Below are 225,310 nucleotides of genomic sequence, written 5' to 3' on the forward strand. Positions count from 1 at the left end.
CGATGAATAGTCGACCCCCACTCCGTCGAGCTTCGCTCGACACCTCTCCCCCGATCGACGGGGGAGAGGAAAAGCGCGAGCCTAGCCCAGTTGGCTCCCTTCCTCTCGAGGGGGGAGAGGTGGCGCTGCGAAGCAGCGACGGAGTGGGGGAAGGCGCTCCTCAAACGCGCAGTCGCCGAAAAACAGGCACAACCCAGAGAGCCAGAAAACTCAGGCAAGGCGACAATCAAGCGGAAGCACTGCTTTGGCTCGAACTAAAAGCCCGCAAGCTTGGCGGCTACAAGTTCACGCGACAGTTCTCTATCGAACCCTACTACGCTGACTTCGCCTGCCGCGAAAAATGGCTTGTTGTCGAAGTCGACGGACACCAGCATGCGGACAGTCCCTATGACCGCCGCCGCGACGACTTCATGCGCGCTCAGGGCTATTCGATCCTGCGCCTTTGGAGCCATGACGTCGTGAAACATCGCACTTCCGTCTGTGAAACCATCCTTGCCGCGCTTGACGGCAAGCTGATCGAAAACATCGCTGTATCCGACCTCCGCTTTGTCTTCGTGTCCCATTCCTCCGATTCAATCTCTTCAAAAACGGAACTATCCTCATGAAATCCCATGCAAAAGCGGTTGTCATTGGCGGCGGTGTCGTCGGCTGCTCGGTGCTCTACCACCTGGCCAAGGCCGGCTGGACCGACATCATGCTGATCGAGCGCTCGGAGCTCACCTCCGGCTCGTCCTGGCATGCGGCCGGCGGCTTCCACACGCTGAACGGCGATCCGAACGTCGCCAAGCTGCAGGCCTATACGGTCCAGCTTTACAAGGAGATCGAGGAGATTTCGGGCCAGTCCTGCTCGCTGCACCTGACCGGCGGCGTGATGTTGGCCGATACGCCCGAGCGCATGGACTTCCTGCGCCTTGCCCACGCCAAAGGCCGCTATCTCGGCATGGACACCGAACTGATCACGCCGTCCGAGGCCAAGGCGATGTTCCCGCTGATGGACGAGACCAATTTCGTCGGCGCCATGTGGGATCCGGTCGAAGGCCATCTCGACCCCTCCGGGACCACCATTGCCTATTCCAAGGCGGCCAAAAAACTCGGCGCCGAAATCGTGCTGCGCAACCGCGTCGTCGACCTGACACAGCAGCCGGACGGCACCTGGAACGTCGTCACCGAACAAGGCACGGTTCACGCCGAACATGTCGTCAACTGCGGCGGCCTGTGGGCGCGCGAGATCGGCCGCATGGTCGGCGTCGAGCTGCCGGTGCTGGCCATGGAGCACATGTATCTCTTGACCGAGCCGATGCCGGAGGTCGAGGAGTTCAACAAGTCGACCGGCCGCGAAATGATCGGTGTGCTCGACTTCAAGGGCGAGATCTACACCCGCCAGGAGCGCAACGGCATCCTGCTCGGCACCTATGAAAAGGCCTGCAAGCCGTGGTCGCCGGTCAACACGCCGTGGGACTTCGGCCATGAACTGCTGCCGCCCGATCTCGACCGCATCGCGCCGTCGCTGGAAATCGGCTTCAAGCATTTCCCCGGCATCGAAAAGGCCGGCATCAAGCAGATCATCAACGGCCCCTTCACCTTCGCGCTCGACGGCAATCCGCTGGTCGGCCCGGTGCAGGGCCTAACCAATTTCTGGTGCGCCTGCGCCGTCATGGCCGGCTTCAGCCAGGGCGGCGGCGTCGGCCTGGCGTTGTCCAACTGGATGGTGCATGGCGATCCGGGCTTCGACGTCTGGGGCATGGATGTCGCCCGCTTCGGCGAATGGGCTGGGCTGCGCTACACCAACGCCAAGGTGCGCGAAAACTATTCGCGCCGCTTCTCGATCCGCTTCCCCAACGAGGAACTGCCGGCTGCCCGCCCGGCGCAGACGACGCCGCTCTACGACACCATGCTCGCCAACAATGCCGTGATGGGAGACTCCTGGGGTCTCGAAACCCCGCTCTGGTTCGCGCCTAAGGGCAGCGAGCCGAAAGACGTCGTCTCCTTCCACCGCTCCAACGACTTTGGACCGATCGGTGAGGAAGTGCGCGCCACGCGCGAGCGTGTCGGCGTCACCGAGATCGCCAACTTCGCCAAATACGAAGTGTCGGGGCCGGGCGCGGAAGAGTTCCTCAACCGGCTGATGACCAACCGCATGCCGAAGACCGGCCGCATCGTGCTGACACCGATGATCAACGAGTTCGGCAAGCTGATCGGCGACTTCACCATCGCCAAGGCCGGTGAAGACCGCTTCATGATCTGGGGCTCTTCGGCAGCGCAGAAATACCACATGCGCTGGTTCGAAAAGCACCTGCCCAAGGATGGTTCGGTGCGCATCCACCGTTTCGACCAGACACTCGTCGGCCTGTCGATCGCCGGCCCGAAATCGCGCGACCTCCTGCAGAAGCTGGTCGATATCGACATCTCGACCAAGGCTTTCCGCTTCATGGATTTCCGCGAGATGGCGGTCGGCGGCGCGCCCTGTATGGTCAACCGCATCACCTATACCGGTGACCTCGGCTACGAGATCTGGATGGCGCCAGCCTATGAGCGCCTAGTCTACAAGGCGATCAAGGACGCCGGCGAGGAATTCGGAATCGTCGATTTCGGCATGCGCGCCTTGCTGTCGATGCGCCTGGAAAAAAATTTCCCGACCTGGTTCCGCGAGTTGAGGCCGATCTACGGGCCGTTCGAAGGCTCCATGGACCGCTTCATCAAGCTCGAGAAGAACGACTTCATCGGCCGTGAAGCCGCTGCCAAGGAACAGGCGCAAGGGCCGAAGCTGCGTCGCGTCTCCTTCATCGTCGACGCCGCCGATGCCGACGTGATGGGCGACGAGCCGATCTGGGCCAAGGTCGACAAGGATTACGGCACGGTTGAAAAGCCGCATGGCTACGGCGCGCCGCGCTTCGACACGTCAGGCAAGGAAATACGTGGCTCGAAGGCCGCCGAAGGTGCGTCGGCCGTGCGCGGCATCGTCGACGGCGACTGGCGCGTGGTCGGCTGGGTGACGTCGGGCGGCTATGCGCACTACGTGCAAAAGTCGATGGCGCAAGGCTATGTGCCGGCCGCCCTTGCCGAGGATGAAAGCGCGGGGCTGTTCGAAATCGAGATTCTTGGGTCTCGGCGTCCGGCCCGCATCAATGTCGAGGCACCCTTCGACCCAAGCGGCGAGAAGATGCGGACCTGAGGACGGGATGGACAGCGGGGCGCCAAAGGGAAGCTTCGGCCGACACCGCAAGATCATGCCGTTTGTATCAGGCTCGATCGAGGCGCTGCGCGACGCCTCCCGCGAGAAGGCGGCTTCGCTCAACCAGCATGTGCTGGGCTATGGCGCGCAAGCCGAAGCGGAATGGGCGGCGGCGGGTATTACCGCGCCCGACCTGCCGGCAATGCGAAAATACCGGCTCGAGCGCATCCGCGCCGAGCTGAAGCGCCGCGGCTATGCCGGCGCCTTGCTCTATGATCCTGTCAACATCCGCTATGCGACCGACTCGACCAACATGCAGCTCTGGGTCGCGCACAATCCGACGCGGCATTGCTTCGTCGCCACCAAGGGTCCGGTGGTGCTGTTCGACTACTTTTCCTGCGAGCACCTGTCCGATCATTCCGGCATCGTCGACGAAGTTCGGCCGGCCGTTTCGTGGATGTATCTTTATGGCGGCGAGCTGACCGAGCAGAAAGTCCGCCGCTGGGCCGCCAGTATCGCCGATTTGGTCAGGGAGCATGGTGGCGGCAACAACCGCATCGCCGTCGATCACATCAACCCGGAAGGCGTTGAAGAACTCCACCGCCTCGGCATTTCCATCGGCAATGGCGAGGCGGTGATGGAAAACGCGCGGCTGATCAAGTCGCCGGATGAAATCCTTGCCATGCGCCGCGCCATCGTCGCTTGCGAGGCGGCGATGGGCGAGATGGAACAGGCGCTCAAGCCCGGTATCTCCGAAAACGAATTGTGGGCGCAACTCCATCGCGGCAACATCGCGCGCGGCGGCGAATGGATCGAGACGCGGCTGCTGACGTCGGGACCGCGCACCAATCCGTGGTTCCAGGAATGCTCGTCGCGGATCATAGAGGCGGGCGATCTCGTCGCCTTCGATACCGATCTGATCGGCCCTTACGGCTTCTGCGCCGATCTCTCGCGCACCTGGCTCTGTGGCGATACAAAGCCGACCAACGAACAGCGCGACCTGTTCCGCATCGCCGCCGACCAGATCGAGTACAACACCGCTTTGATGCAGCCCGGCGTCTCGTTTCACGAACTGGTCGAACGCTCGGCTGTACCGCCTGGAGACTGCTTCCCAACCCGTTACGGCGTACTCTACCACGGCGTCGGACTGGCCGACGAATATCCGACCTTGCCGCATGCCAGCGACTGGACATCCGACACACCCGACGGCGTGCTGGAACCGGGCATGGTGCTGTGTGTGGAGAGCTATATCGGCCGGCTTGGCGGGCGTGAGGGTGTCAAGATCGAGGAACAGATCCTGATCACCGACACCGGCAACGAAAACCTTTCAACCTACCCGTTGGATTCGAGGCTGCTCGGCTAGCCCGGCAAGCGCTTCGCGCATCGCGCGCACGGTCTTTTCCGGCGTCGTCCTGGCGGTGATGTAGGGCAAGCCTTTGCGTCGCGCCGTCCAGCCGACGATCACGATCTTGCGCGCCGCCGGCTCGAAACGCCGTGCCAGCGCCCAGCTTTCGCAATCGATCGCGGCGACATCCGCTTTGCCTTCGGCGACCGCCACGATCGAGTCGCGATGGCCGCCGCTTTCGCTGTGCGATGAAAATATGTCCAGGTTTTCGCCGGCCGCTTTCAGGTCGCGTGTCAGCGCGATGATGCCCGACATGGAATCGAGGCTGTTGAAGGTGAAGCGCCTGCCCCGGATGAGATCGAGCGGCAGCAAGGCCTTGCCATCAGTGGGCGACCGAACCTCCGGCCCCTCGCCCGACCGCATCACCAGCGCGCTCGAATAAAGTTCGCCCTGCCCGCCTTCATAGGCGTCATAGCTTGGCTGACCGACCACCTGCACATGCCGGGACAGACCGAGTTCCATCGGCCCCCAGCAGGTCTGCGCGAACAGCAGCGCCGGATGCATCCAGAGCTTGTGGAAATCGAGTTCGTCCGGCGGCAGCGTCGCCGGATCGGGCGCGACGAGTTTACCTTCACCGTCCCGAATGCCGCCCGGCACCGGCGGCAGGTCGCCATTGCGGCGCACGATGGATTGCGGCGCATCGATACCCCTTCGCCGGAATGAATCGCGCAACGACGCCCATTGCGCGTCGACCTCGTCGCGCGCCTCCGGCCAGTCATACATCGGCAACGCCGCAATCAATTCGCTCATGCCGATATCAAACCACCATGCCGGGACAAAGGATCGCAAAAACGCGGCGCCCAATCAGAATTGGCCGACACGTTATCCACTCTACACGCGGATACTATTCCTTGGGCGGTTCGGCGGGAACCGGCGCGCTGCCAAGCCCACTGATGCTGCGCGCCCTGACGCGCGGCTTGAACGCCCTGCCCGGCTCGGGCGCGCGCCGCAGAACCGGATGCACGATCGGCTCCTTGGCCTTGAAGGCATAGGATCTGAGCAGCGCGAAATAGTTCGGATAGGCATAGCCATTGTTCATCCGCAGCCATTCCTCACGCCGGTCACGAAACAGCTTCGGCAGCCGGTACCAGGCGATGGTCGGGCTCTTGTGATGGACGAAGTGCAGATTGTTGTTGAGGAACAGGAACGACAGCGGTGAGCGCTCGACAATCACCGTGCGGCCTTCCGGATGCTCCGACCACTGGTGCTCGGCATAGGTGCGGATCGAGATCAGCGACTGGCCGAGCCAGACCGGCACCAGCACATAGAGCCAAACCGGCATGCCGAAGCCGAACTGCACGACCGGCAGCACCACGGCAAGGCCTATCGCATGCAGCAGCCAGGCCTTGCGGATCGCCTTGTCTCCGGCAATCACGTGCTTGGCGTCATCGATGAAGAAGCCGATGCAGGACAGCCATGGCCCCAGGACGAGGCGACCGGCCATGGTGTTGTTGACCTTCAGCACGAATTTCATCAGCGGCGGCATTTCTTCGTGCATCCAGAGCGCCTGGTAATAGCTCTCGGGATCGTCGAGCGGATCGGTCAGCCGCTCGTCCGCGTGGTGGCGCAGGTGAATGGTCTTGAAACGGCGGAACGGCCAGGCAAGGCCGATCGGCAGGAAGACGAAAGCTTCATTGACGAGGCCGTTGCGGGTCGGGTGACCATGCAGCACCTCGTGCATGATAGAGGATTGCAAAGCCAGCGTGACGGCCATGACGATCAGTGCAGCTATGGGATATGACGGCCAGAGGAAGAAGCCGGCGGCCAACCATGTGCCGTAGCAGAAGAAAGCGAGAACCACGGTCGGCCATTCGATGGCCGATCTGCTGCTTCGACGGATGCTCTTGCCAGTCATGCTATCGACCACTGTCCTCAGTCGCCGGAACCCCAACCGGTTCCTGACAGCATTGTGTCAGGAGATATGATTCCACTCAACGCGACAAAGTGCACAAAATGTTGCGTCTGCGCATTCTTGGCTGCATATGTTATACATTGTAAACAGTCTTGGGGATTCGTTTACGCCTGAAGCGCTTCTTCGGCCGCTTCGGCGAAAAATTTTCCTCCCGATCCAAGGAGTGAGATGATGGACAAGCGCGACCTGTCAGCAATCTTCCGGGAGCGTCTGAAGCTACTCCTGACACGCTCCGACCTCAACCAATCGGCTTTCGCGTCAGCAGTCGGCATCGACAGGTCGGCGCTGTCGCAACTGATGTCAGGTGCCTCGACCCGCCTGCCGCGCGCCGAAACCTTGCTCAACATCGCCGCCGAATTCAAAGTGTCGCTAGACTGGCTGCTTGGTCTTAGCCAGGACGAGGGCGTGACCGGCGAAATCCGCGAGAGCCTGGAGATCGAGGAAGCGCCCGACGGTTTCGACCGCACGCTGCTCGCCAAATGGTTCGCGGAAGCGGCGGGCACCAAGATCCGCTATGTGCCGGCTGGCATTCCCGATCTCCTGCGCACCCACGCGCTCGTCGACTACGAAGCCAACATCACCAACAGGAGCCGACTGGCGCAGGCCAGCGAAACGCAATACCGCATCGAGTACAACCGGCGGCCGGAAACCGACATGGAAGTCTGCATGCCGCGCCACACGCTGGAGATCTTCGCCCGCGGCCTCGGTGTGTGGGACCGTTTCCCGGCGGCCGACCGCCAGCAGCAGCTTGCCCATATGGCGACGCTGCTCGACGACCTCTACCCGACCTTCCGCCTGTTCCTTTATGATGGCCGCATGCGCTATTCGATCCCGCTGACCATATTCGGCCCCTATCGCGCGGCGATCTATGTCGGCGACATGTATGTGGTGCTGAACGCCACCCAGCCGGTCCAGGCCCTGACCCAACATTTCGACAATCTGATCCGTGCCGCCGACATCAATCCGCACGAAGCGGCCGCCTTCGCGCGCAACCTGGCCGGCATGTCGTTCGCATCAGGCTCTACCTGAGCGCTCAGCACCGCATTTTCATTGACTAGACATAAAGACTTCTTTATATCCTTATTCGAATTCCAAGACATGTTCAGGACACGAAAGCCAATCCGATGACGACGAGCAATCCGATCGATGCGCTGCTGGCTGAAAAGGGTGTGCTGCTGGCCGATGGCGCCACGGGCACCAATTTGTTCGCCATGGGTCTGGAGGCCGGCGAGGCGCCGGAACTGCTGAACGAAACCGCGCCCGACACCATCACCAGCCTGCACCAGAATTTCGTCGACGCCGGCGCCGACATCATCCTGACCAACTCGTTCGGCGGCACCCGCCACCGGCTGAAACTGCACCATGCGCAGGACCGCGTGCATGCGCTGAACAAGCGCGCGGCCGAGATCGCCCGCGCTGTCGCCGACAAGGCCGGCCGCAAGGTGATCGTCGCCGGCTCGGTCGGTCCGACAGGGGAATTGCTGGTGCCGCTTGGCGCCATGACCTATGACGAAGCGGTCGACGCCTTTGCCGAGCAGATCGAGGGTCTCAAGGAAGGTGGCGCCGAAGTCGCCTGGATCGAGACGATGTCGGCTCCCGACGAGATCCGCGCGGCGGCCGAAGCCGCCATCCGCGTTGGCCTGCCCTACACCTATACCGGCTCGTTCGACACCGCCGGCCGCACCATGATGGGCCTGCTGCCGAAAGACATCCACGGCGTCGCCGACGGCCTGTCGCAAGCGCCGCTCGGGGTTGGCGCCAATTGCGGCGTCGGCGCTTCCGACATCCTGGCCTCGCTGCTCGACATGACCGAGGCCAAGCCGGAGGCGACTGTCATCGTCAAAGGCAATTGCGGCATTCCCGAATTCCGTGGCACCGAGATCCACTATTCCGGCACGCCGGAACTGATGGCCGATTATGTCCGGCTCGCCGTGGATGGCGGAGCCAAGATCATCGGTGGCTGCTGCGGCACCTCGTTCCAGCATCTGGCCGCGATGCGCAAGGCGCTCGACGCCCACACCAGGGCGGATCGCCCGACCGTCGAAAAAATCGTCGAGCGCATTGGCCCGATGCGCAACAAGGTGGCGACGGCAAACACCACCGAGACCAGCGAAGCGCGCCGCGAGCGGCGGCGCAGCCGCGCCTGAGGCGATTTCTTTTTGCGGTTATTCGCTGTTGTCGGCGTAGCTTGACTGCGCCGACTGGAAATCGACCACGTTGTCGCCGCGCATTGTTGCCAGCGCACCGGATGCGCTCGGATCAGAAATCTGCTCCAGCATGACACGGAAGCGGTCATTGGTCAGCGCCGACATGGCGGTGTGGCGCGCCTGCGCGACATCGTCGCTGATGCGTCTGGATTCGGCTGACGGGGCTGATAAACCCGCCGAAGCATCACGTGCCGGCGGAGTCGGGTTGGCGATGGTTGTGATTTTCAATTCCGGCTCCCTCAAGCCTTAGACATGACCGGTGTAGCGAGAGGAAATTGCGATCCGGTACCGGAAATGCCGAGCAATTTAACGATCCTGCGCGCTGCTCCTGGATCGGTTGAGATTCAGGTCAGGCCGAGCCGAAAACAGTGACTTCCGAGAACCGGAGCGGAGCGTACTTAAGTACGTGAGCACCGGAAGCGCAGGAAGCCACTGTTTGCAGGCCGGTCTCACCTGATTATCGACCGATCCGAAAAAAGGCCGGCAAGGGCAAAGATCCCTCGCCGGCCTGCCTCACCCGCCCGTGGGCCGGTTATCAGAACGATCCCATCATCTGAAAGAAACCGGCCGTCATCGCCACTACCGGTTGCCGCCCAGCGCCGAGGCAAGGCGCACAAGCGAAAGGAACTCGGACCTGTACCCAAACGGGTCGGCTCCTCGGGCGGCAGTGGCAATCTCCATGATCTTGTCGTAGCCGAACTTCGCGGTCGCATCCTCGTCGCGCAGCTTCTGGCCGAAGGCCGCGACGGCGACGGAGAAACGCTGGTCGGTACTGGCCTGATCGAAGGACGCGACCTCGTTGGCCGAGGTCACCGGCGTGGTGATCAGCTTTGAGACGTCCTCGTTGGGCAGCTTGTAGCGGATCTTGACGAAGGCATATTCGTCCGCATTGGCGACGCCGCCATTGTTGACCGTCGCCTGGCCGTAGCGCAGCGGATCGATCTGCTCGCCGCCACCGCCTTTGGACGTGATCTCGTAGATCGCGGTGACCGAATGGCCCGAGCCGATATCGCCGGCATCGACGCGGTCATTGTTGAAATCCTCGCGGTTGAGCGCCCGGGTCTCGTAGCCGATCAGCCGGTATTCCGACACCTTGTCCGGGTTGAACTCGACCTGGATCTTGACGTCCTTGGCGATGGTGAACAGCGTCGAGGAGGCATCTTCGACCAGCACCTTCTCGGCCTCGGCCAGCGTGTCGATATAGGCGGCGGTGCCGTTGCCGTTCTGGGCAATGGTCTGCATCATTTCATCGTTCAGATTGCCGCGGCCGAAGCCGAACACCGACAGGAACACGCCGGTCTTGCGTTCGCTCTCGATCAGCCGCTTCAGGTCGTCATCATCGGTCTGGCCGACATTGAAGTCGCCGTCAGTGGCAAGCATCACTCGGTTGACGCCATCCTTGATGAAGGACTGCTGGGCAAGCTTGTAGGCTTCCTTGATGCCGGCCTCGCCTGCCGTCGAGCCACCGGGCTGCAGATTGTCGACGGCATTGAGGATCTTGTCCTTCTCGGCAACCTTTGTCGGCATCAGCACGGTGCCGGCATCGCCCGCATAGGTGACGATCGAGATGGTGTCGTCGGCCTTCAGCTTGCTGACCAGCAGCCGGAACGCCGACTTGAGCAGCGGCAGCTTGTCCGGTTCGTCCATCGAGCCCGACACGTCGATCAGGAAGACCAGATTGGCCTTCGGCTGCTCGGTCGGCTTGATGTCGAAACCCTTGATGGCGACGTGCATCAGCTTGGTGTGCGCGTTCCACGGCGTCGGCATGACGCTGACGGTCGAGTTGAACGGCGTTGAGGCCGATTCCGGCCCCTTCCAGTCATAAGGGAAGTAATTGATCATCTCCTCGACGCGGACCGCGTCGGCTTGCGGCAGGTAGCCCTGCTTCAGCGAGCCGCGCACGAAGGAATAGGACGCGGTGTCGACATCGATCGAGAAGGTCGAGACCGGGTCTTGCAGTGCCGCATGCACGGGATTGGTCTTGAAATCCTGGACGCGATCGCGGTTTTCCTCCTGCGGCGCGATCTGGTCGGCCGGGATGGCCGCCGGCTGCTGCGGGGCCATAAGCTTGGGCTCGGCTCCCTGGACGCGATTGGCCCGCGCGGCATTAGGCGCGTTTGGCATGAGGCCGGCACTCTCCCGTGAAACCTCGCCGCTGGGTGCGGGGGCCGGCCTGGAGGTTGGCAAAGTCCCATACTCCACCTCCTTGCCGCTGTAGGTCTTTAGGTCAAACCTCGACGATACAGTCGGGCTCACCGGCGCGCCCGGTTGTGCTGCGCCACCGGCGGCATCCGATTCGGAGTTCGGCGGTGCGGCCGGCGCAAGTGCATCGCTGGCGTCGCGGCTTTCCACATCCAAGTCTGCCTTCTTGTCCTTCTCCAGCGCCGTGGGAGCCTGTTTCGGCTCGGCGACGGTTGGCTTCTGCGTCGCCGGCTTGTCGGCCAGCGTCTCGGTGATCTTCTCGTCGCCGCCGAACGGCGACGGCTGTTCCCTCAGCAAATGGAAGGTGGCGTATCCAGCGATCGGCAGGGCGACGAGCCCGGCAAGGGCCGGCGTGGCAATGAGTTTCTTTTGCATGATCTCGCTCCAGAGCTTTTGTGCTCGCTCCGTGAGACGAAGGCCGCCAACCGATCCTTGGGTGACGGCGGAAATATTTTCCTGATCATAGGCGCGCAGGGCAGCTTCGAAGGCGCGTGCCTTCGCGCTCTCGTCCGGCGCCGGTACCGCTGCATTGCGCAGCTTTCTGAGTTCGTTGTCGTCGACCATGGTCACACTTCCCCGGCTGAACGCATCAACGTCTTCAGCCGTTTCTTCGCTTCATGGATGTGCCAGGAAACCGTCGTCTCCGAGATCGCCATCGCCTCGGCGGCGGCCGCGTGGCTCAAGCCTTCGCCATAGACAAGCATCACGGCATCGCGCTGCTTGTCCGGCAATTGCCGCACCGCCGCCCACAACGCCTCGGTGGGGTCTTCACCCTCGGCCGGGCCTTCGCCCGAAATCAGCGCATGGACGCCATAGGCCTCGGTCTTCACCGTCTCGCGCTGGGTCTTGCGCATCGTGTCGCGCGCGGCGTTCATCGTCATGGTGTAGAGCCATGTCGTGAACGCGCCGCTGCCGCGATAATCCCGGATCGCCTTGCCCAGCCTGACACAGACTTCCTGGGCGATGTCTTCGGCATCGGCCTTCCTGCCGCACCAGCGATAGGCGGCGCGATAGACGAAGTCGTAGTGACGCTCCAGCAATTTGCCAAAGGCCCCCCTGTCTCCGCCCTTCGCCCGCCCGATCAGTTCGGCGTCGGAGGCTTCGCTCTCATCCAGCATCATCGCCATCATTTGCCTGTTGGACGAAGGCTAATGGCTAATCCTTGGGGTGATGGAAAGATTTTTCTCGAATTTGGGCGTTTGCGTCCAGGGCGTACCGAGTGAGGGCAGGCCGGCCTCACCTGAATGTCAACACGCCTGGCCCGCCGCCCAGCCCGACGACCACGCCCATTGGAAATTATAGCCGCCGAGCCAGCCGGTGACGTCGACGACCTCGCCGATGAAGAACAGGCCCGGCATCAGCTTCGCCTGCATCGTCTTCTGGTCGAGGCCGTTGGTGTCTACCCCGCCGAGCGTCACTTCGGCCGTCCGGTAGCCCTCCGAGCCGGCTGGCTTGATGCGCCAGTCGTTGACCGCGGCCTCGACGGTTTTGATCTGGGCCTCGGAAAGATCGGCGAGGTTGCCGTCCAGCCCGGTTTGCTCGACTATCGCCTGAGCCAGTCGTTTCGGCAAATGATTTGCCAGCACGGTCTGCACCGCTTGCCGGCCATTGCCACGCCTGGCGGTGCGGACGAGCTCAGCCACATCCGTGCCCGGCAGCATGGCGATGCGGATTTCATCACCCTCGCGCCAATATGAGGAGATCTGCAGGATGGATGGCCCGCTGACGCCGCGATGCGTGAACAGCATCGCCTCGGAAAACCGCGTCTTGCCGCAGGCGATCTCGGCGTCGACCGCGTTTCCGGCCAAAGGCGAAAGCCGCTCAAGCGTTTTTGCGTCAAAGGTCAGCGGCACCAGGGCAGGCCGTGTTTCGACGACGGCAAGGCCAAACCGTTCTGCAAGCTCGTAGCCGAAGCCCGTCGCGCCCATCTTGGGGATCGACTTGCCGCCACAGGCCACGACCAGGGACTGGCAGGAAACCGAGCCCGTGGAGAGGGCGAGTTCAAACCCTTCCTCGGTTCTGCCGATAGCCTCGACGCGGGTCGACAATACCAGCTCGGCGCCCCTGCCCCGCATTTCCGAGACCAGCATATCGATGATCTGGCGCGCCGAGCCGTCGCAGAACAGCTGCCCCAATGTCTTCTCGTGATAGGCAATGCCGTGGCGTTCGACCAGCGCAATGAAGTCGCGCTGCGTATAGCGGCTGAGCGCCGAGATGCAGAAATGCGGATTCCTCGAGATGAAATTCTTCGGGCTCGCATGAATGTTGGTGAAATTGCACCGGCCGCCGCCGGAGATGCGGATCTTTTCGCCAGGTGCCGCCGCGTGATCGAGGATCAGCACCGAACGGCCGCGCTTGGCGGCTTCCACGGCGCACATCATTCCGGCGGCGCCGGCGCCGATGATCACGACATCATAGGATTGCATCAGGTTGATCGTTCCCGCGCGGCTCCCGCTCATTCAGCGAGACCGCCCTGATACCGCGAACGGATCGGGCAGCCAACAGGCGGGAATAGCCACACGAGACTCAGGTCAGTGTCTCGGCAAACAGCGCCGTCAGCCGTTTCCAGTGACGCTCGGCTCCCCCTTCGTCGTAGACACTGTGGTCGGGCACGCACCAGCCATGCGCCATGCCGGCATAATTCTCCAGCAGATGGTCGACTCCCGCCGTCCTCAGCGCCTCGGCCAGCTTGGTTGACTGCTCCGGGGGAAAACTCCGGTCGACGCCCGCCATGCCGACATAGACGCGCGCCTTGATGGAGGCCGCCTTGCGGTGCGGGCTGTCGGCGGCGTCGCTGGCAAGGTTGCCGCCATGAAAACTGGCCGCGGCCTTGATCCTGTCGGGGTAGGTCGCGGCGGCGTTGAGCGCCCGCGCCCCACCCATGCAATAGCCGACAGTGCCGATCGGTCCCGTGACGCCTTCGCCGGCGAGCGCGTCGACAAAGGCGGCGCTGTCGCTGATGGTCATTTCCTGCGTCGTGCCGGTGACCAGCGCCATCAGCGGCGCCCTGGTCCTTTCTTCGACAAAAGCGGTCTTGGCGTCGAACGGGCCATAAGGAGCATTGCGGTAGAAGAGATCGGGCACCAGCACCGCATAGCCCTCGCCCGCCAGCCGTTCCGCCATCAGGTCAAGCGCCGGGCGCGGACCGAAGGCGTCCTGGTAGAGAATGACGCCAGCCTTGGCTGAAGAAACCTTGGCCGAGCGGAACAGGCCTGCCTTCGCCACACCGTCACGGGTCTTGATGTGAAGGTCCTGCTTCATCATTGCGTGCTCCGTTTGCCAGATGCGCGATACATATCCGCGCAAGCCGCCACGGCAAGGCGTTCCCTGAGCCAGGCGGTCAACATTTCGTGCGGGATCGCGTGATGCGCTAAAGACCAGCGAACGCAGCCATGTGGAAGGCCTGGACCTCCGGCGGATAGCGATAGGACGCGCCATAGGGGCAGGCATTGCGATCGAGGCAACCGCCACTGCGGCACGGCTCGCCATTCGCCCCCCGCACATGCGCCAGGCAGGCCTGGTAGGCGAAACCATCCGTCGAATAAGCGACGACCGGACAGGATTTCAGACAAGGTTTGTCGACGCAGGTGTCGCAAAGATGGATCGTCTCCCGAAATTCCGGAAGCGTTATCTCGTCCTCGAACAGCAGCGCGCCGCGATAAGCATGCCAAAGCCCGTATTGCGGATGCATGAGGATCCCGAGCGGCGACGGCCTCAGCCCTTCCGCCCGAACAGCCCATTGCTGGAACGGCAGGTAAGGCTTGTCCGACGGCGAAACGACGCGGGCACCAAACTCTTGCGCCACCTCGCCGATGACCTCCCGCGACCAGGTGTCGAGCGGATCGGCGATCGCCTGTGGCTGCTGGCCCCGCCAGCGCAGGAAATGCGGCCAAGGCGCGACGCCCGCCTGCCCTACCAGCAGGACAGACTTTGCCGGCTCACTCGAGGCGCCATCAGGGCCACCCTCGTCATCGGGAAAGAGAAAGCCGCCACGCAGGATGAGGCCGTTGGCGCCAAGCGCGGCCGTGATCTCGTCGATCATGCCGCGCACGCAATCATCCCTTCTTGTCCGGATCGGAGAAGGCACTCCGCCAGACTTCCTTGTGGATGATGTTGGCGACTTTAGCCCCGCCTGACTCGGGCTCCTTTCAGGTGAAGGCGTCGGGCATCGACCCCTTCTTCTTGGCGATGAAATCCTTCAGGGCTTCATCAATGCCTTCATCAAGGTGCGGCGCTTCGTATGCCTCCAGCCAGCGCCGCGCCAGATCGTTGGCGCGCTGCGGTGCGGTCTTCTGGCCCTCGGCCAGCCACTGCTCGTAGGAGTTGTTGTCGGCGATCGACGAGCGGTAGAAGGCGGTCTGGAAATTGGCCTGGGTATGGTCGCAGCCGAGATAGTGGCTGCCTGGGCCGACCTGGCGGATGGCGTCCATCGCCTGGCCGTTCTCCGACAGGTCGACGCCCTCGGAGAATTTCTGGGTCATGCCGAGCTGGTCGATATCCATCATGAATTTTTCATAGCAGGAGGCCAGCCCGCCTTCGAGCCAGCCTGCCGAATGCAGGACGAAATTGGTGCCGGCGAGAATGGTCGAGTTCAGCGTGTTGGCGCTCTCATAGGCTGCCTGTGCGTCCGGAACTTTCGAAGCGCAAAGCGAGCCGCCGGTACGGAACGGCAGGCCGAGCCGGCGGGCCAGTTGTGCAGCGCCATAGGAGACCAGCGACGGCTCCGGCGTGCCGAAGGTCGGCGCGCCCGACTGCATCGAGATCGACGAGGCGAAGGTGCCGAACAGCACCGGCGCGCCCGGGCGGATCAGCTGCGTGAACGAGGCGCCGGCCAGCACTTCGGCCAGGACCTGCGTTAGCGTGCCGGCGACCGTCACCGGGCTCATCGCGCCGGCCAGGATGAACGGCGTGACGATGCAGGCCTGGTTATGACGCGAATAGACCTTCAGGGCGCCAAGCATGGTCTCGTCGAACACCATCGGCGAGTTGGCGTTGATCAGGCTGGTCAGCACCGTGTTGTTCTCGACGAAGTCGTCGCCGAACACCAGCTTGGCCATCGCCACCGTGTCCTCGGCGCGCTCCGGCGCGGTCACCGAACCCATGAACGGCTTGTCGGAATATTTGATGTGCGCGTAGACCATGTCGAGATGACGCTTGTTGACCGGCACGTCGACCGGCTCGCACACCGTGCCGCCCGAATGGTGGATCGACGGCGCCATATAGGCAAGCTTCACGAAATTCTGGAAATCCTCGATCGTCGCGTAGCGCCTGACGCCGTCGAGATCGCGCACGAAGGGCGGACCATAGACCGGCGCGAACACCGTCGCATTGCCGCCGATCTGCACCGAGCGTTCTGAATTGCGGGCATGCTGGGTGTAGATGGGCGGCGCGGTCTTCAAGAGCGAACGGCAGAGCCCCTTGGGAAAATGCACGCGCTCGCCCTTGACGTCGGCGCCGGCCTCTTTCCAGAGCTGCAGTGCTTCGGCGTCATCGCGAAAAATGATGCCGATCTCTTCCAGCACCGTGTCGGTGTTCTTCTCGATCAGCGCCAGGCCTTCCTCGTTCAGCACCTCGTAGACGTTGATCTTGCGCTTGATATAGGTGAGCTGGGTGCCGGGGCCGCCGCCTGAGCGCGCCGCACGCCTGGCCGCCGCTCCGCCACTGGCGCCGCGCCCACGCCGCGCGTTTGACGCTTCCTGGTCGACTGCCGCGTGTTCACTCATGATCGCTCTTCCCTGAATATGGCCCGCCTGACTATGGCTGGTCCGTAACCGTTGCGGCCGCATGACGCGGCTTTGCCCGGATCGTAGCCATGCACCCTATTCGAAACGGCCCGTCCGCGCCAACGCCTGTCGCAAAATCGACAAGAAAACCGATAGATTTTCCAGTCGCTTTCCTTTTGCGGGAAGTCGCAAATCAGCTATGGATACCCGCCCGTTGCGGGTTAGGTATGAACACCATTATTTTGTGCCTTGCGACACAGTCGCGAAGCCGTGAGGAGCTGGATAAAAATGTCCGACGACGAGATCATCCTTTCCGAGCTTTCCGACGACGAGCTGGTGCAGCAGATGCACGACGATCTCTATGACGGGCTGAAGGAAGAGATCGAGGAAGGCACCAACATCCTCCTCGAGCGCGGCTGGGCGCCCTACAAGGTGCTTACCGAGGCGCTGGTCGAAGGCATGCGTATCGTCGGCGAGGATTTTCGCGACGGCATCCTGTTCGTGCCGGAAGTGCTTTTGTCCGCCAACGCCATGAAGGCCGGCATGTTCATCCTGCGTCCGCTGCTCGCCGCCACCGGCGCGCCGAAACAGGGCAAGATGGTGATCGGCACCGTCAAGGGCGACATCCACGACATCGGCAAGAACCTCGTCGGCATGATGATGGAGGGTGCTGGCTTCGACGTCATCGATCTCGGCATCAACAACGCGGTCGAGAAGTATCTCGACGCGATTGAAAAGCACCAGCCCGACATCATCGGCATGTCGGCACTGCTCACCACCACCATGCCCTACATGAAGGTCGTCATCGACACGATGAAGGAAAAGGGCATTCGCGACGACTATGTCGTGCTGGTCGGCGGCGCGCCGCTCAACGAGGAATTCGGCAAGGCCGTCGGCGCCGACGCTTATTGCCGCGACGCGGCGGTAGCGGTCGAGACCGCCAAGGATTTCATGAAGCGCAAGCACAACGTGCGTGCTTCGGCCTGATCCAAGGCATCAGGGCGACGAAAAAAAAGCCGCGCCTTGCAGCGCGGCTTTTTTGTCCCCAGATGAGGGACGACCGCCGATCAATTGGCGACGGTGTCCTTGACCGCCCTCGCCGTCGATTTGACATCCTTGCCGACACCCCGAACGGTGTTGGCGCAGGCCGTAAGTGCAAGAGCGCAGGCAAGGATAGCCATCGGCGCTATGCGTAGCAGTTTCATGGACGGTGTCTCCCTCGACAGATAAATTAGCCCCGCAGCGAAAAAGCCGGCTCGACTTGGTCAGGACGAAAAAAACAAAACCGAATCAGACAGACAGGCTGCTCGTCATCGCCTGCGGGATGATTGCGCGCGAGGTGTTGGCCGTCAAGGAACAGCTCGGGCTGGATCACCTCGAATTGACGTGTTTGCCGGCGGAGTTTCATTTCCATCCCGACCGCATCGCGCCGGCCATGGACAAGGCGATCGAAAAGGCCAGGGCGGAAGGCTATGAACATATCTTCGTCGGCTATGCCGATTGCGGCACTGGCGGCCTGCTTGACCGCGTGTTGGAGAAGCATGGCGTCGAACGCATGGCCGGCCCGCATTGCTTCGCGTTCTATCAAGGCATGGAAGCCTATGCGAAGGTCGCCGACGACGACATGATGTCCTTCTACATGACGGACTTCCTGTGCCGCCAGTTCGATGCCTTCTTCATGAAGCCGCTCGGGCTGGACAAGCACCCGGAGCTGATCAAGGACTATTTCGGCAATTACGAGAAGCTGATCTATCTGGCGCAGACCGATGATCCGGAGCTCGACAAGGTCGCGGAAAGGGCCGCCGCCCTGCTCGGCCTCGCCTATGAGCGCCGCTCCACCGGTTTTGGCGACCTGACGCCAGGCCTGGCGCGGGCGGCCGCGAACGCCTGACGGCTTCAGGCCGGGTCTTCGGCTGCCAGCGCCGCCAGCACGTCGGCAAAGCTCGTCCTGCAGGCAAAACCCAGCCTGTCCCTCGCCCGCGACGCGTCATAGATCCGGTCGATCGAGGAAAACATCGTCCAGCCCTTCCTCGCGTAGAGAGCGGGAAATTCAGGAAAATACCGCGCCACCACGGACGGCGCGTCCCTGATCAACGCCTCGCAATCTTCGGGTTGGAACGGCGTCGGCGCACAGACGATGAAGGTGTCGAAGCCGAGCTCCGGTGCCTTCTCCAAGGCGGCGACATGCGCCTGCGCCGCGTCCTCCACCGTCAGCCGCCGAAACAGCAGTTCGTTCGCCTTGGTGTTGGCGTCCGACTGCTCGATGGCATGCGCCATGTCGTCGGCCTCGGGGAAGAAACGTGCCGTGCGCAGCACCACCACCGGCAGGCCGTGCTGGAGGTGGTAGAGACGGCAGAGATGCTCGGCGGATAGCTTGGTGACGCCATAGATGTTGCGCGGCTCGGGCGACATCGCTTCCGTCAGCCACGCCGCCTTGCGCGCACCGCCCTTGAAGCCGTCGCGTATCGCCTGCGAGATCATCAGCGAGGTCGTTGACGTGAAGACGAAGCGTTGCACATTGGCCGCCACCGCCGCGTCGAGCAGGTTTAGCGTGCCTTGCACGTTGGCCGCGATGAAATCGCTGTTGGCGTGGCTGTCTATGTTGGGCTTGTGCAGCGCGCCGCTGTGAATAATGGCCTCTATCCGGTTTTCTCCGACGGCACGCATGACAAGGTCACGGTTGGCAATCGAACCGACGATCCGCGTTTCGGCCGATGGAATGGGGTCGAGGCCGGTCACGTCATGTCCAAGCTCACGCAGGAGCGGCGCCAGCGCGCTGCCCAGCCAACCCGACGATCCCGTAAACAAGATTCGCATGCGTCACACCATGAGTTTTGACCGAGACGCTGTTAAGCACGATGACAGGCGCCAGCGACCCGGTAAGTTATGCGCCAGGCGGCGGCAGCGCCGTTCCAGACAAAACAGGGAATTCTTTGATGATCCTTCGCTCATTGATCGCCGCCCTTGGTCTCCTCTGCTGTATTTTGCCCGCCCTTGCCGACGGACAAGTGCAAAAACTGATCACGCCTGCCGATAAGGCGCGGCTCGACAAATATGGCGACACCCGCAAGGCGGCGCTCGCCGAAGCAAAGGCGGGCAACCCCGCCGAGCTCAAGCAGCTCGACACGCTGTTGGCCAAGCCGCTGGTCGCCTTCTCCGATAAGGATCTCACGGGCAACTGGCGGTGCCGCACGATCAAGGCCGGCGGACTGAGCCCGCTCGTTGTCTATGGCTGGTTCAAATGCAGGGTCACCGATGATGGCTCCGGCTGGCGGCTGGAAAAGATCAGCGGTTCTCAGCGCACCCAGGGCCGCTTCTTCGACGACGGCGACAAGCGCTCGATCTATCTTGGCTCCGGCTCCGTCAACGACGATCGGGCAAAGCCCTATGGCAGCGGCCCGCAAACCGACCAGGTCGGTTACGCCTTCCGAAACAGCGCCAAGGAATGGCGAATCGAGTTCCCCGCGCCCTACTATGAATCGAAGCTCGACATCATGGAATTCAAGCGCTGACCAAGTCTTCATGCGCTGACCGGGGGTCTTCATGGGTTGGTAAGGCTTCCGGCATACCAAGGATTAACCCGCCCGCCCTAAGGTCCGGCCACATCAGCCGGTCCTTGGAGCACGGAAAGATCAATGGCAGCGTCGCAACCAAATCCGCGACCTATTGTGGTCGTCACCGGTGGCGGCGCGCATGTCTGGGCCATGATCAACGACCTCGCCGACCGCGTCGGCCCTGTCAGCGTCGTCCTCGAAACCCCTGAATCTAAAAAGCAATTGCTGCGGGGCCGCGCCCGACGCCAGGGCTGGATCTCTGCCATCGGCCAGCTCGGCACGATGGTGCTGAGCAGGCTCGGCAAACGGTTTAATGTCAAACACGCCGCCCGGTTGATTGCCGAGGAGAAGCTTGAAACGGAACCGCGGCAAGGCCAGGTCATCATCCATGTGGCATCCGCCAACGGGCCGGAATGTCTGCAGGCAATCGAGACGATCAAGCCCGGCGTCGTGCTGCTGAACGGCTGCCGGCTGATTTCCAGGGAGATGCTGGCCAAAATGCCGTGTCCGGTGCTCAACTATCATGCCGGCATCACCCCGAAATATCGCGGCATGAATGGCGGCTATTGGGCGTTGACGTCAGGCGATCCGCAGAATTTCGGCACCACCGTCCATCTGGTCGATGCGGGCGTCGACACTGGTGGCGTGCTGAAGCAGGTGCGCGGCGAGCCGAAACAAGGTGACACCATCTCAAGCTATGCGCTGCGCCAGGCGGCGTTTTCGCGCGACATCTGCGTCGAGGCGGTCAGCGACGCGCTGGCCGGTAAACTCGCAACGTTCGATCCAGGGCTGCCATCGAAGCTGTGGTACCACCCGACGATCTGGTTCTACGTCTGGACAGGGCTGAGAACCGGCATTTGGTAACGCATCCAGTGTTCGGAACAGCGTAAATTCCGCCGCCACTACAGCTGCAGTGACCCCGTCGCGGCATGGGTCGCAAACGAATAAACGCACCTTTCATTTTACGACATCCAAATGCGTCGCTTTTGAATGCGCGCGCGTCGTCCCATAACAAGCGGGCCAACTGCGCTTGCGGCAATGCTCGGGGATCGAGGAGCGAGAATTCATGGCCGATCTTATCGTCGTCTACTGGCGCGACATTCCTGCCCAGGTCATCGTCAAGAAGGGCCGGCAGAACGCCAAGCGCGAACTGCCGTTGCGCTTCACCGAGGCGATCGACATGTGCGCCATGCGCACCGGCGCCGGCGGCACGGACGACTATCTGGCCGAATGGCGCAAGGCTGATCCAGTTCCGGTCGGTGACGATCTCGAAGCCGAGGTCGAAAAGGCCTTCAACGAGATCGACGCGAAATATGACCGCGAGCGGCTGGTCGCTCTGGTCAAGGCCGGCGGCAAAGAAAATGTCTGAAACCACTCCCGTCAGCAAGGAAGGCGTGGCCGTTACGCAGGCCACTCAGGTCAAGAAGGCGGCGCCGAAGTCCGACTACAAGCCGGCCGATGTCTCGCCGCAGCGGCGCGTACAGCGCTCCTTCGCGATACGGCTGTGGTCGATCAGGCATTCGCGCTTGCTCGAATGGTTTTACGCCCGCTTCGCCGACACCTTCTTGCTGCTGCACCCGTTGTGGAAGGGTATCGGCTATGGCCGTGTCGAGGCTCCAATCAAGTTCGTCGAAAAGCGCGTAAAAGGCTTCATGTTCGACTGCCGCATGTGCGGTCAGTGCATCCTGTCCTCGACCGGCATGTCTTGCCCGATGAACTGCCCCAAGCAGTTGCGCAACGGCCCTTGCGGCGGCGTGCGCGCCAACGGCAATTGCGAGGTCGAACCCGATATGCCCTGCGTCTGGGTCAAGGCCTGGGAAGGTTCGCAGAACATGGTCAACTCCGACAGGATCCTCACCGTGCAGAAGCCGGTCGATCAGTCGTTGCGCGAAACCTCTGCCTGGCTGCGGGTGACCGCGCAGGCTGCGGCAGCCCGTGAAGCCGCCGCTGCCGCGAAGACCGGAGCCTCCGCGTGACCGGCCGCCAGCTCGACGAAAATCCGGCCGGCATCCATTTGCCGCTCGATCCCCTGCCCGGCCACACCTCGCGCGGCCGGCTGGAGCGCGTGCTCAGGCGCGGCGAGTTTGCGGTGACGACCGAACTGAACCCGCCCGACAGCGCCGATCCGGAGGATGTCTACAACCGTGCGAAGATCTTCGACGGCTGGGTCGACGCCATCAACGCCGTCGATGCGTCCGGCGCCAATTGCCATATGTCGTCGGTCGGCATCTGTGCACTTCTGACCCGCATGGGCTACGCCCCGATCATGCAGATCGCCTGCCGCGACAAGAACCGCATCGCCATCCAGGGCGACGTGCTGGGCGGCGCCGCGATGGGCGTCGCCAACATGCTGTGCCTGACCGGCGACGGCGTGCAGGCCGGGGACCAGCCGGGCGCCAAGCCGGTGTTCGACCTCGATTCCATGTCGCTGTTGGAAACCTGCCGCATCATGCGAGACAACGGCAAGTTTCTGTCCGGCCGCAAGCTGACGACGCCGCCGCAGCTGTTCCTGGGCGCTGCCGTCAATCCGTTCGCGCCGCCTTTCGACTTTCGCCCGATCCATCTCGGCAAGAAGATCGCCGCCGGCGCGCAGTTCGTGCAGACGCAGTATTGCTTCGACGTGCCGATGTTCAAGACCTTCATGCAGAAGGCGCGTGATCTCGGCCACACCGAGAAAGTGTTCATCCTGTGTGGCGTCGGCCCTCTCGCTTCCGCCAAGACGGCAAAATGGATCCGCTCCAACGTGCCGGGCATCCATATCCCTGACGCTATCATCAAGCGGCTGGAAGGCGCCCAGGACCAGAAGAAGGAAGGCAAGCAGCTCTGCACCGACATCATCAACGAGGTGAAGGAAATTCCCGGTGTCTCCGGCATCCATGTGATGGCCTATCGCCAGGAGGAATATGTCGCCGAGATCGTCGATGAATCGGGCGTGCTGAAGGGCCGCCAGCCGTGGAAGCGCGAGATCCGCCGCGACGACCAGATGGTCGCCGACCGGCTGGACCGCATCCTGCACGACGACATTACCGAAACCCAGGTGGACATGGTGAAGACCGCGCATTGACTTGCGCGGAGAGCGACCATTCGCTTGATCGACAAGAGATAACGATATAAAGAACTCTTTATATCACGACGGAGAGATTTCATGACCCGGACCATCGTCGCCTCGGCGACACGAGAAATCATCATCGGCTTCGACCAGCCTTTCTGCGTGATTGGCGAACGCATCAACCCGACCGGCCGCAAGAAGCTCGCCGCCGAAATGGTGGTTGGCAATTTCGAGACCGTCATCAAGGACGCGCTGGAGCAGGCCGCCTGCGGCGCCACCATGCTCGACGTCAATGCCGGCGTCACCTCGGTCAACCCGAACGAAACCGAACCTGGCCTTCTGGTGCAGACGCTGGAGATCGTCCAGGGCCTGGTCGATCTGCCGCTGTCGATCGACAGTTCCGTCACCGCCGCGATCGAGGCCGCGCTGAAAGTCGCCAAGGGCCGCCCGTTGGTCAATTCCGTCACCGGCGAGGAGGAAAAGCTCGAGGCCATCCTGCCGCTGATCAAGAAATACAATGTGCCGGTCGTCGCCATCTCCAACGACGAGACCGGCATTTCGATGGATCCGGACGTGCGCTTTGCCGTCGCCAAGAAGATCGTGCAGCGCTGCGCCGATTTCGGCATCCCGGCGCATGACGTCGTCGTCGATCCGCTGGTGATGCCGATCGGCGCGCTGGGCGATGCCGGCCGCCAGGTGTTCGCCCTGCTGCGTCGGCTCCGCGAAGAGCTCAAGGTCAACACCACCTGCGGCCTGTCCAACATCTCCTTCGGCCTGCCGCACCGCCACGGCATCAACGCCGCCTTCATCCCGATGGTGATCGGCGCCGGCATGACCTCGGCGATCATGAACCCGGTGCGCCCGCAGGAAATGGAAGCGGTGCGCGGCGCCAACGTGCTGAACGGCACCGACGAGAACTGCACCAAATGGATCAAGACCTACAAGGATTACAAGCCGGCCGAAGGCGGCCAGGCGGTGGCGGCGCCGACAGCGGTCAACGCGCCGGGCGAAGGCGGCGGCAATGGCGGCCGCCGACGCGGTGGCCGTGAAGCCCGCATGGGCCGGGGATAAGCGCGCAATCGTGAACTCGCCTGCAAACATAACCGATCCGCTCGTGCTGTTCATGCCGTCAGGCAAGCGCGGGCGGTTCCCTGTCGGCACGCCCGTGCTCGACGCCGCGCGCCAGCTCGGCGTCTATGTCGAGAGCGTGTGCGGCGGACGCGCCACTTGCGGACGCTGCCAGATCGAGGTGCAGGAAGGCAATTTCGCCAAGCACAAGATCACCTCCTCAAACGACCACATATCGCCCAAAGGCCCTAAGGAAGAGCGCTATGAACGTGTGCGCGGCCTGCCTGAACGGCGCCGCCTCTCCTGCTCCGCTCAGATTCTCGGCGATCTCGTCATTGACGTGCCGCAGGACACGGTCATCAACGCCCAGACCATCCGCAAGGATGCCGACACCAGGGTCATCGCCCGCGATTCCGCGATCCGCATGTGCTACGTCGAGATCGAAGAACCAGACATGCACAAGCCGCTTGGCGATCTCGACCGCCTGAAGATTGCCCTGATGAAGGACTGGAACCTCAAAAGCCTGGACTTCGATTTTTATCTGCTGCCGCAGGTGCAAGGTATTTTGCGCAAGGGCAACTGGACGGCGACCGCCGCCATCTACAAGGATACGGACACCGAGACAGCGCGCGTCATCGCGCTGTGGCCGGGCCTCAAGAACGAGGCCTATGGCCTGGCTTGCGACATCGGCTCGACCACCATCGCCATGCATCTGGTGTCGCTGCTGTCGGGCCGCGTCGCCGCCTCGTCCGGAACGTCGAACCCGCAGATCCGCTTCGGCGAGGATCTGATGAGCCGCGTCTCCTATGTGATGATGAACCCGGATGGCCGCGAAGGCATGACGGTTGCTGTCCGCGAGGCAATCTCCGGCCTCGTCGACAAGGTTTGCGCGGAAGGCAATGTCCAGCGCAACGACATCCTGGATTCCGTCTTCGTCGGCAATCCGATCATGCATCACCTGTTCCTCGGCATCGATCCGACCGAACTCGGCGGCGCGCCCTTCGCGCTTGCCGTCTCGGGCGCCGTTCGCATCAAGGCCTCCGACATCGGGCTGAAGCTCAACCAGGGCGCACGGCTCTACATGTTGCCTTGCATCGCCGGCCATGTCGGCGCCGACGCGGCCGCGGTGACGCTCTCGGAAGGGCCGCATCGCCAGGACGAGATGATGCTGATCGTGGACGTCGGCACCAATGCCGAGATCGTACTCGGAAACCGTACACGGGTCGTTGCTGCCTCCTCGCCGACCGGTCCGGCCTTCGAAGGCGCCGAAATCTCCGGTGGCCAGCGGGCCGCGCCCGGCGCCATCGAGCGCGTGCGCATCGATCCAGACACGCTGGAGCCGAAATACCGCGTCATCGGCTCGGAACTGTGGTCCGACGAGCCCGGCTTCCTCGACAGCGTGCAGGCGACCGGCGTCACCGGCATTTGCGGCTCCGGCATCATCGAGATCGTCGCCGAAATGTATCTCGCCGGCGTCATCTCCGAGGATGGCGTCGTCGACGGATCGCTTGCCGCGCGCTCGCCGCGCGTCGTCGCCAACGGCCGCACCTTCTCCTATGTGCTGAAGGAAGGCGAACCCAAGATCACCATCACCCAGACAGACGTGCGTGCCATTCAGTTGGCCAAGGCGGCGCTCTATGCCGGCACCAAGCTGCTGATGGAAAAACAGAACACCGAGCATGTCGACCGCATCCACTTCGCCGGTGCCTTCGGCTCCTTCATCGATCCGAAATACGCCATGGTGCTAGGTCTCATCCCCGATTGCGACCTCGACAAGGTCTCCGCCGTGGGCAACGCCGCCGGCGCGGGTGCTCGCATGGCGCTGCTCAATCGCGGCTATCGCCGCGAAATCGAGGAGACGGTGAGCCAGATCGAAAAGATCGAGACGGCGCTCGAGCCGAAATTCCAGGAGCACTTCGTCTACGCCATGGCGCTGCCCAACAAGGTCGACCCGTTCCCGAAACTGGCGGCGGCGGTGAAGCTGCCACCGCGCAAGACGGTGAGCGAGGATGGCATCGCCGGAGATGCAGCACCGCGCCGGCGCTCCCGCGAAGGCCATGCTGCTCGGCGCAGCCGCGAATAGACGCGCCGGCCACTCCCTCGATTTATTTGTATGCAAATGTTTCCGGATCGTCCGATCCGGAAACCGAAACGCTGTTCTCGCGAAATCCAGCAGATACACGCACAGCGCATTTACCCGCACATCGAACGGCGGCTGAGGACAGTCCTTGGCCATCGCCGTTCTTCAGGGGAGATGACAATGTCGATGTTCGAAAATTTCGGCCGCTTGGGTGTGGCCATCAGGCAAGCCCACGCCAGGAACAAATCGATCCGCGCGCTGAACAGCTTGCCGGCGCATGTCCAGAAGGACATCGGCTGGCCGGCATCGCCGCCGAACGATCCGCAGGCCACACTCGCCTCGCTGCTGCTAGGCTCTACGCGGTGACGACGTTCGCCGACAAATACAAATTGCTCGGCGTCCACCGGGGATCCCACACATCCCCGATGGCCACCAGCAACCGATTGCGCACGGCACTTTTGCCGCGGCGCCGACGACGCGCGGATCACACCAGCGTGTGGGCACGCCGTAAATCTTGACATTCTCGGACAAGGCACGATCTTCGTTACAAGGGGGAGTTCTCTTAGTCGGCTGCAGCCGAAGTTCGTGTATTCGCATGCCAAGTTTGAAAAGCCACGTTGTGTCCTTCGTGCTCAGGCACAGCCGCAAGCAAGCCTTTTCCAGCCCGGAAAACCTGCAGCGCTGGATCGCCGCCGCGCGCAAGACGGAGGATCATCATCCGCCGGCCGCGCTGCATCAGCGTTTCGAAATCCAGACGCGCAGCGTGGACGGTTTTCCGGTCTACGAAATCGCCCCCAAGGCCGGAGAGCACAAGCGGATACTCTACCTGCATGGCGGCGCTTATGTCTTTGAGATCACGCCCTATCACTGGTATCTGATCGCCGACATGGCCGACCGGCTGGGCTACGGCATCACCGTGCCGATCTACCCTATCGCCCCGGAACACGATTTCCACGCCATGTTCGGCATGGTCGGCGCTGTCTACCGCCAGATGCTCGATGAGACAGAGGCGGAAGATATCGTCTTCATGGGCGATTCCGCCGGCGGCAACATGGCCGTGGTGCTGACCATGATGGCGGCGGACGAGGGTTTGCCGGTGCCGTCGCGCCATGTGCTGATTTCACCCGGCCTCGACGTCTCGCTCGCGAACCCCGAAGTGTTTGAGGCGGAGCGGAATGATCCATGGTTGGGCATCGCCGGCGGGCGTGAGGCAATCCGGCTCTATAGTGCCGGATTGGATCCGACAGACTGGCGTATCAGCCCGGTCTATGGCGATCTGTCGGTATTGCCGAAGACACTGCTCCTGACGGGCTCCCGCGATCTTCTCACGCCCGACAATCTCATCTTTGCACAAAAAGCCAGCGCCGCCGGTGTCGAGGTGGAGCTGATCTACGAGGAAGGCATGTTCCACGTCTGGCCGCTGATTGACATGCCGGAAGCGCGGCGCGCGCGTCAGCACATCGTCGCGTTTCTCACCGACGACGCCTACACCCGGGCTGAAAGGGAAACGGTCAAGTCGTCGACCAAAGCTTCATCCCAGCACACCAACCATTTCGGCCAGACGATCAATCGGCTCGGCGAACGTGACGAGATCGCCGAGCACTGAAACTCGGCCCCACGACATCGATTAGAACTTGCCGGTTTCCCTGAACACTTCGAAGGTCGCGCGGATGTGGTCGGCGACGGCCTTGACCGGCGCGCTGGCGTCCGGCGCCACCACCATGGCAAGATTGTAAGTGCCGATATCGGGCATTCCGTCCTTAGGGCAGAGTTCGACCATGTCGTTGCCCAGGAACGATCTCGGCAGCGGCGCGACCGCGAGGTCGGCCATGATCGCGGCGCGCTGGCCTGCGGTATGGGCACTCATATAAGCGACGCGATAGTTGCGGCCCTCGCGGCCCAATGCCTCGAGCGCGCCGGCCCGCCAGGCACAGCCCTCTTCCCAAAGCGAAACCGGCAGCGGTTCGCGCAGATGCGCGCAGCCGCCCTTGGCGCCGGCCCACACGATCGGCTCGGTCAACAGCACCTCGGCGCCGAGCGCGCTGGTCTTGTACGAATTGGTCAACAGCGTGATGTCGAGCGCCCGGTCATCCATGCGCCGGCGCAGATTGCTGCTCTGGTCGATGGTGACGTCGACGGCGATCGAGGGATGCGACTGCGCGAAACGCTTCAACACATGCGGCAGCACGCGCTCGCCATAGTCGTCAGGTGAGCCGAGCCGCACCACCCCGACAATATCGGGGATGATGAACTTCGACACCACCTCGCGGTTGATCGACAAAAGCCGCCGGGCATAGCCGAGCAGCATTTCGCCGTCCGTGGTCAGCGTCACCGAACGCGCGTCGCGCGCGAACACCGAGCGGCCGAGAATATCCTCCAGCTTCTTGATCTGCATGGAGACGGCCGACGGCGTCCGGAACACCGCATTGGCCGCGGTGGTGAAGCTGCCGGTCTCGGCAATCGCCACGAAGGTGCGCAAAACGTCGAGGTCGAGCAGCGGCAGCGGGTGATTGAGTGGGGCGTTCATGACGATCGACCTTCAATTTTTCTGATACAAAACATCATTCCATTTCGTTTGATTGAACATCAGACCGGGAGCATAGTCAACTCCATCGAAGCAGCATGCTGCCAAAAGCGGCCACGAAACGACCACGGCGCAGACCTGCATTCGACGTGAAATGAAGCTGAAACAGACCTGACGTAACGCATTGCCGGCGCCTGCCGTGCCGTAGCAAAGGAGATCGAAATGTCTATCCTATCGTCCCTCGGCCGCATCGCGACCGAATTCAACGCGGCCCGCGCCCGCTACCAGACCGAACGCGCCATCCGTTCACTGCCGATCGAGCTGCAGAAGGATATCGGCTGGCCGGAAGCTTCCGACGCCAAGACCGGCATTCGCAGCGGCGTCGGATCCTGGGCTGGAGCAAAGTAAATCGTGTGTACCCCGTGCTGAAGGCCTGCCGCGCAGCCCGCCCGGCAGGCCTTCTCTATTTTATTTGTATTCAAACGAATTCATGAGCCATGCCGCCGCTGCATGGCGCATATGAGCAAGCCGCATAGCAGCTCGATTTTTTGATTAACTCTCTGTAAATATTCATAAATCCTAGGCATATTGCTCGTAGCTTGCCAAAATATGTCGCATCCGGTGTCGCTTTTCATATCAAGCGCTTCGCTTTTGCGATTTAGTTCCTGCTCACACAAGCCTATATCACCGTCAGCAAACGAGCTGCCCCACTCCATCAAGCGAAGGCGACCCGTTTAGAGCGACGTGCGTACTATTGGACGCACAAAGTACGCTCTAACACTTTGAGTCTGCGCATCGTGCTTTCCGAAAATCAATTCGATTTTCGGGCCAATGCGCGAGCAACCGATTGGAGATGATCATGAAGCTTTTTGCCCGCCTCTTCGCCCGCCGCGAAATGAACCTGACCACCGCTCTCGAGCGTCAGCGTCTTGCAAACACCATGCCCGGCCAGACCGGCGCCATGGCCGCGGCACGTCTCGGCTTCGTCGCCTGAACGAGCGCGGTTCCAGGAAAACCGTATTTTCCCGGCCGGAACTGCGTAGAAATCGAAAATACAAGACACCTCCAGAGCCGCGCCCCTGCCGCGGCTTCAGGGTTGACTGCCGCCGCCTCGGTCCGCCGAGGCGGCGTTTATTTTGTTGCGCTTCCATCGCCTTTCACAACCTGACGGTGGCCTGGTTCGAGCAGCACCGCGCGGCGATTGCCCATTTGCGACCCATGTCGCAAATTTAATCTTCCCAAAGCCGTCTAGACGATTGACAGGAATGGTTTTTCCTGATGACGCTATGCTATTCGCGACATCCTGTTCGCGTCATGGCCAGATGAGGTTCCCAGTGAACGCCGTCAAGCATCCGATCAAGCGATCGTTTGTGTTCTTCCTTATCCCCGATTTCACCATGATCGCTTTTGCGACAGCGCTCGACCCGCTGCGCTCGGCCAATCGGATGCTCGGCTACGAGGCCTATCGCTGGCGCCTCGCCAGCATCGACGGCAAGCCGGTGCGCGCCTCGAACGGCGTCGAGTGTGCGGTTAACACCTCGCTCGAGGAGGAACGCAAGAAGATGGCGGGGCCGGATCGCCCCAACATCGCCATCGTCTGCAGTGGCACCAATGTCGAGCGCTACCAGAACAAGTCGGCCTTTGCCTGGTTGCGCGAGGAATACAATCGCGGCGTTGCCGTCGGCGGCCTGTGCACCGGTGCGCATATCCTCGCCGCCGCCGGGCTCCTGTCCAACAAGCGCTGCGCCATCCATTGGGAAAACCTGCCCGGTTTTTCCGAAGCGTTTCCGAAGGCCAATGTCTTTGCCGACCTGTTCGAGATCGACCAGAACATCTACACCTGCGCCGGCGGCACCGCCGCGCTCGACATGATGCTGAAGCTGATCGGCGACGATTTCGACGAGAACCTCGTCAACCGCGTGTGCGAGCAGGTGCTGACCGATCGTGTGCGCAGTCCGACCGACCGCCAGCGCCTGCCGCTGCGCGCCCGCCTCGGCGTGCAGAACTCGAAAGTGCTGACCATCATCGAGCTGATGGAGGCCAATCTGTCCGAGCCGCTGTCGCTGATCGAGATCGCCGACCATGTCGACCTGTCGCGTCGCCAGATCGAGCGCCTGTTCCGCACCGAGATGGGACGGTCGCCTGCCCGTTACTACCTCGAAATCCGCCTCGACCGCGCCCGGCATCTCTTGATCCAATCGTCGCTGCCGGTGGTCGAGGTGGCGGTCGCCTGCGGCTTCGTCTCGGCCTCGCATTTCTCGAAATGTTACCGCGAGCTCTACGCCCGCTCGCCGCAGCAGGAACGCGTCGACCGCAAGCAATTGCTGGCGGCCTGATCCCGATCAGGTCTCGGCCGACCGCACTTGCGCCGTCCGCATCGCCTCGACGCGGATGTCCTCGGTCAGCCGCGCCTTCAACGCCGAGAATTCGGCACTGGTCTTCAGCGTATAGTGCCTGGGATGCGGCAGGTCGATGGAGACATCCGACTTGATGCGGCCGGGCCGCGCCGTCATCACGATCACGCGCGAGGCCATGAAGATCGCCTCCTCAATGTCGTGGGTGACGAACAGCACCGTCTTCTTGCGCCGTTCCCATATGCCGAGCAGCAATTCCTGCATCAGCCCGCGTGTCTGGTTGTCCAGCGCCCCGAACGGCTCGTCCAGCAACAGGATTTCGGGATCGTTGGCTAGCGCCCGGGCAATCGCCGTGCGCTGCTGCATGCCCCCTGAAAGCTGTTTCGGCCAATGGTTCTCGAACCCCTTCAGCCCGACGAGATCGACATAGGAAGCGACAATGTCGTCCCGCTCCTTTTCGGCCATCCCCCGTTCGCGCAGGCCGAAGCCGATGTTTTCGGCGACCGTCAGCCATGGAAACAGCGTGTAGGACTGGAAGACCATACCGCGGTCCGGCCCGGGCCGCGTCACCGTCTTGCCGTCCAGCAGAACTCGGCCTTCGCTTGGCGCCTCCAAGCCGGCGACGATCCTCAACAGTGTCGACTTTCCGCAACCTGACGGTCCCAAAACGGTGATGAAGTCGTTGGCCGCCACCGCCAGGTCGATTGGCATCAGCGCCTTGACGGGTTCTCCACCCCGCACGCCGGCAAAGGTTCGCGAGACACCCTCGATAAGAAGCTTGCTCACGCCAGGCTCCATGGAAAGAGCCAGCGGTTGAACGCCTTGAACGCAAAATCGGACAACAGCCCGATCAGGCCGATGACGATGATGCCGAAGATGATCTGCCCGGTCGCCAGCCGCGACTGGCTGTTGATGATCATGTAACCGATGCCCGACGATGAGCCGATCAATTCGGCCACGATGACATAGGTCCATGCCCAGCCGAGCACCAGCCGTAGCGTCTCGGCGATCTCGGGCGCATTGGCCGGCATGATGACCCGCCTGACGATGCCATTGTTGGTCGAGCCCAGCGTATAAGCGGCCTCGACCAGGTCGCGCCGCGTGGCCCCAACCTTGACGGCAATGATCAGGATGATCTGGAACACCGAGCCGACGAAGATGACGAGCAGTTTTTCCAGCTCGCCAATGCCGGCCCAAAGGATGAGCAGCGGAATGAAGGCCGACGCCGGCAGGTAGCGGGCGAAGGAGACGAAGGGCTCCAGAAACGCTTCCACCGGCTTCCAGGCGCCCATGGCGATGCCGAGCGGCACCGCGACGACCGAGGCCAGTACAAAGCCGCCGAAGACCCGCCAGATGGTGATCAGTATGTCGAGCCAGAAACGATCCTCGACCAGCAGCCGCCAGCCATCCCGCAGCATCGACAGCGGATCGGCGAGGAAGATGCGGTTGACGTGGCCGCCAAGCGTGATCCAGGCCCAGAAGGCCACGAACAGCACGAAGAAGGAGATACCGAGCACTGTTCGCAGGCTCGGAGAGACAGGATGCAAGGGGCGCATCTTCGTCCTTTGTCAGCGGCAAGGCGGCGGCGCTCTGCGCCACCGCACGGTGCCCAGGGGTTGAACCGTCAATTCGCCACGGCGCTGGTGTCGGCCAGAGTGGCGACGTCGGGTGCCTCCTTGATCAGCCCCATCTGCAGCAGCAGATCGCCGGCGGTCTTGGAAAAGTCCTGAAATTCCTTGGTGAAGAACTGCTTGTTCTCGGCCTTGTCGGCCCATTTCAGGTACTTTGCCGAATCCTCGAATTCCTTGGCCGACTGTTTCACGTCGGCGCCCATGATCTCATAGGATTTCTGCGGCTCCTTCTTGATCATGTCGAGGGCGTCGAAATAGCTGTCGGCAAGCGCCTTGGCGGCGTCGGGATTGGCCTTGAGGAATTCGGGCGTGCAGCCGACCGTGTCGAGGACCATCGGATAGTCGAGCGTGGTCGCCAGGATATGCCCCTGGTCGGCCTTGTCGCGCACGGCCGAGATGAAGGGCTCGTAGGTGACGGCCGCATCGTTCTGGCCGGCGAGGAAGGCTTGCGCCGCCGCGTCGGGTTCGAGATTGACGACCGTGACATCCTTGGTCGACATGCCGTTCTTGTTCAGCACCCAGGCCAGCAGGAAGTAGGGCGACGTTCCAGGCGCCGAGGAAGCGACGGTCTTGCCCTTGAGATCGGCGACCGTCTTGATGTCGTTGCGCACCACGATGCCGTCGGCGCCATAGGATTTGTCGAGCTGGAAAATCTGCTTGGTGGTCACCCCGCTGGCGTTCCAGACCAGCCAGGTCTCGACCGTGGTGGCGGCGCATTGCAGGTCGCCGCTGGCGATGGCGAGCGGACGGCTGGCCTGCGGCACCTTCTTCAAGGTCACGTCGAGCCCATGCTTCTCGAACAGCCCTGCCTGCTTGGCGAGTGTCAGCGGCGCGAATCCGGTCCATCCGCTGATGCCGATGGTGAGCGTTGTGGCGGCCATCGCCGGCGCGGACAAGCCCGCGGCAAGTGTCAATGTCGCGGCAAGGACGGTTATTCTGTTCATATCGGTTCCCCTTTTGTTTTTCTGCGGGAAATTGTTCACAGAGGCCGACGGGCTTGTCAATCAACAGGACCGTGTTTGCGCGCAAAGCAGCCGGCAACCCGGCTTGGGATTGCGCTATCTGGCGTCGGGCATCCAGTTGCGGTTGCGCCACATTTTCTCGCCGACCTGGCAGTCGGCGATGGGCTTGTCCTGCGCCAGCACCACTGGCGGGTGATCCGCCTCCTCCGCCGCCCATTGCCGTGACGCCGGGCCGGCGAGCTCCAGCACCAGCTTGCGGCGGATGGCTTCGGGAAATTGCGTCCAGTCGTTGACCGGGATCATGAAGGCGCCGGGACCGCCGATGACGCAGTCGCTGTAGTAGCGATCGAGATCGTTGACGTCATAGACGCCGGAAAAGCCGCCTCGGGTCATCAGCGGCAGGCCGTTGATGACTATGCCTTGCCTGACCACCCCGTCGCGGGCGAGATTGACCGGCGCCCCCTGGTTGTTTGGCCCGTCGCCCGAAATGTCGATGACGCGCTTGGTTCCCTGGTAGCCGCTTTCGGCGAAAAGGTCGCTGCCGAACTCCAGCGCGCCGGAGATCGAGGTGCGCCGCGCGCTGTTGGGCGGCTGAGCCGACAATTGCGCCACCACCCGCTCCGCATCGGCCCGGGTCGCGATCGCTGTCCACGGCACGATGACGCGTTGCCAGTTGGTGCCGGCCCATTCGACATAGGTGACGGCGATCTTGCCATAGGCGCCATCGGTAATCGCCTGCAGCACATTGTCGTGCGTCAGCGCCGCCGCATAGCCATGACGCTGGATCTCGAGCTCGTCGGCCGACATCGACAGCGACACGTCCACCGCCAGCACCAGTTCGACATCCACCGGCTCGTCTGCGCGAGACATTGTCGTCGGCCAGAGCGTCAGCGCCAGCGCGACGACGCTCGAAAGCAGATGTCTTGCAGTGCCAAAACCAGACATGCCGCGAGGGTAAGCCAGAATCGACAGCTGAAAAAGAGAAAAGCCCGACCTGGGCCGGGCTCATCCAAAACACGCGCGAGATTCTTGGCGAAGGCTCAGCTCCGCGGCTTGAGATTCTCCGGGTCGTAAAGCGGCTTGTAGCCGACGCTGGCGACCTCGACCGGATAAGTCTCGCCGAAATACTCGACCTTGAGCTTGCGGCCTTCCTGGGCATAGGCCCAGGGCAGATAGGCGAGCGCGATGTTCTTGCCGATCGTCGGGCCATAGGCGACCGATGTCGTGAAGGAGCGGCGGCCGAGTTCGTCGACCAGTGTTTCCCCGCTCTCGGGGTCCATCACCGGCATGATGCCGACGGGATAGCGGGCGACACCTCTGGAATCCTTGTTCTCGGTCATCACCAGCGTGCATAGCATCGCCGGCTGGTGCGCGCGCTCACGATACTCCAAGTGCTTGGCCTTGCCGCAGAAATCGTTCTCCTTGACCTTCGGGCGGGCGAGATCGGCTTCCAGCAGATTGTACTCGGTCAAGAGGTCGGCGTTCTGCAGCCGCAGGCTCTTCTCCATGCGGCGCGTATTGGCGTAGGTCTCGACGCCGAATGGCATGACACCGGTCGAGCGCAGCGCGTCCCAGACGGCGAGACCATCCTCGTAGCGCATATGCAGTTCCCAGCCCTGCTCGCCGACATAGGAAATACGGAACGCCGTAACGTCCTTGCCGCCGATCCGGACCGGCTTGATCGCCGCGAACGGAAAATTCTCCGGCGAAAGCCCATCCGGGTTCTCGACCACCTTTTGCAACGTCGTGCGGGCATTCGGCCCCCAGATGCCGATGGTGACGTACTTCTCGGTCACGTCGGTGATGGTGACGTCGAACCCTTTGTCCTGGGCCGTGCGGCGCATGTACTGGTAGTCGCGCGGCCCAGCGTCGGCGCCGTCGATCAGCCGACAGCGGTCGGCCATGCGGATCACCGTGAAGTCGGCGCGCACCATGCCTTGCTCATCGAGGAAGTGGGTGTAGATGCCCTTGCCGATGTTGTTGTCGCCGCCGATCTTGGCCGCGCACAGCCATTCCAGCAGCGCGACATGGTCCGGTCCTTCGATGTCATACATCGAGAAATGCGAGAGGTTGACGATACCGCAATCCTCGCTCATCGCCAGATGCTCGGCGTTGGAGACGCGCCAGAAATGGCGGTTGTCCCATTCGTTCTCGCGCACCGGCACGCGGTTTCCATACTTCTCAAGCAGATGCTCGTTGGCGGCATAGCCGTGCGCACGCTCCCAGCCGCCCAGCTCCATGAAATAACCGCCGAGTTCCTTTTCACGCTCCCAGAACGGCGAGCGCCTGATGTTGCGGGCCTTGGAGAAGGGTTCGCGCGGATGCACCGCCGGATTGTAGACCTTCATCGCCGTCTCGGTGCAGCGATCCCAGATGAATTGTTCCTTGGTCTGGTGCGGATAGAAGCGCGTATAGTCGATGGCGTGGTGGTCGATCGCGGTGCGGCCATCCGTCATCCAGTCGGCGATCAGCTTGCCCATGCCAGGGCCGTCCTTGACCCAGATGGCGACGGCGTACCACAGGCCCCTCACCTTCTGGCTCTCGCCCATGGACGGGCCGCCATCGGCCGTCACCTGCAGCAGCCCGTTGAAGGAATGGCTCTCGTTATAGCCGAGTTCGCCCAGGATCGGCGTCAGTTCCATGGCGCGCTCGAGCGGCGCCAGGATCTGCTCCATGTCGAGATCACGCTGCGACGGCGACAGTCGTGCTTGGTCCTTCTCCAGCAGGTCGCGCGGATGGCAGAGGCGCGGATTGGTCTCTTCGTAGTAACCCCATTCGATCTGGCCGCCCTCGGCGGTCTTGGGGTCGCCGGTGTCGCGCATATAGGCCGAGTTGCCCTGGTCGCGCAGCAGTGGCCAACCGATCTCCTTGCCGGTGCCGGCAAACTCGGTATACGGGCCGAAGAAGGTCAGCGGATGGTCGATCGGCATGACCGGCAGGTCCTCGCCGACCATCTCGGCGATCAGCCGGCCCCAGATGCCGGCGCAGACGATGACATAGTCGGCCTCGATCGTGCCGCGGTCGGTCACCACGGCACTGATGCGGCCGTCCTTGACGACGAGCGACTTCGCCGGCGTGTTGGCGAAGGATTTGAGCTTGCCTGACGCTTCCGCCTGGTCGACCAGCTTGCCGGCAACGGTCTGCGAGCGCGGAATGACGAGGCCGGCATCCGGATCCCATAGGCCGCCCTGCACCAGATCCTGTTCGATGAGCGGGAATTTTTCCTTGATCTCGGCGGGATCGATCAAACGGGCGCGCGTGCCGAAAGCCTTCGCCGAGGCGATCTTTCGCTTGATCTCATCCATGCGGCCGTCGTCGCCGACACGGGCGACTTCGAGGCCGCCGACGCGCGCGTAATGGCCCATCTTCTCGTAGAAATCGATGGAATAGAGCGTCGTCCAGCACGACAGGAAATCGTGGCTGGTGGTGTAGCAAAAGTCGGACGCGTGTGCGGTCGAGCCGATATCGGTCGGGATGCCCGACTTGTCGATGCCGACAATGTCGTCCCAGCCGCGCTCGATCAGATGATGGGCGATCGATGCGCCGACAATGCCGCCGAGGCCAATGATGACGACCTTCGCCTTTTTCGGAAACTCTGCCATTGCCCGCGACTCCAGAATGCTGTTGCGGGCGGCGTCGGCGCCCGTCTGATCGGCGCACAATATGCAGGCGACGGGGACGGCGCTACCGCCTGTTTGCGACACGCCACAGATGCGGCGCGACCCCTCCCCAAATCAGGAAAAACGTCTAGCCGTCAGGCGAAAGCCCAGACGTCCTCGGCCTGGAAGCCGACCTGATAGCCCGCCGTCTTCAGCTTGACCACCACCTGTCCGATCTCCGGCGCGGGCAGCGCACCAACCTCGACCTTGATCATGCCGGGACGATAGCGCTTGAGGTCGATCTGCTCGAACACGATCCAGTCGGCGCCTTCGCAATCGACGAGGAAGGCGTCGATATGGGTGATGCCGTTGCGGTCGAGCAATGTCTGCAAGGTCTCCGACGGCACCTCGATGTCTTTCAGATGCGGCGCGAACTTGTTGAAATTGGCGTCGGCCTCGCCCCAGGCATTCTTGCCCGACATCAGGTTGGTGTCGGTCACCGACGAGCAGCCGATGAACTCGATCGGCAGCGTGCCGGCTTCGAGTGCGGCAGCGTCAAAGGTGTGGACGGTGATCGTGCCTTTTGTTCTCGTCACCGCGACGGGTTCGATGACGAAGCGGTCCGTGTCAGGGTAATTGGCGCGCAGCCGTTTCTGGTTGTACGGGATCGGCTCGACCAGCATGGCGCGGGCCTTTGGAATGCGGTGCAGCCAAGGCGTCACGTCATCGAACAGCGCGCCATCGCAGGCGCCGACATTGACCATCTGGAATGCCCGGCCGCTATCACTGAAGCGTGCCTTCAGCGCGGCGTTGGCGAGGAACTTGGTGCCGCGCAGCGACGGCCCGCGATCGAGCAGGCCGGCGGGAAGGCCGAGCGACAGGGCAATGCGCGCCAGGTTGGAAACTGAATTCATGATTTGTCTCCTGGTATGACGTGCAAGGCGGCGCGGTGCTGGCCGGCGGTGACCGCCGCCCACAACGCCATGAAGGGCGGTGCCAGCAGCAGGAATGGCGGGATCAGATGCGGGAAATAAATGCGCGTGTCGTGGATCGGGAAGACGCTGAATTTGGCCAGCGCACCGAGCACCAGCGCAGCAAACAGAATGCCCGCGCGGCGGCCGAGCTTGAAGCCGGCGCGGTCGGCCGCAAACCACCCGGCCAGCGCCAGAACCGAGACCCCGACCCAGCTGTTCAGGTTGATGGCGCGCAGCAGCGAGGCGGCAAACGCCCGGAGATAGGCGATGACGGAAAAAGCCGGCTCGAACCCGTCCATATTGTAGTGCTGCCCGATGCTGGAAAACCACAGATGCGGCCACCACCCGGGATGATGGGCCCAGTGCGAAATGGCGAAATACGCGGCGAGCGAAGCAGCAAAACCGACCAGCACGCCCCAGGCCTTCTGCCGGAACAGGACCAGCAGCACAGCGAAAACGGCAAGGAAAACTATGTTGTCCGGCCGCACCATGAAGGCGAGGAAGAGGAGGATCGCCGTCGCTACCTCGCGGCCTCGGACATAAGCGAAGAGACCGCCTAGCAACAGCGCCGAGGTAAGCAGGTCCGGTGTCGAAGCGCGCGCGGCGTCGCCGAAATCAGCCATGATCAGCACCGCGCCGACCACCGGTGCCAACGCCAGTGCCTTTTCCGCGCGCAGCCAGAGCAGCGTGATCGCGCCGAACAGCAGGACCGAGAACACCTGCACCAGCCGCATCGCTTCGACTGGCGAGATGACGGAACTCAGCGTCGACAGGATTTCGGCATAGAGGAACTTGATCCGGTACATGCCGAGCAACGAATGGAAATCGGCGGCGTTCTGCGCCATGTGGCTGCGGAAGCCGCCGCCATCGTCGGTCAGCGCCTTGTAGTCGGCCGCCGAGACACTCGATTTGACGGTGCTGTAGGCATAATCATGCAGTGCCTGCGCATCGGGGTAGGTGCCCTCCTCCGACATGGCGAGATAGGGCAGCATGTCCCAGTTGGCGTCGGGCATCACCCAGGCCGTGAACGCCGTCAAAAGCATATAGAGGGCGAAGGCAGCCGCACCGATCGGAGCCGCCAGCCGCGCATAGGTCCCCTCGCCCCACGCCAGACCGGCCTCGGCGAGCCGGTCGAGTGGACTTTGCGGAGCGGGCGACTTGGTCAGCATGTCTTCTCGGCGAACGTTCGTTTCAACGGACTTGGCTTTTGACGAAATCCTTCACGATCGCCACGATGCCGCGCGACAAGAGACTGTCGAAGGCATCGACGAAGCGATCGACATGCTCGCGCTGGCAGATCAGCGGCGGCTCGAGCCGGATGACGTTGCGGTTGTATTCGGTGAAGGCGACGAGCACGTCGTAGTCGCGCAGCAGCAGCGCGCCGACGAAACCGGACAGCGAACCCTTCAGCTTCTCGTCGAGCACGCTGACGATGGGGCGCAGCACCATCGGCAAGGTCTGCGAGAAGTCGTGAAACTCCAGCCCGACCATGAAACCCTTGCCGCGCACGTCCTTGATGATCTTCGGGTATTTTTCCCTGAGTGCCTGCAGCCGCTGCAGCAGGTACTCGCCGGTGACGGCGGCGTTGTCGATCAGCCCCTCGTCGTAAAGCACGTTGATGCCCTCGATCGCCGTGGCACACGCCTCGCCCATGCCACCGAAAGTGGCCATGGCATGGATCATCGCCGTCTTCGGCGTGCCGTAGGCCTTCATGTAGATTTCGCGGCGCGCAATCATCGCGCCGACAGCGGCCTTGCCGGCACCCAGCGATTTGGCCAGTGCCGTCACATCGGGCACGACGCCATGATGCTCGAAGGCATAGAAGCGGCCCGAGCGGCCATAGCCGCACTGCACTTCGTCGGCGACCCACAGCACGCCATACTGGTCGCACAGCGCCCGCAGCTTCTGCCAGTATTCAGTCGGCGCCTGAATGATGCCACCGCCGCCCTGGATGGTTTCCAGCACGATGACGCCGATCTCCGGATCGGAGCGGAACAGGCGCTCGACGGCCTCGATATCGGCAAAGGGAATGCGGACGGTATTGTCGGCCAGCCTGAAGTCGGCGCGGTAGAGCTGGCCGTCGGTGATGCCCAGCACACCCTTGGTCTTGCCGTGGAATGAATTCTCGGCATAGACTATTTTCGGCCGCTTCGGGCCGGCGGCACGCTCGGCAAGCTTCACCGCCGCTTCCATCGCTTCCGAGCCGGACGAGCCCAAAAACACCATGTCGAGATCGCCAGGCGAACATTTGGCGATGTTGTGCGCCAACGCGGCGGCATATTGCGACATGAAGGCGATGGCGATTTCCTGTCGCTTTTCCTCCTGGAATTTCTTGCGCACTTCCAGAATGCGCGGATGGTTGTGGCCGAAGGCCAGCGACCCGAAGCCGCCGAAGAAATCGAGGATCTTGCGGCCGTTCTGGTCGATGTAGAACATGCCCTCTGCACGTTCGATCTTGATCTTATGGAAGCCGAGCAGCTTCATGAAATGCAGCTGGCCGGGATTGAGATGCGCCTTGAACAGGTCGGTCATCCCTGCGACGTCCATCGCCTTGGCCTGCTCGACACTGATCAGGTCGGGCTTGGCGGTGGTGGCGGGCGACAGTGTCGGCGCGCTGACCAGGGTGCGCGTATTCGTCTGTTCCGGCTTGGCCATGACGGTCATTTCAATCTCCTGTTCGCGCCCGCGGCTGGCGTCGAGCGCAATAAACTGTTCGGCGCGCCCCTATTCGGCGGGGACATGTTTGGTGGCGACGGCGGGCCCGGCCTTCTTGGCGCGGTATTCGCTGTAGGCGGCGATCAGCATGTCCTCGTCGCGGTATTGCGGCACCCAGCCGAGCTGCCGCTCGGCCTTGGACACGTCGAGCACACAGTCCTCGTCGGCGATCAGATATTGCTCCGGATCCATGATCGGCATGTTGAAGAGGTCGAGCAGGTCGAGCGTGCGCTTGACCGCCCAGCCCGGGGTAGGCAGCAGGATCGACTTCGAGCCGGCATGCCGGATCAGGTCGCCAAGCAATTTCTTCACCGGCGGCGGATTGAGCGACCCGAGATTATAGGCCTCGTTGGGCACACCGGCCTTCCACGCCGCGCGCGCCGCCTCGGCGCAGTCGAACACCGAGATGAACTGATAAGGGTTGCGGCCCGAACCGATCATCGGCACGGGAAAGTTCCAGTCGATCAGCTTGAACAGCTTTTCGAGGATGCCGAGGCGGCCGGGCCCGATGATCAGGCGCGGGCGAAACAGCGAGATCGACATGCCGCGCTTGCGCCATTCGCCGGCCAGTTCCTCGGTCTTCTGCTTCGACCAGCCATATTCGCCGAGCGGCGCGACCGGGTGCTCCTCGGTCATCGGCTGGGTGACGGTGTGACCATAGATCATGTCGGTCGTATAGTGAACGAGCCTGCGGGCACCAGCCTTGTCCATGGCCTGCAGGATGTGTTCGGTGCCGTGGAAGTTGACCGGGAAGAAGAAGTCGTGCCGCTTCGCCCGCACCTGGATCGGCGACAGCATCTTGGCCGACAAATTGTAGACCATGTCGTCAGCCTTCAGCCCGACCGCGGCAACCGAGCCTTGGTCGGTGACGTCGCACTTGATGAAGCGGACAGTGCGGTAATGCGCAAGGTCGCTCCTGACGATGTCGGCGACGACAACCTCTTCACCGTCGGCCACAAGCTTCGGCGCCAGGTGACGGCCAACAAAGCCGTCACCCCCGAAAATCACATGTCTCATCGAACGATCTCGTTTGCTTGTATCTTGTCGGGCGTGATGGAAGCGCTCTGATCTTCATGCCCTCGCCCACTTTGCGCGATCAGCACCGTGCCGACGCAGATGCAGGCAATGCCGGCGATGCGCCAGCCATTCAGGTCTTCTCGGAAGACGAAATAGGCAAAGATCGCGACCGCGACGTAAGCCAGGCTCAGAAACGGATAGGCGAAGGAAAGCTCGACCTTGGAAAGCACGTAGAGGTGCGAGGCCATCGAAATGACGAAGGTGCACAGGCCAAGGAAGACCCAGGGGCTGAAGACGATCTGCAACAGCTTGATCAGCGGATTGGTGCCCTCGAATGAAATCGGTCCGAGCGACATCATGCCTTGCTTCAGCATCAGCTGCGCAGCCGCATTTGTCATGACCGTAAACAGAATGAAGACGATATATTTCATGTAACCCGCCACCCGTGATATCAGCTAATACAAATCTGAAAAGATTTCGTGAACCAGCAAGACATTTTTGGGTAAATCTTGACGTTAAGCGTTCGTAAACCACGATTCATTCTAAGTTTACCTATTCGGCTGCCTCTGCATCGCGCCGCCGCGGGTCGACAATCCCGGCCGTGCGCGCCCAGAAGTCGGACATGAAGGCGGGATCGCGCAACGCTTCCAGCCTTGGCCACTCCGGGAACGAAGCAACGAAGGTTGCAGCACTCATGCGCGCATCCTTGTAAGGGTTGACCGCCCCACCAGCCGCGATCGTCATGCGGTCGAGTTCGCCGAGCAGGGCAAGTGTCGCCGCTCCCCTGTTGGGGAAGTCCAGCGTCAGCGTGTAACCCGGACGAGGGAACGACAGCAGCGCCGGCGAGCGGACCCCACCGAAGCGCTTCAAGACGGTGAGGAACGACCCCTGCCCGGCCTGCCTAGCCGCCGTGAGCAGTGCCGGCACGATTGTGCGCGCGGCCTCTTCCGGGACCACGCTCTGATGCTGGAACAGCCCCTTCGGTCCATAGAGCCTGTTCCAGTCGCGCACACCGTCGAGCGGGAAGAAGAAGCCCTGGTATTCGACCTTGCGCGGCGCCTTGGCCTGCCCCTTTTTCCACCTGTAGGCGGCGTTGAAAGCAGTCAGGAACGGCCGGCTGAGCACGTTGAAAGGCGGCTGGAGCGGAACGGAGAATTTCGCGCTCGCAGGCGCGGCCGCGTGCGAACCGTGCTCGGCGTGGTTGCCGGTAAACAGCAGCCCCCGTCCGCTGTTGCGGCCACCGGCGAGCTGGTCGATCCAGGCGACGGCATATTCATTGGCCTGGTCCGCCGCTTCGGCAAGGTCGAAATATTCGCGGAGGTCGCGAAACCGCGTCGTCTTTTCCACGATATCGAGCGACGGGACCCGCATCAGCCGGATCGTAGCCGACAGGATCAGTCCGGTGAGCCCCATGCCACCGACGGTCGCCCGAAACAGGCGCGGATTGTCGGTCGCAGAGCAGCGATAGCTGTGTCCATCCGACCGAAGCAGCGTGAAACTTTCCACATGGCAACCGAACGTGCCGCGCCGGTGATGGTTCTTGCCATGGACATCGTTGGCAATGGCGCCGCCGAGCGTGACGAATTGTGTGCCGGGCACCACCGCCGGGAAGAAGCCGTGAGGCGCGGCATTTGCAATGACATCCGCGAGCAGCACCCCGGCATCCGCTTCGAGCAGACCGCTCTCGGCGTTGAAGCCGCGAATGCGGTTCAGGGGCCGCATGTCGATGACGGTGCCGAGCTGGTTCTGGCAGGAATCGCCGTAGGATCGGCCGTTGCCATAGGCAAGCAGCGACGCTTGCCTGGCCTGGCCGCCCTTCAGCAGCGCAATGGCGTCATCGGCGTGCATCGCCCTTGCCGCTGGCGGCGTGGCAAGGCCAAAGCTCTGGAAGCGTTCCGCCATGCCTACCAGCCCCCGATGACCAGCAGCACCGCGCCGATCGCCACCACGATCTGGCTGCGCCAGTCGCGAATGATGAAGACGACCGGGTCATCGTGCATTTCGTCGCGGCGCGCCAGGATCCAGACACGCATGGTGAGATAAAGCACGATCGGCGCCAGCGGCCAGATCAGCCAGGGATGCGGATAGAGTTCGCGCACCGCGACGCTGTCCATGTAGAGCGCCAGCACCAGCGCCGAGGAGAACGCCGAAGCCATGCCGGCCTGGGCGACAATCTCCTGGTCTTCGGTGCGATAGCCGCGGCCGGCAATGCGTTCGCCGGGCGGAATGGCTGTGGTGCGCAATTCGACAAAGCGCTTCACCAGTGCCAGCGACAGGAAGAAGAAGATCGAGAAGGCGAGCAGCCAGAACGAGACGTCGACGCCCGTGGCGGCCGCGCCGGCCAGCACACGAATGGTGTAGAGGCCGGCAAGCGTCAGCACGTCGACCAGAAGCATGCGCTTGAACGACAGCGAATAGGCCGTGGTAACGACCATGTAGCCGCCGAGCACAGCCAGGAATTCAAGCGACAGGAACAGCCCGGTGCCGATGCCGATCGCCAGCAGCACCGCGATTGCGCCAAGGCCGAACGGAATAGACAGTGCACCGCTGGCGAACGGCCTGTTGCGCTTGGTCAGATGCTTGCGATCGAGCGCAAGGTCGAAGAAATCATTGAGGATATAGATCGCCGACGCCACCGCGCTGAACGAGATGAACGCCAGCAGGCATTCCCAGATCATGTTGGAATTGAAATATTCGTGCGACAGCATCATCGGCACGGCGATCAGCGAATTCTTCAGCCACTGATGGACGCGCAGCATCTTGACGATGGTCCGCACCGTCGGCTTGGGCGCCGGCATCGTTTCGGCGCCATGCGCCGCCTGCCAGCGCGCGGCATGACGGTCCGGGGCCACTACGATCGCGCTGCGTGCCGCGTCGAACACCTGGAGGTCATGGCGGCTGTTGCCGGCATAGTCGAAACCGGCATCGCCATAGGCCGCAAGGAGGGAGGCTCGCTTCTTTCCCGAAGTGAGATTGTCGAGACCCTCGGTGGCCAGTACCCGGTCGAAAATGCCGAGATGGACAGCAATGGCGTCGGCGAACTTGCGCGGCGTGCCGGTGGCCAGCACGAGTTTGCGGCCTTCGGCGTGCTCGGTGCGGAGCCGGTCGAGCAGGGGCGCCCGATAGGGCAGCGTGGCGGGGTCGATGTCGATGCGTTGGGCGATCGCCTGCTTCAGCCGCGCCGGTCCGCCGGCCGCCCAGAAAGGCACCAGGAAGAAATAGAGCGGGTTCTTCTTGAGGAGGATGAACAATCCTTCCCACAAAAGGTCCGTCGCGATCAGCGTGCCGTCGAGATCGACCGCAAGCGGTATTGCGTTCCTGTCCGACCGCGCGTCCATGCCCGTCCTGCCCTGCCAGCGTCTGATCCGGAAACCGGAACCCGTTGGGCGCCGTGTTTCGGCGTCTTGATGCTGATAGCGGGGGATCGCCTAGCGAACATTAAAACGTACGGTTGCAAAGGGCTGCCGCCGCGGTATTTCCATCGTCATTGTTAAACAACAGCTACCGGAAACAATAAAAGGCCGAGCAAACGCCCGGCCTTTCCAATCATCACACCGAGATTACTTGATGCGGGCGACGCCGCCTGAAATCTCGACGGTTTCCGAACCGGTCAGGGCTTCAAGGTCGCCATTGGGCAAGGTGACAAAACAGCCGCTCTGGCAGAACTCGACGGTTTCACCGCCAGCCAGCGCAAGCTCGGTCTTGCTGCCGCCCTCGGTCACGATCAGCGTGCGCGTCTCGGCGTCCTTGTTGACCGCGCTAGCGGCATGGGCCGAGCCGCTCACGGCGAGCAAGGCCACGGCAGCGACGAGAGACTTCCACATTTGCAATATCGGTGTTCCCACCGCCTCTGTTGCATTTCCACAAGGCATTCTCGCCTTTGCATGGGAGCTTATATGAGATGGAAGCTGAACCGCAACTGAATGCCGCATTCATGCCGCAATTGGCTTTGGCTTTCGCACATACCCACCCTGTCAATCTGGCCGCGCGGCAATGCGGTGCTCTCGGCAATGGCAGCCCGGCAGGAGGATCCAGAGCCTAGTCCGGATCGGGTTTCTTCGACTTGCGCTGCTTCGGCAGCTTTTTCGCTTCGGCCTCGGCTTGCGCCTTGGCCTCTTCCCGTTCGGCGAAATCGGCCTCGATCTTGTCGTCGTCGGTCGGCCATGCCACGTTCTTCTTGGCCTCGACGACCGCGCGCGGCGTGGACGGGATTTCGATGTGCTGGTCGTCGAATCTTTCCAGCACGGTGAAGCGGACGTCGTTCTGCACGATGTTGCCGTTCATCACATCGGCCAGGAACACGCGGATCTCGAATTCGAGCGCGGCGGGTCCAAAATTGGAAAACAAGACGAAAGGCTCGGGGTTCTTCAGCACCAATGGATGGCTGCGCGCGATATCCAGCAGCACCGCGTGGACCTGCTTGACGTCGCTGCCATAGGCGACGCCCACCTTGATGTCGATGCGGCCGAGCTTGTTGCGGTGCGTCCAGTTGCCGACGGCGTTGTTGATCAGGTTCGAATTGGGCAGGATCACCGACTGCCGCTGGAAAGTCTCGATCTCCGTGGCACGCACGCTGATCTTCTTGACCGTGCCGCTGATCTCGCCGGCCACGATCCAGTCGCCGACCTTGAACGGCCGTTCGGCCAGAAGGATCAGGCCGGAGACGAAATTCGACACCACATTCTGCAGGCCAAAGCCGATACCGAGGGAAAGAGCACCGGCGACCAGCGCCAGGCTGGAAAGATCGATGCCGGCCGCAGAGATGCCGACCAGCGCGGCGAGCGCAACGCCGGCATAGCCGACCGCCAGCCGGATCGAGTTGCGCACTCCGGTGTCGACCTTGCCGCGCGCCATGACCGAGCCGTCGAGCCAGCCCTGGAACCAGCGCGTCAGGAAATAGCCGATGACGAAGACGACGATGCCCGACAGGATGCCAGTGACCGAAATGGTCACCGAACCGATATTGATTCCGGTTGCGAGCTTGTACGCCCACGCCTCGATATCGCCGGGCTGGAAGCCCCACATCAAAAGGATCAACGGCAGAAACACCAGCACGATCATCACGTTGATGGCGATGCTGACGACAAGACCGAGCTGGTCGAGTGCGGTATCTTCATAGCTGGAATTGGCCGACAGCCAACGCCCGACCGAGGTGTTGGCGAAAGCGCCCTCCTCGCCGATCGCCTGCGCCGACAGGAAGCCGATATAGGCCGTTATCAGCGCGGTGCCGGTGACCACGACTTGCAGCGAGACGAACAGGGCAAGGCCGATATACCCGAGCAGCGCCGCGATGATGGTGAAAAGCCCCAGCCCGAGCGAGGTGTAGCGCAGCCAGGCCGGCCACGGGCGCCAGCTTCCGTCACGCGCCCTGAACGGCCTCAGCATCGCCATCAGGATCAGGATGACGCCGACGATGATGGTGGCCACGAAACTGCGCGCGATGGTCAGCGACAGCGGCGACCCCATCTTGTCGTTCACGACCGACAGGAAGGTGTTGAAGCTTATGACCACGGCCATGGCGGTGGTCAGCCGGACCAGCCAGCGCGCCGGCCCGGTTTCGACGGGGATGAGCCGCCAGTTGGGCAAACGCGGCTCGAGTGCAGCGTTGGTCAGCCGATTGACACAGAACACCACGCCGATGACCGTGGCCAACGCATTGAGGAAGAGGCCAATATCGCCGCGCAGCACGTTGTAATAATTGAAAAAGAAGATCGTCGAGCCGAGAAAGGCGGCGACAGCCAGCGTCGGCAGCAAGGTCGACCAGAAGGCCACGGACAGGCGGCTGAGATAGGATGGGTCCTCATTGGCCGGATCGGCCTCGAACACCCGCCCGAACAGGCGCCTCCCGCCGACCAGCAGCACCAGCGCCAGGCCGAGCGCCACGAAGGTGGCGGCCAGGATAGCCTGGAACTTGAACTTGATGGCGAAGCTCAGCCAGGACGACACCGCCTTGTAGAAATTGCCGAACTCGTCGCGCGCGTCGGAAAACACCTGCGGGCTCAGCGCGTCCGAGAGCACGTAGCGCTTGGTCAAAAGATTGCGGAACAGCGCGCTGCGCATGTTGCCGATCTTGTCGATCAGCCCGCTGATGCGGATCGACAAGGATTGAGCTTGCGCGATGACCGCGTTGATCTCGGCCTTTTCGGACGTCAGCCCCTCGCGTTCGGCGCTGACGATGTCGGGCTCAGCCGGTTGGCCGGCGGCGGGTGGCGGCCCGAGCTGTTCGAGCCTGCTGTTGATTTCGCCCAGGCGTGTGCGGAACGCCAGCGCGCTGGTCAGCGATTGCCGTGACAATTCCTCGAGTTGCAGGCGGATGTCGACAAGGTTGCTGTCGTCCTCGCCATCCTGCTGTATCTGCTTCTCGAAATTATCGGTCTTGATCGTCAGGCCTTGAATGATCTTTTGCTGATCGGCGACCAGTCCGGCGGGCGCCTGGCCAACGCCTTGCGCCGCCGCCTCGAACGACAGCGGCGCCGAAACGACAAGCGCCAGGACCAGGATGAGGCGAAGCAATCGAAAAAACATGATGGATTGGCGACTCGCGGGCGGCAAAGGCATTCAAAAAGCCTGTCCTTGATAAAGACGGCCATATCATGGGGCAAGTCACCGCGACGATCGCGCTCATCGAGCGTCGGCCAGTCGAAAGGCGATGGCGCAATATTGGCTTTGTATCAGCCCCCTGCTCTATAGTCTGTCGCATCGCCCGCAACGGACATCATACACATGGCAGAGTACTCGGCCCTTTCGCTGCTCGCGAACGCGCTCAAGGGAAACAAGGACTGGAAGCCGGCCTGGCGCAAGCCGGATCCGAAGGCATCCTACGACGTCATCATCATCGGCGGCGGCGGGCATGGGCTGGCGACCGCCTACTATCTAGCCAAGGAACACGGCATCACCAATGTCGCGGTGCTGGAGAAAGGCTGGCTGGGCTCCGGCAATGTCGGCCGCAACACCACGGCCGTTCGCTCAAATTACCTGCTGCCCGCCAACACCCGCTTCTACGAACATTCGATGAAGCTGTGGGAAAACCTGTCGCACGAGCTCAATTACAACGTCATGTTCTCGCAGCGCGGCTGCCTGAACCTGGCGCATACGCCGGCTCAGTTCGACGACTACGCAAGACGCGGCAATGCGATGCGCCATCTCGGCGTCGATGCGGAATTGATGACACCAGCCGAGATCAAGCGCCTGATCCCGGCGCTCGACATCTCCGACGGTGCACGCTTTCCCGTGGTCGGCGGCCTGATGCAGCGGCGGGCCGGCACCGCCCGGCACGACGCCGTCGCCTGGGGCTATGCGCGCGGCGCCGACCGGCGCGGCGTCGACATCGTCGAGAATTGCGAGGTCACCGGCTTCCTGCGCGACGGCGACCGGGTTACCGGCGTTGCCACCTCGCGCGGCGATATCAGGGCCAAGAAGGTCGCGGTCGCGGTGGCTGGCAGCACCGGACGGGTCATGCAACTGGCCGGCGTCGAGACGATGCCGATCGAAAGCCATGTGCTGCAGGCCTTCGTCACCGAATCGCTGAAACCCTTCATCGACACGGTCGTGACCTTCGGCATGGGCCATTTCTACATGTCGCAGTCCGACAAGGGCGGCCTTGTCTATGGCGGCGACATCGACGGTTACAACAGCTACGCCCAGCGCGGAAATCTGCCCATCGTCGACGAGGTGATGAGCGAGATGCTGGCCCTTTTCCCGGGCCTTGCGCGTGTGCGCATGCTGCGCTCCTGGGGCGGCGTCTGCGACATGTCGATGGACGGCTCGCCGATCATCACCATGGGCCCCCTGCCCGGCATGTATCTCAATTGCGGCTGGTGCTATGGCGGCTTCAAGGCAACGCCCGCTTCCGGCTGGTGCTTTGCCTGGACCATCGCCAAGGATCAGCCTCACGATTTCAATGCCCCGTTCACGCTGGACCGCTTTCATCGCGGGCTGGTGATCGACGACAAGGGCCAGGGTGCAAACCCGAGGCTTCACTAGACAAGGCTTCATTAGGAACATTCCGTGCTGATCACTTGCCCCTATTGCGGCCCGCGCGATGTCATCGAGTTCACCTATCAGGGTGACGGCAACCGCGAACGTCCCGACCCCGCCTCGCAGAATTTCGAGGCCTGGAATGCCTATGTCTACGACCGGCTGAACCCGGCCGGCGACCACAACGAGATCTGGCAGCATTCCGGCGGCTGCCGGGCTCACCTGAGGGTCGTGCGCAACACGCTGACGCATGAGATTTCCAGTGTCGCCTTCGCGCGTGGCGATCACAGCTCGGCCGCGCACCGCAAGGCGGAGGACAAGCCGTGAGCCCGCGCCGCACCGATACGGGCGGCCGCATAGACCGGCTGAAGACGATCCGCTTCACCTTCGACGGCGTTGCCTATACCGGGCATGGCGGCGACACGCTGGCGTCCGCGCTGCTGGCCAATGGCGTCACCCTTTTCGGGCGTTCTTTCAAATACCATCGGCCGCGCGGCCTGCTGAGCGCCGGCGTCGAGGAGCCCAACGCTCTGGTCACGGTGCTGAAGGGCGAGGTGCGCGAACCCAACATCCCGGCGACCATGGTCGAGATCCATGACGGGCTGGTCGCCGTCAGCCAGAACCGTTTCCCCTCGCTTGCCTTCGACATCCATGCCGTCAACCAGCTCGGCGGCAAACTGCTGTCGGCTGGGTTTTACTACAAGACCTTCATGGGACCGGTTGTCGGCCCGCTGAAAGGCACGCGCTTCTGGATGTTCTGCGAGCATTTCATCCGCCGCGCCGCCGGCCTCGGCAGCGCCGGATCGGCAAAGGACCCGGCCCGCTACGAGCGCATGAACGCTTTTTGCGACGTGCTTGTGGTCGGCTCCGGACCGGCCGGCCTGATGGCCGCCAAGGCAGCCGCCGACCAGGGCGCCCGCGTCATCCTGGCCGATCTCGAGCCGCGTTTCGGCGGATCGGCCAACTGGTCCGGTGAAACCATCGATGGCGCACCCGCCGCTGATTGGGTGCGGCGCACCGTGGCCCAGCTTGAGGCGCGAGACAATGTCCGGCTTCTGCCGCGCACCACTGTCTGGGGCTACTACGACAACAATACGCTTGCCGCGCTCGAGCGGGTCAGCGACCACAAGGCGCAGCCCGCCAAGGGGGAGCCGCGCCATCGCTACTGGGCGATCCGCGCCGGATCCGTCGTGCTGGCCACCGGCGCCTTCGAAAGGCCGCTGGTGTTTCCCGGCAATGACCGGCCCGGCGTGATGCTGGCGCATGCGGCGGAGCGCTACGCCAACGAATTCGGCGTGCTGCCGGGGCAGCGGATCGTGCTGTTCACCAACAATGACAGCGCCTACCGCTCGGCGCTGGCGCTGAAGCAGGCCGGTGCGGCGGTCGTTGCCATCATCGACGTGCGCCCGCAACCATCCGCCGAGGTGAGCGCCCTGGCCGGCGAAGCCGAGGCGGAACTGCTTTCCGGCCATGCGGTGGTCGCCACGGAAGGCGGCAAAGCCTTGTCCGGCCTCAAGGTTCAGCGCTTCGACATGGTCGCGGGTACGCTGAGCGGTGATGCGCGCAGCATCCATGCCGATTGCCTGCTGATGTCCGGCGGCTGGTCGCCGACCATCCATCTGGCCAGCCAGGCCGGCGCCAAAGCGGAATGGAATGAAGCGCTGCAAGCTTTCCTACCGCCGAAGCGGACGCAGAAATGGGTTGGCGCCGGCGCCTTCAACGGCCATTTCATGACCCTTGAAGCAATATTGGACGGCCGCAACGCAGGTCTCAACGCAGTCGGGGCAACAGTTGCGCCGATGGGGTACCCGCAGATCGAATCCTTGCCTTGTGACCCCCGTCCTGCGCCCGTGTTCGAGATCAGGGCCAAGGGCAAGAGCTTTGTCGACTTCCAGCACGACGTCACGGCGGAAGATGTCCGCCTGGCGCATCGCGAAGGCTTCGTCTCTGTCGAGCACCTGAAGCGCTACACCACACTCGGCATGGCCACAGACCAGGGCAAGAGCTCCAACGTCCCCGGCCTCGCCATCATGGCGGAAGCGCTCGGCAAACCGATCCCGGAAGTCGGCACCACCCGTTTCCGGCCACCTTTCGCACCGGTGTCGATCGGCTCGCTGGCAGCGGAGCGCTTCGGCGATCTCAAGCCCGAGCGGCTGACCCCGATGCATGACTGGCATGTCGACAATGGCGCGACCATGTACTCCGCCGGCCTCTGGTACCGGCCGATGATCTACGGGCTTTCGGGCGAAACCGTCGAACAGGCCTATGTGCGCGAAGCCAAGGCGACGCGCGAAAGCGCGGGCATCGTCGATGTCTCGACGCTGGGCAAGATAGCCGTGCAGGGTCCCGACGCCGCGGCGTTCCTCGACCGTGTCTACACCAACATGTTCTCGACGCTCGCCGTCGGCAAGGCGCGCTACGGGCTGATGCTGCGCGAGGACGGCTTTGCCTTCGATGACGGCACCACATGGCGCCTGGGCGAACAGGATTTCCTGATGACCACCACCACGGCCAATGCCGGCAAGGTGATGCAGCATCTGGAATATTTCCTCGACGTGATCTGGCCGGAACTCAAGGTCCACGTCACCTCGGTGACCGACGAATGGGCGGGAGCCGCGATCGGCGGGCCGAAAGCGCGGCAGATTTTGGCCGCCTGCGTCACCGGCACTGCCGTGGACAATGCCACCTTGCCCTTCATGGGCATCGTCCACGGCGAGATCGCAGGCGTTCCGGTGATGATTTGCCGGCTTTCCTTCTCCGGCGAAATGGCCTTCGAGGTCTATTCCGGCGCCGGCCACGGCACCCATGTCTGGGAAGCACTGGTCGAGGCCGGTAAGCCGTTCGGGCTGGTTACCTACGGCCTCGAGGCGCTGGGCACGATGCGCATCGAGAAAGGCCATGTCACCGGCGCCGAGATTGATGGCCGCACCACGGCGCGCGACCTGCATCTCGACTGGATGCTGTCGAAGAAGAAGCCGTTCATCGGCTCCGCGATGATGGATCGGGAAGGTCTCGTCGCGTCCGAGCGGCTGGAACTGGTCGGCCTGATCGCGCTCGACAACCGGCCGCTCAATGGCGGCGCACACATTGTCGAGGACGTCGACGAAGCCAATCCGCACGGCTCGATCGGGCACATCACCGCCTGCTGCTATTCGCCGGCGCTCGGCAAGCATATCGCGCTGGCGCTGGTCAAGGGCGGCAAGGCCAGGCACGGCACGCGTGCGCATGTCTCCGATCCCTTGCGCAACCGCTTCGGGCCCGTGGAGATCGTCTCCAACCACTTTTACGATCCGGAAGGGACCCGCATGCATGGCTGAGCGTCAATCGCCCCTCGAGCCGGAGTTCCATGTCGGCTCGCACGGCAATTTCGAACATGGCGTCGAGATCCTGCTCACCGAAACCAGGCCGGGCTCGATCGTGCAACTCGCGGCATGGCCAGGCGAGGAGAAGAAACTGATGGAGGCCATCCGCACCGTCACCGGGCTTGCTCTGCCCGATGGCGCAGGCGGCGGCTCGAGCGACGGCGTGAAAGCGGTATTCGGCTTCGCGCCGGGAAAATTCACGGTGACCGATGAAGCCGAAGGACTGGCCCTGGCATTGACCAAGGCGGTGACGCCGGCCATCGGCACGGTGACGGACCTGTCGCATGGCCGCACCGCGATCCGCATTGCCGGGCCGAAAGCCGAATGGGTGCTGTCGAAATTCTTCGCCATCGACTTCGGCCTGCTTGCCTTTCCGGTCGGCGCCGGCCGCTCGACAACGCATCACGATGTCTTCGCCCAGATCCAGCGCACCGGCACCGACCAGTTCGACATCTATGTCTTTCGCTCCTTCGCGCGCTCGTTCTGGAAGGCGCTCTGCCACGCCAGCGAGGAAGTCGGTTACGAGGTGCAGTAGGCATGCGGCCTTAGAGCCGCGGCCTCTGGCCTCAATGCCGGCTGGTTCTGCCGCTAGAGAATCCTGCCGAAGGCGCCCAAGGTGGAAAACGTGGTCGTCCAACCGGCCCGAGGGGTGAAAATCCCGGTTTAGAGTCGGCATATTTGGTTCGAACATCCCCATGACCGCTGAACTATCCACCGGCGCCACCGATCGCGCCGATGTGCCGGCCAGAGCCCTGCTCCTGCTGCCGCTGACGGTCGCCTGCGGCGTGTTCATGACCAGCCTCGACCAGAATGTCGTGGTGACGGCGCTGCCGGGCATCAGCGAAAGCCTTGGCCGTCCGCCAAGCCAGCTTGGCCTGCTGATTACGGTCTACGTCGCCAGCCTGATCATCTCGATGCCGCTCGGCGGCTGGGCGGCCGACCGTTTCGGCCTGCGCAACGTCTATTGCTTTGCCTTGCTGGTATTTGCCGCTTCTTCGGCCATGTGCGGGCTCTCGAACGACCTCTGGATGCTGGTTAGTGCCCGCGCGCTGCAGGGCTTCGGCGGCGCGCTGATGGGAACGCTCGGCCAGGTCGTCATCCTGTCGACCTTCCCGCGCAGCCGGACCTTGAAGATCAACATGTACATCTCGCTGGCCGGCCAGTCCGGACCGCTGGTCGGTCCGCTCGTCGGCGGCGCGCTGACCACCTACATCTCCTGGCGCTGGATCTTCTTCATCAACGTGCCGTTCGCGCTCGCGGCCGCAATTCTTGCCGCCTCGCTGTTCCCGACAATGACCAAGCCGGTGCGCACGCGGTTCGATTTTCCAGGCTTTTTGCTGGTCGGCAGCGGCATGGTGCTGCTGGTCTTCGGCATGGACTCGCTGGCGGCGAAAGACGCCGCCGGCGGCATCATCGCGGCCGAGCTTGCGCTGGCGCTCATCATCCTGACGGCCGCCTCCCTCTACTGCCTGCGCGTGCGCAATCCGCTGCTCGATCTCAAGCTCCTGCGCATCCGCACCTTCCGCATCTCGTTTCTTACCGGCGGCGGCCTGGACACGATCGGCCTCAGCTCCGTCGTCTTCCTGCTGCCGCTGATGTTCCAGCTCGGCTTCGGCATGAGCGCGGTGCAGGCAGGATCGCTGACCTTCGTGGCGGCGGTCGGTTCGGTGGGTATGCGCATCTTCATGCCACGCCTCCTCAACCGTTTCGGTTTTCGCCGCGTGCTGGTCTTGAACACGCCCGTGGTTGCCGCCATGGTCGCGGGCTTCGCCTTGGTGCAGGCAACGACCCCGGTGTGGATCACGCTCACCTACATCTTCGTCTTCGGCGTCTTCCGCTCGGTGCAATGGGCCTCAACCGGCAACCTTGCCTATTCCGACATCGCGCCCGAACAGCTCGCCCGTTTCAGCGCGCTCTACTATATTCTGTGGCAACTGGCGGTCGCCATCAGCGTCGGCCTGGCGGCTGCGATGCTGTCGTTTCTCGCCGGCGGCGGGCCGGCCGTCGCCAGCGACTTCCGGATCCTGTTCGTGATCGAAGGCGTCATCACGCTCTGCGCGCTATCAGCCTATCTCAAGCTGACGCCGCAGGACGGCGCCCATGTCAGTGGCCACGGCGCGCACATGAATACGGAATAGCGGGCTTGCGCCGGACGGGAGCCTATTCGCTGAACGTCACCCATTCCTCGAGCGGCTCACGCTCGGTGCGGAAGGCGTTCTCGGGCTTGGAAGTGTCTTCATAGCCGAGCGCCATGCCGCAGACGACGATCTCCTCGTCGGGAATGCCGAGCACCGGCCGGATCTGCCGGTGATAGGGCGCGAAGGCCGCTTGCGGACAGGTATGCAGACCCCTGCCCCGCGCCGCGACCATGATGTTTTGCAGGAACATGCCGTAATCGATCCACGAACCCTGGTTGAGCCGGCGGTCGATGGTGAAGATCATGCCGACCGGAGCGTCGAAAAAAACGAAGTTGCGGTCGTGCTGGGCGCGCATCTTGTCGACTTCCCTACGGCCTATGCCGAGCGCGCCGTACAGGCCGAACCCGTTGGCCCGGCGGCGGGTGAGATAAGGCTCGAAGAACTGGGTGGGATAATAGCGATATTCGTCCCAGTCGGCTTTTTCCGCGCGGATGCCGGAATTCATGATGGCATCCGTGATCCGCTGCTTGCTCCCGCCCTTGGTAACGTAGACGCGCCACGGCTGCATGTTGGTGCCGGAAGGAGCGCGCGCCGCAACAGTCAGTATGCCACGGATCGTCTCGTCGTCGATCATGTCGGGCAGAAATGCGCGCACCGAACGGCGCGACATGATCGCATCGTCGACGATTTCGGCGTCAACCGCGATTCGAGCCTTCTTTTCCAGCATGGGCCGTCCCTTAGCCGTGTTCTCGATCGGACGTCCCCACTCGCCGCTCGCGGCGGAGGCTTTGCATGAACCGTCAAAATCCTGCAAGCAAATCTTGAGCATTGGTGAAAATCTACTTGATTTTTTCATGGGCTTCATTTCTCATGAAATTCGCCTGAAAATTTTCATGAAGTGAGCGATTTGGCCTCCCCTACCGCACGAACATTGCAGGGACCTGGCGAACGAGTGCTGGCCGGCGACATCAGGGCGCTGCGCCGGGTGCGCGGGCTTACGCTGGCCGAGATCGCGCTGAAACTCGGCCGTTCGGTCGGTTGGGTAAGCCAAGTCGAGCGCGGCCTGTCGACGCCGTCGCTCAGCGACCTCAGGGCCTTCGCCGAGTTGTTCGGCGTGCCGATCAGCCTCTTCTTCAGCCATGACGTGCCCGTGGAAAGCGAGCGCGGCGTCGTGGTACGCGCCGGCAAGCGCCGCACGCTTGGCACCAGCGAATCCGGCCTCGTGGAGGAGCTTCTGTCACCAGACCTCGGTGGTACCTTCGAAATGGTGCGGTCTGTCTTCGCGCCGGGCGCGGAGTTGAAGAACGAGGCCCGCCGGCCGACCGAGGAGGCCGGATACATCGCGTCCGGGCAGTTCGACATCGAGATTGCGGGCGTCTGGCACCGGCTTGGCGAAGGCGACTCCTTCCGCTTCGAAGGCAAGCCTTACCGCTGGCGCAATCCAGGCAGCGAACCGGCGGTTGTCATCTGGGTGGTTTCGCCACCGGTCTATTGATGCATGTCGCCGACGACATGCATCCATAAAGCAAAAGAAGCGCGGCGCGCTTGAAGATTGGGAGAAGAACATGGCGGGTTTGCCGAGCACGGCGCGCGTGGTGATCATCGGAGGTGGCGTTGTCGGCACCTCGTCGCTCTATCACCTGGCCAAGGCCGGCTGGACCGACTGCGTGCTCCTGGAAAAGAACGAGCTGACCTCCGGCTCGACCTGGCATGCGGCCGGCAATGTGCCGACCTTCTCCTCCTCCTGGTCGCTGATGAACATGCAGCGTTATTCGACCGAGCTCTATCGCGGCCTGGCCGACGCCGTCGACTATCCCATGAATTACCATGTCACCGGCTCGCTCAGGCTCGCCCACACAAAGGAGCGCATCCAGGAATTCCAGCGCGCCAAGGGCATGGGCCGTTACCAAGGCATGGACATAGACGTGATCGGGCTCGACGAGATCAAGCGCCGCTACCCCTTCCTCGAAACGCATGAGTTGAAGGGCGCGCTGTACGATCCGAGCGACGGCGACATCGACCCGGCACAGCTGACGCAGGCGCTGGCCAAGGGCGCGCGCGACATGGGTGCGAAAATCATCCGGTTCTGCCCCGTGACAGGCGTGCGCCGCGAAAAGGACGAGTGGGTGGTCGAGACACCGCAAGGCGAGATCCGCTGCGAGATCGTCGTCAATGCAGCCGGCTACCGTGCCGCCGAAGTCGGCAGGATGTTCGGCCGCGAAGTGCCGATGATGGTGATGAGCCACCAGTACATTTTGTTCGAGGAAATCCCCGAACTCGCCGCCTGGTCGAAGGAACAGGGCAAGAAGCTGCCGCTGCTGCGCGACGTCGATACTTCCTATTATCTGCGCCAGGAAAAGGCGGGCATGAATCTCGGCCCCTATGAGCGCAATTGCCGCGCGCACTGGGCCACCCACAACGATCCCATGCCGGACGACTTTTCCTTCCAGCTCTTCCCCGACGACCTCGACCGGCTGGAACATTATCTGGCCGATGCCGTCGCCCGTGTGCCGATCCTCGGCACCGCCGGCCTCTCCAAGGTCATCAACGGCCCGATCCCTTATGCGCCGGATGGCAATCCGCTGATCGGGCCGATGCCCGGCGTTCCCAACGCCTTCGAGGCTTGCGTCTTCACTTTCGGCATCGCCCAGGGCGGCGGTGCCGGCAAGGTGCTGGCCGAATGGGTTACGCAAGGCCAGACCGAATGGGACATGTGGTCGTGCGATCCGCGCCGCTTCACCTCCTTTGCTTCCGCGCCGGACTATTGCGTGGCCAAGGGCATGGAGATCTATGGCAACGAATACGCCATCCAGTTCCCGCGCCATGCCTGGCCGGAAGGACGTGACAGGAAACTGTCGCCGATCCACGATCGCATCAAGGCGCTGGGTGCCCGTTTCGACGCCTACAATGGCTGGGAACGCGCCACCTGGTACGCGCGGGACGGCGACGACGTCTCCGAGGAAGCCACGCTGACCTTCCGCCGCGACGGGCCTTGGCAGCAGCGCGTGCGCGAAGAGTGCCTGGCTGTCCGCGACGCTGCCGGCATCCTCGACCTGCCCGGCTTCTCGCGCTTCAATCTCGAAGGCCCTGGTGCCGCCGAATGGCTGAGCCGGCAGGTGACCGGCCTGGTGCCGAAGCCCGGCCGCATCGGCCTCGTCTATTTCTCCGATGACAAGGGCCGCATCGTCACCGAAATGTCGGTGGTGCGCCATGGCGAGGAGTCCATGACGCTGATCACCGCGGCGGTGGCACAGTGGCATGACTTCGAATGGCTGAAATCGCACATGCCCGGGGATGCGGCGTTCAAGCTGATCGACCGGACGGAAGAATTCTCCACGCAGATCCTGGCCGGTCCCAACTCGCGAAAAATCCTTGCCGACGTCTGTGACGCCGACCTGACCTTGCCTTGGCTGACGCATCAGGAAACCAGGATTGCCGGGCGCTGGGCCAGGCTGGTCCGCGTCTCCTTCGCCGGCGAGCTCGGCTGGGAGATCCACACCAGGGTCGACGACACTGCCGCGATCTTCGATACGATCTGCGCTGCCGGGCAGAATCATGGGCTGAAGCCGTTTGGCATGTACGCACTGGATTCGCTGCGGCTCGAAAAAGGCTACCGCACCTGGAAGGGCGATCTGTCGACCGACTATTCGATCCTGCAGGGCGGTCTGGAGCGCTTCGTCAAATGGGAAAAGCCCGATTTCCGCGGCAAGGCGGCCCTCCAGAACGAAAAACAGCAAGGCGTGAAGAAACGCTTCGTCACGCTGGTGGTCGAAGATCCCGGCGATTGCGACGCGCCTTACATGTCGACCCTTTGGCATGACGGCCAGATCGTCGGCGAGACGACGTCGGGGGGCTGGGGCCATCGCGTCGACAAGTCGATCGCGCTCGGCATGCTGCGCGCCGACCTGACCGAACCCGGCACATCGGTTGAGGTCGAGATCTTCGGCGACCGCTTCAAGGCGATCGTGCAACAGGACGAGCCCTTGTGGGATCCCAGGAACGAAAGACTGCGCGCATGAAGAACGTTATCCTCACCGATGGCGGCATGGGCCAGGAGCTGGTGCGGCGCAGCCAGTCCGAGCCGACGCCGCTGTGGTCGGCCAGGGTGCTGATCGACGAACCGGACCTTGTGCGCGGCCTGCATGCCGAATTCATTCGCGCCGGCGCCCGTGTCATCACCATCAACACCTATTCGGCGACGCCCGAACGCCTGGCGCGCGAAGGCGCGGAAGACCTGTTCAAGCCATTGCAGAAGCGTGGCATCGAGCTCGCCAGGCAAGCGCGCGACGAGGCCGGCGATGCGGCGATCGCCGGCTGCCTGTCGCCGCTCTTCGGCAGCTACGCGCCGGCGCTGACGATCTCCTACCAGGAGACGCTCGACATCTACCGCCGCATCGTCGCCGAGCAGGTGGACGGTGTCGACCTGTTCCTTTGCGAGACCATGGCGTCGTCGGAGGAAGCGCGCGCGGCGGTCACCGCCGCATCGGAAAGCGGCAAGCCTGTCTGGGTGTCATGGACGCTGGCCGATCACGGCACGCCGCGCCTGCGCAGCGGCGAGACGATTGCGTCGGCGGCCGATGCGCTCGGAAATCTGCCGGTGGCGGCGCGGCTGCTCAACTGCTGCCGCCCCGAGGCGATTGCGGCGGCCTTGCCTGAACTGATCGAGCTTGGCGGCCTGGTCGGTGCCTATGCCAATGGCTTCACTTCCACCGAAGCGCTCAAGCATGGCGGCACGGTGGATGTACTGCATGCCCGCCACGACCTCGGTCCGGATGCCTACGCCGACCAGGCTGTCGGCTGGGTGGAAGCGGGTGCGGACATCGTCGGCGGTTGCTGCGAGGTCGGTCCTGCCCATATCGCCGCCTTGCGCGACCGGCTGCAACAGGACGGCTACGCGATCACGGGAGTCTCACATGCCTAAACCATCATCGCGCATCACCGGCATTGTTCCATCGGGCAAGGACGGCTGGGAAGTTCATTTCGCCGCCTGGGCCCGCAAGGAAGCCGGCGAGGACATTATCATGCTGTCGGTCGGCGACCACGATTTCGACACGCCGTCGGAGACGATCGAAGCCTGCGTTGCGGCGGTTCGCGGCAGCAACCATCACTACACGCCGCTGCCCGGCCTGCCGCGCCTGCGCAAGGCGATGGCGGCGGCCTCCAGCGCCTGCACCGGTGTCGAGACGACGCCGGAAGAGGTCATCGCCACGCCGGGCGGCCAGGCCGCACTTTACGCGGCCGTGCAGGCCGTTCTCGACCCGGGCGACCACGCCATCGTGGTTGCCCCCTACTATGCCACCTATCCCAACACCTTCAGTGCCGCCGGTGCCAGTTTCACCGTCGTCGAGACACCGGCCGAGGATGGGTTCCAACCGCGCGCGGACATGATCCGTGCTGCACTCAAGCACAACACGCGCGCCATACTGATCAACACGCCGAACAACCCGACCGGTGCCGTCTATTCGCGCGAGCGGCTGGAACAGCTGGCCGAAATCTGCCGCGAGCACGATCTCTGGCTGCTGTCCGATGAGGTCTACTGGACGCTGGGCGGCGGCGAGCATGTCTCGCCGCGCTCGCTGCCCGGCATGGCCGAGCGCACGCTGGTGATCAATTCGATGTCCAAGAGCCACGGCATGACCGGCTGGCGCATGGGCTGGCTGACCGGTCCGGAAAAAATGATCACACTGCTGATCAATCTCAACCTGGTGACGACCTACGGCCTGCCGGCCTTCATCTCCATCGCTTGCGCCGAGGCGCTGGAGCAGCACTATGGCGTCAAGGACATCGCCGAACGCTACGCGGCGCGCCGCACCGTCCTGCTCGATGCGGTGCGCGGCATGAACGATGTCACCGTGCGCGGTTCCGAAGGCGGCATGTATGTCATGCTCGACATATCTGATGTCGAACCCGACGACGAGAAATTCGCCTTCGCCTTCCTCGACAAGGAGAAGGTCGGCGTCATGCCGGGCTCGAGTTTCGGCGAAGCCGCGGCCGGCCATATCAGAATCAGCCTGTGCCAGCCCGAACCCGTGCTCAGGGAAGCAGCCGCCCGGCTGCGCCGTTTCGTTTCCAGCTACCGTCGTGAGGCCGCATGACCGCCAGGAGCCTTCCCACGAAAGCCATCCCCACCAAGGCAAGGGCCGTCATCATCGGCGGCGGCGTCTCCGGCTGCTCGGTCGCCTACCACCTGGCCAAGCTTGGCTGGACCGACATTGTGCTTCTGGAGCGCAAGCAACTGACCTCGGGCACGACATGGCACGCCGCCGGGCTGATCGGACAGTTGCGCGGCTCGCAGAACATGACCCGGCTGGCGAAATATTCGGCCGATCTCTACGTCAAGCTGGAAGCAGAGACCGAGGTCGGCACCGGCATGCGCCAGGTCGGCTCGATCACCGTGGCGCTGACCGAAGAGCGCAAGCACGAGATCTACCGGCAGGCGTCGCTCGCCCGCGCCTTCGACGTCGACGTGCGCGAGATTTCTCCCAATGAGGTCAAGGAGATGTACCCGCATCTCAATGTCTCGGACGTGGTCGGCGCCGTGCATCTGCCGCTCGACGGCCAGTGCGACCCGGCCAACATCGCCATGGCGCTGGCCAAGGGTGCGCGCCAACGCGGCGCCACAATCGCGGAGAATGTGAAGGTCACCAAGGTCCATACGAAAAATGGCCGCGTCTCCGGCGTGTCCTGGGCGCAAGGCGAAGGCCAGGGCACGATCGAGACCGACATCGTCATCAACTGCGCCGGCATGTGGGCGCGCGACCTCGGCGCCCAGAACGGCGTGAACATCCCGCTGCACGCCTGCGAGCACTTTTATCTGGTCACCGAGCCGATCCCCGGCCTTGGCCGCCTGCCGGTGCTGCGCGTGCCGGACGAGTGCGCCTACTACAAGGAAGACGCCGGCAAGATGATGCTCGGCGCCTTCGAGCCGGTGGCCAAGCCATGGGGCATGGACGGCATCCGCGAGGATTTCTGCTTCGACCAGTTGCCGGAGGACATGGACCATTTCGAACCGATCCTCGAAATGGGCGTTAGCCGCATGCCGATGCTGGCGACCGCCGGCATCCACACTTTCTTCAACGGGCCTGAAAGTTTCACCCCTGACGACCGCTATTATCTCGGCGAGGCGCCGGAGTTGCGCGGCTACTGGATGGCGACCGGCTACAATTCGATCGGCATCGTCTCTTCGGGCGGCGCCGGCATGGCGCTGGCGCAGTGGATCAACGATGGCGAAGCCCCGTTCGACCTGTGGGAAGTCGACATCCGCCGCACTCAACCCTTCCAGAAGAACCGCCGCTATCTCAAGGAACGCGTCTCCGAAACGCTCGGCCTGCTTTATGCCGACCATTTCCCCTATCGCCAGATGGCAACCTCGCGTGGTGTGCGCCGCTCGCCCCTGCACGAGCATCTGAAGGCGCGCGGCGCCGTGTTCGGCGAAGTCGCCGGCTGGGAGCGTGCCAACTGGTTCGCCCGCGAAGGCCAGGAGCGCGAATATCGCTATTCCTGGAAGCGGCAGAACTGGTTTGATAACCAGCGCGAGGAGCATCTGGCGGTCCGCGACAAGGTCGGCCTGTTCGACATGACGTCATTCGGCAAGATCCGCGTCGAGGGCCGCGACGCCTGCACCTTTCTGCAAAGACTCTGCGCCAACGACATGGACGTGGCGCCGGGCAAGATCGTCTACACGCAAATGCTTAACCAGCGCGGCGGCATAGAGAGCGACCTCACCGTGTCGCGGCTTTCGGATACGGCCTATTTCCTCGTCGTGCCGGGCGCCACGCTGCAGCGCGACCTCGCCTGGCTGCGGCGGCATGTCGGCGACCAGTTCGTCATCATCACGGACGTAACCGCCGCTGAAAGCGTGCTCTGCGTGATGGGCCCGGATGCGCGAAAACTGATCCAGAAGGTCAGCCCCAGCGACTTCTCCAACGAGAACAATCCGTTTGGCACGTTCCAGGAGATCGAAATCGGCATGGGCCTCGCCCGGGCGCACCGCGTCACCTATGTCGGTGAGCTCGGCTGGGAGCTTTACGTCTCGACCGAACAGGCCGCCCATGTCTTCGAGGCCATCGATGAGGCCGGCGCCGATGTCGGGCTAAAGCTCTGTGGACTGCACACGCTGGATTCCTGCCGCATAGAAAAGGCTTTCCGCCATTTCGGACACGACATCACCGATGAGGACAATGTGCTGGAGGCGGGCCTCGGCTTCGCGGTGAAGACGGCCAAGGGCGATTTCATCGGCCGCGATGCCGTGCTGAAGAAGAAGGAGGCCGGATTGGACCGCCGCCTGGTCCAGTTCCGCCTCAAGGACCCGCAGCCTCTGCTCTTCCACAACGAAGCGATCCTGCGCGATGGCAAGATCATCGGTCCGATCACTTCGGGCAATTACGGCCATCATCTCGGCGGAGCGATCGGGCTGGGCTATGTGCCGTGCCAAGGGCAGAGCGAGGCGGATGTGCTCGCCTCGACTTATGAAATCGAGATCGCCGGCGAACGGTTTACGGCTGAGGCATCGCTGAAACCGATGTACGATCCGAAATCGGAACGGACGAGAATGTAGCGCCGCTTTTTCCTTCTCCCCGTTCACGGGGAGAAGGTGGCCCGAAGGGCCGGATGAGGGGCGGCGCGAACGTCTCAAACTGGGGCAGGCTAGCGCTGCCCAGGTGCTAATCTTTCAAAACCGCTCCAACTTCGCCCGCACCTTGACCAGAAACGCCGCTCGCGTCTTCGGCGTCGAGGCGTCCATCAAATAATGCGCCAGGAAGAACGTCTTGCAGCGCCTGGCGCACAGCGCCCGCATGCCGCGCAGCAAGGTCTTGCGCCCGGGCTGGCCGACGACGACGCTCCACCAGGTCGGTGCACCGCAAGTGGTGATGACGCCGACCTTGGTGACATGCGTCATCAGCGACTTGATCCCGCCCTTGCCCGCCGGCAGCTTGAAGGCGACATCGGTCGCCCACACCCGGTCTAGCCAGCCCTTCAGCATCGCCGGCAGCCCGTACCACCAGGTCGGGTAGACGAACAGGATCGCTTCGGCCCAGTTGAGCAGTTCGAAATGCGGTTTCAGCGCCGGGTCCTGCGGCGCCTGACTATTGTAGCTACGCCGCTCCTGGCAGCTCATCACCGGATCGAACTTTTCGGCGTAGAGGTCGAGCAGCCGCACGTCCCAGCCTCGACGCGTCAGCACATCCACGGCGATGTCGCGAATGGCGGCGCAGAAGCTCTCCGGCACCGGATGGCAATAGACGACAAGGGCACGCATCAGAATGCATCCATGCTGGCCGCGACCTTCGCCGTGAAGGACTTTCGGGTTTCATCGGTCGACAGGTTCATCGAATAATGCGCGAGGTAGGTCACCGGAGCACCCGGCTTTACCGTGGCGCGCAGCATGCGCTTGATCAGTTTTCGCGGCGGGTCGCCCATCAGAAAGGCGCGGAACCGGCTGCCGCCATAGGTGGTGACCGCCGCGACCTTTATTATGTTGTGCAGCGACGGCTCCACCTTGCCGTCGACCAGCTTGAACGACACGCCCGGCAGGAAGACGCGATCGAAAAACCCTTTCAGGATCGCCGGGAAACCGTAATTCCAGACCGGATAGGAAAGCACCAGCGCATCGGCCCGCAACAGGCGCTCGACGTATAGCGCCGCAGGATCCCCGGGACCGCGCTGATTGTGATAATCCAGCCTCTCCCTGCGCGTCAGCCGCGGATCGAATTCTTCGGCATAGAGATCGCAATCGTCGACCACGTGACCCGCCGCCGTCAGCCGCTCGACGATCGTCCCGTGCAGCCCGGCATTGAAGCTGGTCTCGACCGGATGAACGTAGAGGACGAGGATTTTCACGGGAGGATATTCCGCAGGTCGGCGCGAGGCACCCCCCTCTGGCCTGCCAGCCATCTCCCCCGCAAGGGGGGAGATTGGCAGCTTAAACGCTGCCGCCAACCTGCCACGCTGACAATTGGCGAAAGCAATGAGGCAGTCCGATCTCCCCCCTTGCGGGGGAGATGGCCGGCAGGCCAGAGGGGGGTGTTCAAGCGCGAACTTCTCCTCATCCCGTCCTCTGCAACCCCTTGAACAGGAACGTCCGGCCCGAACGGTAGTCATAGTCCGGGTTTTCCCAGGCGATCATCTTGCCGGGATTGAGCAGGCCTTGCGGGTCGGTCTCGCGCTTGAAGGCGAGTTGCACCGCGTCGGTCTGCTTCATGCCGCCCTCTTCCAGCGTGTAGCGGTGCGGGTTGAAGATCGGGCAGCCATTTTCCTCATGCAGGCGGATGATCTCGTTAAGCCGCGCCTCGGTGGTGAACTTGACCAGCGGCAGGCCGAAGCAGGTGATGTTGCCATCCAGCCGCACGAATTCGAGATGCGAGAACACTTCGCCGGGAAACATCGCATCCATTTTCTCTACCAGCGCCAGCTGGTTGGGAAAGGGATAGAGCGACTGCAGGTAGGTGACGGCGGGGTCGACGCGCAGCGCCCGGAGCGTCGTGTGGTTCCAGGCCAGCTCATAGGCCGGCGGCAGGCCCTTTTTCTCCTCCGGCGTCGCCGTGGTGGCGTTGTAGATCACCTCACCCCCGGCGCGGCGCGTAAAGGCCAGAAAAGCATCCAGCCCATGTTGCGCCACCATGACGACGCAGATGCTTTGACCTTCCCTGAAGAATTTCTGGTGCCGCTTGAAATAAAGCTGCGGCACGGGTGCCGCGATCGGCGTGATCAGCTTGGTCAGGATGCCGTCCTGGCAGGCCAGCGCATTGCCATAGCGCGCCGCATCCATGAATTGGTCGAAGCCGACGATGACGTCGATCCAGTCATAGGCCGCCGTCAGCGGCATCTCGACTTCCGAGATGATGCCATTGGTGCCATAGGCGTGGGTCACCTTGTGCAGGTCTTCGCCGGTGAGTTCGAGCACCCTCGGCTCGGCCTCCATCGTCACCACGCGCAGGCGCAGCACATTGCCGAAATCACGCAATCCGCCGAAATTGATCGAGCCGACACCGCCGGAGCCGCCGGCGATGAAACCGCCGATCGAGGCGGTGTTGTAGGTGGAGGGCGACAGCCGCAGCTCCTGCCCGGAATGCGCGCGCGTCGCCTTGTCGATGTCGGCCAGGACCGCGCCCGGTCCGGTCACCACGCGCCCCGGCGCGATCGACTTGATCTCGTTCATCTCGGCGAGATTGAGCACCACGCCGCCCGAAAGCGGCATTGCCTGGCCATAATTGCCGGTGCCGCTGCCGCGCGGCGTCACCGGCACGCCATGGCGATGACAGGCGGCAAGCACGCGGATCAGTTCGGCTTCGTTCCTGGGCGTCACGATGAGGTCGCCGGTGACATGGTCGAGCTGTTGTTTCAGGACCGGACTGTACCAGTAGAAGTCCCGGCTCTTCTGCTGGACGATGGCCGGATTGTCGTCGAGTTTTATCCCATCGAGATCGCGTTTGAGCGCCGAAACATCCATCATTCCACCATCAGCTCGTCGAGTTCGGCATAGTCGGGCAATTGCCGGTCTATCGCTCGCCCCGCACGCACGACGATGCGATCCGATTCGGGGCGCGACAGCAATTCCGTCCAGCTTCGACCTTTGAACAGCACGAAGTCGGCATCGCCTCCGGCGGTGAGCGTGCCGAAGCCATCGAGCCGCATCACATGGGCCGGCGTCGCGGTGACCGCCTGCGGCCAGTCGCCGACCGGATGATCGAAATGCAGGACGCGCGTCGCCATGCGGTAGACCTCCAGCATATCGAGATCGCCATAGGCATGGAAGGGATCGCGCGTGTTGTCCGAAGCGACGGCCACCGCAATGCCCCTCGCCTTCATCTCATGCAGCAGCGTCACGCCACGCCAGCGCGGTGTGGTTTGGTCAGTGCGACGGTCCTGCAAATAGAGATTGCACATCGGCAGCGACACGATTGCCAGCCCGGCCTTCGCCACCTTGTCCAGCGTGTCCAGCACCTCGATATCGGGCTGGCGCGCCAGCGAGCAGCAATGGCCGACGAGGATGTTGCCCTCGAAGCCGTTCCACAGCGCCGCCTCGGCGATCTTCTTCAGCGAGATCGCGGCGATGTCGTCGGTCTCGTCGGCATGGAAATCAAGGTCGAGCCCGTGCTTGATTGCCTGCGCGAAAACGTGGTCGAGCAGCTCTTCCAGGTCCGGCACCATATAGGTGACGACGCCCAGCACGCCCTTGGCGGCGGCCACGCGTTTGGCCAGCCTGTCGAACCATTTCTTGTCGCGCACGCCCTCGATGCCGAGCAGGCAGGCACCTTGCAATTCGACGCGGCCACGCCATGCCTCGCGCATCGTCTCGAACACGGGCCAGGAGATTTCCTCCTGCGGCGCGACGCTGTCGATATGAGTTCTGAGCGCCCTGGTGCCATGCGCGTAGGCCGAGCGCAGCGAGAAATCCATGCGGCGCGCCACATCCTCGGCGCTCCAGCGCGCCACGCGGTCGGCGCCTGTGGCGTTCAGAGCGCCCGTGAAGGTACCGTCGGGATTGGGCTTTCGTGGCCAGATATGGCCCTTGTCGATATGCGTGTGGCAGTCGACGAAACACGGCAGCACGATACGGCCGGCAAGGTCGATGGCGCCCGCCGGGACCTTCGATGCGGCCTGCACGGCGATGCTGGAAATCTTGCCGTCCGCGACGGTAATGTCGGCAAGGGCGAAACCGTCGCTGTCGAAGGTCGCAGCCAGACCAAGCGTGACAGATTGATGAACACGCGCGTTGGCAAGGCGGTAGGAGCCAGAGGCTGGTATCAAGGTCTACCGCTCCTGCTTCAGCGCGCTTTCGTGCCAGCGCCGCAAAATGAGATGCGAAATCAGCGACAGCACGAGAAAGATCAGGATGCCTGTCAGCGATATCAGGAACAGCGCCGCGAACAGCCTTGGCGCGTTGAGCCGGTAACCCGCTTCGATGATGCGCGAGGCAAGTCCGGACGACTGGCCGGTGGCGCCGGCGACGAACTCGGCCACCACGGCGCCGATCAGCGACAGGCCGCCGGCGATCTTCAGCCCGCCAAGGAAATACGGCATCGCCGCCGGCAGCCTGAGATAGCGCAGCTGCTGCCAGCGCGTCGCGCCGTTGAGCTTGAACAGGTCGCGCAGGTTGCGGTCGACCGAGTTGAGGCCGAGCGTGGTGTTGGACAGGATCGGGAAGAAGGCGACGATCCAGGCGCAGAGCAGGAGCTTGGTCGTCTGATTGTCGACATAGATGTTGATCAGCGGAAAGATCGCCACGATCGGTGTCACCTGCAGCACGATGGCGAAGGGGAAGAACGACATCTCCACCCATTTCGACTGCGCGAACAAGACCGCCAGGCCGACGCCGCCGACAACCGCCAGCAGCAGGCTGAGGAAGGTGATGCGCAAGGTGACCAGCAGTGCGGAAAACAGCAGGCCGGCATCGTTGTAGAGCGTTGTCAGCACGACGCCGGGGCGCGGCAGGATGTATTGCGGGATCTCGTTCCACACGCAGATGCGGTCCCACAGCCAGATCGCCAGGATCATGATCGCCAGCGGCAGAACCCAGCGGCCGATCCGCTCAAACCGCTCCTGGCGCACGCGGCGCGCTTCCTCGGGGTCGAGTTTCAACGTGCCGTCAATGGCCGTCATGATGCGAGCCCACTGTTGAATTGATGGCATTGACCAGCACATCCGAGGCTTGCCGGCAAAGGGCCGCATAGTCAGGCGAGGTGCGAAACGCATCATCGCGCGGATAGGAGGCCTCGATCGCGAGTTCGTCGAACACCCGCCCCGGCCGAGCCGCCATGACGACGACGCGGTTGGAGAGAAACACGCTTTCGAACACACTGTGGGTGACGAAGACGACGGTGAAGCGCTCGTCTTGCCACAGTTCCAGCAGGTCGTTGTTGAGCTTGAAGCGGGTGATCTCGTCGAGTGCCGCGAACGGCTCGTCCATCAACAGCACGCGTGGCTTGGTCACCATGGCGCGCGCGATCGAGACGCGCATCTTCATGCCGCCGGAGAGTTCGCGCGGCACGGCGTCCTCGAAGCCGGTGAGATGAACCCGTGCCAGCATCTCGTTAACCGCGGGCGCCGCCTTGGCGCGGGAGATGCCTTTCAGCCTGAGCGGCAGCCAGACATTGTCGAAGACGCTGGCCCAGGGCAGCAGCGTCGGCTCCTGGAAGACGAAGCCGATATTGGCGCGGTCGAGCGAACCGCCGCCGCGCCAGTCGAGCACGCCGGATGTCGGCGTGGACAGGCCGGCAATCAGCCGCAGCGCCGTCGACTTGCCGCAGCCCGACGGTCCGAGCAGGCTGAGGAAATCGCCTTCCCGGATCGTCAGGTCGACATCGCTGAGCGCCGTCACGCCGTTGGAAAAGACCTTGCCGACGCCACGCAGCGCCAGCAAGGTCGGAGCCATGTCCGAGGCGGGCGTTTGCGCCACCTGTTCCCGCATCATGCCGGGCCGGCCTATTTCTTCAGCTCGAGCCCGACCCCCTTGTTGATGAAGGCCAGCGTGTAGGCTTTCGTGATGTCGATGCCTTCAGGCGTGACCTTGGCCTTGACCATCTTGTCGTAGAAGCTCTTGATCCGTTCTTCCTTCATGGCGCCGATGCCGAGCTTCTCGGTGTCGCCGGAATCGGCCAGGCCGAACTTCTTCATCTGCTCGATCGAGAAAGCGATCTGCTCGTCGCTCATGTCAGGATTGTCTTTCTTGATCATGTCGTTGGCGGCCTTGTTGTCGCCGTAGAGGTACTTGTACCAGCCCTTGGCCGAGCCATCGACGAAGCACTGGACCACCTCAGGCTTCTTGTCGATCGTCTCCTGCATCACCTCGATCGTGGTCGAGTAGGTGTCCCAGCCGTAGTCGGCGAGCAGGAACTGGTTCGGCACGAAGCCGCCTTCCTTCTTGACCGCGAACGGCTCCGAGGTGACGTAGCCCTGCTGGATCGACTTCTTGTTGGCGAGGAAAGGGGCGGTGTTGTAGGTGTAGGGGACGCGCTTTGAAGCGTCGAAACCGAGCTCGATGACCATCCACTGGAAGAAGGTCTGCACGCCTTCGTCACCCAGAATGTACTGCTCGGCGTTCTTCAGGTCTTCCCATTTGTCGAGCCCCTCGCCGGGGTGGGACATGATGACCTGCGGGTCCTTCTGGAAGTCGGCTGCCACCACACGCATCGGAATGCCTTGCTGGACGGCGTCGAAGGCCGACAGCAGATTGCCGCCCATGTAAAAATCGATCTTGCCGGCGAGCAGCATCGGCCGGCCGCTGACCTGCGGGCCGCCCTGCATGATGGTGACGTCGAGACCGCAGGCGGCGTAGGTGCCATCGGCCACGGCCTGGTAGTAGCCGCCATGTTCCGGCTCGGCGAGCCAGTTGGTGCCGAAAGTGACTTTTTCATTCGCCGCCGCGCCCAGCGTGCTGGCCGCAAGCAGGGCCACCACCGCGGCCGAAATCTTCTGTTTCACGTACATTGACACCGCCCTTTATTTGCACCGGCGCGTTGCGCGCCGTGCTTGACACCAAAGATTCAAGAAGCAAGACACATGCCACCGGCGTCGCGCGCCGGGACCCGCCCGCCTGCACCACAGCCATCTGCGAAAGCCGGAAAGGTCGTGCTGCACCGAAGGGCATCGTGCCTATTTTTTGAACGCCTGTCCACAATCGCACCGGCGACATGCACCACCATCTTGATGGTGCAATGCGTCCGGCCTTAGGCTGGCCATATCCAGGAGATTGCCATGTTCAAGTTCCTCACCCCTGAGTCGATCAAGCCACCCTTTGCCCGCTACAGCCACGGCGTCGAGGTGCCGGCCGGCAAGCGGCTGGTGCTGTGCTCGGGCCAGGTCGCCATCACGGCGGACGACCAGATACCGGAAGATGCCGGCGCACAGGCCGAACTCTGCTTCAGGAACATCGCGGCGGTTCTGGGCGAAGCCGGGCTGGGACTTGGCGACATCGTTCGCATCAACGCCTATGTCACCGACCGCGCGCATCTGCGGCCCTACATGGAGGTTCGCGACCGGCTGTTTTCGAGCCCGGCGCCGGCCTCGACGCTGATGATCGTTTCCGGCTTTGCCCGGCCCGAATTCAAGGTCGAGGTCGAGGCCATCGCGGCCGGGTGATCGACAGACCTGCCGCACCGCGCTAGGTCTGACCTGATCATTTGAAGAGGCGTGACATGACTGCTGGCAAGAAACGCGTATGGTGGGGCGACTATCGGACCACCGAATACGCCTCGATCGATCCCGAAGCCACGATCGCGGTGCTGCCGCTGGCGGCGATCGAGCAGCATGGACCGCATCTGCCCGTCTCGACCGACACTTCGATCATGAACGGCATGCTCGACACGGTGATTTCACGCTTGCCCGACGATCTCGACATTCGCATCCTGCCGGTCCAGGCGGTGGGCAAGTCGAACGAGCATCTGCACGCGCCGGGCACTCTCACCCTGCCGGCAACGACGCTGGTCGACGCCTGGACCGAGCTCGGCCTGTCGATCGCGCGCGCCGGGGTGCGCAAGCTCATCGTCGTCAATTCGCATGGCGGCAATGAGGAGATCATGGGCATCGTCACGCGCGAATTGCGCGTGCGCGAAAAGATGCTGGCGGTGAAGACCAGTTGGCAGCGCTTTGGCCGCCCGGCCGGCATGTACACCGAACTCGAGGATCGTCACGGCATTCATGGCGGCGATGTCGAGACGTCGCTGATGCTGCATTTCCGGCCAGATCTCGTCGACATGGGCAAGGCCGACAATTTCGTTTCCAACGTCGCCAAGGCCGAGCAGGAATTCTCGCTGTTGCGCCACACAGGCACCCACGCCTTCGCCTGGATTGCCGGGGATCTCAACCCGAACGGCGTGGTCGGCGACGCCAGCATCGCGACAGCCGAGAAAGGCCGGCTGACCGCGGAATATCAGGCTGACGGGTTCATCAACCTGGTGCGGGATGTGCGCAAGGCCAAGCTCGCGGAGTGGCTGAAATAGCTAACCGTCGATCTGGAGGGCGAACGGCGTGCCTTCAAAGGCGTCGGCGCCGCGCCCGATCGACTCGATCGCCTCGTTCATGCGGCCGTTGCGCTCGAGCAGCGCGTCGGCCACCGCGATCAGCCGCGGATTGGGCGTCGCCGAAGGTGACAGCGCTCGCAGCGTCCGCGCCAGTTCCACCTCGTTGCGTTTCGGCGCCAAAGCCGCGGCGATGATATAGGCCGAGGCGGTCGAACGGCTGATGCCGGCATAGCAGTGCACCAGCATTGGTTTCGCCCGGTCCCAGCGGCGTGCGAAATCGAGCAGGTTACGGACATGCTCCTCGCCCGGCATGGTCATGCCGTCCTGCGCCACGGCGATGTCGTGCATGACCAGGTGCAGATGGTTTTCCCTTGGGATCGAGGCCGGTCGGACTACGTCCGTTCCGGCGGCGAGCAGCGACAGCATGCGGTCGGCGCCGGTCCTGGCCACCACTTCCTCGATTTTCGCCAGTGAGCAGACATGGATCATTGTTTGAAACCTTTCGACCGATCCTCGCGCCGCGACGCCCAATCGGCAAGGGCGGATTCGATCCTGCGCCACTCCTCCTCGCTCCCCGGCAGTCCGGCGCGCAAGGCATGCGGCCGTTCGGAGAAATGCCGCAGCAGGATACCGCTCTGGCCAAGCCCGGAAAACAGGCCGCCGGCATCGGGCAGGCTGAGATAGCGGAACAGCGTGGTGCCGCCCGCGACGGGAACGCCGAAACGGCTAAACAGCGCGTCGAGCCGCACCGTCGCTTCCGCCAGCGAGGCCCGCATCGCATCCTGCCAGTCGAGATCGGCGAGCGCGCGGATGCCGTATTCCAGGGCCGGTCCTGCGACAGCCCACGGCCCGAACTGCATGTCCAGCCGTTCAGCCGTCGGCGCGTCGGCAAGCGCGAACCCGAGCCGCAGGCCGGCCAAACCAAAGAACTTGCCGAACGAACGCAGCACGACGATGCCGCCCTGGCCGACATCGCCGGCGAGGCTGTGCTCGCGTGGACCGACATCCATGAACGCCTCGTCGACGACCAGCAGCCCGCCCTTGGCGCGAAGTCCAGCGGCCAGCACCAGCAACCGGTCGCGCTCGACGACGCGCCCATCGGGATTGTTCGGATTGACTATGATGGCGAGGTCGGCTTTCGCCAGCGCCGCGAAATCGCTGACCTCGACCACGTCGTGCCCGGCAATCGCCGCCGCCCGGGCGTGTTCGGCATAGGTCGGCCCCAGCACCATTGCCTTGCCGGGCCTCACCAGCGAGGCGACGCGCGGCAACAGGATCTGTGTGCCAGGGGCCGCCACCACGCTTGCTGGGGAAGGCGCGCCATAGGTGTTGGCCGCGATCTCTATCAGTTCGCGTCCACGCGCGGCCTCTGGCAATCGCCACAGCGAGGTGGCGGGCAGGTCGAAAAGCGGGTAGGAGTGCGGATTGATACCGGTCGAGAGGTCGACGAAAGGCAGCACGGCATTGGGGAAAAGCGCCCTTGCCCGGCCAAGACTTCCACCATGGTCCACCGCTCCTTCAAGAAGCTTCATGTCAGTCCTGATCGCTTTCCTGTCATTAATTGTCGAATTCGCCCTTGGTTATCCCGACTGGCTGTTTCGCGCCATCGGCCATCCGGTGACATGGTTCGGCAGGCTGATATCCTTTCTCGACTTGCGGCTCAACCGCGCCACTGATCCCGACGCGTTGCGTCGCCAACGTGGTGTCCAGGCGCTTCTGGTCATCGTGCTGGTGCCTGCGATAGCGGGCCTTTGCGTGCAGCTTGTTCTGCTCTGGTTCGTCCCCCTGGGGTGGATCGTTGCCGTCTTTCTGGCGACATCGCTTCTGTCGCAGAAAAGCCTTTACGAACATGTCGAAGCCGTCGCCGACGCGCTCGACAGCGGAGGCCTCGACATGGGCCGAGCCGCCGTTTCGCGGATCGTCGGCCGTGATCCCGAGACGCTCGACCGCGCCGGCGTCTGCCGCGCGGCGATCGAGAGCCTGGCGGAAAATTTTTCCGACGGCATCGTCGCCCCCGCCTTCTGGACCGGGGTCGGAGGGCTCGCCGGCGGCGCGGCCTACAAGGCGGCCAACACCGCCGATTCGATGGTCGGCCACCGGACTCCGCGCCATGAGGCCTTCGGCTGGGCGGCGGCGCGCTTCGACGACTGGATCAACCTGCCTGCATCGCGGCTGACGGCGCTGCTGATCGTGCTCGCTTCCCTCCTGGTCGAGGGCGCCGACCCCCGCGACGCCTGGCAGGCGGTGAGGCGCGACGCGAAAAAACACCGCTCGCCCAATGCCGGCTGGCCGGAAGCGGCCATGGCCGGCGCGCTCGGGCTGGCGCTCGCCGGACCACGCAGCTATGGCGGTGTCATGGTCGACGACATCTTCATGGGCGAAGGCGGCCGCCGCGATGTCGACAGCGGCGATATCAGGCGGGCGCTCAAGCTTTACCGGGTCGCGGACTACCTGCTGATCGGCTTGTTCGGCCTTGTCGCGCTGATCGCCGTTCTGGTTTTCTAGAACTCGATGCCTTGCTGCGCTTTCACGCCAGCCGAGAAATGGTGCTTTGTCACCCCCATCTCGGTGACCAGGTCCGCCGCCTCGACCAGTGCCGGCTTGGCGTTGCGGCCGGTGACGACGACATGCAGGCCTTCGCGGCGAGCCTTGAGCGCCGCAACCACCTTGTCGAGAGCGAGATAGTCGTAGCGCAAGGCAATGTTGAGCTCGTCGAGCACGACAAGGCTGATCGAGGGGTCGGCGATCAATTCCAGAGCCTTGGCCCAGGCGGCCTCGGCGGCAGCGATATCGCGCTTCAGGTCCTGCGTCTCCCAGGTGAAACCCTCGCCCATTGCGTGCCAGACGACACGGTCGCCAAAGACGGCAAAGGCCTCCTTCTCGCCGGTGTGCCATTTGCCCTTGATGAACTGGACGACGCCGACGCGCTTGCCGTAGCCGAGCATGCGCAGCGCAAGACCGAAGGCGGCCGTGGTCTTGCCCTTGCCGGGACCGGTGTTGACGATCAGCAACCCCTTCTCGATCGTCTTGCCCGCAACCTCGGCGTCCTGCACCGCCTTGCGCTTGGCCATCTTGGCGCGATGGCGTTCTTCATCCTTGTCGTCGATATCGGTCATTTCACTTCACCTTGAGCGGTAGCCCCGCCACCATGAGCAGCACCGTGTCGGCAATCGCGGCGACCCGCTGGTTGAGCCGGCCGGCATCGTCACGAAACCGACGCGCCAGCGCGTTGTCGGGCACGATGCCTTGCCCGACCTCGTTCGTTACCACGAACCACGGTCCGCGCGGCCGAGACAGCACGTCCGCCAGCCGCCGGCACGCGGCCTCGACGTCGTGATCGGCCAGCGTGTGGTTGGTCAGCCACAGCGTCAGGCAGTCGACAAGCACCGGCTGCCCGTCTGGCAACGCCTCCAGCGCTTCGGCGAGGTCGAGTGGCGCATCGGTGGTCGACCAGCCCTCACCGCGCCGCGAGCGGTGCAGCGCGATGCGCTCGCGCATCTCGTCGTCATGGGCTTGCGCCGTGGCGATATAGGCCCATGGCGAGGGCAATGCCGTCATCAGGGTTTCGGCGTGCGCGCTCTTGCCGGAGCGCGCACCACCGATGATGAAGGTCAGCCTGCCGCGATCAGGCAAAGCTGTCGCGCAGGCTGGTCGCCATGCCGGTGAAGCGCCTGCGCACCACGCCCACGATCGCGCCGAGCACCAGCCAGAACACCAGATTGGTCACCGTCACCGCCACCACGAACTGATGGTGCAGGCCTTCCGGGATCGGTGTTTCGAAACTGTCGGGCTGCGGCGCGCCGACGACATGCGGCGCGACGATCAGCAAGACGGCGAGGATGGTCAATGGCAGCGATCTGCGAAACACGATCAGGCCTAGGCCGATCGCGGTCGCGGCCGCCGTCGCCGTCCACCAGATCTGGCGCGGCAGAAGATCGGCCGCCGGCATTGCCGGCAGTTCCGGCTGCAGTCCGAGACCCGGTGCCAGTGTGAACACGGCAAAGCCGGCCAAGCCCCAGAACACACCTTGGCGCCAGTTGCCGACGCCGCCGAAGAACTCGGAAACCGCGACCAGGACCAGTGCGAAGCCGATGCCGGTGACGATATTGGCAACCACGCTAAAGGCGAAACGCTCGAAACCGTCGGCCGGCGCCCAGCCTTCGTCTTCCTCCGCCGGTGTCACGGCATCGGTGCCCGCGGGCGCGGCAGAGCTCATGGCATTCCCAGCGGGCGCCACCGTGCTCATGGCATCATTGGTCGCCGCTGGTGCGGCCGCGTGATCATGGTGGTGGCCGCCGCCGGCCCTTTCGTAGACTTCCGCCTTGAGGATCAGCGGCACGGTGGCATAGGCCTGCATGCAGGCGAGAACGACACCGGCCACGAGCCCCGCGATCGCCGCGACGAACACGACGTTGCGAAACAGATTCATGATGTCGGATCCTCGTTAGTGGCAGGGAAACGCCATCGAGTGGCGATAGTCGTGGGCAGCATTGTGGACCGCATCGATATGCGAGAAGCCGACAAAGCCGACGACGAAGATGCCGAGCAGCGCCGCGAGCGCGAGCTGCATGAAGCGCGACTGCGAGGAGACGGAGGCGCCGAGGGAGACGGAAGCGGTAGTCATGTCTTGTCCTTTCGCCCTCCACCCGAGGGCATCGAAGTCAGTTTCCTGTCGCCGGCAGGTCTCCTGGCTCGCGGATAAGCGCCCTTCCCCACCTTCCCGAAGAAAAATCTTCAGTGGCATATGGAGAGGACTACCGCACACAGTTGCGGGGGCAGCCACGGCATTGGGCAGGAATTCCTGCCCGCACCGCATTCCCTCTTGGCTCCAAAAAGGAACCGACGACATCGGGGACTATAGGGAAATTCGCCGCGCCCGGCAAACCAAATTCCGACAGCCGCCAGCGCAGGAGCGCCGTATCGGCGAAGCTGCCCTCATCCCGTCCCGATTGACAAACTTCATGGCCGGGTGTCGGCTGGCACCCCTCACGGGAAGCCAGCCATGCAGCCCAATGCCAGCGAGTGCGTGCCCTATAACGGCCTGACTCGAACCGAGCCGACGCTGCCCTCGTCGGCCTATTGGGACCAGGACAACTATCAGCGCGATCTCGACGCCATCTGGTACAGGAACTGGCTGCTCGTCTGCCGCGAGGCCGACCTTGCCCAGCCTTTGGCGTTCCGCACCTTCCGCGTCGGTACGCAGGAAATCCTCCTGCTGCGCGACGACACCGGCGAGTTGCATGCCTTCCACAACACCTGCCGGCATCGCGGCTCGCAGCTTTGCCAGGAAAGCCAGGGCCGGCTGAAGGCGCGGCTGATCACCTGCCCGTATCATGCCTGGTCCTATTCTCTGCGTGGCGATCTGGTGCGCGTGCCGTCGAAATCGCTGCCTGACGGCTTCGACAAGGCCGATCACCCGCTTTATCGCGTCGCGCACTCGGTGTGGCGGGGCTTCGTCTTCGTCAATCTTGCGGAAGATGCCGCCAGCTCGGCGCAATCCTCCTTCGACCCGGCCTCCGGCGACTTCGGCAACTGGCCGCTGGAAATGCTGGTATCAGGGCACGTGCTGCGCAAGGTGATGAACTGCAACTGGAAGATTTTTTGGGAAAACTTCAACGAGTGCCTGCACTGCCCGGGCGTCCACAAGGACCTGTCGCGGCTGGTGCCGATCTACGGCCGCGGCCTGATGAGCCGGCATGAGGATCCCGAATGGCTCCGCCACGCCGACAATGACGCGCCAGAATTCTCCGGCGGCCTGCGCGCCGGGGCTGAGACATGGTCGCGTGATGGGCAGACGCACGGGCCGATCTTCCCGAGCTTGACGCCGGCGGAACGAACCGCCGGTCAGACTTACTCCACCAACCTGCCGTCGATGTTCATTGTCGGCCATGTCGACTATGTCAGGACCGTGCGGCTTACGCCGCTCGGTCCCGAACAGACCGAATTGACCGCGGAATGGCTGTTCGCGCCCGAGGCGCTCGCTGAGACCGACATCGACAACATCGTTGCCTTCGGCACACAGGTGCTGGAGGAGGACGCGGCAATCTGCGAGGTCAACCAGAAGGGCCTGCGCTCGATGCGTCATACAGCTGGCGTGCTGATGCCCGAGGAGTACGACCTGCACCGTTTTCACAACTGGGTGCGCGAACGGCACGCTGCGCGCTCACCCGAGGCCTGAAGATCACAGCGACTTCGGCAGATATCGCCAGGTCATGAAGCCGCAAAAGGCTGCCAGTAGCCCAAGCGTGACGAACACCGAGCCCAGGCCGAAGAAGGCCAGCACCACCGAATAGACCAGCGGCGGCGTCAGTTCGGAAAAATCGAGATAGGTGCGGTAGACCGCCGCCATCTGCGCGCGCTCATAAGAGCGCACCGAGCGCATGAAGGCGGTCGAACCCAGCGCGTCGAGCGCGATGGTGAAGAAGGCGCCGCACAGCAGGAAGGCACCGGTGAGCAACGGCACGGTTTCGCCCACGGCACCGGCCGCCAGCAGCGTCGCCGACATGGCGAAATAGGCAAATGTCATGGTCCTGCGGCCGCCGAAGCGTTTCCCCGCCTTGCCCCAGAAGATCGCCATGAACAGCAGCGCGTTGCCGGCCGAGACCAGCAGGCCGCCGGCCAATTCGCCCTCGCCGGTGATGACCATGAACAGCGGTCCATAGACGAAGAAGGTCGTCCAGAAGCAGGAACGGCCGAAGGCTATCAGCCAGGCCAATCTCAGCCTCGGCTGGGCGACGAAGCGGCCGATGTTGGCGAGCGGATTGGCCGGTCGTGTCTTGCCCGGGCGGATCGACTGGTTGTCGCTCAGCCGATAGGTCCAGAACAGCGCCAGCAAAGCCATGGCGAACACCGCCACCGCGCCATGCGCGGCATAAATGCCGAAGCGCGTATAGAGAAAAATGCCGAGCGTCGGCCCGCAGGTCCAGGCAACCATCGACCACGCCATGCGCAGCGATTCGGCCTGCATGAAATCGGTCTTGCGGATGTGATCCATGATGTAGAGGTTGAGCGTGATCGACAGCGCGCTGGCGCCCATCACCCGGCACAGCATCCCGGCCAGTTGCCCGGCGAGCGTATGGGTGACGAAGAACAGCGAGCCGATAGCGAGCAGGCAGGCGCCCGCCGTGTAGACCCAGCGCCGCGCGAAGCGGCGGATCAGCATCGGCATGAATAAGGTCACCGACAGGCCGAGCAGGGACACGGCGGTGTAAAGTATGGAGACGATCTGCTCGTTGTGGAGAATCTCGTAGGCCTGGATCGGTATGACGCTCGACACCATGGCGCGGGCGAAGGATTCGACCGCGTAAAGCGAGGCGAAGGTGCGCGCATCCGCGGCCTTGAGGGCCGGAAGCCAGATCGGATGACGAACATGGGTGGACATTGCTTCCCCAAAGCAGAATCGCGGCGTCAAATCTGCCGTGGACATTTCAGGCCCATTAAGAGGAAACCGACGCACATCCGGCAAAAAGCGAAGCCGGTCAAAGGCTTTTCCGCGCTGGCCCAACCCGGCGGCTGGCGCGGACCCCGCCGCGCGGTGCAGGCCAAGGCGCCCGGTCTTCTTCTATCCGGTGCAACCGTGATAGTCGTCGTGGAGGGGCTGAATCAGATCGCGAGACCATGAGCATCCACACGCCGACCGTACCCGTCCCGCAGCCATCGAAGCGCATCGTCGCCATCGATATCTTGCGTGGCATCGCGCTGATCGCGATGGCGAGCTACCACTTCACCTGGGACCTGGAATTCTTCGGCTACACCGATCCCGGCCTCACCGCCTTCGGCTGGTGGAAGTTCTACGCCCGCTGCATCGCATCGACCTTCCTGTTCCTGGTCGGGGTCAGCCTCTATCTCGCCCATGGCCGGCAGATCCGCTGGAACGGCTTCTGGAAGCGGTTCGCCATGATCGCCGGCGCGGCGGTCGCCATTTCGGTCGTCACCCGCATCGCCACGCCCGACGGATTCATCTTCTTCGGCATCCTGCACGAGATCGCGCTCGCCAGCCTGCTCGGCCTCGCGTTCCTGCGCCTGCCGGCGCTGCTGACGCTTGCCGTCGCCGCGCTCGTCATCGCGGCACCAGTCTACCTGCGCTTCGAGGCCCTCGATCATCCCTGGCTCTGGTGGATCGGCCTGTCGGCGATCAATCCGCGCTCCAACGACTACGTTCCGCTGTTCCCCTGGTTCGGCGCCGTGCTTACGGGCATTGCGGTGGCGAAATTCGCTTCCACCTCCGGCATAAGGGCACGCCTGGCGAACCTGGCGCCCGGACGCTGGTCGAACCCGCTGGACTTCATCGGCCGCCACAGCCTGGCTTTCTACCTGGTCCACCAGCCGCTGCTGATCGGCTGCGTCTGGCTGTTCTCGCAAGTGATGCCGGCGCAGGTCGAAACCCCGCAGGTCAATTTCCTGAAAACCTGCCAGCGATCGTGCGAGCAGATGCGCAACGCAACCTTCTGTTCGAGCTATTGCGGCTGCATGCTCGAAACGCTCGAAGGTGAAGCCTCTCTTGATCGGCTCTTCAACAACGACCAGACTGCGGACTTCAGGGCGCATCTGTCCGATCTTGCCGCAACGTGCACCGCCAAGACCGACGACAAGATGACGGAGGGAGGGACACAATGATCGGGCCAAAGCCTGGGATCGAACCGAAGCCTGGGACCGGGCCGAAACCTGGGCTGATACCGTGGCCGCCGGTGATCTACGCCGCCGCCATCCTCATCAGTGTCGTGCTCGGCCTCTACATCCCGCTGCCCTGGATCGGCGATCTCCTTGGCGACATCCTGTTCGCCGCCGGCTGGGTGGCATTGTTCGCCGTGGCCGTACTCTGGTTCACAGCGATCCGCACCATGATACGGGCCAGGACCACGCTCAATCCCAACGCCGTGCCCGATCATCTCGTCACGACCGGCCCCTTCGGCGTCAGCCGCAATCCGATGTACCTGGCCAACACGCTGCTGTTGATCGGCGTCGCCTTCGTCTCGGGCATCGCCTGGTTCTTCCTGCTTGCCTTCGTCGCCGCCTTCGTCACCCAGAAGGTCGCGATCGAGGGCGAGGAAAAGATATTGGCGGCGAAATTCGGCAAGAAATACCGCGACTATGCAAAAAGAGTCCGGCGCTGGATTTGAGCAGGGCTACGTGTTGACGCCGAGCTCGACCAGCCGCTCGACGCAAGACTCCTCGGCCTGGTCGAGTTCGGCTAGTGTCTCCTCAAGGTCGCGACGTTTCTGCCTGAGGTCTTCGCGCTTTTCCTCGATGCGCTTGATCATCAGCTTGAGCTGCCCGACCTCGCCCGGCGGCTCCTTGTACATCTGGATGATCTCGCGGATCTCGTTGATCGAGAAGCCGAGGCGTTTTCCGCGCATGATCTGCCGGATGAGGTGGCGGTCGGAAGGGCGAAACAGGCGTGTGCGGCCGCGCCGCACCGGCTGCACCAATCCCTCGTCTTCATAGAAACGCAGTGTCCGCGTCGACACGTCGAATTCGCGGGTCAGCTCGGTGATCGAATAATATTCCCGCATTGTCACTCCCTGCCGGGATTCCAGGCGATCGCCATGCGGCGTCTCCCTTCTGTCCCGAACCAAACCCTTGTCCGCCGGAATCGACGCGACACCCCGCACAAGCCTCGCACGGCATTTACGTAAAAGTCAATTGAGACCGTTACCGGACGCCGAACCACCAGCTCGCGAGGCCGAGGAAGGCAAAGAATCCAACGACGTCGGTGACCGTGGTGACGAAAACCGCCGAAGCGACCGCGGGATCCACCTTGAACCTGTCGAGCAGCAGCGGGATCAGAATGCCGGCAAGGGCCGCCACGAACATGTTGATGATCATAGCCGCCGCGATGATGCCGCCGAGATTAGGGTCGTGGAACCAACTTGCGGCGACGATGCCGATCAGCACGGCGAAGACGATGCCGTTGATGAAGCCGACGCCCATCTCGCGGCGGATGATGCGGCCGGCGTTGTAGATGTCGAGATCCCTGGTCGCCAGCGCCCGCACGGTGACGGTCATGGTCTGCGAACCGGCATTGCCGCCCATGCCGGCCACGATCGGCATCAGCACGGCGAGTGCCACGATTCGCTCGATCGTGTGGTCGAACAGGCCGATCACCGATGCCGCCAGGAATGCCGTCAGCAGATTGACGAGCAGCCACGGAACGCGCGAGCGCGAGGTCGCCAGAATGCTGTCGGAGAGCTCTTCGTCACCGACGCCGCCCATGCGCAGCAGGTCTTCCTCCGCCTCCTGCTGGATGACGTCGACGACGTCGTCGATGGTCAGCACGCCGACCAGCCGCTCGTTCTCGTCGACGACCGCGGCCGACAGAAGGTCGTATTGTTCGAATTCCCGCGCCGCCTCTTCCTGGTCCATGGTGGCGGGAATGGCGTGCCGCGTCTCATGCATGACCTCCCCCACCTTGACCGCGCGCTTGGCGCGCAGGATCTGGTCGAGATCGATGGCCCCCAACAACTTGAAGGTCGGATCGATGACGAAGATCTGGCTGAAGCGGTCCGGAAGGTTCTTGTCCTCGCGCATGTAGTCGATGGTCTGGCCGATGGTCCAGAAAGGCGGCACAGCGACGAACTCGGTCTGCATGCGCCGCCCGGCGGTCTCTTCCGGGTAGTCGAGCGAGCGCCGCAGCCTGATCCGCTCGGTGAACGGCAGCTGCGACAGGATCTCGTCCTGGTCTTCCGGCTCGAGGTCTTCGAGAATGTAGACCGCGTCGTCGGAATCGAGTGCCTGCACGGCCTGCGCGATCTGCGCATTGGGCAGATTGTCGACGATATCCATGCGGATCGCCTCGTCGACTTCGGTCAGCGCGGAAAAATCGAAGTCGGCGCCCAGCAGCTCGACCAACGCGCGCCGCTGCTCGGGATGCAGCGCCTCGATGAGGTCGCCAAGTTCCGACTGGTGCAGGTCGTCGACTTCGCGCTTGAGTGTCAGCGTGTCGCGGTCGGCGATCGCCGCACCGATCTGGGCAAGGAAGGACGAAAGAACCGCGCCGTCCTCGCCATAGATGTCGGCGTGGGCGTCGTCAGCCGCCTTGGCGGAGGTCGTCTGCTTGTCCTGGCCTTCCACCAGCGTCTCCAGCCATCAGAATCCCGGAAAGGTTGCCAGTCAGGTCTAGACCATGATTCCGAAAAGTGGAAATCGGTTTTGGGTCCGACCACAAACAAGAAATTTGGAGCGGCGGCATGATTCGATTTCGCAGCCCGTCGCTCCAACGCACGGGAATTCCAGCCGAAAAGTCCCGCTTGCGCAACGGCGTCGTTTTCCGCCGACGCGACATTGTCCGGCGTGCGCGACTTGGTCGATTCCGTCAAAAGCGGGTGTGCTTGTGGCCCGGCCACGCGACAGCGCATGTCGCTGGGGAAAGAGCACCCGTGCGCGATTGGGGCAGAATTGTCATATGCAGGTCCAGGCATCGGCTGGACCCCCAAGCCGCAACAAAAAAGCCGGAAGCCCTTGAAGATCAGGTCGCGGACAGAAAACAAGGCAATCGACGAGCGGCGCGTTCGCGTGGTCGTGGCCGAACGCAATCCGCTCGTCATATCGGCTCTGCGCGAAATGCTGGACTGCGACGGGCGCTTCGAGCTTTTGGCCTCCGTACAAAGCGGCAGGCATTTCCTGGAGCTGGCAGCGGTCCAGGAGTTCGATGTCGCCGTGATCGGCTGGAAGCTGTCCGACATGGACGGCGCTGATGTCCTGGCCGAGGTCCAGGCCCGCAAGCTCGACGTTCGCATCGCGGTCTTTTCAAACGACCATGACATCGGCATCCTGAAACAGTGCGTGCGCCTGGGGGCCCAGGGCTACTGCTTCCAGTTCGACGATCCCGCCATCATCTTCGACACGATCCTGGCTGTCGCGCACGGCCGCATCTGCATCCCCTATATCGACATCAACAAGGTCAACGATACGCCTCTATCCCGGCTTACCGTGCGCGAGCGTGAACTGCTGGCGGTATTGTCCGACGGCTGGACCAATTTGCAGATCGCCACCCGGACCGGCATCTCCGAAAATACCGTGAAGTACCATCTCAAGAATCTGTACGACAAGCTGGACGTCCGCAACCGCGCCATGGCGGTCGCGCTCTATTCACGAGAGAGGCGTAGCCAAAGGCAGCCTTTCGGGTAGGGCGACCGGGTAGGCCATACCCACCCGCATGCGGTGAGATCTTACCCGCCAAGGTGTTGTTGGCATTGGCCCTCGAAACGAAACTCCCCACCACCGCTTTGCTGGATCAGGAGGAGTTCGCATCATGGCCGGTTTCACCCATCTTTTCATTCCCGGGCCGACCAACATCCCCGAGCAGGTACGCCAAGCGATGAACCTGCCGATGGAGGACATGCGCGCGGCCACCTTCCCCGACCTCACCCTGCCGCTGTTCGAGGACATCAAACGGATCTTCAAGAACGAGACCGGCCGCGTCTTCATCTACCCGTCCTCGGGCACCGGAGCCTGGGAAGCGGCGATGACCAATGTGCTCAGCCCAGGCGACCGCGTTTTGATGTCGCGTTTCGGCCAGTTCTCGCATCTGTGGGTCGACATGGCCGAACGGCTCGGTTTCGAGGTCGACGTCATCGACTGCGAATGGGGAACCGGCGTTCCGCTGGAACTCTATGCGGAGCGGCTGAAGGCGGACAAGACGCACCGCATCAAGGCGATCTTCTGCACCCAGAACGAGACGGCGACAGGCGTTACCAGCGACGTCGCCGGCTGCCGCGCCGCGCTCGACGATGCGAACCACCCTGCCCTTCTTTTCGTCGACGGCGTCTCGTCAATCGGCTCGATCGACTTTCGCCAGGAAGAATGGGGCGTCGACTGCGCCGTCAGCGGCTCGCAGAAAGGCTTCATGCTGCCGGCCGGCCTTGGCTTCCTGTCGGTGAGCAGGAAGGCGCTCGTCGCTTCGAGAACCGCCACCCACCGGCGCTGCTTCTTCTCCTTCGAGGACATGATCCGCGCCAACGATGCCGGCTATTTCCCCTACACGCCGGCGACACAATTGCTGCGCGGCCTGCGCGCCTCGCTCGACCTGATCGCCGAGGAAGGGCTGGAGACCATCTTCTCCCGGCACCATCGCCTCGCCGAAGGCGTGCGCAAGGCGGTCGACGCGTGGGGCCTGAAACTCTGCGCCAGGGCGCCAAAATGGCATTCGGACACGGTCAGCGCCATTCTCGTGCCGGATGGCATCGATAGCGGCGACGTCGTCAAGCGCGCCTACCAGGCTTACCAGACATCGCTGGGCGGCGGCCTCAACAAGGTGTTCGGCAAGGTTTTCCGCATTGGCCATCTCGGCTGGCTGAACGAGGTGATGGTGCTGGCCTCGCTTTCGGCGGCGGAAATGGCGCTGCTCGATTGTGGGGTCCGGCTGGCACCGGGCTCCGGCGTCGGCGCCGCCATCCAGCATTTCCGCGCCTCGGCCGCGGTGCCGGTCGCCGAAGCCGCCTGAGGGAGTTGACGATGAGCCACACCATTAACCACCTCAAGAAACTCAGGCTGCAGCGCAGCGAGCTGGCGGTTCCAGGCTCCAGCCCGGAGATGATCGACAAGGCGGCCAACAGCGCCGCCGACTTCGTCTTCCTCGACATTGAGGACGCCGTCGCGCCGCCCGACAAGGAACGCGCACGCAAGAACATCATCCAGGCGCTGAACGACATCGACTGGCGCGCCAAGGGCAAGACCGTCTCGGTGCGCATCAACGGGCTGGACACGCACTACATGTACCGCGACGTTGTCGACGTCATGGAGCAGGCCGGCGACCGGCTGGACACCATACTGGTGCCGAAGGTCGGCGTTCCGGCCGACCTCTACATGGTCGAGGCCATGGTCAACCAGATCGAGATGGCCAAGGGCTTCAAGACCCGTGTCGGCCTGGAAGCCCTGATCGAGACCGCGCTCGGCATGGCCAATGTCGAGGCTATCGCCGCCACCCCTGGACGGCTGGAAGCCATGCATTTCGGCGTTGCCGACTATGCGGCAAGCTGCAAGGCGCGGACCGTCAATATTGGCGGCCTCAATCCCGACTATCCCGGCGACCAGTGGCATTTCGCCCTGTCGCGGATGACCGTCGCCTGCCGCGCCTACGGCCTGCGCGCCATCGACGGACCGTTCGGCGATTTCTCCGACCCGGAAGGCTACAAGGCGGCCGCCAGACGCGCCGCCGCGCTCGGCATCGAAGGCAAATGGGCGATCCATCCCTCGCAGATTGCCTTGGCCAACGACGTCTTCTCGCCGCCGGAGAAGGAAGTCACGCGCGCCCGCCGCATCCTCGAAGTGCTGAAAGAGGCGGAGGCGCAGGGCAAGGGTGCCGCCGCACTCGACGGCAAGATGATCGACGCCGCGTCGGAACGCATGGCGCGCAACGTTCTGGTGGTCAACGACGCCATCGAACGCGCCGGCCAACAGCACGTCGCGGCACTTTGACGATTTGGGGAGGAGAAAAGAATGGACATCCACGAATACCAAGCCAAGGAACTGCTCGCCCGGCATGGGATCCATGTGCCGCGTGGCGGCCTGGCCTACAGCCCCGAACAGGCGACCTACCGGGCGCGCGAGATCGGCGGCGGCAAATGGGTGCTGAAGGCGCAGGTTCATTCCGGCGCGCGCGGCAAGGCCGGCGGCATCAAGCTCTGCGCCAATGACGAGGAAATTTCCAGCGCCGCCGAAGCCATGCTCGGGCGCAAGCTGGTGACCCACCAGACCGGCCCGCGTGGCAAGCTGATCTCGCGCCTCTATCTGGAGGAAGCCGTCGACATCGCGCAGGAACTCTATCTCGGCTTCGTGCTCGACCGCAAGGAAGAGCGCGTCATGATCGTGGCCTCGGCCGCCGGCGGCATGGAAATCGAGGAGATCGCCGAGAAGGCACCCGATTCGATCATCCGCGCCACCGTCGATCCCGGTGTCGGCATGCAGCGCTTCCAGGCGCGCGAGATCGCCTTCGGGCTCGGCCTGGAGGACAGCCTGATCGGCAAGGCGACCGAGACCATCTTCAGCTGTTACCAGGTGTTCCGCGACTACGACGCCTCGATGCTGGAGATCAATCCGCTGGTGGTGACCCGCGACGGCAGCCTGGTAGCGCTCGACGCCAAGATGTCGTTCGATGAGAACGCGCTGTTCCGGCGGCCCGAAATCTCCGAATTGCGCGACAAGAGCCAGGAAGATCCGCGCGAGACCTTCGCCAGCGACCGCGGCCTCTCCTATGTCGGCCTCGACGGCAATATCGGCTGCATCATCAATGGCGCCGGGCTCGCCATGGCGACGATGGACATGATCAAGATCGCCGGAGGCGAGCCGGCGAACTTCCTCGACATCGGCGGCGGCGCTTCGCCCGAGCGGGTCGCGAAATCCTTCCGCGCCGTGCTCGGCGACAAGAATGTCGAGACCATCCTGGTCAACATCTTTGCCGGCATCAACCGTTGCGACTGGGTCGCCGAGGGCGTCATCAAGGCGATCCGCGAGGTCGGCGTCAACGTGCCGCTGGTGGTGCGGCTGTCCGGCACCAGGGCCGAGGAAGGGCGCAAGATCCTGGCCGATTCCGGCGAGGCGGTGATCGTCGCCGACACGCTCGCCGAAGCCGCCGAAAAAGCCGTCGCCGCCTGGCGCGTGGCCACCAACAAAAAAGCAGCCTGAGGGAGGACGGAAAAATGGCAATCCTGCTCAACCGCAGCACACGCGTCATCGTGCAAGGTTTCACCGGCAAGATCGGCAGCTTCCATGCCGAGGACATGAAGCGCTACGGCACCAAGCTCGTCGGCGGCGTCACGCCCGGCAAGGGCGGCCAGACGCATCTCGGCCTGCCCGTCTTCAACACGGTCAAGGGCGCGGTGCGCGAGACCCGTGCCGAAGCCAGCATCGTCTTCGTGCCGCCGCCCTTTGCAGCCGATTCGATCATGGAAGCGGCGGATGCGGGGATAAAGCTCTGCGTCTGCATCACCGACGGCATCCCGTCGCAGGACATGATGCAGGTCAAGCGCTACATGCGCCGCTACCGCTTCGAGGACCGCATGCGGCTGGTCGGGCCGAATTGCGCCGGCATCATCACGCCGGGACAGGCGCTGATGGGCATCATGCCCGGCTCGATCTACCTGCCCGGCCGCATCGGCATCGTCGGCCGCTCGGGAACGCTGGGCTATGAAGCCGCCTCGCAGATGAAGGCGCTCGGCATCGGCGTGTCGACCAGCGTCGGCATTGGCGGCGATCCGATCAACGGCTCCTCCTTCAAGGACGTTCTGAAGCTGTTCGAGCAGGACGACGAGACCGACGCCGTGGTCATGATCGGCGAGATCGGCGGACCGCAGGAAGCCGAAGCCGCGATCTGGGCGCGCGACAATATGAGGAAGCCGCTGATCGCCTACATCGCCGGCCTGTCCGCCCCCAAAGGCCGCCGCATGGGTCATGCCGGCGCCATCATCTCGGCCTTCGGCGAGTCCGCGCAGGAAAAGGTCGAGATCCTGAAAGAGGCCGGCGTCATCATCGTGCCGACGCCGTCATCGTTTGGCGAGGTTGTGGCAGATACGCTGGCGCGGAGGAAGCAGGCGGCGTAGCCGCAGGTTCGGGCGAAAGACGGACGCGGCGACGCAGTCTCCAAGACGCGCCGCCGCCTTCGTTTCCGGGCGCGCAAAGCGATTGATCCGTTATAGCCATTCCCAGCGATTAAATACTCGTGGCGCACTTGTTTCGCTGGAAACGATTTGCTACACGCCGCGAGCCGGTCGGTTCCGGCTCTACCACGTGCGGTCGTGGCGGAATTGGTAGACGCGCAGCGTTGAGGTCGCTGTGGGGCAACCCGTGGAAGTTCGAGTCTTCTCGACCGCACCAAATCATCCTGACGACACAGCTGCGAATTGAACCAGCAAGCACTCATTGTCTTGCCGGCGCGTCGGATGCTCGGCGCCCAAGCGCACGGCGAACTGGACGTTTCCGCCTGATATCGCCATATGGAAGGCGACAAGAGAGACGCCATGCCAGAACGCAGCCAGATTGCCACGTCGTTCCTGCCCTTGCCCGGTTCGGCCCCGGTGGAATGGCTGGTCGAGCCGGGCCTTGTCGCCTATCCCGATGCGCTTGCGTTCATGGAGACGCGCGCCGAGGCGATCCGCGGCGGGGCTGCCGGCGAAATGGTCTGGCTGGTCGAACATCCGCCGCTCTACACCGCCGGCACCAGCGCCCGCATCGAGGACCTGATCGAACCCGATCGCTTTCCGGTCTTTGCGGCCGGACGCGGCGGCGAATACACTTATCATGGGCCTGGCCAGCGGGTCGCCTATGTCATGCTCGACCTGAAGCGCCGGCGCGAGGACGTGCGCGCCTTCGTCGCGGCGCTCGAACAGTGGATCATCGGCACGCTCGCCGCCTTCAACGTGCGCGGCGAACGCCGCGAGGACCGGGTCGGCGTCTGGGTGGTACGGCCAGATCGCCCTGCTTTGCCCGACGGCTCACCTGCCGAGGACAAGATCGCGGCAATCGGCATAAGGCTGCGGCGGTGGGTGAGCTTCCATGGCATTGCCATCAATGTCGAGCCGGAGCTCGAGCATTTCGGCGGCATCGTGCCGTGCGGGGTCCAGGACCACGGCGTCACTAGCCTCGTCGACCTCGGCCTGCCCGTCGGCATGGCCGATCTGGATCTGGCGCTGAAATCAGCCTTCGAGGATGTTTTTGGTCCCGTGGCGGCTTTGCCGGTCGAGGCTGCCCGCAAGACGGGTTGATCCTTTCGGACCCAACCAGCTCAGAGCAACTGCCCTGACGCCCACAACACGCCGCAGCCGTGGATGGCGAACACCGCCAGCAAGGCCCCGGCGATGACCAAACGATCGACAGTGCCGATCGGCTCCAGTTCGTGGCGTGGCTTCACCCCGCTGCCGACGGTGAGCAGGCTGAGAATCGAAAATACCGCACCGGCCGCGAGCAGGAAGCCCAGGGAAAAACCGGCCCGCCAGCCAAGCGCCAGAAAGGCCGAGAGCAGCGAGAAGGACGCCAGCGCCAGGACGACCGGCCCCGGGCAGATCTGGCGCAGCACCTGGCCGCCGTCGAACTTCCACACCGGCACCAGATTGGCGATGTTGAACAGGGCAGCGCAGCCTGCGAGTGCGGCGAGTAGCGCGGCAGCCGCCTTGTGACCCTCGCCGCCGGCAAGAACGCTGGCGGCGATGACGATCGGCACCAGGAAGGCGGAAAACCCCGCCCCCATCAACGCCACGAAGGCCACTTCGAAACGGCTGTTATAGGGCCGGCCGCCAATGGCGATGCCGCCAAGCAGCGGGATGAAGATCATCCGCGCCCTGCGATGGCCCGTCAGCCGGAACGCCGCCATGTGGCCGAGTTCGTGCAGCGCCACCACCGACGTCAGGATCGCGGCCAGCGCCAGCCCGCCGAGGTGAAGGCCGAAGAACGGCCACAGCATCAATGCCGACAACACGGCAAAGCCGACCTGGCTCAGCGGATGCTCGAACCAGCCACCCTTGCGATACTGCCCGGTCCTTGCCCAACGCTGCAGCTTGGAGAGCTCGCGGCGCATGGCGAAATAGCGAAACACCAGGAAAGCCACGCCGCGGTAGCGGTCGGTCCGGCTGAGCGTCACGCGCGTGCCGCTTCCCTCCGAAACCAGTTCGGCGGTCTCGCCATAGTCCTTCCAGAACGAGCTATCGAGCGCGGTGTCCTCGATCACCTGCATCGAGAAGCGGCTGCCCTCGACGACATCTTCAAACTGCGCCCTGCGCTCTATCGGCTTGCCATCGCGGCCTTCCCAAGAGAGCGTGATGCGGGCGACGCCCTCTTCGTCCAGCGGCTGCGCCGACAGGATCTCGCCGGACCAGCCGGCATTGCTGCCGAGCGGCCACAGCGCCTGCCACAGGCGCTGCCGGTCCATCGCCACGATGCGGCTCGACCTGACCGTGCGCAAACCAAGCGGCACGGTCATCAGGAGAAAGATCAGCCCGAGATTGCTGGCCACGAGAATGGCCGTGACGATGGGCGACACCTGGACGTTGCTCCCTGCCTTGGAGCCGCACCCTAACTTTGCTGCGGCAAGAAAAGCTTAACGGCGGGGCGGCATTGGTCATCGAGAAACAGCGACGGCCGACGCTGCCAAATCACATGGCTCCGATCCAGATCGCCATGGAGACAAGAAACGCGCTCATGCAAACCAGCGAGATGACATCCTGAACCAGATCGGTCATAACTCTCTCCTGTTGTTGATATGTTTCTAGTTTGTTCTAATTTTGTTCCATTGTCAACCGCTGGGAGGTATGGCCATGGGCGGGGAACTGTGCACGGTTAGTGAAACGTTAATTGGTCGCTAAGAGAGGGAGTTGGAAGCTTGCCAGGGTAGGCTTCAGCCCGGGAAGAACAAATTAGCGACCGCTTGTATTAAATTTTGGCTGAGCCGAAAATGCCTGGGCCTGAGGCATTGCTGAGCGATCGACATGGGGAAATACGGAGGCGCAAATCAAGGGAACGCTGGCGAAAGCGTATGCGACAAGGTCGCCGGCGGCGCCTCTCTCGCAATCTCGTAATTTGGTTGGCCATCCTGGCGACGAGCGCGATATCGTCCACTCTGATCGCAATGAGCGCTCACTGGCGGTTCTAAGCTACCCCCGCGCGGTACACGTCGGGTGAGAATCGTCCTTAGAGCGGCACCACCTTGCCGTCGGCCAACGTGACGCGCCGGTCCATGCGCGATGCCAGCTCGTGATTGTGGGTGGCGATCAGCGCCGCGAGGCCCGATTGCCGCACCAGCGCCTCCAGCGCCTCGAACACGTAGGAGGCGGTGACCGGGTCGAGGTTGCCGGTCGGCTCGTCGGCGAGCAGCACCAGCGGCGCATTGGCGACCGCACGCGCGATGGCGACGCGCTGCTGCTCGCCGCCGGACAGCTCGGATGGCCGGTGCGACGCCCGTTTGCCGATCTGCATGTAGTCGAGCAGTTGCGCCGCGCGCTCGGATGCCTCCTTGCGCGGCAGACCCTTGATGAGCTGCGGCATCATGATGTTTTCCAGCGCGGAAAACTCCGGCAGCAAATGATGGAACTGATAGACGAAGCCGACATCGTTGCGGCGGATCGAGGTGCGCTCGTCGTCGGACAGCCGGCCACAGGCGCGTCCGGACAGGATCACGTCGCCGGCATCCGGCCGCTCCAGCAGCCCGGCCGTATGCAGCAGCGTCGATTTGCCGGTGCCCGACGGGGCCACCAGCGCCACCATTTCACCGCGCCGCAGCGCGAAATCGGCGCCGTTCAGGATGGTGAGCTTGCGCGGCCCCTGGACGTAGTGCCGTTCGACGCTCTTCAGCTCGATAAGGACCTCGGCCACTACTCGTACCTCAAGGCTTCGACCGGATCGAGGCGGGCCGCCCGCCATGCCGGAAACACCGTTGCCAGGAAGGACAGCGCAAGCGCCATGATGATGACATAGGTCGTCTCGCGCGGATCCATCTTGGCCGGCAACTGGCTGAGGAAATAGAGCTCCGGGTTGAACAGCACCTTGCCGGTCATCCAGGAGAAGAACTGGCGGATCGATTCGATGTTGGTGCAGATCACGACGCCGAGCAGCACGCCGGCGAGCGTGCCCGTCACGCCGATCGCCGCCCCAGTCATCAGGAAGATGCGCAGGATGGCGCCGCGCGAGGCGCCCATGGTGCGCAGGATGGCGATGTCATGCCCCTTGTCCTTCACCAGCATGATCAGTCCGGAAATGATGTTGAGTGCCGCCACCAGCACGATCAGCGTCAGGATCATGAACATGACGTTGCGTTCGACCTGCAGAGCCGAAAAGAAGGTCTCGTTGCGCTGGCGCCAGTCGACCATGTCGATCGGCCGCTGCGCCGCCGCTTCCACCTTGGGTTTCAGCGCGTCGACATCGTCGGGATTGTCGACATAGATCTCGATCGTCTGCGCCCGGCCGTCCATGTTGAAGTAGAGCTGCGCTTCGGAGAACGGCATGTAGACGATCGACGTGTCATATTCAGACATGCCGACCTCGAAGATCGCCGCGATCTTGTAGCCCTTCATGCGCGGTGTGGTGCCGAGCGGCGTCACATCCCCGTCCGGCGAGATCAAGGTAATGGTATCGCCGAGCGTCAGGCCGAGATTCTCGGCCATGCGCTTGCCGATGGCGACACCCTCGCCGGTATCGAAATCGGCGAGCGTGCCTTGCTTGATGTTGCTGGCCACGATGGCGATCTTGCCGAGATCTTCACCCCGGATGCCGCGCACCAGCGCGCCGGTGCCGCCGCCGACATTGCCTTGCGCCAGCACCTGGCCGTCGATCAGCGGGATGGCGTATTTGACCCCGGGTACGCCGTTGATGCGGCTGGCGACCTGGGCATAGTCCTCAAGCGGTGAATCGAGCGGCTGCACGATCAGATGGCCGTTGACGCCAAGGATGCGCGTCAAAAGCTCGGCGCGGAACCCGTTCATCACCGCCATGACCACGATCAGCGTGGCGACGCCCAGCATGATGCCGAGAAAAGAGATCGAGGCGATCACCGAGATCACCGTCTCCTTGCGCCGCGAACGCAAATAGCGCCAGGCGACCGTGCGCTCGAAGATGGAAAAAGGGCCGGCGCCCGCCGATCTCGCTGCCGCCGCCTCGCTCATGCGGCGGCACCGAAGTGTTTGGCCGCGTCGGCGATCGGCAGCGTCACGCGCTCGCCGGTCCTGCGATTCTTGATCTCGACCTCGCCAGCGGCGACGCCGCGCGGCCCGACGATCACTTGCCAGGGCAGGCCGATCAGGTCGGCGGTGGCGAATTTGCCGCCCGGCCGCTGGTCGGTATCGTCGTAGAGGACGTCCTTGCCGGCGGCGGTGAAGGCGGCGTTGAGCTCGTCGCAGACGCGATCGCAGTCGGCATCGCCCGCCTTCATGTTGATCAGGCCGATATCGAACGGCGCCACCGCTTCCGGCCAGATGATGCCGTTCTCGTCATGGCTGGCCTCGATGATCGCCGCGACCAGCCGCGACGGGCCGATGCCGTAGGAGCCGCCCGAGGCGAAATGATCCTTGCCGTCGGGCCCCGTCACCTTGGCCCCCATCGGCTTGGAATATTTCTCGCCGAAGTGGAAGATATGGCCGACCTCGATGCCGCGCGCCGAGACCCGGTCGCCTGTCGGAACCTTCTCCCAGGCCGCCTCGTCATGCATCTCGTCGGTGGCGGCGTAAGGCGTCGTCCACGTCTTGACGATATCTGCTATCTCGCCGTCATTGGCGAAGTCGGTGTTCGCGCCGGGCACCGCAAGCGACAGGTAATCGCGATGGCAGAAGACCTGGCTTTCACCAGTGTCGGCCAGGATGATGAACTCGTGGCTGAGATCGCCGCCGATCGGACCGGTGTCGGCCCGCATCGGAATGGCCTGCAGGCCCATGCGCGTGAAGGTCCTGAGATAGGACACGAACATCCGGTTATAGGCGGCTCTCGCGCCTTCGAAGTCGAGATCGAAGGAATAGGCGTCCTTCATCAGGAATTCGCGCGAACGCATAACGCCGAAGCGCGGCCGCACCTCGTCACGGAACTTCCACTGTATGTGGTAGAGGTTGAGCGGCAGGTCCTTGTAGGATTTGACGTAAGCGCGAAAAATCTCGGTGACCATTTCCTCGTTGGTCGGACCGTAGAGCATGTCGCGGTCCTGCCGGTCCTTGATGCGCAGCATCTCCTTGCCGTAGTCGTTGTAACGGCCGCTCTCGCGCCACAGATCGGCCGACTGGATGGTCGGCATCAGGATCTCCAGCGCACCGGCGCGGTTCTGCTCCTCGCGGATGATCTTGCAGACCTTGTCCAGCACCCGTTTGCCCAGCGGCAGCCAGGAAAAACTGCCTTGTCCCTGCTGGCGGATCATGCCGGCGCGCAGCATCAGCCGATGCGAGACGATTTCGGCCTCGCGCGGATTTTCTTTGAGGATAGGCAGGAAATAGCGCGACAAACGCATGGACAGGTCCGTGAATGAGAATGGCCACGCCAGAATCGGCGCGGCGCAGGCTTGCTTGCCCCGGCTTCATAGCGATTTCATGACCGAATGGAAACCCGGCCATCCCACCACGTAGGCCCCTTCCGAGCCCGAATCCCTCGCTTCCGGATCGACCCGCGCCGACAATGGAACGCACCGAACCTCTTCGGGTTTGGCCGTCAATTCTTTGCGCGCGTCAATTGCGAACATGCCGCAAAGGCTCTGTCGACCCTGACTGGACGTTTCAAAAGCAAAGCCTGCCACACTATTGTGCAGTGCAGCACGAGATTGCCCGTTTCAAGGCAAAATTCTTCGTGACATTTTCATTTCCGTTGGGCTAATGTGCCCCGATAACCGAGAGGGCAGAAAAAAATCTGCTCTCCTACGCGGTCAAAGTCTTGGGAGGATGCGATCTAGGCGCGGTTACTCGCTGCCGCCGGATACCGGAAACAGATCGGACGCGTTTAATTGCAAGGCCTTGTGCCTTGCATTTTTTTTGTGCAATCATCTGGTTAGCGCTGCGAATTGGCAGGCTACATGACCTTGCGTCAGCAGCCAGTAGCCGCCGTACAGGGCGGCATCTCAATCCCATCCGCAGCGCTCCGACCTTATCGGAGCACCCTTGCCGCCACGTCTATTTCCCTGGGGTCGGACTGAGTTCCGGCACGATGTGCGGGATGTCGTTGAGGCTGTATCCCAGCCCGTGCGTCAGGCCGTAGAAAATGCCCATCAGGACCGCCGTTGCGATGGTGGTGCGGATCACGGCACGCAGCATATGCGGCCCGCGCGGCGCGCTCGGCACCGTGCCCAGCGTCACGTCGTGATCGTCGTCCTGCGTTCTCACGCTGAACGGCAGGACGGCAAACAGCACCACCCACCAGGTCGCGAAAAACAGCGCGGTGAACGAGACCCAGCTCATGATTGCTCCAGTTCGATCAGCGTGCCGAAGAAATCCTTCGGATGCAGGAACAACACCGGCTTGCCGTGCGCGCCTGGTTTGGGATTGCCGTCGCCAAGCACCCTGGCACCGGCGGCCTTGAGCTGGTCGCGCGCGGCCAGGATGTCGTCGACCTCGTAGCAGAGATGATGCATGCCGCCCGACGGATTCTTCGCCAGGAATGCCGCGATTGGCGAGCCCTCGCCAAGCGGCTCCAGCAACTCGACCTTGGTGTTGCCGACATCGACGAACACCACGGTGACGCCATGCTCCGGCAAAGCCTGCGGCTCGGTCACTTCGGCGCCGAGCGTGTTGCGGTAAGCTGCAACGGCGGCGGTCAAATCCGGCACCGCAAGCGCGACATGGTTCAGCCGTCCGAGCATGTCCGAGCTTTTCTCCCAGGTCCAACGACTGGCGTCATACGTCAAATCAGCCGAGATCAACAGCCTTTCGCGAGGAGCGCACTGTCGCACCTGTTGCAACCGGCAGCCACAAAGTACAAAGGCCAATGTCCGGAATCAGCCCTGCCCGCCCCCGCGTTTTCACCTTCGATCTCGGGTCGTTCAAAATTGCCGCTCTGCTCGATGCCGTCGATGTCAGAGACGGGCTTGCATCGGCCTTCGCGGCCGGACAGCCGCCGGCGGCCGTGCTCGAACTCGCGGTTTCGAACTTCATCGACCAGGATCGCTACGAGCATTGCTTCATCCCGACGCTGGTCGATACCGGTTCCGAAAAGATCCTGTTCGACACCGGCTGCGGAGATGAAGACAGTTCACTCCTGGAGTGCTTGCAAGCCCTTGGGCTCGGCCCTGATGACATCGATGTGGTGGTCATCACCCACGGGCACCCGGACCACATTGGCGGGCTTGTCCGGAATGGCGCATCCGTTTTCAGCCGCGCACGCCTGGTATTCGGCGCAGCGGAATTCGCCTTCTGGACCGAAGGAAATGCGGTGCGTCCGGCCAGGTTGGCCAATCGTGATCTCTTCAGGCGCATTTGCACCGGCCTGGCCGACCGCGCGACGTTCATAGCGCCTGGAGACGAAGTGGTGCCGGGCATCACTGCCATCGACGCGGCCGGTCACTCCGCCGGGCTTTTGGCCTTCCTTGTCGAAAGCGACGGACAGCAATTGCTGATCTGGTCGGACGCTTTCCTGCATTATGTCGTGTCGATCCAGCGTCCGCAGTGGCATGCCGATTTCGACGACGACAAGGAAAAGGCAATCGAGACCCGCAAGCGGCTGCTCGGCATGGCCGCCGAGCGGCGCCTGCTCGTCGCCGGCCACCACATGCCGTTTCCGGGCTTGGGCTATGTCGGGCGGATAGACCATTCCTTTCGCTGGATTCCGGTCAGCTATCAGCTGAACATCCGAGCACCCGACGTCTCCGTCACCGGGTGACGAAAACCGTCACCAGCGGTTTCTTGCCCCAGGCTTCGTTGGCCGCGCCGCGCACTGCGCGTCGCACCGCCTCCTGCACCAGGTCGAGGTCCTTGCGGCGCTGGCGGGGGATCGAATCGACCGCACCGACGGCCGCATCGATCATCAGGTCCTCGAGCGTCTCGCCACGGGCGTCGGTTTCGGCGACGCCAATGGCGACCAGGTCGGGATCGCCGGCCAGCTCGTACTTGTCATCAAGCACGACATTGACCGCGACATGACCGGCAAAGGACAGTTTGCGCCTGTCGCGAATACCCATCGCCTGATCGGTGCCGATCAGATTGCCGTCCTTGTAGACGCGGCCGAACGGCACCTGGTCGATGATCGTGGCGGGACCTGGAGCGAGCCGCAGCATGTCGCCGTCGCGCACCTGCGCCACCTGGCCGATGCCGGAGGTGGACATCAGCGAGCCCTGCGCCACCAGATGCGCCGCCTCGCCATGCACGGGAACGCCGATTTGCGGACGCACCCATTCATACATCTTGCGCAGTTCGCTGCGGCGGGGATGGCCGGAGACATGCACCAGAGCATCGCCGTCCTCGATGATCTTGATGCCGAGATCGATGAGGCGGTTCTTGATCTCGAGGATCGCCTTCTCGTTGCCGGGAATGGTGCGCGAGGAAAACACCACCGTGTCGCCCGCTGTCAGCGACACCGATTTCATCTCGTCGCGCGACAGCTTGGCAAGTGCCGCCAACGGCTCGCCCTGGCTGCCGGTGCAGATGATGACCAGGTTCTCGCGCGGGATGAAGCCGAAATCCTCCTCGGCGATGAACTCCGGCAGGCCGTCCATGTAGCCAAGCTCGCCGGCCACATCGATGACGCGCTTCAACGAGCGGCCGAGCACAAGGCACTGGCGGCCGGCATCGCGCGCTGCCCTGGCGATGGAAACGATGCGTCCGACATTGGAGGAGAAGGTGGTGACGGCGACGCGGCCCTTGGCCGCCTGGATGACGCCTTTCAGGCCCTCGCCCACGGCCACTTCCGAAGGCGACTCGCCTTCGCGCAGCGCATTGGTCGAATCGCAGATCAGCGCCAGCACGCCCTTGTCGCCATAGGCGCGGAACCGCGCCTCGTCGGTCTTGGGACCGATCGTCGGCTCCGGATCGATCTTCCAGTCGCCGGTGTGGATGACGGTGCCGGCCGGCGAGGTGATCGCCAGCGACATGGGTTCGGGAATGGAGTGTGCCACCGGAATGGCTTCGATCTCGAAGGGGCCCACCGTGAACTTTTCGCCCGCCCGGTAGATCGTCAGCGGGATCTTCGGCGCGCCCTGCTCGCCCTGACGCTTGGCTTCCAGCAGCCCGGCGCTGAACGGCGTCATCCAGACCGGCGCCTTCAGCTTCGGCCAGATGTCGAGCAGCGCGCCGTAGTGGTCCTCATGCGCGTGGGTGATGATGATGCCGCGCAGATTGGCGAGGTTCTCCTCTATGAAGCGCGTATCGGGCAGGATCAGGTCGACGCCCGGATGCGCCGCGTCGGGAAAGGTGACGCCGACATCGATGACGATCCATTCGCGCGCGCTCGGCGGGCCATAGCCGTAGAGGGCGAAGTTCATGCCGATCTCGCCGACGCCGCCGAGCGGCACGAAGACGAGTTCGGCGTTGTCCGCTTTCGCCATGATTTTTTCCTTCCTGACCCTCAGGCCAAGCCGTTAAAGCAATTCCAGCAAGTGCCTACCGGTTTTCCGTCCGGAATTGCCCAAAAACAAATTATATCCGCGCGGACGCCACCGCGCCGAAATGCACATCGCCGGCGGCGACCGTCAGAACAGACCCGTCATCGTCGCGGATCACGAAACGGCAGTCCTCGTCAATGGTCTCGAACACGCCACGCACCACATTACCGTCAATTCTGACAGCAACCTCGCCGCCAAGGCCCGCTGCGCGGGCCAGCCAACGCTTCCTGATGGCGGCAAGGCCACGTCCTTCGTCCCACAGGCGGGCATTCTCGCTCCAGGCATCCGACAGCGCCAGAAACAGCGTTTCGGCATCGCAAGCCGCGCCCAACGCGTGAAGCGATGTCGCGGGATAAGGCAAATCCCGCGGGTGCGCCACCACATTGACGCCGATGCCCACCGCCACCGCGAAGCGGCTACCGTCAAGCATCGCCGACTCCAGCAGGATGCCGGCCAGCTTGGCGCCGGAGGCGAGCACATCGTTTGGCCATTTCAGCTCGAACCGGTTCTGTCCCTGGCTCGCTCCGTCGAGGCCTATCGCGATGCGGCCCTTCGGCACCACCGCGTCGAGCGCGTCGGCCAGCGCCAGCCCCGCGACGAAGCCGAGCGTCGCGGCAAGGCGCAATTCGCCGCCGGTGATGAGGAGCAGCGTCGCCGCCAGATTGCCTTCCGGCGTTGCCCAGGCACGGCCACGCCGGCCGCGCCCGCTTTCCTGCTTCTTGGAAACGACCCAGAGCTTGCCCGGGTCGCCCGCCCGGGCATGATCCAGCGCCAGCGCGTTGGTGGAGCCGACACTGTCATGCGCCTCGAGCCGGAACCCTTCCGACGCCGAGGTTGGAGCCAGCCGAAATGCCATCCCGTCAGAAAAATGTCTTGGCGGCGGCTTCGGCATAGGTGCCGATCGGCCCGCCGATCAGCACGTAGAACAGCACGAAGGCGCCACTGACGCCGAGCACGACACGCAACTCGCTGGCCATCGGCACGAAGCCGCCGACCGGCTCATCGAACCACATGATCTTGATGATGCGCAGGTAGTAGTAAGCGCCAACCACGGAAGCGAGCACGCCGATGATTGCCAGTGCATAGAGATTGGCGTTGATGGCGGCGAGGAAGACGTACCACTTCCCCCAGAAGCCGGCGAGCGGCGGAATGCCGGCCAGCGAGAACATCAGGATGGTCAGGATCGTAGCCATGATCGGGTTGGTCGACGAGAGGCCGGCGAGATCGCTGATCTGCTCGACATTGCCTTCCTTGCGCCGCATGGCAAGGATGAAGGCGAAGGTGCCGAGCGTCATCACCAGGTAGATCAGCATGTAGATAGCGACGCCACGCACGCCGGCCTGGCTATTGGCGGCAAGGCCGACCAGCGCGTAGCCCATATGGCCGATCGAGGAATAGGCCATCAGCCGCTTGATGTTGGTCTGGCCGATCGCGGCGAAGGAGCCAAGCGCCATCGAGGCGATCGAGATGAAGACGATGATCTGCTGCCAGTCGGAGGCGATCGGCTTGAACGCACCCATGGTGACGCGCACGATCAGCGCCATCGCCGCCATTTTCGGCGCTGCCGCCAGGAAGGCCGTCACCGGTGTCGGTGCGCCCTCATAGACGTCTGGCGTCCACATGTGGAACGGCACCGCCGAGATCTTGAAGGCAAGCCCGGCCAGCACGAAGACGAGGCCGACGACAAGGCCAAGCTGGCGCTCGCCGCCGCCCAGCGCCGTGGCGATCTCCTGGAAGCCGGTGTTCCCGGTATAGCCGTAGACCAGGCTGATGCCGTAGAGCAGCATGCCCGACGACAGCGCGCCAAGGACGAAATATTTCAGGCCGGCTTCTGTCGAACGCAGATTGTCGCGATTGATCGCCGCCAGCACATAGATCGCAAGCGACTGCAGTTCGAGGCCGAGATAGAGCCCGATCATGCCGTTGGCCGAGATCATCAGCATCATGCCGAGCGTGCAAAGCAGGATCAGCACCGGATATTCGAACTTGTCGAAACGCTCCGCCTTGGCAAAGCGCATCGACATGATCAGCGTCACCGCCGAGCCGATCAGCGCCAGCACCTTCATGAAGCGGGCGAAGGAATCCTGGATGAAGGCATTGCCATAGGCGCTGCCCTGCCCTGCGTGGAAGATCAGCCAGGCGCCTGCGATCACCAGCACGGCGACGGCAAGGCCGGTCACGGTATTGGCGGTGTTGGAACGCGAATAGGCCCCGACCATAAGCAGCGCGAGCGCGCCGATGGCAAGGATCAGCTCGGGCGTCGAGAGCGACAGGCTGGAGAGAAGGTCCGGCGTCATGGTTCGCAAAACCCCTGGGTCAGTTCGCCGCCGCGGTCTGCGCGGCGCCGATGGATGCGGTGACATTGGTGACGAGCGACTTGACCGACTGGGCCGTCGCGTCGAAGACGGGTGCGGGATAGACGCCGAAGAAGATGACCAGCACGACCAGCGGATAGATGATCGCCTTCTCGCGGGTCGACAGGTCGAGCAGCCCCTTCAGGCTGTCCTTGGTCAGCGCGCCGAAAATCACCCGGCGGTAGAGCCAAAGCGCATAGGCCGCCGACAGAATGACGCCGGTGGCGGCGAAGAACGCCACCCAGGTGTTGACCCGGAACACGCCAAGCATGGTCAGGAACTCGCCGACGAAACCTGACGTGCCCGGCAGGCCGACATTGGCCATGGTGAAGATCAGGAACACGGTCGCGTATTTCGGCATGTTGTTGACGAGACCGCCATAGGCGGCGATCTCGCGGGTGTGCATGCGGTCATAGATGACGCCGACGCACAGGAACAGCGCGCCCGACACCAGACCGTGGCTGAGCATCTGGAAGATAGCGCCCTGCACGCCTTCCTGGTTCATGGCAAAGATGCCCATGGTGACGAAGCCCATATGGGCGACCGACGAATAGGCGATCAGCTTCTTCATGTCCTCCTGCATCAGTGCCACCAGCGAGGTGTAGATGATGGCGACGACCGACAGCGTGAACACCAGCGGCGCGAACATTTCGGAGGCCAGCGGGAACATCGGCAAGGAGAAGCGCAGGAAGCCGTATCCGCCCATTTTCAGCAGGATGCCGGCCAGGATGACCGAGCCCGCCGTCGGCGCCTCGACGTGGGCGTCGGGGAGCCAGGTGTGCACCGGCCACATCGGCATCTTCACCGCGAAGGAGGCGAAGAAGGCAAGCCACAGCCAGGTCTGCATGTTGGCCGGGAAGCTGTGCGTCAGAAGCGTCGGGATGTCGGTGGTGCCGGACTGGAAGAACATCGCCATGATGGCGAGCAGCATCAGCACCGAGCCGGCCAGCGTATAGAGGAAGAACTTGAACGAGGCGTAGACGCGCCGCTTGCCGCCCCATACGCCGATGATGATGAACATCGGGATCAGTCCGGCTTCGAAGAAGACGTAGAACAGCACGATGTCCAGCGCGCAGAACACGCCGATCATCAGCGTTTCCAGAAGCAGGAAGGCGATCATGTAGGCCTTGACGCGCTTTTCGATCGCTTCCCACGACGCCAGGATGCAAAGCGGCATCAGGAAGGTCGTCAGAATGACGAACAGCATGGAAATGCCGTCGACGCCCATATGGTAGGAAATGCCGGAATCGAGCCAGGCGACCTTTTCGACGAACTGGAATCCGGCCTGCGAATTGTCGAAGCCGGCCCAGATGAACAGCGACACCAGGAAGGTGAACGCCGTGGTGATGAACGCAATGGCGCGGATGTTGCGGCGCGCGTTTTCGCTGTCATCGTTGATGAACAGGATCAGCAGCACACCAACCAGCGGCAGGAAGGTGACCAGCGAGAGGATTGGCCAGGCGGTCATCAGAGCATCATCCAGGTGACGAGTGCGGCAACGCCGATCAGCATGGCGAAGGCGTAGTGGTAGAGGTAGCCGGTCTGCAGCTTGACGACGCGGTTGGTGACGTCGACGACGCGCGCCGAAATGCCGTCAGGCCCGAGCCCATCGATGATGGTCCCGTCACCGGTCTTCCACAGGAAGTGACCGAGACGCTTGGCAGGGCGAACGAACAGGAAGTCGTAAAGCTCGTCGAAATACCACTTGTTGAGCAGGAAGGCGTAAAGCCCGCGATGCTGGGCGGCCAGATTGACCGGCATCTCCGGCGAGCGGATGTAGAACTTCCAGGCCAGAGCGAAACCGATCAGCATGGCGATGAAGGGCGAGAGCTCCACCCACAGCGGCAATTCGTGGATCTCGTGCAGGATATGGTTGTCCGGCAGCGTGAACAGCGACGCCTTCCAGAATTCGGCATAGCCTTCGCCGATAAAGGAATTGTGGAAGATGACACCGGCAAACAGCGCCCCAGCCGCCAGGATGAACAGCGGCACCAGCATCACCGGCGGCGATTCATGGACGTGGTGCATCACCTCGTGGCTCGCCCGCGGCTTGCCATGGAAGGTCATGAAGATCAGCCGCCAGGAATAGAAGGAGGTGAAGCAGGCGGCGATGACCAGCAGGATGAAAGCCAGGCCGGCGACCGAATTGTGGCCGGCGAAGGAGGCCTCGATGATGGCGTCCTTGGAGAAGAAGCCGGCGGTGCCGATGACGGTCACCGGAATGCCGACGCCGGTCAGCGCCAGCGTGCCGATCACCATCATCCAATAGGTGGTCGGGATCAGCTGCCTCAGGCCACCCATCTTGCGCATGTCCTGCTCGTCGGAGACGGCGTGGATGACCGAGCCGGAACCGAGGAACAGCAGCGCCTTGAAGAAGGCGTGCGTGAACAAATGGAAGATCGCCGCGCCATAGGCGCCGACGCCAAGCGCCACGAACATGTAGCCGAGCTGCGAGCAGGTCGAATAGGCGATGACGCGCTTGATGTCGTTCTGGACCAGGCCGACGGTCGCCGCGAAGAAGGCGGTGAAGGCGCCGATGAAGGTGACCACCGTCAGCGCCGAGTGCGACAATTCGAACAGCGGCGAAAGCCGCGCCAGCATGAACACGCCGGCCGTCACCATGGTGGCGGCATGGATCAGCGCCGACACCGGGGTCGGGCCCTCCATGGCGTCCGGCAGCCAGGTGTGCAGCGGCACCTGCGCCGACTTGCCCATGGCACCCATGAACAGCAGCAGGCAGACGACGGTCATTGCCGCCTGCTTGTCGAGCGCATGGCCGAGGAAGGTGAGTACGGCGGCACCCTGCGGCGCGCCTTCGGCCGGGATGAACGTCGCCGCATTGGCAAAGATCGTGCCGAGATTGACCGAGCCGAACAGCACGAAGACGCCGAAAATGCCGAGCGCGAAGCCGAAATCGCCGACGCGGTTGACGACGAAGGCCTTTATTGCCGCGGCATTGGCCGACGGCTTCTTGTACCAGAAGCCGATCAGCAGGTAGGACGCGAGGCCCACCCCTTCCCAGCCGAAGAACATCTGCACGAGGTTGTCGGCCGTGACCAGCATCAGCATGGCGAAGGTGAACAGCGACAGATAGGCGAAGAAGCGCGGCCGGTTCGGATCGTGGTGCATGTAGCCGATCGAATAGATGTGAACCAGCGCCGACACTGTGTTGACCACCACCAGCATCACCACCGTCAGCGTGTCGATCCTGAGCGCCCAGGAGACGTCCAGCCCGCCGGACTGGATCCAGTGCAGCACCGGCACGGTGAACACCTCGCCGTGGCCGAAGCCGACGGAAAAGAAGGCGACCCATGACAGCACGGCCGCAATCACCAGGAAGCCGGAGGTGATGTATTCGGATGCCTTGGCACCGAGCGCATTGCCGAACAGGCCGACGATCAGGAAGCCGAGCAGCGGAAGGAAGACGATCGCTTGATACATAGTCGCCCCGTCAACCCTTCATCATGTTCACGTCTTCGACCGCGATCGAGCCGCGGTTGCGGAAGAAGACGACGAGAATGGCAAGCCCGATGGCGGCTTCAGCCGCCGCGACCGTCAGCACGAACAGCGCGAACACCTGGCCGACCAGATCGCCGAGCGCCGCCGAAAAGGCGACGAAATTGATGTTGACCGCCAGCAGGATCAGCTCGATCGACATCAAGATGACGATGATGTTGCGGCGGTTGAGGAAGATGCCGAACACGCCGAGCGTGAACAGGATCGCCGATACGGTCAGATAATGTGCGATGCCGACGACCATCTCAGACTCCTTCGCCCGACTTGACCTTGCGGATTTCCATGCCGGTCGCCGCGGTGCGGCCGACCTGGGCTGCGATCGACTGCCGCTTGACCCCTTCCTTGTGGCGCAGCGTCAAGACGATGGCGCCGATCATGGCGACCAGCAGGATGAGGCCCGAAATCTGGAAGTAGTAGAGGTAGTCGGTATAGAGGATGTCGCCGAGCGCCGCCGTGTTCGATCGCGCGGCGAGATCCGGGATGGGCTTTGCGACTGTCGAGGCGAGCTTCGGCGCGAAGGTGTAGCCGCCCAGCACCACGATCAGCTCCGCCGCCAGGATCAGCCCGACCAGCGCGCCGATCGGCGCGTATTGCAGGGCGCCGCTCTTCAATTCGGCGAAATCGACGTCGAGCATCATGACGACGAACAGGAACAGCACCAGGACCGCGCCGACATAGACGACGAGCAGGATCATCGCCAGGAACTCGGCGCCGGTCAGCATGAACAGGCCGGCGGCGTTGAAGAAGGTCAGGATCAGGAACAGCACCGAATGCACGGGGTTGCGCGACGAAATGACCATGAACGCCGACGCCACGGCGACAAAGGCGAAGAGGTAGAAGAAGGCCGCCTCTAGTCCACTCAGCATTGGGGATCCCCCGGGTTCCTGTCCAAACAGGACGCTCGTCCTGTTTGATGTTTGCGACCGCCTCCGGTCGGCAAGTTTCGTTGTGTCCTATCGCATGTTCCGATCGGGTTGAAATACCTGATCAAAAGAAACATGCGACACTTTTGCCTTCCGGAGGATGATCTTGTCCGAAAAGTCCGCAACTTTTCGGGATCATCCCCTGGACGAGGCCCCTCGCCCCCGTCCATGCGTCAGATGTCAGCGATAGGGCGAGTCCAGTGAGATGTTGCGCGCCAGTTCGCGCTCCCACCGGTCGCCATTCGCCAGCAGCCTGTCCTTGTCGTAGTAGAGTTCCTCGCGCGTTTCCGTCGCGAATTCGAAATTCGGCCCCTCGACGATGGCGTCGACCGGGCAGGCTTCCTGGCAGAAGCCGCAATAGATGCACTTCACCATGTCGATATCGTAACGCACCGTGCGGCGCGTGCCGTCATTGCGGCGAGGGCCGGCCTCGATGGTGATCGCCTGCGCCGGGCAGATCGCCTCGCATAATTTGCAGGCGATGCAGCGTTCCTCGCCATTGGGATAGCGGCGCAACGCATGCTCGCCGCGAAAGCGCGGGCTGATCGGGCCCTTCTCGTGCGGATAGTTGATCGTCTCCTTCGGCGCGAAGAACTGGCGCATCGACAGGAAGAAGGCGCTGACGAAATCCTGCAGCAGCAGCGATTTTGCGGCCTGGGACAAAGCGGACATCACGCAAACCCCGTGATCTTGAGGAAGGCGGCGGTGGCGACCACCATGAACAGCGAGATCGGCAGGAACACTTTCCAGCCCAGCCGCATCAGCTGGTCGTAGCGGTAGCGCGGCACGAAGGCCTTCACCATCGAGATGCCGAAGAACACGAAACAGACCTTCAGCACGAACCAGATCACGCCGGGCACCCAGGTGAAGGGCGCGAAGTCGAAGGGAGGCAGCCAGCCGCCGAGGAACAGGATGGTGGCCAGCGCGCACATCAGCACGATCGCGACATACTCGCCGAGGAAGAACAAAAGGAACGGCGTCGACGAATATTCGACCATGTGGCCGGCGACCAGCTCCGATTCGGCTTCGACCAGATCGAAGGGCGGACGGTTCGTCTCCGCCAACGCCGAGATGAAGAAGATGACGAACATCGGGAACAGCGCCAGCCAGTTCCAGTCGAGGAACGTGTTGGGCAGGCCGAGCCGCGTACCAAGCCCACCCTGCTGCGACAGCACGATATCGCTGAGGTTGAGCGAGCCGGCGGTGAGCAGCACGGTGACGATGACGAAGCCGATCGAAACTTCGTATGACACCATCTGCGCCGCCGAACGCAACGCGCCGAGAAACGGATATTTCGAGTTGGACGCCCAGCCGCCCATGATCACGCCATAGACCTCGAGCGAGGAGATGGCGAAGACATAGAGGATGCCGACATTGACGTTGGCGATCGCCCAACCCTGGCTGACCGGTATGACCGCCCAAGCCGAGATCGCCAGCACGGCGGAGACAAGGGGCGCCAGCAGGAAGACGCCCTTGTTGGCGCCCGACGGGATGACCGGTTCCTTGAAGACGAATTTCAGCAGGTCGGCGAAGGCCTGCAGCGTGCCCCAGGGGCCGACGACATTCGGGCCACGGCGAAGCTGCACCGCCGCCCAGATCTTGCGGTCGGCATAAAGGATGTAGGCGACGAAGATCAGCAGCACCACGATCAGCACGACTGACTTCAAGAGGATCAGCAGCGCCGGCAGCACGTAGAAGGAGAAGAAGGTGTCCATGCTTATTCCGCCGCCTGCTTGAAGCCGCTCTTGGCCAGTGCCGAGCATTCCGCCATCACGGCCGATGCGCGCGCGATCGGGTTGGTCAGGTAGAAATCCTTGACCGGCGAGGTGAAGGTTCCCTTGTTCAACCGCCCGCCGAGCTTCGCCACGCCGGCGATATCCTCGGCATTGCCGGCCGCGACCTGGTCGATGCGGGCCAGATGCGGGTATTCGCCATAGAGCTTTGCGCGCAGCTGCGGCAGCGAATCGAACGGCAGTTTCTTGCCCAGTACGTCGGACAGCGCCCGCAAGATGGCCCAATCCTCGCGCGCGTCGCCCGGCGCGAAGCCGGCGCGGTTGGTCTGCTGCACGCGCCCTTCGGTGTTGACGTAGGTGCCGGACTTTTCGGTATAGGCAGCCGCCGGCAGGATGACATTGGCGCGATGCGCGCCGGCGTCGCCGTGCGTGCCGACATAGACGACGAAGGCGCCGCCGGTCTTGCTCATGTCGATCTCGTCGGCGCCGAGCAGGAACAGGACATCCGTCTCGCCCAGCATGCCGGCGACGTTCTTGCCGCCCTCGCCCGGCACGAAGCCGAGGTCCAGGCCGCCGACGCGCGCCGCTGCGGTGTGCAGCACGGCAAAGCCATTCCAGTCGGCGCGTGCGGCATTCACGGCGGCGGCGAGCCTGGCCGCTTGGCCGAGCACGGCCGCGCCATCGGCGCGCGCCAGAGCGCCCTGACCGACGATAATAAGGGGATGCGTCGCCTTCTTCAGCGTCTGGAAGAACTTGCCGTTGCCGTCCGCCAGATCCTTCAGCGAATCCGGCCCGGCGCCCAGCTGTTCGTAGTCATAGCGCGTGTCGCCGACATCGCCGATGACACCGACCGGCAGATTGCCGAGGCGCCAGCGCTTGCGGATGCGGGCGTTGAGCACCGAGGCCTCGAAGCGCGGATTGGCCCCGATGATCAGCACCGCGTCGGCCTGCTCGATGCCTTCGATGGTCGGGTTGAAGATATAGCTGGCGCGTCCGAGTGCCGGATCGAGCGCCGCGCCGTCCTGGCGGCAATCGGTGTTCTTCGAACCGAGCGAGGCCATCAGAAGCTTCAGCGCATAGATTTCCTCAACCGCCGCGAGATCGCCCGCGATGGCGCCGATCTTGTCGGGGGCCGCCGCCGAAACCGCGCCCTTGATCGCCGCGAACGCTTCGGCCCAGCTCGCCGGAACCAGCCTGCCGTCCTTGCGCACATAGGGGCGATCGAGGCGCTGCGTGCGCAGGCCGTCCCAGATGAAGCGGGTCTTGTCGGAAATCCATTCCTCGTTCACGGCTTCGTTGACGCGCGGCAGGATGCGCATCACTTCGCGCCCACGGCTATCGACGCGGATCGCCGAGCCGACGGCATCCATCACGTCGATGGATTCGGTCTTGGTCAGCTCCCACGGCCGCGCCTGGAAGGCGAAGGGCTTGGAGGTCAGCGCGCCGACCGGGCAGAGATCGATCACGTTGCCCTGCAACTCCGAGGTCATTGCCTGTTCGAGATAGGTGGTGATCTCGGCATCCTCGCCGCGGCCGATCAGGCCGAGTTCGGAAATGCCGGCAACTTCGGTGGTGAAGCGGACGCAGCGCGTGCAGTGGATGCAGCGGTTCATCACTGTCTTGACCAGCGGGCCGATATACTTGTCTTCCACCGCGCGCTTGTTCTCGTGGTAACGCGAGGAATCGACGCCGAAGGCCATCGCCTGGTCCTGCAGGTCGCACTCGCCGCCCTGATCGCAGATCGGGCAGTCCAGCGGATGGTTGATCAGCAGGAATTCCATCACGCCTTCCCGGGCCTTCTTGACCATCGGCGTGTTGGTGAAGATTTCCGGCGGCTCGCCGTTCGGGCCGGGGCGCAGGTCGCGCACGCCCATGGCGCAGGAGGCCTGCGGCTTGGGCGGCCCGCCCTTCACCTCGATCAGGCACATGCGGCAATTGCCGGCGATCGACAGCCGCTCATGGAAGCAGAAGCGCGGCACTTCCGCGCCCGCGTCCTCGGCCGCCTGCAGCAGCGTGTAATGGTCGGGTACAGTGATTTCTTTCCCGTCGACCTTGAGCTTTGCCATTCGCCTCAAACCCCTGCGGATTTCCCGCAATCTCATTTTCCGGGCGCGACAGACGCAGCGCCCGACATTTCATTCACTTCTTCACGGCCAGCGCCGCCGCCTGGGCAGTCCAGTCGTCACGGCCGATGCGGCCCTTGAACGACAGATAATCGTCGACCCAGGCAATCTCTTGCGGCGACCATGCGGCGATCTGGGCAAACGTCCAGATACCGAGGCCGTTCAGCACCTTTTCCAGCTTCGGGCCGATGCCCGATATAGCCTTGAGGTCGGACGGCCTCGTCGGCTTCTCCATGGCCTTGGGCTGCCTGAAATCTTCCGGCAGCAGCACATCCGCCGTCTCGCTTGTTGCCGGAGCGGCATTGGCGGCCGGCGCGATGGTGGCGGCTTCCCTGGCTGCGATATCGGTGACTTCCTGGGCGAAGGACTGCGCCTCGGCAATCATCGTCTTCGCAGTCGCCCGCGCCCTGATGGACGACGAGTTCGCATCCTCGAATTGCTCGACGCGGGCCTCGAAATCCTCGATCAGCGGCTGCATGAGGCGTTGTGATGCCTCGGCGGCCCCCGAAAGCGCGCCCATCCAGACGCCGAACGCATGATTGGCGAGCCCCATGCCAAGCGCCGACATCGCCGCCGCACCCGCGACAGGGTGCGCGAAAAGGTTGACGGCGCTGGCCATCTCCTTCGGCATCATCCTGGTCAGGTCCTGGTTCATCTTCTCGATCTGGTCCAAATTGGGCATCAATGGGTAGGGTGTCGAATACGGCGCCATAGAGTTCTCCTGGTCGTTTCTTCGTTCGCCCCGCCCCGTTTCTTCCCGCGTTCAAAAGTTTCTTGTTATTCCGCCGCCACCATCACCGGTTCGGCCCGGTGCGCGTTGCGCGAAAACTCGTCGATGCGCCGCTCCACCTCGCCGCGGAAATGCCGCATCAGGCCCTGGATCGGCCATGCCGCCGCATCGCCCAGCGCGCAGATCGTGTGGCCTTCGACCTGCTTGGTGACGTCGAGCAGCATGTCGATCTCGCGCTTCTGAGCCTCGCCGCGCACCAGCCGCTCCATCACCCGCCACATCCAGCCGGTGCCCTCGCGGCACGGCGTGCACTGGCCGCAGCTTTCATGCTTGTAGAAGTAGGAAAGCCGCGCGATCGCCTTCACGACATCGGTCGACTTGTCCATGACGATGACGGCGGCCGTGCCGAGACCGGACTTGAGATCGCGCAGCGCGTCGAAATCCATCGGCGTATCGATGATCTGCTCCGCCGGCACCAGTGGCACCGAGGCGCCGCCCGGAATGACGGCGAGCAGATTGTCCCAGCCGCCGCGGATGCCGCCGCAATGGGTCTCGATAAGCTCGCGGAACGGGATCGACATCGCCTCTTCGACGGTGCACGGATTGTTGACGTGGCCGGAAACGCAGAACAGCTTGGTGCCGACATTGTTGGGCCGGCCGAAGGACGAGAACCAGGCAGCCCCCCGGCGCAGGATGGTCGGCGCCACCGCGATCGATTCGACATTGTTGACAGTGGTCGGGCAGCCATAGAGGCCGACATTGGCCGGGAATGGCGGTTTCAGCCGGGGCTGGCCCTTCTTGCCTTCGAGGCTTTCCAGCAGCGCCGTTTCCTCGCCGCAGATATAGGCGCCGGCGCCGTGATGCATGTAGATTTCAAAATCGTAGCCCGACGTGTTGTTCTTGCCGATCAGCTTGGCCTCGTAGGCCTCCTCGATCGCCCGCTGCAGCGCCTCGCGCTCGCGGATGAACTCGCCGCGCACATAGATGTAGGCGGCAATCGCGCCCATGGCGAAGCCGGCCAGGAACGCGCCCTCGACCAGCGTGTGCGGATCGTTGCGCAGGATGTCGCGGTCCTTGCAGGTGCCGGGCTCGGATTCGTCGGCGTTGATGACGAGATAGCTCGGCCGGCCGTCGCTCTGCTTGGGCATGAACGACCATTTCAGCCCGGTCGGGAAGCCGGCGCCGCCGCGGCCGCGCAGGCCCGACGCCTTCATCTCGTTGACGATCCACTCACGCCCCTTGGCGACGATGCCGGGCGTGTTGTCCCAGGCGCCGCGCGCCATGGCGCCGGCCAGCGACTTGTCGAAGAGGCCGTATATGTTGGTAAAGATGCGGTCTTTGTCCTGAAGCATTTTTCGTCCCTCAGACCGGCTTCTTGGTCGGCTTGGCGGCAGGCTGCTTGGTCTCCGGCGCCTTGAAGGCGCTGCCCGGTTCGGCCCGGTTCTTCGGCCCATTGCGTTGTTTTGGAGTCGCCTCGACTTCAGGAGCGGCCTTGTTGGCGTTGGCGGCCGAGTGGAGGGGTGGCGCAACGCTGGCCGCGTTCTCGGTGACCGGCGCGACCTTGGCCGGCGACGGCGTCTTCAACGTCGGGTTGGTCTCTGGCGCGGCGGTCTTCGGCCTGCTGGATTTCGACGGAGCAACCGGACCAGGCGCAGCTGGGGCGGCCGGTGCCGGCACCGGCGCAGCGATGATCGCGTCGGGCGCTGCCTTCGCGGCCTTGGCCGCTTCCCGGGCTTCACGGTCGCGAGTCGACTTGAGGATCGCCTTTTCGCTCTTCAACGTGGTCAGGCCGGAGGCCGGCTCCGAGCCGGTGCGGCCGTTCTGCGGTCCCGGCGTCACCGAGGCGCCCTTGCCCGCATCGTAGAGATCGATGATTTCAGCCAGCCGTTCCGGTGTCAGATCCTCGAACGTATCCTTGAACACCATGACCATCGGCGCGTTGACGCAGGCGCCGAGGCACTCGACCTCCTCCCACGACAAGGTGCCCTTGTCGTTGGTGTGGAATTGGTCGTGATGGATCTTCGAGCGGCACACATCCATCAGCGCTTCCGAGCCGCGCAGCATGCAGGGCGTGGTGCCGCAGACCTGGATGTGCGCACGGGTGCCGACGGGGTTCAACTGGTACTGCGTGTAGAACGTCGCGACCTCGAGGCCGCGGATACGCGGCATGCCGAGCATGTCGGAAATGGTCTCGATCGCCGCCTTGGTGACCCAGCCTTCCTGCTCCTGCGCTATCATCAGCAGGGGAATGATCGCCGACTGCTCGCGGCCCTTGGGATACTTCTTGATCCATTGCTTCGCCGCTGCCGCATTCGCCCGGTTGAAGGCGAAGGAGGCTGGCTGGACGCTGGCTTCTGCGAGACGGCGGACTGACATTTAGCGATCGACCTCACCAAACACGATGTCGAGGGAGCCGAGGACGGCTGTGACGTCGGCCAGCATGTGGCCGCGGCAGAGGAAATCCATGGCTTGCAGATGCGCGAAACCGGGTGCGCGCAGCTTGCAGCGGTAGGGCTTGTTGGTGCCGTCGGAGACCAGGTAGACGCCGAACTCTCCCTTTGGCGCCTCGACCGCCGCATAGACCTCGCCGGCCGGGACGCGGTAGCCCTCGGTGTAGAGCTTGAAGTGATGGATGAGCGCTTCCATCGAACGCTTCATCGCCTGGCGCTTGGGCGGCACCACCTTGCCGTCGAGGTTCGACACCGGCCCGGTGCTTTCCTTGCCGAGCAGGAGATCGATGCACTGGCGCATGATCCGTGCCGATTGGCGCATTTCTTCCATGCGCACCAGGTAGCGGTCGAAACAGTCGCCGTTCTTGCCGATAGGAATGTCGAAATCCATTTCCGAATAGCATTCATAGGGCTGCGACTTGCGCAGGTCCCACGGCGAGCCCGAACCACGGACCATGACGCCCGAAAAGCCCCAGGCCCAGGCATCTTCCAGCGAGACGATGCCGATGTCGACATTGCGCTGCTTGAAGATGCGGTTGCCGGTGAGCAGCCTGTCGAGATCGTCGAGCGATTTCAGGAAAGGGTCGATCCACTTGCCGATGTCCTCGACCAGCTGGCGCGGCAGGTCCTGGTGGACGCCGCCGGGCCGGAAATAGGCCGCATGCATGCGCGAGCCGGAGGCGCGCTCATAGAACACCATCAGCTTTTCGCGCTCGACGAAGCCCCACAGCGGCGGCGTCAGCGCGCCGACGTCCATGGCTTGCGTCGTCACATTGAGGATGTGCGACATGATACGGCCGATTTCGCAATAGAGCACGCGGATCAGCTGGCCGCGCCTCGGCACCTCGATGCCGAGCAGGCGCTCGGCGGCCAGCGCGAAGGCGTGCTCCTGGTTCATCGGCGCGCAATAATCGAGCCGGTCGAGATAAGGCAGCGCCTGCAGATAGGTTTTTGCCTCGATCAGCTTCTCCGTACCGCGATGCAAGAGCCCGATATGCGGATCGACGCGGTCGACGACTTCGCCGTCCAACTCCAGCACGAGGCGCAAAACGCCGTGCGCCGCAGGGTGCTGCGGGCCGAAATTGATGTTAAAGTTGCGGACGGAGGTTTCAGCCATTACTGCTTTGCCTTCTCATCCCCTGGCAGCACGTAATCCGTGCCTTCCCATGGGGACAGAAAATCGAAATTGCGGAATTCCTGCTTCAGTTCCACCGGCTCGTAGATGACGCGCTTGGCTTCGTCGTCGTAACGCACTTCGACGAAACCGGTCAGCGGGAAATCCTTGCGCAGCGGATGGCCTTCGAAACCGTAGTCCGTCAGCAGGCGGCGCAGGTCCGGGTGGCCCGAGAACAGCACGCCATAGAGATCGTAGGTTTCGCGCTCGAACCAGTCGGCGCCAGGATAGACGCCGGTGATCGAAGGCACCATCGTTTCCTCGTCGACCTGCACCTTGATGCGAATGCGCACATTCTGCTTCGGCGAAAGCAGGTGATAGACGACATCGAAGCGCTTGGCCCGCGACGGGTAGTCGGCACCGCAGACATCGATGATCGAGATGAACTGGCAGCGCGCATCGTCGCGCAGGAAGGTCATCACCTCGATCAGGTTTTGAGGCTCGACGTGAACGGTGAGCTCGCCATAGGCGAATACCGCATCGCCGAAGCGGCCAGGCAGCTTCTCGCCGAGATAGGTCGACAGTTCGCTTAAGGAGGCGGCCATGGATTTACCGTTCGATCGTGCCGGTGCGGCGGATCTTCTTCTGCAGCAGAAGAATGCCATAGAGCAGGGCTTCGGCGCTCGGCGGGCAGCCGGGCACATAGATGTCGACCGGCACGACGCGGTCGCAGCCGCGTACCACCGAATAGGAATAGTGATAGTAGCCGCCGCCATTGGCGCACGAGCCCATCGAGATGACGTAGCGCGGCTCCGGCATCTGGTCGTAGACCTTGCGTAGCGCCGGCGCCATCTTGTTGGTCAGCGTGCCGGCGACGATCATGATGTCGGACTGGCGCGGAGACGCGCGCGGCGCGACACCGAACCGCTCCGAATCGTAGCGCGGCATCGAGGTGTGGATCATCTCGACCGCGCAGCAAGCCAGACCGAAGGTCATGAACATCAGCGAGCCGCTGCGCGCCCAGGTGATCAGCGCCTCGGTCGAGGTGACCAGAAAACCCTTGTCGGCAAGCTCATTGTTGATTTCGAGGAAGAAGGGATCGTCCTCCCCTACCGGCCTGCCGGTGTTGGGGTCGATAATACCTTTGGGCTTCGGCGCGACGAGGGTGCCTGAACTGTCGTTCAATCCCATTCCAGCGCTCCTTTTTTCCATTCATAGGCAAAGCCGATGGTCAGCACTGCCAAAAACACCATCATTGACCAGAAACCGAGCATGCCGATCTTCGAGAAGGACACTGCCCAGGGGAAGAGGAAGGCAACTTCCAGGTCGAATATAATGAACAGGATCGACACCAGGTAGAAGCGGATGTCGAATTTCATGCGGGCATCGTCGAACGAGTTGAAACCGCACTCGTAGGCGGAAAGCTTTTCGGGATCGGGGTTGCGATACGCCACCAGGAACGGAGCCGCCAGCAGCGCCAGGCCGACGACCAGTGCCACGCCGATAAACAGGACGATGGGCAGGTACGAACTGAGAAGTGCGTTCATGCAGCGGCTTTCCGTTGGCGCCAATCCATTTTGACTACAGCACCGAACCTTAATGCGGAAGCGTGACAGATTAACCGCTGAACCGTTTTAAGGGGCCTATGCTGCAACGCGGCGAGGGTTAGCGCAGCACTTCCAGCGAAGCAAGTCAAACCTTGTTCAAAACACCGAGCTGGACGGCATTCCGGGAGAAACTGGTCCCATCCGCTCCTGTTTGATTTCCTTCGCTTTTAACTCCACTTTTCTCTCCTGACAGGGTTGCCGCCAAAACCCTGCTAGCATGGACGGGAATCACGCCGGGCAATGACGCCAGACAGGTCCATCAGGGACGCATACGCATGAAGGAAAAGATCTCGCTTGCCGCCGCCCGGCGCATCGCCCTCGCCGCCCAGGGATTTCTCGATCCCCGCCCCGCCGGCACGCCGGACCGCCGCCATTTCGCCCGCGTTCTGTCCCGCACCGGCCTGTTGCAGATCGATTCCGTCAGTGCGGTGGTGCGCGCTCATTACATGCCGCTCTATTCGCGTCTCGGCCCCTATCCCCTCGCTTTGCTCGACAACGCCGCCGTAACGCGCAAGCGCACCGTCTTCGAATATTGGGCGCATGAAGCCTCGTTCCTGCCGGTCGAGACCTACCCACTGATGCGCTGGCGCATGCAGCGCGCTGAGCAAGGCGATGAAATGTATCTGGGGCTGGCCAAATGGGGCCGCGAGCACGCCGCCTATATAGAAGAGATCTACCGCGAGGTCGTCGCGCGCGGGCCGATCGCCGCTTCGGCGCTCGAAGGCCAGAAAGGCTCCGGTGGCTGGTGGGGTTGGAGCCATGCCAAGCACGCCTTCGAATGGCTGTTCTGGGCCGGGCGCATCACCACCGCGCACCGGCGCGGCTTCGAGCGCTTTTACGACCTGCCGGAGCGCGTGCTGCCGCAGGCGATCCTCGATCTGCCGGTACCGACGCCTGAGGACGCGCACCGCGAATTGCTGCGCATTTCCGCCCGTGCCCATGGCGTGGCGACATCAGGCGACCTGCGCGATTATTTTCGACTCTCGCCGGCCGACATGAAAGGCCGGCTGGAGGAACTGGTCGAGCTCGGCGACTTGCTGCCGGTCCGTGTCGAGGGCTGGGACAAGCCGGCTTACCTTCACAAGGGCGCCCGTATCCCGCGCAAGATCGAGGCCCGCGCTCTGCTGGCGCCGTTCGATCCGGTCGTCTTCGAGCGTTCGCGCTCGGAGCGGCTGTTCGACTTCCATTACCGCATCGAAATCTACACGCCGGCCGACAAGCGCCAATACGGCTACTATGTCCTGCCTTTCCTGCTCGGCGACAGGATCGTGGCGCGCGTCGACCTCAAGGCTGACCGGCCGGCCAGTGTCCTGCGCGTCCATGCCGCCTACGCCGAGCCCGGCGCACCGCCCGAAACCGCAGCCCAGCTCTTCGAGGAATTGAAGCAGATGCAGGGCTGGCTTGGCCTCGAGCGCATGGAAATAACACCTGCCGGCGACCTCGGCCCGGCGCTGTCCGACATCGCGGTGTCGTAAGCTCGCGTTGACACCGCTGCCCGCAAGAGCCTAAATCCCATCCAGACGGTCTCCTCTCGGCAAAGGGAGGAGCCAAGAGGGAATGCGGTGCGGGATTGAAGATCCCAAATCCGCGGCTGTCCCCGCAACTGTGAGCGAAGAGCCAAGGCCGAAAGCCACTGGGATTGTCCCGGGAAGGCGGCTACCCAAGGCGATGACCCGCGAGCCAGGAGACCTGCCGTCTGGAATGCAAGAATCCGATCGCCTGGCGGGTTTTCCGGGCAAGGAGCCTGATGTGGATCGCGACAGCAGTTTTTCGGCTGAAACAACCGACATTTCGTCCGGCGGGGATCATCCCCTGGCCGGCATCACGGTCATCGTCTGCGCTTCCTGTCGCGACGAGACCGGCTCCGATGCCCATCCCCGGGCCGGCGAACTTTTGGCCGAAGATACGCGCCAAGCCGCCTCGGGCGAGAAGATTCGCATCCGCACGGTCGAATGCCTCGGCAATTGCAAGCGCCGGCTGAGCGCCGCGGTCCTGCGCGACGGCTGCTGGAGCTATGTGTTCGGCGATCTAACCACGACCAGCGGCGCCGATCTCGTCACCGGCGCGAAACTCTTCGCCACCTCGAACGACGGCCTCATTCCCTGGCGAGGCAGACCCGATAGCCTCAAGCGCGGCCTCGTTGCCCGCATCCCTCCCCTCGACATGCTGAAAGATTGATCATGACAACATCTCTGTCCCGCGTTCCCTGCACCGTCGTCACCGGCTTCCTCGGCGCCGGCAAGACGACGCTGGTCCGCCATCTCCTGGAAAACGCCGGCGGCAAGCGGATCGCCATCATCGTCAACGAGTTCGGCGACATCGGCATCGACGGCGAGATCCTCAAGGGATGCGGCATCGACACCTGCCCAGAGGAAAACATCGTCGAACTGGCCAATGGCTGCATCTGCTGCACCGTGGCCGACGATTTTGTGCCGGCGCTCGACAAGATCCTGTCGCTGACGCCGAAGGTCGACCATATCCTGATCGAAACCTCGGGCCTCGCTCTGCCCAAACCGCTGGTCCAGGCTTTCCAGTGGCCGACGGTGAAGAGCCGCGTAACGGTCGATGGCGTCATCGCCGTGGTCGACGGTCCCGCACTGGCGGAAGGCCGCGTCGCCAATGACATGGACGCCCTGCAGGCGCAGCGCGCGCAGGACCAGAGCCTCGACCATGACGATCCGGTCGAGGAAGTGTTCGAGGACCAGATCGCCTGCGCCGACCTAATCATCCTGTCGAAGAGCGACCTGATGGACGCCGCCGGCTCGGCTCGCGCCAAGGCCATCGTCAACGAACACTCCGCCCGCGCCGTGAAGATCGTGCCGACGTCTCATGGCAAGGTCGATCCCTCGGTGCTGCTCGGGCTCGGTCTCGCCGTCGAGGACGACATCGAGAACCGCAAGTCCCACCATGACGGCGCATTCGATCACGAGCATGACGACTTCGACACGTTCATCGTCGACATTCCCTCGATCGCCAATCCCGACGAGCTGGCAAAGCGCGTCGCCGCGGCCGCCGAACAGGAAAACGTGCTGCGCGTGAAAGGCTTCGTCGAGGTCGGCGGCAAACCTATGCGGCTCCTGCTGCAAGCCGTCGGCCCGCGCGTCAATCATTACTATGACCGCGCCTGGACCGCTGGGGACGACCGCCGCTCGCGGCTCGTCGTTATTGGCCTCAAGGGGCTGAACCGCCCGGCGATCGAACGTATCCTCGCCGGCTGATTTTCAGGCCCGGGCCACGATGCACATCCTCACCACGACCTCCGCCTCGCTCGACGACCTCGCCGAGCCTGTCGATCTCAGGCAGACGCCAGCGGATATCGTGGCCCTGTCCTTCACCGACAGCGATCTCGCCGGACTGGCTGCGGCGTGGAAGGCCGATGCCGGTCGCCTGCCCTCTATGCGCTTGGCCGCACTGCGCGACCTGCGCCATCCCATGTCCGTCGACCTCTGGATAGACAGCGTCGCCCGCCACGCCAAAATCATCCTGGTGCGCATCCTCGGCGGCTACGACTGGTGGCGCTATGGCTGCGACCAACTGGCGGTGATTGCCCGCGAACGCGGCATCAAACTGGCGCTGCTTCCCGGCGAAAGCCACGACGAGGATCTTAGGCTGGTCGAAGCCTCGACGCTGCGGCGCGCCGAACTGGACGGCCTGCTCGGCTATTTCCACGAGGGCGGCCCGGCCAATATGGGCGCGCTGGTGCACAGGCTGGCAGGCTTGGCTGGACAGGATGCGCCCGTCGCCAACCCGGTCAGGGTGCCGAAGGCCGGTTACTATCAGGCTGGATTGGGGGTCGCGGAGGAGCCGGCCGGTTCCAATAGCGGCACTCCCATTATCCCGATTCTCTTCTACCGATCGATGCTGCTTGCCGCCGATGTCGCCCCGATCGATGCGCTGGCCGAGGCTTTGCGCTCCAGGGGATTGGCACCGGTCCCGATCTTCGTTTCCAGTCTGAAGGATCCGGTGTCGCTGGCGTTCGTCGAAAATGCCATCGCATCGCTGAAACCCGCCGCGATCGTCACCGCGACCGCGTTCGCTTCCGGCGCCGAGCCCGGCGTCGAAACCCTGTTCGACCGCGCCGGCGCGCCCGTCTTCCAGGTCATCGTCGCCACCACGCGCCGTGACATCTGGGAAAACAACCAGCGCGGCCTGGCGCCCGCCGACCTTGCCATGCATGTCGTGCTGCCCGAACTCGACGGCCGCATCCTCGCCGGCGCCATTTCCTTCAAGGCCGAGAGCGATATCGATCCGGCGCTTGGCCATCGTGCGTTGGCGAACCGGCCGGAACTGGATCGGGTGGAGCAAGTGGCGGGTCGAGTCGCGGCTTTCATCCGGCTGCGCGAAACGAAGCGGGAGGAGCGCAAGCTCGCGATCCTCATTCCCGATTATCCCGGTGCCCCCGGCCGCACAGGCTATGCGGTCGGGCTGGACGTGCCGTCCAGCGTGCTGGCCATGCTGCACGACTTGAGCGAACAGGGCTATGCCATTGACGGGATTCCGCAAACGCCGCGTGAATTGCTGGATTTGCTGGAGCGGGGCAGTGATGGGCTGGGGTTGAATGACTATCTCGACTTCTCGAAAGAGTTGCCGACATCGGCGATTGCTGCGGTAAAGGCTGCGTGGGGCAGAGCGGAAAATGAGACAGGTCTTCGCTCGCACACACCTTCGCTATCAGGCAAACACCACTTCCCCTTCCGCGCCGCGCATTTCGGCAATGTCACCGTGGCCCTCGCCCCCGACCGGGGCCGCTCGGCCGATCGCCGCGCCGACTATCACGACCCGACCCTCCCCCCGCGCCATGCCCTGATCGCCTTTGGCCTGTGGCTGCGCAAATCGCTCGGCGTCCACGCTCTCGTCCATGTCGGCGCCCACGGCACGCTGGAATGGCTGCCCGGCAAAACCGTCGCGCTGTCGCAAACCTGCTTTCCCGAGATCGTCACCGGCGCATTACCCGTCATCTATCCGTTCATCGTTTCCAACCCAGGCGAAGCAGCGCAGGCCAAACGGCGCATTGCCGCCGTCACGCTTGGCCATTTGCCGCCGCCGCTGGCAGGCGCCGGGCTGGACGAGGACCAGCACAAGCTCGAGCGGCTGGTCGACGAATACGCCCAGGCCGACGGGCTCGACCGCCGTCGCCGCGACCGGCTCGCCAGGCTGATTGTCGAAACCGCGCAAAAGACCGGCCTTGCCTCGGAAGCCGGCGTCGCCAAGACCGACGCGCCCGACGAAGCGCTGCGCCGCATCGACGCCTGGCTCTGCGACCTCAAGGATTTCGCCATCAAGGATGGGCTGCACATCTACGGCCGCGTTCCAAACGACGAACCAGACTCCAGGCGCCGGCAAAGCGCGGACACCGAGAAGGCCTCCCTGCTCGCCGCGCTCGATGGCCGTCACGTCAAGGCGGGCCCGGCCGGCGCACCCGCGCGTGGTCGTTCCGATGTTTTGCCCACTGGCCGCAACCTGTTCACCTCGGATCCGCGCACCATGCCGACGCCGACCGCCTATGATCTTGGCAAAGCCGGGGCGGAAGAAGTGGTGCGCGGCTACACGCAGTCGCATGGCGACTGGCCGCGTTCGCTGGTGATCGATCTCTGGGGTTCGGCCTCGCTGCGCACCGGCGGCGAGGAAGTCGCGCAGGGACTGGCCTTGATGGGCTGCCGGCCGCAATGGGACACTGCCACCGGCCGCATCACCAGCATCGAGGTATTGCCCCCGGCGGCGCTCGGCCGCCCACGTGTCGACGTCACCTGGCGTATATCAGGTCTGTTCCGCGACATGTTCCCGACCCAGATCGCGCTGATCGACGCCGCCGCCAAGGCCGTTGCCGCGCGCGACGAGGACGATTCGGAAAACCCGCTCGCCGCCAAAACCCGCGCCGACGGCAAGGTCAGCCCACGTATCTTCGGCACTTCGCCCGGCACGTACGGCGCCGGCGTCGAGGACATGCTGTCGAGCGGCGACTGGACGGCGCGCGAAGAGATCGGCCGCGCCTATCTCGACGCGACCTCGCATGCCTATGGCGGTGCCGGCGGCGAAGGCGTCTCGGCACCTGGAGCGTTTGAAGACCGCATCGCCGAGGCCGATCTTCTCGTCCACACCGGCGACGACCCCGGCCGCGACATTCTCGAAGGCTCCGCCGACGTCGCTTTCGTCGGCGGCTTCTCGGCCGCCTTGGCCACACTTGGCAGGAACGCCGATGTCATCGTGCTCGATACGACCGATCCGCAAAAGCCGAAACCGCGATCGGTCGGCGAAGCGGTGTCACGCGTGGTGCGCGCCCGTGCGGTCAATTCACGTTTCATATCGGGCCAGATGCGCCACGGTCCGCGCGGCGCCTCGGAATTCGCCGAAACCGTCGACCGGCTGGTCGGCTTCGCCGAGACCACCCATGCCATTTCAGGCTCGCTGATCGAGGCTGTGCACGATGCCTATCTTGGCGACGCGGACGTCCGCGCCTTCATCCTGCGCGAAAATCCCGCAGCCGCCAAAGTCATTGCCGAGCGCTTCTTGTCGGCGCGCCGGCGTGGCCTCTGGCATCCCTTGCGCAATTCCATCGACGACGATCTCGCCGCGCTGATCGCCGAGGCCAACGCGCTCGGGGTCGCGGCATGAACGCCTTCTCGCGCCGTGGCGCCTGCCCTGCTTTGTCGGCGCCGATGCAGACAGGCGACGGCCTGCTGGTGCGGCTCAACCCGGTCGCCGGAGGCCCATCTTCCGGAGGATTGTCGCCGAAGCTTTTGATCGGGCTGGGCGAATCCGCGTTGCGGCATGGCAACGGCATCATGGAAGTGACAGCGCGTGGGAGCTTGCAGATACGTGGGCTGACAACGGAAAGTGCCGCGTTGCTGGCGGCGGAGGTCGATGCGCTGGGCATCGCGGTGCGCACCGGCGTACCGGTCGAGACCGGCCCGCTGGCGGGTATCGACCCACACGAGATTGCGGATCCCCGGCCGATGGCTGAGCGCATTCGGGTAGCTGTTGAAGAAGCCGGGCTGGCAACAAGGCTCGGGCCGAAGGTTTCGGTGATCGTCGACGGCGGCGGGCAACTGACGCTGGATGGGGTGACGGCCGATGTCAGGCTGAAGGCGGTTGGGGTCAGCGCTGGCACCCTTTGGGCCATATCAGTTGCCGGTGACCGCCAAAGTGAGAAGCGACTTGCGACGGCTGGCGAAGGTGCAGCGCGCGACATTGCTGTCGCGGCGCTTCGGATGGTCGCTGAGAAAGGTCCGGACGCACACACACGGGATTTGTCGGAGCGGCAGTTGGCGTCTCTCACAGGTTGGCACTCTACGGCGCCCCTCTCTGTCCTGCCGGACATCTCCCCCACGCGGGGGGAGATCGGCAGCTTGAGCGCCGGCATTCCCCTTTCAACGTCGAAGATTGGCGAACACAGCGACAACAGCGCAATCTCCCCCCTAGAGGGGGAGATGTCCGGCAGGACAGAGGGGGGCGCCTCGCGCAAGCCTATCGGCCTTTTCTCCTTAGCCGGCGACATTTTCGCCTTCGGCATCGGCCTCCCCTACGGCAGCATGCCGGCGGACAAGATCATCGGCCTCGCGCAAAAAGCTCTTGCCCTCGGTACGTCAGAAATCCGCCTCGCCCCCGGCCGCGCCTTGCTTTTCCTCGGTCAACCGGCGGAAGCCAATCAATCCCTTCAAGATACCGCCGCCACCCTCGGCTTCGTCACCTCTCCCACCGACCCGCGCACGCGCATCGCGGCTTGCCCCGGCGCCCCGGCCTGCGCCTCCGGCCGGATCGCGACCCGCGACATCGCCGAGGCGATCGCCACCGAAAACGCCGACATCCTCGATTTCACGCTGCACGTCTCCGGCTGCGCCAAGGGCTGTGCGCATCCCGGCCCGGCAGCGCTCACAATTGTCGGCGGCGAAAATGGAGCCGGACTTGTCGTGAACGCGACGGCAAAGGCCCTTCCTGCCGGCTACAGGCCGGGTTATGACGCCGCGCGCGGCTTCAGCCGCGTCGCGGCGATGATCCGCGGCGCACGACATCAGGGCGAAACCGCCGCCGCTTGCCTGACAAGGCTTGGCACGGCAGCAATCGCCGAAATGTACCAACAGGAATGAGCATGGCCGCCTACGACTATATCCACGACGGCACGGCGATCTACGAGCGCTCCTTCGCCATCATCCGCGCCGAGGCCGATCTCTCGCGCTTTTCCGAGGCCGAGGCCGATGTCGCCATCCGCATGATCCATGCCTGCGGCCAGGTCGAGGCAGCAAGTCATTTCGTTTTCTCCCCCGACTTCGTCAGCGCCGCGCGCAAAGCCCTTGCCGCCGGCGCGCCGATCTTCTGCGACGCCGAAATGGTCTCGCATGGCGTCACCCGCGCCCGGCTGCCGGCCGGCAATGAGGTGATCTGCACCTTGCGCGACCCGCGCACGCACGACATCGCGAGGCAGATCGGCAATACCCGCTCGGCGGCCGCCATCGACCTCTGGGGCGAGCGCATCGCCGGTTCGGTGGTCGCCATCGGCAACGCACCGACCGCCCTCTTTTATCTCCTGGAGAAGTTGCGCGATGGCGCGCCGAAGCCGGCGGCCATTATCGGCATGCCGGTCGGCTTCGTCGGCGCTGCCGAATCCAAGGACGCACTGGCCGAGAATTCCTATGGCGTGCCCTATGCCATCGTGCGCGGCAGGCTTGGAGGCAGCGCCATGACCGCCGCCGCGCTCAATTCACTGGCGAGGCCGGGTCTGTGAACGCGCTCCCCAAAGGCCGTCTCGTTGGTGTCGGCACCGGTCCCGGCGACCCAGAATTGTTGACGCTGAAGGCCGCGCGGGTGCTGGCCGAGGCCGATGTCGTGGCGTATTTCGCCAAACGCGGCAACAACAGCAATGCGCGCGCCATCGTTGAGGCGCGCTTCCGGCCCGACATGCTGGAACTGCCGCTGCTCTATCCCGTGACCACCGAGATCGACAAAGATCACGACGATTATCGGTCGCAGATCACGGGTTTCTACGAGGGGTCGGCGGAACAGGTCGCCGAGCACCTCGACGCCGGCAGGATGGTTGCCGTGCTGTCCGAAGGCGATCCCCTGTTCTACGGCTCCTACATGCACCTGCATGTCCGCCTTGCCCATCGTTTCCCCACCGAGGTCATCCCCGGCATCACCGCCATGTCCGGCTGCTGGTCGCAGACCGGTGTGCCGATCGTCCAGGGCGACGACGTGCTGACCGTGCTGCCCGGCACGATGAGCGAGTTCGAGCTGACGCGCCGCCTCGCCGACACCGACGCCGCCGTCATCATGAAGGTCGGCCGCAACCTACCCAAGATCAGGCGCGCGCTTGAGGCGACCGGCAGGCTGACGCGCGCCGTCTATGTCGAGCGCGGCACGATGGCCGGCAGCGTCTCGATGAAACTTGCCGACAAGCCGGACGACAAGGCGCCCTACTTCGCCATCGTGCTGGTTGCCGGCTGGTCCGGTCGACCGGGCGCGGCTGGAGCCCAGATATGAGCGGCCGTCTCACCGTCATCGGCCTTGGGCCCGGCAATGCCGACCAGGTCACGCCGCAAGCCAGCCGCGCTATCGTCGAGGCAAAATTCTTCTACGGCTACAAGCCATATCTCGACCGGCTCGACCTGCGCCCGGACCAGACCCGTGTCGCTTCCGACAACCGCGAGGAACTCGCCCGCTCCAAGGATGCCTTGACCAAGGCCGCCGAGGGTCACGACGTCGCCGTGGTGTCGGGCGGCGATCCCGGCGTCTTCGCCATGGCCGCAGCGGTCTGCGAGGCCATCGAGGCCGGCCCAGCCGAATGGCGCACGGTCGATGTCGCCGTCGTGCCCGGCGTCACCGCCATGCTCGCGGTCGCCGCACGCATCGGCGCGCCGCTTGGCCACGACTTCTGCGCTATCTCGCTGTCCGACAATCTAAAGCCTTGGGATCTGATCGAACTGCGTCTTCTGGCGGCGGCCGGCGCCGGCTTCGTCATCGCGCTCTACAATCCGATCAGCAAGGCGCGTCCCTGGCAGCTTGGCCGCGCCTTCGAATGCCTGGCCGCCATCCTGCCCGGCACGACGCCGGTGATCTTCGGCCGCGCCGCCGGCCGGCCCGACGAGCGCATCGAGGTCTATCTGCTGGCCGATGTCGACGCAGAAAAGGCCGACATGGCGACCTGCATCATCATCGGCTCGCCGGAGACCCGGATCATCAGGCGCGGCGAAAAGCCGGCGCTGGTCTACACGCCGCGCTCGGCATCGGGCTCGACGAAATGACGGACCATCGCGGCCAGCGCTTCGACTGTGTCAGCCGAGGGCACATCCGGCAGGACGGGCCTGCGCACCATGATCACCTCGATGCCGAGCGTTCGCGCCGCGGCAATCTTCCCGTATGTCGCCGTGCCGCCGCTGTTCTTCGACACCACGACATCGATGCGATGCTTTTCGAGCAGCACGCGCTCGTCGGTCTCGCCAAACGGCCCGCGCGCCAGCAGATAGTCGGCATCGGGCACAACCAGCTTCGGCTCGACCGGATCGACACTGCGGATGAGGTAGTGGTGCTGGGGTGCGGCCTCGAAGGCGGTGACCTCCTGCCGGCCAAGCGCCAGAAATACACGGCGTGGCGCCGGTCCAAGCGCCCGTGCCGCCCCGGCAACGCTGTCCACCTCAAGCCAGCGGTCGCCCTGGACGACATCCCAGCCCGGACGCCGCAAGGCAAGGATCGGCACGCCAGTGGCGCGTGCCGCTTGCGCGGCATTGGCGGAGATACGCGCCGCGTAGGGATGCGTGGCGTCGATCAGCAGACCAGTGCCTGTCTCCCTGAGATAAGCGACCAAACCGTCGGCACCGCCGAACCCTCCACTTCGCACGGGTACGCCCTGCGCGACGGGGTTTTCCGTACGGCCGGCCAGCGACAGCGTGACCGAGCAATGGGCGCGCGCCGCCAGTCTTCCGGCCAGTTGCCGGGCTTCGGTGGTGCCGCCAAGGATCAGAATGCGGTGGGTCATCATGCCTGCTGAGGGTCCGCGCGCCGCCAAGCCCAACCCGAGATGGCTCACAATCATCGGCATCGGTGAGGACGGTTTAGCGGGTCTCGGCGACGAGGCCAAGCGGCGGATCGCCGAGGCGGAGTTCATCTTCGGCGGCAAGCGGCACCTGGCGCTCGTCGCTTCCTTCGCCAAGGGCAAGCCGCGTCCCTGGCCGGTTCCTTTCGATGCCGGGATGGCCGACGTCCTGGCGCTTGCCGGTAGGAACGTCTGCGTGCTCGCCTCCGGCGACCCGTTCTTCCACGGGGTCGGCGCCACCCTCGCCCGCAAGGTCAAGCCGCGCGAGATGCACGTCATACCAGCGCCGTCGGCGTTGTCGCTGGCCGCGGCGCGGCTTGGCTGGGCGCTACAGGATATCGAGACCGTCTCACTGCACGGCCACCCGATCGACCTGATCCGCCCACTGCTGCAGCCCAACGCCCGCATCCTGGCGCTGACATCCGATGGCTTCGCTCCGGCGGCGGTTGCCCGCCTGCTCGCCGAACTCGACTTCGGCACTTCGCGGCTGACGGTGCTGGAAGCGTTGGGCGGGCCGAAGGAGACATTGCGCTCGGCTCGCGCCGATGCTTTCGACCTCGAAAACATCAATCCGCTCAATGTCCTGGCCATCGAAATTGATTCGGCCCCGCAGGCGCGCGTGCTGTCGCTCACGGCAGGCCTCGCCGACCATCTGTTTGAGCATGACGGCCAGATCACCAAGCGCGAAATCCGCGCTATCACCCTGTCGGCGCTGGCGCCGAGGCGGGGCGAATTGCTGTGGGATGTCGGCGCCGGCTCGGGCTCGATTGGCATCGAATGGATGCTCGCCCACCCTTCGCTGCGCGCCATCGCCATCGAGGCCGACCCGGCTCGCGCCGCCCGCATCGGCCACAACGCCGTTGCCTGCGGCGTTCCCGGCCTCGTCATTGTGGAAGGCAGCGCGCCCAAGGCCCTGGCCAGACTGGAGACACCTGATGCCATCTTCATCGGCGGCGGCGGCAGCGACGCCGGCGTCATGAATGCCGCCATCAGAGCCTTGCGCGCCGGCGGCCGTCTTGTCGCCAACGCGGTGACGTTGGAAATGGAAGCCCTGCTCCTCGCCCAGCACACAAAGCGCGGCGGCGACCTCACCCGCATCGGCATCTCCCGCGCTTCGCCGGTCGGCTCCATGCAGGCATGGCGGCCGGCCATGCCCGTCACGCAATGGAGCTGGGTGAAGCCATGATGGTCGCGGGCATCGGCAGCCGAAGGGGCGTCACCGTCGAGGACGTGCTCGCGGCCATAGAAACCGCACTCGAAACGCATGGCCTCGCGATGACAGCTCTTTCGGCACTGGCCACCGCGGCGCTCAAGAAGGATGAAGACGCCATCGCCGCCGCCGGTCGCAAGCTGAACCTTCCCGTCATTATCGTCGACGACGCAGCCCTTCAGGCCGCCTCGCCGGGGACGCTCAGCAGCTCCAGCCTCTCGCGGGAGCTGGCGGGCACGTCATCGGTCTCGGAAGCCTCCGCCCTTGCCGTCGCCGGCAAAGGCGCGACGCTGCTTGGGTCCCGCACCGTGCTCGGTCCGGTCACCTGCGCCATCGCCATCAGCGGAGACGCGCCATGACCGTCCATTTCATCGGCGCCGGCCCAGGTGCGGCGGACCTCATCACGCTGCGTGGCGCAAGGCTCCTGGCGAGTTGCCCGGTCTGCCTCCACGCCGGCTCCATCGTCGCGCCGGAACTGCTGCAACATTGCGCGCCGGGAACGAAGCTGATCGACACCGCGCCGATGTCGCTCGACGAGATCGAGGCTGAATATGTGGCCGCCCACATGGCCGGTCATGATGTTGCCCGCCTGCATTCCGGCGACCTGTCGGTGTGGAGTGCCGTCGCCGAGCAGATCCGCCGGTTGGAAAAGCATAACATCCCCTACACGCTGACGCCGGGTGTCCCTTCCTTCGCGGCCGCCGCCGCCGCACTTCGCCGCGAGCTGACCATCCCCGAAGTCGCGCAAAGCCTGGTGCTGACCCGCGTTTCCGGACGCGCGTCGAAAATGCCGCCGGGCGAAACGCTGGCCGGTTTCGGCCGCACCGGCGCCACGCTGGCCATCCACCTTGCCATCCACGCCATCGACCGCGTCGTCGCCGAGCTGACGCCGCACTATGGCGGCGATTGCCCGGTGGCGATCGTCTTCCGCGCCTCCTGGCCGGACCAGCGCGTGATGACCGGCACGCTGGAATCCATCGAGGCACAACTGGCGGCCGATCCGATGGAGCGCACGGCCATCATCTTCGTCGGCCGCTCGCTGGCGGCACAAGATTTCGGCGAGAGTTCATTATACGACGCCCACTACCAGCGGCGTTTTCGCGGACGGGACGGATTGTGAGCGCCAGCACTGGAAATAACCGCGAAAACGCCACACTCGAACAGGCGCTCGCACTGCTGAACTTCAAGCCGCGTCCGCTTGAGCCGGGGCATGTCTGGCTGGCCGGCGCCGGTCCCGGCGATCCCGGCTGCCTGACGCTGGAGGTGCTGGCGGCACTGGCCGAGGCGGATGCGCTGGTCTACGACGCGCTGGTTTCGCCCGATGTGGTTGCTGTTGCCGGAAATGCCGAGCTTTTCTTTGCGGGAAAACGCGGCGGCAAGCCCTCGATGAAGCAGGATGACATCACCGCTCTGCTGGTTCGACTGGCGCGCGAAGGCCGCCGCGTCATCAGGCTGAAGGGCGGCGATCCCTATATTTTCGGCCGTGGCGGCGAAGAGGCGCTGGCGCTGGCGCGTCAAAACATCCCTTTCCGGGTGCTGCCCGGCCTGACCTCGGGTCTCAGCGCGCTCGCCGCCACCGGCATTCCCGCCACCATGCGCGGCATCAACAAGGCTGTCATTCTGGCGACCGGCCACGCCGCCGGCACCGATGACGATCTCGACTGGGCGGCGATCGCCCGCACCGGCCAGCCGGTCGTCGTCTATATGGGCATGGCCAATCTGCCTCTCATAGCAGCCGCCCTGCTCGACGGCGGACTGGCGCCATCGACACCGGCGGCCGTGATCGTCGCCGCGACGACGCCGCGGGAAAGGACCGTCGTCGCCACGCTCGCCACCATTGCCGAGGCAGCGGCGGCGGCCGGGCTCGCCTCGCCGGCATTGATCGTCGTCGGCGGCATCGTCGCCATGCGCGCGGCGCTGGCGGGCGGGGCATGACGGCCCGGGCGATCATCATCGGCGCGCCGCGCTCTGGTTCGGGCAAGACCAGCGTCACCATCGGCATCCTGCGCGCACTCACCCGGCGTGGCCTGAAAGTGCGCGGCGCCAAGTCCGGCCCCGACTATATCGACCCCGGCTTCCACACCGCCGCCACCGGCCTGTCCGGCGTCAATCTCGACAGCTGGGCGATGTCGCCGCCGCTGCTCAATGCGCTCGCCGCACAAGCGGCCGACGACACCGATTTCGTCATCCTCGAAAGCGCCATGGGCCTGTTCGACGGCATCCCGGCCTCGCCTGGCCGCACCGGTTCGGCTGCCGATCTGGCCCGGCTCTACGGTCTGCCGGTGCTGCTGGTGCTCGACGTGTCAGGCCAGTCGACGACGGCGGCGGCCGTCGCCAAGGGTTTTGCCACGTACGACCCGGATGTGCGCATGGCCGGCGTCGTGCTCAACCGGCTGGGCAGCGAGCGCCATCGGAAGCTGTCCGGCGACGCCATCGAGGCGATCGGCCTGCCCGTCGTCGGCGCTATTTTGCGCGACCCCTCGCTCAATTTGCCCGAGCGCCATCTCGGCCTCGTCCAGGCCGGCGAATATGACGACCTGATGGCGCATCTCGACCGGCTCGCCGACACGGCGGAGAAGTCGCTCGACCTCGACGCGGTCATGGCCCTGGCAACGCCCTTCGCCCCGGCAGCAGGTTCCTTCGCCGACGCGCTGCGGCCGCCCGGTCAACGCATCGCGCTTGCCGAGGATGCCGCCTTCACCTTCCTCTACCCGCATGTCGCCGCTTATTGGCGCAAGGCCGGCGCGGAAATCGTCCCGTTCTCGCCGCTCGCCGACGAAGCGCCGGACGAGGATTGCGATGTTTGCTGGCTGCCCGGCGGCTATCCCGAGCTTCATGCCGGCAAACTCACGGCCGCCGCGAATTTCCATGCGGGGATGGCACGTTTCGCCACGACAAAGCCGATCCATGGCGAATGCGGTGGCTTCATGGTGCTTGGTGAAGCGATGGAGGATGCATCAGGCGAAACGCATCGCATGCTCGGCCTGCTCGGCCATTCCACCAGCTTCGCCAGGCGCAAGATGAATCTTGGCTACCGCGAGGCTCGGCTGCGTGCCGATTGCCCGCTGGGTTCGCAGGGCGCGCTGATCCGGGGTCACGAATTCCACTATGCGCAGATGACGGCCACCGGCAATGACGAGCCGCTGGCTGACCTTGCCGATGGCCAGGGCAATCCGCTCGGCGCCTCAGGCTACCGGCGCGGCCATGTCAGCGGCACCTTCTTTCATGCGATTGCGAGGAGCTAGGGTCATGAAGCTCCCGAAAATCACCCTGTCGCCCCGGCAAGTCCTCGACGACATCGCGCTTTGCCTGCTCTTCTTCACCCGCCTGCCGCTGCCCGTGTTTGATTTTCGCGGCCGCAACCTCGCCGCCGCGATCTGGGCCGCCCCCATTGCCGGCCTTGTCGTCGGCCTGATCGGCGCCATCGTTTTTGCCACGGCGGAACGCTTTGGCCTTGCCATTGGGCCGGCGGCTGCCCTTGCCCTTGTTGCAACCGTGGTTACCACGGGGTGCCTGCACGAGGATGGATCGTCGGACGTTGCCGACGGCTTCGGCGGCGGCAAGTCGCGCGGCCGCAAGCTCGAGATCATGCGCGACAGCCGCATCGGCGCTTATGGGGCCATGGCGCTGGCGCTGTCGCTGCTGATCCGCTGGAGCGCGCTGTCGCAAGTGGTGGAACCCACACAGGCTCTGTTTGCGCTCGTGGCGGCGCACGCAGCCTCGCGTGGCGTGCTCGGCGCCTTCATGCATCTCTTGCCACCGGCGCGGTCCGACGGCCTGTCGGCTGGCGCCGGCACCGTTTCGCTCGAAACGGCAATAGCCGGAGCCGTGCTCGGCGCGATACCACTGCTCCTGCTCGGGCTTGGCGGCGCCATTGCCGCGCTCATCCTGCTCGGCCTGTTCTTTGCCGCCTTCCACGCCCTTTGCCTCAACCAGATCGAGGGCCAGACCGGCGACACCGTTGGCGCCTTGCAGCAGTTGAGCGAAATCGCGGTGCTTCTCGTCGCTTCCGTCGCCCTTTCCTGACCCCCTTGACCTGATTCCCTTCCGGAGACATTGCCCCCATGCCCTTCAAATCCCTCGATGAACTGCGCGCCGCCTGCCTCGACCTGCCTGCCGGCAGCGAAGTGGCCGCCAGTGCCGTCGCTCGCCGCCAGGACACGCTGACCAAGCCGCAAGGCAGCCTCGGCAAACTCGAAGCGATCGCCGCCTGGCTGGCGCGCTGGCAAGGCCGCGACATGCCAAGGCTCGACCGCGTGAAAGTCTTCGTCTTCGCCGGCAACCACGGCGTCACCGCGCAGGGCGTGTCGGCCTACCCCTCCGAAGTCACCGTGCAGATGGTGGCGAATTTTGCCGGCGGCGGTGCCGCCATCAACCAGCTCGCCCGCATCGCCGGCGCGGAACTCGACGTCATCCCGCTTGATCTCGACCATCCCACCGGTGACTTCACGCAAGTGCCGGCAATGGATGAGAAGGCCTTCCTCGCCGCTGTCTCGGCGGGCTATGACGCCGTGACGAAAGACCTCGACCTAATCTGCTTTGGCGAAATGGGCATCGGCAACACCACGCCCGCCGCCGCCATTTCGGCTGCCTTGTTCGGCGGCGGCGCCGAAAAATGGACCGGGCGCGGCACCGGCGTCGACGACGCCGGCCTGAAGCGCAAGGTGGTCGCCATCGAAGCCGGCCTGAAGCGCCACGCCGCGGCCCTCGCCGATCCGCTGGGCATCGCTGCCGCGCTCGGCGGGCGCGAACTCGCCGCCATCTTCGGCGCCACGCTCGCCGCCCGCCATCTCGGCATACCCGTGCTGCTCGACGGCTTCGTCTGCACCGCCGCCGCCGCGCCGCTGGCGAAGCTGCACCCGACCGGCCTTGCCCATACGATCGCCGCCCACGTCTCAGCCGAATCGGGTCACCGCGGCCTCCTCGAAGCGCTCGCCCTGCCGCCGCTGCTCGATCTCGGCATGCGGCTCGGCGAAGGCTCCGGCGCGTGTCTGGCCGTCAACATCGTCCGCTCGGCGCTGGAGTGCCATGCGACGATGGCAAGCTTTGCCGAGGCTGGGGTTTCGGAGAAATAATCCGTCAAACTTTTAACGTGATTGAGCCAAAATAATAACGTCGTTTTGATTGTTACGTGAGATCAGTAGATCTCATGTGGAGATCAGGCGATGTATTTGAAGGCGATAATTGTCATTGCACTGCTTTTCGGCACTGCTGCGCCAGCTTTTCGCAGTATGTCGATGAGAACGGCCGCTTCCGGCACGCGGGCGACGATGGGCTGGCCAAGGTCCAGTCCAGCCTGACCATGACCCTTCCTGTCAAGGACGAAGAGGATGTCGCCACACAGCAGCAAGCCGCGCTGCGTTCGTTCTACAAGGTCGCTGCCGCCAGTTGCGCCATGGTGCTCGATACGTCGCCGACACGTGCGAGTAACCAGCGTGACCACGAACGTCAACGCCAGGGATCGCAGCATGGGAGGCGCTGCGGGATCGCAGATGACGGTGACCGGGCAGATCGCCATGAAGGTCAAGTTCAAGGCCAGTATTGGCAAAGCGGCGCAGTGAACGGCCATTGCGGTGCGAGACGCGCCAAACGCCTCTTGCCTTCAGGGTCTTTCCACCAAGTCTTCTAGGAATTTGGTGGGTGCGCACAGGATTGAACTGTGGACCCGCTGATTAAGAGTCAGCTGCTCTACCAACTGAGCTACGCACCCACTCGGCCGGCAAAAACCGGCGTTGGCGGGCATATAGCCGCCGATACCGGTCCTGTCCAGCCCTGCTGGAATCATTTCCCGACAAATCGACCGAGGCTCTCTCCAATCAGGCGAAAAGCTTGCCTTCCGCCACCTTGATCGCATGCCCGCCAATGCGCGCGGACGCCAGTTTTCCGCCTTGCACGGTTAGTTCGAGGCGGATGCGCGACGGCCGGCCCATCTCCAGTCCCTGTTCGATCCATAGCTGCGAAACCCCGTCCGTCGAGCCGTCGAAATGCATGATGGGGCCGGCGAAGGCCGCCGCCGCCGAACCGGTCGCCGGGTCCTCATAGGAAGGCGTGCCGGGAACGATCATGCGGACATGGAAAGCGCTTTCGTGGTTCACCGTTTCGCGGCAATAGACGTACGGGCTGGCGAAGGCCCATTCGCTCTTGCGCGGCGCCAGTTCCGACCACGCCTGGTTGTCCAGCTGGATGCGGCCCGCCGCTTCGAGATTGGCGACAGGAACGGTCACATAGGGCACGCCGGCCGACCAGAAGGCGATGCGGTGATTCTCGAAGCCGATCTCGTGCGGCGCCAGGCCAAGGGCAGCGCCGATCGCCTCCGGATCGGCCTCCAGCTTCAGCGGCTCCGGCAGTTTCGCCAGGTCGAACTCGGCGAAGGTGGCGCCATCATGCGTGCTGACCGCGCAACGCACCGGGCCGATGTTCTCTTCAAGCACGAAGATGCCGGCGCCGCCCTCGCCCGCCAGTTCGGCCAACGCGATGGCCGAGCCCACCGTCGGATGGCCGGCGAATGGCATTTCATAGTCGGGCGTGAAGATGCGGATGCGGTTGCGGTGCTTGGGATTGTCCGGCGGCAACACGAAAACCGATTCGGACAGGTTGAACTCGCGCGCGATGGCCTGCATCGCGGCCGTGTCCAGACCTTTGCAATCCAACACCACCGCCAGCGGGTTGCCAGCCAGTCGCTCGGTCGTAAACACATCATAAAGCAAGTAATTCCGGGTTTGCATCCCTGCCTCAATCCCAACATGGGCGAAATTTAATTTGATATTCGAACCGGTAAGCCTGATCTGTGCACAGACAGGGACATTACGCATCATAGGGGTCCGACGTGGACCAGATTGTCAATCTGCCAAAGACGGAATCGGATTCCGCCATCGAGACGGCGCTTGGGCTCGACCAGACCGGTCGGCGCAAGACGCGCCGGCGTGGCTGGCTCTATGCGTTGCTGACCCTCATCGTGCTTGCCGCCGGCCTTGGCCTCTATCAATGGTATGCGGGCACGCCGACCAGGATTGACTACACCACGGTGCCGGCCGCCAAGGCCGACCTCACCGTCCAGGTGTCGGCGACAGGCACGCTGCAGCCGCTCACCCAGGTCGACATATCAAGCCAGCTCTCAGGCATCATACGCTCGGTCGCGGTCAACGAGAACCAGCAGGTGAAGAAGGGCGACGTGCTGGCGGCCCTCGACACCGCCAAGCTGCAGGTCCAGATCGAACGCGCCGAAGCGTCCGCCAAGGGAGCGGCCGCCAATGTGGAGGACGCCAGGGTGACGCTCGCCGAGAACGAGAGCGCGCTTGTCCGCGCCGCGGCCCTGACCAAGCGTGGCATGGCAACCGACCAGTCGCTCGAGGCGGCGACGGCGACGCGCGACCGTTCCAAGGCGGCACTCGATAGCGCCGAGGCCAATCTCGCCATCGCCAATGCCGATCTCAAGTCGCAGCAGACCGACCTTGCCAACAGCACCATCTACGCGCCGATCGACGGCATCGTGCTGACGCGTTCGGTCGACCCCGGCCAGACGGTCGCTTCCTCGCTGCAGGCGCCGGTGCTGTTCATCATCGCCGCCGATTTGAGGAACATGGAACTGGTGGCGGCGGTCGACGAAGCCGATATCGGCGCGGTCAAGTCGGGCCAGCATGCCCGTTTCACCGTCGACGCTTTCCCGGAGCGGCCGTTCGATGCCAAAATCCGCGACATCTCCTATGCCTCGGTCACGACGGACGGCGTCGTCGCCTACAATGCGCGGCTCGAAGTCGACAACAACGAGTTGCTGCTGCGGCCCGGCATGACCGCCACCGTTTCTGTGGTCACGAGGGAAGCCAAGGGCGTGCTCACCGTGCCCTCGTCCGCTTTCCGCTATCGCCCGGCGCAGCAAGCGGCGCGCGGCTGGAGCCTGAGCGACCTGTTCACCGGCCGCATGGGCCGCGGCAATCGCCAGCGCCCGGTGGCGAAGGCCCCGACCGATGGTTCCCGCACGCTCTATGTGCTGGAGAACGGCCGCCCGCATCCGGTCAACGTCAAGATCGGTTCGACCGATGGCGAACTGACCGAGATCACCTCCGGCCTGGAGGAAGGCGCGCAGATCATCACCGCTTCGCAGTCGCGGAGCTGAGGCAGTGGCCGCGGGCGCCCCCCTCATCACCTTCGACAAGGTCTGGAAGAGCTACGGCCAGGGCGAAGCCAAGGTGCATGCGCTGGCCGGAGTCGACCTTGCCATCCGGCGCGGTGAATTCGTCGCCATCATGGGCCCATCGGGCTCCGGCAAGTCGACGGCGATGAACATCATCGGTTGCCTCGACACGCCTACGGCCGGAACCTATTCCTTCATGGGCGTCGATGCCGGCCGGCTCGACCGCAACCGCCGCGCCATGCTGCGCAACCTCTATGTCGGCTTCGTCTTCCAAGGCTACAATCTGCTGGCACGCACCACCGCGGCCGAAAATGTGGAACTGCCGCTGATCTATCGTGGTGTCGCCGCCCGCGAGCGCCGCGACCTCGCCATGCAGGCGCTGGCCGAGGTCGGCCTTGTCGGCCGCGAGCATCACACGCCGGCCGAACTCTCCGGCGGCCAGCAGCAGCGCGTGGCGATCGCACGCGCCATCGTCACCAGGCCGACGCTGCTCGTCGCCGACGAGCCGACCGGCAATCTCGACACCGCACGCACGCATGAGATCATGGAGCTGCTGACGCGTCTGAACAAAGAGCTTGGCCTGACCGTCACCATGGTCACCCACGAAGCCGATGTCGCCGAATATGCCGAGCGTACCATCCGCTTCCTCGACGGCCATGTCGCCTCCGACACCATGAATATGGAGGTGGCATGATCTGGGAAACCGTCCGCCTCTCGCTGCGCTCGATCCGCCGCAACGTGCTGCGCTCGTTCCTGACCTTGCTCGGCATCGTCATCGGCGTTGCCGCCGTCATTGCCATGCTGACCATCGGCTCCGGCACTACGCAAAAGGTCAAGTCCGACATTTCCAAGCTCGGCAGCAATCTTCTGGTCGTCCGAGCCGGGCGCCCGGCCGGCCCCGGCGGTCCGGGCGGGCTCGACCAGGCGGTGCGGCCGCTGGCGGAAAAGGATCTGGCGGCGCTGGTTGCGCATCTCACCGGTGCGCGCGCCATCTCGCCGGCGGCGCAGAAGCAGGTGCGCGTCATCTTCGGCACCGAGAGCCTGACCTCTGGCGTCACCGGCACCGACAGCGCCTATCTCGACGCACGCGACTGGAAACTGGTGTCCGGCCGCCCGTTCAGCGATTCCGAAACCCGCTCCGGCACCGGTGTGTGCCTGATCGGCGAGACGGTGCGCCAGCAATTCTTCGGCGCAGGCGATCCCGAGGGCGAGATCATCCGCGTCAACCGCACCTCCTGCAGGATCGTCGGGCTGCTCGAGCCGAAAGGCTACACCGGCTTCGGCCAAGACCAGGACAATGTCGTGCTGATGCCCCTCGCCGCCTATCAGCGCCGCATCGCCGGCAATCGCGACATCGACAACATCTACATCGCCGCCGACGACCGCACGCCGACCACCGAATTGCAGCCGCGCGTCGAGGACATCTTGCGCGATGCGCGCCGCATCACGCCCGACCGCGAGAGCGATTTCGCCATCCGCGACATGACCCAGATCGCCGACGCCATGGCCAGCGCCACCACGACGATGACCGGCATGCTGGGCGCGGTCGCCGGTGTCAGCCTGCTGGTCGGCGGCATCGGCATCATGAACATCATGCTGGTGTCGGTCACCGAACGCACGCGCGAGATCGGCATCAGGCTCGCCATCGGCGCGCATGAAAAGCACATCCTCATCCAGTTCCTGGTCGAGGCGACCGTGCTGTCGCTGCTTGGCGGCATCATCGGCATCCTGATTGGGCTGGCGCTGGCCGGCCTCGCCTCGGTGACGCTGACCATACCTTTCGCGCCTAGCCCGGCCGTCATTCTGCTTGCCGTCGGCTTCTCCGCGCTGATCGGCATGGTGTTCGGCTTCTTCCCGGCGCTGCGCGGCGCCAGGCTCGATCCGATCGACGCCTTGCGTCACGAGTAAAAGGGCAAGCTGCGAGGGCGTCCGGCACTCCGGGCCGGTTTTACACAACCTTCGACGTTTCCGCCTTGCCCAACCTATCGTCACTGTGTTGGCGATGTTATGCCAAGGCATATCTGGTCGAGGAGCAGCTGATGAGCAAGAAGGCGCGCGTGATCCTGGTGATGATCATCATCGAGGCCGCCCTTGCAGGCATCTGGTGGTATCTCGCCCGCTACGGCATGACCAATCCCGATCGCGTCACCGCCGATTTCCAGGCGGTCGTTGGCCAGACGATGGGAATGGCCATGGGTGGGTTGCTGGGTATCGGCTTCATCCTGTTCTTCGTCGCCGCGCGCAACGACCGCAAGGCACTCACAAGCAAGACATCATAGGGCCTGGCCGCTCCACGACATGGTCGCGGCACCGACGTACGGTTTCAGTGGCAGGCAAGGCTACGACGCGCTTTCCCACGGATTGACGGTGTTCAAACCGGCGGCCGCGAATGGACCGGTGTCACGTGTGGCGAGAGTGAGACCGTGCGCTACGGCGGTCGCCGCGATATAACCGTCAGCGTTGCCGATTGCCTTGCCTGCGGCTCTCGCCTGTACCATGAGATCGGCATAGGCGCGCGACGCGTCGAGGTCGAACGGCAGAATGCGGCCCGCAAACAACGGCAACGCGTCCTGCTCAAGACGATCATGCAGGATCGTGCGGCGCTTGCCGGAAGGCATGGCCGCGATCCCGAAACGCAACTCAGCCACGGTGACGGCCGAAAGATATAGAGTTTCGACGGCCTGGACGTCGATCCACGCGATGACGCGAGGATCGGGTGCAGGTCTCCATGGCTCAGACATGACGCTGGTGTCCATGAGGATCATTCGAACCGCACCGGCTCGCCCGGTGTTTTGTCGCGGAGCTGCTGCAAGGTATCGACATCCTCTTGCGACAATCCGGCCTCGCGGCCGATGGCGGCGAGCAGCGAACCGAGCTTGACCCGATTGGCCGGCCGCACGGCCGTTTCCAGGATCTCACGCATTTCGGCCTCAGTGCTGCGGCCATGATGCGCAGCCCGCACCTTCAAGGCGCGGAGCGTCTCCTCTGGCAAATTGCGGATCGTGACGGCGCTCATCGATATCATTCCAATCTGCAATGATGTCACTGCTATCAGTATAGAAAATCTGCTATCAGATACAACTGGTACGCATCGATATTAGTCTGCGCGCGCGAAATGCCACTCGATCAGCGGCTTCATGTGCGGCGACAGGCCGTCCGGCAGGTCGCCGGCATGGCGGATGATCACCGGCCCCTCGATCTCCGGGTCGGCTTCGGTGGCGACAAAGGCCAAGATTTGGCGCGCGATCTCATCGGCGGGCGCGTCGACGTGATAGCGGCGGAAGATGACGGTGCCGCTTGCCGTCGACAGGGCGTGCCAGCGCACACCACGCCTGGCATCCGACAGGTCGATGCCGGTCTCCTCGCGCACCTCGCGCATCATGTTGAAATCGACATCGACGAGACCGTCGCGGAAATCGATCGGCTCGAACGAACCGGCGGCGAAATAGACCCGGCCGGCACTGACGGTTCGCGGTCCCATGCGGATCGCCACCAGAGCGTTGTCCCCGGCCACCAGCACGGCATGGGCATAGGCGTGTTCGGCGCCGGAATTCTCGCGCCGCTTCCGCCACAGCATGAAGGTCGAGTAATTGACCGCATGGCAGCGGCCGATAAGGCTGCGGTCGCGATAGGCAAGCTCGGAAAGCAGCACCACAATGCCGTCGAACAGCGCCGGATTGGCCTCGATCTCGCCCCGCCAGTTCTCGGCAATCGCCGCGGCATTCTCCACCGCGAAGGGATGCGGGCCGGGATCGAGACGGACATCGATGGCATCGACCGGCAGGATGACATTGCGCGGAAGATCAAAACTCATGTCGGCTCAGGCCATGTCCAGCGTGATCGCCACCGGGCAGTGGTCCGAGGCCTTTGGCCGGTCCCAGCCGGCGCGCGGGAAGCGCTCGACTTCCTGGCCCGCGGGAAAGATCGTGCGCCAGGGCTGGCCATTGCGGATGATGTCGGGAACTGCGGTGGCGTTCTTCGCCGCCAGCCCCTTCGACAGCAGGATATAGTCGAGCTGGCACAGATGCCGCTCTTGCGGCCCGCGTGTGTGATAGAAGGTCCAGCGGTTCATTTCCGGCCGCCGCTCGACCACATTTTCACAGAAGCCGCCCGCCGTCAGCACATTGATGCAGGACAGGTTCTCGTCGACCACCTCGAAACGGTAGCCGTCGACCTCATCGCCGGCGATCTTCACCCGCTGGCGGTAATCGTTCATGTCGCCGCAGATCGCCCAGCGCTTGTCGGCCGCGTGCTCCGCCCCGAAACGCTCCTCGATGATGCGCCGCACGGCCTGCGCCTCCGCGATGCGCACCGGCATTGTCGCCTCGCGTCCGTCGAGCCCGTTGCGGGGAGAGCCCATGGACTTGAAGTGCACGAGATAGAGCGTCATCGGCGCGCCGCCCACCTTGATGTCGACCTCCAGGCAGTCGCGCCGGAAGATGCGTTCATTGGGCTGGTTGCCGAGGGCCGCCAGCTCGGGCGTATGCAACCCGAACTGCTCGTAGGTGACATAGGCGTGGCTGGTCATGCGCACGAATTCGATCGGCTGTCCCTGCGCGGTCTCGTTGCGCATCATCACCGCGACATCAATGCCGCGCGAATCATTGCCCGACGTGGTGTATTTCTGGCGGTAGCCCTGCCCCACCATCTTGAACAGATAGCCGTACTCGAAGGCCTTCAAGGCTTCGATGTTGTCGACCTCCTGCATGCAGATGATGTCGGCACGGGCGGCTGCAATCGCCAACGCCGTCAGCTGGCGCGTGTCGTCGGATTGCGCGATGGCGCGCGCCTGTTCCAGCATCTTGTATTCGGCCTCGCTCTGGATATCGAAGAGCGCCAGCGTGCGATCCTCGTTGAGCTGGTTGCGAAAGCCGGAAAAATCGAACCTGTTCATCAGGTTCTCGACATTGAAGGTGGCAAGGCGCAGCGACATGCGCTGACCTTTGCCTGCAAGAGCGGCGGAAAACAAGATCGCAGGACCACAAGCAGGGATCCCTTGGTTCTGGTGGCTTTCGCGCCATGGTTGACGGAACCTTTCCGTTCATCCGCCGTTCAGACGCAAAGGTCCACGGTAAGCCCATTCCCAGGGTAGGCGTGGGGCCTGTTCTCTTGGAGAAGTGCAATGAACGCGCTCTTTTCTTCCACTGTCAAATCCGGGCTGATAGCGCTCGGTATTGTCTCCGGCATCACGGCGCCATCCGCTGCCGCGCCGATTCTGCAGCCGGATGTGTCGATCCCGGCCAGCACCGCCGCGCCGACGGTCATCCCGGTCCGCGAGGGCTGGGCTGGCGGAAACAACGGCGGCGATTGGAGATGGCGCCGGTCAGGCAATTGGAACGGCCGCCACTGGAATGGCGGAGGCAACTGGAGCGGCCGCCACTGGAACGGTGGCGGCAACTGGAACCGCGGCGACAACTGGCGCTGGCGCCATGGCCGTCATTATTATCGTGGCGGACGCTACTACGATGATGGCGCTGCCGCGGTCCTCGGTCTCGGCCTGGGGCTCGGCCTCGGCAGCATGTACAACAACTACAACAACTACGATTACTATGCGCCGGCGCCGCGCCGCTATTATCGCGCCGGCCGGTTGTCGAACGCGCATGTGCAATGGTGCTATAACCGCTACCGCTCGTATCGCGCCTACGACAACACGTTCCAACCCTATAACGGCCCGCGCCAGCAGTGCTGGTCGCCCTATAGTTGAGTTGTAGCCGATCACACCAGAACGGCGTCGCATTGCGGCGCCGTTTTCGTTTGGCGAGATTAAGCGCCTCGCGGAGGTCATCTCTGCAGGGGTGGTACTGAATCATCGCTGGCATTATGTCCAGCCGCGCTCGCAACCTTCGCCCTTTCGTAAGCTAAATGATTCGGTGGAACGAACGACCCCAATACGAACCGGCCATTGAGGTCGCTAAATATTACGAGTCAGACTCCGCTGCAAGCTAGAGTTGGTAGCTCTGAGGATTTCCACATCAACAGCTAGGGGATGCGGAAAAAATCGTTGAACTTTTCCCCAGGTTAGCGCACCCTCCGAGATGCGATTCGACACTGAGAGTATGCTGTGACATACTTTAGTCATGTCGAACGTTGCCCGTTTTCCGAACGCATCGTCGAAGTCAACTGCCTCGCAGGAAACTGTGCAGGCCGAGCAGACTCTTGCCCTTATCAAGACCTTGCTTGGATCGCTCCCAGCAGCGCAAAGAGATCTCGTGGCCCGTGAGCTTTTGAAGGTGGTTGGCACGCCAGATTCGCCGAAGGCCGGCGACGTCCTCTCCAGTGTCGTCTCATTGATGAAACACCGTGAAGAGTTCACAGTTGCGGAAGTGAGGCAGCACGTAGAAGACCGCGTCGGCGCCGCTCCCAAGGAAGTCTACAACGCACTTGGCTATCTAACGCGCAAGGGTCGGCTGAAGCGGATCGGCTATGGTCGATATGAAGTGGACGGGGTCGGTCTTTCGACCTCCGATGACCTCGGAGGCGAAATGGACCGACACGAAGATTTGTCAGACGATGAAAGATAATACGAAGGCGCCCGGCGTTGCGGGGCGCCTTCGAGATCGAGTGTGATGCGGTGAATGCCTAGCCAGCGGCCGCATCACAGAGCCAAAACCGGAAGGAGGCGGCAAGGACCGCGAAACCTATGGCTTTAGTTGTCCCAGTCTAGCCGGCGTTGGTTGACGGTGCGTTAGCGCCGTCAGCCAATTCGACTCCCTCATTTTACACGACTGAACTCAACTCACAACCGCGTCGACAACGCGTCGCGGAAAGGAAAATTATGTCCAAGAAAAGCCCGTGGCACTCCAAGGCGAATAGTGATCGCAACGTGTACCACGATGAAACGAAGTGCACGGAAGGCAACAATATCGAACTCAAGAACGTGGTTTCTGGAACCGGTGGACTCCCGAAATGCGATCATTGTCGCCGCATCAGCGGCTAGCCTACTGATTACGGGGGGCATTTTGCCCCCCGTACATCACGTCCGGTGAGACGGAGATTAGTTCTTGGCCTTGTCGACCAGCTTGTTCTTGGAAATCCACGGCATCATGGCGCGCAGCTTGGCGCCGACTTCCTCGATCTGGTGGCCGTCGTTGTTGCGGCGGATGCCCTTGAAGCGGGACATGCCGGCGCGGTATTCCTGCATCCATTCCGAGGTGAACTTTCCAGTCTGGATGTCCTTCAGCACGCGCTTCATCTCGGCCTTGGTCTCGGCGGTGATGATGCGCGGACCCGAGACATATTCGCCCCACTCGGCGGTGTTCGAGATCGAGTAGTTCATGTTGGCGATGCCGCCTTCATAGATCAGGTCGACGATCAGCTTGACCTCGTGAAGGCACTCGAAATAGGCCATTTCCGGCGCATAGCCGGCTTCCACCAGCGTCTCGAAGCCGGCGCGGATCAGTTCGACCAGGCCGCCGCACAGCACGACCTGCTCGCCGAACAGGTCGGTCTCGCATTCCTCGCGGAAATTGGTCTCGATGATGCCCGAACGGCCGCCGCCAACGCCGCAGGCGTAGGAAAGCGCGAGATCGAGCGCGTTGCCCGAGGCGTCCTGGTTGACGGCGACCAGGCACGGCACGCCGCCGCCCTTCTGGTATTCGCCGCGCACCGTGTGGCCCGGGCCCTTTGGCGCGATCATGACGACGTCGACGGTCGACTTCGGCTCGATGAGGCCGAAATGCACGTTGAGACCGTGCGCGAAGGCGATCGCGGCACCGTCGCGGATGTTCGGCGCGATTTCGTTCTTGTAGATGTCGGCCTGCAATTCGTCGGGCGTCGCCATCATCATCAGATCGGCCCATTTGGCGGCGTCGGCGACGCTCATCACCTTGAGCCCGTCGGCCTCGACCTTCTTGGCGGTCGCCGAGCCGGCCTTGAGACCGATGGCGATCTCCTTGGCGCCGGAATCCTTGAGGTTGAGCGCATGCGCCCTGCCCTGGCTGCCATAGCCGATGATGGCGACCTTCTTGCCCTTGATCAGGTTGAGATCGGCATCACGATCGTAATAGACACGCATTTTGTCTTCCTTCCCGTTTTTGAAGATCAGAGGCCTTGCGGCCCGGTTTTTGCTCCGAAAAGAGCGAGAAACTGCTGCGTCGCGCGGACGGCATCGCCGCCGATCGTCGCTTCAGTCAATTCCAGCCGGTCGCCGAGCAGCAGGCGGATCTGCACGTCCCGGCCAACCAGCCCGAAAAAGGTACGGAAGGCCATCTCGGCATCCCCGAATTCAAGGAGCTCGGCCTGCCGGCCGGCTTCCAGCACGGGCTTCAGCCGCTTGGCCAGCGCAAAGCGCCCATTCTCCAGCACGACGGCGCCGAGATTGTCCTTCCCCGAACCGGCATGGCCGACCGCCACCCTATTTAGGGCGATCGACGTATCGCTGGAGATCACCTTCAACCAGTCGGAGGCAAAGCGCTCCAGGCTCGCCGTGAGCGAGGCAAGGTCAAGCCCCTTGCCGTCGACCGAAGCCACCCGCACTTTCGAGGCCTGCCACTGCACGGTCGCCGTCAAGAGTCCGTCGCGATCGCCGAACCATTTGTAGAGTGTTTCCTTCGAGCAGCTCGCGCGACGCGCCACGGCGGTCATGGTCAGATGATCGCCCTCCTCAACCAGCAGCCGCAAAGCCGCGTCCAGGACGGCCTGCTGCCGCTCCGTCAGCGCCTCGCTGTTGTCGATGTCGGGCACGCTGTGCAACACGCTCTTCCCTCGGAAGGACAAGGCAGGGCGTGAATTCGACCTGCCGTACCGTACGTTACGGTTCGGCATATTGCGCAATCCGGTGAGCGGCGCAAGGGCAAAGAAGAAAAAATCCGCTGATGTCCGCGCAGCCGCGCAGTCCGCATGCTCAGTCCCCGGTAGGCAGATGACGCAGGCGGCCCAGCAGTGCCGAGACCGTGCTCAGCTCATCCGACGACAGCTTCGCGCCAACCAACTCCTCGATCGACCTGCCATAGATCGCCCACATGCGGCGGCGCGTCTCCCGTCCCTTGGGCGTGATGCGGATGTGATGGCCACGGCCGTCGTCGGCCACCGGCAGTTTCTCGACCAGCCCGTCGGCCTCGAGCCGAGCCAATAGACGCGAGATGTTGTACTGCGCGAACAGGGTGCGTTCGATCAGTTGAAACGGCCGCAACCCACCCTCGCCCGCCTCGGCAAGCTCGTGCAGCACATCGTACCAGGCGAGCGGCGGCAGGCCGCCCTCCTTCAGCGCGTCTTCGGCCCGTTCCAGCAGTTGGCGCGAAACCCGCATCAGGCGGGCCCAGGCCTTGATGGCTTCAGGCGAAGGCTTGGCTTTTTCGGTCATGGCCCACCCTAGGCGATAGATGCAGATGCATCAAGCTTGACGTTCAATGCACATGCATCTACATAAATGCAATTGCATCGATATCGAAAGGCACATTCCTATGAAACCCGCCGACACCCTTGTTCTCGTCAGCCATCCGCTCTGCCCCTATGTCCAGCGCGCCGCGATTTCGCTGGCCGAGAAAGGCGTGCCGTTCGAGCGGATCGACATCGACCTTGCCGACAAACCGGACTGGTTCAAGGCGATCTCGCCGCTCGGCAAGGTGCCATTGCTGCGCGTACGACAAAATGGCGACGAGACGATAATCTTCGAATCCGCGGTCATCCTCGAATTCCTCGAGGAAACGCAGGCCAATCCCCTCCATCCCGCCGACCCCTATGCACGCGCCCGGCACCGTGCCTGGATCGAGTATGGCTCAGCCATCCTCAACACCATCGGCCGGTTCTATTCAGCGCCGAGCGAGGCCGGCTTCCTCGCCGAAGCCAGCGCGCTATCGGCGATGTTCGACCGTGTTGAGGCTGAACTGCCGAGCGGCGCCGGGCGGAGCGGGCCATGGTTCGCTGGCAGCCGCTTTTCCCTCGTCGATGCCGTTTACGGTCCGGTCTTCCGCTACCTCGACGCCTTCGATCGGATCGGCGATTTCGGTATTCTTGACGGCAAGCCGCTTGTCCAGGCTTGGCGCAGTGCGTTGAGTGACCGTCCGTCGATCAGGCAGGCCGTGGCGCCGGACTATCCGCAGCGCCTGCATGCCTTCCTGCGGGCGAAGGGATCTTTTCTATCGAGCCTCATTCGGCAAGGCGATCCGGCCATCGCGCTTCGGCAAGCCCAGCCCGCCTGAACGGATCGATCACCGTGCCGGCGACCATCGTGGCCAGCAACCGCGGCGCCGGCGGGATCTTGGCGATCGTCGCCACCAGCCTGTCGCGGATGAAGGGCAGTGCCACCGAATCCGACTGGTAGAAGGGCGTGAACGCCAGCGACAGTGCCTGAAAGACCCTGACATGCCGGCGCCGCGCTCGCGCATAAGCGTCCAGCGCTGTCTCCACGCCGTCCGCTCGCGCCAGCGCATAGCTAAGTGCCGCGGCGTCGAGCAGCGCCATGTTGGCGCCCTGGCCAAGCTGCGGGCTGGTCGAATGGGCGGCGTCGCCGATCACCGCCAACCGCCGGCCAACCGGAAACTTCATTGTGTGATGGCCGTAGCGGGCCAGCGAAAGCTGGTCGAAACTGTCGATCTGGCTGGTGAACGCCTCGGCCTGCGGCCACAGCCGCACCACCCGCTCCTTCCAGGCATCGATGCCGAAGCTGCGGACTATATCGGCATCCGCCGGTTTCAGGCTCCAGAAGAAGGCCGCCATCCTTTCGGCGCCCGGCTCGGGCCGCCCGATCGGCAGCACGCCGATCATCACGCTGGCCTTGTGGTAGCGCTGCAGAAGCGCGTGCTCGTCAAAGCCCTCGCCGCGCCAGCCGAGCGATGCCCAGAACGCGCCATAGGTGAGTGGCCGTGGCGCTTCGGCACTGCCGGCGCACCGCCGCAACTTCGAGCGCGCGCCGCTGGCGTCGACAATCAGATCGAACGGCCCTTCCCTTCGGCCGTTGCCTCGGATCAGCGTGACCCGCTCGCCGGTCTCCAGGGCCTCGATTTCGACGCCGGTCTCGATGGGGATCGCCTCGCGCCGGGCAGCGCGAAAGAGTACGCCGAACAGGGCGGCCCTGTGTACCGCCAGGCCGAAACGGTTGCCGCGCTGGGCATCGTAGCGGACATCGAGCACGGTGCGGCCGCTCGACGCATCGACGCCATGCAGCCGGTCGATCCTGCTGCCCAGCGCCATGATGTCGTCGAGCAGGCCGAGATCGGCGAGCACCGTCAGCCCAGTCGGCTGCAGGATCAGCCCGGAGCCGACCGGCCTCGGTTCCTCGAAGCGCTCGAAGATGGTTACGCGGTGGCCGGCGCGCTTGAGATAGAGCGCCGCGGCGAGCCCGGCCGGACCAGCGCCGGCGATTGCGATACCGTAGGAAATGCCGCTGCCCCCAAGCCGATTGGCCGGGACAATCCTTCAGCCGCCGGACGAAATCAAGTCGCGACGCCGAGCGCTAGCCTGCTGGTCAAGCTTGCGTCGAATCGAAGGCAGTGCGCGCGCCACGCACTGCGTCATGGTTGTTTTCGGCCCACTGCAGCAGATACTGCAAAGCGTCGAACATCGATCGCCCAAGGTCGGTCAGGCTGTATTCGACACTGGGCGGCTTGGTCGGAAACACCTCGCGGCGCACATAGCCGTCGCGCTGCAGATCGTAGAGCGTCTGGGTCAACATGCGCTGCGAGATATCGGGAACCAGCCGCCGCAGCTCGCCGAAGCGATAAGGCTGCTCGGCCAGCGCCGCCGTCAGCAGCGAACTCCATTTGCCATTGAGGCCCTGGATGACGTCGCGGACCGGGCAATCGGCAATGTTTCCGCCGTCGGTCATCGCTTTGTAGACTTCGAGTTTGGATTTCAGATTGACGGTCCGGCTGTCCATGGCTGGTTCCCTGCGTGTGCCTACCTCCCCAAAAACTGCCTTCTTTACGGCACCGGGTCAATTCCTATTTTAGTGCTGGTCTCTTTTTGAGACCACCACCCGAACCGCCCTTCCGGCGCAATGTCAGGATCCCCCATGACCGCAATTCTTCTCGTCACCGGCGCGTCCGGCCAGCTCGGCCGCAGCGTCATCAACCATCTGCTGGACACGTTCGAGGTGCCGGCGGCCCGGATCATCGCCACGACCCGCACGCCCGCCAATCTTGCCGACCTGTCGGCGCGCGGCGTCACCGTTCGCGGGGCCGATTTCGACGATCGGGCCTCGCTTGCCCAAGCCTTCGCGGGCGCCGACCGGGCGCTCATCATTTCGACCAACGAGCTGGCGATCCGGGGAAAGCGGCGCGAGCAGCAGCTTGCCGCCGTCGCGGCGGCCAGGCAGGCTGGCGTTGGCCACCTGCTTTACACCTCGTTGCCCAACACCGAACCCGGTTCCGCCGTGCTCTTTGCCCCCGATCATTACGACACCGAGCAGGCGATCAAGGCCAGCGGCATTCCCTACACGATCTTCCGCAACGGCTGGTACGACGAGAACCTGTTCATGGCGATGCCGCAAATCCTCGCATCGGGCCAATGGTATACGTCGGCGGCCGACGGCGCGATTTCCTATGGCGCGCGTGACGACCTCGCCGCGGCCATAGCTGCGGGGCTGGCTTCGGATAACACCGAAAGCACGACTTACACGCTGACTGGCCCCGAGGCCTACACATCAGCCGAAGTCGCCGTGCTCGTCACCGAAGTCACAGGCAAGCCGATCCAGGTCGTCCAGCTCTCCGATGAAGCGCTGACCGAAGGCATGAAGGCAGCCGGGCTGCCCGAGCCGATCGCCAGGCTCCTGGTGTCCTTCGACGCCGCCACGCGCGCCGGCGACCTTGGCATGGTAACGGATTCGGTCGAGACACTTTCCGGTCGGAAATCGGTACCGCTGAAGCAGTTCCTCGAGGCCAACAAGGCCGCACTGGCGGGTTGATGTCAGCGCGGCGGGAAGTTCTTTCTCCCGCCGCGCTATTTCGGGGTCTTGACCAGCCCGAGCCGGACCAGGCTTTCGGCGGTGGCGGCCAGCGCGTCCTCGCGCGAGCGCGGCGCCCAGCCGAGCATGCGCACCGCCTTGGCGTTGGTGGCGTTCTTGACCTTGCCGAGTTCCGTCACGAGTTGCGCGGCTTCCGCGTTGAACAGCCCCACCACCCGCACCAACCAATCGGGAAGCTCCCGGGTCGTGACCCGCGAGGCGGCCGCGCCGAGCCGCGTTTTCACCGTCTGGGCGATCTCCCGCACGGTCATGAAATCGCCAGCAACGGCCAGGAAGCGCTCGCCACTGGCGGCGGGATTGGTCATTGCGCGCACATGCAGGTCCGCCACGTCGCGCGCGTCGACCACGCCGAACGACAGGCGCGGCAACCCAGGCATCGCACCGTTCATCATGCGCTGAACAAATTCGGTGGAGGTCGAATGGTCGGACCCGAGCACCGGTCCGAAAATGCCGACCGGATTGACGACGGCCAACTCCAGCTTGCCACCCTCGGCGGCGATGAAATCCCAAGCCGCGCGCTCAGCGAGCGTCTTCGATTTCACATAGGCGCTGACCTTGGCCGTCGGATCGGTCCAACTCTCCTCGGTGAAAGGCCGGCCGCCGGGCGGCATCTTGCCATAGCCGATGGCGGCGAAGGACGAGGTCAGCACGACGCGTTTGACGCCAGCGTCTCGCGCCGCCCTGAGCACGCGCAACGCGCCTTCGCGAGCCGGGATGATTAGGTCGTCCTCATGCTTCGGCGCGCCGGGCGGAAATGGTGACGCGACATGCAGGACATAGTCGCAGCCGGCGACAGCGTCGGGCCAGCCGGCATCGCTCATGAGGTCGGCGATGGCAAAGGAAAGCCTGTCGCCCGGCTCGCCGCCGCCGGCCTCGAGCATGGCGATAACGTCGGCTTCACGCCTGGCGGAGCGCACCGTCGTGCGCACGCGATAGCCCGCCTTCAACAGGGCAAGAATACAGTGCGCGCCGAGGAAACCCGATCCGCCGGTGACAAGCACCAATTCGCCGCCCATGGCCACCTCTCCGTCAGGCCGAGGCGATCGACCTCGTCAGATCGCCACCTGCGTGCCGATTTCTACCACACGCCCGGTCGGGATCTGGAAATATTCGGTCGCGTCGGCCGCCGTGCGCGCCAGTCCGATGAACAGCCTGTCCTGCCACACCGGCATGCCTGAATTGGGCGAGGCTTTCAGCGACCGCCGCGACAGGAAGAACGACGTCGTCATGATGTCGAATTTCCAGCCCTGCTTGCGGCAGATCGCCAGCGCGCGCGGGATGTTGGGCTGTTCCATGTAGCCGAAGGTCAGCGTCACCCGCATGAACAACTCGTTGACCGTCTCCATCTTGACGCGTTCGCTGTCGGGCACGACCGGCTGCGGCGCGGTCACCACCGAAAGGATGACGTTCTGCTCGTGCAGCACCTTGTAGTGCTTGAGGCTGTGCATCAGGGCGGTCGGCGCGCTCAAGGGATCGCTGGTCAGGAACACCGCGGTGCCGGACACCAGCTGCGGCTTCTTCTTCAGCAGATTGCCGGCGAGGAAATCGAGCGGGATTTCGTTGCGGCGGGTCTTGTCGAAGAGATAGCGGCTGCCACGCACCCAGGTCCACATGCCCAGCACGATGGTGAAGGCCACCACCAGCGACGCCCAGCCGCCTTCGAACACCTTGACGATGTTGGAGGCGAAGAAGCCGATATCGATGAAAGCGAACAGCACGGTCAGCGGGACCGCCACCGACAGCTTCCACTTCCAGATACGGGTCATGACCACATAAAGCAGCACCGTCGTCACCAGCATGTTGCCGGTCACCGAGATGCCGTAGGCGGAGGCCAGCTTGCTGGACTCGCCGAAGCCGACCACCAGCATCATCACCACCAGCGCCAGCAGCAGGTTGACGCGCGGCATGTAGATCTGGCCGGACTGCTTTTCCGACGTGTGCAGGATTTGGAGCCTGGGCAGCATGTTGAGCTGCACCGCCTGGCGGGTCAGCGAAAAAGCCCCTGAAATGACCGCCTGGCTGGCGATGACGGTCGCCGCCGTCGCCAGCACCACCATCGGGATCAGTGCCCAACCCTCGTTCATTTCGAAGAACGGATGGCCGACCACGCCGTTCTTCGCCAGCACGAAGGCGCCCTGCCCGGCATAATTCAACAGCAGGCAGGGGAACACGATCGAGAGCCAGGCGAGCACGATGGGTTTGCGGCCGAAATGGCCGAGATCGGCGTAAAGCGCTTCCGCGCCGGTGACGGCAAGGAAGATGGCGCCGATGGTGACGAAAGCCACATCGGGCGAATGGATCAGGAAAGCGACGATATAGTGCGGGCTGACCGCCCACAGGATCTCCGGATCGGCGATGATGTGCTTGAGACCGGAAAGGCCGATGGCCAGGAACCAGATCGCGGTGACCGGGCCGAAGACCAGACCGACGCCACCGGTGCCGAAACGCTGAACCGCGAACACCATGGCGAGGATGACCAGCGTCAGTGGCACGACGTAAGGTTGGAAGGTGGGGGTGACGACATTCATGCCCTCGACCGCCGACAGCACCGAAATCGCCGGCGTGATGACGGCGTCGCCGAAAAACAGCGAGGCGCCGACGATGCCGATGCCGAGCATCAGCGCCGAACGCTTTGGAAAACTGCCGCGCGCCAGCGCCATCAGCGACAGCACGCCGCCCTCGCCGCGATTGTCGGCACGCAGCACGAACATGATGTATTTGATGGTGACGATGATCGTCAGCGACCAGATGATCAGCGACAAAACGCCAAGAATGTCGCCACGGTCGGCAACTTGCCCGCCCGACGACGCGACCAGCGCCTCGCGAAACGCATAGATCGGGCTGGTGCCGATATCGCCATAGACCACGCCGAGCGCGCCCAGCATCAACACCTTGGTGCTGTGCTGTTCGATTTCGGGATGGCTCGATTGGTCGACGGGTTCTGCCTCATTACCAGCACTGGCAAGGGCCATGTACGACACTCCGATAAACGCGCGGTGCTCTACGCTTGCTGCACTGCAATATCAAGTGCCGTAACGGTATGGCACTCATGTTGGCAGCGCGCGGCTTCTTGTGGGCGACTTCGAGCGAACGCCGGTCAATGCGGCATTCGCGGGCTCATGTCCGGACCCATGGCAAAACCTGCGGGCCGGCGAGCACGTCGGTTAAATGGCGACCTGCGTGCCGATTTCAACGACGCGGCCGGTCGGGATCTGGAAATACTCCGTCGCGTCGGCCGCCGAGCGCGCCAGTCCGATGAACAGCCGGTCCTGCCACACCGGCATGCCTGAATTGGGCGAGGCTTTCAGCGACCGCCGCGACAGGAAGAACGACGTCGTCATGATGTCGAATTTCCAGCCCTGCTTGCGGCAGATCGCCAGCGCGCGCGGGATGTTGGGCTGTTCCATGTAGCCGAAGGTCAGCGTCACCCGCATGAACAACTCGTTGACCGTCTCCATCTTGACGCGTTCGCTGTCGGGCACGACGGGCTGCGGCGCGGTCACCACCGAAAGGATGACGTTCTGCTCGTGCAGCACCTTGTAGTGCTTGAGGCTGTGCATCAGGGCGGTCGGCGCGCTCAAGGGATCGCTGGTCAGGAACACCGCGGTGCCGGACACCAGCTGCGGCTTCTTCTTCAGCAGATTGCCGGCGAGGAAATCGAGCGGGATTTCGTTGCGGCGGGTCTTGTCGAAGAGATAGCGGGTGCCGCGTATCCACGTCCACATGATCAGTCCCATCAGGCAGGCAACGGTGATCGAGACCCAGCCGCCTTCCACGATCTTCACGACATTGGCCAGGAAGAAGCCGCTGTCGATGACGCCGAACAGCAAGGTCAGCGCCAGGGCGAGCGCCAGCTTCCATTTCCACATCTTGCGCATCACCACGAACAGCAGGATCGTCGTCATCAGCATTTCGCCGGTCACCGAGATGCCGTAGGCGGACGCCAGCGAACTCGAACTGCCGAAACCGACCACCAGCAGCATCACACCCATTGCTATGAGCAGGTTGACGCGCGGCATGTAGATCTGCCCGGACTGCATTTCCGAGGTATGCTGCACCTCGATGCGCGGCAGAAGATTGAGCTGCACCGCCTGGCGGGTCAGCGAAAAAGCCCCTGAAATGACCGCCTGGCTGGCAATGACCGTCGCGGCCGTTGCAAGTCCCACCATCGGCATCAGTGCCCAGTCAGGCAGCATCTGGAAGAACGGATTGGTCGGTTTTCCGTCATTGGCGAGCACAAAGGCGCCCTGCCCGAAATAGTTGAGCAGCAGGCAGGGGAAAACCACGGAAAACCATGCCAGCACGATCGGCTTGCGTCCGAAATGGCCGAGATCGACATAAAGCGCCTCGGCCCCGGTTACCGCCAGGAACACGGCGCCGACGGTGACAAAGGCGGCGGCCGGTGTGCTGGCCAGATAAATGACCGCGTAATAGGGATTGATGGCAAGCAGGATCGATGGATCGTCCATCAAGTGATAGATGCCGGCAACGCCGATGGCCAGGAACCACAGCGCCGTCACCGGCCCGAACACCGCCGCCACCTTTCCCGTGCCGAAGCGTTGCACGGAGAACAGGATGGCAAGGATGACCAGCGTGATCGGCACGACATAGGCGTCGAGCGTTGGGGTCACCACGGTGAGGCCTTCGACCGCCGACAGCACCGAGATGGCCGGGGTTATGATCGAATCGCCGAAAAACAGCGCCGCGCCGCAAAGACCGATCACCAGAATCAGTCGAGCGCCTTTGGGATAGGCGCTGCGTGCCAACGACATCAGCGACAGCGTGCCGCCTTCGCCCTTGTTGTCGGCACGAAGCACGAAGGCAACATATTTGACGGTCACGATGATCGTCAGCGCCCAGACGATCAGCGACAGCACGCCAAGCACGTGAACGCGCGTATCGATGCCGGGCGAAGCGTGAAGCGCCTCGCGAAAGGCGTAGATCGGACTTGTGCCTATGTCGCCATAGACAACGCCGAGTGCGCCCAGCATGAGAACCTTGGTGCTGTGCTGCTCGACCCCGGCATGGCTCGATTGCTCGACGGTTTCAGCTTCGCTCCCGCTATTGGCAAGGGCCATCGACCACTCTCCGATAAGCGCGCGGTGCTTTATGCATGCTGCGATACGATATCAAATGCACGCGATGGCTGCCATACCAATACGAAGCACTACCCCCTACCAGCCGCAGGCCCTGAGGAAGCGGCCCACCGTTCCGGCCATGCCATACTCCAACGCGTCGGCTGTCAACCCATGTCCGATCGACACTTCGGCCAGTGCCGGAATGCGCCTGGCCAGCGCGGGCAGATTGGCCACCGTCAGATCGTGCCCGGCATTGACCTGGAGACCGGCGGCAAATGCCGCGTCAGCGGTTTTGCCCAATCTTTCCAGTTCTTTGGCCGCCTTACCCGAATCGGAATGGTAGCTGCCATAAGGACCGGTATAGAGTTCGATACGATCGGCGCCCGTGTCGCGCGCGGCCGCCATGCCGGCGGGATCGGCATCGGAAAACAGCGAGACCCTGAAACCACCCTTCTTCAGGCGTCTGACGATCGGCGTCAGCAACGCCGCATCGGTGACGAAGTTCCAGCCATGGTCGGAGGTTGCCTGGGAGGGATCGTCGGGCACAAGCGTCACCTGTTCGGGCTGATGCTTCTCCACCAGCGCCAGGAAATCCTCGCTTGGGTAGCCCTCGATGTTGAATTCCGCCTGCGGGAACTCGTCGTCGATCAGCGCCCTGATCTCGGGCAGGTCGGAATGCCTTGTGTGACGTTCGTCGGGCCGCGGATGCACCGTCAGCCCATGCGCTCCGGCGGCAAGGGCGAGGCGTCCGACAGCGATCACATTGGGCCACGGCAGGTCGCGCCGGTTGCGTAGCATGGCGATGGCGTTGAGGTTGACGGAAAGCTTGGCTGGCATGGTTTGGCGTCCGTGAAACAGGCGATCGAGGCGCGCCACGCTCATTCGTTCCGGCACGGCGCATTTGAGACGGCGCATCTATAGCGTCTTTGACGGGAACAGATAGGGCCTTTCCGGTGTTCCAGAAGACCAACATACTCCACGAAAGGGAGGCACCACCTTGAATTTCCTCCAATCCGTGCCGGCGATCCGACGCATCGAGACCAGCCGCGACGACCTCTTTGCCATCGATGTGGTCGGCCATGTCTCGGCCGCCGATGCCGAAAACCTGTTCGGCCTGCTGGAGGCGGCCTATTTGCTCCATCAGAAAATCGACGTGGCCGTGCGCATAGTCGATCACGAGGGCGTCGACTGGGCCGACATCTCGGACGAGACCATCAAGAAGGGTGCCGTCCATGCATTGGAACATATTGGCCGTTGCGCGGCGATCGGCGCCCCTGACTGGACGCCGAACGCACGACACGCCTTGCCGGCTTCCTCGCCCGTCGAATTCAGGCATTTCAAGATCGAGGACGAAGCCGCTGCCTGGGAATGGCTCGGCGCGCGGCCGACGAGTGAGGAGGCGACCGCCGCTCCAGAAAGAGGATGAAACGGTTCTCCCGGCTACCCCCTTTCTACCTGACGATGGTCAGGCGTTCGGCGGCCCGGGTGATGGCTGTGTAAAGCCAGCGCTGGCGCGTTTCCTTGAAGGCCCAGCTCTCGTCGAACAGCACGATCTCGTTCCACTGCGAGCCCTGCGCCTTGTGCACCGTCAGCGCATAGCCATAGTCGAAATCGTCGAAGCGCTTCTTCTGCTGCCAAGGGATTTCGGCGTCCGGATCCTCGAACGCCGCCTTCAGCAACTTGATTTTCGCGACGCCGCGATCCGGATCGTCCTCCTCGGGTGAAACCAGAAGATTGATCCCGGGCTTGACCGTCTCGCGCGACGAGGTCATCACCTTCCACAGCGAGCCGTTGAGCAAGCCCTTGGCGGGATCGTTGCGCAGGCACACCAGCTTGTCGCCGGCTTGCGGATAATCGGCATTGAAGCCCTTGAGCTCGCGCAGGCGCTGGTTGTAGCGCCGCCGCGTGCGGTTGGTGCCGACCAGCACCTGGTCCGCTCTCAGCACCAGTTCCTGGTTGACGTCTTCCTTGCCGATCACCTTCGCAGTGCCGTAGTCGCCGCGCATGAATTCGCGGCCCTCGCGCACATCGAGCGCCAGCCGCAGGATCGGATTGTCGCGCGCCTGCCGGTGGATCTCGGTCAGCAGGAAGTCTGGCTCATGGTCGGTGAAGAAGCCGCCACCCGAGATCGGCGGCAACTGGCCGGGGTCGCCCAGCACCAGGATCGGCGTGCCGAAACTCATCAGGTCACGGCCAAGCTGCTCGTCGACCATCGAGCACTCGTCGATGACGACCAGTTTGGCGCGCGAGATCGGGCTCTGCCGGTTGAGTGAGAAGGTTGGCGACATCGAGGTCTTGCCGGTGACCTCGTCGGCCACCGATTCCTCGCCCTTGGGCCGGTAGATCAGCGAATGGATGGTGCGGGCGTTGACCGCGCCCTTGGAGCGCAGCACCTGGGCGGCCTTGCCGGTGAAGGCTGCGAACTGCACCTGGCCGTCGACATGTTCGGCGAAATAGCGCGCCAGCGTCGTCTTGCCGGTGCCGGCATAGCCAAACAGCCGGAACAGCTGCGGCGTGCCGGTCTTCAGCCAGCGGGCGACCGCTTGCAGCGCCTCATCTTGTTGGGGTGAAAATTCCATCTGATCGTGTGACCGGATTCGCGAGGCAAACACAAGATCGCCGCCACCACCATCGACACGCCGGTGGCGAACTTCCCTGCGGTTCAGGCTATCAGCCGCAGGCAAGAACGTAAAGGGAACGAAAATTCAGTTGGCAGCGTGCGGATCGTTCTCCAGCAGGATCGGCTTGCCGTGTGGCGTGGCGTGCGCGGCGCGCTCCCAGGCCCGCGCCATCGCATCGACGTCCGGCTTGGCAGCCAGCCCCTTGGAGGCGAGCAGCCCTTCCAGCGCCGCCAGCCAATGCTCGTAATAGTCATGGCCGTCCGCCGCGGCATCCGGCTTCTTCACCTCGGCTGACAGGGCATCCGCCCATTCGTTCCACGAAAACAGGCCCTTGTCGTGCAGTGCCACAGTCATGGCGAAGGCTTCGGCCTGCCATGGCTCGGCGAACACCGGTGCGTCGAAGCCGGCGGGCAAACTGGCGGCGGATCCCTTCGCTTCAGGCCGGCTCAAGATAGCTCTCCCAGGCGTCGATCGAGACGGTCAGTGTCGGGTCGGCGCCCTCGCCCCAGATTTCCGTGCCATCGAAAACCACGGTATAGACCCATTGCGGATTCTCGCCCTGCCCATGCGCGTTGCTGTCGGGAAAGACGAAGCCGTCGCGCACCGCCTCGATGGTGCCCTGCTTGTCGCGCGCATAGCGCGGCAGCCTGGTATGGCCGGTCGGGTTGAAGTTTTTCGTCCGCACCGAATCTCCGGCCTTGAATCGTGGCGCTGTCTCCACCGGCCGATCGCAAGGACCGCCCTTGGCCAGCACAGCGGGAACGTTTTCCGCCTTCAGCACTCTTTTGGGTGTCGCCGCCGGATCGATCGCCTCGCCCGCCCCGAGGTCGCGCTCGCTGACGAAACCATGCCGCTTGAGCAAGATCTCAAGCGCCTTGATCCATATCTGATAGTAGCTGGAGCCATAATAATCGGCCGGATGCAGCGATTCCCGTGCGTGCCGGCTCTCGTCGATGTTCCAGGCGCCCATGCCGCCGGCGCAGAGCGTCAAGCCGAGCGCCCGCCTCTCCCAGTCGGCATGGAAATACGGCTCGTCTCGTTCGGGCGCGACCGGCCCGAAACCCATCTGTCCGCCGAGATCCTGCGGCCCGTTCATGCCGGGTGACTCGCCAGAGCCGTGCCGATCATGGCATCGCGGCTCACCAGCTCGGCCAGCCGCTCCTCGCTCCAGCCTTCGGTTCCCTCCGGTCGCATCGGCACGACGAGATAGCGCAGTTCCGCCGTCGAATCCCAGACGCGTATCTTCGTCCCGGCCGGCAGCACCAGCCCGAACTCCTCGAGCACGCCGCGCGGATCGATCACCGCGCGCGACCTGTAGGGCGGCGCCTTGTACCACACCGGCGGCAGGCCAAGCACCGACCACGGATAACAGGAGCACAATGTGCAGACGACGAGGTTGTGGGTATTCCCGGTGTTGAACACCGCCTGCATATGCTCGCCTTGCCGACCGGTATAGCTCAGCGATTCGATCGCCGCCGTCGCGTCGCGCCTCAGCCACGCGGCAAAAGCGGGATCGCTCCAGGCCTTGGCCACCACCCGGGCGCCGTTGCGCGGACCGATCTTCGTCTCGTAGGTATCTACGATGACGTCGATCGCAGCCGGATCGATCAGCCCCTTGCGGGTCAGGATGGTTTCCAGCGCGCGCACACGCGCGGCAAACGGATCGAGTTCGTTGTCGTGGTCATGATCGTGGGACATGACGGCAAACTAAAGTTCCGATCCGCCGGCCGCAAGTATCACGGCTTGGGCCAGCGGAACTGGGTGCGTGGCGACCTGCTACTCGGCGGCGGTCTTCTGCGGCTCACCGGGGATGTCGTCATTGGTGCCGAACAGCGAGGGCTGGTCGCCCTCTTCGACCAGGTGCAACTCGGCCTTGCGCTTCGGCATGAGTCCGACCAGCCAGCCCGAGAAATTCTCCATGTAGACGTAGATCACCGGTGTCACGAACAGGGTCAGCGCCTGCGAGGCGAGCAGGCCGCCGACGACGGCAACGCCCAGCGGCTGGCGCAGTTCCGCGCTGGCGCCGGTGCCGAGCGCGATCGGGAACGTGCCCATCAGTGCCGCCAGCGTCGTCATCATGATCGGCCTGAACCGCATCAGGCAGGCTTTGTGGATGGAATCGGTGGCCGACATGCCCTCTCGTCGCAGTTCAAGCGCGACGTCGACCATCATGATGCCGTTCTTCTTGACGATGCCGATCAGCATCAGGATGCCGATCACCGCGATGACGGACAAATCCATGCCGGCGAAGCGCAAGGCGACAACCGCCCCGAGCACAGCCGACGGCAGGCCGGTCAGAATGGTGAGCGGGTGGATGAAGCTCTCATACAGAATGCCGAGCACGATATAGATGGTCAGGATGGCGCCGCCGACCAGCAGGCCCTGGTTGGCAAGCGAATCCTGGAAGGTCTTGGCGGTGCCGGCGAAGGTCGTCGAGATCGCCGTCGGCATGCCGATCTGCTCTTTCAGCGCGTCGATGCGTTTCACACTGTCGCCCAGCGCCACGCCCTGCGGCAGGTTGTAGGAGATCGTCACCGCCGGAAGCTGGCCGAGCTGGTTAACCGTCAAGGCTCCGGCCGTGCGGTCGACCCTGGCGAAGGCGCCGAGCGGCACCAGGCTGCCGCTCGCCGTCCGCATCTGGATGGCAAGCATCCGCTCCGGCGACCATTCGATCTTGGGATCGAGTTCGGCGATGACTTCGTAACTGTCGGCCGAGCCGAAGATCGTTGAAACCTGGTCGGTGCCGAACCCGCCATAAAGCGCCGAGCGCAGCGTGTCGGTGTCGATACCGAGTTGGGCGGCCTTGTCGCGGTCCACCACCAGCGTCGCCTGCAAGGCGTTGTTCTGCAGGTCGCTGGTGACGTCGGTGAAGGTCGTGTGGTCGGCCGCCATCGCGTCATTCAGTTTCTGCGCCCACTGATCCGTCAGGCCGGTATCGAGGCCCTGAACCACAAGCTGGTAGGCACTGGCCGACGAGCGCGAGCCGAGCCGCAGATTCTGCACCGGCTGCATGTAAGTCTCGATGCCCGCCACGCCGGCCAGTTGCTTGCGCAGATCCGCAAGCACCTTCTCGATATCGGGACGCTGGTCCTTGCCCTTGAGCTGGACGAAGAGCTGTCCCTGGTTCAGCGCATTGTTACCGCTGCCCGCCGACCACGCCACATGGTCGACATAGGGTGACTTCGAGAACACGCTGGCCACCTGCCCTTGCAGCTTGGCCATGGCGTCGAACGAAATGTCCTGGCGCGCGATGGTGGTCACCGAAATCTGGCCGATATCTTCTTGCGGGAAGAAACCCTTCGGCGAAACCTCGATCAGCCACACCGAGGCTGCCGCGGTGCCGACGAAGACGAGGAACACCAGGAAGGTGTGCCGCAGGCAGAAGCTCAGAATCCGATCGTAGCCGCGCGTGAGGAAATCGCGCTTGTGGCCAGCGCCATGTGCCTCGCGGTCGGCCTTGGTGACCGACAGCAGCCGCGAGCACAACATCGGCGTCAGCGTCAGCGACACGAACATGGAGGCCAGGATGGCGACGGTCACCACGACGGCGAACTCGTTGAAGATGCGCCCGATCACGCCACCCATCAGAAGCACCGGGATGAACACCGCCACCAGCGAGATCGAGATCGAGATGATGGTGAAACCGATTTCGCGCGCGCCCTTCAGCGACGCGTCGAATGCCGACAGCCCATCCTCCTCCATGTGGCGGAAGATGTTTTCGAGCATCACGATGGCATCGTCGACGACAAGGCCGACGGCGAGCGTCAGGCCCATCAGCGATATGTTGTCGATGGAAAAGCCGAACAGGAACATCGCGCCGAGCGTGGCGATCAGCGAGATCGGCACCGCTACGGCCGGGATGATGGTCGCCGTGACGCGACGCAGGAACACGAAGATCACCATCACCACCAGCGCGATGGTCAAAAGCAGCGTGAACTGCACGTCGTCGACCGCCTGGCGGATCGAGCTCGAGCGGTCGTTGAGCAGCTTGATCTGGGCCGCGGCCGGCATCTGGTCCTGGAAGGACGGCAGCATCGCCTTGACCTTGTCGACGACGTCGACCGTGTTGGCGTCCGGCTGGCGCTGCACCGCCATGATGATCGCGCGGGTACCGTCATACCAGCTTGCGGTCGTGGTGGTCTGCACCGAATCGACGACACGGGTCACCTCGCCCAGCCGCACCGGGTGGCCGTTCTTGGTAGCGATGATGAGGTTTGAGAAACCGGCCGCGTCGGTAAGCTGCGTGTTGGCGGTGATGGTGAGCTGCTGCTTGTTGTTCTGCAGCACGCCGAGCGGCGTGTTGCTGTTGGCGGACGCGACCGCCGCCTGCAGCTGATCGATCGAGATGCCGCGCGCTGCAAGCGCGGTCGGATCGATCTGGATGCGCACCGCGTATTTCTGCTGGCCGAAGATCGAGACCTGCGCGACGCCGTCGATGGTCGACAGCGACGGCGAGATGACGTTTTCGGCGAAGGCGTCGAGATCGGTGAGCGGAACCGTATCGCTGACCAGCGACATCAAGAGGATCGGCGCATCGGCCGGATTGACCTTGCGGTAGCTCGGCGGCGAGGTCATCTGCGGCGGTAGCGATTTCTGCGTGCGCGCGATCGCCGCCTGGACGTCGGCGGCGGCCGCGTCGATGTTGCGGTTGAGCACGAACTGGATGGCGATCGAGGTCTGGCCGAGCGAGTTGGTGGTCGAAATGGAATCGATGCCGGCGATGGTCGCGAACTGCTTGATCAGCGGTGTCGCCACCGATGTGGCCATGGTTTCCGGCGAAGCCCCGGGCAGCGAGGCCGAGACGTTGACGACCGGGAATTCGGCGCTCGGCAGTGCCGCCACCGGCAGGAATTTGTAGGCAAACAGTCCGCCCAGCACGAGGGCGAACGACATCAGAAGGGTGGCGACCGGCCTGCGGATACAGAATTCGGAGATCATTGGGCCGCCTCGCCGGCGTTGGTCGCCTCGGCCACCTTGGGCGCGGCCGCCTTGCCTTCATGCACCGCGGCGCCGTTCTTCAGCCTTGTCTGCCCCTCGGTGACGACCTTCTCGCCGCTTTTCAGCCCCTGGCTGATGGCACTGTTTGCGCCTTCGGTCAGCGCCACCTGCACCGGCCGCATCTCGACAGTGCTGTCCGGCTTGACCACGTAGACGAACGGCCCCTTCTGGCTGGGCTGCACCGCCACGGTCGGAACCGAGGTCATCCGCGGCATGAGGCCGGCGTCGAGCACGACATTCACATACTGGCCCGGCCAAAGCGAAAGATCGGCATTCGGAATGCTTGCCCGCGTCGCGATCGTGCCCGATGCGGTGTCGACGCTGGAATCGACGAAATCGAGCGTGCCCTTGCCGATCGGTGTCGGGTCGCCGTTCTGGATCAACGTCACCGCGTTCTGCCGTGGATTGGCGAGCGCCTTGTGAAGCAGCGCAAGGTTGCTTTCCGGCAGATTGAAGTTGACCTGCAGCGGGTCCATCTGGGTGATGGTCACCAGTGGCGTCGCCGTGCTGCTGTTGCCGTTGCTGACGGTGACGAGGTCGCCGACGGCGACATTCACGGCACCCAGCCTGCCGGCGATCGGCGCGGTGATGGTGGCAAAGCCAAGCTGGACATTGTCGGCGTCGATCGTCGCCTTGTCGGCATCGACGGTCGCCGCCGCCGCCTTCTGCGCGGCAACGGCCTGATCGTAGGTCTGCTGCGTACCGGCCTGCTTGGCGACAAGATCCTTGGCGCGCTGAAGGTCGGAGTTCGAGCTGGCGAGCAGCGCCTGGTCCTTGGCAAGCGCTGCCTGGTCCTTGGCGAGTTGCGCCTTCAGCGCCCGGTCGTCGAGCGAGAACAGGAGGTCGCCCGCCTTCACCATCTGCCCGTCCTTGACGTCGATCGACACGATCTGGCTGGAGACGCGCGCGTTGATGTTGACCACGGCCGGAGAGGAGACGAACCCGATGGCATAGCGGCGGATCGGGAAATCCGCGGTCGTCGCCGTCGCCGAAACGATCGAGGCCGAACGGGCACCGTTGCCGCCACCCGCCGCCTTGTCCCCCGCCGCTGGCTTTTCGGTGGCTGGCTTGCCGGTCGCTGGCTTGTCTGTCGCGGCGACCTGCTTTGCGCCGATGATCTGCTGAGCCTTGTTCAGCGCGTCCGGCGACAGATAGAGCCAGGCCGCACCCGCACAGGCGACCGCCAGCAATGAAAGAACGACTTTTCCACGCATCGACAAAAGACCTCTCCGTCCGACACGCCATAGCCAGGTGGTCGCATTCTAGCGCAATTCCCGGCTCACTGCCGCGATTTCGCCGAATAGATAGGACGCGGGTTTGTCGGAAAAGGGCCAAAACACGGCATTACGAAGATTTAATGTGCACTGCACAATAGCTGTGCAGCCGGCTATCCTCAAAGCCGGAAGCCGGATGGGCTCCGAAAAATGGCCTCCGAGAGGGCAGCCTTATCTAGCGCAGCATCGGCCAAAGCGTCGCCGCCAGCAGCACGCCCATGGCGATGTTGAACCATTTCAACCGCACCGGGTCGGACAGGAAGCCGCGTAGTGCCGTGCCGAATCCGGCCCAGACCGAGACACTGGGAAGATTGACCACGGTGAAGGCCACGCCGATCAGAATGACGGACAAGAATGGCCGTTCGGGATTGGTGTAGACGGCCATCGCGGTGATCGCCATCACCCAGGCCTTGGGGTTGACCCACTGGAAGGCCGCGGCATCGATGAATCGCATCGGCCGCGCATCCGTCTCACCCTTGCCGCTGAGCGAGCGCGACATGGCAATTTTCCAGGCGAGGTAGAGCAGATAGACGGCGCCGGCGATCTTAAGCCCGGTGTGCAGCGCGGGGAACGCGGTCAGCACCGCCCCAAGCCCAAAGCCGACGGCAAGCAACAGGACGAGAAAGCCGATGCTGATCCCCAGCATGTGCGGCACGGTCCTGGCGATGCCGAAATTGACGCCGGAGGCCAGCAGCATGAGGTTGTTCGGCCCCGGCGTGATCGAGGTCACGAAGGCATAAACGAGCAGTGCGAGGAACGCATCGAGTGACATGATATCCTCCCGGATACGTCAGCACTATTGCCTTTTTCCGACGGTGCACAAAGGCCAGTGCCGACCGTTGGTCACGCCAGTCCCTACACTCATGGAAATTCAGGTAAGTCGGCCTACATCCCCTGCGGGCCGCGGTTCATGGCCGCCACGCCGGTGCGGCAGATCTCGACCAGGCCGAGCGGCTTCATGATGGCGATGAACTGGTCGAGCTTGGAGCCCTTGCCGGTGATCTCGAAGATGAAATGCTCGGTGTTGGCGTCGATGACGCTGGCGCGGAAAGCGTCGGCGAGCCTGAGCGCCTCGACCCGGGCCTCGCCGGTCCCGGCAACCTTGACCAGCGCCAGTTCCCGCTCCAGCGGCCGCTCCTGTCCGAACTCGTGCGAACGCACGGTGAGATCGACCACGCGATGCACCGGCACGATGCGCTCGAGCTGATGCTTGATCTGCTCCAGCACATGCGGCGTGCCGCGCGTCACGATGGTGATGCGCGACAGGTGTTTTTCATGCTCGGTTTCCGAGACGGTCAGGCTCTCGATGTTGTAGCCACGCCCGGAAAACAGGCCGATGACCCGGGCGAGCACGCCCGGTTCGTTATCGACCAGCACGGAAAGCGTGTGGTTTTCCGGCCGTTCCGTTTCCTTGGCGATGAAGTAGGCGGAACCGGTGGGTTGAAGGTGCTGTGCGTTCATGACATAATCTCAAGTTCTTGATCTAACTATCTGTTTCCGCACGGCTTATTTGACAAGCCCTGCCCCGGTTCGTCGTCTACACCAGTTCCCTGCCCTTGGCGTCGATTGCATTGGCCACGACCTCGTCGGTGGCCTCGTCCGGCAAAAGCATCTCGTTATGCGCCTTGCCAGACGGGATCATCGGGAAGCAGTTGGCGAGCGTCGCCACGCGGCAGTCGAACAGCACCGGTTTCCTGACCGAGATCATTTCCTTGATCGCGTCATCCAGTTCGTCTGGCTTGTCGCAGCGAATGCCATGGCCGCCATAGGCCTCGGCCAGCTTGACGAAATCGGGCATCGCTTCGGTGTAGGAGTGCGACAACCGGTTGCCGTGCAGCAGCTGCTGCCACTGGCGCACCATGCCCATATACTGGTTGTTGAGGATGAAGATCTTGATCGGCGCGTCGTGCTGCACGGCGGCGCTCATCTCCTGCATGGTCATCTGCACCGAAGCATCGCCGGCAATGTCGACGACCAGCGCGTCGGGATGCGCGATCTGCACGCCGAGCGCGGCAGGCAGGCCGTAGCCCATCGTGCCCAACCCGCCCGAGGTCATCCAGCGGTTCGGCTTCTCGAAATGATAATGCTGCGCCGCCCACATCTGGTGCTGGCCGACCTCGGTGGTGATGTAGGTGTCCATGTCCTTGGTCAGCTCGTAGAGCCGCTGGATGGCGTATTGCGGCATGATCACGTCGTTGTTCATCTTGAAGGCGAGTGAATCGCGCCCGCGCCATTTGGCGATCTGCTCCCACCAGGGGTAGAGCGCCTTCTTGTCGGCCTTGGCGGTTGCCCGCCACAGCCGCACCATGTCTTCCAGCACGCGCCCGACATCGCCGATGATGGGCACTTCGGTGTGGACGTTCTTGTTGATCGAGGACGGATCGATATCGATGTGGATCTTGCGCGAGTTCGGCGAGAACGCATTCAGCCTGCCGGTGATACGGTCGTCGAAGCGCGCGCCGATGCAGAGCATGACGTCGCAGTCATGCATGGCCATGTTGGCTTCGTAGGTGCCGTGCATGCCGAGCATGCCGAGCCAGTTCTTGCCCGACGCCGGGTAGGCGCCGAGCCCCATCAGCGTCGAGGTGATCGGGAAACCGGTGAGATCGACCAGTTCGCGCAAGAGATGGCTCGCTTCCGGGCCGGAATTGATGACACCGCCGCCCGAATAGATCACCGGTTTCCTGGCGCCGGCCATCAGTTCGACCGCGGCCTTGATCTTCTCCAGGTCGCCCTGGACCTTGGGCTGGTAGCTGGTGCGCGGCGCGATCTGCGGCGGCACATAAAAGCCCTTGGCGAACTGCACGTCCTTCGGGATGTCGACCACGACCGGACCGGGACGGCCGGTCGTCGCGACATGGAACGCCTCGTGGATGGTCGCGGCGAGTTCGTTGACGTCCTTCACCAGCCAGTTGTGCTTGGTGCAGGGCCGCGTAATGCCGACCGTGTCGCATTCCTGGAACGCGTCGGAGCCGATGAGCGAGGTCGGCACCTGACCGGTCAGGCAGACCAGCGGGATCGAATCCATCAGCGCATCCTGCAGCGGCGTCACCGCATTGGTGGCGCCGGGACCCGATGTCACCAGCATGACGCCGGCCTTGCCGGTCGACCGCGCATATCCCTCTGCCGCATGGCCGGCGCCCTGCTCGTGCCGCACGAGGATGTGCTCGACCTCGTCCTGCTGGAAGATCTCGTCATAGATCGGGAGAACGGCGCCGCCGGGATAACCGAAGACATGCTTGACGCCATTGTCCTTCAGCGCCTGCACCACCATTTCGGCGCCGGTCATTTCCCTACCTGCCATCTCGCGCCGCTCGTTCTGTCCATTGCTCATCGGTCTGGTCCCGTACTGTCCGCCATTGGGCGTTGCTGGTCGTTTAGTCGTGTTTCAGGCAATAAAAAAGGCCCCCGAGGGAGCCTGTGTCTGCGCATGGGGGGATTTCGCCCGGCGGTTACACCGCCTTGCCCACGCGCCTTCCTACGAGAATGAGTGCCGTTTTCATGGTGGCGGACCATAAAGGCGAAGTCGCGGGGTCGTCAATGGGGTACCGCACGAATTCACTCAGCCGTGAGATCGGCTCCGCCGCGCGCTACCATAGTACAGTTGAGCCCATCCCATCGACGCACCACTATGCCGGGCTGACGACGTGCCTGGGAGGAGACGCGTTGCCGGCGAATGGGAGTCCCATCCCCAGGCAGGGAGGTCCTGGCCGGCCGCTTGCTGTTCCAGTGGAAGCCTGAACAGGCGTTCTTGGAAACCGACAACCGGAGGAGAAACCATGCTCGAGAGAACACCCACCACGAAGGCGCAGGCCCTGCTCGACAAGCTTGGCAAGGCGCTGGAGACCGGCGACATCGACGCGGCGGTCAACTGTTTCCACGCGGATTGCTACTGGCGCGACCTCGTCACCTTCACCTGGAATCTCAGGACGATGGAGGGCCAGGAGCAGGTCCGCGACATGCTGAAAGCGACGCTGGCTGGAACCCGGCCGAGCGACTGGAGGGTGGCCGAAGGCGAGGAGGCGACCGAAGCGGACGGCGTCACCACCGCCTGGATCACCTTCGAGACCGAGGTGGCGCGCGGCTTCGGCCTGGTGCGGTTCAAGGGCGACCTGATCTGGACCTTGCTCACCACCATGGCCGAACTCAAGGGCCATGAGGAGAAGGCCGGTTTCAATCGGCCGCTCGGCGCCAAGCACGGTCACGGCAAGGACAGGAAATCCTGGCGCGAGGAGCGTGACGACGAGATCGCCGAACTCGGCCGCGGCAAACAGCCTTATGTCGTGATCATCGGCGGTGGCCAGGGCGGCATTGCGCTCGGCGCGCGCCTGCGCCAGCTCGGCGTATCGGCCATCATCATCGAGAAGAACGAGCGTCCCGGCGATTCCTGGCGCAAGCGCTACAAGTCGCTCTGCCTGCACGATCCGGTCTGGTACGACCATCTGCCCTATATCGACTTCCCAAAGAACTGGCCGGTCTTCGCCCCGAAGGACAAGATCGGCGACTGGCTGGAGATGTACACGAAGGTGATGGAGCTGAACTACTGGTCCTCCACCTCCGCTAAATCCGCGAAATACGACGACAAGGCCAAGGAATGGACCGTCGTGGTCGAACGCGACGGCGAAGAGATCGTCCTCAAGCCCAAGCAGTTGGTGCTGGCCACCGGCATGTCCGGCAAGGCGAACTGGCCGAAATACAAGGGCCAGGACATCTTCAAGGGCGAGCAGCAGCATTCCTCGACCCATCCCGGCCCCGACAAATATCGCGGCAAGAAGGTCGTGGTCATCGGCTCCAACAACTCCGCCCACGACATCTGCGCGGCTCTCTGGGAGGGAGGCGCGGACGTTACCATGGTGCAGCGCTCCTCCACCCATATTGTCAAGTCCGACACGTTGATGGATATCGGGCTCAGCGCACTCTATTCCGAGCAGGCGGTGGAGAACGGCATGACGACGCGCAAGGCCGACCTGATCTTCGCCTCCCTGCCCTATCGCATCCTGCACGAGTTCCAGATCCCGCTTTACCAGCAGATGAAGGAACGCGACGCGAAGTTCTACGCGGACCTGGAAAAGGCCGGCTTCCTGCTCGACTGGGGCGATGACGGCTCAGGCCTGTTCATGAAATATCTGCGCCGGGGTTCGGGTTACTACATCGATGTCGGCGCCTGCGACCTGGTCATAGACGGCTCGATCAAGCTCAAGAGCGGACCAGGTGCGGCGGTGCGGGAATTGACGCAAACCGGCGTCAAATTCGCCGATGGCACCGAATTGCCGGCCGATCTCGTGATCTACGCCACAGGCTACGGCTCGATGAACGGATGGGCGGCGGACCTCATCTCGCAGGAGGTGGCCGACAAGGTCGGCAAGGTCTGGGGCCTTGGCTCCAACACCGCCAAGGATCCCGGCCCCTGGGAAGGCGAGCAGCGCAACATGTGGAAGCCGACCCAGCAGGAGGCGCTGTGGTTCCATGGCGGCAACCTCCATCAGTCACGCCACTATTCGCAATATCTGGCGCTGCAGCTCAAAGCCCGGCAGGTTGGCTTGCCGACACCAGTCTACGGGCTGCAGCAGGTCCATCACAAGGGATAGTCAGCTTCTCCTGCATCGACACGGTGAACCTGTCCCGCGTCGGCGACATCGAACAAGGCGGCAACGGCGAGTTCGCCGCTGGGGCTGGTCGGCGATGGCGTGAAAACGCCCTCGTCAGCCAAACGCTCGCGGCAGGGCCGGTATGCCGCCACCGCGCTTTCGCGGTCGAAGCAGAAGCACATGGCTGTCTCCTCCTGATGATTGGTCTCGTCAGGGCCGATTGGCGAAGTCGTGCACGACGCGCTGCAGCAACGGCACATAGTCGCGAAACGCCCGCGTCCGCATATTGGCGACCTTGCCGCCCTCGTCCCAGATGCGAACCCGCACCGCTTCCTCGTGGAACGGGTTCTCGCGGAACGCAGCCACCTCGTCGGCACTCATCGGTCCGCCCTGCAGCGACAAGGTATGAACCGAAGCCGGCGACAGCCTGCAGAAATAGGTCGGGTCGGTGGCGCAGAGATAGCGCTTGGCGGCAACGTGCAGCCGGACGCACTCGACGATGACAGGCGGGAAGAACGGTGCCAGCACTTCGCCGCCGGCCTCGTCATGGTGCTTGTCCTCGACATCGTCGGGCGAATAGGTGCCGAACTCGCTGGTGTAATGGCCGATGTCATGCAGCAGCGCGGCGGCCACCAGCACGTCGGGGGCTCCATCCTGTTCCGCCAGCCAAGCCCCTTGCAGCATATGCTCGGACATCGTCACCGGCTCGCCGAGATAGGATTCGGCGCCCCGGCGCTCAAAAATGTCGGCGATGAATTCGACGATGGTGTCCGCGTTCAGATCCTGGCCGATCATTCCGCGGCCTCCTTGAAGCCGTGTTCGATCGCCGCGAGCGTCGACAACAGGCCGTCCTTGTCGGCGTAGCATCCCTGCAGCCAGCGCTTGCCGGTGCCGGAAAACGCCTTGCGGGCATGCATGACGCGGGTGTTGTCGACGATGAAGGCCTGGCCGGGCTCAAGCTTGAAGGTGACTTCGAAGGATGGATCCTCGATCAGCTCGGCGAAGCGGCGGTAGGCGGCATAATAGGCGCCCATCTCGGCGAACGGCACGTCGACGGTCGGCGCCAGCGAACGGTTGTTGAAGCGGATGCAGATCAGTTCGCCGTCGGGTGCAAGCTCGATCATCGGGCGCTTCGCCTGCAGCCGCACGCCGGACGACCCCGAATATTCGAACCGCGCCGCATGGGAGCTCAACAGCCGAAAACCCTCGGGATTTTCCGCTTGAAGGGCGGCCGCGACGGCAAAGCCGTCGACGACGCTGGATTCACCGCCCTCCACCGTGTTCTCGATGCAGGACAGGATCTGCAGCGTCGGCACCGGATCGCGATAGGGATTGTCGGTATGCGCCTGCAGGCCGAGATTGGTGTAGGCGAGATTGTTCGGGTTGACCTCGGCGCGCACTTCGAACCAGCGCCCGTAATTGGTCTCCCTGATATAGCCGAACAGGTCGGACACCTTGCACAGCGCCCCGGATTCGGCCGGCAGCCCGTCCATCACCGCAAAACCATAGGTCCTCACCGCCGAAAGCCATTCGCGCAGGACACCGCGGCCATGCAAGGCCGCCGGATAGCTGGCGCGCGGCACCGCGTTCTGCATCGTCGCCCTGGTCCAGCGCTGGATGACATCGCCTGTCCAACCGGGCTGGCGTGTCTCGTCGCGATCATAGGCGTTCGCACGCAGCCATTGAGCGGGAAAGCTGACCGTTTTTCCCTCCGGCTCGAAGCTGATCTCCAGCGCTCCGGCCTTGATGGCGGCAGCGCCAATTCTCGTCTTCGCCGGAATGTCGAGGATGGTGATCAGGCGTTGGCCATTGCCGGCGCTGCGCGTCTTGTCGTCAAGCGCGTTGTCGCGCAGCCAGACGGCGTGGAAGCGGGTACGCTTGCCGTCTGTCCAACCAAGTTCGATTGTTCTGCCTTCATCGCCAACCAGCACGTGGGTGAGCATGGAATCCGTCCTATCCGCCTTGTTGCCCACGGTTCGTGCCGTGGTTTGGATTGCATGTTGACCTTCCAAAAGGCATAATTCCAATTATCATTTTTTGGTCAATGGCATCGATTTTATGATGGCTCGGCGAACCGTCCCTACCCTCCCTCCACTCGACTGGCTGCGCAGTTTCGAGGCTGCGGCACGGCTGTCGAACTTCACCGCGGCGGCAGCCGAACTCGGCCTGACCCAGGCGGCCGTCAGTCAGCACATCCGGCTGCTCGAGGAAAGGCTGAAGACGCGTCTGTTCTCGCGGCTGGCGCGTGGGGTCGCGCTGTCGCCGGAAGGTGCCGCCTACCTGCCCCACATCCAGTCGGCCTTCGCCACCATTGGCAGCAGCACCACGGAACTGTTCGAACCGCGCGCCGTCCAGACCGTCTCGCTCCGGGTGCCGATCTCGTTTGCGCTGCTGGCGCTGGTTCCGGCGCTGCCCGACCTGGCCGAGGCGCTGCCGCGCATCCAGCTTGATCTGGTGACGATCCATCGCCCGACCGACTACGATTTGCCAGGCTCGGCGCTCGACATCCGTTTCGGCAACGGATCCTTTCCCGGACGCGAGGCCGAGAGGCTGACCGCCGAGCGGCTTGTGCCGGTGGCAAGCCCGGCCTTGGCCAGTGCCGCCGACTGGACATCGCTGCCGCTGCTTCTGGTGGCCGGCGCACGCGAGATGTGGGCCGAATGGTTCGCGGCGGCCGGATTGGCCGGCCATCCCCGGCGCTCGCATCGCTTCGACAGTTTCGTTGCCGCCATGCATGCGGCGAGCGCCGGTGCCGGCGTTCTCCTTGGGTCGCGGCCCCTAATCGACGCGGCGCTCGACGGCGGAGCGCTGGTCCGGCTTTCCGTTTTTGAGCTGCCCAGCACGTCAGGGCATTTCCTGACGAGGCCGTCGACCGCGCACCTGACCAGCGCCGAGCAGGATTTCCGCCATTGGCTGCTGAAGCGCCTCGCCGGGAAGGCATGAGTGACTGGCGTTACCGCGACGCTGTGCCGATGCGCTTCCAGTAGATCAGCGTGCCCGTCAGCCCGCCATGCGGCTTCAGCGCATAGTCCGGAACTTCGCCGGCCAAGGTGAAGCCGAGCTTCTCATAAAGTCCCGACGCACCCTCTTCGCTCGCCGTATCCAGAACCAGCAGCGTGCGTCCCTTCTCCGCCGCGAGGCGTTCGGCGGCTCGCATCAGGCGCGTCCCGACACCCCTGCCCCGCTGCCCGACCGATGTCATCAGCTTGGCGATCTCGGCCCGATGCGGCTGATTGGGCGGACAGTCGAGCAGCAGGGTGACGGTGCCGACCAGAGCGCCGCCGTCCCATGCCCCAAGCACCATTCTTTGCCTCGTGCCGCCGCGGCCAGCGACGTCTCCCAGAACGCGCTGGCAACATCCAACGCCAGCGGATGCATGAAGCTGACCGATCCGCCGGCGCCAACCGTTTCGACCAGCAGATCGGTCAGCTGTGCGAGTGTTTCCCGGCTTGCGGTCAACGGCCCGATTTCTATGACGTTCATACCTGTCCTCTGGAAGCGATTGATGGGTCGACAGCGCCGCTTCAGTCGAGATGGCGCACACGCCGCCGCTTGCGCGCGGCCTTGATGGCGCCGATGCGTTCGGTGTCTTCTTCCTTGAGATGCCGACCGCGCTCCAGGATCTCGAGCGTGTACTCCTCATAGGTCAGGCCCAGCCGTTCGGCCTTGTCCATCCGCATCAGCATGACTTCGCGGCTCGGCGCCTTCCATGCCTTGGCGTGCGCGGCCTGCCAGGCCAGGAAGATGTATGGATCGCCCTTGCCCCATGGCGGCCCCTTGTAGTCGTCAAGAGGCGGCCCCCCATTGTGGGAGCGCTTTGGCCGTCGTGCCATGACGTCAGCTCCTGACCAGGGCGACGAGATAGTCGGCGCCCGGCTCCAGCGCATGAAAGGTGCAATCCGACGGCGCTCCGAGCGCCAGGCAGTCGCCCGGTTCGAGCCTGTGCACCTGGTCACCCTCGGTGAATTCGAGTTTTCCCGAGATCAGCCAGATCTGCTGCTTGATGAAGGCGTAGGAAGCCGCCGGCAAGCTGACCTTCGCGCCCGCCGGCAGATGGACCTTGATCAGTTCGAGCGGCATGTCGCAGGCCGGCGACAAATGCCGCCTGACATAGCCTGTGTCGGGGTCGCGCCACACTGGCTGGCCGGCCGCGCGCAGCAGCCCGCCACCCTGCAATTCCGCCCGTGCGATGAGGGTCGAGAGCGTCATGCCGAAGGCAGCCGCTATGCGCACCAGAAGTGCCGCCGTCGGGCTGGTCATGCCACGCTCGATCGTGCTCAGCATTGCCTTGGAAACACCGGACTGTTCGGCGAGCTCGGCCAGCGACCAGTCCCGCATGGTCCTTTCGGTATGGATACGCCTGCCGATGGTCGAGGAAATGTCGTTCGCTATATCATCCATTCGTCCATTATAACGAAACCAATAAGTGCGTGAAGAGCCATTTCAAAGCAATTTTCACCAGGACCTTAATCCTCTCTACACCATCCGACCTCATCCGACCTTAACCCCGTTCCTGTAGGGTACGGCCTCAAGGGAAATGGGGATTGGCCTGTCCATGTATGTCGAACGCGAAGCTTCGGTCGGAGAACCGACATCGCAGGAGCGCCGCACAGCCGACCAGCACGACAAGCGCATCCTGGGCAATGTCGTGCAATGCGACGGTGCGCGCGCCACCATCAGCGCCTATGCCGACGACGCCGACGGCGCGATCACCGGCCTGTGGACGGTCGGCAAGATGATCTCGATCAATCTTGGCACGACGCGAACCGTCGGCCTGGTCTACGCGATCGGCAAGTCGGATCTGGCCTGGAACAGTGACGGCAAGAACGCCATCGAGGTCAGCATCGAGCTGATCGGCGAAGTCCGTGACGGCGCCGAACCCGGGGCCAGGCCGATCTTCGACCGCGGCATCACCACCTATCCGCATATCGGCGCCGTCGCGCACCGCATCCGCACCCGCGACCTGCAGGCGGTCTATGACCTGGCCGGCCGCCATTCCATCACCATCGGCTCGCTGGCGCAGGACGAGGCGATCGCCGCCAACATCGCCATCGATGACACGCTGGCGCGCCACTTCGCCATTGTCGGCACGACCGGCGTCGGCAAGTCGACAGCGGTGTCGCTGCTGCTGCGCAAGTCGATCGCGGCGCGACCGGACCTGCGCATCCTGATCCTCGATCCGCACAACGAGTTCGCGGCTTCGCTGCCAGAATATTGCGTCAGGGTCGATTCCAAGACGCTCGACCTGCCGTTCTGGATGTTCACGCTGGAGGAATTCGCCGAAGTGCTGTTTCGCGGACGCGAAACGGTGCCGGAAGAGATCGATGCCCTTCGTGACCTCATTCCGCTCGCCAAGAATCTCTATCGCAACCCCGGTTCAGGCGCCTACCTGAGGCGCGGCAGCGATGCGCTGACCGCCGATACGCCGGTACCCTACCGCATCGCCGACCTGCTCAAGCAGATCGACGAGCGCATGGGCATGCTCGAAAGCAAGACCGATCGTCCAACCCTCAAATCGCTGAAGACACGCATCGAATCGGCGGCGGCCGATCCGCGCTACCGCTTCATGTTCAATTCGCGCCTGATCGAGGACACCATCCACGAAACGATCGGCAACATCTTCCGCGTGCCGCATCATGGCCGTCCGGTGACCTGCTTCGAGATGGCCGGCATGCCGTCGGAAGTGGTCAATTCCGTCTGCTCGGTGCTGGCGCGTCTGGCCTTCGACCTTGCTCTGTGGAGCGAAGGCAAGCTGCAGCTGTTGTTCCTATGCGAGGAAGCGCACCGCTACATGCCCGCCGACGCGCGTCTCGGCTTCGCGCCGACCCGGCACGCGCTGTCGCGCATCGCCAAGGAAGGCCGCAAATATGGTTGCTATCTCGGCGTCGTCACCCAGCGCCCCGGCGAGCTCGACCCGACCATTCTCTCGCAGTGCTCGACCTTCTTCGCCATGCGGCTCGCCAACGAGCAGGACCAGGCGATCATCCGCTCGGCGATCGCCGACTCTTCGGCCTCCACGCTCGCGTTCCTGTCCTCCATGGGCCAGCGCGAAGCGATCGCCTTCGGCGAAGGCGTAGCGACGACCATGCGGCTGAAATTCGAAAGATTGCCCGCTCACCTGCTTCCGGGCACGGCCAAGCGCGAGGAAGACGTGACGTCCAAGGCCGGCGAGGTCGACCTGGTGGCGATCGTGGAGCGGCTGCGTAACGTGCCGAAACCGCAGAGCCAGGCGATGGCTTTCGCCGAGGTGGTCGATTCCGGCCGGCAGGCTGGCGACCCCGACTACCGCAAAGCGCCGGCCGCGGCGCGCGTGCAGTCGGACGAAGATTTCGACACACGCTACGGCCTCAAACCCGCCACCTTCGGCCTGCGCCCGCAGAACGATTGAACTGAGCGTCACGCCTCCATGAATAGTCCCGAGAATCCGCGCAAGCGGCCTATCCCGTCTTCATCGGAAAGCTTGGGTAAATCCCGTGAGGGAGGTGGTCAGGCTGAGCCGATTGGTGTTTTGATCCGCGAGCATCGGCCTTGGCCGGCAGCAGCCTTAAAGCGCAACGTCTCATAAGTGCTTCGGCCGGCGAAGGCCGGTAGCGCAGAAGTCGGCAGCAAACGGCCAGCATCACGAATTCAGGGATGGGATTTTAGGCGCAGACGCGGTTGCGGCCTTGCCTTTTGGCTTCGTAGAGCTGGCGGTCGGCGCGGCGGTAGAATTCCTCGGCCGTTTCCTTGCGATCCCAGACGGCAAGCCCGACGCTGGTGGTGATCTTGAGCCGGACATTGTTGCCGGAGAGGATCGACATGTTGGCGATCGCCTTGCGGATGCGCTCGGCGAATTTGGCCAGAAGGTCCGCCTCCATGTTGGGCGTGACCACGGCGAACTCCTCACCACCCAGGCGCGCCACCACATCGTGGAAACGTGTCATGTCCTTGAGGCATCTGGCGACAGCCTTGAGCACCTCGTCGCCAACATCGTGGCCGTGCGTGTCGTTGACCTGCTTGAAATGGTCGAGATCGAGGATCATCAGCCCAACCGGTTTTTCGATGCGCCGGAACTCCTCGAGATATTCCTTCAGCGCGTCGTCGAAATAGCGCCGGTTCTGCATGCCGGTCAGGCCGTCGGTCAGGGCGGCATGCTCGAGCGTTTCGGAGCGGGCGCTGAGCGACACCGTCATGGCGCGCAGCTTGCCCTCTTCGGTCGCCTGCTTGCGGATCAGCGGATAGATGAAGAAGATGCCGAAAAACAGCGCGGTGGCGAGCAGTACGCCGGTCGCGAACAGAAGTTTGTTGAGGTAGATGACCTTGTCGAGGCCGGAGGCCGTATGGAGTTCCGTGGCGAAGGATTGCAGTTGCCCATAGGCGTGCAGGGTCACCAGGCCAGCAGCCAGGATCACGAAGATAAACACGAAAAAAGCGGATTCCGCTTTGTGGAAACGCATCTGCTCCCCGATGGAAAAATACCCCATGACCTTATCGCAGGGACCGACTTACGGAGCGTTAATTCCGACAACTTCGGCGAGAACCCTTCCCTCAGGGGCAACTTTTTAAGTTGCATTAGCAACAAGTGTTTGGATCGTGGTTTCGAGATCGTCACCGGGGCGAAGCCTCTGCCATTCCGGCCCCAGCTGATGGCGAAACCAGGTAGCCTGCCGCTTGGCATATTGCCTTGTCGCGATCTTGGCGCGCTCGATCGCCTCGGGAAAGCTCGACTGCCCTGAGATCGCGGCCTGGAGCTCGCGAACCCCGATCGCCTTCATCGCCGGCAGGTCTGGATCCAGACGAAGGGCCGCAAGCTGCTTGACTTCCTCCAGCGCGCCCTTGTCCAGCATCTGGTCGAAACGCCTTTCGATGCGGTCAACCAATGCTGCCCGATCCGGCTCGACGACCAGGAAATGCGCGCTCGGCCTGTCGATGAGCGGCAGGCCGCGCTCTGCCTGCCAGTCCAGGATCGACCGGCCGGAGGCGTCGAGCACCTCGAGCGCCCGCACGATGCGCTGGCTGTCGGTTGGCTTCAACTGCATGGCGACGCTCGAATCCTCGCGCAGCAGCAAGGCATGCAGCTTGACCGCGCCTTGCTCCTTCAATTCGTAGCGCCAGCGGTCGCGTATCCGTTGCGGAATATCAGGCATTTCCGAAATCCCTTCCGCCAGCGCACGAAAGTACAGGCCGGTGCCGCCGACAAAGATTGGCCGCCGCGAGAGCGTCCCGTCATCAATGAGTTTCATGACGTCGCGCAGCCAGGCGCCGGTCGAGTAGGCGGTGCCGGGATGGACATGCCCATAGAGAAAATGCGGCGCTCGTGCGAGCTCGGCCGCCTGCGGCCGGGCCGTCAGCACGTCGAGAACCGCATAGCCCTGCATGGAATCGGTGTTGACGATGACGCCGCCTGTGCGTTCGGCCAGTTCAAGCGCCAGCGCCGACTTGCCGCTGGCGGTCGGCCCGGCTATCAGGATCGCGTTCTTCACGCGGCCTTCGCCCGCGTCCGTGCCGGAATTCTCGATGCCGCTCATTGCCACGCTTGTTTCCCGTCCCGCCGATCGCGCTCTGTCGCCATCGCTTGCGAATATGGCCTCACGGTCGGTGGGCGCAAGCTCCGTCGTGTGGCTGGCCGAAGGCATTGCCTGTGACATTGCCCTGCCGCCAGCGGCGCAGGCTGATGAAACGACCGCGAGCCTTCGTGCCGCGGTGGCCGCTGAGCCCGTCGACGTGATCGTCCAGCACGCTGAAACACGCCGCAAGAAAATCCTTCTCGCCGACATGGATTCGACCATGATCGACCAGGAGTGCATCGACGAGCTGGCCGACGAGATCGGCGTCAAGGATCATGTCGCGGCGATCACCGCACGGTCGATGAACGGCGAGATCGCCTTCGAGCCGGCGCTCCGCGAGCGCGTGGCACTGCTCAAGGGGCTCGATGCCGCCGTCGTCGACCATATCGTCGCCAATCGGCTGACCTTGGCCTCGGGCGGCCGCGCGCTGGTCCAGACCATGCGCGCCAACGGCGCCTGGACGGCGCTCGTCTCGGGCGGTTTCGAGGTCTTCACCACGCGCGTCGCTGCGATGCTTGGCTTTCAGGAAGACCGCGCCAACCGCCTTCTCGACCAGGACGGACGCTTCACCGGGCTGGTCGGCGAGCCGATCCTCGGCCGCGCCGCCAAGGCCGAGGCGCTGCTTGAAATCTGTGCGCGTCTTGGCCTGACGCCGGCAGATGCCATCGCCGTCGGCGACGGCGCCAACGATCTCGACATGATCCGCCTGGCCGGAACCGGTGTCGCGCTGCATGCCAAGCCTACCGTCGCGGCTCAGGCAAAAGTCCGGATCGACCATGCCGACCTCACCGCATTGCTCTATCTGCAGGGCTACCGGCAGGAAGAATTCGTTCAATGAAGCCAATCCGCACCGAACGCCTGATCCTGCGCAATTGGGAGGATCGCGACCGCGAATTGTTCCATCGCATCAATTCCGATGATCGCGTGATGGAGTTCTTCCCGTTTCGCCGCGACCGTACAGCCGCCGACGCCAAGATGGATGAGTTCCGCGCCTGGGTCGATGAGGACGGCTACGGCTTCGCCGCGGCCGAGATTGCCGCGACCGGCGAATGCATCGGTTTCGTCGGCCTCCTCGCGACCGATGATGTGCCATCGCTGCCGGCCGACACGATCGAGATCGGCTGGCGGTTGGCTCCCGAATTCTGGGGCAAGGGCTATGTCACCGAGGCCTCGGAGGCATGGCTGGCCTACGGCTTCGAGACACTGGCCGTCGACGAGATCGTTTCCTTCGCCGTGGCGGAAAACCACCGCTCGACCGCCGTTATGAAACGCCTCGGCATGACCGCCGACCCATCGAGCGATTTCGACCACCCCAGCATTCCGGACAGCCATCCCGCGCTCAAGCGGCATGTGCTCTACCGGCTGTCGCGCGAGGACTGGCAGGCAAGAAAAAGGGCGGCTCTCTAACCGCCCTTCCATCAAAATCAGATTTCTGCCGGCGTACTGGATCAATCCATCCGGATCGTAACGAAGCGCAACTCACCGGTCTTCGACGCCAGCATCAAGAGCGCGTTCTTGCGGCCCTGCTCCTTCAGCGCGCCGATCCGGTCCATGACGTCCTTGGGCGTGGCGACGGACTCCTGCGCGATCTCGGTGATCACCTCGCCCGGCTGGATACCGCGTTCCGCAGCGGCGGAGTCCTTGGCCACGTCGGTGATGACGACGCCGGAGACATCGCCGGCGATGCTGAACTTCTTGCGCGTCTCGTCGTTGAGTTCGCCGACCGTCATGCCAAGCACCGAGGCGGTCGAGACGGCCGGAGCCTTGTCAGCGCCCTTGTCCTGGTCGGTATTGCCATTCTCGCCGCTGGCCAGCTTCTCGCCATCCTCGAGCCGGCCGAGCGTCACCTTCACCGTCTGCTCGACACCCTTGCGCACGATCAGCACGTCGACGGCCTTGCCCACCGGGCTTTCGGCGACGACGCGCGGCAGGTCGCGCATTTCATGGATGTCCTTGCCGTCGAACTTGACGATGACGTCGCCGGCCTGGATGGTGCCGTTGTCGACTGGTCCGCCCTTGATGACGCCGGCCACCAGCGCGCCCTTGGCGGTCGCCATGCCGAGGCTTTCCGCGATGTCGTCGGTCACCGGCTGGATGCGCACGCCGAGCCAGCCGCGCCGCGTCTCGCCATATTGGCGCAACTGCTCGACGACGCCCGAGGCGAGCTGCGAGGGAATGGAGAAGCCGATGCCGATCGAGCCGCCGGACGGCGAAATGATCGCGGTGTTCATGCCGATGACCTCGCCGGCGCTGTTGAACAGCGGTCCGCCGGAATTGCCGCGGTTGATCGCCGCGTCGGTCTGGATGAAGTCGTCATAGGGGCCTGAATTGATGTCGCGGTTGCGTGCCGAGACGATGCCGACCGTGACCGTGCCGCCGAGGCCGAACGGATTGCCGACCGCCATCACCCAGTCGCCGACGCGCATCTTGGTGGAATCGCCGAATTTCACCGCTGTCAGCTTGTGGCCTTTCGGATCGACCTTCAGCACCGCGACGTCGGTCTTGGTGTCGGTCCCGACCAGCGTCGCCTTCAAGGTCACGCCATCCGAGAAATTGACCTCGATGTCGTCGGCATCGGCGATCACGTGGTTGTTGGTGACGACGATGCCTTGTTCGGCGTCGATGACGAAACCCGAACCGAGCGACTGCACCTTCTGCGAGCCGCCATCCTTTTGGCCACCGCGGTTCTTGAAGAAATCGTCGAAGAAATCCTGGAACGGCGAGCCTTCGGGCAGTTGCGGCATCGGCACCGCGCCCGGCCCTTCCGTGCCCTTCACCGTCTGCGAGGTCGAGATATTGACCACCGCGCCAAGCACGCGTTGCGCCAGGTCGGCGACCGAGGCTGGGCCGTCGGCGGCGAATGTCGGGGTCACGAAGGACGGAACGGCGACGGCGCCCAGGACCAGCGCTGCCGCGCCGGCGACCAACGTCCGTCGAGCGGCGTCCAAAAGGGTGTTGGATGTCATCGAGAGCCTCCCGGCATTTCTAAAAGAGAAAAGCGCTTCGACGAAAACGCCGTGTCGCGCCATGATGGCAAGAAATACGGCACGTTTGCGGCTATGACTATCGGCGGAGTGTAAATCGAGCGTTATTCCGCAAACCGCCGCCTCTACACGCCCCGCACCAGCCAGACGACGCCGACACCAATGGCGATCGCCGCCAGCCCGCCGATCCGCAACGCATTCTCCGGCATCGACAGAACTTCGCCCGCGAGCTTCTTCGCAAGGCGGGGAAAGCCGCCATAGACCAGGCCCTCTATGACGAGGACCAGGCCTATCGCCGCGAAGAAATCCTGCACCGGCCGTTACTGGCCGGTGCTGGGTTGTGTCATCGGCGCGGCAGGTGCCGCTGCCGGCGCAGCCGGCGCCGTCGGTTTCGCCGGTCCTTCCTTGCCGTCGGGATCGCGGAAGTAGCGGAAGAACTCCGAACTCGGCGACAGCACCATGGTCGTCCCGGTGTTGTCCAGCGCGGTGCCATAGGCATTCATCGACCGGTAGAAGTCGAAGAAGGCGGGATCGCGCTTGTAGGCATCGGCGAAGGTGGCGCTGCGCTGCGCCTCGCCCTCACCGCGCAGGATCTCGGACTCCTTCTGCGCTTCGGCAACGATCTCGACCACTTCACGATCGGCGCGCGCCGTGATGCGCTGTGCCGCTTCGTTGCCGCGTGCCCGCAGCCGCGCAGCCTCCGCCAGGCGTTCCGCCTTCATGCGGTCGTAGGTCTGCTGTGAAACTTCGGCCGTCAGGTCGGTGCGGCGGATGCGAACATCCTCGATCTGCAAGCCGAGCGACGTGGCGTCGGGCCTGAGCTGATCGCGCACTTCGCGCATCATCACGGCACGCTCTTCGGAAAGCGCGGCCTCGAAATCGCGCAGACCGTAGACGCGGCGCAGGGCAGCGTCGAGACGCGTCCTGAGCCGCGCTTCGGCCAGTTCGATCTGACCGGACACGGCGGCCCGGAAGACGCGCGGATCCGAGATGCGATAGGCGATGAAGGCATCGACCTCATAGAACTTGCCGCCGGAGACCTGGACGCGGATGTTGTCGAGGTCGAAGCGCAGCACCCTGTTTTCGATCAGTTGCACCGTATCGGCGTCGAAGAACGAGAACGGCGCCTTGAAGTAGATGCCGGGCTCGCTCTTGACGTCGACGATCTCACCGAAGCGGAGCACCAGCGCCTGCTGGCGCGCATTGACCACGAAGACCGAGGAATAGATCAGGAACAGGACGACCGCCGCCACGGCGACGACGATGGGAAGACGGTTGGCCATCACTTGGTACCTCCCGTGTTCGCGGCGGGCGCGGCCGGTGCTGGCGGTTTCGGCTGCAATGCGGGCAGCGGCAGATAAGGCACGACACCCTGTCCGTTGCCCTGCTCGACGATGACCTTGCTCGAGTCCTTCAGAACCCTCTCCATGGTTTCCAGATAAAGGCGTTTGCGCGTGACATCGGGGGCTTTGGCATATTCGTCGTAGACCGAGATGAAGCGCTGCGCCTCACCTTCGGCTTCCTGCACCACACGGTTTTTGTAGGCGGCCGCGTCTTCGCGGACCTGGGCCGCCTCGCCGCGTGCCTGGCCGAGTTTCTGGTTGGAATACTGATTGGCCTGCTCGACGAACTTGTCCTCGTCCTGCTCGGCGCGCTGCACCTCGTCGAACGCATCTGCCACCTCGCGTGGCGGTGCCGCATCCTCGATGGAGACGGCGTTGACGTTGAGACCGGCCTTGTAGCCGTCCAGCGTCGTCTGGATGATCTCGCGCACCGAGGCCGCGATGCCCTGGCGATCGTCGCGGAAAATGTCCTGCGCCGGCCGGCGGCCGACGGCTTCGCGCATGGCGCTCTCGGCAACCTGCCGCAGCATGCCGTCCGGGTCGGAGACGTCGAACAGGTAAGCGCGGGGATCGGAGACCTGGTAGGCCACCGAAAACTGCACATTGACGATATTCTGGTCGCCCGAGAGCATCAGCCCGTTGCCGCTGGTATTGCCGCCGCCAATGTCGACGAGCTGCTCTGAAATCTTCGCCGTCTCGACGGTCTCGAGTGGCCACCAGTGGAAATGCAGGCCTGGCTGGGAAAGCTCGGCCTTCGGCTTGCCGAAGCGCAGTTCGACCGCGACCTCGTCGGGCTGCACGGTATAGACCGCCTGGAAGGCCCACAGAACAACCAGCACCGCGGCAATCAGGCCGAACACCGCCGGACTGGCGCCACCGCCGCCGGGCAGCGCGCGCCGCAGCCGATCCTGGCCACGGCGAATGATGTCCTCGAGGTCGGGAGGCGACCCCTGCGGGCCGCTTGGCCCCTTCGGTCCCTGCCCCCAGGGTCCCTGATTGTTACCGCCGCCACCCCACGGGCCGCCGCCTCCGCCACCTTTGTCGTTCCAGGGCATGAATGTCCTTTCGCTTGGAATTCCCTCAAGCGCCGCGGTTACGGCGCAAATCCAGTGTCGTTCTTCTATAGGGACGCCACGGCGCGCTTTCAACGCGATGCGCCGCCGACTTCATCCGTTTTGGGCCGGTAGCGACCCTTTGTCGTCCTTTATCTTCAAACTATCTCGCGGCGGCGCTCATAAACCGTATAGCGCGTCGCATGGCTGTCCTTTTCTCCTGACGCAATCTCCCGCGAACTGACCACTTGCCATGCATCAGGGTCGATCGGCGGGAAATGCGCGTCGCCATCGACGGCGGCCAGCACATGGGTCACGTGCAGGCGCTCGGCCAGCGGCAGCGCCTGGGCATAGATTTCGCCGCCGCCGATGATGCAGACCTCGTCGACGCCCGTCATGCGGCGTCCGCGCACGGTTGCCAGCTGGATCGCGGCTTCGAGCGTATGCGCCACCTCGACGCCCTCGGCACGCCAGGCCTTGTCGCGGGTGACGACGATGTTCAGCCTGCCCGGCAGCGGCCGGCCGATGCCTTCATAGGTCTTGCGGCCCATGATGATGGGCTTGCCCATCGTGTCGGCCTTGAACCGCTTGAGGTCGGTGGAGAGCCGCCAGGGCAACCCGCCGTCCCGCCCGATCACGCCGTTCTCGGCAATGGCGACATAGATCGCGACATGCATCAGTTTGCATCCCCGCCATTGCTGTCCGACGGGACAAGCAGGAGGATGTCGATGTCGTGCTCGGGATAGAAATCGTTCGCCTTCATCTCGAAACGCGTCGGCCCGACCTTTTTGACGTTGTCGCCGCAGAACGAGACCAGGGCTTTCGGGTTGCCCTTGTCAATGATCAGCTTGAACTTGCCGATGGTGCCCGCCGCCCAGTTGCCGCCGGTGGTCAGGATATAGGCGATGCGGCTTTCGTAGAATTTGGGATAGCCGTCCGGATTGTCCTTCGCCGCCTTGCGCACCGCATTCTCGAATGTGTCGTCCATGCAGTAGCGGCTCTTGTAGGCCGCGTATGAGTTCTGGAACTGGCCTTCATTGAAGAAACTGACCGAGGATGTGCCGCCCACGCTGGGCTTGTAGCGGTGCGAGACGTGAACGTCCTTGTTGGCCGGAAAGGCCGCGCGCCACCAATAGGTCGAGCGCAATTGCCAGAACGGCGAATAGACCGGTTTTTGGCCACTGTCGGCTGTGGAATCCCCGATGATGATGCCGCGGTCGACCCAGTCGTCAGCCACCCCTTGCGGCAGCTTCGCCAGCGCCGCCTTGGCCGCGTCGCCGAACGGGTTGAAGGGCACGTTTTGCGCCTTGAGGTCGGCGCCGATGTCGATGCCGAGCGCGAGCACCTTCTGCTCGAGTTGGGGCTTGGCCGCGACGCCGTCGATCGTCACCTCGAAGCCGAGGAAATTATCGCTCTGGTTTTCCGGGATCGCCGGCATCTCTTCGGGATCGCCCGAAATGTCGGGCATCGGGAAGGCGACTATCGCCTCGACATCCCTGTCGGTGTTGTTGTGGAAGACGTAGTCCACCGTCACCTTTTCGGGCGAGATGAAAAGATCCTCGCTTTGCATCGCCACGGCATCGCTGCGCGACAGGATCAGGCCGCCGGTGCCAAGCTCGGCAACCGAATCATTGGCCATTGCAGGCGCGACCGAAAGCGCCAACGCTAAAGCCAGAACAGATCGCAACATCGAAGCCCCCTCGGCTGGAATGCCTGGATGACCCTAGCCGTTTCGATGCGGCGTTTCAAAGCCCTTCCGCTTGCTGGGCGTGCGTGACCGGTCTGGACACGCGGGCGGTCTGGACACGCAGGCGGTCTGGACACGCACGCGGTCTGGACTAACAGGTTCCGATGGGGCAGGAGTTCGCGCCATGCGCAAGCTTCTCGTCATCGGCATCGGCGCCGGCAATCCCGACCACATGACTGTCCAGGCCATAGCAGGGCTGAACAGGGCGGACGTCCTGTTTATTCCCGACAAGGGCACCGACAAGACCGATCTTGCCAACCTGCGGCGCGGCATCTGCGACCGCTTCGTCACCAACCCGGCCTCACGCCGGGTCGAGTTCGACGTGCCGGTGCGCGCCGAACCAACCTCTTCCTATCGCTCGACCGTCGACGACTGGCATGAAGCCATCGCCGCCATCTACGAGGGACTGATCCGCGACGAGATCTCCGGGGGTGGCTGCGGCGCCTTCCTGATCTGGGGCGATCCTTCGCTCTACGACAGCGCTCTGCGCATCCTCGAGCGCGTGCGCCTGAGGGGCAATGTTGCATTCGACCTGGAAGTCATTCCCGGCATAACGGCCGTCCAGGCGCTGGCAGCCAGCCACAAAACGGCGCTGAACCGCATCGGCGATCCCGTGCTGATCACCACCGGCCGCCGCCTGACCGAGGAAGGCATGCCGGACAATGCCGGCAGCGCCGTCGTCATGCTCGACGGCAAATGCGCCTTCAACACGCTGGCCGACCAGGACCTTTTCATCCAATGGGGCGCCTATCTCGGCACGCCCGACGAGATCATCATCTCCGGCCGCCTTGGCGATGTCGGCGCCGAGATCGAAAGGCGCCGCGACGAAGCCCGCCGGAAGAAAGGCTGGATCATGGATACGTATTTGCTGCGAAAGCCGGAGTAGTGGAATAGTGAGTAGTGGAATAGTGAGTAGTGAGTAGTCAGTAGGGGATTAGACTACCCTACTCACTACTCACTACTCACTACTCACTACTCACTACTCACTACTCACTACTCACTACTCACTACTCACTACTCCCTGATCTCCTATCCCGCCTCAATCTCCGACTGCAACGCGTCCATATGCGTCGCCGCGGCCGCACTCGCCGCGCGCTCGATGGCGCGAAAACGGCTGACCACGGCCAGGCCGACCGTCGTCAGTTGCGCGCCGCCGCCCTTGCGGCCGCCGGTCTGCGCCGCCACCAGCGGCTTGCCGAACACCCGGTTCATGTCCTCGACCAGGTCCCAGGCGTGCTTGTAGGACATCGCCATGCCGCGCGCGGCGGCCGAGATCGAACCGAAGGTGGCGATGTGCTCCAGAAGCTCGATCTTGCCAGGACCGATCCGTCCGTCCGGATCGAGATTTATCCGCAAGCTCAGCGACGGCATTTTTGCTCCTCCGCGACCGCTTCAGCTTCCGCGACCGTTATTCCAAAACAATATAGCGCCAATCACCGCCGCTGTCAGCCATCGACGTCGAACGGCAGACCGGCGCCGGTATTTCCCCGATCGAAGCTCACGGTCTTGACCACCGCGAAAACCTTGCCGCCGAGCCGCAGCTTCAGCGCCTGCCGCGACTGTTCCGTGATGCGGGCGAGCACCGTTGCCCCATTGCAGTCGATGCCGATTTCGACCGTCGGCCCCTCGCCGGGACTGATCGCGACGATCGTGCCGGGCAGGATGTTGAGGGCACTGAGGCCCGTCGGTTTCTCCGCGGCGATCATCACGTCGCGAGCGCGAATGCGGATGCGCACGGGAGCCCCGGCCTTCATCCCAAGACGCGGCACGCGGATCTCGCCGGCGGCCGAGCCGAGCACGGTCATCCCAAAAGCCTCCTCGTGACGCAGCACCTTCGTGTCCAGCACGGCGCCGCCCTCGCCGCGCTCTTCCACCGGCAACAGGTCGAGCCTTTGCATGACAGCGTCGGTCGGGCCGCTAGCCGTGACCTTGCCCCGCGCCAGCATCACGACGTCGCTCGCCAGCCGCGCCACCTCGGCGACCGAATGGCTGACATAGACGATCGGGATCTTTGTTTCGTCGCGCAGCCGCTCGATATAGGGCAGGATCTCGGCCTTGCGCGCCTCGTCGAGCGAGGCCAGCGGCTCGTCCATGAGCAGCAGTCTGGGGCTGGCCAGCAGCGCCCTGCCGATCGCCACGCGCTGCTTCTCGCCGCCCGAGAGTTTTGCCGGTCGTCGCCCAAGCAGCGGGCCGATGCCCAGCAATTCTACAACGGCGTCCATGTCCGCATAGCGTTCCGCCGCCGGCGTGAACCAGCGGCCGTAGCGCAGATTGCTCATCACGCTCATATGCGGAAACAGGCGCGCATCCTGGAACACCATGCCGATGCGGCGTTTGTGCCTTGGCACGAAAATGCCGGCACCAGTGTCGACCAGCACGCGGCCATCGACCTCGATGCGCCCCTTGTCCGGCCGGATCAGCCCGGCAATCATGTTGATCAGCGTCGTCTTGCCGGAACCGGACGGCCCGAACAGCGCCGTCAGCCGTCCGGCGCTCTCGAAGCGGGCATCGATGGCGAAATCGCCAAGCCGGTGGCCGATGTCGACAAGGACGCTCATTCGATGTCCATCCGCCGCCCGACCCGCCGCGCCAGCACTTCCGATGCGACCAATGCCGCCATCGAGATGATGATCGAAATCAGCGTCAGTCGCAGCGCCCCTTCGTCGCCGCCCGGCACCTGGGTAAAGGTGTAGATCGCCGACGGCAGCGTCTGCGTCTCACCAGGAATGTTGGAGACAAAAGTGATCGTCGCGCCGAACTCGCCCATCGCCTTGGCGAAGGACAGGATGGCGCCGGCGATCAGCCCGGGCAGGATCAGCGGCAGCGTGATGGTGCCGAAAACCCACAGCGGGTTGGCGCCGAGCGTTCCCGCCGCCGCCTCCATCTTGCGATCCACCGCCTCGATCGACAGCCGGATCGCCCGCACCATCAGGGGGAAGCCCATGACACCGCAGGCAAGGGCGGCACCCGTCCAGCGAAACGAGAAGACGACGCCGAAATGTTCGGCGAGGAAGGCGCCGGCCGGGCCGCGTTTGCCGAACGTCAAAAGCAGGAGATAGCCGGTCACCACGGGCGGCAGGATCAGCGGCAGGTGCACCACGCCGTTGAGCAGCGTCTTGCCCCAGAATTGCGCCCGGGCAAGCAGCAGCGCGATCGCTATGCCCGGCGGCAGGCTGGCGAGCATCGCCACCGTCGCCACCTTGATGGACAGCCGGACCGCATTCCATTCGTCGGGAGTGAGGTCCAGCAGCCAGCTCATAGTGCGGTATCGGGCCTTTTCGAACTCAGTTGCTCGCCGACTCAGTTGCTGGGCGTGAGCACGGTAAAACCCTGTTCCCTAAAGAGCGTGCCGGCCTTGGCGGACTGCAGGCACTTCAGGAAGGCCGGCGTATCCTTGTCTTTCGAATCGGCGGTCTGGGCAACCGGATAGATGATCGGCGGATGTGAATCCACGGGGAAGGTGCCGACCACCTTGACGCCCTTTTCGGCGTGCGCGTCGGTGGCATAGACGATGCCGAGGGCGGCCTCACCAGTTGAAACCAGCTTCAGCGCCGCACGGACATTCTCGGCCTGTGCCACCTTGCCCTCGACCGAGGACCAGACGCCGAGCGATTCCAATGCCGCCTTGCCGTACTTGCCGGCCGGCACGGCCTTGAAGTCGCCCATGGCAAGCTTGCCGTCGCCGACGAGCTTGGCGAGGTCAAAGCCTTTCTCGATCTTGGTTTCGACCGTCGAATCCTTCGGCGCCACCAGCACGATCTCGTTGCCCAGCAGCTTCACTTCCGTGTTGGGCTTGGTCAGCTTCTTGTCGGAGAGATATTTCATCCAGTCGAGATCGGCGGAGATGAAGACGTCGGCCGGCGCCCCACCCTCGATCTGCTTGGCCAATGCCGAACTCGCAGCATAGGAAACGGTCGCGGCCTCGCCGACATCGGCTTCGCAGGCCTTGTTCACCGCATCGAGCGCATCCTTGAGACTGGCCGCCGCGAACACCACGACCTTGTCTTCCGCGTGCGCTGCCGGCATTGCTGCCATCAATGTCGCCGCAAAGCCGCCAATGGCGATCGCTCTCAACCTGAAACCTTTGCGTATCATCGAAAACTCTCCCTGGGTTCAAATTCCGGTTGGCTCGAAGCCTGGAGACCGATATATCCGCATGGATATAACAAGGGAAGGCCCGGCCGGCTGAAACTCGATCCGGCGCTGCATGATTGTTCTGATAAGACCGCTGCCGCGAAAGGAACTGCAATGAAGATCAGCGCCCGCAACGTGCTCAAGGGAACGATCACCGAAATCGTCAAGGGAGCCACCACCTCGCATGTCCGCATCGACATCGGCGGCGGCACCATCGTCACCGCCTCGATCACCAATGAAGCTGTCGCCGACCACAAGCTCGAAAAGGGCAAGCAGGCCTACGCCGTGGTCAAGGCCTCGGACGTGATGGTCGGCATCGACTGAAAAGCCGCGGCTCAGACCGCGATGGGCGCCTTGATCGACGCGTCGGCGACGTAGTTTTCCAGCCGGAAATCCTCGAAGCGGAAGGCGAAAAGGTCCTTCACCTCAGGATTGATCCACATCGTCGGCAGGGTCCTTGGCGTGCGCCGCAACTGTTCGCGCGCCTGCTCGAAATGGTTCGAGTAGAGATGCGCGTCGCCAAGCGTGTGCACGAAATCGCCCGGCTTCAGCCCGGTCACCTGCGCCACCATCAGCGTCAGCAGCGCGTAGGACGCGATGTTGAACGGCACGCCGAGGAAGATGTCGGCGGAGCGCTGGTAGAGCTGGCAGGAAAGCCGGCCCTCGGACACGTAGAACTGGAAAAGGCAGTGGCAAGGCGGCAGCGCCATGGCCTCCACCTCGGCGGGATTCCAGGCCGAGACGATCAGCCGCCGCGATAGAGGATTGCGGCGGATCTCCTTGAGAAGATTGGCGATCTGGTCGATCGAGCCGCCATGGCCGTCTGGCCAGGACCGCCACTGCCTGCCGTAGACCGGGCCGAGATCGCCATTCTCGTCGGCCCATTCGTCCCAGATCGAAACGCCGTGGTCGGTCAGGTACTTGATGTTGGTGTCGCCGGCCAGGAACCAGAGGAGTTCATGGATGATCGACTTCAGATGCAGCTTCTTGGTGGTGGTGACCGGAAAGCCGCGCGCCAGATCGAAGCGCATCTGGTAGCCGAAGACGGAGCGCGTGCCGGTGCCGGTGCGGTCGCCGCGATCGGCGCCGTTGTCCAGCACGTGCTGCAGGAGGTCGAGATACTGGCGCATCGGTTCCGGGCTCGATTCGGGAATTCGTCGATCATAGCGCATATAGGCGCCGACGCCACGCTTGTCTGAGATCATCCCCATTCAGCAGGGAACGAAGCCTGCCCAGAATCCTCCCCGGCGAACAGGAAGCGCGGAAATCGCCAGCCGGCCGCCAGAATGAGTAACCAAAGGTCTCAAAGAGAGCCGAGCTTGCCCAGGTCCTTGGCCACCAGATAGTAGAAGGTCACGCGGTTCTTGGTGTTGTCGGCGTGCATCGCCTTGCAAGTCTTCTCGATCGCGGCGTCGGCTTTCGCCCCGTCGCTGACGCCGAGCTTCTTGGCCACCCAGCTCTCCTTGACCCGCGCCAATTCCTTCGGATCCGTGCAGGACACCAGCGAGGAATCGCGGTTCCTCAGCGCAATGCCCAGGTGCTTGACGATTTTTTCGACCGCATCGGCGCTTGCCGCGGCGTCATATTTCTTCACATCCGCAAGATAGTCGGCCATCAGAATTCCCCTCGTCGGCGCCACGGATCCGATCGATGAGGGCTGTGGCGCGCTTCGCAACTTGTGCGCTAGGTCGGTAACTCCTCACCGCCCGCAAAGCTTCGGTTGAGACCGCGCCCAAGTCAACCCTTCGCGTCGCAATTTGACACAGGGACAAAGCACCATTGCGGCCTTTCATTTCCGCGCAAGCCCCCCTATATTCGTTTTGTCGGCTTGACCGACTATGGCGATAAATGGGCGATGAAATAAGCCGTTCGGACCCGGGGGCGGTACCCGGCGCCTCCACCAAAAGCCGCTGTTGAGGACAGAGCGGTTTTTGCTGGGGGCGAAATAGGATCGACGAAGGTGTAAAGATCGTACTTTTGCCCGGCATTGTACCACCGTCATCGGGCTAAACTTATAGTTGCCAACGACAACTATGCGGAAGCACGTCTCGCTGCTTAATGCAGTGCGATAGCTTCAAATCAAGCCCTAGGGGTTCGCACTTCTAGGCGGGGTTCGGAGGTACCTGGCAACAGAAACCTCCACTTCTCCCCCTTTCATTTTGCGTGACGCACAACGGTTCCTGCCGTCAAGACTTCGCACGTCCACGGCTGCGAAGCCGCTGCGTTGCGTGCCCTTTCTCCATGGACAAAATGCAAAACAATTCCGATCGATTCTTCGTGCTGACCGGCGGCCCCGGTTCCGGCAAGACCACCTTGATCGAAGCCTTGCGGCAGGCGGGCTTTGCGACATCCGCCGAGGCCGGGCGCGGCATCATCCGCGACCAATCCGCCATTGGTGGAACCGCCCTGCCCTGGAGCGATCGCGCATTGTTCGCCGAACTGATGCTGTCGTGGGAAATGCGCTCGTACCGTGCGGTCCGCGAGCTGGCCGGTCCGGTCTTCTTTGATCGCGGCGTGCCGGACACGATCGGCTATCTCAGGCTCTGCGGCCTGCCGGTGCCGGATCACCTCACCAGTGCCGCCACGGAATTCCGCTATGCGCGTCGCGTCTTCGTCGCCCCGCCATGGCCGGAGATCTTCACCCAGGACGAAGAACGCAAGCAAACCCTCGACGAGGCCGAGCGCACTTGCCAGTCCGTGGCCGGCGTCTATGCCGCACTCGGCTACGAACTGGTGACCTTGCCGCTGGCCCCAGTCGAAGAGCGTGTACGCTTCCTCCTCGACGCTGCTGGATTGCCGCTGACATCGCGGACATAAAGAGGTCGGACGGGTCCGGCCTTTCCTGTGCGTTGGTGGACCAGGCGATACCTTGTAAACTGAAACCACACCCCATGGAGATCGGAAACATGGCGCTCAAGCGGATGGACAATGTAGGAATCGTCGTCGAAGACCTTGGAGTGACGATCGATTTCTTTCGCGAACTCGGCCTCGAGCTCGAAGGGCGGGCCACGGTAGAAGGAGAATGGGCCGGACGCGTCACCGGACTGGGCCACCAGCATGTCGAGATTGCCATGATGCGCACGCCGGACGGCCACAGCCGGCTGGAGCTGTCACGCTTCCTCGCGCCGCCTGTCGTCGCGGATCACCGGACCGCCCCCGTCAACGCCCTGGGCTATCTCCGCGTCATGTTCACCGTGGACGACATCGACGACACGCTTGAAAGGCTCCGCACGCGCGGCGCGCAACTCGTAGGCGAAGTGGTCGAGTACAAGGACGTGTATCGGCTCTGCTACATCCGTGGGCCTGAAGGGCTTCTCATCGGCCTCGCCCAGGAACTCAGCTGAGCGTCAGCCGCCAGAGCGCGGTCTTCAACCCGGGGGCAAACGCCGGCTTCAACACAAAAAAGGCCGGGATCGACCCGGCCTCCCCTGGTTTATTGGAAAAGGTGCTTACTCCGCCGGCGCTTCGACCGCTTCGCGCGAACGGCCAAGCGTGACTTTCGCCAGTGCGAACGAGATCACCGCGCAGAGCGTGATGCCGGCGACCATCGGCAGCGGCGTGCCGTCGAAGAACACACCGGCGACGCCCATGGCGAGCGCGCCGATGGCGAAGTGCAGCGTGCCCATCAGCGCCGACGCCGTGCCGGCGATCTCGCCATGCTCTTCCATGGCCAGCACCGATGTGGTCGGGATGACCAAGCCGAGGAAGCCGTAGCCGACGAACAGCAGGGCCGCCATCACGTCAAGCCGATCGACGCCCGTCACCATGATCGCGAACAGCACAACCATCGTCGTCGCGTAGCCGGTCACCGCCACCCACACCACGCGCTTCAGTCCGAACCGTTCGGAAAGCAGGCCCGTCAACTGCGACATGCCGATGAAGGCAACCGCGTTGATCGAGAAGAAGACGCTGTAGACCGAAGGCGACAGCCCGTAATGGTCGATCAGGATGAAGGACGAACTCGACAGATAGACGAAGAAGCTCGCAATGCCGAAGCCGGCTATCGCCACCAGGCCGAGGAAATTACGGTCGCCCATCAGGAAGCGGTAGCCGGCAAGGGCGGTACCGAAGGAGGACCCGACGCGTTCTTCCGCCGGCCGTGTCTCCTTGAGCGAGGTCGCGAGCAGGATGGTGGCAAGCACCGCCGCGCCGGTCACGGTCCAGAACACGGCGCGCCAGCCGAAATTCTCGATGATCTGGCTGCCGGTCAGCGGCGCCAGGATCGGTGACACCGAAAACACCAGCATCAGCAGCGACATCAGCTTGGCGGCCTCATTGCCGGTGTGCAGGTCGCGCACGATGGCGCGCGGAATGGCCATTCCGGCACTGGCGCCAAGCCCCTGCAGGAAGCGGAAGGCGATCAGCCACTCGATGGTCGGCGCCATTGCCGAGCCGATGCCGCCGGCCATGAACAGCGCCAGGCCGCCATAGAGCGGCAGCTTGCGGCCGACCATGTCGGAGATCGGCCCGACGACGATCTGGCCGAAGCCCATCGACAGGAAGAAGATCAAAAGGCTCATCTGCACGGCGGCGGTGCCAGCATGCAGATCGGTGCCGATCGACGGCAAAGCGGGCAGATACATGTCGATGGCGAACGGGCCGATGGCGGACAACAGGCCGAGCACGACCGCGATGCGGAGGAATTTGGGGCTCATGATATTGGCTTCTTTCGAATCTGGTTGCCGCCGCTAGGCGACGTCTGACCCTAGGACGTTCCATCCCGTGGGTTTCCTACTCCTGGAGCAAATTTATTCGTCTCCGGAGCGAAATCCCCTTATATCGTGTCCACAAATTTAGACAGTCTTGTCTAAATCGTCAATCACCTCTATATAGATTTTCATGAGACCGGGCGTTTCTCCTGACACTTTCCCGCCACGCGGCCACGAGGCCAAGCGCCTGTCGATCGTCGACGCCGCTGCCGGCGTGTTCTGCCGCGAAGGTTTCGCCGGCGCCAATATAGACTTGATCGCGGTTGAGGCCGGCGTGTCGCGCCAGACGGTCTACAATCACCATGGCGACAAGGAAAAGCTGTTCATCGCGGTCGTGCGCGACCTGACCGAGCGCTGCAACGCCGGCATTTTCGCCACCATCGCCACCTTTCCCGATCAGCCTGGGGATCTCGAGGCCGACCTGATCGGTTTTGCCGTGCGCCTGAATCAGAACTGCATCTGCAACCGCGACGGAAAATTCCTGCGCAAGCTGATCCAGACCGAGGGCGAGCGCTATCCCGAGCTCTTTGCCGAATGGCGCGAACAGGGACCCGGCAGGACATGGCCGGCGATCGCCGCCCGCTTCGCCCGCCTCGCCTATGGCGGCTATCTCGCGATCGACGATCCCGACGTCGCGGCGCGCCAGTTCCTCGGCCTCGTCAATGCCGAATTGCAGACCACCTTCATGCTCGGCGGCACGCCGGGCGAGGACGAGGTGGTGCAATCGGCGAAAAACGGCGTGCGCACCTTCCTGCGCGCTTTCGGCAAGCGCCCTTCCCCGACCAGCCTCAAAAGACACGCTGCGCTGGCTAACGCATAACATTTGGCGTTGCCGCCAAACCGCCTTGCCGATCAAATCGTTTGCAATAGTCCTCGCTTCGGCGCGGCGGCGGTCTATATCAGGTTTACGCCGCGCCCAAGCTTGATTACAGCTATGCGGACGATTCAACGGAACCCGACCACCTCATGGCCGACGACCACATCCGCTACGACATTCTGGCCCAGGAGGCGTTGCGCGGCGTCATGCGCAAGGTCCTGGCAGAGGTCGCGCGCACCGGCCTCCCCGGCAACCATCATTTCTTCATCACCTTCCTGACCGGCGCGCCGGGCGTGCGCGTCTCATCGCGGCTGCGCGAGCGCTATCCCGAGCAGATGACCATCGTCATCCAGTTCCAGTATTGGGATCTGAAGGTGACCGACACCGGTTTCGAGGTCGGTCTCTCCTTCTCCGACGTGCCGGAGAAACTCGAAATCCCGTTCTCGGCCGTGCGCGGCTTCTACGACCCCTCGGTCAATTTCGAGCTCGAATTCGACGTCAAGACCGATGCGCAGCCCGACGAGGAACCGGCGGCACCGGTGCCCGAGCCGCTGACCATCGTCTCCGAGAAGAAGCCGAAGGCCGAGAAGAAGGCCGCCGCCGAGGCGGAGAAGAAGGCAACTGCCGCGGATGCCGGCACCAAGGGCGCCGAAGTGGTCTCGCTCGACGCCTTCCGCAAGAAATAGGCTCGCGGTCCGTGGCCGACATCGTCAGTCTCCGCCAGGCTCGCAAGCAGAGGGCGCGGGACGACAAGGCACAAACCGCTAGCCGGAATCGCGCCTTGCACGGTCGCACCAAGGCCGAAAAGGAACGCGACCGCCTGATCGCCGACAAGAGCGAAAGGTTTGTCGCGGGCCATCGTCGCGAAAAGCCCGCCCAGCCTGACGATCGATGAGCGCCGTCGAAAAACGCTCGGTGACCATTCGCGGCCATCGCACCAGCTATTCCCTCGAAAAGCCCTTCTATGACGATCTCGTCGCCATCGCGGCGACCAGGAAGCTGACGCTCGCCGCCCTTGTCGCCGAAATCGACGAGACCCGGCCCCGTGACACCAACCTGTCCTCGGCGCTCAGGCTGCATGTCCTGGAGTGGGCGAAGCGCGCGACGAGCGCCTGAACTTACGCACCTCCGACCGGGTCAGCCTTTTTCCCGCGTCCGAAGCCCAGCAAGGTGGAGCGCTCACGCTCCTCGGCCTGCTTGCGCGAGCGCACGCGCATCAGATCCTTCCAGCCGACATAGCCGACCAACCTTCCATCCTCACGCGCCACGACCGGCAGATGCGAGACATTGGCGGTCAGCAATTTGTCCGACAAGCCTTCCAGATATTCGTCGGGATGGGCCAGCGTCACCTTGCTTCCGGCCAGCAGCTCGCCGAGCGTCGTCGTCCGATGCTTGCCGGCACGGCGCCAGCGCAGGATCGCCGGCGGATCGATGAGGCCGAGCACCTGCCTGTTTTCATCGACCACGGGAAAACTCGGATGCCGGGTTTCCGGCGCGGTCAGGAAGGCAGCCGCACCATGCAGCGTCATCGTCGCCGGCACGCTCTCGACCTGCGCCGTCATCACCTCGCGCACCCTGGTCAGCGCGAAGGGGTCGACGCGATATTCGCGAACCAGATGGTGCCCCCGCCTGGCGATCTTCTCGGTCAGGATCGAACGCTTCATCAGCAGCACGGTGACCGCGTGCGCCGCGGCACAAGCCGCGATCAGCGGCACCAGCACATGCGTGTTGCCGGTCAGCTCGACGGCGAAGAAAGTGGCTGTCAGCGGCGCGCGCATCGTGCCGCCCATGGTGGCGGCCATCGCCAGCAGTGCCCAGAAGCCCGGGTCCGCCGCCGGCAGGATGCCGGCAAGCACCGCCCCCATCGCGCCACCCATGATCAACAGCGGCGCCAGCACGCCGCCCGAAGTTCCCGAGCCGAGCGCAACCGACCAAATGATGGCCTTGACCACCAGCAGCAGCAGCGCCGCGGTGGCGATCGTGCGGCCGTCCAGCATGTCGGCAATGTTGTCATAGCCGACGCCGAGCGCTCGTGGGTCGATCAAGCCGCCTATGCCGACCACCAGACCGCCGAGCATCGGCCACCACATCCAGTGGATCGGCAGCTTCTGGAAGCCGTCCTCGCAGGCATAGACCATCTGCGTCAGCAGCCCGGACAACAGGCCGGCGCAGATGCCGACCAGCACCCAGCCGCCAAGGCCGACGAAGGAGATAGCCATGTTGCCCGCGAACGGAAAGATCGGCCCTGGCATGTGCAGCATGGTGCGCTCCACCTCGGCCACGATGGCCGCCACCGCGACGGGAATGAAGCTGCGTGGCGTCCATTCGAACAGCAACAATTCGACCGCCAGCATGATGGCTGCGATCGGCGTGCCGAACACGGTGGTCATGCCGGCCGCCGCTCCCGCCACCAGCAATGTCTTGCGCTCGTTGTCCGAGACCGGCAGCATCTGCGCGATCAATGAGCCGATGGCGCCGCCAGTCATGATGATCGGACCCTCGGCGCCGAACGGCCCGCCGGAGCCGATCGAGATCGCCGACGACAACGGTTTCAGGATCGCCACCTTGGCGTCGAGCTTGGAGCGCCCAAGCAGGATCGCCTCGATGGCCTCGGGAATGCCGTGGCCGCGGATCTTCTCGCTGCCATAGCGCGCCATCAGGCCGATGATCAGCGCGCCGATGACCGGAACGATGACGGCGGCAAGCCCGAGCGGCGTATCCTGCAGCTTCAGCTCGGCAAGCGAGAACTGGCCGAAATAGGCGATGTTGGTGGCGAGCCGGATCAGCTTCAGAAGCGCGATGCCGGCAAACAGCCCGGCGGTCGCCACCACCACCGCTATCGCGGCGACGAGCAGCACTCGGGCATCCGTGGTGAAATCCCGGAGATGATCGGGATTGGAGTTATGGGTCTTCATGGTGGCTTTGCTTCCTGGCGGCGGCCGTGTCTGGGGTTCTGCGGCACGGTCGAAGTGGCCAGCCGGTTGTCGGCCGGGTATGTATCGTAACACGATATATCTATTCAAGCGGCTTTCGCTCGAAATTTCGTTTGAGCTTTCACCGGAAAACGAAGACATCTCCGATATGACGCAGCCCAAGACACCACGCCCCGCCATCAGGCAGTCGGACTACCAGCGGCTGTCCGAGTTCCGCTACCTCATCCGCCGCTTCCTCGAATTCAGCCAGGTGCAGGCCGAGGACGCCGGCCTGACACCGCGCCAGCACCAGGCGCTGCTGGCGATCAAGGGATATCCCGGCGGCGGGCCGGTGACGGTCGGCGACCTGGCGGAACGCTTGCGCATCCGCCACCACAGCGCCGTCGAACTGGTCAACCGCCTCGGCGAGGCAGGACTGGTCGCACGCGACCAGGACAAGGACGACCACCGCCGCGTGCTGCTGCGGCTGACCGAACGCGCCGACGATTGCCTGGCCGAACTGTCGGCCGCGCATCTCGACGAGCTCTCGCGCATCGAACCCATGCTGCGGCGCCTGCTCGACCGGAGCCAGGATTGACGTCCAGCATCTGTGCGGGCCGATACCGAACTATTTTTCCGGAATTCGAATCCTTTGGCCTGGCCGCGGCGTCTTGGACAGGCGACAGCCAAGGGAGCCGATGCGATGAAACGCCATTTGATACACTACAAGACGAAGCCTGACCGGGCTGACGAGAACGAGCGCCTGGTCAAGGCAGTGTTCGAGGAACTGCGCGGCAAATCGCCGGAAGGCGTTCGCTACATGACCTGGCGCTCCGCCGATGGCACTTTCGTCCATCTCGTCGAGACCGAAACCGACGGGCATGCCGACCTCATCACAGGGCTTGCCGCCTTCCAGGCTTTTCAGAGTGGCATCAGGGATCGCTGCGTCGACCCTCCGCATCGTGACGTGATGACAGTGGTGGGCCATTATCGGATGCTGGACGAGTAGCCTGAATAGAACCATGTCAAGAACGGCCGGTGCATGAACAATCCAGGCGAGATCCCAGAGCCTTTCGACCGCTTGTTCGGCGAATTGCGCCCCAAACTGCATCGCTACTGCGCCCGGATGACCGGCTCGGTCGTCGATGGCGAGGACGTCGTGCAGGAGGCGCTGGCCAGGGCGTTCGAGGCCTTGGCCGGCACCGTCCCGATCGCCAATCCCGAAGGCTGGCTGTTTCGCATCGCCCACAATGCGGCGCTCGACTTCCTGCGCCGCCGCGCCCGTGAGAAGACTTTCTCCGAGGAGGAGCCGGACATGATCGCCGACCCGGCAAATTCCATCGCCGATCGGCAGGCCGCGGCAGCCGGATTGCACAGTTTCATGCGCCTTCCCGTCGCGCAGCGAAGCAGCGTCATCATGATGGATGTGCTGGGCTATTCGCTGCGGGAAATCAGCACCATGCTCGACACCAGCATCCCCGCGATCAAGGCAGCGCTGCATCGTGGCCGTGGCCGGCTGCGTGAGCTCGCCGACGAACAGGACGATCGTCCTGTTCCCAGGCTGAGTGCGTCGGAGCGCCTGTTGCTCGACGCCTATGTCGATCGCTTCAACGCCCGCGACTTCGACGCCGTGCGAGACATGCTGGCCGACGAAGTGCGGCTGGAACTGGTGGCCAGGGCAAGGCTCAACGGCCGCAAGGAGGTGGCCACCTATTTCGGCAATTATTCCCGGGTGCGGGACTGGCATTTCCAGTCCGGTTTCGTCGAGGACCGTCCGGCAATCCTCGTGCGCGATCCCAACGACCCGACGGCAGCGCCGGCATACTTCATCCTGCTGGGTTGGCAGGGCGGCAAGCTTGCCGCCATCCGCGATTTCCGCCACGCCAGATACGTCGCCGACGGCGCCGAAACGTTCGTTCTTGAGACGATTGCCTGGCGGGTGAGCAACCGGAAAGCCTAGCCCTGCTGCCTACTGCAGTGACTTCAACAGATTGTCGACCGTGAATGGATTGGCTTTCGGCTTGGCTGGAGGCGGATTGCCGTTGGCGGGCACCTGCTCGGCCTTGGGTGCCTGTTGCGCCGCCTTGCGCTCGGCTTCGAGCCTGGCTTTTTCCTGGGAGGCAATGCGCATCGCCTCCTCCGCCTTCTGGCGCTCCTGCTCGGCCTGCGCCTTGGCCGCCTCGTCCGCTGCCTGCTGTTCCGCCGCCGCCTTGGCCTCGGCATCCGCCTTGGCTTTTGCTTCCGCGTCGGCCTTTGCCTTGGCATCCGCGTCGGCCTGGGCCTGAGCGTCGGCCTCCGCTTTCGCCCTGGCGTCGGCCTCTGCCTTCAGGCGCGCCGCTTCCTCTTGTTGGCGCAGCTCCTCGGCGGCCTTGTCGCGGGCATCCTGAAGGGCCGCGTAATAGCGCACTTCGCGTCGCAGCCGCTGTTTCTCCAGCAGCGCGGCCTGCATCGCCTCGACGCGCTGCTGTTCTTTTTCCAGCGCACGCTGGGTCAGGAATTGCGCCAGGGGCTCGCTGTCGAACTGCCGTTTCACGGCGCCGAACGGCCCCTCGGCGGTGAAATTCACGGCCGGCTCGGAGCCGACCAGCGCTTCGTCGCCGGGCCGATAGGTGACCGCGCCCTTGGCGGAAACCGTGCCGGCGTTGAGATCCGCCATGATGTCGGCCGACAAGGTCGCCGCCGGGTTTTCAAGGCTGATCGGCGGCGCCCTGAGCGTGCCGCCGGCAATCGTGAAGGCGACCTCGGCATTCCCGGCGGCGAAGCTGCCGTCGGCGGCTATGTCAGGCGCGAAACCAGCCGTCTTGGCGGCGTCGATATCGCGTCCGATTGCATCCGCCTTGGCCAGGAAAGCGCCGAACGCGTCAGGATTGACGCCGGCGATCCGCAAGCCCTTCAGCGTCGCCGTGCCGGATCCCGATAGAGCGGCAATCATCGCGTCGACGGATTTGCCGCTGGTCGACAGCGTTGTCGAGAAATCGCCGCTGCCGCCGATGCCCGCATCCGGCAAGACATCAGCCAGATCGGCACCCGCCAGTTTCATCTGTCCGGTGAAAAGCCCGGTACCGTCATTGTTCTTCAGCTCGAACAGGCCGGAGAGCGCCCCGCCGAGGAATTTGGCCTTGAGATCGGTGACCCGAATGCCTTCCGGGTCGAGCTTGAGCGAGAGGGCCGCGTCATAGGCGGTGGCGAGCGGGCCAACGGTCAGCGAAGCCGTGGTCAGGTCGAGTTCGGCCGTGAACGGCAGGCTGGACTTCTGGCTGAACGGCGCCGACGGCCACGCGCCGGATTTGTCATTCTTGTCGGCCCTATCATTCTTGTCGGCCCTGTCATTCTTGTCGGCCCTGTTATTCTTGTCGGCCCTGTTATTCTTGTCGGCATTGTCACTCTTGTCGGACCCGTTCTTGTCCACGAGAAAAGCGGAATCGCCAAACAGCGCCACCGCCATCGGATCGAGGTCGAGTTCGTCGAGCGCCAGCGCCCCAGCCAGATGCGGCACGCCGTCCTTGCCGTCGACCCCCTGCTTGACATCGAGGTTGATGTCGCCGGACACAGCCGCCTCGTTGATGGCGCCGCTGAGCCCGGAGAGCACCAGCAGGCCATTGCCGTAATCGGCCTGCGCGGCCAGCGATGTCGACATGCCGGCGCCCATGCCGGGCAGGCCGATGCCCGTCGTCATCAGCCACGGCTCGATGTCGGAGGCGTCGAGGTTGATCTTGCCCTTGGCCGTCGGGCCTTGCGGCGTGTCGGCGACCACCCCCTCGAAGCCGGCCTTGAAGTCATTGCCGGCAAGGCTGAAGCTCGTCGCCAGGCCGCCGGAAAGCGTACCCTTGGCCTGGATGTCGGTGCTTGCTTCACCCAGCATGCCGAGCGGCAGCGCCGGCAGGCCGTAGAGCGCGAGCAAGGCGGTTGCGTCCGGGTTCCTGGCGTTGAAAGTCAGTGTCACTGGCGCGTCGGCAAGCCTGTCCACCGCGCCCTTTCCCGACAGCGACGCCGAAAAGGACGAGCCGCCGGCCTTGCCTTGCCCGCTCACCGCCAGGCCCGTGGTGCCGTCGCCATTGTCGGCGGCACTGGCCACGAGGTCGACGCGCGCGTCCTGGAACAAGTCGGGATAGGCTGCGGCGCGGTCTGCGAGACCCTTCAGCACGGCATTGTCCGGATAGTGCCGTGCTGCGACATCAATCAGCGGTTTGAGGTCGACCGCGACCACCGAGGCGTCGAGCTTGCCGGTCGGGCTCGCCGGAAAATCCTTGATGCGGCCGGTGGCGCTGATCGAGGAACCGGCCAGTCCACCGACAGACAGCCGGTCGATTTCGAGCAGCCCGTCGCGCAGCCTGAGCGCGGTATCGACCGTGTCGGCGGTCAAGCCGCCGGCGCTGACCGGGCCGGCCTTGATCTGGAAATCGAGGTCGCTGTCGGCAAAACGATTGGCTCCCTTGTCGCTGACGAAGATCGAGGCGAAGGCCGCCAGCCCATCGACATCGAGATCGCCGCCCTCGAGCCGCATCAGCACCGATGGCTTTGCGTCTTCGGGCTGGCTGGAATCAATGCGGCCGGAAAACTTCGCCTTGCCGAGGATCAGTTCGAGATCGCTGAAGGATTGATGATTTTCCGAGAGATCGACCTTGGCCTTGAAACCGGCGGCAGGCAGACGGCGGATCGCCTCGTCGACATCCTTCGACAGCCAGGCGGCAAAACCCGAGGGCTGCGCCACGGCCAGCAGCAATGAGCCGGTGAAGCCGAAATGGCCCTGCACGTTGAGCATGACCTTGCCATCGGCTTCCAGCTTGGTGCGGCCGGGCAAGGTCGCGGCCAGCGATTTCACCGACCACCCGTCACCGACCGGCTCGGCCGAAAGATGAACATCGCGCACCGTCGTGTCGCCGGCCACCACCGCCGGCAACTTGACCTCGACCGTGCCGGGAATGGTCGGCTTCGGCAGATCGAGCAGCGCCTGCTCCAGCCCGGCGATGCGCTGATCCAGCGTCAGGCCCGTACCCGCCTGGGCACCCACCGCCTCGTCGAACTGAACCTGCGCGCCATTGGCCTCGATGGCGAAGCTCGGTTTCTGGCCAAGATCGACCGAGGCCTTGCCATCGGCGGTGTAGGGATTGTCGAGCGGACCGGTCTCGAAACGGAATTCGTCGACGCCAAGCTTCTGGTGGTCGAGCGAGAACTTGCCGTTCAGCCGGAAGCCCGGATCGGACTTGCCGGTGCTGACCTTCACCGTCTCGCCGTCCGTGCCGCGCAACTCGGCTGAATTCTTGCCCGCGCTATCCTTGTCCGCGCCCGAAATCTTGAACTGGCCGGAATAGACGGCGGCACCGTTGACGATGCCGGCATTGCCGTCGGTCTCGATGACCAGCGGATAGGCGTCGGGATCCGCCTTCACCCGTAACCGCATCTGCCCGGAGGGTTCGGCCTTGCCGGTCGACGCCGCGACCGTGGTCCGCAACCCGTCCAGCCGCAACGTGCCATCCATGCGCCACGGACCGGCCAGCGACTTGGCCGAAATGGTCGAGTTGATCTCCGAAAAGATGTGGCTGCGGCCGCCGGCGGCATGGCGCAGTTCAATCTGCCCTTCCGTCACAGTCAGTTTCTCGATCGAGACCTGGCCGGGGTCGAAGGGCGAGGACGGGCGCATGGCCCAATCGACGGTTCCGTCGGCGGCGATGTCGATGGTCGCCTTCGGCCGCACCAGCCGCATGTCGAAGATCAGCACCTCGCCGCGCAGGAAGGGTGCCAGTTCCGCGTCCATCGAAAACGTCTCGACGGTCATGGCCGGCTGACCGTCGGGGCCACCGGCGACGGCGACTTTGGAAAAGGTTACCGAGGGAAACGGCAACAGCCTTGCCGTGGCGTCGCCCTGCACGGTTACCTTGCGGCCGAGGATGGCGCTTGCCTCTCGCTCGAACTCGGCGCGGTAGCCGGTCCAGTCGATAAAATGCGGCACCACCAGCGCCGCAAGCAGCACCAGCACGAACAGGCCACCGAAGATCACGAACAGGCGTGCGAGCATCAGCTCCGAACAGGTTGATTGCAATTCCGCCGCACTCTACCCGCATCCGCGTGTCGATAAAGAGGCAATTCATCCCGTGTTGCGTCATGTCGGACGATCTGAAACAAATCCGGGGAAAGCGGAGATTCTCGGATGTCGGGCAAGAACTGGGATCGCGTGCCGATCGATGCGCAGAGTGTCGATGCCCCGCTATCGCAGTCGGCGATTTTCCTTGTCGTCACCGTCGCCGGCGATCAGCCGGCTCTGGCCAGGGTTCGTTCCGTGCTCGGTGAACTCGACGATCTGGCCAAGACTGTCGGATTCCGCGATCTCGGCGGGCGCCTGTCCTGCATCGCCGGCATCGGCCGCGATCTCTGGGACCGGCTCAGCCCCGGCCGGCGGCCGCTGGAACTGAAGCCGTTCGCGCCGATCAAGGCGCTGTCCATTCGGCGCCAACGACACCGGGCGACCTGCTCTTTCACATTCGCGCCGAGCGGCCCGACATGTGCTTCGAATTCGAGCGTATCCTGCTCGACAGGCTTGGTCCCGGCGTCAGCGTCGTCGACGAAGTGATCGGCTTTCGCTATTTCGACGCCCGCGACCTGCTCGGCTTCGTCGACGGCACCGCCAACCCGGCCGGCCTCGATTTGCCCGCCTCCGCGCTGGTCGGTGACGAGGATGCCGATTTCGCCGGTGGCAGCTATGTCGTGGTCCAGAAATACCTGCACGACATGCAGGCCTGGGCGCGCATTCCCACGCCCGAGCAGGAGGCGATCATCGGCCGCACCAAGATCGACAACATCGAAATCGATGATGACGACGCGCTGCGCAAATCGCACAAGGCGCTGGCCACCGTGGTCGATGCCGACGGCAACGAACACGACATATTGCGCGACAACATGCCGTTCGGCAGGCCCGGGCAGAACGAATTCGGCACCTACTTCATCGGCTACAGCAGATATCTTTGGGTCACCGAGAAAATGCTGCAGCGCATGTATGTCGGCGACCCGCCGGGTGCATACGACCGGCTGCTCGATGTCTCCACGCCGCACACCGGCACGACCTTCTTCGCCCCGACCCGCCCCATGCTGCAGACGCTTGTGCAGGACGCCCGGGAGCAGCTTCCCACTGCAGGATAGAGCGGCGGTTGGCGGGCCTAACCGCTCCCTTAGCGTGCGTCGCGTTTCGCCTGCGCCACCTTGGCCGCCTTGCGCTGGCGGCCGAGTTCGGCCGGCCGAACAAGATTTGGAACCTTCTGGTTGGCCACGGCCCGCATGCCCTTGTGGGCGGTGCGCGAATTGTGCGTGGGACCCTCCGGAGCTTTCTGCTTCAAGGTCAGCGCCTTGCGCGCATTGTCGACCAGCGAAGTGCGGGCCGCCAGTTGGCGCCGCCGTTCGGCCTCGCCGTTCAGCCGCCGCATCGCCATGGCCAGCACCGCCTCGACCCGAATGGCGGCGCGGTCAAGACGCGCTGTTCGCGATGCCCTTAGCCCGCGTCAGGCAGGATCTTGCCCGGATTCATGATGTTTTGCGGATCGAGCGCCTGCTTGATCGTGCGCATGATGTCGACGCCATGGCCGAGTTCGTGGCGCAGGAACCCGATCTTGCCTTGCCCGATGCCGTGCTCGCCGGTGCAGGTACCCTCCATGGCGATCGCCCGCATGTTGAGCCGTGCCACGAATTTTTCCGACAGCGCGATTTCCTTGGGATCGTTGACATCCATCAGCACCAGCACGTGGAAATTGCCGTCTCCGGCATGGCCGACGATGGGCGCGATAAGTCCCATCTCGGCAATGTCGGCCTCGGTTTCCATGACGCATTCGGCAAAGCGCGAGATCGGTACGCAGACATCGGTCGACAGCCCCTTGGCGCCCGGCCGCAAGGTCAGCGACGCCCAGTAGGCGTCGTGCCTGGCCTTCCACAATTTGGTGCGCTCCTCGGCAACGCTGGTCCACAGGAACGGCCCGCCGCCATTTTCTTCCGCGATCATCCCAAAGGTCTCCGCCTGTTCGGCAACGCCGGCGTCGCTGCCATGAAACTCGACGAACAGGCACGGGCTCTCGGGATAATCGAGCTTGGAATAGGTCTTCATCGCCCGCATCTGCAGCGCGTTGACCAGTTCGATGCGCGCCACCGGAATGCCCATCTGGATCGTCGCGATGACGGCGTTGCAGGCAGCTTCGACGCTCGGGAACGGGCAGACGCCGCCCGAGATCGCCTGCGGAATGCCTTGCAGCTTCAAGGTCAGCGCGGTGATGATGCCGAGCGTGCCCTCGGAGCCGACCAGCAGCCGGGTCAGGTCGTAGCCGGCCGAACTCTTCTTCGCCCGCTTGCCGGTCGTCACCGTCTCGCCGTCGGCCATGACGGCGGTCAGCGACAGCACGTTCTCGCGCATCGTGCCGTAGCGCACCGCATTGGTGCCGGACGCCCGCGTCGCCGCCATGCCGCCGAGCGAGGCATTGGCGCCCGGATCGATCGGAAAGAACAGGCCGGTGTCGCGCAGATGCCGGTTCAAATCCTCGCGCGTGACGCCGGGCTCCACCGTGCAGTCGAGATCCTGCGGATTGACCGAAAGAATGCGGTTCATCCGCGACGTATCGACCGAAATGCCTCCACCCGGCGCATTGGTGTGGCCTTCGAGCGACGAGCCGACGCCGAACGCGATCACCGGCACACGGTGTGCGGCACAGGCACGCACGATTTCCTGCACCTCGGCCGTCGTCTCCGGGAAAGCGACGCCGTCGGGCGCCTGCGTCGGAATATAGGTGGTCGTATGCGCGTGCTGCGAGCGGATGGCCTGTCCGGTCTGGAAGCGCTCGCCCAGCCGCTGCTTGAGGATGCCGAGCACCGCCGCGATGCCTTCCTCGTTGCGTTCGACCGGATTGAGGTCGCTCAGAGCCATGAATTCCTCCGCGAATGGACCAGCGCCCACGCTTGTTATGCGAGTATGGATGCCTAAAGCAATTTCAGGAAAAGTGTGAAGCGGTTTCCATCCGAAATTGCGTCAGAATGTAAAGACACTCACCGGCTACTCTGTCCAGCACCAGAACAAGGAAGTTTCGATGTCCATTCCCGCCCCCTTCGTCTCCAGGCCCATGGGCATCGAGAAGGACTGGATCGACTATAACGGCCATCTCAACATGGCCTACTACAACGTGCTGTTCGACCGCTGCTCGGACGAGGCCTTCGAGGCGATGGGCATGGGGCTGGACTATGTGAAAGAGCGGCGGCTCACCATCTACACCGCCGAAGTCCATGTCTGCTACGTCAGGGAACTGCATCTCGACCACAAGGTCACGGTCTCCTTCCAGCTCATCGACCATGACGAGAAGCGGCTGCGGGCCTATCAGGAAATCCGCCATGTCGACGGCTGGCTCGCCGCCACGTCCGAGACCCTGTCGCTGCATGTCGACATGTCGGGGCCGAAGGTGGCGCCCTTTCCGGCCGATGTACTGGCCAGGATCGAAGCCATGCGCGCCGCCCACTCCGTGCTCCCGATGCCCGAGCGCGCCGGCCGTTCGATCGGCATCAAGCGCAAATAGGGCGAAGCCCAGGCGACCGGGTCTGGCCTCAAAGCCACACCCGCGATCCAAAATCGCCGGGTTCCTCAAATCGGCTGGCACGCGTGCTTGAAGCCACCTCGCACCCGCATTAACCTTACCGAGGATTTAACGGGAACAAGCCATCTGAGCCGTTGAACGACTCAGCGGAGCGGTCGAAAACGTCCGCACAGGGTTGTTTTAGCGGGCGGCGCGGCGAAGCCGGTTCGAGGAACGTGCATGAAAACCGACATCAAGGTCGAGGTGGACAGGCTGGCGGCCGATCCGCGCATATCGGACTACGATTTCTGGCGTTCGCTCAAGAATGTCGACAACGAGATCTTTCACATCGCCAACAACAACGAACCGATCCCGTTCGACATGATCCGCTGGCGCAGCATCCTGAAGCGCGCCCGCCTGAAGCGCGGCCACGCTTAGCGCCGTTGCCTGATCGCCGCCAGCGGCGAGCGCGCGATCACCGGCGACGACTGGATGATCGCCGTGTTGGTCATCGCATAGGGGATGATGCGGTCGATCACCCGTTCGAGTTCGGCGACCGAGCCGACATGCGCCAGCGCGATGAAACAGTCCTCTCCGGTCACCCGGTCGCATTGTGCGATCTCCGGCAACTCACGGATGATCTCGGCCACGACTGACAATTGCCCAGGCACCGGCCGGATGCGCAGCCACGCCGACAGTTTCAGGCCAAGCGCCGCCGGGTTGATCCTGACGCAATAGGCCTCGATCACGCCGTTCTCCTGCAGCCGCTTGATGCGCTCCGCCACGCTCGGCGCAGACAGGCCGACGGAACGGGCCAGCTCCGCGGTGCTGATGCGCGCGTCCTCTTCCAGCAGGCGCAGGATCTTCATGTCGGCCGCGTCGATGTCGGCATTTTCGTTTCGAAGGCGTTTCATGGAAAACTCCTTGCCTCCGGGAAAGGAATGATTGGTCAAGCTGGTCATCATCCATATGAATAGGGAGGATTGGCTACGATACTGATCCCATGGATGACCAGAGGCAAGCCCCGCATACCAGCCCTGCCGCTGCCACCCCGGCCTTTGCCGGCCCCGCGCTCGCCGGGCTCGCGACAAGATTGCCGCCTCATATCTGGTTCGCTGTCAGCGCTGTCTTTCATTATCTCGGCCCGGCCTTCGCCGTGCTGCTTTTTGCGCAAGTCGGCGTGCTCGGCATGGCCTGGCTGCGCATAGCCACCGCGGCGCTGGTCTTCGCGCCATTGACCCGCCCATGGCGAACCTTCGCCAGCGCCGATCCTCCGACGCGGCTCCTGCTCGTTGCCTTCGGTGCTTGCCTGGCGGTGATGAACTGTTCGTTCTACCTGGCGCTCGACCGCCTGCCGATCTCGCTGGTGGCGGCGATCGAATTCGCCGGCACCATCGGCGTCGCGCTCGCCGGCCTCAGAAGCGCCCGCAATCTGGCCGCTCTTGCCGTCGCTGTCACCGGCACCTTGCTGCTGATCCACGTCAAATGGTCAACCGACCCGGTCGGGCTGGTCTGGGCTTTCCTCAACGGCGCGCTCTTTGTCGGCTACATCGTGCTTGGACACCGTGTCGCCCGCGCGGGCGCCGGCGACGGCATCGCCGGCCTGGGTGCGGCCATGGCGGTCGCTTTCGTCGTCGTGCTGCCCGTTGGCTTCGCCGACGCCCTGTCCGCCTTTTTGTCGCCGCCGCTGCTCGTCGCCGCCATCGGCGTCGGCATCTGCTCGTCGGTCATTCCATACGTATGCGACCAGCTCGCCATGGCGCGGTTGCCGCGTGCGAGTTTCGCGCTGATGCTGTCGCTGCTGCCGGTCACCGCAACGCTAATCGGCGTCGTCGTGCTGCGCCAGGTACCCGGTCCGTCCGATTGCCTCGGCATCGCGCTGGTCGTGGCCGGCGTCGCGCTTCACAGGCCGGCCTCGGCTGGCTAGCCGGGAAACCCCTTCCTCGCGGTCGGTTGCGGAAAGCCTCCATCGGTTCCCGCCTGCGACGAACTGCAACAGGCCAGCCGAGATTGAAACCAAATTCTACTTTGAGCCGTTGTCTCCCGCGAAAAATGGCTTGGAGCGACGCTATGGAACGGAAACGGACCAGGGAGCCGGCGGACGCATGGCACATGACCGACGACCTTCATGTCGAGCACGGCAAGGGCGACCCCTTCGCGGCGGCCATCCGCGCCACGCGCATGTCGATGATCATTACCGATCCGCGCCGGCAGGACAATCCGATCGTCTTTGCAAACGACGCCTTCCTGCGCCTGACGGGTTATGAGCGCGACGAGGTTCTCGGCAGGAACTGCCGCTTCCTGCAGGGGCCGGAGAGCGACAAGGGAGCGATCGCTCAGATACGCGCCGCGATCGCCGATGAAACCGACATCAGCGTCGATATCCTGAATTACCGCAAGGACGGGTCGACCTTCTGGAACGCGCTCTACATAAGCCCCGTCTCCAACGACAAAGGCGAAATGCAGTTCTTCTTCGCCTCGCAACTCGATGTTTCCGACCGGAAGCTCTGGGAAAATCGCATCACCGCGGACAAGGAGCGTTTCGAAAAGGCCGTCAAGGAACGCACGGCTGAGCTCGAAGCGGCGCTTGAGGCGCAGACCACGCTGCTGCATGAGGTCGATCATCGGGTGAAGAACAATCTGCAGATGATCTCCTCGCTTATCCTCATGCAGAGCCGCACCGTCTCCGACGCGAACCTCAAGCGCTCGCTTGGCACGATGTTGGAGCGCATAGAGGCGCTCAGCACCGTGCACCGCCGGCTCTACCAGTCCAAGGATGTCAGCAAGTTCGATGTTTCCGACTTCGCCAAGGATCTCATCTCCGACCTGCTGACTGCTTCGGGACGTTCGGAAATCAACCCGACACTCGATCTCGAGCCCGTCGTCGTCCCGGCCGAGAAGGCGACGCCGGTGGCGCTGATGGTCAACGAACTCGTCACCAACGCGCTCAAGCATGCCTTCAAGGAAAGGCCCGACGGCACGAGATCGGGCAGCATCGGCATCAAGATGAGCCAGCCGGACGGCCATTTGAACATCGAGGTCTCGGATGACGGCGTCGGCATGGCGGGCGCCAGTGGCGACGCCTCCTTCGGCATGCGGCTGATCAAGTCGCTTGCCCGCCAATTGCGTGCCGACATCGAGTGGCGCGATGCCGGTCCCGGCACTCGCGTTGTCATCTCGATGCCCAATGGACCACAGCACAAAGGGAACCTGTCATGATTGAACCGCTCAAGGTCCTGATCGTCGAGGACGAGGCGCTGCTGGCCATGGAGTTGGAGAGCCTGGTCGAGGACGCCGGGCACAGCGTCGTCGGCTGGGCAACATCGCTCGCCGAAGCAAAGGACATGGTCGATACCACGCAGGCCGATATCGCCTTTGTCGACATCCATCTCACCGACGGCCCGACCGGCATCGACGTTGCCGAATATATTGGCGACAGAAAGAACTCGATGGTCATTTTCATGACCGCCAACCCGAAGCGCATCCCCGACCACTTCGCCGGTGCGATCGGCGTCATCGCCAAGCCCTACACGATGAACGGGCTGACCTCTGCCCTGCGCTATTTGCAGGAAGGCGTGCGGCGCCCGCCGCCGAAATCGGAGCGCCCGGCGGGCTTCACCCTGTCGCCGGCCTTCAAGACGATCTGGGCGCCGGCGGCCTGAAGGCGATGGTCATGCCAGCTTCTGCCTGAGGAAGGCGATCGTCCTGCCCCAGGCGAGGTCGGCCGCCTTCTTGTCGTAGCGCGCCGCCGAGGTGTCGTTGTTGAAGGCATGGTTGGCGCCTTCATAGACATAGACCGTGTATTCGACATGCGCGGCATCGAGTTCCTTCTTGAACGCATCGATGCCGGCATTGGTGCGCTCGTCGAGGCCGGCATAGTGCAGCAGCAACGCGGCCTTGATCTTCGAGACGTCGGCGGCCTTCGGCTGCATGCCGTAATAGGCGACGCTCGCGGCAAGGTCGGGCGCATTGACGGCCAGCATGTTGGCCGTACCGCCGCCCCAGCAGAAGCCGATGGCGCCGACCTTGCCATTGCCGTCCCCGTCGGCCTTGAGGAAGGCGACCGTCGCCACGCCATTGGCCACGGTCTGCGCCGGGTCGAGTTTCCCGAACATGTCGCGCGCCTTGTCCTCGTCAGTGGGCGTGCCGCCGAGCGGCGACAGGAAATCCGGCGCGAGCGCCACGAACCCTTCCAGCGCCACGCGCCGGGCGACGTCGCGGATATGCGGGTTGAGCCCCCTGTTTTCATGGATGACGATGACCGTGCCGAGCTTGCCGGCCTGGTTTGCGGGTTTGACCAGATAGCCCTTCATCTCGCCGCCGCTGCCGGGATAGGTGATATCCTCGCCCTTTACGCGGGCATCGTTGTCGGCGACGATCGCCGCTTGGGCCGAGTTCGCCGCCAGCATCGGCGCGATCGCGGCCGCCGCCGCGCCCGATCCGGCAAGCCTGGTCAGTTGCTCCATGAAGCGGCGGCGATCCAGCGTCAGATGCGTGTATTCGTCATAGGCATCGATCATCGCCTGGGTGATGACGGGTTTGGTGGTGACGTCGGCCATGGGCTTCCTCGATCTCGTCGCGACTGCGGTGTCCTTGCCGGTCGCAAGATAGGGGCGAGCCTCTCATCGTCCAGTCACCGGAGCGTGACATCTCACTGCCTTGGCGGCCGCCGGTCAGTCGGCTGAAGATCATCACGTTTTTGTCATCGGTGACAAATCTTGATGGCGCTGCCACAATAGTGGGGGAAACTGGCTGGCCGGCCGCCCTCGGCGGTCACGGTCCTATAGGCCCGATCTGAAAGGAACAATGCCGATGACCATGCCCTCGCCGATCCTGGCAACCGCTTTCGTGGCAGCAGTGGCGGCCGTTCTGGCGATGCGCGCGGCCGTTGTCGCGGCAAGCCGCAAGTCCATGGTCAGGGTCCGCAGCCGCAAGCGCCAGCCCGCGAACTTGAAAACCCAAAGTTGAGGTGAAGTCATGGACGTTCAGGACATCGTGAACACCGTCTCGCAGAAGGCCGGTCTCGACCAGGCCACGACCGAAAAGGTCGTCGGCACCATTTTCTCGGTGCTCGAGCACGAGGCCGAAGGCACCAGCGCCTCCTCCTTCTTCGCCAAGATTCCGGGCGCCGATGCGCTGGCGCAGAAATATGACGTCATGGCCGCCCCGGCCGGCGGCGGTGGCGGCTTCCTGTCGTCGCTGCAGGGCGCGCTTGGCGGCGTTCTCGGCGAGAAGGCCGGCGCGCTGGTCAACGGCCTCGCCGCGCTCAAGGCCTCCGGCCTCGACTTGGCGCAGATCCAGAAGGCTGGCGAGACGCTTGTCCAGCAGGCAGAGGCGGCCGCGGGCCCCGATCTGACCAACCAAGTGCTTGGCTCGGTGCCGAGCCTAAAGAGCCATCTGGGGCTCGGCTGATCGTCGGCTCGCCGGACCCGGTAACCCCGCCTGCCTACTTCGGCAGCGCGTAGGCCATCACGTAATCGCCCGGCTTGGTGCCCACCGAGCCGTGGCCGCCGGCGACGATGACCACGAACTGGCGTCCGTCCGCGACGGTGTAGGTCATCGGCGTCGATTGCCCTCCGGCCGGCAGCCGCGCCTGCCAGAGCTGCTTGCCTGACGTCAGCTCGTAGGCGCGCAGATAGTCGTCGACCGCGGCACCCAGGAAGGCGACACCGCCGGCGGTGATCATCGGGCCGCCAATGCCGGGCACCCCGACCTTGAACGGCAACGGCAGCGGCGTCATGTCGTAGACGGTACCGTTGCGGTGCTTGTAGGCAATCGTGCCGGTGCGAAGATCGACGCCTGCGACATAGCCCCAGGGCGGCGCCTGGCACGGAATGCCAAGTGGCGACAGGAACGGTCCCATCACCACCGCATAGGGCGCGCCGTCATTGCGGTTCAGCCCCTGCTCGCTGCCCTTGGTGTCGCCCGGCGGCGGCACGTCGGCGCGCGGCACCAGCCGCGACGTGAAGGCAAGATAGGTCGGCATCCCGAACATCACTTGCCGCACCGGATCGACCGCCACGCCACCCCAGTTGAACGTGCCGAAATTGCCGGGATAAACCAGCGATCCCTGCAGCGAAGGCGGCGTGTAGCGGCCTTCATAGCGCAATTTGTGAAGCGCGATGCGGCACGCCAGCTGGTCGAACATGGTGATGCCCCACATATCGTGCTCGGTCAGCGGCGGCGGGTTGAAGGAAAGGTCGGACGCCGGCTGCGTCGGCGATGTGTGGTCGCCCTCGATGGCGCCGCCGGGCGCCGCCACTTCCTTGACGGGGATGACCGGCTCGCCGGTGCGCCGGTCGAGCACATAGAGGTCCCCCTGCTTGGTCGGCCCGACCAGCGCGGGCACCACGGAGCCGTCGGCCTTGGTGATGTCGACCAGGCTCGGCTGCGCCGGCACGTCCATGTCCCAGAGGTCATGGTGCACGGTCTGGCGCACCCATTTCAACTGCCCGGTGTTGAGGTCCAACGCGGTGATCGAGGAGGAGAATTTCTCCACATTGGCACTGCGGCCCATGCCGAGCTGGTCCGGCGTCTGGTTGCCGAGCGGCACGTAGAGCAGGCCGAGCTTCTCGTCGGCGCTCGGCGTCGACCACATGTTGGGCGAGTTGGCGGTGTAGGTCTGGCCGGCCGGCAGCGGCGTCGTCTGGTCCGGATTGCCGGAATCCCAGTTCCACAGCAATTTGCCGCTGCTCGCATCATAGGCGCGGATGACGCCGGACGGCTCCTGCGTCGAATAATTGTCGTTGACCGCGCCGCCGACGATGATCTTGCCGCCGGCGATCAGCGGCGCCGAGGTCGAGTAGTAGTAGCCCGACTTCGGATACGGCATGCCCGTCAACAGATTGAGCGTGCCGCCCTCGGCGAAGGCCGGGCAAACCTGCCCGTTGGCGGCGTCGAGCGCGATCAGCCGCGCATCCGAGGTCGGCAGGTAGACGCGCGCCGCGCAGGGCTGGCCGGCGGCGCCGGCCGCATCGGCATAATAGGAAACGCCCCGGCAGGTCTGGTGCTGGCGGTCCTTGTCGAGCTTGATCTTGGGATCGTAGCGCCACTTCTCCTTGCCGGTCGCCGCATCGACGGCGATGGCGAAGTTGTGCGGCGTGCAGATATAGAGCGTGTCGCCCACTTTGAGCGGTGTCACCTGATAAGTGGTCTCGCCGACATCGTCGGGGCCTTTGACGTCGCCGGTGCGATAGGTCCAGGCCGGCGTCAGGTTGGCGACGTTTTCCGGCGTGATCTGGTCGAGCGGCGAATAGCGCTGGCCGAACTGCGTGCGCCCGTAATAGTGCCATTCGCCCGCAGGCACATCGCCGCCGAGATTGGCGTTGGGGATCACCTTGTCGGTGTCGAGGGCGCCGCCGATGTCCTTCGGGTCCGTGGTCATCGAATAGCCGGCCACCGCCAGCGATGCCAGCACGGCAAGGATCAAAGGGGCTCGCCCGTCCGGACCGGCAAGGCCGCGCCGCGCCCACGGCGTCAGCAGCCACAACGCCACCAGCACGATGATGCCGCCGCGCGGGCCGAGCTCCCACCAGTCGAAGCCGGTTTCCCAGACCGCCCAGGCCAGCGTGCCGAGCACGATCGCCGCGTAGAGCCAGAGCGCCGTGGAACGGCGCCGGTAGAGCAGCCAGGCGGCGACCAGGAAGGCGAGACCGACGATGATGTAGTACCAACTGCCGCCCAGCGAAGCCAACCAGATGCCGCCGGCGCCAAGCGCCAGGCCTATGAGGAAGAGAATGAGGGAGGTGATGGTGACAGCCAAGATGATACTCCTTCGACTGTTGCGCGCGTGGGGCGGGCTAGGGCAACCCGGCATTGCGCGTTTCCCGTGCAACTTTCTCCCGACGGCGGCGCCTGTCAAGCGTAGGTCGCGGACCCGCGGGCAGCAACCTCGTTCCGCCTGGGATTGTTCCATAACGGCGGTTCCCATATCGGTGAAGCCGCCGTATCGGGCACTTTGCCGGAACAAAACGTAGACAGTTCTGGTCTTTCCCTCCCGAATCACTACATTCGGGGGAGATGTCCGGCTTTTCCGAAGACATGCCCTTTTTCGACGAACCCAATGCGCGGCCCACGGCCCCGTCGGGCATTGCCGCGCGCGCCATGGCTGCCCGCGGCGGCCAAAACAATGCGCCCGACTATCTCAGGGGCTTGAATCCCGAGCAGCGGCTGGCCGTGGAGACCACCGAAGGCCCGGTTCTGGTGCTGGCCGGCGCCGGCACCGGCAAGACCCGTGTGCTGACCACCCGCATCGCCCACATCCTTGCCACCGGCAGGGCCTTCCCCTCGCAGATCCTGGCCGTCACCTTCACCAACAAGGCCGCGCGCGAGATGAAACAGCGCATCGGCATCCTGATCGGCGAAGGCAATGTCGAGGGCATGCCGTGGCTCGGCACCTTCCACTCAATCGGCGTGAAGCTGCTGCGCCGCCACGCCGAGCTTGCCGGCCTGCGATCCGACTTCACCATCCTCGACACCGACGACGTCGTGCGCTTGATCAAGCAGTTGATCCAGGCCGAGGGCCTGGACGACAAGCGCTGGCCCGCGAAACAGTTCGCCCAGATGATCGACGGCTGGAAGAACAAGGGCCAGGGTCCGGCCGACATCGCCGAGGGCGATGCGCGCAGCTTCGCCAACGGCAAGGGCCGCGAGCTCTACAAGTCCTATCAGGAGCGGCTGCAGACGCTGAACGCCTGCGATTTCGGCGATCTGCTCTGCCACCCGATCCGCATCTTCCGCGCCAATCCGGATGTGCTGAAGGACTATCACCGGCGGTTCAAATACATCCTCGTCGACGAGTACCAGGACACCAACACCGCCCAGTACATGTGGCTGCGGCTTTTGGCGCAGAGGCCGAGCGGACCACAACCAGCGCGAAGTGGTTCTCCGGGTGGGCGCGTTCCAAGTTTTTCCGGTGTTTCGGATAGAACGGAAGCTGGTAGCTATAGACCCGCAACTCCAGAGGCCGAATCAGCAGTTTCGGCCGAAGGCCGCAAGCCCGACCGGGCGTCCGAGCCGTTGCGAGGCCCCCGCGGAGGGCCCACGCCGGCAGGCGCGGAACAGCCCGTGAGCGAAAACAAAGTCAATATCTGCTGCGTCGGCGATGACGACCAGTCGATCTATGGCTGGCGCGGCGCCGAGGTCGACAACATCCTGCGCTTCGACAAGGATTTTCCGGGCGCCACCATCATCCGGCTGGAGCGCAACTACCGCTCGACCGCGCACATACTGGGCGCCGCCTCCCATCTCATCGCCTACAATGAGGGCCGTTTCGGCAAGACGCTGTTCACCGACCGCAACGATCCGGAGGACGGCAAGGTCAACGTCCACGCCGCCTGGGATTCGGAGGAGGAAGCCCGCGCCATCGGCGAGACCATCGAGGCCTACCAGCGCCAGAAGCATAATTTGAACGATATGGCGATCCTGGTCCGCGCGTCCTTCCAGATGCGCGCCTTCGAGGAGCGCTTTACCACGCTTGGCCTTAACTACCGCGTCATCGGTGGTCCGCGTTTTTACGAGCGCATGGAAATCCGCGACGCGATGGCCTTCTTCCGCGTCGTCGCGCAAGGCGCCGATGACCTCGCCTTCGAGCGCATCATCAATGTGCCGAAGCGCGGCTTGGGCGAAGCGACCATCCGCCAGATTCACGACACGGCCCGCGCCCTGCGCATTCCAATGCTGGAGGCTGCCGCCAACCTCGCCGAAAGCGACGAGCTGAAGCCGAAACCGCGCGCCGCGCTGCGCGAGGTCGCGGCCAATTTCGAACGCTGGCAAAAGGCGCTGGAAACCACCCCGCACACCGAGCTCGCCGAGACCATTCTCGAGGAGAGCGGCTACACCGACATGTGGAAGAACGACCGCTCGGCGGAAGCCCCGGGGCGGTTGGAGAATCTGAAGGAACTGATCCGTTCGATGGAGCAGTACGAGTCGCTGCGCTCCTTCCTCGAACATGTCGCGCTGGTCATGGATGCCGAGCAGAATGCGGGGCAAGACGCCGTCTCCATCATGACGCTGCATTCGGCCAAGGGCCTCGAATTCGAGACCGTCTTCCTGCCCGGCTGGGAGGAAGGCCTCTTTCCCCATCAGCGCGCGCTCGACGAAGGCGGCCGCTCCGGGCTGGAGGAAGAGCGGCGTCTCGCCTATGTCGGGCTGACGCGGGCCAAGAAGAACCTGCATATCTGGTTCGTCTCCAACCGCCTCATCCACGGGCTCTGGCAATCGACCATCCCGTCGCGCTTTCTCGAGGAACTGCCGGAAGCCCATGTCGAGGTCGCCGAAGCCGGCAACTCCTATGGCGGCTACGGCAATCCCTATGGCGGCGGCTCGTTCGCATCCGGCCGCGGCGGCGGCCAGGGGGCGGGAAGACAGAACCCCTATGGCGCTTCGCGCTTCGACAATATCGGCGGCACTTCGGGCGGCGGGGAAAAATCCGGCGCCTTCTCCAACACCTATTCGACGCCGGGTTGGCAGCGTGCGCAGGCCAACCGCACCGAGGCGACCGACCGCAACTGGGGCACGCGCTCGGGCCATCAGGTCGAACGCATCGGCTATGGTGAAACAGACTCCGGCTACGGCGCCGGCCGCACCAGCGTCAAGGGCCGCACCATCGATGGCGAGCTGGTCGCCAAATCCGTCTCCGACACGCCGTCCGCCTTCAGCGTCGGCGACCGCGTCTTCCACCAGAAATTCGGCAACGGCAACATTTCAGCCATCGAGGGCAACAAGCTGACCATCGACTTCGACAAGGCCGGCCAGAAGCGCGTGCTGGACGGGTTTGTGCTGCCAGTGTGAGGCTGCCAGCCTCGAAGGCTGACGTCCCGCCTCAATCCACCTTCTTCTCGCCCTTCTCCCCGGCCTTCACGATATCCCCTGTCGTAAACAGGATTTCCTTCAGTTCCACGCGCCAGTCCGTCTTCTGGCGCAGCAGGAATTCGAGGTCCATGCCGAAATGCTTGAACTCCTCGCTCTGCGCGTTCTTCATGATCGCCTTGGCCTGCGGGTTCTTCTCGACCGACATGCGCTGTTCGTACCAGCTGATCGCTTCCGCCTCCTCGATCAGCGAGGTGATCATGCGGGCAAAGGTCCGCACTTCCTGCGACAATTCTTCCGGCGGTTCGTGGTACTGGTCGAAACCCATGTCGTCCTCCCTCAACGGCTCACGGATGGAGCCAGGCATTGGTCCGCATCCATGAATGCGCGGGACGCGCCGCGGGTTCCGGGATCACGGCCACAATTCGGGATGATGGATCCGCGAACTATCTCACGACACTGGCGCAGCGCCGCCCTCTTCCGTGCGCCGCGCGATGAACGCGTCGAGCACGCCTGACGTGGCGGCCGCCGCGGCCGGCGGCTCGAAATCGGCAAGGGTGCGCTTCCAGATGCCGGTGGCGCGTTCGGTCGCGGTCTTCGAGCCGCTTTGCGTCCAGTTGCCGAAATTCGACCAGTCGGCCACCAACGGCTCGTAGAAGGCGGTGCGATAGCGCGCCATGGTGTGGCCGGCCGAGAAGAAGTGGCCGCCCGGCTGCACTTCGGCGATCGCCTCGAAGCCTATTGCGTCGTCGTCACCGGGGGTCGCCGCACAAAGTTCCGCGACCGTCTGCAGCGCCTCGATGTCGGTGACCAGCTTTTCCAGGGAAACGCTCAAGCCCCCTTCCAGCCAGCCGGCCGCGTGGATGCAGACGGTGGCGCCCGACAGCACCGAGCCCCACAGCGCGAACTGCGTCTCGTGCGCGGCCTGCGCGTCCGAAATGTTCGCCGCGCTGCCGCCCCCCGAGCGCCAGGGCAGACCGGTGAAGCGCGCCAGCTGGCCTGCGCCCAGTGTGGCTTTGACGTGCTCCGGCGTGCCGAAGGCCGGTGCGCCCGATTTCATGTCGACATTGGAGGAGAAGGAACCGTAGACCACCGGCGCGCCCGGCCGCACGATCTGCGCCAGCGTCAGCCCGGCCAGCGCTTCGGCATGCTGCAAGGTCAGCGCGCCGGCCACGGTGATCGGCGCCATCGCACCGGCCAGGCAGAACGGCGTGATGATCAGGACCTGGCCCGCCTTGGCGAAATCGATGATGCCTTGCGCCATCGGAATGTCGAGCTGGCGCGGCGAGTTGGTGTTGATGACGGTGTAGCAATGCGCGCCCGAGCGGAACTCGTCCTCGGACAGCCCGCGCGCCAGCCTGATCATCTCGAAACTGTCATCGACCTGCGGCGTGCCACGCGCGAACACGAACGGAAATTTGTCCGACAGAGTCAGCTGCGCCCGGTTGACGGCATAGTGGCGGAAACGATTGTCGATGTCCTGCGGTTCGATGCACGGCCCCAGCATGTGCAAGACGTCGAAATGCTGCACCAGCTTGATCAACTCCTCGAAGGCGACCAGCGTCCCGGGCCGCCGGCCGCGCTCGAGATCGGTGACATTGGGCGCGCCGGAGCCCGCCAGGAATGTCATCGAGCCCAGTTCGAGCGACAGGTCCCGAGAGCGCGCGCCGGCATAAGCGTGGATCGATCGCGGCGCCGAGGCTAAGGCTGCCGCCACCATGTCGCGACCGATGCGCACCATGTCGGTGTCGGGGTCGACCAGGGCGCCGGCGCGGGCGAGCACCTCGCGCGCCTCGGGCAGCAGCACCTTGATGCCCAATTCTTCCAGCACGCGCAGCGCCGTGTCGTGGATCGACGCCACCTGGTCGTCGGAAAAGATCGGCTGCGGCAGGAACGGATTCTTCAGCGCGCGGTAATTGGGCTTGCGGCTTGATTCGCTGCCTGCCTCGCCCATGCGTCCGCGCCGGCGTTCGCGCCTCGTATCCCGTGCAGCGTCGTCGACCATCAGAAACTCCTCCTCATTGCCGCATCGCTCTGCCCTGGGGACCGTAGGGCGAGGCCGCGATGACCCGCGCCGTCCGTTCGACGCCGACAATGTGCACGCAAAGCGCCATCCCCTCCCCAGCGAAACCGTCGTCCACCAACGCCAGCGCGACGCTCTTGCCGATCGTGGTAGCCAAATCCACCCGAGGCGCCGACAAAGCCACCCCCGATAACCACTGCGCGATAGTGCGGCTTCAAGGCCTCCGCTCGCGGTCAGTTCGAAGCCGGCATCATATCCGTACTAGACATAAGTGCCTATTGTGCCAGGGACGCTCATGGGCGGTCACCAATTCCCGCTCTCCAGCGTTTTTCATCTGCACATGGAGAGACCGGCGGACCCGTGTCGCCCACTGTCACGCAAGCATCATGTTGACGCCTTAGATCGCTTTCGGGGAGGCGCGCGCGGCATCATCGATGCGGCACCCTCTTTTTCATTTTTCCTTCGGCCGCTCCGGCGTGCTTCGTCATAAAGAGGATTGTCCATGAAACACCTGTACCGAACCGCCTCGCTCGGCGTCGCGCTGGCCTTGTTCACCGCCCTCACCCCGGCGCTTGCCGATGGCGTGGCTTACATCAACAAGGGCCTTGTCGGCGTCGGCCGCATCCCGGCCGACCAGCGCGACAAGTTCGGCGAGACCTTCGGCTCGGGCTCGGGCATGGCGATCGACATTTCGGGCTGGACACATGATGCCGGCACCTACAAGGGATCGCTCTGGCTACTGCCCGACCGTGGCTACAATGTCGCCGGCACCACCGACTACCGGCCGCGCCTCAACACCATCACCATCGAGTTCACGCCTGTCGCGCCGGGCGCTGCTCCCGCCGCCGGCCAGGAGCAGACGGGCGTCAAGGCGACGCTTGCCGACACCATGCTTCTCACAGACGACACGGGCGCCGATGCCACCGGCCTCGATCCGCTGTCGGACGTACGCGCCGCGGCCGGCGACATGCCGATGCTGCCCGTCGCCACCAATGGCAAGCTCGCGCTCGACAATGAAGCCATCGTACGGCTGCCGGACGGCTCGATGTTCATCTCCGACGAGTACGGCCCCAACATCTACAGGTTCTCCGCGCAAGGCCGCCTGATGTCGGCGACCCAGCCGCCTGCGGCTCTCGTGCCGATGCGCAAAGGAGCGCCGAACTTCTCCTCCGACAATCCCGGTCCGGGCGCCGCCGACCCTGATCCGAAGGATCCCGAAACCGGGCGCCAGAACAACCAGGGCCTCGAAGGCATGGCGATGACGCCGGACGGCAACTTCCTGATCGCCGTGCTGCAGTCGGCGCCCCGGCAGGATGGCGGCGATTCACCCTCGACACGGCAGAACACGCGGGCGCTGGTCTATGATGCCTCCGACCTCGCCCATCTGAAGCTCGCGCATGAATATGTCGTGCCGCTGCCGGTGTTCAAGGATGCCAAGGGCAAGACCAAAATCGCCGCGCAGAGCGAGATCGTGGCGCTTTCGAACACATCCTTCCTGATGCTGGCGCGCGACAGCGGCAACGGCCAGGGCCTGAAGAAGGGTGACGCTTCGCTCTACCGCCAGATCAACATCGTCGACGTCTCCGGCGCGACCGACATCGCAGGCGGCGCCTTCGATGCGGCCGACAAGCCGGTCGCCCCCAAGGGCGTGCTTGATCCCTCGGTGACGCCGGCCAAGCTGACGCCGTTCATCGACATCAACGACGCCACCGCGCTTGGCCACTTCGGCCTGCACAATGGCGGCGCGAAGGACCACAACGAGCTTTCGGAGAAGTGGGAAGCCATGTCGTTGGCCAGCGTCCTCGATCCGAAGCTGCCCGACGACTATTTCCTGTTCGTCGGCAACGACAATGACTTCCTCGCCCAGGACGGCTTCCAGGTCGGCGCGCCTTACAAGGCCGATGACGGCGCCGATGTCGACACCATGTTCCTGGTCTATCAGGTCACGCTGCCGGGTCTCGGCAAGAAGTAAGGATCACTGCTCAAGCGGGCGCGCCTGGCGCGTCCGCCTGTGCAGGTCGTGAAGGCCTACTTCAGGAATTCCGCGTCCTTCGGCACACCGGCATCGATCGGCTCGGCCGTCCTGCTCGACACGGCGATGATCTTGCCGGCGGCCGACAGGTTGGGCCGCACGAAGACCTGAGCGGGAGGTCGATGATGTCCTGGTTCATAAGCGCACGCAGCCGGACGACGCGTTCTTGCCGATGGAATTCCATTCCGGCGTGCCCGGCCGATCGACGGTCACTGCGCCTCGGCGCAGGGTGCATCTTGGTCCGGCCTGCGGTATCGTCGCGGGCCAGAGTCACATTTGCCAGGTTGGCCGCCATGGACGAAAAAATGCCCGCACGCCGGCGTACCGGCGACCTGACCAGCGGCCCGATCCCGCGCACGCTGCTGCTCTTCGCCTTGCCGGTGCTCGGCTCCAACGTGCTGCAATCGCTGAACGGCTCGGTCAACGCCGTCTGGGTGGGCCGCTTCCTCGGCGAGTCGGCGCTGACCGCGACGTCCAACGCCAACCTCGTTCTGTTCCTGATCCTCGGCACGGTGTTCGGCATCGGCATGGCGGCCACCATCCTGGTGGCGCAGTCGGTCGGCGCCCGGGACCTGCCCGAGGCGCGCCGCATCGTCGGCACCAGCGCCACCTTCTTCTTCCTCGTTTCAGTGGTGTTCGCGGTCTGCGGCTGGATCTGGGTCGACGCCATCCTGGGCGCGCTCGGCACGCCGGCAGACGCCTTGCCGCTTGCACGCTCCTACCTGCGCATCATCTTCGTCGCCGTGCCGATGATGAACCTTCTGTCCTTCGTCATGACCGTGCTGCGCGGTGCGGGCGATTCACGCACCCCCTTCATCTTCATGGCGCTGGCGGTCGTGCTCGACATCGTGCTCAATCCCCTGCTCATCCGCGGCATCGGCCCGTTTCCTGAACTCGGCATCGCCGGTTCCGCCACCTCGACGCTGGTCGGCCAGACCGTGAGCGTCGTCGCCATCCTCGTCGTGCTCTACGCGCGCAAGCATCCGTTGCGGCTGGCCGGCGCCAATCTCGTCCTGCTGCGCCCGGATCCGGCGCTGCTGCGCATCGTCGTCTTCAAGGGCGTGCCGATGGGCCTGCAGATGATCGTCATCTCGGCGGCCGCCCTGACGGTGATGGGCATCGTCAACTCCTATGGTTCGCAGGTCGCCGCCGCCTACGGCATCGCCGCGCAGCTCTGGACCTACATCCAGATGCCGGCGCTCGCCATCGGCGCCGCGGTCTCTTCCATGGCGGCGCAGAATGTCGGCGCCGGTCGCTGGGACCGGATCGGCCGCATCGCCGCCTCCGGCGTCGGTTTCAACCTTGTCCTGACCGGCGCCCTCGTCGCGCTGCTATGGGTCTTCGACCGTTCGATCCTGAGCCTGTTCCTGAGCAGCGACAGCGCGGCGATCGATATCGCCGCCCATATCAACACGGCCGCGTCCTGGTCGTTCATCCTGTTCGGCATCACCATCGTGCTGTTCGCCACGGTGCGCGCCACGGGTGCCGTGATGCCGCCGCTGATCATCCTGGTCATCTCGGTGCTCGTCGTGCGCACCGGCTTTGCCTATTACATGCGCGGCGTGATCGGCGAGGAAGCGCTGTGGTGGAGTTTTCCGGCCGGTTCGATCACGTCTCTGATCCTGGCCGCGATCTACTACCGCTTCGGCGGCTGGCGCAGCTTGCACATGATCGAGAACAGGCCGGCTGCCGGCGAACCGCCCGACACCGGGCTTGGCGTGCCGCGCCAGCGCGCGAACATGGCGCCTGAAACGCCGAACGGCTGATGCCGGCCCGCCTTGCCGGCGTGCCTTGCCGACGTGCCTTGCCGGGCTGGCGCGGCGGTTTCAGCGCCTCTGTCCGAGCCCGAAGGCGAGCGCCACCAGCGCGAACGCGATGATCATGGCCGCGAAGGCCAGGCTCGCGACGACAGCACTGGCATAAGTCGACACGACGCCGATGCCGATGACAGGCAAGGCGTTGCCGACAAAGCAGCAGATGAAGAAACTGGACACGACCTCGGCGCGGCGATCCCGCGGCGCGATCTCGTTCACCACTTGCAGGCCGCCGCGATAGCCGAGCGCTGCCGCCACGCCGCAGCAGGCCGTCGCCGCGATCATCATCGCCATCGAGGCCAGCATCTGCGCCGCCACCACAAGCATGGTGCTTGGGATCATCAAGGCCAGCGCGGCCAGCATCGCCTTGCTGCTCCCCATCCGCGCCAGCGCCACGATGCTGATTGCCGCGACCATCGCCAGTTCGAAGAACAGCGCACCGGCCACGGCGTGGTTGGCCTCATGCAGTTGCTGCGCCAGGATGCTCGGCGCCACCGCCGCATAGAAACCGACCAGCGCCATCGCGCCAAACCCGGTCACCGCCGGCGCCACGAAGCGCGAGCGGATCTGCGCCGGCACGGAAAGCCGCGGCCGCATGGAGACCTTGCCAAGGCCGCTTGGCTTCGTCACCGTTTCGCGCGTGCGCCAGACCATGATCGTCACCACCGCGAGCGTCGCCAGGTAGACAATGAAGACCAGACGCAATGGCCACGGCTCGTATTGGGCCAGCAGCCCCGAAACAAGCGCCCCGAAACCGAGGCCGAGAAAGTTGGTGCTGGTGGCGATGACGCTGGCGCGCGACCTGCCGGCCTCTGGAAGAAGCTCGGCGATCCACGCGGTTCCCGTCCCGGCGCCCACGCCGATGCCAAGTCCGCTCAGGATCCGCGCAACCTCGAGCGACGCGACATTGCCGGCAAACAGGAACACAACCGCGCTGATGACGGCGACGATCATGGCTGCAAGCGCCGCCGGCCGGCGCCCGACGACATCCGAAACGCTGCCGAACACCAGCAGGGCGCCGAGATTGCCGACGACATAGACCGCGTAGATCAGCGTCAAGGTGATCTGCGAAAAGCCGAATTGCTGCTTGTAGACGATATAGAGAGGCGTCAGCACCGTGCTGCCGGCAAACAGCACCGCGATCATCGTCGCGACAGTCGGGATCGCGAGGACGTCGCTGCCGGCTTCGTTGTGAGTTTGCGCCAGATCGCGAAAGGCCATGGCCAACCTCGTCATCAGGTTCAGGGGTCGCGACGTTAACGCGTCCTCACCGCCGACGTTCCGGTCGACGGCCATGCTCCTGACACCACGCTGGGCGTTGCCCGGCCAGCAAGCCGATGATCGCAAAAAAAATGGATCGGGGCCAGCGGAGGGAGCGGCGGGCCAAGAACCTCCTGAAAGCCGAATTGAAGCGAAAGGGCCTGACATATGCACAGCTCGCCGAAAAACTGGCAACTATGGACATTCACGAAACCGAGCGTAATTTGAACAACAAAATAAGCCGAGGGGGCTTTAGTGCAGCGTTTTTGCTTCAATGCCTGACGGCGGTAGGCACGACTACGTTACGTTTGGATGGATAGCCACGATTATCGGCCTGTTGCTCTTTGGGGCGCTAGGGCAGTCATACACCACCAGCAAACATCAAAGTTCCTACTATGCACAGCGTTGCGCCCAGCAATATCCAGACAGCCCCTTTGCTGCCGCCAGTGTCCATCCCTTTACCGGCAAGCCAGAAGCCCAGCCACCCGACAATGGCCAGAACGCCCAGCCTGATTGGTGTGATCTCGCAGCCCAGCAATCGGTCGCTGAAGACACCACAGGAATGCATTGGGCTTCGTGGGCTGGCGTCGTTTTCACCGTCATAGGTATTTTCTTTATCTGGCGCACCCTCAACGCCAATACCGCTGCGGTCGAACAG

214 protein-coding genes, 2 tRNA genes, 1 other RNA gene, 5 pseudogenes and 2 riboswitches (1 of these 224 cut by a window edge) are annotated in these 225,310 nt (G+C 63.8%); of the genes and pseudogenes, 97 read left to right on the forward strand and 125 right to left on the reverse strand.

All coding sequences use genetic code 11. The features are described from left to right. The first annotated feature begins 119 nt into the window (after window positions 1-119). From LB557_RS21000 to LB557_RS21010, 3 genes are read left to right on the forward strand one after another with little or no spacing between them, the layout of a single operon-like run. On the forward strand, window positions 120-605 hold the full coding sequence (locus tag LB557_RS21000; RefSeq protein WP_015317443.1) for an endonuclease domain-containing protein: 486 nt from the start codon (window positions 120-122) through the stop codon (window positions 603-605). Next, window positions 602-3,172, forward strand: coding sequence for an FAD-dependent oxidoreductase (locus LB557_RS21005; protein ID WP_140723886.1), 2,571 nt, complete (start codon window positions 602-604; stop codon window positions 3,170-3,172). The genes LB557_RS21000 and LB557_RS21005 overlap by 4 nt, the downstream gene beginning before the upstream one ends. A 7-nt stretch (window positions 3,173-3,179) precedes the next feature. Then, on the forward strand, window positions 3,180-4,535 hold the full coding sequence (locus LB557_RS21010) for a M24 family metallopeptidase (RefSeq protein ID WP_224523135.1): 1,356 nt from the start codon (window positions 3,180-3,182) through the stop codon (window positions 4,533-4,535). Here the strand turns inward: LB557_RS21010 and LB557_RS21015 are convergent. Both LB557_RS21015 and LB557_RS21020 read right to left on the reverse strand, forming a co-directional pair. Continuing rightward, complete coding sequence (locus tag LB557_RS21015) at window positions 4,500-5,327, reverse strand: phosphate/phosphite/phosphonate ABC transporter substrate-binding protein (protein WP_224523137.1); 828 nt, start codon at window positions 5,325-5,327, stop codon at window positions 4,500-4,502. The genes LB557_RS21010 and LB557_RS21015 overlap by 36 nt on opposite strands. 94 nt (window positions 5,328-5,421) lie before the next feature. Further along, entirely contained in the window at window positions 5,422-6,432 is a 1,011-nt protein-coding gene (locus LB557_RS21020) for a fatty acid desaturase (RefSeq protein ID WP_181166283.1), read from the reverse strand. Window positions 6,433-6,660: 228 nt separating this feature from the next. On the opposite strand from LB557_RS21020, the gene LB557_RS21025 reads away from it, so the two are divergent. Further along, window positions 6,661-7,518 carry a helix-turn-helix domain-containing protein gene (locus LB557_RS21025; protein WP_140714851.1) on the forward strand — a complete coding sequence of 286 codons (858 nt, stop codon included), beginning with the start codon at window positions 6,661-6,663 and terminating at the stop codon, window positions 7,516-7,518. 95 nt (window positions 7,519-7,613) lie between these two features. Then, window positions 7,614-8,636, forward strand: a complete 1,023-nt coding sequence (gene bmt / locus LB557_RS21030; RefSeq protein ID WP_224643638.1) for a betaine--homocysteine S-methyltransferase — start codon at window positions 7,614-7,616, stop codon at window positions 8,634-8,636. A gap of 18 nt (window positions 8,637-8,654) precedes the next feature. On the opposite strand, the gene LB557_RS21035 is transcribed toward bmt, so the two are convergent. From LB557_RS21035 to LB557_RS21065, 7 genes are all read right to left on the reverse strand, one after another. Beyond that, entirely contained in the window at window positions 8,655-8,924 is a 270-nt protein-coding gene (locus tag LB557_RS21035; protein WP_224643639.1) for a hypothetical protein, read from the reverse strand. Between the two features lie 351 nt (window positions 8,925-9,275). Further along, window positions 9,276-11,462, reverse strand: a complete 2,187-nt coding sequence (locus LB557_RS21040) for a VWA domain-containing protein (protein ID WP_224713091.1) — start codon at window positions 11,460-11,462, stop codon at window positions 9,276-9,278. Window positions 11,463-11,464: 2 nt separating this feature from the next. Further along, window positions 11,465-12,025 carry an RNA polymerase sigma factor gene (locus LB557_RS21045; RefSeq protein WP_224643905.1) on the reverse strand — a complete coding sequence of 187 codons (561 nt, stop codon included), beginning with the start codon at window positions 12,023-12,025 and terminating at the stop codon, window positions 11,465-11,467. Between the two features lie 120 nt (window positions 12,026-12,145). Further along, window positions 12,146-13,324 carry an NAD(P)/FAD-dependent oxidoreductase gene (locus LB557_RS21050; protein ID WP_224643907.1) on the reverse strand — a complete coding sequence of 393 codons (1,179 nt, stop codon included), beginning with the start codon at window positions 13,322-13,324 and terminating at the stop codon, window positions 12,146-12,148. A gap of 100 nt (window positions 13,325-13,424) precedes the next feature. Further along, window positions 13,425-14,162 carry a dienelactone hydrolase family protein gene (locus tag LB557_RS21055; RefSeq protein ID WP_224643904.1) on the reverse strand — a complete coding sequence of 246 codons (738 nt, stop codon included), beginning with the start codon at window positions 14,160-14,162 and terminating at the stop codon, window positions 13,425-13,427. Between the two features lie 106 nt (window positions 14,163-14,268). Further along, entirely contained in the window at window positions 14,269-14,949 is a 681-nt protein-coding gene (locus tag LB557_RS21060; protein WP_224643903.1) for a 4Fe-4S dicluster domain-containing protein, read from the reverse strand. A gap of 97 nt (window positions 14,950-15,046) precedes the next feature. Further along, entirely contained in the window at window positions 15,047-16,621 is a 1,575-nt protein-coding gene (locus tag LB557_RS21065; RefSeq protein WP_140615930.1) for a trimethylamine methyltransferase family protein, read from the reverse strand. A 288-nt stretch (window positions 16,622-16,909) separates the two neighbouring features. Between LB557_RS21065 and LB557_RS21070 the strand changes: the two genes are divergently transcribed. Continuing rightward, on the forward strand, window positions 16,910-17,608 hold the full coding sequence (locus tag LB557_RS21070) for a corrinoid protein (protein WP_015317429.1): 699 nt from the start codon (window positions 16,910-16,912) through the stop codon (window positions 17,606-17,608). Between the two features lie 80 nt (window positions 17,609-17,688). Here the strand turns inward: LB557_RS21070 and LB557_RS21075 are convergent, their stop codons facing one another. Further along, window positions 17,689-17,826 (reverse strand): entericidin A/B family lipoprotein, encoded by a 138-nt coding sequence (locus LB557_RS21075; protein WP_015317428.1) that lies wholly within the window; start codon window positions 17,824-17,826, stop codon window positions 17,689-17,691. A gap of 56 nt (window positions 17,827-17,882) precedes the next feature. On the opposite strand from LB557_RS21075, the gene LB557_RS21080 reads away from it, so the two are divergent. Continuing rightward, a complete protein-coding gene (locus LB557_RS21080) occupies window positions 17,883-18,512 on the forward strand; it encodes a DUF1638 domain-containing protein (RefSeq protein ID WP_140615928.1) in 630 nt (209 codons plus the stop codon). Between the two features lie 5 nt (window positions 18,513-18,517). On the opposite strand, the gene LB557_RS21085 is transcribed toward LB557_RS21080, so the two are convergent. Next, window positions 18,518-19,438, reverse strand: a complete 921-nt coding sequence (locus LB557_RS21085) for an NAD-dependent epimerase/dehydratase family protein (RefSeq protein ID WP_224643902.1) — start codon at window positions 19,436-19,438, stop codon at window positions 18,518-18,520. A 119-nt stretch (window positions 19,439-19,557) separates the two neighbouring features. On the opposite strand from LB557_RS21085, the gene LB557_RS21090 reads away from it, so the two are divergent. The 9 genes from LB557_RS21090 to LB557_RS21130 all read left to right on the forward strand — a co-directional run bounded on the left by LB557_RS21090 (window position 19,558) and on the right by LB557_RS21130 (window position 27,978). Next, window positions 19,558-20,133 (forward strand): DUF4893 domain-containing protein, encoded by a 576-nt coding sequence (locus tag LB557_RS21090; RefSeq protein ID WP_224643901.1) that lies wholly within the window; start codon window positions 19,558-19,560, stop codon window positions 20,131-20,133. A gap of 123 nt (window positions 20,134-20,256) precedes the next feature. Beyond that, window positions 20,257-21,039, forward strand: a complete 783-nt coding sequence (locus LB557_RS21095; RefSeq protein WP_224643900.1) for a formyl transferase — start codon at window positions 20,257-20,259, stop codon at window positions 21,037-21,039. Between the two features lie 202 nt (window positions 21,040-21,241). Then, on the forward strand, window positions 21,242-21,544 hold the full coding sequence (locus LB557_RS21100; RefSeq protein ID WP_015317423.1) for a virulence factor: 303 nt from the start codon (window positions 21,242-21,244) through the stop codon (window positions 21,542-21,544). After that, the gene (locus tag LB557_RS21105; RefSeq protein ID WP_224643899.1) at window positions 21,537-22,151 is read left to right on the forward strand and encodes a methylenetetrahydrofolate reductase C-terminal domain-containing protein; all 615 of its coding nucleotides are present in this window, start codon (window positions 21,537-21,539) and stop codon (window positions 22,149-22,151) included. The genes LB557_RS21100 and LB557_RS21105 overlap by 8 nt, the downstream gene beginning before the upstream one ends. After that, entirely contained in the window at window positions 22,148-23,239 is a 1,092-nt protein-coding gene (locus tag LB557_RS21110) for a methylenetetrahydrofolate reductase (RefSeq protein ID WP_015317421.1), read from the forward strand. The genes LB557_RS21105 and LB557_RS21110 overlap by 4 nt, the downstream gene beginning before the upstream one ends. A gap of 81 nt (window positions 23,240-23,320) precedes the next feature. Next, a complete protein-coding gene (locus tag LB557_RS21115) occupies window positions 23,321-24,295 on the forward strand; it encodes a methyltetrahydrofolate cobalamin methyltransferase (protein ID WP_140723911.1) in 975 nt (324 codons plus the stop codon). Next, the gene (locus LB557_RS21120; RefSeq protein WP_015317419.1) at window positions 24,246-26,375 is read left to right on the forward strand and encodes an ASKHA domain-containing protein; all 2,130 of its coding nucleotides are present in this window, start codon (window positions 24,246-24,248) and stop codon (window positions 26,373-26,375) included. The genes LB557_RS21115 and LB557_RS21120 overlap by 50 nt, the downstream gene beginning before the upstream one ends. A 177-nt stretch (window positions 26,376-26,552) precedes the next feature. Further along, a complete protein-coding gene (locus tag LB557_RS21125) occupies window positions 26,553-26,738 on the forward strand; it encodes a hypothetical protein (protein ID WP_140873527.1) in 186 nt (61 codons plus the stop codon). Window positions 26,739-26,967: 229 nt separating this feature from the next. Further along, the gene (locus tag LB557_RS21130; RefSeq protein ID WP_015317417.1) at window positions 26,968-27,978 is read left to right on the forward strand and encodes an alpha/beta hydrolase; all 1,011 of its coding nucleotides are present in this window, start codon (window positions 26,968-26,970) and stop codon (window positions 27,976-27,978) included. A gap of 21 nt (window positions 27,979-27,999) precedes the next feature. Here the strand turns inward: LB557_RS21130 and LB557_RS21135 are convergent, their stop codons facing one another. Then, complete coding sequence (locus tag LB557_RS21135; RefSeq protein ID WP_015317416.1) at window positions 28,000-28,899, reverse strand: LysR substrate-binding domain-containing protein; 900 nt, start codon at window positions 28,897-28,899, stop codon at window positions 28,000-28,002. Window positions 28,900-29,118: 219 nt separating this feature from the next. Between LB557_RS21135 and LB557_RS21140 the strand changes: the two genes are divergently transcribed. The 3 genes from LB557_RS21140 to LB557_RS21145 all read left to right on the forward strand — a co-directional run bounded on the left by LB557_RS21140 (window position 29,119) and on the right by LB557_RS21145 (window position 31,232). Further along, window positions 29,119-29,304, forward strand: a complete 186-nt coding sequence (locus LB557_RS21140; RefSeq protein ID WP_023769849.1) for a hypothetical protein — start codon at window positions 29,119-29,121, stop codon at window positions 29,302-29,304. Between the two features lie 451 nt (window positions 29,305-29,755). Further along, complete coding sequence (locus LB557_RS31635; protein ID WP_013894968.1) at window positions 29,756-29,890, forward strand: hypothetical protein; 135 nt, start codon at window positions 29,756-29,758, stop codon at window positions 29,888-29,890. 328 nt (window positions 29,891-30,218) lie between these two features. Continuing rightward, window positions 30,219-31,232: a GlxA family transcriptional regulator gene (locus LB557_RS21145; protein ID WP_263496803.1), complete on the forward strand. Its 1,014-nt coding sequence runs from the start codon at window positions 30,219-30,221 to the stop codon at window positions 31,230-31,232. 6 nt (window positions 31,233-31,238) lie between these two features. Here the strand turns inward: LB557_RS21145 and LB557_RS21150 are convergent, their stop codons facing one another. The 14 genes from LB557_RS21150 to LB557_RS21215 form a co-directional block, all read right to left on the reverse strand. After that, a complete protein-coding gene (locus tag LB557_RS21150; protein ID WP_140615914.1) occupies window positions 31,239-32,036 on the reverse strand; it encodes an ABC transporter ATP-binding protein in 798 nt (265 codons plus the stop codon). Then, window positions 32,033-32,806: an ABC transporter permease gene (locus LB557_RS21155; RefSeq protein WP_015317412.1), complete on the reverse strand. Its 774-nt coding sequence runs from the start codon at window positions 32,804-32,806 to the stop codon at window positions 32,033-32,035. Before LB557_RS21155 ends, LB557_RS21150 begins: the two co-directional genes overlap by 4 nt. A 68-nt stretch (window positions 32,807-32,874) precedes the next feature. After that, complete coding sequence (locus LB557_RS21160; protein WP_224643897.1) at window positions 32,875-33,825, reverse strand: ABC transporter substrate-binding protein; 951 nt, start codon at window positions 33,823-33,825, stop codon at window positions 32,875-32,877. A 114-nt stretch (window positions 33,826-33,939) separates the two neighbouring features. Then, window positions 33,940-34,788, reverse strand: a complete 849-nt coding sequence (locus LB557_RS21165; RefSeq protein ID WP_140661045.1) for a DUF1194 domain-containing protein — start codon at window positions 34,786-34,788, stop codon at window positions 33,940-33,942. A gap of 95 nt (window positions 34,789-34,883) precedes the next feature. After that, window positions 34,884-37,445 carry an FAD-dependent oxidoreductase gene (locus LB557_RS21170; RefSeq protein WP_224643467.1) on the reverse strand — a complete coding sequence of 854 codons (2,562 nt, stop codon included), beginning with the start codon at window positions 37,443-37,445 and terminating at the stop codon, window positions 34,884-34,886. A gap of 152 nt (window positions 37,446-37,597) precedes the next feature. Continuing rightward, window positions 37,598-38,356 (reverse strand): FkbM family methyltransferase, encoded by a 759-nt coding sequence (locus tag LB557_RS21175; RefSeq protein ID WP_224643466.1) that lies wholly within the window; start codon window positions 38,354-38,356, stop codon window positions 37,598-37,600. Beyond that, a complete protein-coding gene (locus LB557_RS21180) occupies window positions 38,353-39,585 on the reverse strand; it encodes a hypothetical protein (RefSeq protein ID WP_224643465.1) in 1,233 nt (410 codons plus the stop codon). Before LB557_RS21180 ends, LB557_RS21175 begins: the two co-directional genes overlap by 4 nt. Before the next feature lie 22 nt (window positions 39,586-39,607). After that, complete coding sequence (locus tag LB557_RS21185; RefSeq protein WP_140793623.1) at window positions 39,608-41,080, reverse strand: aspartate aminotransferase family protein; 1,473 nt, start codon at window positions 41,078-41,080, stop codon at window positions 39,608-39,610. A gap of 60 nt (window positions 41,081-41,140) precedes the next feature. Then, window positions 41,141-42,148 carry an NAD-dependent epimerase/dehydratase family protein gene (locus LB557_RS21190; protein ID WP_224643464.1) on the reverse strand — a complete coding sequence of 336 codons (1,008 nt, stop codon included), beginning with the start codon at window positions 42,146-42,148 and terminating at the stop codon, window positions 41,141-41,143. Then, window positions 42,145-42,579 (reverse strand): EamA family transporter, encoded by a 435-nt coding sequence (locus LB557_RS21195; protein WP_015317404.1) that lies wholly within the window; start codon window positions 42,577-42,579, stop codon window positions 42,145-42,147. The genes LB557_RS21190 and LB557_RS21195 overlap by 4 nt, the downstream gene beginning before the upstream one ends. A 121-nt stretch (window positions 42,580-42,700) precedes the next feature. Continuing rightward, complete coding sequence (locus LB557_RS21200; protein WP_224643463.1) at window positions 42,701-44,050, reverse strand: FAD-dependent oxidoreductase; 1,350 nt, start codon at window positions 44,048-44,050, stop codon at window positions 42,701-42,703. Window positions 44,051-44,052: 2 nt separating this feature from the next. Next, window positions 44,053-45,486 carry a UbiA family prenyltransferase gene (locus LB557_RS21205; RefSeq protein ID WP_224643462.1) on the reverse strand — a complete coding sequence of 478 codons (1,434 nt, stop codon included), beginning with the start codon at window positions 45,484-45,486 and terminating at the stop codon, window positions 44,053-44,055. A gap of 222 nt (window positions 45,487-45,708) precedes the next feature. Next, entirely contained in the window at window positions 45,709-45,972 is a 264-nt protein-coding gene (locus tag LB557_RS21210) for a hypothetical protein (protein ID WP_224643461.1), read from the reverse strand. A gap of 214 nt (window positions 45,973-46,186) precedes the next feature. Continuing rightward, a complete protein-coding gene (locus LB557_RS21215; RefSeq protein ID WP_224595012.1) occupies window positions 46,187-48,673 on the reverse strand; it encodes a mechanosensitive ion channel family protein in 2,487 nt (828 codons plus the stop codon). Window positions 48,674-48,871: 198 nt separating this feature from the next. Here LB557_RS21215 and LB557_RS21220 point away from each other — a divergent pair, with 198 nt between their 5' ends. The 5 genes from LB557_RS21220 (at window position 48,872) to LB557_RS21240 (ending at window position 55,625) form a co-directional block, all read left to right on the forward strand. Continuing rightward, window positions 48,872-50,131, forward strand: coding sequence for a sarcosine oxidase subunit beta (locus LB557_RS21220; RefSeq protein WP_224595009.1), 1,260 nt, complete (start codon window positions 48,872-48,874; stop codon window positions 50,129-50,131). Window positions 50,132-50,155: 24 nt separating this feature from the next. Continuing rightward, entirely contained in the window at window positions 50,156-50,452 is a 297-nt protein-coding gene (locus tag LB557_RS21225) for a sarcosine oxidase subunit delta (protein ID WP_140615891.1), read from the forward strand. Continuing rightward, window positions 50,449-53,442 carry a sarcosine oxidase subunit alpha gene (locus LB557_RS21230; RefSeq protein ID WP_224643460.1) on the forward strand — a complete coding sequence of 998 codons (2,994 nt, stop codon included), beginning with the start codon at window positions 50,449-50,451 and terminating at the stop codon, window positions 53,440-53,442. Before LB557_RS21225 ends, LB557_RS21230 begins: the two co-directional genes overlap by 4 nt. Next, on the forward strand, window positions 53,435-54,022 hold the full coding sequence (gene soxG, locus LB557_RS21235; protein WP_015317396.1) for a sarcosine oxidase subunit gamma family protein: 588 nt from the start codon (window positions 53,435-53,437) through the stop codon (window positions 54,020-54,022). Before LB557_RS21230 ends, soxG begins: the two co-directional genes overlap by 8 nt. A gap of 160 nt (window positions 54,023-54,182) precedes the next feature. Beyond that, window positions 54,183-55,625, forward strand: a complete 1,443-nt coding sequence (locus LB557_RS21240) for an MFS transporter (RefSeq protein WP_140615885.1) — start codon at window positions 54,183-54,185, stop codon at window positions 55,623-55,625. Between the two features lie 22 nt (window positions 55,626-55,647). Here the strand turns inward: LB557_RS21240 and LB557_RS21245 are convergent, their stop codons facing one another. After that, complete coding sequence (locus LB557_RS21245) at window positions 55,648-56,352, reverse strand: nitroreductase (RefSeq protein WP_224643459.1); 705 nt, start codon at window positions 56,350-56,352, stop codon at window positions 55,648-55,650. Between the two features lie 225 nt (window positions 56,353-56,577). Between LB557_RS21245 and LB557_RS21250 the strand changes: the two genes are divergently transcribed. From LB557_RS21250 to LB557_RS21270, 5 genes are all read left to right on the forward strand, one after another. After that, window positions 56,578-57,120: a helix-turn-helix domain-containing protein gene (locus LB557_RS21250; protein WP_023769828.1), complete on the forward strand. Its 543-nt coding sequence runs from the start codon at window positions 56,578-56,580 to the stop codon at window positions 57,118-57,120. Between the two features lie 70 nt (window positions 57,121-57,190). After that, a complete protein-coding gene (locus LB557_RS21255; protein WP_015317392.1) occupies window positions 57,191-59,644 on the forward strand; it encodes an FAD-dependent oxidoreductase in 2,454 nt (817 codons plus the stop codon). Beyond that, window positions 59,641-60,546, forward strand: coding sequence for a homocysteine S-methyltransferase family protein (locus tag LB557_RS21260; protein WP_224643458.1), 906 nt, complete (start codon window positions 59,641-59,643; stop codon window positions 60,544-60,546). The genes LB557_RS21255 and LB557_RS21260 overlap by 4 nt, the downstream gene beginning before the upstream one ends. Beyond that, window positions 60,539-61,720: a pyridoxal phosphate-dependent aminotransferase gene (locus tag LB557_RS21265; protein ID WP_224643457.1), complete on the forward strand. Its 1,182-nt coding sequence runs from the start codon at window positions 60,539-60,541 to the stop codon at window positions 61,718-61,720. The genes LB557_RS21260 and LB557_RS21265 overlap by 8 nt, the downstream gene beginning before the upstream one ends. Further along, window positions 61,717-64,182, forward strand: coding sequence for an FAD-dependent oxidoreductase (locus tag LB557_RS21270; protein ID WP_224643456.1), 2,466 nt, complete (start codon window positions 61,717-61,719; stop codon window positions 64,180-64,182). Before LB557_RS21265 ends, LB557_RS21270 begins: the two co-directional genes overlap by 4 nt. A gap of 114 nt (window positions 64,183-64,296) precedes the next feature. On the opposite strand, the gene LB557_RS21275 is transcribed toward LB557_RS21270, so the two are convergent. The 7 genes from LB557_RS21275 to LB557_RS21305 all read right to left on the reverse strand — a co-directional run bounded on the left by LB557_RS21275 (window position 64,297) and on the right by LB557_RS21305 (window position 71,054). Then, a complete protein-coding gene (locus LB557_RS21275; protein ID WP_224523186.1) occupies window positions 64,297-64,884 on the reverse strand; it encodes an NAD(P)H-dependent oxidoreductase in 588 nt (195 codons plus the stop codon). Further along, complete coding sequence (locus LB557_RS21280) at window positions 64,884-65,465, reverse strand: NAD(P)H-dependent oxidoreductase (protein ID WP_224643455.1); 582 nt, start codon at window positions 65,463-65,465, stop codon at window positions 64,884-64,886. The genes LB557_RS21275 and LB557_RS21280 overlap by 1 nt, the downstream gene beginning before the upstream one ends. Before the next feature lie 205 nt (window positions 65,466-65,670). Further along, window positions 65,671-67,074 (reverse strand): FAD-binding oxidoreductase, encoded by a 1,404-nt coding sequence (locus LB557_RS21285; protein ID WP_224643469.1) that lies wholly within the window; start codon window positions 67,072-67,074, stop codon window positions 65,671-65,673. Beyond that, window positions 67,074-68,375, reverse strand: a complete 1,302-nt coding sequence (locus tag LB557_RS21290; protein ID WP_224643454.1) for a cytosine deaminase — start codon at window positions 68,373-68,375, stop codon at window positions 67,074-67,076. Before LB557_RS21290 ends, LB557_RS21285 begins: the two co-directional genes overlap by 1 nt. 3 nt (window positions 68,376-68,378) lie before the next feature. Beyond that, the gene (locus LB557_RS21295; protein WP_015317384.1) at window positions 68,379-69,227 is read right to left on the reverse strand and encodes an ABC transporter permease; all 849 of its coding nucleotides are present in this window, start codon (window positions 69,225-69,227) and stop codon (window positions 68,379-68,381) included. Then, complete coding sequence (locus LB557_RS21300; RefSeq protein WP_224643453.1) at window positions 69,214-70,038, reverse strand: ABC transporter ATP-binding protein; 825 nt, start codon at window positions 70,036-70,038, stop codon at window positions 69,214-69,216. The genes LB557_RS21295 and LB557_RS21300 overlap by 14 nt, the downstream gene beginning before the upstream one ends. 11 nt (window positions 70,039-70,049) lie before the next feature. Beyond that, window positions 70,050-71,054: an ABC transporter substrate-binding protein gene (locus LB557_RS21305; protein WP_015317382.1), complete on the reverse strand. Its 1,005-nt coding sequence runs from the start codon at window positions 71,052-71,054 to the stop codon at window positions 70,050-70,052. A 267-nt stretch (window positions 71,055-71,321) separates the two neighbouring features. Between LB557_RS21305 and LB557_RS21310 the strand changes: the two genes are divergently transcribed. Together LB557_RS21310 and LB557_RS21315 are read left to right on the forward strand one after the other, a co-directional pair. Continuing rightward, window positions 71,322-71,705, forward strand: a complete 384-nt coding sequence (locus LB557_RS21310) for a RidA family protein (RefSeq protein ID WP_224643452.1) — start codon at window positions 71,322-71,324, stop codon at window positions 71,703-71,705. 56 nt (window positions 71,706-71,761) lie between these two features. Beyond that, on the forward strand, window positions 71,762-72,565 hold the full coding sequence (locus LB557_RS21315) for a creatininase family protein (protein WP_140615863.1): 804 nt from the start codon (window positions 71,762-71,764) through the stop codon (window positions 72,563-72,565). On the opposite strand, the gene LB557_RS21320 is transcribed toward LB557_RS21315, so the two are convergent. Both LB557_RS21320 and cobD read right to left on the reverse strand, forming a co-directional pair. Then, the gene (locus LB557_RS21320; RefSeq protein ID WP_224643451.1) at window positions 72,566-73,075 is read right to left on the reverse strand and encodes a tyrosine phosphatase family protein; all 510 of its coding nucleotides are present in this window, start codon (window positions 73,073-73,075) and stop codon (window positions 72,566-72,568) included. Further along, window positions 73,072-74,118 (reverse strand): threonine-phosphate decarboxylase CobD, encoded by a 1,047-nt coding sequence (cobD, locus tag LB557_RS21325; RefSeq protein ID WP_224643450.1) that lies wholly within the window; start codon window positions 74,116-74,118, stop codon window positions 73,072-73,074. Before cobD ends, LB557_RS21320 begins: the two co-directional genes overlap by 4 nt. On the opposite strand from cobD, the gene cbiB reads away from it, so the two are divergent. Continuing rightward, a complete protein-coding gene (gene cbiB, locus LB557_RS21330; RefSeq protein WP_224523193.1) occupies window positions 74,117-75,091 on the forward strand; it encodes an adenosylcobinamide-phosphate synthase CbiB in 975 nt (324 codons plus the stop codon). The genes cobD and cbiB overlap by 2 nt on opposite strands. Here cbiB and cobO read toward each other — a convergent pair. Genes cobO through LB557_RS21350 form a run of 4 tightly spaced genes read right to left on the reverse strand, consistent with a single transcriptional unit; the run spans window position 75,088 to window position 77,210 of the window. Further along, window positions 75,088-75,702: a cob(I)yrinic acid a,c-diamide adenosyltransferase gene (gene cobO, locus LB557_RS21335; protein WP_140615856.1), complete on the reverse strand. Its 615-nt coding sequence runs from the start codon at window positions 75,700-75,702 to the stop codon at window positions 75,088-75,090. The two genes, cbiB and cobO, sit on opposite strands and share 4 nt — an antisense overlap. Before the next feature lies 1 nt (window position 75,703). Next, window positions 75,704-76,219: a bifunctional adenosylcobinamide kinase/adenosylcobinamide-phosphate guanylyltransferase gene (cobU, locus tag LB557_RS21340; protein WP_224713092.1), complete on the reverse strand. Its 516-nt coding sequence runs from the start codon at window positions 76,217-76,219 to the stop codon at window positions 75,704-75,706. Continuing rightward, window positions 76,212-77,015 (reverse strand): CbtA family protein, encoded by an 804-nt coding sequence (locus tag LB557_RS21345; protein ID WP_224643517.1) that lies wholly within the window; start codon window positions 77,013-77,015, stop codon window positions 76,212-76,214. Before LB557_RS21345 ends, cobU begins: the two co-directional genes overlap by 8 nt. 15 nt (window positions 77,016-77,030) lie before the next feature. Further along, on the reverse strand, window positions 77,031-77,210 hold the full coding sequence (locus tag LB557_RS21350) for a CbtB domain-containing protein (protein ID WP_015317373.1): 180 nt from the start codon (window positions 77,208-77,210) through the stop codon (window positions 77,031-77,033). A gap of 35 nt (window positions 77,211-77,245) precedes the next feature. After that, a riboswitch (cobalamin riboswitch) is annotated at window positions 77,246-77,445 on the reverse strand. 143 nt (window positions 77,446-77,588) lie between these two features. Here LB557_RS21350 and LB557_RS21355 point away from each other — a divergent pair. After that, on the forward strand, window positions 77,589-78,764 hold the full coding sequence (locus LB557_RS21355) for an aromatic ring-hydroxylating oxygenase subunit alpha (RefSeq protein WP_224643516.1): 1,176 nt from the start codon (window positions 77,589-77,591) through the stop codon (window positions 78,762-78,764). 3 nt (window positions 78,765-78,767) lie between these two features. Here LB557_RS21355 and LB557_RS21360 read toward each other — a convergent pair whose 3' ends face one another. After that, window positions 78,768-79,967: an MFS transporter gene (locus LB557_RS21360; protein WP_015317371.1), complete on the reverse strand. Its 1,200-nt coding sequence runs from the start codon at window positions 79,965-79,967 to the stop codon at window positions 78,768-78,770. A gap of 236 nt (window positions 79,968-80,203) precedes the next feature. Between LB557_RS21360 and LB557_RS21365 the strand changes: the two genes are divergently transcribed. Both LB557_RS21365 and LB557_RS21370 read left to right on the forward strand, forming a co-directional pair. Further along, complete coding sequence (locus tag LB557_RS21365; RefSeq protein WP_224643515.1) at window positions 80,204-81,202, forward strand: heparan-alpha-glucosaminide N-acetyltransferase; 999 nt, start codon at window positions 80,204-80,206, stop codon at window positions 81,200-81,202. Next, window positions 81,199-81,705 carry a methyltransferase family protein gene (locus LB557_RS21370; protein WP_140661015.1) on the forward strand — a complete coding sequence of 169 codons (507 nt, stop codon included), beginning with the start codon at window positions 81,199-81,201 and terminating at the stop codon, window positions 81,703-81,705. The genes LB557_RS21365 and LB557_RS21370 overlap by 4 nt, the downstream gene beginning before the upstream one ends. A gap of 6 nt (window positions 81,706-81,711) precedes the next feature. Here LB557_RS21370 and LB557_RS21375 read toward each other — a convergent pair whose 3' ends face one another. Both LB557_RS21375 and mgtE read right to left on the reverse strand, forming a co-directional pair. After that, window positions 81,712-82,098, reverse strand: coding sequence for a MerR family transcriptional regulator (locus LB557_RS21375; RefSeq protein ID WP_006203215.1), 387 nt, complete (start codon window positions 82,096-82,098; stop codon window positions 81,712-81,714). 139 nt (window positions 82,099-82,237) lie between these two features. Beyond that, window positions 82,238-83,656, reverse strand: coding sequence for a magnesium transporter (gene mgtE, locus LB557_RS21380; protein ID WP_015317368.1), 1,419 nt, complete (start codon window positions 83,654-83,656; stop codon window positions 82,238-82,240). 489 nt (window positions 83,657-84,145) lie between these two features. On the opposite strand from mgtE, the gene LB557_RS21385 reads away from it, so the two are divergent. The 7 genes from LB557_RS21385 to lipB all read left to right on the forward strand — a co-directional run bounded on the left by LB557_RS21385 (window position 84,146) and on the right by lipB (window position 90,282). Further along, window positions 84,146-84,712, forward strand: coding sequence for a response regulator transcription factor (locus tag LB557_RS21385; protein WP_051041364.1), 567 nt, complete (start codon window positions 84,146-84,148; stop codon window positions 84,710-84,712). Between the two features lie 124 nt (window positions 84,713-84,836). Further along, window positions 84,837-86,027: an aminotransferase class V-fold PLP-dependent enzyme gene (locus tag LB557_RS21390; protein WP_224643514.1), complete on the forward strand. Its 1,191-nt coding sequence runs from the start codon at window positions 84,837-84,839 to the stop codon at window positions 86,025-86,027. A gap of 11 nt (window positions 86,028-86,038) precedes the next feature. Beyond that, on the forward strand, window positions 86,039-87,001 hold the full coding sequence (locus LB557_RS21395) for an HpcH/HpaI aldolase/citrate lyase family protein (protein ID WP_015317365.1): 963 nt from the start codon (window positions 86,039-86,041) through the stop codon (window positions 86,999-87,001). Between the two features lie 21 nt (window positions 87,002-87,022). After that, window positions 87,023-88,207: a malate--CoA ligase subunit beta gene (locus LB557_RS21400; RefSeq protein ID WP_015317364.1), complete on the forward strand. Its 1,185-nt coding sequence runs from the start codon at window positions 87,023-87,025 to the stop codon at window positions 88,205-88,207. 14 nt (window positions 88,208-88,221) lie between these two features. Next, entirely contained in the window at window positions 88,222-89,121 is a 900-nt protein-coding gene (gene sucD, locus LB557_RS21405; protein ID WP_015317363.1) for a succinate--CoA ligase subunit alpha, read from the forward strand. A 189-nt stretch (window positions 89,122-89,310) separates the two neighbouring features. Further along, window positions 89,311-89,395, forward strand: a tRNA-Leu gene (locus tag LB557_RS21410). Window positions 89,396-89,538: 143 nt separating this feature from the next. Further along, window positions 89,539-90,282 carry a lipoyl(octanoyl) transferase LipB gene (gene lipB / locus LB557_RS21415; protein WP_224643513.1) on the forward strand — a complete coding sequence of 248 codons (744 nt, stop codon included), beginning with the start codon at window positions 89,539-89,541 and terminating at the stop codon, window positions 90,280-90,282. A 20-nt stretch (window positions 90,283-90,302) separates the two neighbouring features. Here the strand turns inward: lipB and LB557_RS21420 are convergent, their stop codons facing one another. From LB557_RS21420 to mce, 6 genes are all read right to left on the reverse strand, one after another. Continuing rightward, the gene (locus tag LB557_RS21420; protein ID WP_224523205.1) at window positions 90,303-91,553 is read right to left on the reverse strand and encodes a site-2 protease family protein; all 1,251 of its coding nucleotides are present in this window, start codon (window positions 91,551-91,553) and stop codon (window positions 90,303-90,305) included. A 647-nt stretch (window positions 91,554-92,200) separates the two neighbouring features. After that, the gene (locus LB557_RS21425; RefSeq protein ID WP_140615836.1) at window positions 92,201-92,881 is read right to left on the reverse strand and encodes an ABC transporter ATP-binding protein; all 681 of its coding nucleotides are present in this window, start codon (window positions 92,879-92,881) and stop codon (window positions 92,201-92,203) included. Then, complete coding sequence (locus LB557_RS21430; protein ID WP_015317359.1) at window positions 92,881-94,167, reverse strand: lipoprotein-releasing ABC transporter permease subunit; 1,287 nt, start codon at window positions 94,165-94,167, stop codon at window positions 92,881-92,883. The genes LB557_RS21425 and LB557_RS21430 overlap by 1 nt, the downstream gene beginning before the upstream one ends. Next, entirely contained in the window at window positions 94,164-95,492 is a 1,329-nt protein-coding gene (gene proS, locus LB557_RS21435) for a proline--tRNA ligase (protein ID WP_224643512.1), read from the reverse strand. Before proS ends, LB557_RS21430 begins: the two co-directional genes overlap by 4 nt. A 652-nt stretch (window positions 95,493-96,144) precedes the next feature. Beyond that, window positions 96,145-96,429 carry a DUF1467 family protein gene (locus LB557_RS21440; protein WP_015317356.1) on the reverse strand — a complete coding sequence of 95 codons (285 nt, stop codon included), beginning with the start codon at window positions 96,427-96,429 and terminating at the stop codon, window positions 96,145-96,147. Beyond that, the gene (mce, locus tag LB557_RS21445; protein WP_140714757.1) at window positions 96,426-96,830 is read right to left on the reverse strand and encodes a methylmalonyl-CoA epimerase; all 405 of its coding nucleotides are present in this window, start codon (window positions 96,828-96,830) and stop codon (window positions 96,426-96,428) included. Before mce ends, LB557_RS21440 begins: the two co-directional genes overlap by 4 nt. A 125-nt stretch (window positions 96,831-96,955) precedes the next feature. Between mce and LB557_RS21450 the strand changes: the two genes are divergently transcribed. Then, a complete protein-coding gene (locus LB557_RS21450; protein WP_224643511.1) occupies window positions 96,956-97,846 on the forward strand; it encodes an MBL fold metallo-hydrolase in 891 nt (296 codons plus the stop codon). Here the strand turns inward: LB557_RS21450 and LB557_RS21455 are convergent. The 17 genes and pseudogenes from LB557_RS21455 to LB557_RS21535 all read right to left on the reverse strand — a co-directional run bounded on the left by LB557_RS21455 (window position 97,836) and on the right by LB557_RS21535 (window position 116,053). Next, complete coding sequence (locus LB557_RS21455) at window positions 97,836-99,506, reverse strand: ribonuclease J (RefSeq protein ID WP_224643510.1); 1,671 nt, start codon at window positions 99,504-99,506, stop codon at window positions 97,836-97,838. The two genes, LB557_RS21450 and LB557_RS21455, sit on opposite strands and share 11 nt — an antisense overlap. A 91-nt stretch (window positions 99,507-99,597) precedes the next feature. After that, complete coding sequence (locus tag LB557_RS21460; RefSeq protein ID WP_140615830.1) at window positions 99,598-100,419, reverse strand: biotin--[acetyl-CoA-carboxylase] ligase; 822 nt, start codon at window positions 100,417-100,419, stop codon at window positions 99,598-99,600. A gap of 4 nt (window positions 100,420-100,423) precedes the next feature. Beyond that, a complete protein-coding gene (gene nuoN, locus LB557_RS21465) occupies window positions 100,424-101,860 on the reverse strand; it encodes an NADH-quinone oxidoreductase subunit NuoN (RefSeq protein WP_015317351.1) in 1,437 nt (478 codons plus the stop codon). Window positions 101,861-101,879: 19 nt separating this feature from the next. Further along, on the reverse strand, window positions 101,880-103,385 hold the full coding sequence (locus LB557_RS21470; RefSeq protein WP_015317350.1) for an NADH-quinone oxidoreductase subunit M: 1,506 nt from the start codon (window positions 103,383-103,385) through the stop codon (window positions 101,880-101,882). Then, the gene (gene nuoL / locus LB557_RS21475) at window positions 103,385-105,358 is read right to left on the reverse strand and encodes an NADH-quinone oxidoreductase subunit L (RefSeq protein WP_224583652.1); all 1,974 of its coding nucleotides are present in this window, start codon (window positions 105,356-105,358) and stop codon (window positions 103,385-103,387) included. The genes LB557_RS21470 and nuoL overlap by 1 nt, the downstream gene beginning before the upstream one ends. Window positions 105,359-105,368: 10 nt before the next feature. Beyond that, window positions 105,369-105,677 (reverse strand): NADH-quinone oxidoreductase subunit NuoK, encoded by a 309-nt coding sequence (gene nuoK / locus LB557_RS21480; RefSeq protein WP_023798863.1) that lies wholly within the window; start codon window positions 105,675-105,677, stop codon window positions 105,369-105,371. Window position 105,678: 1 nt separating this feature from the next. After that, window positions 105,679-106,299, reverse strand: coding sequence for an NADH-quinone oxidoreductase subunit J (locus tag LB557_RS21485; protein ID WP_015317347.1), 621 nt, complete (start codon window positions 106,297-106,299; stop codon window positions 105,679-105,681). 237 nt (window positions 106,300-106,536) lie between these two features. Then, window positions 106,537-107,028: an NADH-quinone oxidoreductase subunit NuoI gene (nuoI, locus tag LB557_RS21490; protein WP_015317346.1), complete on the reverse strand. Its 492-nt coding sequence runs from the start codon at window positions 107,026-107,028 to the stop codon at window positions 106,537-106,539. Continuing rightward, window positions 107,028-108,071 (reverse strand): NADH-quinone oxidoreductase subunit NuoH, encoded by a 1,044-nt coding sequence (gene nuoH, locus LB557_RS21495; RefSeq protein ID WP_015317345.1) that lies wholly within the window; start codon window positions 108,069-108,071, stop codon window positions 107,028-107,030. The genes nuoI and nuoH overlap by 1 nt, the downstream gene beginning before the upstream one ends. A gap of 2 nt (window positions 108,072-108,073) precedes the next feature. Beyond that, a complete protein-coding gene (gene nuoG, locus LB557_RS21500; protein WP_140615823.1) occupies window positions 108,074-110,155 on the reverse strand; it encodes an NADH-quinone oxidoreductase subunit NuoG in 2,082 nt (693 codons plus the stop codon). 73 nt (window positions 110,156-110,228) lie between these two features. Next, complete coding sequence (locus LB557_RS21505; protein ID WP_224643509.1) at window positions 110,229-110,924, reverse strand: NADH-ubiquinone dehydrogenase; 696 nt, start codon at window positions 110,922-110,924, stop codon at window positions 110,229-110,231. 65 nt (window positions 110,925-110,989) lie between these two features. Continuing rightward, entirely contained in the window at window positions 110,990-112,294 is a 1,305-nt protein-coding gene (nuoF, locus tag LB557_RS21510) for an NADH-quinone oxidoreductase subunit NuoF (RefSeq protein WP_015317342.1), read from the reverse strand. A gap of 22 nt (window positions 112,295-112,316) precedes the next feature. Further along, window positions 112,317-113,318, reverse strand: a pseudogene (gene nuoE, locus LB557_RS21515) (NADH-quinone oxidoreductase subunit NuoE); the annotation flags it as partial. Continuing rightward, complete coding sequence (locus tag LB557_RS21520) at window positions 113,319-114,509, reverse strand: NADH-quinone oxidoreductase subunit D (RefSeq protein ID WP_224643507.1); 1,191 nt, start codon at window positions 114,507-114,509, stop codon at window positions 113,319-113,321. Then, window positions 114,509-115,111, reverse strand: coding sequence for an NADH-quinone oxidoreductase subunit C (locus tag LB557_RS21525; protein WP_224643506.1), 603 nt, complete (start codon window positions 115,109-115,111; stop codon window positions 114,509-114,511). Before LB557_RS21525 ends, LB557_RS21520 begins: the two co-directional genes overlap by 1 nt. Before the next feature lie 4 nt (window positions 115,112-115,115). Next, complete coding sequence (locus LB557_RS21530) at window positions 115,116-115,697, reverse strand: NuoB/complex I 20 kDa subunit family protein (RefSeq protein ID WP_015317338.1); 582 nt, start codon at window positions 115,695-115,697, stop codon at window positions 115,116-115,118. Beyond that, window positions 115,688-116,053, reverse strand: a complete 366-nt coding sequence (locus tag LB557_RS21535; protein ID WP_010910112.1) for an NADH-quinone oxidoreductase subunit A — start codon at window positions 116,051-116,053, stop codon at window positions 115,688-115,690. The genes LB557_RS21530 and LB557_RS21535 overlap by 10 nt, the downstream gene beginning before the upstream one ends. A gap of 335 nt (window positions 116,054-116,388) precedes the next feature. Here LB557_RS21535 and LB557_RS21540 point away from each other — a divergent pair, with 335 nt between their 5' ends. The 8 genes from LB557_RS21540 to LB557_RS21575 all read left to right on the forward strand — a co-directional run bounded on the left by LB557_RS21540 (window position 116,389) and on the right by LB557_RS21575 (window position 126,348). After that, on the forward strand, window positions 116,389-117,588 hold the full coding sequence (locus tag LB557_RS21540; RefSeq protein ID WP_224643863.1) for a winged helix-turn-helix domain-containing protein: 1,200 nt from the start codon (window positions 116,389-116,391) through the stop codon (window positions 117,586-117,588). A 29-nt stretch (window positions 117,589-117,617) separates the two neighbouring features. Continuing rightward, a riboswitch (cobalamin riboswitch) is annotated at window positions 117,618-117,825 on the forward strand. Between the two features lie 37 nt (window positions 117,826-117,862). Beyond that, entirely contained in the window at window positions 117,863-118,291 is a 429-nt protein-coding gene (locus LB557_RS21545) for a DUF1636 family protein (RefSeq protein ID WP_224643862.1), read from the forward strand. A 2-nt stretch (window positions 118,292-118,293) separates the two neighbouring features. Next, the gene (cobW, locus tag LB557_RS21550) at window positions 118,294-119,331 is read left to right on the forward strand and encodes a cobalamin biosynthesis protein CobW (protein WP_140788695.1); all 1,038 of its coding nucleotides are present in this window, start codon (window positions 118,294-118,296) and stop codon (window positions 119,329-119,331) included. A 19-nt stretch (window positions 119,332-119,350) separates the two neighbouring features. Then, window positions 119,351-122,725 carry a cobaltochelatase subunit CobN gene (cobN, locus tag LB557_RS21555; RefSeq protein ID WP_224643861.1) on the forward strand — a complete coding sequence of 1,125 codons (3,375 nt, stop codon included), beginning with the start codon at window positions 119,351-119,353 and terminating at the stop codon, window positions 122,723-122,725. After that, window positions 122,722-124,197: a precorrin-3B synthase gene (gene cobG / locus LB557_RS21560; RefSeq protein WP_224643860.1), complete on the forward strand. Its 1,476-nt coding sequence runs from the start codon at window positions 122,722-122,724 to the stop codon at window positions 124,195-124,197. Before cobN ends, cobG begins: the two co-directional genes overlap by 4 nt. A 2-nt stretch (window positions 124,198-124,199) precedes the next feature. Then, entirely contained in the window at window positions 124,200-124,832 is a 633-nt protein-coding gene (locus tag LB557_RS21565; RefSeq protein WP_140615803.1) for a precorrin-8X methylmutase, read from the forward strand. Beyond that, window positions 124,829-125,587: a precorrin-2 C(20)-methyltransferase gene (locus LB557_RS21570; RefSeq protein ID WP_140714737.1), complete on the forward strand. Its 759-nt coding sequence runs from the start codon at window positions 124,829-124,831 to the stop codon at window positions 125,585-125,587. Before LB557_RS21565 ends, LB557_RS21570 begins: the two co-directional genes overlap by 4 nt. Next, window positions 125,584-126,348, forward strand: coding sequence for a precorrin-3B C(17)-methyltransferase (locus LB557_RS21575; RefSeq protein ID WP_224643859.1), 765 nt, complete (start codon window positions 125,584-125,586; stop codon window positions 126,346-126,348). The genes LB557_RS21570 and LB557_RS21575 overlap by 4 nt, the downstream gene beginning before the upstream one ends. Here LB557_RS21575 and LB557_RS21580 read toward each other — a convergent pair. Then, window positions 126,312-127,079 (reverse strand): cobalt-precorrin-6A reductase, encoded by a 768-nt coding sequence (locus LB557_RS21580; RefSeq protein ID WP_224643858.1) that lies wholly within the window; start codon window positions 127,077-127,079, stop codon window positions 126,312-126,314. The genes LB557_RS21575 and LB557_RS21580 overlap by 37 nt on opposite strands. A gap of 1 nt (window position 127,080) precedes the next feature. On the opposite strand from LB557_RS21580, the gene cbiE reads away from it, so the two are divergent. Genes cbiE through cobT form a run of 7 tightly spaced genes read left to right on the forward strand, consistent with a single transcriptional unit; the run spans window position 127,081 to window position 133,421 of the window. Beyond that, window positions 127,081-128,322 (forward strand): precorrin-6y C5,15-methyltransferase (decarboxylating) subunit CbiE, encoded by a 1,242-nt coding sequence (gene cbiE / locus LB557_RS21585; RefSeq protein ID WP_224643857.1) that lies wholly within the window; start codon window positions 127,081-127,083, stop codon window positions 128,320-128,322. Beyond that, window positions 128,319-128,705, forward strand: coding sequence for a cobalamin biosynthesis protein (locus LB557_RS21590; RefSeq protein ID WP_140660991.1), 387 nt, complete (start codon window positions 128,319-128,321; stop codon window positions 128,703-128,705). The genes cbiE and LB557_RS21590 overlap by 4 nt, the downstream gene beginning before the upstream one ends. Then, a complete protein-coding gene (cobM, locus tag LB557_RS21595) occupies window positions 128,702-129,466 on the forward strand; it encodes a precorrin-4 C(11)-methyltransferase (RefSeq protein WP_140660990.1) in 765 nt (254 codons plus the stop codon). The genes LB557_RS21590 and cobM overlap by 4 nt, the downstream gene beginning before the upstream one ends. Beyond that, window positions 129,463-130,281, forward strand: coding sequence for a uroporphyrinogen-III C-methyltransferase (gene cobA / locus LB557_RS21600; RefSeq protein ID WP_224643856.1), 819 nt, complete (start codon window positions 129,463-129,465; stop codon window positions 130,279-130,281). The genes cobM and cobA overlap by 4 nt, the downstream gene beginning before the upstream one ends. Beyond that, the gene (locus LB557_RS21605) at window positions 130,278-131,591 is read left to right on the forward strand and encodes a cobyrinate a,c-diamide synthase (RefSeq protein ID WP_015317324.1); all 1,314 of its coding nucleotides are present in this window, start codon (window positions 130,278-130,280) and stop codon (window positions 131,589-131,591) included. The genes cobA and LB557_RS21605 overlap by 4 nt, the downstream gene beginning before the upstream one ends. Before the next feature lie 4 nt (window positions 131,592-131,595). After that, window positions 131,596-132,372, forward strand: coding sequence for an adenosylcobinamide-GDP ribazoletransferase (locus LB557_RS21610; RefSeq protein WP_224643855.1), 777 nt, complete (start codon window positions 131,596-131,598; stop codon window positions 132,370-132,372). A 38-nt stretch (window positions 132,373-132,410) separates the two neighbouring features. Continuing rightward, the gene (gene cobT / locus LB557_RS21615) at window positions 132,411-133,421 is read left to right on the forward strand and encodes a nicotinate-nucleotide--dimethylbenzimidazole phosphoribosyltransferase (RefSeq protein WP_224643854.1); all 1,011 of its coding nucleotides are present in this window, start codon (window positions 132,411-132,413) and stop codon (window positions 133,419-133,421) included. An 83-nt stretch (window positions 133,422-133,504) separates the two neighbouring features. On the opposite strand, the gene LB557_RS21620 is transcribed toward cobT, so the two are convergent. The 3 genes from LB557_RS21620 to LB557_RS21630 form a co-directional block, all read right to left on the reverse strand. Beyond that, window positions 133,505-133,879 carry a hypothetical protein gene (locus LB557_RS21620; RefSeq protein WP_224643853.1) on the reverse strand — a complete coding sequence of 125 codons (375 nt, stop codon included), beginning with the start codon at window positions 133,877-133,879 and terminating at the stop codon, window positions 133,505-133,507. Between the two features lie 101 nt (window positions 133,880-133,980). After that, a tRNA-Lys gene (locus LB557_RS21625) sits at window positions 133,981-134,056 on the reverse strand. Window positions 134,057-134,162: 106 nt separating this feature from the next. Then, on the reverse strand, window positions 134,163-135,071 hold the full coding sequence (locus tag LB557_RS21630) for a PhzF family phenazine biosynthesis protein (RefSeq protein ID WP_224643852.1): 909 nt from the start codon (window positions 135,069-135,071) through the stop codon (window positions 134,163-134,165). Window positions 135,072-135,172: 101 nt separating this feature from the next. Between LB557_RS21630 and LB557_RS21635 the strand changes: the two genes are divergently transcribed. From LB557_RS21635 to LB557_RS21650, 4 genes are all read left to right on the forward strand, one after another. Continuing rightward, window positions 135,173-136,459 carry an efflux RND transporter periplasmic adaptor subunit gene (locus LB557_RS21635; RefSeq protein ID WP_224643851.1) on the forward strand — a complete coding sequence of 429 codons (1,287 nt, stop codon included), beginning with the start codon at window positions 135,173-135,175 and terminating at the stop codon, window positions 136,457-136,459. Window positions 136,460-136,463: 4 nt separating this feature from the next. Continuing rightward, complete coding sequence (locus LB557_RS21640) at window positions 136,464-137,171, forward strand: ABC transporter ATP-binding protein (RefSeq protein WP_140714721.1); 708 nt, start codon at window positions 136,464-136,466, stop codon at window positions 137,169-137,171. Further along, window positions 137,168-138,385, forward strand: coding sequence for an ABC transporter permease (locus tag LB557_RS21645; RefSeq protein ID WP_224643850.1), 1,218 nt, complete (start codon window positions 137,168-137,170; stop codon window positions 138,383-138,385). The genes LB557_RS21640 and LB557_RS21645 overlap by 4 nt, the downstream gene beginning before the upstream one ends. 131 nt (window positions 138,386-138,516) lie before the next feature. Continuing rightward, window positions 138,517-138,756: a hypothetical protein gene (locus LB557_RS21650; protein WP_140615780.1), complete on the forward strand. Its 240-nt coding sequence runs from the start codon at window positions 138,517-138,519 to the stop codon at window positions 138,754-138,756. A 60-nt stretch (window positions 138,757-138,816) separates the two neighbouring features. On the opposite strand, the gene LB557_RS21655 is transcribed toward LB557_RS21650, so the two are convergent. The 4 genes from LB557_RS21655 to LB557_RS21670 form a co-directional block, all read right to left on the reverse strand. Then, a complete protein-coding gene (locus LB557_RS21655) occupies window positions 138,817-139,242 on the reverse strand; it encodes a type II toxin-antitoxin system VapC family toxin (RefSeq protein ID WP_224643849.1) in 426 nt (141 codons plus the stop codon). Next, window positions 139,239-139,493: a FitA-like ribbon-helix-helix domain-containing protein gene (locus LB557_RS21660; RefSeq protein WP_140615778.1), complete on the reverse strand. Its 255-nt coding sequence runs from the start codon at window positions 139,491-139,493 to the stop codon at window positions 139,239-139,241. Before LB557_RS21660 ends, LB557_RS21655 begins: the two co-directional genes overlap by 4 nt. 81 nt (window positions 139,494-139,574) lie before the next feature. Further along, complete coding sequence (locus LB557_RS21665; RefSeq protein WP_224643848.1) at window positions 139,575-140,291, reverse strand: hypothetical protein; 717 nt, start codon at window positions 140,289-140,291, stop codon at window positions 139,575-139,577. Between the two features lie 6 nt (window positions 140,292-140,297). Continuing rightward, window positions 140,298-141,410, reverse strand: coding sequence for an endonuclease/exonuclease/phosphatase family protein (locus LB557_RS21670; protein WP_015317313.1), 1,113 nt, complete (start codon window positions 141,408-141,410; stop codon window positions 140,298-140,300). Between the two features lie 189 nt (window positions 141,411-141,599). Here LB557_RS21670 and LB557_RS21675 point away from each other — a divergent pair, with 189 nt between their 5' ends. Beyond that, complete coding sequence (locus LB557_RS21675) at window positions 141,600-142,181, forward strand: BA14K family protein (RefSeq protein ID WP_140724080.1); 582 nt, start codon at window positions 141,600-141,602, stop codon at window positions 142,179-142,181. Between the two features lie 373 nt (window positions 142,182-142,554). Further along, entirely contained in the window at window positions 142,555-142,998 is a 444-nt protein-coding gene (locus LB557_RS21680) for a hypothetical protein (RefSeq protein WP_224523253.1), read from the forward strand. A gap of 473 nt (window positions 142,999-143,471) precedes the next feature. Here the strand turns inward: LB557_RS21680 and ilvC are convergent, their stop codons facing one another. The 3 genes from ilvC to LB557_RS21695 form a co-directional block, all read right to left on the reverse strand. Then, the gene (gene ilvC, locus LB557_RS21685; RefSeq protein WP_140788742.1) at window positions 143,472-144,491 is read right to left on the reverse strand and encodes a ketol-acid reductoisomerase; all 1,020 of its coding nucleotides are present in this window, start codon (window positions 144,489-144,491) and stop codon (window positions 143,472-143,474) included. Window positions 144,492-144,517: 26 nt separating this feature from the next. Then, the gene (locus LB557_RS21690; protein WP_224643553.1) at window positions 144,518-145,171 is read right to left on the reverse strand and encodes a TetR/AcrR family transcriptional regulator; all 654 of its coding nucleotides are present in this window, start codon (window positions 145,169-145,171) and stop codon (window positions 144,518-144,520) included. A 148-nt stretch (window positions 145,172-145,319) separates the two neighbouring features. Next, complete coding sequence (locus tag LB557_RS21695) at window positions 145,320-145,778, reverse strand: MarR family winged helix-turn-helix transcriptional regulator (protein WP_224643552.1); 459 nt, start codon at window positions 145,776-145,778, stop codon at window positions 145,320-145,322. 100 nt (window positions 145,779-145,878) lie between these two features. Here LB557_RS21695 and LB557_RS21700 point away from each other — a divergent pair, with 100 nt between their 5' ends. Next, the gene (locus LB557_RS21700) at window positions 145,879-146,616 is read left to right on the forward strand and encodes a glutathione S-transferase family protein (protein ID WP_224643551.1); all 738 of its coding nucleotides are present in this window, start codon (window positions 145,879-145,881) and stop codon (window positions 146,614-146,616) included. Here the strand turns inward: LB557_RS21700 and LB557_RS21705 are convergent. Both LB557_RS21705 and LB557_RS21710 read right to left on the reverse strand, forming a co-directional pair. Next, on the reverse strand, window positions 146,564-147,829 hold the full coding sequence (locus LB557_RS21705; RefSeq protein WP_224643554.1) for an FAD-dependent oxidoreductase: 1,266 nt from the start codon (window positions 147,827-147,829) through the stop codon (window positions 146,564-146,566). The genes LB557_RS21700 and LB557_RS21705 overlap by 53 nt on opposite strands. Before the next feature lie 52 nt (window positions 147,830-147,881). After that, window positions 147,882-148,292, reverse strand: coding sequence for a winged helix-turn-helix transcriptional regulator (locus LB557_RS21710; protein ID WP_015317307.1), 411 nt, complete (start codon window positions 148,290-148,292; stop codon window positions 147,882-147,884). 135 nt (window positions 148,293-148,427) lie between these two features. Between LB557_RS21710 and LB557_RS21715 the strand changes: the two genes are divergently transcribed. Continuing rightward, window positions 148,428-149,318, forward strand: a complete 891-nt coding sequence (locus LB557_RS21715) for an SDR family oxidoreductase (RefSeq protein ID WP_140615764.1) — start codon at window positions 148,428-148,430, stop codon at window positions 149,316-149,318. Window positions 149,319-149,353: 35 nt separating this feature from the next. Here the strand turns inward: LB557_RS21715 and LB557_RS21720 are convergent, their stop codons facing one another. The 4 genes from LB557_RS21720 to LB557_RS21735 all read right to left on the reverse strand — a co-directional run bounded on the left by LB557_RS21720 (window position 149,354) and on the right by LB557_RS21735 (window position 155,293). Further along, window positions 149,354-150,394, reverse strand: coding sequence for an SDR family oxidoreductase (locus LB557_RS21720; protein WP_140724100.1), 1,041 nt, complete (start codon window positions 150,392-150,394; stop codon window positions 149,354-149,356). Window positions 150,395-150,430: 36 nt separating this feature from the next. Beyond that, entirely contained in the window at window positions 150,431-152,350 is a 1,920-nt protein-coding gene (locus LB557_RS21725) for a potassium transporter Kup (RefSeq protein ID WP_015317304.1), read from the reverse strand. Between the two features lie 192 nt (window positions 152,351-152,542). Further along, complete coding sequence (locus LB557_RS21730) at window positions 152,543-154,456, reverse strand: potassium transporter Kup (protein ID WP_224643550.1); 1,914 nt, start codon at window positions 154,454-154,456, stop codon at window positions 152,543-152,545. Window positions 154,457-154,552: 96 nt separating this feature from the next. Then, window positions 154,553-155,293, reverse strand: coding sequence for a pyridoxine 5'-phosphate synthase (locus LB557_RS21735; protein ID WP_140724207.1), 741 nt, complete (start codon window positions 155,291-155,293; stop codon window positions 154,553-154,555). 160 nt (window positions 155,294-155,453) lie between these two features. Between LB557_RS21735 and LB557_RS21740 the strand changes: the two genes are divergently transcribed. Then, entirely contained in the window at window positions 155,454-155,882 is a 429-nt protein-coding gene (locus LB557_RS21740; protein ID WP_015317301.1) for an STAS/SEC14 domain-containing protein, read from the forward strand. A gap of 25 nt (window positions 155,883-155,907) precedes the next feature. On the opposite strand, the gene LB557_RS21745 is transcribed toward LB557_RS21740, so the two are convergent. The 9 genes from LB557_RS21745 to LB557_RS21785 form a co-directional block, all read right to left on the reverse strand. Then, window positions 155,908-157,035: an ATP-dependent RecD-like DNA helicase gene (locus LB557_RS21745; RefSeq protein ID WP_140714693.1), complete on the reverse strand. Its 1,128-nt coding sequence runs from the start codon at window positions 157,033-157,035 to the stop codon at window positions 155,908-155,910. Between the two features lie 126 nt (window positions 157,036-157,161). Further along, a complete protein-coding gene (locus LB557_RS21750) occupies window positions 157,162-157,527 on the reverse strand; it encodes a nitrile hydratase accessory protein (RefSeq protein WP_015317299.1) in 366 nt (121 codons plus the stop codon). Then, complete coding sequence (gene nthB / locus LB557_RS21755; RefSeq protein ID WP_140615756.1) at window positions 157,514-158,173, reverse strand: nitrile hydratase subunit beta; 660 nt, start codon at window positions 158,171-158,173, stop codon at window positions 157,514-157,516. Before nthB ends, LB557_RS21750 begins: the two co-directional genes overlap by 14 nt. Continuing rightward, complete coding sequence (gene nthA / locus LB557_RS21760; RefSeq protein WP_015317297.1) at window positions 158,170-158,775, reverse strand: nitrile hydratase subunit alpha; 606 nt, start codon at window positions 158,773-158,775, stop codon at window positions 158,170-158,172. The genes nthB and nthA overlap by 4 nt, the downstream gene beginning before the upstream one ends. 78 nt (window positions 158,776-158,853) lie before the next feature. Then, a complete protein-coding gene (locus tag LB557_RS21765; RefSeq protein ID WP_224643549.1) occupies window positions 158,854-162,015 on the reverse strand; it encodes an efflux RND transporter permease subunit in 3,162 nt (1,053 codons plus the stop codon). Then, entirely contained in the window at window positions 162,012-163,289 is a 1,278-nt protein-coding gene (locus LB557_RS21770; RefSeq protein WP_224643548.1) for an efflux RND transporter periplasmic adaptor subunit, read from the reverse strand. The genes LB557_RS21765 and LB557_RS21770 overlap by 4 nt, the downstream gene beginning before the upstream one ends. A gap of 235 nt (window positions 163,290-163,524) precedes the next feature. Beyond that, window positions 163,525-164,121, reverse strand: a complete 597-nt coding sequence (locus tag LB557_RS21775) for a LysE family translocator (RefSeq protein ID WP_224643547.1) — start codon at window positions 164,119-164,121, stop codon at window positions 163,525-163,527. 113 nt (window positions 164,122-164,234) lie between these two features. Beyond that, window positions 164,235-164,810 (reverse strand): acetolactate synthase small subunit, encoded by a 576-nt coding sequence (ilvN, locus tag LB557_RS21780; RefSeq protein WP_013894763.1) that lies wholly within the window; start codon window positions 164,808-164,810, stop codon window positions 164,235-164,237. A 76-nt stretch (window positions 164,811-164,886) separates the two neighbouring features. Further along, window positions 164,887-166,683 carry an acetolactate synthase 3 large subunit gene (locus tag LB557_RS21785; protein WP_140615748.1) on the reverse strand — a complete coding sequence of 599 codons (1,797 nt, stop codon included), beginning with the start codon at window positions 166,681-166,683 and terminating at the stop codon, window positions 164,887-164,889. Window positions 166,684-167,128: 445 nt separating this feature from the next. On the opposite strand from LB557_RS21785, the gene LB557_RS21790 reads away from it, so the two are divergent. Beyond that, window positions 167,129-168,937, forward strand: a complete 1,809-nt coding sequence (locus tag LB557_RS21790; RefSeq protein WP_224643546.1) for an NAD(P)/FAD-dependent oxidoreductase — start codon at window positions 167,129-167,131, stop codon at window positions 168,935-168,937. Here the strand turns inward: LB557_RS21790 and LB557_RS21795 are convergent. The 3 genes from LB557_RS21795 to LB557_RS21805 are packed head-to-tail and all read right to left on the reverse strand — an operon-like array spanning window position 168,925 to window position 170,880. Next, entirely contained in the window at window positions 168,925-169,119 is a 195-nt protein-coding gene (locus LB557_RS21795) for a hypothetical protein (protein ID WP_140660965.1), read from the reverse strand. The two genes, LB557_RS21790 and LB557_RS21795, sit on opposite strands and share 13 nt — an antisense overlap. A 28-nt stretch (window positions 169,120-169,147) precedes the next feature. After that, window positions 169,148-169,732, reverse strand: a complete 585-nt coding sequence (locus LB557_RS21800) for an HD domain-containing protein (protein ID WP_224643545.1) — start codon at window positions 169,730-169,732, stop codon at window positions 169,148-169,150. Continuing rightward, window positions 169,729-170,880, reverse strand: a complete 1,152-nt coding sequence (locus LB557_RS21805) for a gamma-butyrobetaine dioxygenase (protein WP_140615740.1) — start codon at window positions 170,878-170,880, stop codon at window positions 169,729-169,731. The genes LB557_RS21800 and LB557_RS21805 overlap by 4 nt, the downstream gene beginning before the upstream one ends. A 118-nt stretch (window positions 170,881-170,998) precedes the next feature. Here LB557_RS21805 and LB557_RS21810 point away from each other — a divergent pair, with 118 nt between their 5' ends. Next, window positions 170,999-171,880 (forward strand): LysR substrate-binding domain-containing protein, encoded by an 882-nt coding sequence (locus tag LB557_RS21810; RefSeq protein ID WP_224643543.1) that lies wholly within the window; start codon window positions 170,999-171,001, stop codon window positions 171,878-171,880. Between the two features lie 10 nt (window positions 171,881-171,890). Here LB557_RS21810 and LB557_RS21815 read toward each other — a convergent pair. The 3 genes and pseudogenes from LB557_RS21815 to LB557_RS21825 all read right to left on the reverse strand — a co-directional run bounded on the left by LB557_RS21815 (window position 171,891) and on the right by LB557_RS21825 (window position 173,338). Beyond that, window positions 171,891-172,420, reverse strand: a pseudogene (locus LB557_RS21815) (GNAT family N-acetyltransferase). A gap of 41 nt (window positions 172,421-172,461) precedes the next feature. Beyond that, on the reverse strand, window positions 172,462-172,770 hold the full coding sequence (locus tag LB557_RS21820; RefSeq protein WP_140615734.1) for a hypothetical protein: 309 nt from the start codon (window positions 172,768-172,770) through the stop codon (window positions 172,462-172,464). Window positions 172,771-172,774: 4 nt separating this feature from the next. Beyond that, window positions 172,775-173,338 carry a helix-turn-helix domain-containing protein gene (locus tag LB557_RS21825; protein ID WP_224643542.1) on the reverse strand — a complete coding sequence of 188 codons (564 nt, stop codon included), beginning with the start codon at window positions 173,336-173,338 and terminating at the stop codon, window positions 172,775-172,777. 154 nt (window positions 173,339-173,492) lie between these two features. On the opposite strand from LB557_RS21825, the gene LB557_RS21830 reads away from it, so the two are divergent. Continuing rightward, complete coding sequence (locus LB557_RS21830; RefSeq protein ID WP_224643541.1) at window positions 173,493-175,325, forward strand: ATP-binding protein; 1,833 nt, start codon at window positions 173,493-173,495, stop codon at window positions 175,323-175,325. A 253-nt stretch (window positions 175,326-175,578) separates the two neighbouring features. Here LB557_RS21830 and LB557_RS21835 read toward each other — a convergent pair whose 3' ends face one another. Further along, window positions 175,579-176,373, reverse strand: a complete 795-nt coding sequence (locus tag LB557_RS21835) for a GGDEF domain-containing protein (protein ID WP_140724132.1) — start codon at window positions 176,371-176,373, stop codon at window positions 175,579-175,581. Between the two features lie 105 nt (window positions 176,374-176,478). Then, the gene (gene miaA, locus LB557_RS21840) at window positions 176,479-177,444 is read right to left on the reverse strand and encodes a tRNA (adenosine(37)-N6)-dimethylallyltransferase MiaA (RefSeq protein WP_224523268.1); all 966 of its coding nucleotides are present in this window, start codon (window positions 177,442-177,444) and stop codon (window positions 176,479-176,481) included. On the opposite strand from miaA, the gene serB reads away from it, so the two are divergent. Both serB and LB557_RS21850 read left to right on the forward strand, forming a co-directional pair. Then, window positions 177,434-178,321, forward strand: coding sequence for a phosphoserine phosphatase SerB (gene serB, locus LB557_RS21845; protein ID WP_224643540.1), 888 nt, complete (start codon window positions 177,434-177,436; stop codon window positions 178,319-178,321). The two genes, miaA and serB, sit on opposite strands and share 11 nt — an antisense overlap. Further along, window positions 178,318-178,890 (forward strand): GNAT family N-acetyltransferase, encoded by a 573-nt coding sequence (locus LB557_RS21850; RefSeq protein WP_224643539.1) that lies wholly within the window; start codon window positions 178,318-178,320, stop codon window positions 178,888-178,890. Before serB ends, LB557_RS21850 begins: the two co-directional genes overlap by 4 nt. A gap of 41 nt (window positions 178,891-178,931) precedes the next feature. Here LB557_RS21850 and LB557_RS21855 read toward each other — a convergent pair whose 3' ends face one another. From LB557_RS21855 to LB557_RS21880, 6 genes are all read right to left on the reverse strand, one after another. Continuing rightward, entirely contained in the window at window positions 178,932-180,449 is a 1,518-nt protein-coding gene (locus LB557_RS21855; protein WP_224643538.1) for a DegQ family serine endoprotease, read from the reverse strand. A gap of 143 nt (window positions 180,450-180,592) precedes the next feature. Next, entirely contained in the window at window positions 180,593-180,781 is a 189-nt protein-coding gene (locus tag LB557_RS21860) for a DUF2065 domain-containing protein (RefSeq protein WP_015317277.1), read from the reverse strand. 6 nt (window positions 180,782-180,787) lie between these two features. After that, a complete protein-coding gene (gene hflC, locus LB557_RS21865) occupies window positions 180,788-181,750 on the reverse strand; it encodes a protease modulator HflC (RefSeq protein ID WP_015317276.1) in 963 nt (320 codons plus the stop codon). Next, complete coding sequence (gene hflK / locus LB557_RS21870; RefSeq protein WP_140660953.1) at window positions 181,750-182,865, reverse strand: FtsH protease activity modulator HflK; 1,116 nt, start codon at window positions 182,863-182,865, stop codon at window positions 181,750-181,752. The genes hflC and hflK overlap by 1 nt, the downstream gene beginning before the upstream one ends. A 155-nt stretch (window positions 182,866-183,020) precedes the next feature. Further along, window positions 183,021-183,539 carry a dihydrofolate reductase gene (locus LB557_RS21875; protein ID WP_224523272.1) on the reverse strand — a complete coding sequence of 173 codons (519 nt, stop codon included), beginning with the start codon at window positions 183,537-183,539 and terminating at the stop codon, window positions 183,021-183,023. After that, window positions 183,539-184,552, reverse strand: coding sequence for a DUF4424 domain-containing protein (locus LB557_RS21880; RefSeq protein WP_224644353.1), 1,014 nt, complete (start codon window positions 184,550-184,552; stop codon window positions 183,539-183,541). The genes LB557_RS21875 and LB557_RS21880 overlap by 1 nt, the downstream gene beginning before the upstream one ends. A gap of 181 nt (window positions 184,553-184,733) precedes the next feature. Here LB557_RS21880 and cobF point away from each other — a divergent pair, with 181 nt between their 5' ends. Beyond that, window positions 184,734-185,495, forward strand: a complete 762-nt coding sequence (gene cobF / locus LB557_RS21885) for a precorrin-6A synthase (deacetylating) (RefSeq protein ID WP_140615715.1) — start codon at window positions 184,734-184,736, stop codon at window positions 185,493-185,495. Window positions 185,496-185,638: 143 nt separating this feature from the next. Here the strand turns inward: cobF and LB557_RS21890 are convergent, their stop codons facing one another. The 4 genes from LB557_RS21890 to modA form a co-directional block, all read right to left on the reverse strand. Beyond that, window positions 185,639-185,980 carry a winged helix-turn-helix domain-containing protein gene (locus LB557_RS21890; protein ID WP_140615713.1) on the reverse strand — a complete coding sequence of 114 codons (342 nt, stop codon included), beginning with the start codon at window positions 185,978-185,980 and terminating at the stop codon, window positions 185,639-185,641. A 74-nt stretch (window positions 185,981-186,054) separates the two neighbouring features. Then, on the reverse strand, window positions 186,055-187,167 hold the full coding sequence (gene modC, locus LB557_RS21895; protein ID WP_224644100.1) for a molybdenum ABC transporter ATP-binding protein: 1,113 nt from the start codon (window positions 187,165-187,167) through the stop codon (window positions 186,055-186,057). Then, window positions 187,164-187,868: a molybdate ABC transporter permease subunit gene (modB, locus tag LB557_RS21900; protein ID WP_224644099.1), complete on the reverse strand. Its 705-nt coding sequence runs from the start codon at window positions 187,866-187,868 to the stop codon at window positions 187,164-187,166. Before modB ends, modC begins: the two co-directional genes overlap by 4 nt. Before the next feature lie 41 nt (window positions 187,869-187,909). Then, window positions 187,910-188,704 carry a molybdate ABC transporter substrate-binding protein gene (gene modA / locus LB557_RS21905; protein WP_224644098.1) on the reverse strand — a complete coding sequence of 265 codons (795 nt, stop codon included), beginning with the start codon at window positions 188,702-188,704 and terminating at the stop codon, window positions 187,910-187,912. Window positions 188,705-188,857: 153 nt separating this feature from the next. On the opposite strand from modA, the gene LB557_RS21910 reads away from it, so the two are divergent. Continuing rightward, window positions 188,858-189,067 carry a molybdopterin-binding protein gene (locus LB557_RS21910; protein WP_224644097.1) on the forward strand — a complete coding sequence of 70 codons (210 nt, stop codon included), beginning with the start codon at window positions 188,858-188,860 and terminating at the stop codon, window positions 189,065-189,067. Window positions 189,068-189,078: 11 nt separating this feature from the next. Here the strand turns inward: LB557_RS21910 and LB557_RS21915 are convergent, their stop codons facing one another. Next, window positions 189,079-189,873, reverse strand: coding sequence for a thymidylate synthase (locus tag LB557_RS21915; RefSeq protein ID WP_224644101.1), 795 nt, complete (start codon window positions 189,871-189,873; stop codon window positions 189,079-189,081). Between the two features lie 173 nt (window positions 189,874-190,046). Next, window positions 190,047-190,358: a DUF2853 family protein gene (locus LB557_RS21920; protein WP_015317265.1), complete on the reverse strand. Its 312-nt coding sequence runs from the start codon at window positions 190,356-190,358 to the stop codon at window positions 190,047-190,049. Between the two features lie 168 nt (window positions 190,359-190,526). Between LB557_RS21920 and ssrA the strand changes: the two genes are divergently transcribed. From ssrA to LB557_RS21935, 3 genes are all read left to right on the forward strand, one after another. Then, window positions 190,527-190,887: a transfer-messenger RNA gene (gene ssrA / locus LB557_RS21925) on the forward strand. A gap of 106 nt (window positions 190,888-190,993) precedes the next feature. Next, entirely contained in the window at window positions 190,994-191,560 is a 567-nt protein-coding gene (locus LB557_RS21930; RefSeq protein ID WP_140726199.1) for an AAA family ATPase, read from the forward strand. A gap of 89 nt (window positions 191,561-191,649) precedes the next feature. Continuing rightward, complete coding sequence (locus tag LB557_RS21935; protein ID WP_140726196.1) at window positions 191,650-192,087, forward strand: VOC family protein; 438 nt, start codon at window positions 191,650-191,652, stop codon at window positions 192,085-192,087. Window positions 192,088-192,192: 105 nt separating this feature from the next. On the opposite strand, the gene LB557_RS21940 is transcribed toward LB557_RS21935, so the two are convergent. Further along, window positions 192,193-193,398 carry a multidrug effflux MFS transporter gene (locus LB557_RS21940; protein ID WP_140660946.1) on the reverse strand — a complete coding sequence of 402 codons (1,206 nt, stop codon included), beginning with the start codon at window positions 193,396-193,398 and terminating at the stop codon, window positions 192,193-192,195. Window positions 193,399-193,582: 184 nt separating this feature from the next. Here LB557_RS21940 and LB557_RS21945 point away from each other — a divergent pair, with 184 nt between their 5' ends. From LB557_RS21945 to LB557_RS21960, 4 genes are all read left to right on the forward strand, one after another. Further along, window positions 193,583-194,272, forward strand: a complete 690-nt coding sequence (locus tag LB557_RS21945) for a TetR/AcrR family transcriptional regulator (protein ID WP_140726194.1) — start codon at window positions 193,583-193,585, stop codon at window positions 194,270-194,272. Window positions 194,273-194,418: 146 nt separating this feature from the next. Further along, complete coding sequence (locus tag LB557_RS21950) at window positions 194,419-194,955, forward strand: SspB family protein (RefSeq protein ID WP_140714644.1); 537 nt, start codon at window positions 194,419-194,421, stop codon at window positions 194,953-194,955. An 11-nt stretch (window positions 194,956-194,966) separates the two neighbouring features. Continuing rightward, the gene (locus LB557_RS21955) at window positions 194,967-195,164 is read left to right on the forward strand and encodes a DUF4169 family protein (protein WP_224644096.1); all 198 of its coding nucleotides are present in this window, start codon (window positions 194,967-194,969) and stop codon (window positions 195,162-195,164) included. After that, window positions 195,161-195,385, forward strand: a complete 225-nt coding sequence (locus LB557_RS21960; RefSeq protein WP_015317259.1) for a ribbon-helix-helix domain-containing protein — start codon at window positions 195,161-195,163, stop codon at window positions 195,383-195,385. Before LB557_RS21955 ends, LB557_RS21960 begins: the two co-directional genes overlap by 4 nt. 2 nt (window positions 195,386-195,387) lie before the next feature. On the opposite strand, the gene LB557_RS21965 is transcribed toward LB557_RS21960, so the two are convergent. Next, the gene (locus tag LB557_RS21965; RefSeq protein ID WP_224644095.1) at window positions 195,388-197,184 is read right to left on the reverse strand and encodes a chloride channel protein; all 1,797 of its coding nucleotides are present in this window, start codon (window positions 197,182-197,184) and stop codon (window positions 195,388-195,390) included. 166 nt (window positions 197,185-197,350) lie between these two features. Here LB557_RS21965 and LB557_RS21970 point away from each other — a divergent pair, with 166 nt between their 5' ends. From LB557_RS21970 to LB557_RS21980, 3 genes are all read left to right on the forward strand, one after another. After that, a complete protein-coding gene (locus LB557_RS21970; protein ID WP_181166287.1) occupies window positions 197,351-197,779 on the forward strand; it encodes a MarR family winged helix-turn-helix transcriptional regulator in 429 nt (142 codons plus the stop codon). A 105-nt stretch (window positions 197,780-197,884) separates the two neighbouring features. Then, window positions 197,885-198,190, forward strand: coding sequence for a hypothetical protein (locus LB557_RS21975; protein WP_224644094.1), 306 nt, complete (start codon window positions 197,885-197,887; stop codon window positions 198,188-198,190). Window positions 198,191-198,223: 33 nt separating this feature from the next. After that, entirely contained in the window at window positions 198,224-199,141 is a 918-nt protein-coding gene (locus LB557_RS21980; RefSeq protein ID WP_224644093.1) for a sigma-70 family RNA polymerase sigma factor, read from the forward strand. Window positions 199,142-199,150: 9 nt separating this feature from the next. Here the strand turns inward: LB557_RS21980 and LB557_RS21985 are convergent, their stop codons facing one another. Next, entirely contained in the window at window positions 199,151-203,197 is a 4,047-nt protein-coding gene (locus LB557_RS21985) for an AsmA-like C-terminal region-containing protein (RefSeq protein WP_224713093.1), read from the reverse strand. 132 nt (window positions 203,198-203,329) lie between these two features. Here LB557_RS21985 and LB557_RS21990 point away from each other — a divergent pair. Next, window positions 203,330-204,315: pseudogene (locus LB557_RS21990) on the forward strand (Dyp-type peroxidase). Between the two features lie 29 nt (window positions 204,316-204,344). Here LB557_RS21990 and LB557_RS21995 read toward each other — a convergent pair. Together LB557_RS21995 and LB557_RS22000 are read right to left on the reverse strand one after the other, a co-directional pair. Then, window positions 204,345-204,614, reverse strand: a pseudogene (locus LB557_RS21995) (hypothetical protein); the annotation flags it as partial. 47 nt (window positions 204,615-204,661) lie between these two features. After that, window positions 204,662-206,077 (reverse strand): FAD-binding oxidoreductase, encoded by a 1,416-nt coding sequence (locus LB557_RS22000; RefSeq protein WP_140789247.1) that lies wholly within the window; start codon window positions 206,075-206,077, stop codon window positions 204,662-204,664. A gap of 160 nt (window positions 206,078-206,237) precedes the next feature. Here LB557_RS22000 and LB557_RS22005 point away from each other — a divergent pair, with 160 nt between their 5' ends. Next, the gene (locus LB557_RS22005) at window positions 206,238-206,717 is read left to right on the forward strand and encodes a thioesterase family protein (protein ID WP_224594844.1); all 480 of its coding nucleotides are present in this window, start codon (window positions 206,238-206,240) and stop codon (window positions 206,715-206,717) included. Between the two features lie 237 nt (window positions 206,718-206,954). Next, on the forward strand, window positions 206,955-207,152 hold the full coding sequence (locus LB557_RS22010; protein WP_015317249.1) for a hypothetical protein: 198 nt from the start codon (window positions 206,955-206,957) through the stop codon (window positions 207,150-207,152). On the opposite strand, the gene LB557_RS22015 is transcribed toward LB557_RS22010, so the two are convergent. Beyond that, window positions 207,149-207,628 carry an Lrp/AsnC family transcriptional regulator gene (locus LB557_RS22015; RefSeq protein ID WP_140615683.1) on the reverse strand — a complete coding sequence of 160 codons (480 nt, stop codon included), beginning with the start codon at window positions 207,626-207,628 and terminating at the stop codon, window positions 207,149-207,151. The two genes, LB557_RS22010 and LB557_RS22015, sit on opposite strands and share 4 nt — an antisense overlap. Window positions 207,629-207,717: 89 nt before the next feature. Between LB557_RS22015 and LB557_RS22020 the strand changes: the two genes are divergently transcribed. The 3 genes from LB557_RS22020 to LB557_RS22030 all read left to right on the forward strand — a co-directional run bounded on the left by LB557_RS22020 (window position 207,718) and on the right by LB557_RS22030 (window position 210,376). Continuing rightward, window positions 207,718-208,641: an EamA family transporter gene (locus LB557_RS22020; protein WP_140714626.1), complete on the forward strand. Its 924-nt coding sequence runs from the start codon at window positions 207,718-207,720 to the stop codon at window positions 208,639-208,641. Between the two features lie 185 nt (window positions 208,642-208,826). Next, complete coding sequence (locus LB557_RS22025; protein WP_224643445.1) at window positions 208,827-209,933, forward strand: sensor histidine kinase; 1,107 nt, start codon at window positions 208,827-208,829, stop codon at window positions 209,931-209,933. Next, window positions 209,930-210,376, forward strand: a complete 447-nt coding sequence (locus LB557_RS22030) for a response regulator (protein WP_015317245.1) — start codon at window positions 209,930-209,932, stop codon at window positions 210,374-210,376. The genes LB557_RS22025 and LB557_RS22030 overlap by 4 nt, the downstream gene beginning before the upstream one ends. A gap of 9 nt (window positions 210,377-210,385) precedes the next feature. Here LB557_RS22030 and LB557_RS22035 read toward each other — a convergent pair whose 3' ends face one another. Next, window positions 210,386-211,273: a dienelactone hydrolase family protein gene (locus LB557_RS22035; RefSeq protein WP_224594842.1), complete on the reverse strand. Its 888-nt coding sequence runs from the start codon at window positions 211,271-211,273 to the stop codon at window positions 210,386-210,388. Between the two features lie 253 nt (window positions 211,274-211,526). On the opposite strand from LB557_RS22035, the gene LB557_RS22040 reads away from it, so the two are divergent. Together LB557_RS22040 and LB557_RS22045 are read left to right on the forward strand one after the other, a co-directional pair. Continuing rightward, complete coding sequence (locus LB557_RS22040; RefSeq protein ID WP_181171173.1) at window positions 211,527-211,682, forward strand: hypothetical protein; 156 nt, start codon at window positions 211,527-211,529, stop codon at window positions 211,680-211,682. 9 nt (window positions 211,683-211,691) lie between these two features. Then, the gene (locus LB557_RS22045) at window positions 211,692-212,126 is read left to right on the forward strand and encodes a hypothetical protein (RefSeq protein ID WP_015317242.1); all 435 of its coding nucleotides are present in this window, start codon (window positions 211,692-211,694) and stop codon (window positions 212,124-212,126) included. Window positions 212,127-212,160: 34 nt separating this feature from the next. Here LB557_RS22045 and LB557_RS22050 read toward each other — a convergent pair whose 3' ends face one another. Further along, a complete protein-coding gene (locus LB557_RS22050) occupies window positions 212,161-214,476 on the reverse strand; it encodes a glucose/quinate/shikimate family membrane-bound PQQ-dependent dehydrogenase (RefSeq protein WP_318013044.1) in 2,316 nt (771 codons plus the stop codon). Between the two features lie 257 nt (window positions 214,477-214,733). Here LB557_RS22050 and LB557_RS22055 point away from each other — a divergent pair, with 257 nt between their 5' ends. Then, window positions 214,734-217,505 (forward strand): ATP-dependent helicase, encoded by a 2,772-nt coding sequence (locus tag LB557_RS22055; protein ID WP_224643443.1) that lies wholly within the window; start codon window positions 214,734-214,736, stop codon window positions 217,503-217,505. A 31-nt stretch (window positions 217,506-217,536) separates the two neighbouring features. On the opposite strand, the gene LB557_RS22060 is transcribed toward LB557_RS22055, so the two are convergent. From LB557_RS22060 to LB557_RS22070, 3 genes are all read right to left on the reverse strand, one after another. Continuing rightward, window positions 217,537-217,851: a hypothetical protein gene (locus LB557_RS22060; RefSeq protein ID WP_140661187.1), complete on the reverse strand. Its 315-nt coding sequence runs from the start codon at window positions 217,849-217,851 to the stop codon at window positions 217,537-217,539. A gap of 123 nt (window positions 217,852-217,974) precedes the next feature. Further along, entirely contained in the window at window positions 217,975-219,528 is a 1,554-nt protein-coding gene (locus tag LB557_RS22065; RefSeq protein ID WP_224643442.1) for a trimethylamine methyltransferase family protein, read from the reverse strand. A 13-nt stretch (window positions 219,529-219,541) separates the two neighbouring features. Further along, window positions 219,542-219,709: a hypothetical protein gene (locus tag LB557_RS22070; RefSeq protein ID WP_181177786.1), complete on the reverse strand. Its 168-nt coding sequence runs from the start codon at window positions 219,707-219,709 to the stop codon at window positions 219,542-219,544. A 339-nt stretch (window positions 219,710-220,048) separates the two neighbouring features. On the opposite strand from LB557_RS22070, the gene LB557_RS22075 reads away from it, so the two are divergent. Beyond that, window positions 220,049-221,518 (forward strand): esterase-like activity of phytase family protein, encoded by a 1,470-nt coding sequence (locus tag LB557_RS22075; RefSeq protein WP_224643441.1) that lies wholly within the window; start codon window positions 220,049-220,051, stop codon window positions 221,516-221,518. 175 nt (window positions 221,519-221,693) lie between these two features. Here the strand turns inward: LB557_RS22075 and LB557_RS31870 are convergent. Continuing rightward, window positions 221,694-221,773 (reverse strand): annotated as a pseudogene (locus tag LB557_RS31870) (L,D-transpeptidase); the annotation flags it as partial. A 98-nt stretch (window positions 221,774-221,871) separates the two neighbouring features. Between LB557_RS31870 and LB557_RS22085 the strand changes: the two are divergent. After that, window positions 221,872-223,344, forward strand: a complete 1,473-nt coding sequence (locus LB557_RS22085; RefSeq protein WP_411970562.1) for an MATE family efflux transporter — start codon at window positions 221,872-221,874, stop codon at window positions 223,342-223,344. Between the two features lie 60 nt (window positions 223,345-223,404). Here the strand turns inward: LB557_RS22085 and LB557_RS22090 are convergent, their stop codons facing one another. Beyond that, window positions 223,405-224,613 carry an MFS transporter gene (locus tag LB557_RS22090; protein WP_224643439.1) on the reverse strand — a complete coding sequence of 403 codons (1,209 nt, stop codon included), beginning with the start codon at window positions 224,611-224,613 and terminating at the stop codon, window positions 223,405-223,407. Window positions 224,614-224,744: 131 nt separating this feature from the next. On the opposite strand from LB557_RS22090, the gene LB557_RS22095 reads away from it, so the two are divergent. Both LB557_RS22095 and LB557_RS22100 read left to right on the forward strand, forming a co-directional pair. After that, window positions 224,745-224,972: a DUF6471 domain-containing protein gene (locus tag LB557_RS22095; RefSeq protein WP_224643448.1), complete on the forward strand. Its 228-nt coding sequence runs from the start codon at window positions 224,745-224,747 to the stop codon at window positions 224,970-224,972. Then, a protein-coding gene (locus tag LB557_RS22100) for a hypothetical protein (RefSeq protein ID WP_224643438.1) crosses the window boundary here: on the forward strand, window positions 224,927-225,310 show its 5' end (the start). 516 nt of this gene lie beyond the right edge of the window; 384 of the gene's 900 nt are visible here — the first part of the coding sequence; the start codon lies at window positions 224,927-224,929; its stop codon lies off the right edge, out of view. Before LB557_RS22095 ends, LB557_RS22100 begins: the two co-directional genes overlap by 46 nt.

Origin of the sequence: Mesorhizobium sp. BR115XR7A, from assembly GCF_020165315.1 — a bacterium.
In the GTDB taxonomy this organism is placed as follows: Bacteria; Pseudomonadota; Alphaproteobacteria; order Rhizobiales; family Rhizobiaceae; genus Mesorhizobium; species Mesorhizobium australicum.

Excerpts from the sequence above, each read along its gene's own strand:
- LB557_RS21005 (WP_140723886.1), top strand. The coding sequence starts at position 602 with ATGAAATCCCATGCAAAAGCGGTTGTCATTGGCGGCGGTGTCGTCGGC.
- LB557_RS21010 (WP_224523135.1), top strand. The coding sequence starts at position 3,180 with ATGGACAGCGGGGCGCCAAAGGGAAGCTTCGGCCGACACCGCAAGATC.
- LB557_RS21015 (WP_224523137.1), bottom strand. The coding sequence starts at position 5,327 with ATGAGCGAATTGATTGCGGCGTTGCCGATGTATGACTGGCCGGAGGCG.
- LB557_RS21020 (WP_181166283.1), bottom strand. The coding sequence starts at position 6,432 with ATGACTGGCAAGAGCATCCGTCGAAGCAGCAGATCGGCCATCGAATGG.
- LB557_RS21025 (WP_140714851.1), top strand. The coding sequence starts at position 6,661 with ATGGACAAGCGCGACCTGTCAGCAATCTTCCGGGAGCGTCTGAAGCTA.
- bmt (WP_224643638.1), top strand. The coding sequence starts at position 7,614 with ATGACGACGAGCAATCCGATCGATGCGCTGCTGGCTGAAAAGGGTGTG.
- LB557_RS21040 (WP_224713091.1), bottom strand. The coding sequence starts at position 11,462 with ATGGTCGACGACAACGAACTCAGAAAGCTGCGCAATGCAGCGGTACCG.
- LB557_RS21045 (WP_224643905.1), bottom strand. The coding sequence starts at position 12,025 with ATGGCGATGATGCTGGATGAGAGCGAAGCCTCCGACGCCGAACTGATC.
- LB557_RS21050 (WP_224643907.1), bottom strand. The coding sequence starts at position 13,324 with ATGCAATCCTATGATGTCGTGATCATCGGCGCCGGCGCCGCCGGAATG.
- LB557_RS21055 (WP_224643904.1), bottom strand. The coding sequence starts at position 14,162 with ATGATGAAGCAGGACCTTCACATCAAGACCCGTGACGGTGTGGCGAAG.
- LB557_RS21065 (WP_140615930.1), bottom strand. The coding sequence starts at position 16,621 with ATGAGTGAACACGCGGCAGTCGACCAGGAAGCGTCAAACGCGCGGCGT.
- LB557_RS21070 (WP_015317429.1), top strand. The coding sequence starts at position 16,910 with ATGTCCGACGACGAGATCATCCTTTCCGAGCTTTCCGACGACGAGCTG.
- LB557_RS21075 (WP_015317428.1), bottom strand. The coding sequence starts at position 17,826 with ATGAAACTGCTACGCATAGCGCCGATGGCTATCCTTGCCTGCGCTCTT.
- LB557_RS21085 (WP_224643902.1), bottom strand. The coding sequence starts at position 19,438 with ATGCGAATCTTGTTTACGGGATCGTCGGGTTGGCTGGGCAGCGCGCTG.
- LB557_RS21090 (WP_224643901.1), top strand. The coding sequence starts at position 19,558 with ATGATCCTTCGCTCATTGATCGCCGCCCTTGGTCTCCTCTGCTGTATT.
- LB557_RS21095 (WP_224643900.1), top strand. The coding sequence starts at position 20,257 with ATGGCAGCGTCGCAACCAAATCCGCGACCTATTGTGGTCGTCACCGGT.
- LB557_RS21100 (WP_015317423.1), top strand. The coding sequence starts at position 21,242 with ATGGCCGATCTTATCGTCGTCTACTGGCGCGACATTCCTGCCCAGGTC.
- LB557_RS21105 (WP_224643899.1), top strand. The coding sequence starts at position 21,537 with ATGTCTGAAACCACTCCCGTCAGCAAGGAAGGCGTGGCCGTTACGCAG.
- LB557_RS21115 (WP_140723911.1), top strand. The coding sequence starts at position 23,321 with ATGACCCGGACCATCGTCGCCTCGGCGACACGAGAAATCATCATCGGC.
- LB557_RS21120 (WP_015317419.1), top strand. The coding sequence starts at position 24,246 with ATGGCGGCCGCCGACGCGGTGGCCGTGAAGCCCGCATGGGCCGGGGAT.
- LB557_RS21125 (WP_140873527.1), top strand. The coding sequence starts at position 26,553 with ATGTCGATGTTCGAAAATTTCGGCCGCTTGGGTGTGGCCATCAGGCAA.
- LB557_RS21130 (WP_015317417.1), top strand. The coding sequence starts at position 26,968 with ATGCCAAGTTTGAAAAGCCACGTTGTGTCCTTCGTGCTCAGGCACAGC.
- LB557_RS21135 (WP_015317416.1), bottom strand. The coding sequence starts at position 28,899 with ATGAACGCCCCACTCAATCACCCGCTGCCGCTGCTCGACCTCGACGTT.
- LB557_RS21140 (WP_023769849.1), top strand. The coding sequence starts at position 29,119 with ATGTCTATCCTATCGTCCCTCGGCCGCATCGCGACCGAATTCAACGCG.
- LB557_RS31635 (WP_013894968.1), top strand. The coding sequence starts at position 29,756 with ATGAAGCTTTTTGCCCGCCTCTTCGCCCGCCGCGAAATGAACCTGACC.
- LB557_RS21145 (WP_263496803.1), top strand. The coding sequence starts at position 30,219 with ATGAGGTTCCCAGTGAACGCCGTCAAGCATCCGATCAAGCGATCGTTT.
- LB557_RS21155 (WP_015317412.1), bottom strand. The coding sequence starts at position 32,806 with ATGCGCCCCTTGCATCCTGTCTCTCCGAGCCTGCGAACAGTGCTCGGT.
- LB557_RS21160 (WP_224643897.1), bottom strand. The coding sequence starts at position 33,825 with ATGAACAGAATAACCGTCCTTGCCGCGACATTGACACTTGCCGCGGGC.
- LB557_RS21165 (WP_140661045.1), bottom strand. The coding sequence starts at position 34,788 with ATGTCTGGTTTTGGCACTGCAAGACATCTGCTTTCGAGCGTCGTCGCG.
- LB557_RS21170 (WP_224643467.1), bottom strand. The coding sequence starts at position 37,445 with ATGGCAGAGTTTCCGAAAAAGGCGAAGGTCGTCATCATTGGCCTCGGC.
- LB557_RS21175 (WP_224643466.1), bottom strand. The coding sequence starts at position 38,356 with ATGAATTCAGTTTCCAACCTGGCGCGCATTGCCCTGTCGCTCGGCCTT.
- LB557_RS21180 (WP_224643465.1), bottom strand. The coding sequence starts at position 39,585 with ATGCTGACCAAGTCGCCCGCTCCGCAAAGTCCACTCGACCGGCTCGCC.
- LB557_RS21185 (WP_140793623.1), bottom strand. The coding sequence starts at position 41,080 with ATGACCGTCATGGCCAAGCCGGAACAGACGAATACGCGCACCCTGGTC.
- LB557_RS21190 (WP_224643464.1), bottom strand. The coding sequence starts at position 42,148 with ATGAGACATGTGATTTTCGGGGGTGACGGCTTTGTTGGCCGTCACCTG.
- LB557_RS21195 (WP_015317404.1), bottom strand. The coding sequence starts at position 42,579 with ATGAAATATATCGTCTTCATTCTGTTTACGGTCATGACAAATGCGGCT.
- LB557_RS21200 (WP_224643463.1), bottom strand. The coding sequence starts at position 44,050 with ATGGCGGAACGCTTCCAGAGCTTTGGCCTTGCCACGCCGCCAGCGGCA.
- LB557_RS21205 (WP_224643462.1), bottom strand. The coding sequence starts at position 45,486 with ATGGACGCGCGGTCGGACAGGAACGCAATACCGCTTGCGGTCGATCTC.
- LB557_RS21210 (WP_224643461.1), bottom strand. The coding sequence starts at position 45,972 with ATGTGGAAGTCTCTCGTCGCTGCCGTGGCCTTGCTCGCCGTGAGCGGC.
- LB557_RS21215 (WP_224595012.1), bottom strand. The coding sequence starts at position 48,673 with ATGTTTTTTCGATTGCTTCGCCTCATCCTGGTCCTGGCGCTTGTCGTT.
- LB557_RS21220 (WP_224595009.1), top strand. The coding sequence starts at position 48,872 with ATGGCAGAGTACTCGGCCCTTTCGCTGCTCGCGAACGCGCTCAAGGGA.
- soxG (WP_015317396.1), top strand. The coding sequence starts at position 53,435 with ATGGCTGAGCGTCAATCGCCCCTCGAGCCGGAGTTCCATGTCGGCTCG.
- LB557_RS21240 (WP_140615885.1), top strand. The coding sequence starts at position 54,183 with ATGACCGCTGAACTATCCACCGGCGCCACCGATCGCGCCGATGTGCCG.
- LB557_RS21245 (WP_224643459.1), bottom strand. The coding sequence starts at position 56,352 with ATGCTGGAAAAGAAGGCTCGAATCGCGGTTGACGCCGAAATCGTCGAC.
- LB557_RS21255 (WP_015317392.1), top strand. The coding sequence starts at position 57,191 with ATGGCGGGTTTGCCGAGCACGGCGCGCGTGGTGATCATCGGAGGTGGC.
- LB557_RS21260 (WP_224643458.1), top strand. The coding sequence starts at position 59,641 with ATGAAGAACGTTATCCTCACCGATGGCGGCATGGGCCAGGAGCTGGTG.
- LB557_RS21265 (WP_224643457.1), top strand. The coding sequence starts at position 60,539 with ATGCCTAAACCATCATCGCGCATCACCGGCATTGTTCCATCGGGCAAG.
- LB557_RS21270 (WP_224643456.1), top strand. The coding sequence starts at position 61,717 with ATGACCGCCAGGAGCCTTCCCACGAAAGCCATCCCCACCAAGGCAAGG.
- LB557_RS21275 (WP_224523186.1), bottom strand. The coding sequence starts at position 64,884 with ATGCGTGCCCTTGTCGTCTATTGCCATCCGGTGCCGGAGAGCTTCTGC.
- LB557_RS21285 (WP_224643469.1), bottom strand. The coding sequence starts at position 67,074 with ATGGATGTTTCGGCGCTCAAACGCGATCTCGATGGGATAAAACTCGAC.
- LB557_RS21295 (WP_015317384.1), bottom strand. The coding sequence starts at position 69,227 with ATGACGGCCATTGACGGCACGTTGAAACTCGACCCCGAGGAAGCGCGC.
- LB557_RS21300 (WP_224643453.1), bottom strand. The coding sequence starts at position 70,038 with ATGATGCGGGAACAGGTGGCGCAAACGCCCGCCTCGGACATGGCTCCG.
- LB557_RS21305 (WP_015317382.1), bottom strand. The coding sequence starts at position 71,054 with ATGTACGTGAAACAGAAGATTTCGGCCGCGGTGGTGGCCCTGCTTGCG.
- LB557_RS21310 (WP_224643452.1), top strand. The coding sequence starts at position 71,322 with ATGTTCAAGTTCCTCACCCCTGAGTCGATCAAGCCACCCTTTGCCCGC.
- LB557_RS21315 (WP_140615863.1), top strand. The coding sequence starts at position 71,762 with ATGACTGCTGGCAAGAAACGCGTATGGTGGGGCGACTATCGGACCACC.
- LB557_RS21320 (WP_224643451.1), bottom strand. The coding sequence starts at position 73,075 with ATGATCCATGTCTGCTCACTGGCGAAAATCGAGGAAGTGGTGGCCAGG.
- cbiB (WP_224523193.1), top strand. The coding sequence starts at position 74,117 with ATGTCAGTCCTGATCGCTTTCCTGTCATTAATTGTCGAATTCGCCCTT.
- cobD (WP_224643450.1), bottom strand. The coding sequence starts at position 74,118 with ATGAAGCTTCTTGAAGGAGCGGTGGACCATGGTGGAAGTCTTGGCCGG.
- cobO (WP_140615856.1), bottom strand. The coding sequence starts at position 75,702 with ATGACCGATATCGACGACAAGGATGAAGAACGCCATCGCGCCAAGATG.
- LB557_RS21345 (WP_224643517.1), bottom strand. The coding sequence starts at position 77,015 with ATGAATCTGTTTCGCAACGTCGTGTTCGTCGCGGCGATCGCGGGGCTC.
- LB557_RS21350 (WP_015317373.1), bottom strand. The coding sequence starts at position 77,210 with ATGACTACCGCTTCCGTCTCCCTCGGCGCCTCCGTCTCCTCGCAGTCG.
- LB557_RS21355 (WP_224643516.1), top strand. The coding sequence starts at position 77,589 with ATGCAGCCCAATGCCAGCGAGTGCGTGCCCTATAACGGCCTGACTCGA.
- LB557_RS21360 (WP_015317371.1), bottom strand. The coding sequence starts at position 79,967 with ATGTCCACCCATGTTCGTCATCCGATCTGGCTTCCGGCCCTCAAGGCC.
- LB557_RS21365 (WP_224643515.1), top strand. The coding sequence starts at position 80,204 with ATGAGCATCCACACGCCGACCGTACCCGTCCCGCAGCCATCGAAGCGC.
- LB557_RS21370 (WP_140661015.1), top strand. The coding sequence starts at position 81,199 with ATGATCGGGCCAAAGCCTGGGATCGAACCGAAGCCTGGGACCGGGCCG.
- LB557_RS21375 (WP_006203215.1), bottom strand. The coding sequence starts at position 82,098 with ATGCGGGAATATTATTCGATCACCGAGCTGACCCGCGAATTCGACGTG.
- LB557_RS21385 (WP_051041364.1), top strand. The coding sequence starts at position 84,146 with ATGCTGGACTGCGACGGGCGCTTCGAGCTTTTGGCCTCCGTACAAAGC.
- LB557_RS21390 (WP_224643514.1), top strand. The coding sequence starts at position 84,837 with ATGGCCGGTTTCACCCATCTTTTCATTCCCGGGCCGACCAACATCCCC.
- LB557_RS21395 (WP_015317365.1), top strand. The coding sequence starts at position 86,039 with ATGAGCCACACCATTAACCACCTCAAGAAACTCAGGCTGCAGCGCAGC.
- LB557_RS21400 (WP_015317364.1), top strand. The coding sequence starts at position 87,023 with ATGGACATCCACGAATACCAAGCCAAGGAACTGCTCGCCCGGCATGGG.
- sucD (WP_015317363.1), top strand. The coding sequence starts at position 88,222 with ATGGCAATCCTGCTCAACCGCAGCACACGCGTCATCGTGCAAGGTTTC.
- lipB (WP_224643513.1), top strand. The coding sequence starts at position 89,539 with ATGCCAGAACGCAGCCAGATTGCCACGTCGTTCCTGCCCTTGCCCGGT.
- LB557_RS21430 (WP_015317359.1), bottom strand. The coding sequence starts at position 94,167 with ATGAGCGAGGCGGCGGCAGCGAGATCGGCGGGCGCCGGCCCTTTTTCC.
- proS (WP_224643512.1), bottom strand. The coding sequence starts at position 95,492 with ATGCGTTTGTCGCGCTATTTCCTGCCTATCCTCAAAGAAAATCCGCGC.
- LB557_RS21440 (WP_015317356.1), bottom strand. The coding sequence starts at position 96,429 with ATGAGCTGGGTCTCGTTCACCGCGCTGTTTTTCGCGACCTGGTGGGTG.
- mce (WP_140714757.1), bottom strand. The coding sequence starts at position 96,830 with ATGCTCGGACGGCTGAACCATGTCGCGCTTGCGGTGCCGGATTTGACC.
- LB557_RS21450 (WP_224643511.1), top strand. The coding sequence starts at position 96,956 with ATGTCCGGAATCAGCCCTGCCCGCCCCCGCGTTTTCACCTTCGATCTC.
- LB557_RS21455 (WP_224643510.1), bottom strand. The coding sequence starts at position 99,506 with ATGGCGAAAGCGGACAACGCCGAACTCGTCTTCGTGCCGCTCGGCGGC.
- LB557_RS21460 (WP_140615830.1), bottom strand. The coding sequence starts at position 100,419 with ATGGCATTTCGGCTGGCTCCAACCTCGGCGTCGGAAGGGTTCCGGCTC.
- nuoN (WP_015317351.1), bottom strand. The coding sequence starts at position 101,860 with ATGACGCCGGACCTTCTCTCCAGCCTGTCGCTCTCGACGCCCGAGCTG.
- LB557_RS21470 (WP_015317350.1), bottom strand. The coding sequence starts at position 103,385 with ATGACCGCCTGGCCAATCCTCTCGCTGGTCACCTTCCTGCCGCTGGTT.
- nuoL (WP_224583652.1), bottom strand. The coding sequence starts at position 105,358 with ATGTATCAAGCGATCGTCTTCCTTCCGCTGCTCGGCTTCCTGATCGTC.
- nuoK (WP_023798863.1), bottom strand. The coding sequence starts at position 105,677 with ATGGTCGTCGGCATCGCACATTATCTGACCGTATCGGCGATCCTGTTC.
- LB557_RS21485 (WP_015317347.1), bottom strand. The coding sequence starts at position 106,299 with ATGCTGAGTGGACTAGAGGCGGCCTTCTTCTACCTCTTCGCCTTTGTC.
- nuoI (WP_015317346.1), bottom strand. The coding sequence starts at position 107,028 with ATGTCCGCTTTGTCCCAGGCCGCAAAATCGCTGCTGCTGCAGGATTTC.
- nuoH (WP_015317345.1), bottom strand. The coding sequence starts at position 108,071 with ATGGACACCTTCTTCTCCTTCTACGTGCTGCCGGCGCTGCTGATCCTC.
- nuoG (WP_140615823.1), bottom strand. The coding sequence starts at position 110,155 with ATGGCAAAGCTCAAGGTCGACGGGAAAGAAATCACTGTACCCGACCAT.
- LB557_RS21505 (WP_224643509.1), bottom strand. The coding sequence starts at position 110,924 with ATGGCGCCGTATTCGACACCCTACCCATTGATGCCCAATTTGGACCAG.
- nuoF (WP_015317342.1), bottom strand. The coding sequence starts at position 112,294 with ATGCTTCAGGACAAAGACCGCATCTTTACCAACATATACGGCCTCTTC.
- LB557_RS21520 (WP_224643507.1), bottom strand. The coding sequence starts at position 114,509 with ATGGCTGAAACCTCCGTCCGCAACTTTAACATCAATTTCGGCCCGCAG.
- LB557_RS21525 (WP_224643506.1), bottom strand. The coding sequence starts at position 115,111 with ATGGCCGCCTCCTTAAGCGAACTGTCGACCTATCTCGGCGAGAAGCTG.
- LB557_RS21530 (WP_015317338.1), bottom strand. The coding sequence starts at position 115,697 with ATGGGATTGAACGACAGTTCAGGCACCCTCGTCGCGCCGAAGCCCAAA.
- LB557_RS21535 (WP_010910112.1), bottom strand. The coding sequence starts at position 116,053 with ATGAACGCACTTCTCAGTTCGTACCTGCCCATCGTCCTGTTTATCGGC.
- LB557_RS21540 (WP_224643863.1), top strand. The coding sequence starts at position 116,389 with ATGAAGGAAAAGATCTCGCTTGCCGCCGCCCGGCGCATCGCCCTCGCC.
- cobW (WP_140788695.1), top strand. The coding sequence starts at position 118,294 with ATGACAACATCTCTGTCCCGCGTTCCCTGCACCGTCGTCACCGGCTTC.
- cobN (WP_224643861.1), top strand. The coding sequence starts at position 119,351 with ATGCACATCCTCACCACGACCTCCGCCTCGCTCGACGACCTCGCCGAG.
- cobG (WP_224643860.1), top strand. The coding sequence starts at position 122,722 with ATGAACGCCTTCTCGCGCCGTGGCGCCTGCCCTGCTTTGTCGGCGCCG.
- LB557_RS21565 (WP_140615803.1), top strand. The coding sequence starts at position 124,200 with ATGGCCGCCTACGACTATATCCACGACGGCACGGCGATCTACGAGCGC.
- LB557_RS21575 (WP_224643859.1), top strand. The coding sequence starts at position 125,584 with ATGAGCGGCCGTCTCACCGTCATCGGCCTTGGGCCCGGCAATGCCGAC.
- LB557_RS21580 (WP_224643858.1), bottom strand. The coding sequence starts at position 127,079 with ATGACCCACCGCATTCTGATCCTTGGCGGCACCACCGAAGCCCGGCAA.
- cbiE (WP_224643857.1), top strand. The coding sequence starts at position 127,081 with ATGCCTGCTGAGGGTCCGCGCGCCGCCAAGCCCAACCCGAGATGGCTC.
- LB557_RS21590 (WP_140660991.1), top strand. The coding sequence starts at position 128,319 with ATGATGGTCGCGGGCATCGGCAGCCGAAGGGGCGTCACCGTCGAGGAC.
- cobM (WP_140660990.1), top strand. The coding sequence starts at position 128,702 with ATGACCGTCCATTTCATCGGCGCCGGCCCAGGTGCGGCGGACCTCATC.
- LB557_RS21605 (WP_015317324.1), top strand. The coding sequence starts at position 130,278 with ATGACGGCCCGGGCGATCATCATCGGCGCGCCGCGCTCTGGTTCGGGC.
- LB557_RS21610 (WP_224643855.1), top strand. The coding sequence starts at position 131,596 with ATGAAGCTCCCGAAAATCACCCTGTCGCCCCGGCAAGTCCTCGACGAC.
- cobT (WP_224643854.1), top strand. The coding sequence starts at position 132,411 with ATGCCCTTCAAATCCCTCGATGAACTGCGCGCCGCCTGCCTCGACCTG.
- LB557_RS21630 (WP_224643852.1), bottom strand. The coding sequence starts at position 135,071 with ATGCAAACCCGGAATTACTTGCTTTATGATGTGTTTACGACCGAGCGA.
- LB557_RS21645 (WP_224643850.1), top strand. The coding sequence starts at position 137,168 with ATGATCTGGGAAACCGTCCGCCTCTCGCTGCGCTCGATCCGCCGCAAC.
- LB557_RS21650 (WP_140615780.1), top strand. The coding sequence starts at position 138,517 with ATGAGCAAGAAGGCGCGCGTGATCCTGGTGATGATCATCATCGAGGCC.
- LB557_RS21655 (WP_224643849.1), bottom strand. The coding sequence starts at position 139,242 with ATGATCCTCATGGACACCAGCGTCATGTCTGAGCCATGGAGACCTGCA.
- LB557_RS21660 (WP_140615778.1), bottom strand. The coding sequence starts at position 139,493 with ATGAGCGCCGTCACGATCCGCAATTTGCCAGAGGAGACGCTCCGCGCC.
- LB557_RS21665 (WP_224643848.1), bottom strand. The coding sequence starts at position 140,291 with ATGAGTTTTGATCTTCCGCGCAATGTCATCCTGCCGGTCGATGCCATC.
- LB557_RS21670 (WP_015317313.1), bottom strand. The coding sequence starts at position 141,410 with ATGTCGCTGCGCCTTGCCACCTTCAATGTCGAGAACCTGATGAACAGG.
- LB557_RS21675 (WP_140724080.1), top strand. The coding sequence starts at position 141,600 with ATGAACGCGCTCTTTTCTTCCACTGTCAAATCCGGGCTGATAGCGCTC.
- LB557_RS21680 (WP_224523253.1), top strand. The coding sequence starts at position 142,555 with ATGTCGAACGTTGCCCGTTTTCCGAACGCATCGTCGAAGTCAACTGCC.
- ilvC (WP_140788742.1), bottom strand. The coding sequence starts at position 144,491 with ATGCGTGTCTATTACGATCGTGATGCCGATCTCAACCTGATCAAGGGC.
- LB557_RS21695 (WP_224643552.1), bottom strand. The coding sequence starts at position 145,778 with ATGACCGAAAAAGCCAAGCCTTCGCCTGAAGCCATCAAGGCCTGGGCC.
- LB557_RS21700 (WP_224643551.1), top strand. The coding sequence starts at position 145,879 with ATGAAACCCGCCGACACCCTTGTTCTCGTCAGCCATCCGCTCTGCCCC.
- LB557_RS21710 (WP_015317307.1), bottom strand. The coding sequence starts at position 148,292 with ATGGACAGCCGGACCGTCAATCTGAAATCCAAACTCGAAGTCTACAAA.
- LB557_RS21715 (WP_140615764.1), top strand. The coding sequence starts at position 148,428 with ATGACCGCAATTCTTCTCGTCACCGGCGCGTCCGGCCAGCTCGGCCGC.
- LB557_RS21720 (WP_140724100.1), bottom strand. The coding sequence starts at position 150,394 with ATGGGCGGCGAATTGGTGCTTGTCACCGGCGGATCGGGTTTCCTCGGC.
- LB557_RS21725 (WP_015317304.1), bottom strand. The coding sequence starts at position 152,350 with ATGGCCCTTGCCAGTGCTGGTAATGAGGCAGAACCCGTCGACCAATCG.
- LB557_RS21730 (WP_224643550.1), bottom strand. The coding sequence starts at position 154,456 with ATGGCCCTTGCCAATAGCGGGAGCGAAGCTGAAACCGTCGAGCAATCG.
- LB557_RS21735 (WP_140724207.1), bottom strand. The coding sequence starts at position 155,293 with ATGCCAGCCAAGCTTTCCGTCAACCTCAACGCCATCGCCATGCTACGC.
- LB557_RS21745 (WP_140714693.1), bottom strand. The coding sequence starts at position 157,035 with ATGGAATTTTCACCCCAACAAGATGAGGCGCTGCAAGCGGTCGCCCGC.
- nthB (WP_140615756.1), bottom strand. The coding sequence starts at position 158,173 with ATGAACGGGCCGCAGGATCTCGGCGGACAGATGGGTTTCGGGCCGGTC.
- nthA (WP_015317297.1), bottom strand. The coding sequence starts at position 158,775 with ATGTCCCACGATCATGACCACGACAACGAACTCGATCCGTTTGCCGCG.
- LB557_RS21765 (WP_224643549.1), bottom strand. The coding sequence starts at position 162,015 with ATGATCTCCGAATTCTGTATCCGCAGGCCGGTCGCCACCCTTCTGATG.
- LB557_RS21770 (WP_224643548.1), bottom strand. The coding sequence starts at position 163,289 with ATGCGTGGAAAAGTCGTTCTTTCATTGCTGGCGGTCGCCTGTGCGGGT.
- LB557_RS21775 (WP_224643547.1), bottom strand. The coding sequence starts at position 164,121 with ATGTCACTCGATGCGTTCCTCGCACTGCTCGTTTATGCCTTCGTGACC.
- ilvN (WP_013894763.1), bottom strand. The coding sequence starts at position 164,810 with ATGAACGCACAGCACCTTCAACCCACCGGTTCCGCCTACTTCATCGCC.
- LB557_RS21785 (WP_140615748.1), bottom strand. The coding sequence starts at position 166,683 with ATGAGCAATGGACAGAACGAGCGGCGCGAGATGGCAGGTAGGGAAATG.
- LB557_RS21790 (WP_224643546.1), top strand. The coding sequence starts at position 167,129 with ATGCTCGAGAGAACACCCACCACGAAGGCGCAGGCCCTGCTCGACAAG.
- LB557_RS21795 (WP_140660965.1), bottom strand. The coding sequence starts at position 169,119 with ATGTGCTTCTGCTTCGACCGCGAAAGCGCGGTGGCGGCATACCGGCCC.
- LB557_RS21800 (WP_224643545.1), bottom strand. The coding sequence starts at position 169,732 with ATGATCGGCCAGGATCTGAACGCGGACACCATCGTCGAATTCATCGCC.
- LB557_RS21805 (WP_140615740.1), bottom strand. The coding sequence starts at position 170,880 with ATGCTCACCCACGTGCTGGTTGGCGATGAAGGCAGAACAATCGAACTT.
- LB557_RS21810 (WP_224643543.1), top strand. The coding sequence starts at position 170,999 with ATGGCTCGGCGAACCGTCCCTACCCTCCCTCCACTCGACTGGCTGCGC.
- LB557_RS21820 (WP_140615734.1), bottom strand. The coding sequence starts at position 172,770 with ATGGCACGACGGCCAAAGCGCTCCCACAATGGGGGGCCGCCTCTTGAC.
- LB557_RS21825 (WP_224643542.1), bottom strand. The coding sequence starts at position 173,338 with ATGGATGATATAGCGAACGACATTTCCTCGACCATCGGCAGGCGTATC.
- LB557_RS21830 (WP_224643541.1), top strand. The coding sequence starts at position 173,493 with ATGTATGTCGAACGCGAAGCTTCGGTCGGAGAACCGACATCGCAGGAG.
- LB557_RS21835 (WP_140724132.1), bottom strand. The coding sequence starts at position 176,373 with ATGCGTTTCCACAAAGCGGAATCCGCTTTTTTCGTGTTTATCTTCGTG.
- serB (WP_224643540.1), top strand. The coding sequence starts at position 177,434 with ATGCCGCTCATTGCCACGCTTGTTTCCCGTCCCGCCGATCGCGCTCTG.
- miaA (WP_224523268.1), bottom strand. The coding sequence starts at position 177,444 with ATGAGCGGCATCGAGAATTCCGGCACGGACGCGGGCGAAGGCCGCGTG.
- LB557_RS21850 (WP_224643539.1), top strand. The coding sequence starts at position 178,318 with ATGAAGCCAATCCGCACCGAACGCCTGATCCTGCGCAATTGGGAGGAT.
- LB557_RS21855 (WP_224643538.1), bottom strand. The coding sequence starts at position 180,449 with ATGACATCCAACACCCTTTTGGACGCCGCTCGACGGACGTTGGTCGCC.
- hflC (WP_015317276.1), bottom strand. The coding sequence starts at position 181,750 with ATGGCCAACCGTCTTCCCATCGTCGTCGCCGTGGCGGCGGTCGTCCTG.
- hflK (WP_140660953.1), bottom strand. The coding sequence starts at position 182,865 with ATGCCCTGGAACGACAAAGGTGGCGGAGGCGGCGGCCCGTGGGGTGGC.
- LB557_RS21875 (WP_224523272.1), bottom strand. The coding sequence starts at position 183,539 with ATGCATGTCGCGATCTATGTCGCCATTGCCGAGAACGGCGTGATCGGG.
- LB557_RS21880 (WP_224644353.1), bottom strand. The coding sequence starts at position 184,552 with ATGTTGCGATCTGTTCTGGCTTTAGCGTTGGCGCTTTCGGTCGCGCCT.
- cobF (WP_140615715.1), top strand. The coding sequence starts at position 184,734 with ATGCGCAAGCTTCTCGTCATCGGCATCGGCGCCGGCAATCCCGACCAC.
- LB557_RS21890 (WP_140615713.1), bottom strand. The coding sequence starts at position 185,980 with ATGCCGTCGCTGAGCTTGCGGATAAATCTCGATCCGGACGGACGGATC.
- modC (WP_224644100.1), bottom strand. The coding sequence starts at position 187,167 with ATGAGCGTCCTTGTCGACATCGGCCACCGGCTTGGCGATTTCGCCATC.
- modB (WP_224644099.1), bottom strand. The coding sequence starts at position 187,868 with ATGAGCTGGCTGCTGGACCTCACTCCCGACGAATGGAATGCGGTCCGG.
- modA (WP_224644098.1), bottom strand. The coding sequence starts at position 188,704 with ATGATACGCAAAGGTTTCAGGTTGAGAGCGATCGCCATTGGCGGCTTT.
- LB557_RS21910 (WP_224644097.1), top strand. The coding sequence starts at position 188,858 with ATGAAGATCAGCGCCCGCAACGTGCTCAAGGGAACGATCACCGAAATC.
- LB557_RS21915 (WP_224644101.1), bottom strand. The coding sequence starts at position 189,873 with ATGCGCCAGTATCTCGACCTCCTGCAGCACGTGCTGGACAACGGCGCC.
- LB557_RS21920 (WP_015317265.1), bottom strand. The coding sequence starts at position 190,358 with ATGGCCGACTATCTTGCGGATGTGAAGAAATATGACGCCGCGGCAAGC.
- LB557_RS21930 (WP_140726199.1), top strand. The coding sequence starts at position 190,994 with ATGCAAAACAATTCCGATCGATTCTTCGTGCTGACCGGCGGCCCCGGT.
- LB557_RS21935 (WP_140726196.1), top strand. The coding sequence starts at position 191,650 with ATGGCGCTCAAGCGGATGGACAATGTAGGAATCGTCGTCGAAGACCTT.
- LB557_RS21940 (WP_140660946.1), bottom strand. The coding sequence starts at position 193,398 with ATGAGCCCCAAATTCCTCCGCATCGCGGTCGTGCTCGGCCTGTTGTCC.
- LB557_RS21945 (WP_140726194.1), top strand. The coding sequence starts at position 193,583 with ATGAGACCGGGCGTTTCTCCTGACACTTTCCCGCCACGCGGCCACGAG.
- LB557_RS21950 (WP_140714644.1), top strand. The coding sequence starts at position 194,419 with ATGGCCGACGACCACATCCGCTACGACATTCTGGCCCAGGAGGCGTTG.
- LB557_RS21960 (WP_015317259.1), top strand. The coding sequence starts at position 195,161 with ATGAGCGCCGTCGAAAAACGCTCGGTGACCATTCGCGGCCATCGCACC.
- LB557_RS21965 (WP_224644095.1), bottom strand. The coding sequence starts at position 197,184 with ATGAAGACCCATAACTCCAATCCCGATCATCTCCGGGATTTCACCACG.
- LB557_RS21970 (WP_181166287.1), top strand. The coding sequence starts at position 197,351 with ATGACGCAGCCCAAGACACCACGCCCCGCCATCAGGCAGTCGGACTAC.
- LB557_RS21975 (WP_224644094.1), top strand. The coding sequence starts at position 197,885 with ATGAAACGCCATTTGATACACTACAAGACGAAGCCTGACCGGGCTGAC.
- LB557_RS21980 (WP_224644093.1), top strand. The coding sequence starts at position 198,224 with ATGAACAATCCAGGCGAGATCCCAGAGCCTTTCGACCGCTTGTTCGGC.
- LB557_RS21985 (WP_224713093.1), bottom strand. The coding sequence starts at position 203,197 with ATGCTCGCACGCCTGTTCGTGATCTTCGGTGGCCTGTTCGTGCTGGTG.
- LB557_RS22000 (WP_140789247.1), bottom strand. The coding sequence starts at position 206,077 with ATGGCTCTGAGCGACCTCAATCCGGTCGAACGCAACGAGGAAGGCATC.
- LB557_RS22005 (WP_224594844.1), top strand. The coding sequence starts at position 206,238 with ATGTCCATTCCCGCCCCCTTCGTCTCCAGGCCCATGGGCATCGAGAAG.
- LB557_RS22010 (WP_015317249.1), top strand. The coding sequence starts at position 206,955 with ATGAAAACCGACATCAAGGTCGAGGTGGACAGGCTGGCGGCCGATCCG.
- LB557_RS22015 (WP_140615683.1), bottom strand. The coding sequence starts at position 207,628 with ATGAAACGCCTTCGAAACGAAAATGCCGACATCGACGCGGCCGACATG.
- LB557_RS22020 (WP_140714626.1), top strand. The coding sequence starts at position 207,718 with ATGGATGACCAGAGGCAAGCCCCGCATACCAGCCCTGCCGCTGCCACC.
- LB557_RS22025 (WP_224643445.1), top strand. The coding sequence starts at position 208,827 with ATGACCGACGACCTTCATGTCGAGCACGGCAAGGGCGACCCCTTCGCG.
- LB557_RS22030 (WP_015317245.1), top strand. The coding sequence starts at position 209,930 with ATGATTGAACCGCTCAAGGTCCTGATCGTCGAGGACGAGGCGCTGCTG.
- LB557_RS22035 (WP_224594842.1), bottom strand. The coding sequence starts at position 211,273 with ATGGCCGACGTCACCACCAAACCCGTCATCACCCAGGCGATGATCGAT.
- LB557_RS22040 (WP_181171173.1), top strand. The coding sequence starts at position 211,527 with ATGACCATGCCCTCGCCGATCCTGGCAACCGCTTTCGTGGCAGCAGTG.
- LB557_RS22045 (WP_015317242.1), top strand. The coding sequence starts at position 211,692 with ATGGACGTTCAGGACATCGTGAACACCGTCTCGCAGAAGGCCGGTCTC.
- LB557_RS22055 (WP_224643443.1), top strand. The coding sequence starts at position 214,734 with ATGTCCGGCTTTTCCGAAGACATGCCCTTTTTCGACGAACCCAATGCG.
- LB557_RS22060 (WP_140661187.1), bottom strand. The coding sequence starts at position 217,851 with ATGGGTTTCGACCAGTACCACGAACCGCCGGAAGAATTGTCGCAGGAA.
- LB557_RS22065 (WP_224643442.1), bottom strand. The coding sequence starts at position 219,528 with ATGGTCGACGACGCTGCACGGGATACGAGGCGCGAACGCCGGCGCGGA.
- LB557_RS22075 (WP_224643441.1), top strand. The coding sequence starts at position 220,049 with ATGAAACACCTGTACCGAACCGCCTCGCTCGGCGTCGCGCTGGCCTTG.
- LB557_RS22085 (WP_411970562.1), top strand. The coding sequence starts at position 221,872 with ATGGACGAAAAAATGCCCGCACGCCGGCGTACCGGCGACCTGACCAGC.
- LB557_RS22090 (WP_224643439.1), bottom strand. The coding sequence starts at position 224,613 with ATGGCCTTTCGCGATCTGGCGCAAACTCACAACGAAGCCGGCAGCGAC.
- LB557_RS22095 (WP_224643448.1), top strand. The coding sequence starts at position 224,745 with ATGGATCGGGGCCAGCGGAGGGAGCGGCGGGCCAAGAACCTCCTGAAA.